Source organism: Pseudomonas lalkuanensis (assembly GCF_008807375.1).
Lineage (GTDB): Bacteria > Pseudomonadota > Gammaproteobacteria > Pseudomonadales > Pseudomonadaceae > Metapseudomonas > Metapseudomonas lalkuanensis.
In genome coordinates this window covers 2,237,088-2,461,259 of the sequence record NZ_CP043311.1, presented here as the reverse complement: position 1 = coordinate 2,461,259, position 224,172 = coordinate 2,237,088, and the positions used below count along the sequence as shown (strand labels likewise).

221 protein-coding genes (2 of these 221 running past the window's edge) are annotated in these 224,172 nt (G+C 64.8%); 93 read left to right on the top strand and 128 right to left on the bottom strand.

Annotated features, from left to right (window positions below; genetic code table 11):
* Together FXN65_RS11605 and FXN65_RS11600 are read right to left on the bottom strand one after the other, a co-directional pair.
* On the bottom strand, window positions 1-671 hold the 5' portion of the coding sequence (locus FXN65_RS11605; RefSeq protein WP_151133345.1) for a polyamine ABC transporter substrate-binding protein. The gene continues 427 nt to the left of window position 1, outside the view; only the first 671 of its 1,098 coding nucleotides appear in the window; the start codon lies at window positions 669-671; the stop codon falls past the left edge of the window.
* Between the two features lie 85 nt (window positions 672-756).
* The gene (locus tag FXN65_RS11600; protein ID WP_151133344.1) at window positions 757-1,572 is read right to left on the bottom strand and encodes a carbon-nitrogen hydrolase family protein; all 816 of its coding nucleotides are present in this window, start codon (window positions 1,570-1,572) and stop codon (window positions 757-759) included.
* Window positions 1,573-1,702: 130 nt separating this feature from the next.
* Here FXN65_RS11600 and FXN65_RS11595 point away from each other — a divergent pair, with 130 nt between their 5' ends.
* Window positions 1,703-2,494 carry a helix-turn-helix transcriptional regulator gene (locus FXN65_RS11595; RefSeq protein ID WP_151133343.1) on the top strand — a complete coding sequence of 264 codons (792 nt, stop codon included), beginning with the start codon at window positions 1,703-1,705 and terminating at the stop codon, window positions 2,492-2,494.
* 7 nt (window positions 2,495-2,501) lie between these two features.
* Here FXN65_RS11595 and FXN65_RS11590 read toward each other — a convergent pair whose 3' ends face one another.
* On the bottom strand, window positions 2,502-3,005 hold the full coding sequence (locus FXN65_RS11590; RefSeq protein WP_151133342.1) for an anthrone oxygenase family protein: 504 nt from the start codon (window positions 3,003-3,005) through the stop codon (window positions 2,502-2,504).
* Window positions 3,006-3,155: 150 nt separating this feature from the next.
* A complete protein-coding gene (locus FXN65_RS11585; protein WP_151133341.1) occupies window positions 3,156-3,656 on the bottom strand; it encodes a hypothetical protein in 501 nt (166 codons plus the stop codon).
* A 423-nt stretch (window positions 3,657-4,079) separates the two neighbouring features.
* On the opposite strand from FXN65_RS11585, the gene FXN65_RS11580 reads away from it, so the two are divergent.
* Both FXN65_RS11580 and FXN65_RS11575 read left to right on the top strand, forming a co-directional pair.
* Window positions 4,080-4,358 carry a hypothetical protein gene (locus FXN65_RS11580; RefSeq protein WP_151133340.1) on the top strand — a complete coding sequence of 93 codons (279 nt, stop codon included), beginning with the start codon at window positions 4,080-4,082 and terminating at the stop codon, window positions 4,356-4,358.
* A 75-nt stretch (window positions 4,359-4,433) separates the two neighbouring features.
* The gene (locus FXN65_RS11575; protein ID WP_151133339.1) at window positions 4,434-4,730 is read left to right on the top strand and encodes a YgaP-like transmembrane domain; all 297 of its coding nucleotides are present in this window, start codon (window positions 4,434-4,436) and stop codon (window positions 4,728-4,730) included.
* 13 nt (window positions 4,731-4,743) lie between these two features.
* Here FXN65_RS11575 and FXN65_RS11570 read toward each other — a convergent pair whose 3' ends face one another.
* The 3 genes from FXN65_RS11570 to FXN65_RS11560 all read right to left on the bottom strand — a co-directional run bounded on the left by FXN65_RS11570 (window position 4,744) and on the right by FXN65_RS11560 (window position 7,538).
* Window positions 4,744-5,325, bottom strand: coding sequence for an MliC family protein (locus FXN65_RS11570; RefSeq protein ID WP_151133338.1), 582 nt, complete (start codon window positions 5,323-5,325; stop codon window positions 4,744-4,746).
* Window positions 5,326-5,701: 376 nt separating this feature from the next.
* Window positions 5,702-6,487 (bottom strand): putative hydro-lyase, encoded by a 786-nt coding sequence (locus FXN65_RS11565; protein WP_151133337.1) that lies wholly within the window; start codon window positions 6,485-6,487, stop codon window positions 5,702-5,704.
* Window positions 6,488-6,584: 97 nt separating this feature from the next.
* On the bottom strand, window positions 6,585-7,538 hold the full coding sequence (locus FXN65_RS11560; RefSeq protein WP_151133336.1) for a LysR family transcriptional regulator: 954 nt from the start codon (window positions 7,536-7,538) through the stop codon (window positions 6,585-6,587).
* 315 nt (window positions 7,539-7,853) lie between these two features.
* Here FXN65_RS11560 and FXN65_RS11555 point away from each other — a divergent pair, with 315 nt between their 5' ends.
* The 6 genes from FXN65_RS11555 (at window position 7,854) to FXN65_RS11530 (ending at window position 13,595) form a co-directional block, all read left to right on the top strand.
* Entirely contained in the window at window positions 7,854-9,116 is a 1,263-nt protein-coding gene (locus FXN65_RS11555; protein ID WP_151138754.1) for an MFS transporter, read from the top strand.
* Between the two features lie 29 nt (window positions 9,117-9,145).
* Window positions 9,146-10,372: an OprD family porin gene (locus FXN65_RS11550; RefSeq protein ID WP_151133335.1), complete on the top strand. Its 1,227-nt coding sequence runs from the start codon at window positions 9,146-9,148 to the stop codon at window positions 10,370-10,372.
* A 26-nt stretch (window positions 10,373-10,398) separates the two neighbouring features.
* The gene (locus FXN65_RS11545; protein ID WP_151133334.1) at window positions 10,399-11,142 is read left to right on the top strand and encodes a 5-oxoprolinase subunit PxpA; all 744 of its coding nucleotides are present in this window, start codon (window positions 10,399-10,401) and stop codon (window positions 11,140-11,142) included.
* Window positions 11,139-11,852, top strand: a complete 714-nt coding sequence (locus tag FXN65_RS11540) for a 5-oxoprolinase subunit B family protein (RefSeq protein ID WP_151133333.1) — start codon at window positions 11,139-11,141, stop codon at window positions 11,850-11,852. Before FXN65_RS11545 ends, FXN65_RS11540 begins: the two co-directional genes overlap by 4 nt.
* Window positions 11,849-12,769, top strand: coding sequence for a 5-oxoprolinase subunit C family protein (locus FXN65_RS11535; RefSeq protein WP_151133332.1), 921 nt, complete (start codon window positions 11,849-11,851; stop codon window positions 12,767-12,769). Before FXN65_RS11540 ends, FXN65_RS11535 begins: the two co-directional genes overlap by 4 nt.
* A 115-nt stretch (window positions 12,770-12,884) precedes the next feature.
* The gene (locus tag FXN65_RS11530) at window positions 12,885-13,595 is read left to right on the top strand and encodes an rRNA pseudouridine synthase (RefSeq protein WP_151133331.1); all 711 of its coding nucleotides are present in this window, start codon (window positions 12,885-12,887) and stop codon (window positions 13,593-13,595) included.
* 171 nt (window positions 13,596-13,766) lie between these two features.
* On the opposite strand, the gene FXN65_RS11525 is transcribed toward FXN65_RS11530, so the two are convergent.
* Window positions 13,767-14,066 (bottom strand): hypothetical protein, encoded by a 300-nt coding sequence (locus tag FXN65_RS11525; RefSeq protein WP_151133330.1) that lies wholly within the window; start codon window positions 14,064-14,066, stop codon window positions 13,767-13,769.
* A 2-nt stretch (window positions 14,067-14,068) separates the two neighbouring features.
* On the bottom strand, window positions 14,069-14,254 hold the full coding sequence (locus FXN65_RS11520; protein ID WP_151133329.1) for a hypothetical protein: 186 nt from the start codon (window positions 14,252-14,254) through the stop codon (window positions 14,069-14,071).
* 251 nt (window positions 14,255-14,505) lie between these two features.
* Here FXN65_RS11520 and FXN65_RS11515 point away from each other — a divergent pair, with 251 nt between their 5' ends.
* Window positions 14,506-15,645 (top strand): YbdK family carboxylate-amine ligase, encoded by a 1,140-nt coding sequence (locus tag FXN65_RS11515; RefSeq protein WP_151133328.1) that lies wholly within the window; start codon window positions 14,506-14,508, stop codon window positions 15,643-15,645.
* Here FXN65_RS11515 and FXN65_RS11510 read toward each other — a convergent pair.
* Both FXN65_RS11510 and FXN65_RS11505 read right to left on the bottom strand, forming a co-directional pair.
* On the bottom strand, window positions 15,642-16,328 hold the full coding sequence (locus FXN65_RS11510; RefSeq protein WP_178119309.1) for an RES family NAD+ phosphorylase: 687 nt from the start codon (window positions 16,326-16,328) through the stop codon (window positions 15,642-15,644). The genes FXN65_RS11515 and FXN65_RS11510 overlap by 4 nt on opposite strands.
* Window positions 16,328-16,729, bottom strand: a complete 402-nt coding sequence (locus FXN65_RS11505) for an MbcA/ParS/Xre antitoxin family protein (protein ID WP_151133327.1) — start codon at window positions 16,727-16,729, stop codon at window positions 16,328-16,330. The genes FXN65_RS11510 and FXN65_RS11505 overlap by 1 nt, the downstream gene beginning before the upstream one ends.
* A 217-nt stretch (window positions 16,730-16,946) precedes the next feature.
* Between FXN65_RS11505 and FXN65_RS11500 the strand changes: the two genes are divergently transcribed.
* Window positions 16,947-17,540 (top strand): TetR/AcrR family transcriptional regulator, encoded by a 594-nt coding sequence (locus FXN65_RS11500; protein ID WP_151133326.1) that lies wholly within the window; start codon window positions 16,947-16,949, stop codon window positions 17,538-17,540.
* Between the two features lie 65 nt (window positions 17,541-17,605).
* Here FXN65_RS11500 and FXN65_RS11495 read toward each other — a convergent pair whose 3' ends face one another.
* Window positions 17,606-18,961 (bottom strand): lysine N(6)-hydroxylase/L-ornithine N(5)-oxygenase family protein, encoded by a 1,356-nt coding sequence (locus tag FXN65_RS11495; RefSeq protein WP_151133325.1) that lies wholly within the window; start codon window positions 18,959-18,961, stop codon window positions 17,606-17,608.
* 171 nt (window positions 18,962-19,132) lie between these two features.
* Window positions 19,133-19,612: a sigma-70 family RNA polymerase sigma factor gene (locus FXN65_RS11490; RefSeq protein ID WP_151133324.1), complete on the bottom strand. Its 480-nt coding sequence runs from the start codon at window positions 19,610-19,612 to the stop codon at window positions 19,133-19,135.
* Window positions 19,613-19,780: 168 nt separating this feature from the next.
* On the opposite strand from FXN65_RS11490, the gene FXN65_RS11485 reads away from it, so the two are divergent.
* The 4 genes from FXN65_RS11485 (at window position 19,781) to FXN65_RS11470 (ending at window position 25,457) form a co-directional block, all read left to right on the top strand.
* A complete protein-coding gene (locus tag FXN65_RS11485; protein WP_151133323.1) occupies window positions 19,781-20,785 on the top strand; it encodes a FecR family protein in 1,005 nt (334 codons plus the stop codon).
* 129 nt (window positions 20,786-20,914) lie between these two features.
* The gene (locus tag FXN65_RS11480) at window positions 20,915-22,090 is read left to right on the top strand and encodes an efflux RND transporter periplasmic adaptor subunit (RefSeq protein WP_151133322.1); all 1,176 of its coding nucleotides are present in this window, start codon (window positions 20,915-20,917) and stop codon (window positions 22,088-22,090) included.
* Between the two features lie 8 nt (window positions 22,091-22,098).
* Window positions 22,099-24,051 carry a MacB family efflux pump subunit gene (locus FXN65_RS11475; protein ID WP_151133321.1) on the top strand — a complete coding sequence of 651 codons (1,953 nt, stop codon included), beginning with the start codon at window positions 22,099-22,101 and terminating at the stop codon, window positions 24,049-24,051.
* A gap of 5 nt (window positions 24,052-24,056) precedes the next feature.
* On the top strand, window positions 24,057-25,457 hold the full coding sequence (locus FXN65_RS11470) for an efflux transporter outer membrane subunit (RefSeq protein ID WP_151133320.1): 1,401 nt from the start codon (window positions 24,057-24,059) through the stop codon (window positions 25,455-25,457).
* Between the two features lie 163 nt (window positions 25,458-25,620).
* Here FXN65_RS11470 and pvdP read toward each other — a convergent pair whose 3' ends face one another.
* Window positions 25,621-27,204, bottom strand: coding sequence for a pyoverdine maturation tyrosinase PvdP (gene pvdP / locus FXN65_RS11465; RefSeq protein ID WP_151133319.1), 1,584 nt, complete (start codon window positions 27,202-27,204; stop codon window positions 25,621-25,623).
* A gap of 240 nt (window positions 27,205-27,444) precedes the next feature.
* On the opposite strand from pvdP, the gene FXN65_RS11460 reads away from it, so the two are divergent.
* The 6 genes from FXN65_RS11460 (at window position 27,445) to FXN65_RS11435 (ending at window position 36,764) form a co-directional block, all read left to right on the top strand.
* The gene (locus FXN65_RS11460; protein ID WP_151133318.1) at window positions 27,445-28,788 is read left to right on the top strand and encodes a dipeptidase; all 1,344 of its coding nucleotides are present in this window, start codon (window positions 27,445-27,447) and stop codon (window positions 28,786-28,788) included.
* 25 nt (window positions 28,789-28,813) lie between these two features.
* Window positions 28,814-30,091, top strand: coding sequence for a pyoverdine-tailoring periplasmic protein PvdN (gene pvdN / locus FXN65_RS11455; protein WP_151133317.1), 1,278 nt, complete (start codon window positions 28,814-28,816; stop codon window positions 30,089-30,091).
* A gap of 23 nt (window positions 30,092-30,114) precedes the next feature.
* Window positions 30,115-30,963, top strand: coding sequence for a dihydropyoverdine dehydrogenase (gene pvdO, locus FXN65_RS11450; RefSeq protein ID WP_151133316.1), 849 nt, complete (start codon window positions 30,115-30,117; stop codon window positions 30,961-30,963).
* Window positions 30,964-31,073: 110 nt separating this feature from the next.
* Entirely contained in the window at window positions 31,074-32,732 is a 1,659-nt protein-coding gene (locus FXN65_RS11445; RefSeq protein WP_151133315.1) for a cyclic peptide export ABC transporter, read from the top strand.
* A 117-nt stretch (window positions 32,733-32,849) separates the two neighbouring features.
* Window positions 32,850-34,145, top strand: a complete 1,296-nt coding sequence (locus FXN65_RS11440; RefSeq protein ID WP_151133314.1) for a PepSY-associated TM helix domain-containing protein — start codon at window positions 32,850-32,852, stop codon at window positions 34,143-34,145.
* 156 nt (window positions 34,146-34,301) lie between these two features.
* Window positions 34,302-36,764, top strand: coding sequence for a TonB-dependent siderophore receptor (locus FXN65_RS11435; RefSeq protein ID WP_151133313.1), 2,463 nt, complete (start codon window positions 34,302-34,304; stop codon window positions 36,762-36,764).
* 127 nt (window positions 36,765-36,891) lie between these two features.
* Here FXN65_RS11435 and FXN65_RS11430 read toward each other — a convergent pair whose 3' ends face one another.
* The 3 genes from FXN65_RS11430 to FXN65_RS11420 form a co-directional block, all read right to left on the bottom strand.
* Window positions 36,892-37,854 (bottom strand): alpha/beta hydrolase, encoded by a 963-nt coding sequence (locus tag FXN65_RS11430; protein WP_151133312.1) that lies wholly within the window; start codon window positions 37,852-37,854, stop codon window positions 36,892-36,894.
* A 67-nt stretch (window positions 37,855-37,921) separates the two neighbouring features.
* A complete protein-coding gene (locus FXN65_RS11425; protein ID WP_151133311.1) occupies window positions 37,922-49,687 on the bottom strand; it encodes an amino acid adenylation domain-containing protein in 11,766 nt (3,921 codons plus the stop codon).
* On the bottom strand, window positions 49,687-60,762 hold the full coding sequence (locus FXN65_RS11420) for a non-ribosomal peptide synthase/polyketide synthase (RefSeq protein WP_151133310.1): 11,076 nt from the start codon (window positions 60,760-60,762) through the stop codon (window positions 49,687-49,689). The genes FXN65_RS11425 and FXN65_RS11420 overlap by 1 nt, the downstream gene beginning before the upstream one ends.
* A gap of 360 nt (window positions 60,763-61,122) precedes the next feature.
* Here FXN65_RS11420 and FXN65_RS11415 point away from each other — a divergent pair, with 360 nt between their 5' ends.
* The 4 genes from FXN65_RS11415 to FXN65_RS11400 all read left to right on the top strand — a co-directional run bounded on the left by FXN65_RS11415 (window position 61,123) and on the right by FXN65_RS11400 (window position 66,640).
* Window positions 61,123-61,575: a BRO-N domain-containing protein gene (locus tag FXN65_RS11415; protein ID WP_178119308.1), complete on the top strand. Its 453-nt coding sequence runs from the start codon at window positions 61,123-61,125 to the stop codon at window positions 61,573-61,575.
* Window positions 61,576-61,632: 57 nt separating this feature from the next.
* Complete coding sequence (locus tag FXN65_RS11410) at window positions 61,633-62,154, top strand: gluconokinase (RefSeq protein WP_151133309.1); 522 nt, start codon at window positions 61,633-61,635, stop codon at window positions 62,152-62,154.
* 357 nt (window positions 62,155-62,511) lie between these two features.
* Entirely contained in the window at window positions 62,512-64,446 is a 1,935-nt protein-coding gene (locus FXN65_RS11405) for a DEAD/DEAH box helicase (protein ID WP_151133308.1), read from the top strand.
* 400 nt (window positions 64,447-64,846) lie between these two features.
* Entirely contained in the window at window positions 64,847-66,640 is a 1,794-nt protein-coding gene (locus FXN65_RS11400; RefSeq protein ID WP_151133307.1) for an alpha/beta fold hydrolase, read from the top strand.
* 31 nt (window positions 66,641-66,671) lie between these two features.
* Here the strand turns inward: FXN65_RS11400 and FXN65_RS11395 are convergent, their stop codons facing one another.
* The 6 genes from FXN65_RS11395 to FXN65_RS11370 all read right to left on the bottom strand — a co-directional run bounded on the left by FXN65_RS11395 (window position 66,672) and on the right by FXN65_RS11370 (window position 72,586).
* Window positions 66,672-66,896: a VF530 family protein gene (locus tag FXN65_RS11395; RefSeq protein ID WP_151133306.1), complete on the bottom strand. Its 225-nt coding sequence runs from the start codon at window positions 66,894-66,896 to the stop codon at window positions 66,672-66,674.
* Window positions 66,897-67,197: 301 nt separating this feature from the next.
* Window positions 67,198-68,154 (bottom strand): hypothetical protein, encoded by a 957-nt coding sequence (locus tag FXN65_RS11390; protein WP_244620723.1) that lies wholly within the window; start codon window positions 68,152-68,154, stop codon window positions 67,198-67,200.
* Window positions 68,155-68,441: 287 nt separating this feature from the next.
* Window positions 68,442-68,930, bottom strand: coding sequence for a GlcG/HbpS family heme-binding protein (locus FXN65_RS11385; protein ID WP_151133305.1), 489 nt, complete (start codon window positions 68,928-68,930; stop codon window positions 68,442-68,444).
* 98 nt (window positions 68,931-69,028) lie between these two features.
* Window positions 69,029-69,655, bottom strand: a complete 627-nt coding sequence (locus FXN65_RS11380; protein WP_151133304.1) for a response regulator transcription factor — start codon at window positions 69,653-69,655, stop codon at window positions 69,029-69,031.
* Complete coding sequence (locus FXN65_RS11375; RefSeq protein WP_244620722.1) at window positions 69,652-71,088, bottom strand: sensor histidine kinase; 1,437 nt, start codon at window positions 71,086-71,088, stop codon at window positions 69,652-69,654. Before FXN65_RS11375 ends, FXN65_RS11380 begins: the two co-directional genes overlap by 4 nt.
* A gap of 298 nt (window positions 71,089-71,386) precedes the next feature.
* The gene (locus FXN65_RS11370; RefSeq protein WP_151133303.1) at window positions 71,387-72,586 is read right to left on the bottom strand and encodes an NAD(P)/FAD-dependent oxidoreductase; all 1,200 of its coding nucleotides are present in this window, start codon (window positions 72,584-72,586) and stop codon (window positions 71,387-71,389) included.
* A 256-nt stretch (window positions 72,587-72,842) separates the two neighbouring features.
* On the opposite strand from FXN65_RS11370, the gene pdxR reads away from it, so the two are divergent.
* The 3 genes from pdxR to FXN65_RS11355 all read left to right on the top strand — a co-directional run bounded on the left by pdxR (window position 72,843) and on the right by FXN65_RS11355 (window position 76,844).
* Window positions 72,843-74,339: a MocR-like pyridoxine biosynthesis transcription factor PdxR gene (gene pdxR / locus FXN65_RS11365; RefSeq protein WP_151133302.1), complete on the top strand. Its 1,497-nt coding sequence runs from the start codon at window positions 72,843-72,845 to the stop codon at window positions 74,337-74,339.
* A 126-nt stretch (window positions 74,340-74,465) separates the two neighbouring features.
* On the top strand, window positions 74,466-75,533 hold the full coding sequence (locus FXN65_RS11360) for a sugar phosphate isomerase/epimerase family protein (RefSeq protein WP_394351291.1): 1,068 nt from the start codon (window positions 74,466-74,468) through the stop codon (window positions 75,531-75,533).
* A gap of 51 nt (window positions 75,534-75,584) precedes the next feature.
* Window positions 75,585-76,844, top strand: coding sequence for an MFS transporter (locus tag FXN65_RS11355; protein WP_151133301.1), 1,260 nt, complete (start codon window positions 75,585-75,587; stop codon window positions 76,842-76,844).
* A 69-nt stretch (window positions 76,845-76,913) separates the two neighbouring features.
* On the opposite strand, the gene FXN65_RS11350 is transcribed toward FXN65_RS11355, so the two are convergent.
* Complete coding sequence (locus FXN65_RS11350) at window positions 76,914-78,494, bottom strand: aldehyde dehydrogenase (NADP(+)) (protein ID WP_151133300.1); 1,581 nt, start codon at window positions 78,492-78,494, stop codon at window positions 76,914-76,916.
* 200 nt (window positions 78,495-78,694) lie between these two features.
* On the opposite strand from FXN65_RS11350, the gene FXN65_RS11345 reads away from it, so the two are divergent.
* Window positions 78,695-79,621: a LysR family transcriptional regulator gene (locus FXN65_RS11345; protein ID WP_151133299.1), complete on the top strand. Its 927-nt coding sequence runs from the start codon at window positions 78,695-78,697 to the stop codon at window positions 79,619-79,621.
* 58 nt (window positions 79,622-79,679) lie between these two features.
* A complete protein-coding gene (locus FXN65_RS11340; RefSeq protein ID WP_151133298.1) occupies window positions 79,680-80,036 on the top strand; it encodes a 5-carboxymethyl-2-hydroxymuconate Delta-isomerase in 357 nt (118 codons plus the stop codon).
* Window positions 80,037-80,043: 7 nt separating this feature from the next.
* On the opposite strand, the gene FXN65_RS11335 is transcribed toward FXN65_RS11340, so the two are convergent.
* From FXN65_RS11335 to FXN65_RS11320, 4 genes are all read right to left on the bottom strand, one after another.
* A complete protein-coding gene (locus tag FXN65_RS11335; protein ID WP_151133297.1) occupies window positions 80,044-81,141 on the bottom strand; it encodes a DUF1615 domain-containing protein in 1,098 nt (365 codons plus the stop codon).
* Window positions 81,142-81,397: 256 nt separating this feature from the next.
* Window positions 81,398-81,757: a hydroxyisourate hydrolase gene (locus FXN65_RS11330; RefSeq protein WP_151133296.1), complete on the bottom strand. Its 360-nt coding sequence runs from the start codon at window positions 81,755-81,757 to the stop codon at window positions 81,398-81,400.
* Entirely contained in the window at window positions 81,754-82,260 is a 507-nt protein-coding gene (locus FXN65_RS11325; protein WP_151133295.1) for a nucleoside deaminase, read from the bottom strand. Before FXN65_RS11325 ends, FXN65_RS11330 begins: the two co-directional genes overlap by 4 nt.
* 37 nt (window positions 82,261-82,297) lie before the next feature.
* The gene (locus tag FXN65_RS11320; protein WP_151133294.1) at window positions 82,298-83,623 is read right to left on the bottom strand and encodes a nucleobase:cation symporter-2 family protein; all 1,326 of its coding nucleotides are present in this window, start codon (window positions 83,621-83,623) and stop codon (window positions 82,298-82,300) included.
* A gap of 157 nt (window positions 83,624-83,780) precedes the next feature.
* Between FXN65_RS11320 and FXN65_RS11315 the strand changes: the two genes are divergently transcribed.
* Entirely contained in the window at window positions 83,781-84,695 is a 915-nt protein-coding gene (locus FXN65_RS11315; RefSeq protein ID WP_151133293.1) for a LysR family transcriptional regulator, read from the top strand.
* 323 nt (window positions 84,696-85,018) lie between these two features.
* Window positions 85,019-85,834 carry a gamma-glutamyl-gamma-aminobutyrate hydrolase family protein gene (locus FXN65_RS11310; protein ID WP_151133292.1) on the top strand — a complete coding sequence of 272 codons (816 nt, stop codon included), beginning with the start codon at window positions 85,019-85,021 and terminating at the stop codon, window positions 85,832-85,834.
* A gap of 165 nt (window positions 85,835-85,999) precedes the next feature.
* Here the strand turns inward: FXN65_RS11310 and FXN65_RS11305 are convergent, their stop codons facing one another.
* Window positions 86,000-86,944, bottom strand: a complete 945-nt coding sequence (locus tag FXN65_RS11305; RefSeq protein ID WP_151133291.1) for a YeeE/YedE thiosulfate transporter family protein — start codon at window positions 86,942-86,944, stop codon at window positions 86,000-86,002.
* A 36-nt stretch (window positions 86,945-86,980) separates the two neighbouring features.
* Window positions 86,981-87,898, bottom strand: a complete 918-nt coding sequence (locus FXN65_RS11300) for a LysR family transcriptional regulator (RefSeq protein ID WP_151133290.1) — start codon at window positions 87,896-87,898, stop codon at window positions 86,981-86,983.
* Between the two features lie 89 nt (window positions 87,899-87,987).
* Between FXN65_RS11300 and FXN65_RS11295 the strand changes: the two genes are divergently transcribed.
* A complete protein-coding gene (locus FXN65_RS11295; RefSeq protein ID WP_151133289.1) occupies window positions 87,988-88,473 on the top strand; it encodes a GNAT family N-acetyltransferase in 486 nt (161 codons plus the stop codon).
* Window positions 88,474-88,636: 163 nt separating this feature from the next.
* Complete coding sequence (locus FXN65_RS11290) at window positions 88,637-89,587, top strand: phospholipase D family protein (RefSeq protein ID WP_151133288.1); 951 nt, start codon at window positions 88,637-88,639, stop codon at window positions 89,585-89,587.
* Between the two features lie 289 nt (window positions 89,588-89,876).
* Here FXN65_RS11290 and FXN65_RS11285 read toward each other — a convergent pair whose 3' ends face one another.
* Entirely contained in the window at window positions 89,877-90,176 is a 300-nt protein-coding gene (locus FXN65_RS11285) for a cell division protein ZapA (RefSeq protein WP_151133287.1), read from the bottom strand.
* Window positions 90,173-90,403, bottom strand: a complete 231-nt coding sequence (locus tag FXN65_RS11280) for a hypothetical protein (protein WP_151133286.1) — start codon at window positions 90,401-90,403, stop codon at window positions 90,173-90,175. Before FXN65_RS11280 ends, FXN65_RS11285 begins: the two co-directional genes overlap by 4 nt.
* A 225-nt stretch (window positions 90,404-90,628) precedes the next feature.
* On the opposite strand from FXN65_RS11280, the gene FXN65_RS11275 reads away from it, so the two are divergent.
* Window positions 90,629-92,992, top strand: coding sequence for a DNA polymerase II (locus FXN65_RS11275; RefSeq protein WP_151133285.1), 2,364 nt, complete (start codon window positions 90,629-90,631; stop codon window positions 92,990-92,992).
* A 194-nt stretch (window positions 92,993-93,186) separates the two neighbouring features.
* Here FXN65_RS11275 and FXN65_RS11270 read toward each other — a convergent pair whose 3' ends face one another.
* The 10 genes from FXN65_RS11270 to FXN65_RS11225 form a co-directional block, all read right to left on the bottom strand.
* On the bottom strand, window positions 93,187-93,819 hold the full coding sequence (locus FXN65_RS11270) for a response regulator (protein ID WP_151133284.1): 633 nt from the start codon (window positions 93,817-93,819) through the stop codon (window positions 93,187-93,189).
* 31 nt (window positions 93,820-93,850) lie between these two features.
* Complete coding sequence (locus FXN65_RS11265) at window positions 93,851-95,197, bottom strand: cache domain-containing protein (RefSeq protein WP_151133283.1); 1,347 nt, start codon at window positions 95,195-95,197, stop codon at window positions 93,851-93,853.
* Window positions 95,198-95,327: 130 nt separating this feature from the next.
* Window positions 95,328-96,302: a GTPase gene (gene yjiA / locus FXN65_RS11260; protein ID WP_151133282.1), complete on the bottom strand. Its 975-nt coding sequence runs from the start codon at window positions 96,300-96,302 to the stop codon at window positions 95,328-95,330.
* A gap of 161 nt (window positions 96,303-96,463) precedes the next feature.
* Complete coding sequence (locus FXN65_RS11255) at window positions 96,464-96,667, bottom strand: YbdD/YjiX family protein (protein ID WP_151133281.1); 204 nt, start codon at window positions 96,665-96,667, stop codon at window positions 96,464-96,466.
* Between the two features lie 13 nt (window positions 96,668-96,680).
* Window positions 96,681-98,738, bottom strand: a complete 2,058-nt coding sequence (locus FXN65_RS11250) for a carbon starvation CstA family protein (RefSeq protein WP_151133280.1) — start codon at window positions 98,736-98,738, stop codon at window positions 96,681-96,683.
* A gap of 342 nt (window positions 98,739-99,080) precedes the next feature.
* Window positions 99,081-99,698 (bottom strand): LysE family transporter, encoded by a 618-nt coding sequence (locus tag FXN65_RS11245; protein WP_212632332.1) that lies wholly within the window; start codon window positions 99,696-99,698, stop codon window positions 99,081-99,083.
* Window positions 99,699-99,871: 173 nt separating this feature from the next.
* A complete protein-coding gene (locus FXN65_RS11240; RefSeq protein ID WP_151133279.1) occupies window positions 99,872-100,495 on the bottom strand; it encodes a hypothetical protein in 624 nt (207 codons plus the stop codon).
* 448 nt (window positions 100,496-100,943) lie between these two features.
* Window positions 100,944-103,070: a TonB-dependent copper receptor gene (locus tag FXN65_RS11235; RefSeq protein ID WP_151133278.1), complete on the bottom strand. Its 2,127-nt coding sequence runs from the start codon at window positions 103,068-103,070 to the stop codon at window positions 100,944-100,946.
* 20 nt (window positions 103,071-103,090) lie between these two features.
* Entirely contained in the window at window positions 103,091-103,537 is a 447-nt protein-coding gene (locus tag FXN65_RS11230; protein ID WP_178119307.1) for a DUF2946 domain-containing protein, read from the bottom strand.
* A 106-nt stretch (window positions 103,538-103,643) separates the two neighbouring features.
* A complete protein-coding gene (locus FXN65_RS11225; RefSeq protein WP_151133276.1) occupies window positions 103,644-104,027 on the bottom strand; it encodes a DUF2946 domain-containing protein in 384 nt (127 codons plus the stop codon).
* Window positions 104,028-104,308: 281 nt separating this feature from the next.
* Between FXN65_RS11225 and FXN65_RS11220 the strand changes: the two genes are divergently transcribed.
* From FXN65_RS11220 to FXN65_RS11210, 3 genes are all read left to right on the top strand, one after another.
* Window positions 104,309-106,210: a DUF1302 domain-containing protein gene (locus FXN65_RS11220; protein WP_151133275.1), complete on the top strand. Its 1,902-nt coding sequence runs from the start codon at window positions 104,309-104,311 to the stop codon at window positions 106,208-106,210.
* Window positions 106,211-106,230: 20 nt separating this feature from the next.
* Window positions 106,231-107,601, top strand: a complete 1,371-nt coding sequence (locus FXN65_RS11215; RefSeq protein ID WP_151133274.1) for a DUF1329 domain-containing protein — start codon at window positions 106,231-106,233, stop codon at window positions 107,599-107,601.
* Between the two features lie 114 nt (window positions 107,602-107,715).
* The gene (locus FXN65_RS11210; RefSeq protein WP_151133273.1) at window positions 107,716-110,226 is read left to right on the top strand and encodes a LuxR C-terminal-related transcriptional regulator; all 2,511 of its coding nucleotides are present in this window, start codon (window positions 107,716-107,718) and stop codon (window positions 110,224-110,226) included.
* 6 nt (window positions 110,227-110,232) lie between these two features.
* Here FXN65_RS11210 and FXN65_RS11205 read toward each other — a convergent pair whose 3' ends face one another.
* The 7 genes from FXN65_RS11205 to FXN65_RS11175 all read right to left on the bottom strand — a co-directional run bounded on the left by FXN65_RS11205 (window position 110,233) and on the right by FXN65_RS11175 (window position 115,676).
* Window positions 110,233-110,679 carry a GNAT family N-acetyltransferase gene (locus FXN65_RS11205; RefSeq protein WP_178119306.1) on the bottom strand — a complete coding sequence of 149 codons (447 nt, stop codon included), beginning with the start codon at window positions 110,677-110,679 and terminating at the stop codon, window positions 110,233-110,235.
* A gap of 65 nt (window positions 110,680-110,744) precedes the next feature.
* The gene (locus tag FXN65_RS11200; RefSeq protein ID WP_151133271.1) at window positions 110,745-111,608 is read right to left on the bottom strand and encodes an MBL fold metallo-hydrolase; all 864 of its coding nucleotides are present in this window, start codon (window positions 111,606-111,608) and stop codon (window positions 110,745-110,747) included.
* Window positions 111,609-111,638: 30 nt separating this feature from the next.
* Window positions 111,639-112,070, bottom strand: a complete 432-nt coding sequence (locus FXN65_RS11195) for a DUF6691 family protein (RefSeq protein ID WP_151133270.1) — start codon at window positions 112,068-112,070, stop codon at window positions 111,639-111,641.
* A complete protein-coding gene (locus FXN65_RS11190) occupies window positions 112,067-112,507 on the bottom strand; it encodes a YeeE/YedE family protein (protein WP_151133269.1) in 441 nt (146 codons plus the stop codon). The genes FXN65_RS11195 and FXN65_RS11190 overlap by 4 nt, the downstream gene beginning before the upstream one ends.
* A gap of 105 nt (window positions 112,508-112,612) precedes the next feature.
* The gene (locus FXN65_RS11185; protein ID WP_151133268.1) at window positions 112,613-112,882 is read right to left on the bottom strand and encodes a metal-sensing transcriptional repressor; all 270 of its coding nucleotides are present in this window, start codon (window positions 112,880-112,882) and stop codon (window positions 112,613-112,615) included.
* Between the two features lie 57 nt (window positions 112,883-112,939).
* The gene (locus FXN65_RS11180) at window positions 112,940-115,009 is read right to left on the bottom strand and encodes a putative bifunctional diguanylate cyclase/phosphodiesterase (RefSeq protein WP_151133267.1); all 2,070 of its coding nucleotides are present in this window, start codon (window positions 115,007-115,009) and stop codon (window positions 112,940-112,942) included.
* A 220-nt stretch (window positions 115,010-115,229) separates the two neighbouring features.
* Window positions 115,230-115,676: an Lrp/AsnC family transcriptional regulator gene (locus FXN65_RS11175; protein WP_151133266.1), complete on the bottom strand. Its 447-nt coding sequence runs from the start codon at window positions 115,674-115,676 to the stop codon at window positions 115,230-115,232.
* A 133-nt stretch (window positions 115,677-115,809) separates the two neighbouring features.
* On the opposite strand from FXN65_RS11175, the gene FXN65_RS11170 reads away from it, so the two are divergent.
* Both FXN65_RS11170 and FXN65_RS11165 read left to right on the top strand, forming a co-directional pair.
* On the top strand, window positions 115,810-116,427 hold the full coding sequence (locus tag FXN65_RS11170) for a LysE family translocator (protein WP_151133265.1): 618 nt from the start codon (window positions 115,810-115,812) through the stop codon (window positions 116,425-116,427).
* 323 nt (window positions 116,428-116,750) lie between these two features.
* The gene (locus tag FXN65_RS11165; RefSeq protein WP_151133264.1) at window positions 116,751-117,851 is read left to right on the top strand and encodes a polyamine ABC transporter substrate-binding protein; all 1,101 of its coding nucleotides are present in this window, start codon (window positions 116,751-116,753) and stop codon (window positions 117,849-117,851) included.
* Window positions 117,852-118,028: 177 nt separating this feature from the next.
* Here the strand turns inward: FXN65_RS11165 and FXN65_RS11160 are convergent, their stop codons facing one another.
* Genes FXN65_RS11160 through FXN65_RS11150 form a run of 3 tightly spaced genes read right to left on the bottom strand, consistent with a single transcriptional unit; the run spans window position 118,029 to window position 122,953 of the window.
* Window positions 118,029-119,153 carry an ABC transporter permease gene (locus tag FXN65_RS11160; RefSeq protein WP_151133263.1) on the bottom strand — a complete coding sequence of 375 codons (1,125 nt, stop codon included), beginning with the start codon at window positions 119,151-119,153 and terminating at the stop codon, window positions 118,029-118,031.
* Between the two features lie 3 nt (window positions 119,154-119,156).
* Complete coding sequence (rbbA, locus tag FXN65_RS11155; protein WP_151133262.1) at window positions 119,157-121,886, bottom strand: ribosome-associated ATPase/putative transporter RbbA; 2,730 nt, start codon at window positions 121,884-121,886, stop codon at window positions 119,157-119,159.
* Complete coding sequence (locus FXN65_RS11150) at window positions 121,883-122,953, bottom strand: HlyD family secretion protein (protein ID WP_151133261.1); 1,071 nt, start codon at window positions 122,951-122,953, stop codon at window positions 121,883-121,885. The genes rbbA and FXN65_RS11150 overlap by 4 nt, the downstream gene beginning before the upstream one ends.
* A 262-nt stretch (window positions 122,954-123,215) precedes the next feature.
* On the opposite strand from FXN65_RS11150, the gene FXN65_RS11145 reads away from it, so the two are divergent.
* Genes FXN65_RS11145 through FXN65_RS11125 form a run of 5 tightly spaced genes read left to right on the top strand, consistent with a single transcriptional unit; the run spans window position 123,216 to window position 126,622 of the window.
* Window positions 123,216-124,370 carry an amine dehydrogenase large subunit gene (locus FXN65_RS11145; RefSeq protein WP_151133260.1) on the top strand — a complete coding sequence of 385 codons (1,155 nt, stop codon included), beginning with the start codon at window positions 123,216-123,218 and terminating at the stop codon, window positions 124,368-124,370.
* Window positions 124,371-124,382: 12 nt separating this feature from the next.
* Window positions 124,383-124,922, top strand: coding sequence for a MauE/DoxX family redox-associated membrane protein (locus tag FXN65_RS11140; protein WP_151133259.1), 540 nt, complete (start codon window positions 124,383-124,385; stop codon window positions 124,920-124,922).
* 3 nt (window positions 124,923-124,925) lie between these two features.
* Window positions 124,926-125,537 carry a methylamine dehydrogenase accessory protein MauD gene (gene mauD / locus FXN65_RS11135; RefSeq protein WP_151133258.1) on the top strand — a complete coding sequence of 204 codons (612 nt, stop codon included), beginning with the start codon at window positions 124,926-124,928 and terminating at the stop codon, window positions 125,535-125,537.
* 18 nt (window positions 125,538-125,555) lie between these two features.
* Window positions 125,556-126,077: a methylamine dehydrogenase light chain gene (locus tag FXN65_RS11130; RefSeq protein ID WP_151133257.1), complete on the top strand. Its 522-nt coding sequence runs from the start codon at window positions 125,556-125,558 to the stop codon at window positions 126,075-126,077.
* Between the two features lie 17 nt (window positions 126,078-126,094).
* On the top strand, window positions 126,095-126,622 hold the full coding sequence (locus tag FXN65_RS11125; RefSeq protein ID WP_151133256.1) for a cytochrome C: 528 nt from the start codon (window positions 126,095-126,097) through the stop codon (window positions 126,620-126,622).
* On the opposite strand, the gene FXN65_RS28180 is transcribed toward FXN65_RS11125, so the two are convergent.
* The gene (locus FXN65_RS28180; RefSeq protein WP_342212759.1) at window positions 126,616-126,852 is read right to left on the bottom strand and encodes a serine hydrolase; all 237 of its coding nucleotides are present in this window, start codon (window positions 126,850-126,852) and stop codon (window positions 126,616-126,618) included. The genes FXN65_RS11125 and FXN65_RS28180 overlap by 7 nt on opposite strands.
* Window positions 126,853-127,537: 685 nt before the next feature.
* Between FXN65_RS28180 and FXN65_RS11115 the strand changes: the two genes are divergently transcribed.
* From FXN65_RS11115 to FXN65_RS11105, 3 genes are all read left to right on the top strand, one after another.
* Window positions 127,538-127,834 carry a hypothetical protein gene (locus FXN65_RS11115; protein WP_151133254.1) on the top strand — a complete coding sequence of 99 codons (297 nt, stop codon included), beginning with the start codon at window positions 127,538-127,540 and terminating at the stop codon, window positions 127,832-127,834.
* Window positions 127,835-128,013: 179 nt separating this feature from the next.
* Window positions 128,014-128,229: a CsbD family protein gene (locus tag FXN65_RS11110; RefSeq protein WP_212632331.1), complete on the top strand. Its 216-nt coding sequence runs from the start codon at window positions 128,014-128,016 to the stop codon at window positions 128,227-128,229.
* Between the two features lie 42 nt (window positions 128,230-128,271).
* A complete protein-coding gene (locus FXN65_RS11105) occupies window positions 128,272-128,508 on the top strand; it encodes a hypothetical protein (RefSeq protein WP_151133253.1) in 237 nt (78 codons plus the stop codon).
* Between the two features lie 205 nt (window positions 128,509-128,713).
* Here the strand turns inward: FXN65_RS11105 and FXN65_RS11100 are convergent, their stop codons facing one another.
* Entirely contained in the window at window positions 128,714-129,439 is a 726-nt protein-coding gene (locus FXN65_RS11100; RefSeq protein WP_151133252.1) for a Crp/Fnr family transcriptional regulator, read from the bottom strand.
* A gap of 284 nt (window positions 129,440-129,723) precedes the next feature.
* Here FXN65_RS11100 and FXN65_RS11095 point away from each other — a divergent pair, with 284 nt between their 5' ends.
* Window positions 129,724-129,966 (top strand): hypothetical protein, encoded by a 243-nt coding sequence (locus FXN65_RS11095; protein WP_151133251.1) that lies wholly within the window; start codon window positions 129,724-129,726, stop codon window positions 129,964-129,966.
* 41 nt (window positions 129,967-130,007) lie between these two features.
* The gene (locus tag FXN65_RS11090) at window positions 130,008-130,217 is read left to right on the top strand and encodes a hypothetical protein (protein ID WP_151133250.1); all 210 of its coding nucleotides are present in this window, start codon (window positions 130,008-130,010) and stop codon (window positions 130,215-130,217) included.
* A gap of 85 nt (window positions 130,218-130,302) precedes the next feature.
* Here FXN65_RS11090 and FXN65_RS11085 read toward each other — a convergent pair whose 3' ends face one another.
* Together FXN65_RS11085 and FXN65_RS11080 are read right to left on the bottom strand one after the other, a co-directional pair.
* Window positions 130,303-131,127, bottom strand: a complete 825-nt coding sequence (locus FXN65_RS11085) for a BON domain-containing protein (RefSeq protein WP_151133249.1) — start codon at window positions 131,125-131,127, stop codon at window positions 130,303-130,305.
* 293 nt (window positions 131,128-131,420) lie between these two features.
* Complete coding sequence (locus tag FXN65_RS11080) at window positions 131,421-131,756, bottom strand: DUF3509 domain-containing protein (protein ID WP_151133248.1); 336 nt, start codon at window positions 131,754-131,756, stop codon at window positions 131,421-131,423.
* A 455-nt stretch (window positions 131,757-132,211) separates the two neighbouring features.
* On the opposite strand from FXN65_RS11080, the gene FXN65_RS11075 reads away from it, so the two are divergent.
* Both FXN65_RS11075 and FXN65_RS11070 read left to right on the top strand, forming a co-directional pair.
* Window positions 132,212-132,388: a CsbD family protein gene (locus FXN65_RS11075; protein ID WP_151133247.1), complete on the top strand. Its 177-nt coding sequence runs from the start codon at window positions 132,212-132,214 to the stop codon at window positions 132,386-132,388.
* 101 nt (window positions 132,389-132,489) lie between these two features.
* Complete coding sequence (locus FXN65_RS11070) at window positions 132,490-132,897, top strand: PRC-barrel domain-containing protein (protein ID WP_151133246.1); 408 nt, start codon at window positions 132,490-132,492, stop codon at window positions 132,895-132,897.
* A 51-nt stretch (window positions 132,898-132,948) separates the two neighbouring features.
* On the opposite strand, the gene FXN65_RS11065 is transcribed toward FXN65_RS11070, so the two are convergent.
* Both FXN65_RS11065 and FXN65_RS11060 read right to left on the bottom strand, forming a co-directional pair.
* The gene (locus tag FXN65_RS11065) at window positions 132,949-133,095 is read right to left on the bottom strand and encodes a lmo0937 family membrane protein (RefSeq protein WP_151133245.1); all 147 of its coding nucleotides are present in this window, start codon (window positions 133,093-133,095) and stop codon (window positions 132,949-132,951) included.
* Between the two features lie 263 nt (window positions 133,096-133,358).
* Window positions 133,359-134,096 carry a S1 family peptidase gene (locus FXN65_RS11060; protein ID WP_151133244.1) on the bottom strand — a complete coding sequence of 246 codons (738 nt, stop codon included), beginning with the start codon at window positions 134,094-134,096 and terminating at the stop codon, window positions 133,359-133,361.
* A 546-nt stretch (window positions 134,097-134,642) separates the two neighbouring features.
* Here FXN65_RS11060 and FXN65_RS11055 point away from each other — a divergent pair.
* From FXN65_RS11055 to FXN65_RS11040, 4 genes are all read left to right on the top strand, one after another.
* Window positions 134,643-135,572, top strand: a complete 930-nt coding sequence (locus FXN65_RS11055) for a malate dehydrogenase (RefSeq protein WP_151133243.1) — start codon at window positions 134,643-134,645, stop codon at window positions 135,570-135,572.
* A gap of 340 nt (window positions 135,573-135,912) precedes the next feature.
* Window positions 135,913-137,271 (top strand): glutamine synthetase family protein, encoded by a 1,359-nt coding sequence (locus tag FXN65_RS11050; RefSeq protein WP_151133242.1) that lies wholly within the window; start codon window positions 135,913-135,915, stop codon window positions 137,269-137,271.
* Window positions 137,272-137,314: 43 nt separating this feature from the next.
* Window positions 137,315-138,400, top strand: a complete 1,086-nt coding sequence (locus FXN65_RS11045; RefSeq protein WP_151133241.1) for a polyamine ABC transporter substrate-binding protein — start codon at window positions 137,315-137,317, stop codon at window positions 138,398-138,400.
* Between the two features lie 14 nt (window positions 138,401-138,414).
* Window positions 138,415-139,710, top strand: coding sequence for an NAD(P)/FAD-dependent oxidoreductase (locus FXN65_RS11040; protein WP_151133240.1), 1,296 nt, complete (start codon window positions 138,415-138,417; stop codon window positions 139,708-139,710).
* A 139-nt stretch (window positions 139,711-139,849) separates the two neighbouring features.
* Here FXN65_RS11040 and FXN65_RS11035 read toward each other — a convergent pair whose 3' ends face one another.
* From FXN65_RS11035 to FXN65_RS11010, 6 genes are all read right to left on the bottom strand, one after another.
* Window positions 139,850-140,578, bottom strand: a complete 729-nt coding sequence (locus FXN65_RS11035) for a helix-turn-helix domain-containing protein (RefSeq protein ID WP_394351290.1) — start codon at window positions 140,576-140,578, stop codon at window positions 139,850-139,852.
* Between the two features lie 389 nt (window positions 140,579-140,967).
* Window positions 140,968-142,389 carry a sensor domain-containing diguanylate cyclase gene (locus tag FXN65_RS11030; RefSeq protein WP_151133238.1) on the bottom strand — a complete coding sequence of 474 codons (1,422 nt, stop codon included), beginning with the start codon at window positions 142,387-142,389 and terminating at the stop codon, window positions 140,968-140,970.
* A gap of 168 nt (window positions 142,390-142,557) precedes the next feature.
* The gene (gene qhpG / locus FXN65_RS11025; protein WP_151133237.1) at window positions 142,558-143,847 is read right to left on the bottom strand and encodes a flavin-dependent monooxygenase QhpG; all 1,290 of its coding nucleotides are present in this window, start codon (window positions 143,845-143,847) and stop codon (window positions 142,558-142,560) included.
* Window positions 143,840-144,514: a subtilisin-like serine protease QhpE gene (gene qhpE, locus FXN65_RS11020; protein WP_151133236.1), complete on the bottom strand. Its 675-nt coding sequence runs from the start codon at window positions 144,512-144,514 to the stop codon at window positions 143,840-143,842. Before qhpE ends, qhpG begins: the two co-directional genes overlap by 8 nt.
* Window positions 144,504-146,237, bottom strand: coding sequence for an ABC transporter ATP-binding protein (locus tag FXN65_RS11015; protein WP_151133235.1), 1,734 nt, complete (start codon window positions 146,235-146,237; stop codon window positions 144,504-144,506). Before FXN65_RS11015 ends, qhpE begins: the two co-directional genes overlap by 11 nt.
* 154 nt (window positions 146,238-146,391) lie before the next feature.
* A complete protein-coding gene (locus tag FXN65_RS11010) occupies window positions 146,392-148,299 on the bottom strand; it encodes a sigma-54-dependent Fis family transcriptional regulator (protein ID WP_151133234.1) in 1,908 nt (635 codons plus the stop codon).
* 220 nt (window positions 148,300-148,519) lie between these two features.
* Here FXN65_RS11010 and FXN65_RS11005 point away from each other — a divergent pair, with 220 nt between their 5' ends.
* The 6 genes from FXN65_RS11005 (at window position 148,520) to FXN65_RS10980 (ending at window position 155,618) form a co-directional block, all read left to right on the top strand.
* Window positions 148,520-148,918 carry a MerR family transcriptional regulator gene (locus FXN65_RS11005; protein WP_151133233.1) on the top strand — a complete coding sequence of 133 codons (399 nt, stop codon included), beginning with the start codon at window positions 148,520-148,522 and terminating at the stop codon, window positions 148,916-148,918.
* A 42-nt stretch (window positions 148,919-148,960) separates the two neighbouring features.
* Window positions 148,961-150,124: an isovaleryl-CoA dehydrogenase gene (locus tag FXN65_RS11000; protein WP_151133232.1), complete on the top strand. Its 1,164-nt coding sequence runs from the start codon at window positions 148,961-148,963 to the stop codon at window positions 150,122-150,124.
* A gap of 107 nt (window positions 150,125-150,231) precedes the next feature.
* Window positions 150,232-151,839 carry a carboxyl transferase domain-containing protein gene (locus FXN65_RS10995; protein WP_151133231.1) on the top strand — a complete coding sequence of 536 codons (1,608 nt, stop codon included), beginning with the start codon at window positions 150,232-150,234 and terminating at the stop codon, window positions 151,837-151,839.
* A gap of 101 nt (window positions 151,840-151,940) precedes the next feature.
* Entirely contained in the window at window positions 151,941-152,735 is a 795-nt protein-coding gene (locus FXN65_RS10990; RefSeq protein WP_151133230.1) for a gamma-carboxygeranoyl-CoA hydratase, read from the top strand.
* 2 nt (window positions 152,736-152,737) lie between these two features.
* The gene (locus FXN65_RS10985) at window positions 152,738-154,681 is read left to right on the top strand and encodes an acetyl/propionyl/methylcrotonyl-CoA carboxylase subunit alpha (RefSeq protein ID WP_151133229.1); all 1,944 of its coding nucleotides are present in this window, start codon (window positions 152,738-152,740) and stop codon (window positions 154,679-154,681) included.
* 31 nt (window positions 154,682-154,712) lie between these two features.
* Window positions 154,713-155,618, top strand: a complete 906-nt coding sequence (locus FXN65_RS10980; RefSeq protein ID WP_151133228.1) for a hydroxymethylglutaryl-CoA lyase — start codon at window positions 154,713-154,715, stop codon at window positions 155,616-155,618.
* A 279-nt stretch (window positions 155,619-155,897) separates the two neighbouring features.
* Here FXN65_RS10980 and FXN65_RS10975 read toward each other — a convergent pair whose 3' ends face one another.
* The 4 genes from FXN65_RS10975 to FXN65_RS10960 form a co-directional block, all read right to left on the bottom strand.
* A complete protein-coding gene (locus FXN65_RS10975) occupies window positions 155,898-157,316 on the bottom strand; it encodes a short-chain fatty acid transporter (protein ID WP_151133227.1) in 1,419 nt (472 codons plus the stop codon).
* Between the two features lie 366 nt (window positions 157,317-157,682).
* A complete protein-coding gene (locus FXN65_RS10970) occupies window positions 157,683-158,861 on the bottom strand; it encodes an acetyl-CoA C-acetyltransferase (RefSeq protein ID WP_151133226.1) in 1,179 nt (392 codons plus the stop codon).
* A gap of 161 nt (window positions 158,862-159,022) precedes the next feature.
* The gene (locus FXN65_RS10965) at window positions 159,023-159,679 is read right to left on the bottom strand and encodes a CoA transferase subunit B (RefSeq protein WP_151133225.1); all 657 of its coding nucleotides are present in this window, start codon (window positions 159,677-159,679) and stop codon (window positions 159,023-159,025) included.
* Between the two features lie 30 nt (window positions 159,680-159,709).
* The gene (locus FXN65_RS10960) at window positions 159,710-160,408 is read right to left on the bottom strand and encodes a CoA transferase subunit A (protein WP_151133224.1); all 699 of its coding nucleotides are present in this window, start codon (window positions 160,406-160,408) and stop codon (window positions 159,710-159,712) included.
* A 126-nt stretch (window positions 160,409-160,534) separates the two neighbouring features.
* On the opposite strand from FXN65_RS10960, the gene FXN65_RS10955 reads away from it, so the two are divergent.
* Together FXN65_RS10955 and FXN65_RS10950 are read left to right on the top strand one after the other, a co-directional pair.
* A complete protein-coding gene (locus FXN65_RS10955; protein ID WP_151133223.1) occupies window positions 160,535-161,443 on the top strand; it encodes a LysR family transcriptional regulator in 909 nt (302 codons plus the stop codon).
* Window positions 161,444-161,504: 61 nt separating this feature from the next.
* Window positions 161,505-163,460, top strand: coding sequence for an acetoacetate--CoA ligase (locus tag FXN65_RS10950; protein WP_151133222.1), 1,956 nt, complete (start codon window positions 161,505-161,507; stop codon window positions 163,458-163,460).
* Between the two features lie 91 nt (window positions 163,461-163,551).
* On the opposite strand, the gene FXN65_RS10945 is transcribed toward FXN65_RS10950, so the two are convergent.
* Together FXN65_RS10945 and FXN65_RS10940 are read right to left on the bottom strand one after the other, a co-directional pair.
* Window positions 163,552-164,190 (bottom strand): DJ-1/PfpI family protein, encoded by a 639-nt coding sequence (locus FXN65_RS10945; RefSeq protein ID WP_151133221.1) that lies wholly within the window; start codon window positions 164,188-164,190, stop codon window positions 163,552-163,554.
* Between the two features lie 183 nt (window positions 164,191-164,373).
* Window positions 164,374-165,582, bottom strand: coding sequence for a PilT/PilU family type 4a pilus ATPase (locus FXN65_RS10940; RefSeq protein WP_178119304.1), 1,209 nt, complete (start codon window positions 165,580-165,582; stop codon window positions 164,374-164,376).
* A 119-nt stretch (window positions 165,583-165,701) separates the two neighbouring features.
* Between FXN65_RS10940 and FXN65_RS10935 the strand changes: the two genes are divergently transcribed.
* Window positions 165,702-165,980, top strand: a complete 279-nt coding sequence (locus FXN65_RS10935; protein ID WP_151133219.1) for a peptidylprolyl isomerase — start codon at window positions 165,702-165,704, stop codon at window positions 165,978-165,980.
* 68 nt (window positions 165,981-166,048) lie between these two features.
* Here FXN65_RS10935 and FXN65_RS10930 read toward each other — a convergent pair whose 3' ends face one another.
* From FXN65_RS10930 to FXN65_RS10825, 23 genes are all read right to left on the bottom strand, one after another.
* Entirely contained in the window at window positions 166,049-166,348 is a 300-nt protein-coding gene (locus FXN65_RS10930; protein ID WP_151133218.1) for a hypothetical protein, read from the bottom strand.
* A gap of 87 nt (window positions 166,349-166,435) precedes the next feature.
* A complete protein-coding gene (locus tag FXN65_RS10925; RefSeq protein WP_151133217.1) occupies window positions 166,436-166,621 on the bottom strand; it encodes a hypothetical protein in 186 nt (61 codons plus the stop codon).
* Between the two features lie 211 nt (window positions 166,622-166,832).
* A complete protein-coding gene (locus FXN65_RS10920) occupies window positions 166,833-167,273 on the bottom strand; it encodes a CopD family copper resistance protein (RefSeq protein ID WP_178119303.1) in 441 nt (146 codons plus the stop codon).
* A gap of 649 nt (window positions 167,274-167,922) precedes the next feature.
* Window positions 167,923-168,441 (bottom strand): DUF2514 family protein, encoded by a 519-nt coding sequence (locus tag FXN65_RS10915; RefSeq protein WP_151133216.1) that lies wholly within the window; start codon window positions 168,439-168,441, stop codon window positions 167,923-167,925.
* Window positions 168,441-168,878, bottom strand: coding sequence for a cell wall hydrolase (locus tag FXN65_RS10910; protein WP_151133215.1), 438 nt, complete (start codon window positions 168,876-168,878; stop codon window positions 168,441-168,443). Before FXN65_RS10910 ends, FXN65_RS10915 begins: the two co-directional genes overlap by 1 nt.
* Window positions 168,879-168,931: 53 nt before the next feature.
* Window positions 168,932-169,282 carry a hypothetical protein gene (locus FXN65_RS10905; protein ID WP_151133214.1) on the bottom strand — a complete coding sequence of 117 codons (351 nt, stop codon included), beginning with the start codon at window positions 169,280-169,282 and terminating at the stop codon, window positions 168,932-168,934.
* Window positions 169,283-169,285: 3 nt separating this feature from the next.
* Window positions 169,286-170,617, bottom strand: coding sequence for a pyocin knob domain-containing protein (locus FXN65_RS10900; protein ID WP_151133213.1), 1,332 nt, complete (start codon window positions 170,615-170,617; stop codon window positions 169,286-169,288).
* Window positions 170,617-171,138 (bottom strand): hypothetical protein, encoded by a 522-nt coding sequence (locus FXN65_RS10895; protein WP_151133212.1) that lies wholly within the window; start codon window positions 171,136-171,138, stop codon window positions 170,617-170,619. Before FXN65_RS10895 ends, FXN65_RS10900 begins: the two co-directional genes overlap by 1 nt.
* A gap of 6 nt (window positions 171,139-171,144) precedes the next feature.
* Entirely contained in the window at window positions 171,145-171,669 is a 525-nt protein-coding gene (locus FXN65_RS10890) for a hypothetical protein (protein ID WP_151133211.1), read from the bottom strand.
* Window positions 171,666-172,253, bottom strand: coding sequence for a hypothetical protein (locus tag FXN65_RS10885; RefSeq protein WP_151133210.1), 588 nt, complete (start codon window positions 172,251-172,253; stop codon window positions 171,666-171,668). The genes FXN65_RS10890 and FXN65_RS10885 overlap by 4 nt, the downstream gene beginning before the upstream one ends.
* Before the next feature lie 29 nt (window positions 172,254-172,282).
* Window positions 172,283-173,233, bottom strand: a complete 951-nt coding sequence (locus FXN65_RS10880; RefSeq protein WP_151133209.1) for a hypothetical protein — start codon at window positions 173,231-173,233, stop codon at window positions 172,283-172,285.
* Between the two features lies 1 nt (window position 173,234).
* Window positions 173,235-174,674, bottom strand: coding sequence for a hypothetical protein (locus FXN65_RS10875; protein WP_151133208.1), 1,440 nt, complete (start codon window positions 174,672-174,674; stop codon window positions 173,235-173,237).
* On the bottom strand, window positions 174,671-175,069 hold the full coding sequence (locus tag FXN65_RS10870) for a hypothetical protein (RefSeq protein ID WP_151133207.1): 399 nt from the start codon (window positions 175,067-175,069) through the stop codon (window positions 174,671-174,673). The genes FXN65_RS10875 and FXN65_RS10870 overlap by 4 nt, the downstream gene beginning before the upstream one ends.
* A 3-nt stretch (window positions 175,070-175,072) precedes the next feature.
* Window positions 175,073-176,848, bottom strand: coding sequence for a hypothetical protein (locus tag FXN65_RS10865; protein WP_151133206.1), 1,776 nt, complete (start codon window positions 176,846-176,848; stop codon window positions 175,073-175,075).
* Entirely contained in the window at window positions 176,848-177,354 is a 507-nt protein-coding gene (locus FXN65_RS10860; RefSeq protein WP_151133205.1) for a hypothetical protein, read from the bottom strand. Before FXN65_RS10860 ends, FXN65_RS10865 begins: the two co-directional genes overlap by 1 nt.
* A 63-nt stretch (window positions 177,355-177,417) precedes the next feature.
* Window positions 177,418-177,828 carry a hypothetical protein gene (locus FXN65_RS10855; RefSeq protein WP_151133204.1) on the bottom strand — a complete coding sequence of 137 codons (411 nt, stop codon included), beginning with the start codon at window positions 177,826-177,828 and terminating at the stop codon, window positions 177,418-177,420.
* Between the two features lie 69 nt (window positions 177,829-177,897).
* On the bottom strand, window positions 177,898-181,176 hold the full coding sequence (locus FXN65_RS10850; protein ID WP_151133203.1) for a phage tail tape measure protein: 3,279 nt from the start codon (window positions 181,174-181,176) through the stop codon (window positions 177,898-177,900).
* A gap of 18 nt (window positions 181,177-181,194) precedes the next feature.
* A complete protein-coding gene (locus FXN65_RS27865; RefSeq protein WP_178119302.1) occupies window positions 181,195-181,332 on the bottom strand; it encodes a hypothetical protein in 138 nt (45 codons plus the stop codon).
* A gap of 35 nt (window positions 181,333-181,367) precedes the next feature.
* On the bottom strand, window positions 181,368-181,835 hold the full coding sequence (locus FXN65_RS10845; protein ID WP_151133202.1) for a hypothetical protein: 468 nt from the start codon (window positions 181,833-181,835) through the stop codon (window positions 181,368-181,370).
* A gap of 46 nt (window positions 181,836-181,881) precedes the next feature.
* The gene (locus FXN65_RS10840) at window positions 181,882-182,331 is read right to left on the bottom strand and encodes a hypothetical protein (protein WP_151133201.1); all 450 of its coding nucleotides are present in this window, start codon (window positions 182,329-182,331) and stop codon (window positions 181,882-181,884) included.
* 58 nt (window positions 182,332-182,389) lie between these two features.
* Window positions 182,390-182,668, bottom strand: coding sequence for a hypothetical protein (locus FXN65_RS10835; protein WP_151133200.1), 279 nt, complete (start codon window positions 182,666-182,668; stop codon window positions 182,390-182,392).
* Window positions 182,665-183,657, bottom strand: coding sequence for a phage antirepressor N-terminal domain-containing protein (locus FXN65_RS10830; protein WP_151133199.1), 993 nt, complete (start codon window positions 183,655-183,657; stop codon window positions 182,665-182,667). The genes FXN65_RS10835 and FXN65_RS10830 overlap by 4 nt, the downstream gene beginning before the upstream one ends.
* Before the next feature lie 73 nt (window positions 183,658-183,730).
* Entirely contained in the window at window positions 183,731-183,886 is a 156-nt protein-coding gene (locus tag FXN65_RS10825; protein WP_151133198.1) for an Arc family DNA-binding protein, read from the bottom strand.
* A 186-nt stretch (window positions 183,887-184,072) separates the two neighbouring features.
* Between FXN65_RS10825 and FXN65_RS10820 the strand changes: the two genes are divergently transcribed.
* Window positions 184,073-184,540, top strand: a complete 468-nt coding sequence (locus tag FXN65_RS10820; protein WP_151133197.1) for a transcriptional regulator — start codon at window positions 184,073-184,075, stop codon at window positions 184,538-184,540.
* A gap of 36 nt (window positions 184,541-184,576) precedes the next feature.
* Here the strand turns inward: FXN65_RS10820 and FXN65_RS10815 are convergent, their stop codons facing one another.
* From FXN65_RS10815 to FXN65_RS10700, 24 genes are all read right to left on the bottom strand, one after another.
* Window positions 184,577-185,320 (bottom strand): phage tail tube protein, encoded by a 744-nt coding sequence (locus FXN65_RS10815; RefSeq protein WP_151133196.1) that lies wholly within the window; start codon window positions 185,318-185,320, stop codon window positions 184,577-184,579.
* Window positions 185,313-185,507 (bottom strand): DUF7210 family protein, encoded by a 195-nt coding sequence (locus FXN65_RS10810; protein WP_151133195.1) that lies wholly within the window; start codon window positions 185,505-185,507, stop codon window positions 185,313-185,315. Before FXN65_RS10810 ends, FXN65_RS10815 begins: the two co-directional genes overlap by 8 nt.
* A 4-nt stretch (window positions 185,508-185,511) precedes the next feature.
* A complete protein-coding gene (locus tag FXN65_RS10805; RefSeq protein WP_151133194.1) occupies window positions 185,512-185,979 on the bottom strand; it encodes a hypothetical protein in 468 nt (155 codons plus the stop codon).
* A complete protein-coding gene (locus tag FXN65_RS10800; RefSeq protein ID WP_151133193.1) occupies window positions 185,976-186,593 on the bottom strand; it encodes a phage tail protein in 618 nt (205 codons plus the stop codon). The genes FXN65_RS10805 and FXN65_RS10800 overlap by 4 nt, the downstream gene beginning before the upstream one ends.
* Complete coding sequence (locus tag FXN65_RS10795) at window positions 186,590-186,922, bottom strand: hypothetical protein (protein ID WP_151133192.1); 333 nt, start codon at window positions 186,920-186,922, stop codon at window positions 186,590-186,592. Before FXN65_RS10795 ends, FXN65_RS10800 begins: the two co-directional genes overlap by 4 nt.
* On the bottom strand, window positions 186,922-187,914 hold the full coding sequence (locus FXN65_RS10790) for a major capsid protein (protein ID WP_151133191.1): 993 nt from the start codon (window positions 187,912-187,914) through the stop codon (window positions 186,922-186,924). Before FXN65_RS10790 ends, FXN65_RS10795 begins: the two co-directional genes overlap by 1 nt.
* A 38-nt stretch (window positions 187,915-187,952) precedes the next feature.
* Window positions 187,953-188,315, bottom strand: a complete 363-nt coding sequence (locus FXN65_RS10785) for a head decoration protein (protein ID WP_151133190.1) — start codon at window positions 188,313-188,315, stop codon at window positions 187,953-187,955.
* A gap of 5 nt (window positions 188,316-188,320) precedes the next feature.
* The gene (locus FXN65_RS10780; RefSeq protein WP_151133189.1) at window positions 188,321-189,721 is read right to left on the bottom strand and encodes a S49 family peptidase; all 1,401 of its coding nucleotides are present in this window, start codon (window positions 189,719-189,721) and stop codon (window positions 188,321-188,323) included.
* A 46-nt stretch (window positions 189,722-189,767) separates the two neighbouring features.
* Complete coding sequence (locus FXN65_RS10775; protein ID WP_151133188.1) at window positions 189,768-191,219, bottom strand: phage portal protein; 1,452 nt, start codon at window positions 191,217-191,219, stop codon at window positions 189,768-189,770.
* Window positions 191,219-191,449, bottom strand: coding sequence for a hypothetical protein (locus FXN65_RS10770; protein ID WP_151133187.1), 231 nt, complete (start codon window positions 191,447-191,449; stop codon window positions 191,219-191,221). The genes FXN65_RS10775 and FXN65_RS10770 overlap by 1 nt, the downstream gene beginning before the upstream one ends.
* Window positions 191,449-193,557, bottom strand: coding sequence for a phage terminase large subunit family protein (locus FXN65_RS10765; RefSeq protein WP_151133186.1), 2,109 nt, complete (start codon window positions 193,555-193,557; stop codon window positions 191,449-191,451). Before FXN65_RS10765 ends, FXN65_RS10770 begins: the two co-directional genes overlap by 1 nt.
* Window positions 193,538-194,059: a DUF1441 family protein gene (locus FXN65_RS10760; RefSeq protein WP_151133185.1), complete on the bottom strand. Its 522-nt coding sequence runs from the start codon at window positions 194,057-194,059 to the stop codon at window positions 193,538-193,540. The genes FXN65_RS10765 and FXN65_RS10760 overlap by 20 nt, the downstream gene beginning before the upstream one ends.
* Window positions 194,060-194,247: 188 nt before the next feature.
* Window positions 194,248-194,619, bottom strand: a complete 372-nt coding sequence (locus tag FXN65_RS10755; RefSeq protein ID WP_178119301.1) for a hypothetical protein — start codon at window positions 194,617-194,619, stop codon at window positions 194,248-194,250.
* 895 nt (window positions 194,620-195,514) lie between these two features.
* Complete coding sequence (locus FXN65_RS10750) at window positions 195,515-196,093, bottom strand: hypothetical protein (RefSeq protein WP_151133184.1); 579 nt, start codon at window positions 196,091-196,093, stop codon at window positions 195,515-195,517.
* Between the two features lie 14 nt (window positions 196,094-196,107).
* Window positions 196,108-196,419: a hypothetical protein gene (locus tag FXN65_RS10745; protein WP_151133183.1), complete on the bottom strand. Its 312-nt coding sequence runs from the start codon at window positions 196,417-196,419 to the stop codon at window positions 196,108-196,110.
* Complete coding sequence (locus FXN65_RS10740) at window positions 196,419-196,799, bottom strand: RusA family crossover junction endodeoxyribonuclease (RefSeq protein WP_151133182.1); 381 nt, start codon at window positions 196,797-196,799, stop codon at window positions 196,419-196,421. Before FXN65_RS10740 ends, FXN65_RS10745 begins: the two co-directional genes overlap by 1 nt.
* Before the next feature lie 50 nt (window positions 196,800-196,849).
* Window positions 196,850-197,830: a tyrosine-type recombinase/integrase gene (locus tag FXN65_RS10735; RefSeq protein WP_151133181.1), complete on the bottom strand. Its 981-nt coding sequence runs from the start codon at window positions 197,828-197,830 to the stop codon at window positions 196,850-196,852.
* A complete protein-coding gene (locus FXN65_RS10730) occupies window positions 197,827-198,186 on the bottom strand; it encodes a Ref family recombination enhancement nuclease (protein ID WP_244620721.1) in 360 nt (119 codons plus the stop codon). Before FXN65_RS10730 ends, FXN65_RS10735 begins: the two co-directional genes overlap by 4 nt.
* Window positions 198,183-198,410 carry a hypothetical protein gene (locus FXN65_RS10725; protein ID WP_151133180.1) on the bottom strand — a complete coding sequence of 76 codons (228 nt, stop codon included), beginning with the start codon at window positions 198,408-198,410 and terminating at the stop codon, window positions 198,183-198,185. The genes FXN65_RS10730 and FXN65_RS10725 overlap by 4 nt, the downstream gene beginning before the upstream one ends.
* An 8-nt stretch (window positions 198,411-198,418) precedes the next feature.
* Entirely contained in the window at window positions 198,419-198,916 is a 498-nt protein-coding gene (locus FXN65_RS10720; RefSeq protein WP_151133179.1) for a hypothetical protein, read from the bottom strand.
* On the bottom strand, window positions 198,916-199,593 hold the full coding sequence (locus FXN65_RS10715; protein WP_244620720.1) for a replication protein P: 678 nt from the start codon (window positions 199,591-199,593) through the stop codon (window positions 198,916-198,918). The genes FXN65_RS10720 and FXN65_RS10715 overlap by 1 nt, the downstream gene beginning before the upstream one ends.
* On the bottom strand, window positions 199,590-200,420 hold the full coding sequence (locus FXN65_RS10710) for a DnaT-like ssDNA-binding domain-containing protein (protein ID WP_151133178.1): 831 nt from the start codon (window positions 200,418-200,420) through the stop codon (window positions 199,590-199,592). Before FXN65_RS10710 ends, FXN65_RS10715 begins: the two co-directional genes overlap by 4 nt.
* Window positions 200,417-201,157: a phage antirepressor KilAC domain-containing protein gene (locus FXN65_RS10705; RefSeq protein ID WP_151133177.1), complete on the bottom strand. Its 741-nt coding sequence runs from the start codon at window positions 201,155-201,157 to the stop codon at window positions 200,417-200,419. The genes FXN65_RS10710 and FXN65_RS10705 overlap by 4 nt, the downstream gene beginning before the upstream one ends.
* Window positions 201,158-201,215: 58 nt before the next feature.
* Complete coding sequence (locus tag FXN65_RS10700; RefSeq protein ID WP_151133176.1) at window positions 201,216-201,827, bottom strand: hypothetical protein; 612 nt, start codon at window positions 201,825-201,827, stop codon at window positions 201,216-201,218.
* A gap of 74 nt (window positions 201,828-201,901) precedes the next feature.
* Here FXN65_RS10700 and FXN65_RS10695 point away from each other — a divergent pair, with 74 nt between their 5' ends.
* Window positions 201,902-202,120: a hypothetical protein gene (locus FXN65_RS10695; RefSeq protein ID WP_151133175.1), complete on the top strand. Its 219-nt coding sequence runs from the start codon at window positions 201,902-201,904 to the stop codon at window positions 202,118-202,120.
* On the opposite strand, the gene FXN65_RS27860 is transcribed toward FXN65_RS10695, so the two are convergent.
* On the bottom strand, window positions 202,096-202,260 hold the full coding sequence (locus FXN65_RS27860) for a hypothetical protein (protein ID WP_178119300.1): 165 nt from the start codon (window positions 202,258-202,260) through the stop codon (window positions 202,096-202,098). The two genes, FXN65_RS10695 and FXN65_RS27860, sit on opposite strands and share 25 nt — an antisense overlap.
* Window positions 202,257-202,454: a Cro/CI family transcriptional regulator gene (locus FXN65_RS10690; protein ID WP_151133174.1), complete on the bottom strand. Its 198-nt coding sequence runs from the start codon at window positions 202,452-202,454 to the stop codon at window positions 202,257-202,259. The genes FXN65_RS27860 and FXN65_RS10690 overlap by 4 nt, the downstream gene beginning before the upstream one ends.
* A gap of 108 nt (window positions 202,455-202,562) precedes the next feature.
* On the opposite strand from FXN65_RS10690, the gene FXN65_RS10685 reads away from it, so the two are divergent.
* The 4 genes from FXN65_RS10685 (at window position 202,563) to FXN65_RS10670 (ending at window position 204,504) form a co-directional block, all read left to right on the top strand.
* A complete protein-coding gene (locus FXN65_RS10685) occupies window positions 202,563-203,216 on the top strand; it encodes a LexA family protein (protein WP_151133173.1) in 654 nt (217 codons plus the stop codon).
* A 27-nt stretch (window positions 203,217-203,243) separates the two neighbouring features.
* Window positions 203,244-203,741: a YecR family lipoprotein gene (gene yecR, locus FXN65_RS10680; RefSeq protein WP_244620719.1), complete on the top strand. Its 498-nt coding sequence runs from the start codon at window positions 203,244-203,246 to the stop codon at window positions 203,739-203,741.
* Between the two features lie 206 nt (window positions 203,742-203,947).
* Window positions 203,948-204,127 carry a hypothetical protein gene (locus tag FXN65_RS10675; RefSeq protein WP_151133172.1) on the top strand — a complete coding sequence of 60 codons (180 nt, stop codon included), beginning with the start codon at window positions 203,948-203,950 and terminating at the stop codon, window positions 204,125-204,127.
* A complete protein-coding gene (locus FXN65_RS10670) occupies window positions 204,112-204,504 on the top strand; it encodes a hypothetical protein (RefSeq protein WP_151133171.1) in 393 nt (130 codons plus the stop codon). Before FXN65_RS10675 ends, FXN65_RS10670 begins: the two co-directional genes overlap by 16 nt.
* 52 nt (window positions 204,505-204,556) lie before the next feature.
* Here the strand turns inward: FXN65_RS10670 and FXN65_RS10665 are convergent, their stop codons facing one another.
* A complete protein-coding gene (locus FXN65_RS10665) occupies window positions 204,557-204,799 on the bottom strand; it encodes a hypothetical protein (RefSeq protein ID WP_151133170.1) in 243 nt (80 codons plus the stop codon).
* Between the two features lie 120 nt (window positions 204,800-204,919).
* On the opposite strand from FXN65_RS10665, the gene FXN65_RS10660 reads away from it, so the two are divergent.
* The 6 genes from FXN65_RS10660 (at window position 204,920) to FXN65_RS10640 (ending at window position 208,037) form a co-directional block, all read left to right on the top strand.
* Window positions 204,920-205,168, top strand: coding sequence for a DUF1654 domain-containing protein (locus tag FXN65_RS10660; protein WP_151133169.1), 249 nt, complete (start codon window positions 204,920-204,922; stop codon window positions 205,166-205,168).
* 402 nt (window positions 205,169-205,570) lie between these two features.
* Complete coding sequence (locus FXN65_RS10655; RefSeq protein ID WP_151133168.1) at window positions 205,571-205,840, top strand: hypothetical protein; 270 nt, start codon at window positions 205,571-205,573, stop codon at window positions 205,838-205,840.
* An 897-nt stretch (window positions 205,841-206,737) separates the two neighbouring features.
* The gene (locus tag FXN65_RS27855) at window positions 206,738-206,890 is read left to right on the top strand and encodes a hypothetical protein (RefSeq protein ID WP_178119299.1); all 153 of its coding nucleotides are present in this window, start codon (window positions 206,738-206,740) and stop codon (window positions 206,888-206,890) included.
* A 57-nt stretch (window positions 206,891-206,947) separates the two neighbouring features.
* Window positions 206,948-207,499, top strand: coding sequence for a hypothetical protein (locus tag FXN65_RS10650; RefSeq protein WP_151133167.1), 552 nt, complete (start codon window positions 206,948-206,950; stop codon window positions 207,497-207,499).
* Between the two features lie 2 nt (window positions 207,500-207,501).
* Window positions 207,502-207,834 carry a hypothetical protein gene (locus FXN65_RS10645; protein WP_178119298.1) on the top strand — a complete coding sequence of 111 codons (333 nt, stop codon included), beginning with the start codon at window positions 207,502-207,504 and terminating at the stop codon, window positions 207,832-207,834.
* A complete protein-coding gene (locus FXN65_RS10640; RefSeq protein ID WP_151133166.1) occupies window positions 207,822-208,037 on the top strand; it encodes a LexA family protein in 216 nt (71 codons plus the stop codon). Before FXN65_RS10645 ends, FXN65_RS10640 begins: the two co-directional genes overlap by 13 nt.
* 23 nt (window positions 208,038-208,060) lie before the next feature.
* Here FXN65_RS10640 and FXN65_RS10635 read toward each other — a convergent pair whose 3' ends face one another.
* Both FXN65_RS10635 and FXN65_RS10630 read right to left on the bottom strand, forming a co-directional pair.
* Window positions 208,061-208,750 carry a hypothetical protein gene (locus FXN65_RS10635; protein ID WP_151133165.1) on the bottom strand — a complete coding sequence of 230 codons (690 nt, stop codon included), beginning with the start codon at window positions 208,748-208,750 and terminating at the stop codon, window positions 208,061-208,063.
* 114 nt (window positions 208,751-208,864) lie between these two features.
* The gene (locus tag FXN65_RS10630) at window positions 208,865-209,362 is read right to left on the bottom strand and encodes a hypothetical protein (RefSeq protein WP_151133164.1); all 498 of its coding nucleotides are present in this window, start codon (window positions 209,360-209,362) and stop codon (window positions 208,865-208,867) included.
* Between the two features lie 285 nt (window positions 209,363-209,647).
* Here FXN65_RS10630 and FXN65_RS10625 point away from each other — a divergent pair, with 285 nt between their 5' ends.
* Window positions 209,648-210,526, top strand: coding sequence for an adenine nucleotide alpha hydrolase family protein (locus FXN65_RS10625; protein WP_151133163.1), 879 nt, complete (start codon window positions 209,648-209,650; stop codon window positions 210,524-210,526).
* Window positions 210,527-210,572: 46 nt separating this feature from the next.
* Here the strand turns inward: FXN65_RS10625 and FXN65_RS10620 are convergent, their stop codons facing one another.
* Window positions 210,573-210,920, bottom strand: a complete 348-nt coding sequence (locus FXN65_RS10620) for a hypothetical protein (RefSeq protein ID WP_151133162.1) — start codon at window positions 210,918-210,920, stop codon at window positions 210,573-210,575.
* Window positions 210,921-211,032: 112 nt separating this feature from the next.
* On the opposite strand from FXN65_RS10620, the gene FXN65_RS10615 reads away from it, so the two are divergent.
* Window positions 211,033-211,956 carry a DNA cytosine methyltransferase gene (locus tag FXN65_RS10615; protein WP_151133161.1) on the top strand — a complete coding sequence of 308 codons (924 nt, stop codon included), beginning with the start codon at window positions 211,033-211,035 and terminating at the stop codon, window positions 211,954-211,956.
* Between the two features lie 17 nt (window positions 211,957-211,973).
* On the opposite strand, the gene FXN65_RS10610 is transcribed toward FXN65_RS10615, so the two are convergent.
* A complete protein-coding gene (locus FXN65_RS10610) occupies window positions 211,974-212,222 on the bottom strand; it encodes a hypothetical protein (protein WP_151133160.1) in 249 nt (82 codons plus the stop codon).
* A 481-nt stretch (window positions 212,223-212,703) separates the two neighbouring features.
* Window positions 212,704-213,465 (bottom strand): hypothetical protein, encoded by a 762-nt coding sequence (locus FXN65_RS10605; RefSeq protein WP_151133159.1) that lies wholly within the window; start codon window positions 213,463-213,465, stop codon window positions 212,704-212,706.
* Between the two features lie 52 nt (window positions 213,466-213,517).
* On the opposite strand from FXN65_RS10605, the gene FXN65_RS10600 reads away from it, so the two are divergent.
* Window positions 213,518-213,886 (top strand): hypothetical protein, encoded by a 369-nt coding sequence (locus tag FXN65_RS10600; protein ID WP_151133158.1) that lies wholly within the window; start codon window positions 213,518-213,520, stop codon window positions 213,884-213,886.
* A gap of 103 nt (window positions 213,887-213,989) precedes the next feature.
* Here the strand turns inward: FXN65_RS10600 and FXN65_RS10595 are convergent, their stop codons facing one another.
* Window positions 213,990-214,253, bottom strand: coding sequence for a hypothetical protein (locus FXN65_RS10595; protein WP_151133157.1), 264 nt, complete (start codon window positions 214,251-214,253; stop codon window positions 213,990-213,992).
* Window positions 214,254-214,450: 197 nt separating this feature from the next.
* Between FXN65_RS10595 and FXN65_RS10590 the strand changes: the two genes are divergently transcribed.
* From FXN65_RS10590 to FXN65_RS10545, 10 genes are all read left to right on the top strand, one after another.
* Window positions 214,451-214,921: a DUF551 domain-containing protein gene (locus FXN65_RS10590; RefSeq protein WP_151133156.1), complete on the top strand. Its 471-nt coding sequence runs from the start codon at window positions 214,451-214,453 to the stop codon at window positions 214,919-214,921.
* Complete coding sequence (locus tag FXN65_RS10585) at window positions 214,918-215,253, top strand: DUF4406 domain-containing protein (RefSeq protein WP_151133155.1); 336 nt, start codon at window positions 214,918-214,920, stop codon at window positions 215,251-215,253. Before FXN65_RS10590 ends, FXN65_RS10585 begins: the two co-directional genes overlap by 4 nt.
* Window positions 215,250-215,555 carry a hypothetical protein gene (locus FXN65_RS10580; protein WP_151133154.1) on the top strand — a complete coding sequence of 102 codons (306 nt, stop codon included), beginning with the start codon at window positions 215,250-215,252 and terminating at the stop codon, window positions 215,553-215,555. The genes FXN65_RS10585 and FXN65_RS10580 overlap by 4 nt, the downstream gene beginning before the upstream one ends.
* Window positions 215,552-215,749 (top strand): hypothetical protein, encoded by a 198-nt coding sequence (locus FXN65_RS10575; RefSeq protein ID WP_151133153.1) that lies wholly within the window; start codon window positions 215,552-215,554, stop codon window positions 215,747-215,749. The genes FXN65_RS10580 and FXN65_RS10575 overlap by 4 nt, the downstream gene beginning before the upstream one ends.
* Window positions 215,746-216,309 carry a hypothetical protein gene (locus FXN65_RS28175; protein ID WP_151133152.1) on the top strand — a complete coding sequence of 188 codons (564 nt, stop codon included), beginning with the start codon at window positions 215,746-215,748 and terminating at the stop codon, window positions 216,307-216,309. Before FXN65_RS10575 ends, FXN65_RS28175 begins: the two co-directional genes overlap by 4 nt.
* Complete coding sequence (locus FXN65_RS10565; RefSeq protein WP_151133151.1) at window positions 216,302-216,601, top strand: hypothetical protein; 300 nt, start codon at window positions 216,302-216,304, stop codon at window positions 216,599-216,601. The genes FXN65_RS28175 and FXN65_RS10565 overlap by 8 nt, the downstream gene beginning before the upstream one ends.
* Window positions 216,598-216,828 carry a hypothetical protein gene (locus FXN65_RS10560; RefSeq protein WP_151133150.1) on the top strand — a complete coding sequence of 77 codons (231 nt, stop codon included), beginning with the start codon at window positions 216,598-216,600 and terminating at the stop codon, window positions 216,826-216,828. Before FXN65_RS10565 ends, FXN65_RS10560 begins: the two co-directional genes overlap by 4 nt.
* Window positions 216,829-216,882: 54 nt before the next feature.
* Window positions 216,883-217,068 (top strand): hypothetical protein, encoded by a 186-nt coding sequence (locus tag FXN65_RS10555; protein WP_151133149.1) that lies wholly within the window; start codon window positions 216,883-216,885, stop codon window positions 217,066-217,068.
* 211 nt (window positions 217,069-217,279) lie between these two features.
* Complete coding sequence (locus FXN65_RS10550) at window positions 217,280-218,473, top strand: tyrosine-type recombinase/integrase (RefSeq protein ID WP_151133148.1); 1,194 nt, start codon at window positions 217,280-217,282, stop codon at window positions 218,471-218,473.
* Between the two features lie 20 nt (window positions 218,474-218,493).
* Window positions 218,494-220,083 carry an ABC-F family ATPase gene (locus tag FXN65_RS10545; protein WP_151133147.1) on the top strand — a complete coding sequence of 530 codons (1,590 nt, stop codon included), beginning with the start codon at window positions 218,494-218,496 and terminating at the stop codon, window positions 220,081-220,083.
* Window positions 220,084-220,270: 187 nt separating this feature from the next.
* Here the strand turns inward: FXN65_RS10545 and FXN65_RS10540 are convergent, their stop codons facing one another.
* Both FXN65_RS10540 and FXN65_RS10535 read right to left on the bottom strand, forming a co-directional pair.
* Window positions 220,271-220,879 carry an FMN-dependent NADH-azoreductase gene (locus FXN65_RS10540; protein WP_151133146.1) on the bottom strand — a complete coding sequence of 203 codons (609 nt, stop codon included), beginning with the start codon at window positions 220,877-220,879 and terminating at the stop codon, window positions 220,271-220,273.
* Between the two features lie 213 nt (window positions 220,880-221,092).
* On the bottom strand, window positions 221,093-221,599 hold the full coding sequence (locus FXN65_RS10535) for a DUF1993 domain-containing protein (RefSeq protein ID WP_151133145.1): 507 nt from the start codon (window positions 221,597-221,599) through the stop codon (window positions 221,093-221,095).
* A 151-nt stretch (window positions 221,600-221,750) separates the two neighbouring features.
* Between FXN65_RS10535 and FXN65_RS10530 the strand changes: the two genes are divergently transcribed.
* The 3 genes from FXN65_RS10530 to FXN65_RS10520 all read left to right on the top strand — a co-directional run.
* Window positions 221,751-222,659 carry a LysR substrate-binding domain-containing protein gene (locus FXN65_RS10530; RefSeq protein ID WP_151133144.1) on the top strand — a complete coding sequence of 303 codons (909 nt, stop codon included), beginning with the start codon at window positions 221,751-221,753 and terminating at the stop codon, window positions 222,657-222,659.
* A 100-nt stretch (window positions 222,660-222,759) separates the two neighbouring features.
* Window positions 222,760-223,941, top strand: a complete 1,182-nt coding sequence (locus tag FXN65_RS10525) for an MFS transporter (protein ID WP_151133143.1) — start codon at window positions 222,760-222,762, stop codon at window positions 223,939-223,941.
* A gap of 16 nt (window positions 223,942-223,957) precedes the next feature.
* Window positions 223,958-224,172 carry the 5' portion of an MmcQ/YjbR family DNA-binding protein gene (locus tag FXN65_RS10520; protein WP_151133142.1) on the top strand. It continues 133 nt past the right edge of the window, so 215 of the gene's 348 nt are visible here — the first part of the coding sequence; its start codon is at window positions 223,958-223,960; its stop codon lies off the right edge, out of view.

Here is a 224,172-nt window from a genome sequence, read left to right as displayed (position 1 = left end):
AACCTGGAGGAGTCGAAGTAGCGCACGTGGGGGCGGATCTTCAGCAGCAGTTCTTCGGCCTTGCGGTAGTCCGCCGGGTCCCTGCTGTTGGGCGGCAGGCCCAGGTAATACAGCGCGATGGGAATGATCTCGCTGGGGGAGTCGAGCATGGCCACGCCGCACTGGCTGAGCCTGGCGATGTTCTCTTCCTTGAAGATCAGGTCCCAGGAGTTCACCGGGGCATCCGGTCCCAGCAGCTGGGTGACCTTGTCGACGTCGTAGCCGATGCCCGTGGTGCCCCACATGTAGGGCACCGCATAGCGGTTGTCGGGATCGTTGCTGTGCACCTTGGCGAGGATTTCCGGGGCCAGGTGGTGCCAGTTGGGGAGCTGGCTGCGGTCCAGCTCCGCCAGCACGCCTGCCTTGATCAGGTTGGGCAGCGCGTCACCGCTGACCACCACCACGTCGTAGCCGGTACGCCCGACCATGAGCTTGCTCTGCATCACGTCGATGCTGTCGAAGGTGTCCAGCACCATGGAAACGCCGGATTCCTTCTCGAAGGTCCTGGGCGTTTCCGGCTCGATGAAGTCGTACCAGTTGTAGAGGCGCACGCTGGAGGTTTCCGCCGTGGCCACACCGCCCATCATCCCCAGCAGCAGGGCCAGGCCGAGTTTCACTGACTTCGATTGCATGTGTTCGCTCCTGGCTGGCCGCCGACATCGGGGCGGCGACCAGCACCTTCAGGCTTCTTGTTGTTGGATGGCGAATCGGTCCCGCTCAGGGAATCAGCAGCTCGCGGCGGCCATCGGGGTGTTCGACGCGTTCGCCCGGCAGTCGGAAGCGCTGCTCGGCCTGGTAGTCGTAGAGCGCACGCGCTTCGGTGAGCTGCGCCATGTCCAGTTCGATCGCGTGGCGGCACTCCTGGCGACCGGCCTCCAGCAGCAGCCGACCGAAGGGGTCCACCACTGCGCTGCCGCCGGCGAAGATGGTGTCGTCATCGCCCTCCCCGACCCGGTTCACCACCACGGCGAACACCTGGTTCTCCTGGGCGCGGGCACTGACCGAAGTGCGGTGCACATGGCCGTAGGGCTCCATGTTGCCGTCGGTGATCAGGATGATCTGGGCGCCGAGCGCAGCCACGGCCCGCGAGGTTTCCGGGAACTCGGTGTCGTAGCAGATCAGCAGGCCCACGCGCACGCCGCGCCATTCCACGGTGGCGAAACGATCGCCCGGCAGCACCAGCTCCGGTTCGCCCACCCAGAGATGGGTCTTGCGATAGCTGAGGGCAACGCCCTCGGGCGTGATGAGCACCGTGGTGTTGTAGTAGCGGCCACCGTCGTTCTCGATCAGCCCCACCACCACGGCGAGATCGCGCTCGCGCGCCGCCGCCTGGATGGCACGGACGCTCGGGCCGTGGAGGGGCTCGGCGCGCTCGGCGATGTTCTGCGAGTTGAGGAATCCGGTGATCTGCGCCTCGGGGAATACGACGATATCGGTACCGGGCGTGCATTGGGCGATGGCATCCAGGGTGCGCGCGAGGTTGTAGGCGGTGTCGCCATCGCGACCCGCGAGCTGTACGAGTTCGAGCTTCATTTTCAGACCTTGTTGTCGAGCTGGGCCCCGGCCGGGAAGTGAGTGACTTTTGCAAAAGGTCGGTGCCAGTATGCGTCCCGCCCGCAAATTTCCTATCACGTCGAGTGCTTAACCCCATGGGGGTAGATACATGATCCCAACCCTGCAGGACATGGCCTGGCATCGTGCCGCCGGCCAGTTGATCGAGCGCCTGGACAAGCCTGACTTCTGGCGCGCCCTGACCCGCCTGGTCAGCGAATACGTCGCGGTCGACAGCTGGGCGGTCCTGCTGTTCAGCGACTCCCGCCCCCTCGCCTTTGCCGAAAGTCCCTATGAGGGAGACGGACCCGACCCCTTCATCCACGACTATCTGCAAGGCCTCTACCTGCTCGATCCCTTCTACATCGCCAACCGGGAGGATCCCGCCACCGGGCTGTTCCGCCTCGCCGACGTGGCCCCCGAACGCTTCAAGCAGACGGAGTACTACCAGCTCTACTTCACCCACTTCGTGGAGGAAGACGAGGTGCATTTCAACGTGCAGCTGGACGAGGTACGGACCCTGTGCCTGTCCCTGGGCAGCCGCCAGCGTTTCAGCCCGGAGCAGGTTTCGCTACTTGAGATGATCCGTCCCTGGGTGGCAGGGCTGATGCGCCAGCGCATGTTCTTCGAGGGAACCCGGGCAGAAAGCGCGCCGCGCCCGGCAGCGCGTTGGCAGGACAACCTGGAAGAGGCCATGGAGCGCCTCGGCACGCCGCTCACCGCCCGCGAACTGGACGTGATCCGGTTGATCCTGAGTGGCTGCTCGAACAAGGAAGTGGCCGGCAAGCTGGCGATTTCCGCCGAAACGGTGAAGGTCCACCGCCGGCACATCTACGCCAAGCTGAACATCAAGTCGCCCCAGGAACTGTTCTCGCTGTTCCTCAAGGCCCACGCGGAGGCCTGAGCGGCCCCTAGTCCATCGCCAGCATCAGGAACAGCCCGATCATCAGCATCGCCGACGCGGCCAGGGCGGTGCCGGTGCGCACATGGTTCCAGCGCGTCCACTCATCCAGGTAGATGCGCCAGGGCACGGAGGAATCCGGATTGCCCGCATCCAGCTTGGCCAGGGCGTTATTGCGCGGGACGTTGCAGAACAGGGTCACGCCGAAGTTGCCGGCCAGGTACAGCAGGCTGCCGAGCAACAGGAAGAAGGTACCGGACACTTCCCAGTGCACGAAGGCGTACAGCGTGAGCAGCGCACAGGCAGCAGTGGTGCCCAGGAAGGTACCGAGGAAGATGCGGTTGAGCACCGTGCGGTTGATCGCCTGCATGGCGGCGATGCCGGCCTCCGGCGAGAGGCGCGCGAGGGCTTGCATGACGAAGTTGGAGAAGGCGAAGAACAGCCCGCCCATGAGGCCGCAGCTGATCACGGCGAGGAAGGCGAGCAGGAAAGCCAGGTCATCGATGAAGGGCATGGTCGGTTTCTCCGAGGTCCACCCATTCCGGGCTCAACCCCGCAACGGCCAGGTGACGGGGCACAGCAGAGCAGCGTTGTCGTGGATTGAGTATCGGCCTTGGGTCGAGAACGGCCAGTGAATTCCGGATCGCCTCCCTCTCCACGGTTCCTAGTAGCCGAAAACGCCGGTCAGGGCGATCTGCTTGTCGCTCTCCAGATTCCCCCACGGATCGGTCGGCAGACGTACAAGGATCTTGGTCGCGATCGCATTGGAAAAGGGCACAGTCCTGAGTTGCGTGTTGGTACTGGTCGTAACCCCCAGCAAACCATTGGCGACCGCGCGGATCAGCAGGTGCTCGCAGTTGTTCTGCCCCTGGAGGTACATCGAGTGTGGACCGTGCACATGGGGAAGGCAGTAGGCACAGAGGATGTTCTTGGCGTAGTTCTTGGGAATTCCCATGATGTGGAACACCTCGGTACGTGATTTCCACCTGTCATTGGCGTTGTCCGCGTAACCGACGTAGGTCGAGTTCTCCGCCGTGTTGTGAATGATGTAGATGCACGCCGTTGTGGCCGGCGCGGGATTCACCGAAGACGTGAACGTAGTGCCGCAGGCGGGGCCCATCGTCCATGAGTGGTGCGATTTGAAGTCGAACTCCACAGTGGCCATTGCGATGCTCCTTCATCTTGGGTGAACGTCACGAACCTGGTCGGGTGAAAACGGCGCAATCATCTGCCTGGAACCTGAATCCGTGTCCGGCGCGCATCACAGCAACGCGATGCCTTCCGGCGCCGAGAGCGGGCTGGGCAGCGATCGAACACGGGGTTGGGGAAACGCCTGGCACCAGGGCGCGCACGGTGAAATCCCCGGATGCGTTGGGTATAGCACAGGCCCGAGAACCTGCATGACGGCCAGCTCGCATCCGAATTGCCCGCGCGAACCTGTCCCGCCCGGTATCACGAATGACTCCCCTGCCCGGCACACCGCACCCGTTTGTCGCGGGTCCGCCCGCGCTCCTTCGCTCCCATTCATGCTGATAGAACCGGGAGGTCCCGCCGCCCGATGGTCAAGCGAACCCATGAGGACAGACGCATGACTGAAGAAGACGAATCCAACCGACACCTCAACGAAGTCCGCCAGTCGCCGGTCTTTCGCTGGGCCCAGGGGCTGCAGTGGTTCGCAGGGGTGATGTTCTTGCTGGCCATCGGCCTGGCGCTGTTCACCGAAGTCACCTCCGCGCCGGGTGGCGTCCCCCTGATCGCCGCGTTCGGCGCGCTCGGGCTGCTGTCGCTGGTTTCAGCTCGTTTCATTCTCACCCTGTACCCGATGAGTCCCGACGAGAAGGCCAGGAAAGGCCAGACGCGGAGCTGACCGCTCATCACGGCAGCTGAACGTGCCGCAGGGTTGGTCGGTCAGGATTCAAACCAACACGGGAGGATTCGCATCATGGACCACCAATGGCAGATCAACGGCCCCGCATACGAACGGAATGTCCACGGCCTGGAGCGGGCGGGTTCCGTCATCTCCGGCCTGCTCCTGACCCGCCACGGCCTGCATCGTGGTGGCGTGCTCGGCATCTGGGACGTTGGACTCGGCGCTGCCCTGCTGCTCCGCGGGCTGACCGGCCACTGCTATGTGAAGGAAGTACTCCACGACCGCCGCGAGGCCCTGCATCACCTGCGCGCGGACCTTGAGCGTCTGCAGCGCGCCGTGGACAAGCTGGCAAGGGAAGGCAAGGCCTAGGGCGGCTCCGGGGTCAGCGCGCGGCCTTGCAAGTCATCTGCATGCCGTACCACTCCACCCTGGCTTCCCCCTGGTGCTCCCGGAAGTCCACGCCATCGTTGCTGTAACGGGCGCCGCTGGCGGTGCGTTGACTGATCGCGATGGTCTGGTCGCCGCCGTAGGTGAAGACGGCGGCATTGGGCTCGGTGTCGTTGTAGAAGGACGCAGCGAACGCCTTGCTGGCGTCGCCACAGGCGAACGCCACTGCCTCGGGCGCCGCCACCGCGCCGGACTGGATCTGCAACTGCACCAGGCGCGTCTGGTAGCTCAGGGTCAGGCACTGGTTCTGGTCGGCGGCCTTCCAGCACTCGTCCCGAGCCTTGAGCCAGCCGCGCTGCTCGGCGCGCAGGCGCTTCTGGGTCGCCGCGTCGGTGGCGGCCAGGGTGCCCGTGTAGACATCGGCCATCTGCCGGTCCAGCGCGCTCAGCTCGGCGCTCGCGCACACCTGCTGCTCAACGCCCTGGGCCTTGGCGCAATCGAAGGACGGACCGGTATCGGCCATGGTGAACGGGCTGGTGGCGCTCAATGCCAGAATCAGTCCTTTTGCGGGGATCATGTCGGCCTCCGTGCCTGGGGGGTTCCTGACGACGAAGTTAAGACCAAAGCGGCAGGAATGTCGCAAACCAGCAGGCATGTCTTGTGGAATCTTGTGGAATGAAGCCGATCCCTGAATCGGTGCGCACAGCGCCCCCTAGGATCCTGACGCTTCCGCTGTAGGGGCGAACTCATTGGCCAAGGGTCGCGCAGCGGCCCCGTAGGCTGGTCCGGGCCCGCGATGTCCCAAGCTGGCCAGGAACAGGCGCCGAAGCGTTGGGTTTCGCTGCGCTCCGGCAGAACGCCGCCCGCACCAACCGACGAATTCCTCCTCGCCCTGGCAAGGCCGCTGTGTGAGCGAATTCATTCGCGATTGAAATCGCTCGCACAGGACGCCGCTAGACCTCGCCGTAGAGCTTGTCGCTGACCAGCATGTGACCCGGCGCATGGGTGATGTAGAGCTCGGGCTCGGCTTCGGCCAGCACCGCCTGGGGAGTAACGCCGCAGGCCCAGAACAGCGGAATCTCGTCGGCGCGCACCGGCACGGCGTCGCCGTAATCGGGGGCAGCGATGTCAGCGATGCCGATCAGCGCAGGATCGCCGATATGCACCGGAGCCCCGTGGGTCATGGGAAAGCGCGCGGTGATTTCGATGGCGCGTACGGCATCGACGGCCTTCATCGGGCGCATGGAAACCACCGTCTTGCCCGCCAGGCGTCCTGCCGGATGGGTGTCGATGGCGGTGCGGTACATGGCGACGTTGCGTCCCATCTCGATGTGACGAAGCTGAATGCCGGCGTCCAGCAGGGCCTGCTCGAACGAGAAGGAACAGCCGATGGCGAAGGCGACGAAATCCGCCTCCCAGAATTCGCCGATGTCGGTCACTTCCTCGAACGCCCGTCCACGCCGATGGATGCGATAGCGCGGCAGGTCGCTGCGCACATCGACGTCGGTGCCGAGCTTCTCGAAGTACGGCGAACCCGGTTCGGTGACGTCCAGCAGAGGGCAGGAACGCGGATTGAGCACGCAGAAACGCAGGAACTCGTCCGCCCAGGACTTCTGCAGGATCACGATGTTGGCCTGCAGGTGGCGCTGGCCAAGGCCGCTGGTGTGGCCGTCGTAGTCGCCACGGCGGATCAGTTGGCGCAATTCGCGGGGGGAAAGTCGGGCGAGGTCGGCATTCATGGGGCGGCTCCGGTTGTTGTTCTGCGCGTTTTGTAGGGGCGCTGCGGCCAGGCCGTCCAACAAGAATTTTCCGGGACCGGGCATCGGGAAAATTGAATCACAGGGGGCGCGGGTGCCGCCCGCCCGAATTCAGCTCGGCGGGTACGAAGCAGTCCTTGCCCACGTTCTCGGCGTAGTGCGCCACGACGGCCTTGCTCACCTCCGCGATCTGGTCCACCAGTTCCAGGCCGGTGCCGCCACGCCAGGACATCACCAGCGGCAGGCTCGGCGGCATGGTGCCGATGCACAGCCGGGTCAGCTCGCCACGCTCCAGCTCCTGGGCCACCAGGGCCGGTGGCAAGGCGCCGATGCCGAAACCGTCGCGCAGCAGCCGGGTCATGGCCGCCACCGAGTTCACGCAACTCAGGTGCGGCGTCATCACACCGTTGGCATGCAGCAGGCCAAGCACATCCTGGTGGGGCCGCGAGTGCTTGGAAAAGGTCACGATGCGCTCGCGGGCAAGTTCGGCCAGGGAGGCGTAGTCGCGGTGGTAGATGGAGCCGGTGGAGACGATCCAGCACAGCGGATAGCTGCCCAGTTCCAGGTTGAGCACCGACTCGTGGCGCAGCGGGTCGGTCTGGAAGATCAGGTCCAGATAGCCCTTCTGCAGCTGCTCGGAAAGGTTGCGCGCGGTATCGGCCATCAGCTCGATCTCCACCGCCGGGTACAGCTCGTTCACCTTCGACACCAGCGGGCTCAGCCAGGTATGGATCACCGTGTCCATGGCACCGATGCGAATGCGCCCCTGGGTGGCGGCGCTGGTGTCGATGGCCTGCCGCAGGGCGTGCATGGTGTCCATCATCTGCTCGGCGTACTCGAGCACCTTGTGCCCCTCGGGTGTCAGCGTCACGCCACGGGAGTCCCGCACGAACAGTTTCACGCCCAGTTCGTCCTCCAGCACGGCGATACGGCTGGAGATGGACGCCTGGGTGCTGAACAGCTTCTCGGCGGTCAGGCGAAAGCTTTTCAGGCGGGCGACCCAGACGAAGGTTTCGAGGAACTTCAGGTTCATGGCGGTTACCGGCAAGCGAGGGGTCAAACGCAGCAAAGGTGAAAAGATACAGTAGATTCAAGCACTTCCTGTGCCAGAGCGGTTCCGGGTCGACGAACGCCGCCCGGCGCCGCAGGAACATCTTCAATCCTGGTGCCGTTGATCGGGTATCGGAAATTCTTATCCCCTGCGGCCGCTTTAATTAGTTGGACGGTCCCGCAACCCCGGCACAAGAATCCGCCCACTGGCTGCGGGCGCCGACTCCGCATCCGCCGAATGCTCAAACAACGCCAAGAACAGCGATCGGAGAACCCCATGGAAAAACACGCGACCCAGATGGGCGGCCTGGACCTCGACCAGGGCGGCCATTTCGGCTGGTACCGGGCCCTCAGCAAGCAGGAGCGCCGGACCTTCTGGAGCTGCAAGATAGGCTACGGCCTGGACGGCATGGACACCCAGATGCTCAGCTTCGTCATCCCCACGCTGATCGCCATCTGGGGCATCACCACAGGTGAAGCCGGTCTCATCCACACCCTCACCCTGCTCGCCTCCGCCGCTGGCGGCTGGGTGGCCGGCATCCTCTCCGACCGCATCGGCCGCGTGCTGACCCTGCAATTGACGGTGCTCTGGTTCGCCTTCTTCACCTTCCTCTGCGGCCTCGCGCAGAGCTACGAACAACTGCTGATCGCCCGCACCCTGATGGGCTTCGGCTTCGGCGGCGAATGGACCGCCGGCGCGGTACTGATCGGCGAAGTCATCAAGGCCAAGGACCGTGGCAAGGCCGTGGGCCTGGTGCAGTCCGGCTGGGCCCTCGGCTGGGGCATGACCGCTATCCTCTACTCGCTGATGTTCAGCATCCTGGCGCCGGAAGACGCCTGGCGCGCGCTGTTCATGCTGGGCCTGCTGCCGGCGATCTTCGTGATCATCGTCCGCCGCCTGGTCAAAGAGCCGGAAATCTACAAGGAAGCCCGCAAGCACAACCAGGGCGCCGAGAAGGTCAACTTCTACGAGATCTTCGCCCCCGGCATGCTCAGCATCACCCTGCGCGCATCCTTGCTGACCACCGGCGCACTGGGTGGCTACTACGCCATCACTTCCTGGCTGCCGACCTTCCTCAAGGCCGAACGCGGGCTTACCGTGCTGGGCACCGGCGGCTACCTGGCGATGGTGATACTCGGCTCCTACGTGGGCTACGTGATCAGCGCCTTCCTCACCGACCTGATCGGCCGCAAGAAGAACTTCATCCTCTTCGCCGTCGGCTCCTTCGTCGTGGTGCTGCTCTACACCAACCTGCCGGTGAGCAATACCGCCATGCTCTGGCTGGGCTTCCCCCTGGGCTTCTTCGCCTCGGGCATCTTCAGCGGCATGGGCTCCTTCCTCACCGAGCTGTTCCCCACCCGCATCCGTGGTTCGGGCCAGGGCTTCTGCTACAACATCGGCCGCGCCGTCGCCGCGCTCTTCCCGATGCTGATCGGCATCCTCAGCCAGCACGTCTCACTGGGCGTGGGCATCGGCAGTTTCGCTGCAGTGTCCTACGGGGTGGTCATCCTCGCCGCCCTCAGCCTGCCGGAAACCCGCGGCAAGCAGCTGGAAATCTGACCGAGCCCCATCCCACCCAGGATTCCCTCATGTACCCGAACACCCGTCTGGCTGCCGTGCTGATAGCCGGCAGCGGACTGGGCTGGCCCCTGCTCGCCCAGTCGGAACTGCTCGAAGACAGCCACGCCAGCCTGGAACTGCGCAATTTCTACTTCAACCGCGACTTCCGCCAGAGCGGCGCCCGCGACAAGGCCGAGGAATGGGCCCAGGGCTTCCTGCTGCGCATGGAGTCCGGCTACACCGAAGGCACCATCGGCGTCGGCGCCGACGCCATCGGCCTGCTCGGGGTCAAGCTCGACTCCGGCGACGGCACCGCCGGCACCGGCCTGCTACCGGCGGACCAAACCGGTGGCTCCCAGGACGAGTATTCCAAGCTCGGTCTGACCGCCAAGCTGAAGGCCTCCAACAGCGTGCTCAAGGTCGGCGCCCTGCACTTCAAGAGCCCCATCGTGTCCGCCAACGACTCGCGCCTGCTGCCGCAACTGTTCCGTGGCGCGCTGCTCAACGTGCAGGAAATCGACGACCTCACCCTGCAGGGCGGGCGCCTCGACCGCATCAAGCTGAACAGTTCCAGCGACTACCAGGAGTTCAGCGCCAACCGCATCGGCGGCCAGAGCGACACCTTCAACTTCGGCGGCGGCGACTACCGCGTCAGCCCGGCGCTGACCGCGAGCCTGCATTACGGCCAGCTGGAAGACATCTACCGCCAGACCTTCGCCGGCCTGGTGCACACCCTGCCCCTGGGCGAACAGCTGTCGCTGAGGAGCGACCTGCGCTACGCCATCTCCCGCGAGGACGGCAGCTTCCGCGACCTGGACAACAAGGCCAGCGGCGCCCTGTTCACCCTCAAGGCCGGCGGCCACGGCCTGGGCGCCGGCTACCAGCGCATGTCGGGCGACGACCCCTTCCCCTACATCGCCGGCAGCGACCCCTTCCTGGTGAACTTCGTGCAGATCGGCGACTTCGCCAACACTGGCGAGCGCTCCTGGCAACTGCGTTACGACTACGACTTCGCCGCCCTCGGCGTGCCCGGCCTGACCTTCATGAGCCGCTACGTCAGCGGCGACCACGTGGAGCGCGCCAGTGGCAGCGACGGTGAAGAGTGGGAACGCAACACCGACATCGCCTACGTGATCCAGAGCGGCCCGCTGAAGAACCTCGGCGTGAAGTGGCGCAACGCCACGGTGCGCTCCAACTTCGCCAACGACCTCGACGAAAACCGCCTGATCCTCAGCTACAGCCTGGCGCTGTGGTAAGACCGGGCCTGCCTGAAGGACAGACCATGAGCAGACTGCTGCTGAACTGCGATATCGGCGAAAGCTTCGGAGCCTGGACCATGGGCCTGGACGCCGAAGTCATGCCCCTGATCGACTGTGCCAACATCGCCTGCGGCTTCCACGCCGGCGACCCCGGCACCATGCGCCGCACCATCGGCCTGGCGGTGAGGCACCGGGTGAGCATCGGCGCCCACCCCGGCTACCCGGACCTGGTGGGTTTCGGCCGCCGTTCCCTGGCCTGTTCCCCGGCCGAAGTGGAAGACCTGATGCTCTACCAGATCGGCGCCCTCGACGGCCTGTGCCGCGCCCAGGGCGCCCGCGTCAGCTACGTCAAGCCCCATGGCGCGCTGTACCAGGACATGATGCGCGACCCGGCCATCCTCGCCGCCGTGATGCGTGCCGTGGCCGCCTACGACGCGCAATTGCCGCTGATGCTGATGAGCACCCGCGACAACAGCGCCGCCCAGGCCATCGGCGACGAGCATGGCGTAACCCTCTGGTTCGAGGCCTTCGCCGACCGCGCCTACGACGGCAACGGCTATCTCGTGTCCCGCAGCCTGCCCGGCGCGGTCCACCACGATCCGGAGCAGGTGGTGGCCCAGGCCATCACCCTCGCCCGTGGCGAGTCCCTGCGCGCCAGCGATGGCAGCGACCTGCCGCTGAAGGCGCACACCCTCTGCGTGCACGGCGACAATCCCGGCTCGATCGCCGCGGTCAAGCGCATACGCGAAGCGCTGGAGGCCCAATGAGCACCCCGCAACCGCGCATCGAAGTGGCGTCCATCGACGCCTTCATCCTGCGCCTGTTCGACCGCATCGACGAAGCCAACATGCCCTGGATGCTGGCCGCCGGCACCCGCCTGCGGGAGACCTTCGGCGATGCACTGGTGGACCTGGTGCCCTCCTACACCACCCTGCTGCTGCACTACGACCTGCAGCGGCTGGACCCGCGCCAGGCCCGCGAGCTGATTGCCGGCGCGCTCGCCGACCTCAGCCCGGAAACCTGCGCCAGCGGCCGCAGCCACATCATCCCCACCTGGTACGACCCGAGCGTCGGGCCGGACCTGGAGCCCCTGGCCCAGCGCAAGCATCTGAGCGTGCCCGAGCTGGTGCGCCGTCACAGCGAGCGCGAGTACCAGGTATTCGCCCTGGGCTTCACCCCCGGTTTCGCCTTCATGGGGCTGGTGGAGGAAGCGCTCGCTGCGCCGCGCCTGACCACCCCGCGCAAACGCATCGCGCCCGGCAGCGTCGGCATCGCCGAGCGGCAGACGGCGGTCTACCCGGTGGAAAGCCCCGGTGGCTGGAACCTGCTGGGACGCACGCCAGTGGGCCTGTTCGACCTGGACCTACCCGGCTACAGCCTGCTGCAGGCCGGCGACCGGGTGCGTTTCGAGCCCATAGACCGCGCCGAATTCATCCGCCTGGGCGGCGACGACACACCGCTGGAGAGCCTGCAATGAGCCTCGTGATCGACAACAGCACGCCGTTCATCCTCCTCCAGGACAAGGGCCGCTTCGGCTGCCGCCACCTGGGCGTGACCCAGGGTGGCGCGCTGGACTGGGTGTCCATGGGCTGGGCCAACTGGCTGCTGGGCAACGCCCTGGATGCCACCGTGGTGGAAGTGGGCCTGGGCGCGTTCAGCCTGACCTGCCAGCGGGACGGCGTGCTGGCCATCGCCGGCGCCGACTTGGGCGCCACACTGGACGGCCAGCCGCTGCCGGCGTGGGGCGCCTTCAGGGTGCGCAGTGGCCAGCGCCTGGAATTCGCCCATCCGCGCCGGGGTGTGCGTGCCTATCTGGCCGCACCGGGGGGTTTCCGTGGCGAACCTCAGTTGGGCAGCGTAGCGACCGTAGCCCGTGAAGAACTGGGTGGCCTCCACGCGAACGGCAAGGCCCTGGCCAAAGGCGACCAGCTGCATTGGCAGGGCGACGCCCTGCAGATGCGCGACATGCCGCGCGCACAGACTCCCGATTTCAGCGCTGATGCCCGCCTGGAGTTGATCCTCGGCGCGCAGATCGGCGACTTCTCCGGCCAGAGCCTGTTCGATGCCTTCAACAGCCAATGGACGGTGGACACCCGCGCCGACCGCATGGGCGTACGCCTGCTCGGTCCGAAACTGGAATGCAGGACCCAGTCGATGATTTCCGAAGGCATCGCCCTGGGGGCTGTTCAGGTCCCGCCGGACGGCCAGCCGATCGCCCTGCTCAACGACCGCCAGACCATCGGGGGCTACCCCCGCCTCGGCGCCCTCACCCCGCTGGCCGCGGCACGCCTGGCGCAATGCCTGCCCGGCGCCACGCTGCACCTGGTGCCGACGGTGCAGGAAGCGGCGCATCAGGAACACCGCAAGGCCGTGGCCGGGTGGTGGAATGTCTGACATCGGCAGCGAACTCCTGTAGGGGCGAATTCATTCGCCCCTACAGGCAGGAAGCCCACAGGAAAGCCGCCAAAGGGTTTACCATTGCGTCCTTTCCCCTCTGCTGGCTGCCTCCATGACCGATCCCATCCGCCTGTCCAAACGCGTTATCGAACTCACCGGCTGCTCTCGCCGGGAAGCCGAGCTGTACATCGAGGGCGGTTGGGTGACAGTGGATGGCGAAGTGGTGGAACAGCCGCAGTTCAAGGTGGAAGGCCAGACGGTGGCCCTGCTGCCCGGCGCCACGCCCGACCAGCTGGAGCCGATGACCCTGCTGCTCAACCAGCCAGCCGGGCTGAGCTTCGAAGCCGCCCAGCGTGTGCTCACCCCCGAGAGCCGCTGGCCGGACGACCGCGCCAATGTGCGCCTGCTGCATGGCCACTTCTCCCGCCTGTCCACCGCCCTGCCCCTGCAACCCGGCGCCAGCGGCCTGCTGGTGCTCACCCAGGACTGGCGCGCCCTGCGCAAGCTCAATGAAGACGCCGGCAAGCTGGAGCAGGAGTATGTGGTCGAGGTCAGCGGGACGATGACGGAAAACGGGCTGGACAAGCTCAAGCGCGGCGTCCGCGTGAAGTCCGGCGAACTCCCGCCGGTGAAAGCCAGCTGGCAGAACGAAACCCACCTGCGCTTCGCCCTGAAGAACCCCCGCGCCGGCCTCATCGCGTCCTATTGCGAGGCAGTCGGCCTGAAGGTGGTCGGCATGAAGCGCATCCGCATCGGCGGCGTGCCCATGGGCAAGGTGCCGGTTGGGCAGTGGCGCTATCTGGGGCTGGTGGAGAAGTTCTGACAGGACGCCGTCCTGTCGTAGGTTGATCCAAGGAAGGAGGCCCAGCATTGCAGGGCACTGGGAACCGGAGACCGGTGGACGGAAAAAGCGCCTTCCACTCTTTGGGCCAGGGGCAGGTCTGGCGAATCGGTGTGGGAGCGAATTCATTCGCGATTGAAATCGGTCCCACAGCTACAACTGCACCCGCGTCTGCTGCTCTTGCCCGTCACGGCGTTCCTGCCGCCTTTGCTGACCGGACGAAGCCGTCCGCTCGGCGGGATTGGCGCTCAGGCGCTGAAACTCGAACACCGGCGTTGTCGCCGGCCTGCTCTGCGCGGGGGCGCTGCCCGGGCCACGGCCCGAGTACTGGCCGTAGACACCCAGCAGAAACATGCCGATCACCATGAAGATGGCGATACGCTCGACCGACCTGGGATTCTTGCCGGAGGGCTGGTGCAGCACCTGCAATTTCGGCGAATGGGACGGCCGCATCTTCAGTCGTCCAGGACCCGGTCCATCAATTCCAGCCCCAGTCGCTGGGTGCTGGACACATCCCGCAGCTCACGCTGGCTGATGCCGGCCACCTTGGTTCGCGGTATGGCGAGATGGTGGTTGCTGAGGGTAATGGAGCAACTGCCATCGGGTTCCCACAAGCATTCGAACTGAAACGTGACGCTCATCTTGTTCAAGGTGTCCTCAACCTGGCGAAGCATCAAATTATTCATTCTCAGTCCTCCCCACCAATCGAGTGGCCGGACTGAAAAACCTAGCAGGGAAACCCGCCGCGTAAATGTCATCGGGCGGTTATTCATCGGAAAGCATCCCTCGGCTGCATGACGCCCCCGTTGCAGAGCCTTTGCAGACAAACGGTCCTTGCAACCTTCCCCGGCGGGTACGTCACTTGCAGTACGACAAGATCGAGGGGGCCGGCATGCCCAACGATCATCCCGCACCCGGATTCGGCGTCGAGGAAACTTTCTTCCTGGTGGACAGGCGCAGCCGCAATCTCCCCGCGCAACTGCCGGAAGGTTTCCTCCAGGCCGCCCGGAATGCCTTCAAGGAAGGCTTCAGCCAGGAGATGTTCCAGAGCCTGGTACGCCTTGACATGGTCCAGCCCAGCCTGCTGGAAATCGCCGAGGGCCGCGCCAGCCTGCTGGAACGGCGCACCCGCCTGGCAACCATCGCCCGGGAGTTTCAGCTGGCGCCGGTCTGCGCGGGCACCCATCCCTTCGCGGACTGGCACTCGCAGGCGCCGTCGGGTGACCCGCACAACCAATCGTGCTTCGAAGACCATCGGATGATCGCCCACCGCAGCCTGGCCTGCGGCATGCGGGTCCAGGTCGTCGTGCCCGAGAACGTCGACCGCATCATGGTGATGAACCGGGTGCTGGACTGGCTGCCCCTGCTGCTGGCCCTGAGTACCTCATCGCCTCTTTGGGGTGGACGCCCGACCGGGCTGATGAGCTATCGCCAGGCGCTCTGCGCGGAATGGCCGCACAAGGGCATACCCGAGCACTTCCCGGACGAACCGGCGTTTGCCGCCTACATGCAGTGGCTGATGGCGTCAGGGTCGATCCGCCGGGCGAGCGATCTCAGCTGGCGCATCCGCCCTTCCCCGCGCTTTCCAGCCCTGGAGTTGCTGGGCGTCGACGCGTGCCCATCGGTGGAGGACGCCCTATGCGTGGTCTCCCTGTTCCGCGCCCTCGTCGCCTGGTCCATGGATCGGACGGAAGACCTCCCACACGACCCTCTGCTGCAACGCCTGATACTGAAGGAGAACCACTGGCGTGCCATGCGCTTTGGTATCCACGGCCTGTTCCTCGACGCCTCGGGCGAGGCCAGCCTGTCGGCCGGCGCCTGGCTGGCACGGGCCCATGCCTGTTTTGGCGCACTGGCAGAAGCCGAAGGTGACGGCCTGGCCTTCACCCGTGGCCGCCACATCCTGCGCTACGGCAGCAGCGCCGACCGCCAGCTGCAGCGTTACCGGGAGGCCCTGCAGGCGGGCCTGCCCCGGCAGCAGGCGCTGGTTTCGGTGGTGGACGGGCTGATCGCCGAGACCTGCGGCGATTAGCCCACCGGGCTCATCTTGAGTACGTGCGAAATGCTCTGCGTGCGGCCATCCCAGATGTAGCGGAAGTGCGGCCCCTGCACCGGCAGGGTCACCGCCGGCGGGCGGAAGGCGGCCACACACTCGTGACCCGGCAGGCGCACGCTGTTGTACAGCAGCCCCCACTTGTCGGCGTTGCGGTGTTGCCCGGCGAAGGCCTGGCTGGCGCCGTAGCTGGCCGGGTCCGGGTCATGCAGCTCGACTCGATCACGCACGTCGAGCATCGGCTGGACCACCTTGTTCACGTAGGCGCGCAGGGTGATCTCGATGCTCGCCTCCTGGGTCGCCCGCCAGAAGCGCTCCTGGTGGTAGCGGGTTTCGGCGATTGCAGCGTCGATGGAGCTGGCGCAGTAATAGATGCCGAAGGAACCATCGGAAAAGCGGCTGGCGCGGCCGATGTGGGTGAACACGGCCATCACCACGGTAGCGCCGGCGCCACTGACGCGGTCCCCGGGCGCTACGCGGGAAATCTCGCCCACCTGGTCGCGCAGCCTGTCGTTGGTCATGGACTCGATGGCGTAGGCGATTTCCAGGTCATCCGGATCGAGGGTGTCCTCGAACACGGAGATGGGTGGGAAGCAGCTGTTGATCAGGCGGTAGGCCTTGCTCCATTCGGGAATCCGTTCAACCAGAAGCTCCTGGGTCATCAGCCACGCACTCCATCGAGATAGCGTCGCACATCGGCCACATCCACCACCTGGCCACCCAGCATGTAGTCCAGGGCGCTGCGGCCGTTGAAGGGCGCCGCGGCGTTGGGCTTGTGCACCCATTCGTAGGCCCGTGCTTCCTGATTGCTGAACAGGATGCGCAGGGACTTGTGAATGCCCATCAGGTAGGAAATGCGCTCCAGGGTGTCGTGGGGCAGGCGCACGCTGGGCAGCTTCTTGTAGCTGAAATAGGTGGTATTGCCGATGGAGCCCAGCAGGGTGCGCTGCTGCTCCTTGGTGCAACCCCACTTGTCCATCAGGTTGAAGAAGAATTTCAGGGCCACGCGGCCCGCTTCGCCACTCTGGATATCAGGGCTGGCATGGCTGGCGGGAATGCTCATGACGTTTCCTCGAGCAGGTTTCTTGTCTGTAAATCTACTCCTGATCCGAATTTTTTCAAGTTATTAGTTCCGATTGGTAGCATTCACGAGCCCTTATGGGTGGCCCTTGGGCCAATCAATGGAAAAAAGCGCCAATGTGCCGGAGCGCTTTCGACCTAGGCCACGGCAGCCGTGCTGGCTAGAGTGCCGACGCACGCCACTCGCGAGGGCCACCGCCATGCTCGATGCCACCACCGCACACCGCTCCCGCTACATGGAGAACCGCCACCTGGCACTGGCACTGTTCGCCGAACAGGGATACGGCCAGGTGAGCATGCGCGATCTGGCAGCGCAGCTCGGCATCAAGGCCGGCTCCATCTATCACCACGTGGAAAGCAAGGAAGCGTTGCTGTTCGAGTTCATCGAGGAGCTCTACGAGCAGTTGCTGGAGAATGCTGACCTGGCCGCCCGCGTGCACCGCGAACCGGCGGCGCGCCTGGCCGCGCTGATCGACGCGCACCTGGCCCTGCACGAGCCCATGGGGCTGCACTTCCGCCTGGCCGAGCTGGAGGCGCGATGCTTGTCCGGGGAGCGCCTGGAGCAGGCTCGCGACCTGCGCGCGGCCTATGCAGAAGCCTTGCTGGAGCCCCTGCAGGAACTCGCCGGCCAGCCCCTGGACGCCGCCGGACGCGGCGCGGTGGCCGGCATAGTGTCCCTGCTCAATCAGCTGCCGGCCTGGCTCGACGCCAGCGGCCTGCCAACGGAGCAAGGACGGGAACTGATGCAGCGGATGATCCTTGGCACGGTGCGCGGCGCCCTGCGCCTGCCCTGATCTGGGGATCTTGTGGGAGCGAGTTCATTCGCGATTGAAATCGCCCCCACAACTCTGCAGCGCCCTCAGCCCACCGACTCCAGCAAGCCACCCAGCGCCTGCAACGGCCGTACTGCACGAGGCAGCGGATGGCGGCGCCTGCCGGCGAATTGATAGATCGACTCGGCAATCTCTTCGGCGCGCACCGGCAGTACCGACAGCAGCGTGTCGCTCAGGCCGTGGCTGGCCTGGCAGAACCCCTGCATGTAGACGGCGGCCTTGAAGCGCTCGTCGGCCTGCACGCGATAGTCGCGGCCCACCTCGAAGTCGTTGAGGTATTCGGCGACCGGCGCCAGCAGTTCGCGGTGCATCTGCCGCTCATAACCGGTGGCCAGCACCACGGCGTCATAGACATGGCTTTCCACCTCGCCGCTGGCGGTGTTGCGCAGGGTGAGGGCGATGCCCGCGTCGCTGGCGTGCACCGTCTCCACCTTGCGCAGGCAGCGGAAGGCGTGGCGCTGCAGCCCGGAAACCTTCTGCCGGTAGAAGATGCCGTAGATACGCTCGATCAGGTCCAGGTCCACCACCGAGTAGTTGGTGTTGTGGTACTCGCCGATGATGCGGTCACGGTCGGTGCTGGGCTGGCGGAACACCAGATCGGTGAAGTCCGGAGAGAAGATCTCGTTGACGAAGGGGCTGTCGTCCGCCGGCTTCAGCGAGGAGCCACGCAGGATCATGTCCACCTTGACGCAGGGGTAGCTGTCATTGAGGTCGATGAAGGCTTCCGCCGCGCTCTGGCCGCCGCCGATGATGGCGATGCGCATGGGCTTGCCATTCACGCAAGGCTGCTGGGCCATGCGCTCCAGGTACTGGGCGTGATGGAACACCCGGCCATCGCCCTTGAGGTGGGCGAAGGGCGCTGGAATGCGCGGCGTACCGCCCACGCTGACCACCACCGAACGGCTGCTGCGGACGATCTCGCGGCCGTCCGCATCGCGGGAGATCACCCGCAGGCTGTCCACGCTGCCGCCACTCACCATGGGCTCCACCCGCACCACCTGCTCGCCGTAGCGGGCCTGTTCGGCGAAGTGGCCGGCGACCCAGCGCAGGTAGTCGTTGAACTCCATGCGGCACGGATAGAAAGTGCCGAGGTTGATGAAATCCACCAGGCGGCCGTGCTTGTGCAGGTAATTGACGAAGGAATAGGGGCTGGTGGGATTGCGCAGGGAAACCAGATCCTTGAGGAAGGAAATCTGCAGTTCGCTCTGGGACACCAGGGTATTGCCGTGCCAACGGTAGTCGGACTGGCGGTCGATGAACAGGGAACGCAACGCGCCGTGCTCGCCGGAGACTTCCTCCAGCGCGATGGCCAGGGCGATGTTCGAAGGGCCGAAACCAATGCCGATCACATCGTGGTCGGTCGGGGTGTGTATCGGAGTCATCTCATAGTCCTCTGAGTCCTGTGCCAGGCCAGGCGATAGGGGCATGCCGGCGGCATGCGTGCTCAGAAGTAACGAGACGTGTCTGCGGAAATTTAGCGACAGCCCGCCAGGGCTTCTCGTAGGGGCAAATTCAATCGCCCCTGCAGAGTTATCGCCCGGACAGGCGACTCGTCAGCCACCCCACTCCTGGATCCGCACCCGGCAATGCTTCATCGCATTGACGATGTGCTTCTCCACCATCCCCTTGGAGATGCCCAGGCGCTCGGCGATCTCGTTGTGGCCCATGCCTTCGATCTTGCGCAGCAGGAAGGCATCGCGGCAGATGGCGGGCAGCTCGTCGAGGGCGCGCTCGACCATGTCCAGGCGCTGCTTCTGGTAGAGCGAGCGCTGCGGCGACTGCACGCGCGGCCCTTCCTCCTGCTCCAGCACGTCCAGCGGCTCGTTGCGGCGTACCAGATTGCGGCGGTGTTCGTCGATGGAGAGGTTGATGGCGGTGCGATAGAGAAAGGCGCGCGGTTGCTCGATGACGTCCTCGCGCGAGCGCTCCAGCACCCGCAGATAGGCATCGTGCGCGACATCGGAGGCCAGATGACGGTCCCCAAGCGTCGACGTCAGGTACTTCACCAGTTCTCGGTAGTAAGAATCCAACATTACTTTCCCGCCGCGCCGCCGGTGTACTTCCTTGAACCCGTGAAAGTGTGAACAATGCCTGCTATTGGCACTTCAATCCGGCCAAATTTATAATAATTCTCATCAACATTTGAAGCCTGACGACCGATTTACCCGCCGCTCCAGGCCCGCATTGGATCGACTCCCATAATGACCACGCCGCCGCCCGCCACCTCCAGGGGCGAAAAGCTCACAGAGGATGCCGCTTACTGGTGCATGCGCCTGCACGACCAGGACTGCACCGATGAAGAGCGCCTGGCGTTTCGGCAATGGGTCGAAGCGGACCCGGAGCACGCTCGCGAGTTCGCCGAGATGCTGGAAATCTGGGAGATCTCGTCCGAGCTGCCGGTTATCCGCAGCTCCCTGGCGGCAAAGCCCGCGTCGATCATCGAATTCCCCAAGCCCGCAGCCCCCCAGCCGAGCCGCCTGCGCCGGTTGGCGGTCGCCGCCGCCATCGCCCTGTTCGTGGCGCCGGTAGCCGGCTACACCGGCTGGTCCCTGGGTCTCGTGCCCAACGACTATCGCCGCTACGAGGCCGAGAACAGCCGCCGTCATGTGACGCTGCCGGACGGCAGCGAGGTGGACCTGAACCTGGGCACCCGCCTTTCCTACGCCAACTTCAAGGACCAGCGCAGCATCTCCCTGAGCCAGGGCGAGGCCTACTTCCACGTCACCCACGACAACCAGCATCCCTTCGTGGTGAGTGCCGCCAGCGGCACCATCACCGTCACCGGCACCCGCTTCAACGTCTGGAAGTACCAGGACGAAGTGGTGGTCACCGTCACCGAAGGCTCGGTACGGGTCAGCAGCGACCGCCAGCGCAACCAGGGCAGCACCCTCACGCCCGGCTTGCAGGCGCGCTACCAGAGCCAGGACTACCTGCCCGACGTGGGCCCGGCCGACACCTCCGCCACACTCGCCTGGCGTGACGGCAAGCTGATCCTCGACGACATGAGCCTTGCCGAGGCGCTGCCGCTGATCAATCGCTACCTCGACCAGCCCGTCCTGCTCGCCGACCAGGCCACCGCCCAGGTGCGCATCGGCGGCATCTACAACACCGACGACATCGCCGGCCTGGTCAACACCCTGCCCAAGGTCCTGCCGCTGAAGATCGGCAAGAACGACGAAGGCAGTACGGTGCTGAGCCTGCGCTGAGCCCCTGGTTTTTTTGTGGGAGCGAATTCATTCGCTCCCACAGGCCCCGTGCTCAGCCCACTAAATTCCCCCTCCCCCGGTTCGTTCAGTCAGGGATGTGCCAATCCCACCCGCTGCCGGACCCGTTGCATGAGAAGTCGCCGTACCCAAGCCTGGGCCCTCACCCTTCCCCTCGTCGCAACCGCACTGGCCCTGGCGGGTTGGCAAGCGTTCTCCCCCACCGAGGCGCCTCCTGCTTCGGTCACCGTCACCCGCGCCGACCTGGAAAGCAGCGTCACCGCCCTCGGCACCCTGCAGCCGCGCCGCTACGTCGACGTCGGCGCACAGGCTTCCGGGCAGGTGCTGCGCCTGCATGTGGAAGTGGGCGACCAGGTGCAGGAAGGCCAGTTGCTGCTGGAGATCGACCCGTCCACCCAGCGCGCCAAGGTGGATGCCGGCCATGCCCAGATCGACAGCCTTGAGGCGCAACTGGAAGAGCAACAGGCCCAGCACGAGCTGGCTCGCCAGCAGCACCAGCGCCAGAGCCGCCTGGCCAGCAGCGGCGCCACCCGCGACGAAGACCTGCAGACCGCCCAGGCCCAGCTGCGTGCCACCGCCGCCAAGCTGAAGATGCTCAAGGCGCAGATCCGCCAGGCCGAAGCAACCCTGCGCAGCGACGAAGCCGAACTCGGCTACACCCGCATCTACGCCCCCATCTCCGGTACCGTGGTCGCCCTCGACGCGCGCGTCGGCCAGACCCTCAACGCCCTGGAACAGACGCCGCTGGTGATGCGCATCGCCCACCTTTCGCCGATGACCGTCTGGGCCCAGGTGTCCGAAGCCGATATCGGCCGGGTCAAGGCCGGCATGGCCGCCTACTTCACCACCCTCGGCAGCGAAGGCCGTCGCTGGCAGGGCAAGGTCAGGCAGATCCTGCCGGTGCCGCCACGCCCGCTGGAGCAGATGAACCAGGGCGGCGGCAGCCCCGTGAGCGGCACCGGCCAAGGCGCCAGCAGCGGTCGGGTGGTGCTCTACAGCGTTTTGCTGGACGTGGAGAACGACGATCGCGCGCTACTGCCGGAGATGACCGCACAGGTGTTCTTCGTTGCCGCCAGCGCCAAGGGCGCCCTCAGCGTGCCCCTGGCCGCACTCCAGGCGCTGGACGGCACGCCCGACACCTACCAGGCCCGGGTGCTCGACCACCGTGGCGAGCCGCAGGCGCGGGAAGTCCGCACCGGAGTGCGTGACCGCCTGCGTATCCAGGTCCTGTCGGGACTGGAAGAAGGCGATCGCCTGCTGGTCGGCCCCACGTCCGGTGAGCACTGAGGCCGGCCATGAGCGAACCGCTGATCCAGCTAGCCGGCATCCGCAAACGCTACGGCGGCCACAACGGCGCACCGCAGACCGAAGTGCTGCGCGGCGTTTCCCTGTCCATCCGGACCGGCGAGTTCGTCGCCATCGTCGGCACTTCGGGCTCGGGCAAATCCACCCTGATGAACATCCTCGGCTGCCTCGACCGCCCCAGCGAAGGCCGCTACCGCTTCGCCGGCCAGGATGTCGCCGGCCTCGACGACGACCAGCTCGCCTGGCTGCGCCGCGAGGCGTTCGGCTTCGTGTTCCAGGGCTATCACCTGATCCCATCGGCCTCGGCCCGGGAAAATGTCGAGATTCCCGCCATCTACGCCGGCACGCCCGCCGAGCAACGCCACCAGCGCGCCACCGAACTGCTCGCCCGGCTCGGCCTCGACGAGCGCATGGACCACCGCCCCAACCAGCTTTCCGGCGGCCAGCAGCAGCGGGTTTCCATCGCCCGTGCATTGATGAACGGCGGCCACATCATCCTCGCCGACGAACCCACCGGCGCCCTGGACAGCCGCAGCGGCGCCGAGGTCATGGCGCTGCTGGAGGAACTGGCCGACCTCGGCCACACCATCATCCTCATCACCCATGACCGCGAAGTGGCGGCTCGCGCCCGGCGCGTCATCGAAATCCGTGACGGGCAGATCCTCAGCGACAGCGGCAACGCAGCCACCCCACCCCATGCACCGGACGTCATGGCCGAACGCCTCACCCGTGGCGACAGCGGCGGCGCTTCGCTGCTGGCGGACATCCGCGAGGCCATGCAGGCGGCCTGGCGCGTCATGTGGATCAATCGCTTCCGCACCGCCCTCACCCTGCTCGGCATCGTCATCGGCGTCGCCTCGGTGGTGGTCATGCTGGCGGTGGGCGAAGGCAGCAAGCGCGCCGTGATGAACCAGATGGGCGCCTTCGGCTCCAACCTCATCTACCTCTCGGGCCTCGCCGAAACACCGCGCAGCCCGGCCGGCATCGTCACCCTGGCCGACGTCGAAGCCCTGGCCACCCTGCCCCAGGTGAAGATGATCATGCCGGTCAACGGCGGCGATACCACGGTGCGCTACGGCAATGTCGACCACCTGGCCTACACCCGCGGCAACGGCGTCGACTTCCCGCGCATCCTCAACTGGCGGGCGGTGGAAGGCACCTTCTTCACCCAGGCCGACGAAGACAGCGCCGCCGCCGTCGCCCTGATCGGCAAGAAGGTGAAGGAGAAGCTCTTCCGCAATGGCGAAGACCCGCTGGGGCGCTACATCCTGATCAACAACGCGCCGTTCCAGGTCATCGGCCTGCTGGCGGGAAAAGGCGCCAGCTCCGGCGACGAGGACGCCGACAACCAGATCGTCGTGCCCTACTCCTCTGCCAGCGTGCGCCTGTTCGGCCAGCCGAATCCGGAATTCGTGATCATCGCCGCCGCCGACTCCGAGCGCGTACACGAAGCCGAGCAGGCCATCGACGCCCTGATGCTGCAACTGCATCGCGGCGCACGCGATTACGAGCTGACCAACGACGCGGCGATGATCCAGGCCGAAGCCCGCACGCGGAACAGCCTGTCACTGATGCTCGGCGCCATCGCCGCCATCTCCCTGGTGGTCGGCGGCATCGGCGTGATGAACATCATGCTGATGACGGTTCGTGAAAGAACCCGCGAGATCGGCATCCGCATCGCCACCGGCGCCCGCCAGCGCGACATCCTCCGCCAGTTCCTCACCGAGGCCGTGATGCTGACCCTGACCGGCGGGCTGGTGGGCCTGGCCCTGGCCATGCTGATCGGCGGCGGCCTGATCCTCGCCGAGGTGGCCCTGGTGTTCTCCCTGCCCGCCGTGCTCGGCGCCTTTGCCAGCGCCCTGTTCACCGGCATCCTGTTCGGCTACATGCCGGCGCGCAAGGCCGCGCAGCTGGCGCCCGTGGTGGCCCTTTCCAGCGAATGACCCCGATGAAGCCACGCCCGACCCTGTTCTCGCTCTGCATCCTCCTGGCCGCCTGCGGCTCGCCCCTGGAAAAGCCAACCAGCAGCATCGCCCCGCCGGCCGCCTGGCAAGGCCCGGACGATGACGGCGCCGTCACCGTCAGCGCCCATTGGTGGCGCAGCTTCGGCAGCGCGGAACTCAGCGGCCTGATCGAACAGGCCCGACTCGCCAACCAGGACCTTGCCGCCGCACTGGCCCGGGTGCGCCAGGCCGAAGCCTCGGCGCGCATCGCCGGTGCCGCGCTGCTGCCAAGCCTGAACGCCAACCTCGATGCCAACCGCGAGACCCTGATGAGCGGCGACGGCTACAGCGGCATCGACGCCAGCAGCGAAGAAAAGCGCTTCGACTCGTTCAGCGCCGTGCTCAATGCCAGTTACGAAGTGGACTTCTGGGGCGCCAGCGCCGCCGGCCGCGACGCCGCCCTGCAACGCCTGCGCGCCAGCGAGGCGGACCGCGCCACCCTGGAACTGACCATCAGCGCCGGCGTGGCCAGCACCTACATCCAGGCCCTGGCGCTCCGGCAACAGTTGCTGATCGCCCGGCAGAACCTGGCCAATGCCGAGCAGGTACTGGAGCTGGTGCAGTCACGCCACAGCGCCGGCGCCGCCACCCAACTGGAACTGGCGCAGCAGCGCAGCCTGGTCGCCGCGCAGAAACGCCAGCTCCCGCTGCTGGCGCAACAGCAGCGTGAAGCCGAAATCGTCCTGGCGGTGCTGCTCGGCCAGCCGGCGCAAGACCTGAAACTGACCGGCCGGCTGGAAGAATTGGCCAATCCGGGCATCGACGCCGGCCTGCCCAGTGACCTGCTCACCCGCCGCCCCGATATCGCCAGTGCCGAAGCGCAGCTGGTGGCCGCCGATGGCGACCTCAAGGTGGCCCGCGCGGCCATGCTGCCCAAGCTGACCCTCACCGCCAGCCTCGGCAGCGGCGCCGACCGCTTCCATGACGCCATGCGCAATCCCTACTACAACCTGGCCGCCGGCATCGCCGCCCCCATCTTCAGCGGCGGCCGCCTGACCGCCGAGCGCGACCGTGCCAGGGCCCGCCAGGAGGAATTGCTGGGCAGCTACAACACCGCCATCCTCAACGCCCTGGCCGACGTGGAAAAAGCCCTCAGCAGCGCCGACGGCCTCGACCGGCAACGCCGCTGGCAAGGGGAAGCAGTCGAGCACGCACGCATCGCCTTCGAGCTGGCGGAAACCCGCTACGAGGCCGGTGCGGAAACCCTGCTCAACGTGCTGGAAACCCAGCGCACCCTGTTCCAAGCCCAGGACCAGCAGGTCCAGCTGCAACTGGCGCGGTTGCAGGCGTCGGTGAGTCTGTACCGGGCGCTTGGTGGCGGCTGGCGCCCACAGCAGCCTTTGTAGGCAGCGTTGCGCGCTGCATGGCGATTGCAATCGCCCCCACAACGGAGCGGCTCGCCCCGTGGCAGCGAATTCATTCGCGAATGAATTCGCTGCCACGGGAACCAGACCATATCTGGTAGCGATGATGGACCTGGGAAGCGTGGTCCACCCCACGAAACGCCTGCTACACCGTCCTTCCCATGCTCCGCGCATAGAACGGCCTTCGCGGTGCGCGCTCGAGCAGGTCAGGCACATCCTGATCCGCACTGAAGGCAACGCGCAGCGCCAGCTTCATGGTTTCGAGATCGGTCTCCACCCTGGTCATCTGCGCATCCTGCAGCCACTGGCCGCAGCCATGGGTGGTCGGGCCGAGCCAGGGCTCGTCCACCTCCACCCACTTGCCCGGCGCGAACCAGGGCACGCCGTTCACCTCGCGGCGCACCACCTGGCCCGGATGGGCGCGTTCGTGGGCGCGGAACCAGTCTTCCAGGCGGTCATCGATCCAGCCGTGGAACGACCAGAACACCGGGTTCACATGGGACGAGAAGGGATCGCCCAGGTAGTCGTTCTCCGCACGGAACCAGCGCGGCGAGAAGTCCACCGGGTCCCGGTCGAAGATCACCGGCATGCCATTGGACGGATCGCGGGTCACCGCTGCCCAGCGCATGTGCAGCCAGTCGTGCATGCCCAGTTCGAGCTGCGAGCCGAACTCGCCGAGCTTCAGTTTCGCCAGGTACTCAGGGTCCTGGTATTGCGCTTCCCACATCTGGAAGTTGGCGTGGAAGGCCTCGTTGCTCTTGATGTCCAGCAGCCATTTGTTGAATGCCTCGTCCTCCGGCGACTCCCAGGCCGGCGGCACGGCGTAGCCGTCCTGGTTCACCGTCTTGGCGGCGAAGTCCTCCAGGCCGTAGCCGATGTACTGGCGTGGCAACGGCAGGCTGGTCCAGGACGGCAGCGGCTGCAGCCGGCGAGCGGTCATCAGCATGTGCCGGTGCATGAAGAGGAAATCCACCCCCGAGCCATTGCGGTGCTTGGCCTTGCCACGGGCATCGCGCTCCCGCCCCACCGGGCCCGGCTGCCAGCCGAGGCCGCGCAGGGCGTCGCGCTTGGCTTCGGCCAGGTCATCCCACTTGTCCCGCGAGGCATGCCAGAGCTGGTGGAACAGGCGATGCCCCGGCGATACCAGCCAGGCCAGCGTCTGCGGCTGGAGCGGTATGCGTTCACGGGCCTCAGGGAAGGCCTGCTTCAGCCCGAGGAACCTCAGCGGCGCGCGCGCCGGTTCGTCCAGCCAGCCCAGGCTACCGCTGAGCGAAGCACTGCTGCCGTCGCTCAGCCAGGTCCCCCAGACTTCATCCAGCAACGCCGTGCATTCATAGGCCGCAGGGCTGCCGGCCTCGGCCAGGCGCCAGCGCACGCGGGCCTGCTGGCTGCTAGAGAGGTCCCCCAGCACCTGGAAGACCTTGCCATCGGAGCCGCGCAGGACGCCACGAATGGAACGGCCGGCAGCGGCCACATCCAGCAGCAGCTCGCACTCGCCTTGCAGGCCCGGCAACCCGGCATCCACGAGGCTGAAACGCCAGCTGCCGCGCAGGCGATTGCCCAGGCGGGTTTCGCTGGTTTCCGGCAAGGTCAGGCTGGCTTCGTCCGGCGTCAGCTTCGCCGCCTCCTTGCGCTCGCGGTCCTGGTACCAGGCGTGGATGGCAGTGGGCACGACCACTGCGGTGGAGGCTGCCACTCCCGCCATGAAGCGTCGTCTGGTGAAGCGCATAACCTGTCGCCTGTCCTCGTGAGCCGTTGTCTATCAAAGCAAGGACGAGCCGTTGTCCGGGAAATTTAGCGGGGAGCAGAAGCACGACCCTGGCCCGTAACCCCATCGTTCGGCCGTGATGGGTTTCGCTTCGCTCCAAGCCATCCGACGGAACTGAGCCGATCCCCCGTCGCAACGCGCCCTAAATTCCCCCCTCCCTCCCGCGTCCTGTTGCAATACGCGTCCATCATCGAGGGAACCATGCTCCGCTCCAGAAAACTCCTGCTGACCGGCATCGCCCTGTTCGTCCCGGCCCTGGCCGCGGGCCTGTTCTTCGGCCAGAAGCACCTGCTGGAAGAAGGCCCCGCCTACCCGCCCAAAGTGATGAAGCACGCCAACGAGCTGCAGGAGCGCATCCTCTCCTTCGACAGCCATATCAATGTGCCCATCGACTACGGCACCCCGGGTTTCGAGGCTGACAAGGACAGCGGCACCCAGTTCGACCTGCCCAAGGCCGCCCGTGGCCGCCTTTCCGGCGCAGCGCTGACAGTGTTCGCCTGGCCGGAACTGTGGAACGGCCCCAATGCGCCGCACCACCCCACTCCGGCCTTCCTGCCCGAGGCGCAGAAGGAGCAGGAGACCCGCTACCGCATCATCACCGGCATCGCCCGCGACTTCCCCAACCAGGCCGCCATCGCCTACACGCCCGAAGACTTCAAGCGCCTGGCCGGCGAAGGCAAGTTCGCCATCGTCATCAGCATGCTCAACGCCTACCCGCTGGGTAACGACATCAACCGCCTGGACCACTGGGCCGCGCGCGGTATGCGCATCTTCGGTTTCAGCTACGTGGCCAACAACGACTGGGCCGACTCCTCGCGCCCGATGCCCTTCTACAACGACACCCCGGATGCCCTCGGCGGCCTTTCCGATATCGGCCGCCAGGCCGTGGGCCGGCTGAACGAGCTGGGCGTGGTGATCGACGTGTCGCAGATGTCGCGCAAGGCGGTGGAAGAAGTCACCCGCCTCACCCGCGCCCCGGTCATTGCCTCCCACTCCGCCGTGCGCGGCCTGGTGGACATCGACCGCAACCTCAGCGACCAGGAGCTGAAGGCTATCAAGGACACCGGCGGCGTGGTCCAGGTGGTCGCCTTCCCCACCTACCTCAAGCCCCTGACCCAGAAGACCCGCGAGCGCCTGAATGAACTGCGCGCCCAGCACGGCCTGCAACCCCTGGAGAACCTCAACCAGGCGCTGATGCCCGCCGACCCGGTAATCGCCATCTGGCCGGAACAGAAGTTCGGCGAATACGCCGGCGCCCTCTACGGCATCCTCGAAGAAGAACCCAAGGCCACCCTCAGGGACTACGTCGACGCCATCGACTACACGGTGAAAAAGGTCGGCATCGACCACGTCGGCATCAGCTCCGACTTCAACGACGGCGGCGGCGTGATCGGCTGGGACAACGCTGGCGAAGCCCGCAACCTCACCGCCGAGCTGATCACCCGCGGTTACTCCGACCAGGACATCGCCAAGCTCTGGGGCGGCAACTTCCTGCGTGTCTGGGGCGAGGTGCAACGCCTGGGCACAGTCGCCACCCATCCCTGACCACCCTTTTCAATCGGATGCAGTCATGACCGATCGCCGTACCTTCCTGAAGCAGGCCGGCCTGTTCACCGCCAGCCTGCCGCTGCTCTCCGCCGTCGAACGTGCCGCGGCCGCCGTGCCCGCCGCCACCGGCGACAAGTGGAACGACCTGCGCGCGCTGTTCGACCTGGACCCGAACTACCTGCACTTCTCCAATTTCCTCCTGGCCTCGCACCCGCGCCCGGTGCGCGACGCCATCGTGCGCCTGCGCGAGCGCTTCGACGAGAACCCCGGCGAAGTGATGGACTGGCACCGCGAAGAAGTCTGGAAACATGAAAATGACGTGCGCGACCAAGTCGGCCGCTACTTCGGCGTAAAACCTGGCCAGGTCGCGCTGATCGGCAGCACCACCGAGGGCCTGGCCACGGTCTACGGGGGCGTGCAGGTGCGCCCGGACCAGGAAATCCTCACCACCGTCCACGAGCACTACTCTGCCTATACCACCCTGGAATTGCGCCAGCGACGCGCCGGCACCCAGGTGCGCAACATCACCCTGTTCAAGGACCCGCAGACGATTTCCCGCGATGAGGTGCTGGGCAACATCGCCCGCGCCATTCGCCCGGAAACCCGCGTACTGGGCATGACCTGGGTGCAGTCGGGCAGCGGCGTGAAGCTGCCCGCCGGCGAAATCGGCGAGCTGGTGCACGAGGCCAACCGCAACCGCGACGAAGCGGACCGGATCATCTACGTGGTGGATGGTGTGCACGGTTTCGGCGTGGAGGATGCGACCTTCGCCGACCTGGACTGCGACTTCTTCATCGCCGGCACCCACAAGTGGATGTTCGGCCCGCGCGGCACCGGCATCATCGTCGCCCGCTCCGAACAGCCAAAAGGCATCATCCCGACGGTGCCGACTTTCACCCAGGGCGAGAACTTCGGCACCCTCTTCACCCCCGGTGGCTACCACGCCTTCGAACACCGCCTGGCCCTCGGCGAGGCCTTCAAGCTGCACCTGCAACTGGGCAAGGCCGATGTGCAGGCGCGCATCCACCAGCTCAACGGCTACCTCAAGCAACGGCTGCTGGAGCACCCCAAGGTCCGGCTGGTGACCCCGGCCAGTCCGGAATTCTCCGCCGGCTTCACCTTCTTCCGCGTCCAGGGGCGCGACTGCGACAGCGTGGCCGCCCACCTGATGAAACACCGCGTGATCGCCGATGCCGTGGCGCGCGATGTCGGCGCGGTGGTGCGCCTGGCCCCGAGCCTGCTGAACAACGAAGCGGAGATCGACCAGGTGATGACGATCCTCGCCCCGCAGCTTTCCTGATCACTTTCCAGCAAGGACTTTCCATGCGCGCTATCACCCCGCTCCTCGCCGGCCTGTTGGCTATCGCCACCAGCGGCGCCCAGGCCAAGGCCGAGCCCGGCCAGGTGTTCAAGGACTGCAAGCACTGCCCCGAGATGGTGGTACTGCCGGCCGGCAGCTTCTCCATGGGCACCCCGGACAGCGAAGTCGGCCGCCAGCCCGACGAAGGCCCGCTGCACACCGTGACCTTCGCCAAACCCTTCGCCATCAGCCGCTTCCAGGTGACGGCGGCGGAATGGGACATCTACCTCAGGGCCACCCGGGTGAAGATCGCCGATGGCGACACCCGCCCCGGCCGCGAATGCATCGCCAGCAAACCGCGCTACGAGCAGGGCCCGCGCCAGCCGGCAGTGTGCATGAGCTACCCCGATGTGCAGGCCTACGTCGCCTGGCTGTCGAAACGGACCGGCAAGCACTACCGGATGGTCAGCGAGGCCGAACGCGAATACGGCTCCCGCGCCGGCAGCGAAGGCCCGTTCCCCTTCCCTTTCGATGAAGGCCAGCCCTACAGCATCGCCAGGCACGCCAACGTCTATGGCGCGGCGGACGGCTACAACTACACCTCCCCGGCGGGCAGCTTCGAGCCCAATGCCTTCGGCCTCTACGACATGCACGGCAACGTCTACGAATGGGTCGCCGACTGCTGGCACGACAGCTACAACGGCGCCCCCAGCGACGGCAGCGCCTGGATGGACGAGAAGTGCGAGCTGGTGCAGATCCGCGGCAACGACTGGGGCGAGCCGCCGATCTTCTCCCGCTCCGGCAACCGCAATAACGCCTACCCCACCGACCGGGGGGACTGGATCGGTTTCCGCGTGGCGCGGGAGCTGTAAGGGTTCTGTCGGTCCAATCGGATTCGGGCCACTTGTCCGGCCCTAAATCCCCCCTCCCCCCGCTCGTCTTCCCCTGTGTCAGCCAATGCCCTGGCCATCGAGGAATCCCCATGACCACCCGTTCCCCCGGCGCCCTCGGCGAACTGCTCAAGCTGCTCAAGCCCTACTGGCCCGTCGTGCTGGTTTCCACCCTGCTGGGCATGGTCGGCGGCCTGTCGGTCACCGCCCTGCTGGCCACCATCAACGAGGGCCTGCATGCCGAAGGCGGCCTGAGCAATGCGCTGGTACTGGCCTTCGCCGGCTTCTGCGTACTGGCCCTGGCCAGCTCGATCATGTCCGACATCGGCAGCAACTTCGTCGGCCAGCACATCATCGCGAGATTGCGCAAGGAACTGGGTGCCAAGGTGCTGTCGGCGCCTATCCAGCAGATCGAGCGCTACCGCACCCACCGCCTGATCCCGGTGCTGACCCACGACGTCGATACCATCAGCGACTTCGCCTTCTCCTTCGCCCCGCTGGCCATCTCGCTCACCGTCACCCTCGGTTGCCTGGGCTACCTGGCCGTGCTGTCGCTGCCGATGTTCCTCATCACCCTGCTGGCCATCGCCGTCGGCTCGCTGATCCAGTACGCCGCCCAGGCCCGCGCCTTCCAGGGCTTCAACGACGCCCGCGAGGCCGAGGACCTGCTGCAGAAGCACTATCGCGGCATCGCCGAGGGCGCCAAGGAACTGCGCATCCATCGCCCGCGCCGCCTGCGCATGCACGAAGAGAATATTCAGGGCACCGCCGAACGCATCTGCAACCTGCAGATCGGCTCGATCAACACCTATGTGATCGCCAAGAGCCTGGGCTCGATGCTGTTCTTCGTGGTCATCGCCATCGCCCTGCTGGTGCAGTCCTTCTGGCCGGCAGCGGACAAGGCGGTGATCAGCGGCTTCGTGCTGATCCTGCTGTACATGAAAGGCCCGCTGGAACACCTGATCGGCGTGCTGCCGCTGGTGGGCCGCGCCCAGGTCGCCTTCCGCCGCATCGCCGAGCTGAACCGCCAGTTCTCATCTCCCGAGACGCAATTACTGGAAGCCGGCGATGACGACCAGCCACGCAACGTGCGCAGCCTGGAACTGCGTGACCTGCGCTATGCCTACCCGCCGGCGGAAGGTGCCGCGCCCTTCCTGCTCGGACCGGTGAACCTGGCGCTGAAGCCGGGCGACATCCTCTTCATCGTCGGCGAGAACGGCTGCGGCAAGACCACCCTGATCAAGCTGCTGCTGGGCCTCTATGCGCCAACAGAGGGGGAGATCCTGCTGGACGGCCAAGCAGTGGACGCCGCCAGCCGCGACGACTACCGCCAGCTGTTCACCACAGTCTTCGCCGACTACTACCTGTTCGACGACCTGATCCAGGGCACCGGCGGCATCCCGGCCGATGCCGGCCGCTACCTGGAACGCCTGGAGATCGCCCACAAGGTCCAGGTGCAGGACAGCACCTTCAGCACCACCGACCTCTCCACCGGCCAGCGCAAGCGCCTGGCCCTGGTCAACGCCTGGATCGAGGAACGCCCGGTGCTGGTGTTCGACGAATGGGCCGCCGACCAGGACCCGACCTTCCGCCGCATCTTCTATACCGAGCTGCTGCCCGAGCTGAAGGCGCTGGGCAAGACCATCATCGTGATCTCCCATGACGACCGGTATTTCGATGTGGCCGATCATCTGCTGCGGTTGGAGGGTGGGAAGGTGGTGAGTGAAAAGCTGGAAACCGAGCCGGCCTGACAACACCCTCGCCCCAGCCCACTGGAACCTCCAGAAACACCCCGTTACACCTCCCCTGGCGGATTCGCCCTTCTCATCCGTCCTTTCCAGACAAGCCCTGAAATTTCGGATTCCCCCATGCGCTCCTTCGCCACCCTCCTCCATCGCTGGGCCGGCCTCGCCACAGCCGCCTTCCTGTTCATCACCGGCCTGACCGGCGCGATCATTTCCTGGGACCACGAGCTGGATGACCTGCTCAACCCACACCTGACGCAGGTCAGCAGCCAGGGCCCGGCCCTCGACCCGCTGGAGCTGGCGCGCCAGGTGGAAGCCCGCGATCCGCGCGCGGTGGTCACCTACGTGCCGCTCGCGCCGGAGCCGGGAGAATCCCTGGAGCTGGGGGTGACGGGCCGGGTCGATCCGGCCACCGGCAAGCTCTTCGAACTGGGCTACAACCAGGTCTTCGTCGACCCGGTCACCGGTACCGAGCTGGGCAAGCGCGACTGGGGCGCGGTCTGGCCGGTGACCAGCGAGAACCTGGTGTCCTTCCTCTACGTGCTGCACTACAGCCTGCACATTCCCGAGTTCTGGGGCATCGACCACTGGGGCCTGTGGCTGCTGGGCATCGTCGCCATCGTCTGGACCCTGGACTGCTTCGTCGGCTTCTACCTGACCCTTCCCGCCCGCCGTCGCCAGGCAGCGGCCAAGGCCGGCAGGGCGGCCGGTGGCGCGTCCTGGTGGCAGCGCTGGAAACCGGCGTGGAAAGTGCGCTGGAACGGCGGCTCCTACAAGCTCAACTTCGACCTGCATCGCGCCTTCAGCCTCTGGACCTGGATCCTGCTGCTGGTCCTGGCCTTCACTGCCTTCTCCCTGAACCTGTACCGGGAAGTCTTCTTCCCGATGATGCAGATGGTCACCGAGGTCACCCCCGGCCCCTTCGACAAGCGCGCGGAAACCCCGGAGAACCAACCCATCGAGCCGCGCCTGGGGTTCGCCGAGGCCATCGCCACCGCCAGGGCCGAAGCCGCCCGTCGTGGTTGGGAGGAGCCAGTGGGCAGCGTGTTCTATGCCCGCAACTACGGCATCTACGGCGTCAGCTTCTATCACCCGGGCGGCGACCATGGCGACGCCGGTGTGGGCCCGGCGGCGCTCTACTTCGACGGCCAGGACGGCAGCCTGCTGGGCGACAGCCAGCCCTGGAAGGGCACCGCCGGCGACATCTTCGTGCAAGCCCAGTTGCCCCTGCATTCGGGGCGCATCCTCGGCCTGCCGGGACGCATCCTGGTCTCCGCCATGGGTGTGGTGATCGCCATGCTTTCGGTCACCGGCGTGATCATCTGGTGGCGCAAGCGCGCTGCCCGCGAACGTTCCCTGCAGAACAAGGCGCAACGCCAGGCAAGTGCCGAAGACGGCGAAATCCTGCCCTCCCGCTGATTCCCATCCCTGTTCAGGCCGGCTTGTCCGGGCCGGCCTGATTGCCCCGGCAAAAATTTTTCGCCGATTCGTTCCGGTTTTTCCTGCCTCGTTCGTTTAATTCCAAACACGAACGAAACTCAATTGCCAACATATCTACGAATCGAGATCAGGAAGATGCCCTTCATACCCGCGTTGTCCCCCTTCACCAAAGCCTTGCTGATGCACCGCACGTTGCAGCGCAACCTCGCAGCCGCCTCCCTCGGCATGGCGCTCACCCTGCCCTTCCCGGCCCTGGTGCAGGCCCAGCAGGTCAACCTGGACATCCCGGCACAATCCCTCGCCGGCGCCCTGCGACAGCTCGGCCAGCAGGCCAACCTGCAGATTCTCTACAGCCCCGGCGACGTGGCCAACCGCCGCAGCGCCGGCGTGCGCGGCAACTACGCGCCCGCTGAAGCCCTGGCCGCCATCCTCGCCGGCAGCGGCTTGCGCTACAGCGTCGATGGCAACACCGTCACCCTGGTTTCCCCCGGCGACAACAGTGCCCTGGAAATGGCGCCCACCAACGTCAACAGCACCGGCCTCGGCGAAACCACCGAAGGCACCGGGTCGTACACCACCGGCGTGACCAGCACCGCCACCAGGTTGCCGCTGTCGATCCGTGAAACCCCGCAGTCGGTCTCGGTGATCACCCGCCAGGTGATGGACGACCAGAACGCCACCAGCATCGGCGACGTGCTGAAGCACACTCCGGGCGTTTCCGTGCAGGCCTATGACAGCGACCGCTTCGAGTACTCGGCACGCGGCTTCGCCATCACCAACTACCAGTACGACGGCGTCAACACCATCTACGACGGCGTCTACGACCAGGGCACCACCCACGTCGACATGGCCATCTACGACCGCGTCGACGTCATCAAGGGTGCCACCGGCCTGATGACCGGCTCGGGCGACCCATCCGCCACCGTCAACCTGGTGCGCAAGCGCCCGACCCGCGACTTCCAGGCCTCCATCACGGGTTCGGCCGGTTCCTGGGACAACTACCGCACCGAGGGCGACGTTTCCGGCTCGCTGAGCAGCGACGGCAGCGTGCGCGGCCGCTTCGTCGGCGCCTACCAGGACCGCAACTCCTACCTCGACCATTACGAACAGAAGAAAGACATCACCTACGGCATCCTCGAGTGGGACCTGACCCCGGATACCCTGCTGACCTTCGGCATCGACCACCAGAATGTCAGCCCGCGTGGCACCTCCTGGACCGGCAACCCGGTGTTCGCCTCCGACGGCAGCAAGCTGGACTTCAACCGTTCCTGGAACCCCGGCACCGACTGGAGCCGCCGCGACTTCGAGTCCTACACCTACTTCACCTCGCTGGAGCAGAACCTGGCCAACGACTGGAAGCTCAAGGTGCACATGAACCAGATGCGCAACGAGCACGACACCCTGCTCGGCTCCGCCAGCGGCGGCAACCCGGACCCGGTCAGCGGCGAAGGCGCCTTCTTCTACTGGGGCCATTGGGAAGGCAAGCGCGTGCAGAACACCTTCGACGCGAACGTCTCCGGCCCTTTCGAGCTGCTCGGCCGTGACCATGAGCTGGTGGCCGGCTTCACCGCCGCCGCCGCCAGGACCACCGGCGATGACTTCGACAACACCGCCTTCGAACTCGTACCCGGCAACATCTACGACTGGAACGGCGACTTCCCGAAACAGAACTTCCCGAAGATCGGCGACTACGAAACCAACCAGCGCCAGAACGGCGCCTACCTGGCCGCGCGCTTCAAGCCGACGGATGACCTGTCGCTGATCCTGGGTAGCCGTGTCAGCGACTTCAAGTACGACGAGAAGCACGACAACCTCGACGGCAGCCCGCGCCTGAACCGCGCCACCTATGAGCAACACGGCGTGGTCACCCCTTACGCGGGCGTGGTCTACGACCTGGACGAGGTCTACTCGGTCTATGCCAGCTACACCGGCATCTACCAGCCACAGACCCTCAAGGACACCAGCTTCAACACGCTCGACCCGGTGGAAGGCTATGCCTACGAGACCGGCCTGAAGGCGGCCTATTTCGACGGCAGGCTGAACGCCAGCCTGGCCGTCTTCCGCATCGAGCAGGACAACGTCGCTTCCTACGTCGATACGGTTGACGGTTTCGACCGCTACCGTGCCATCGAAGGCGCCACCACCAAGGGCGTCGAGCTGGAAATCGTCGGTGAACTGGCGGAAGGCTGGAACATCACCGCCGGCTACACCTACGCCCGCACCCGCGACGCTGACGAGCAACGCGTGTTCGGCTTCCCGCTGGCCGCCACCAAGCCCGAGCATGTGGCCAAGCTGTTCACCACCTACCAATTGCCCGGCGAGCTGAACAAGTTCACCGTGGGTGGCGGCGTGGACTGGCAGAGCGGCTTCTACGCGCAGATCTGGAACCCTGCCCTCAACGACAACGCCATCCTGGAGCAAGGCAGCTATGCGCTGGTCAACCTCATGACCCGCTATCAGCACGACGAGCACCTGAGTGTCTCGCTCAATGCCAACAACGTGCTGGACAAGAAGTACTACAGCGGGATGGGCAACTTCTCCACCGTGTTCTACGGCGAACCGCGCAACCTGATGCTGACCACCAGGTGGGACTTCTGACGGTCCGCAGCGGAAACGACAAAGGCGCCGAATGGCGCCTTTGTTCTAGCTGCCGGCCAGTGGGACGGCACCGCTCTGGGAGGAAAAAGCCAATCCCCCACAAACAAAGCGGGCCGCCAGCGCTGGTTCAACCCAGCAGCTTCCCCGCCACCCACTCCGCCACTTCCCGGTGAATCCCTTCCACCTCGGCGAGCAGTCCCGCCATGCGCAGGAAGTCGTGGGTCAGGCCCGGCTGGCTGAGCAGTTTCACCTCATTGCCCGCCGACTCCAGCTTTTGCGCATAGGCCAGGCCTTCGTCGTGCAACGGGTCGTGCCCGGCGAGGTAGACCAGGGCGGGCGCAAGGCCGGAAAGATCAGGGGCCAGCAGCGGCGAGCAGCGCCAGTCGGCAAGATCTTCCGGGGTGCGTCCGTAGTGCGCGTAGAACCAGTCCAGGGTGGCGGTTTCCAGCAGGTAGCCTTCGGCGAAATCTCGATGGGACGGTCGCTTGCGGGTGGCGTCGGTCACCGGATAGACCAGCACCTGGGCCTTGGGCGCCAGGGGCAGTTCATGGGGCTGGCGGGCGGCGATGATCGACAGCACAGCGGCCAGGCTGGCGCCGACACTATCCCCGGCAAAGGCCACGCGCGTGGGGTCCAGCCCGAGTATCGCGCCTACGCGGTGCAGCCAGATGGCGGCATCGCAGGCGTCTTCCACCGGCGTGGGAAAACGCCATTCCGGTGCCAGGCGGTAGTCCACCGCCAACAGCGCGAAGAGCCCGTGTGCGGCCAGGCGGCGGCAGAGCGCATCGTGGGAATCCAGGCTGCCGACCACATAGCCTCCACCGTGGAAATAGAGCAGCGTCGGCTGCGCCTCGCCGGCAAGCCCCGGAGCCCGGTAGAGCCGCGCCGCAAGGGTCCGGCCATCACGCGCCTGGATGCCCAGCGAGGTGCAGGCGATGTGCTCCAGCGGCTGGTCAAGAGCCAGGGAAGCCAGCTCGAAATCGGCGCGGGCCTGCTCCGGGGTCTGTTCGTGCATGGCCCGGCCCTTGCCGGTCAGGCGGCCGAATTCGACCAGTTCGAGGAAGGCTTCGAGTTCGGGCAGTACGGCCATGGAGTGTCCTTGAATGGAGGGCGACAGATCCTAAGGAACGATTCCCGCCCTCGAACATTTACCCAACCTATGAATACTGCGGAGCGCGAACGCTGAGCAGCTCCTCCAACTCCGCCAGCAGCGCGTCCTGCTGCAGCAGCTCGTAGTGCCCAGCTGCGACGACCCGATCGACGGCGCTGCGCACCTGTCCCTCGAACACCCGGCGTTCGTCATCGCGGCCGGCGACCCACCAGCAATGCGCCGCCACTTGCGTGGAAGGCAGACTGGCCTGGCCCAGCGACAGCGCCCTCAGGCGCGAGCCCACGGCGAAGATCTGCACCAGCTCGCTGGCGCCCAGCAGGCCGTGATCACCCTCGCTGCTGCGCGGTGCGTCCATCGCGGCCTCGATCACCCGTGCAGCACCTTCGGCCTCGGCCAGACCGGAAGCATGCAAGGCGATCAGCCCGTCAGCTGCTTCCACCACCATTCCCAGGGCAAACACCAGGAAGTCGCGCAGGTCCTCGCGCCAGTTACCGGCTTCGGCCACGCCGGCAACGAAGGTGTCCACCAGGCCGGCGAACTCCACCCGCTGCCCCTGCCCCTCCAGCTCGCGGGCCACCAGCAGCGCCAGGGCGCCGCCAAGGGACCAACCCAGCAGGTGGTAGGGTCCGTGCGGCTGCTGCTGGCGAATCCGCGCGGCATAGGCTTCGGCCATTGCTTGCAGGGATGCGTCCTGCCAGCCCGGGTCCAGCAGCATGCGGCATTGCAAGCCGTAGACCGTGCGGCGGCCGTCGAAGCGGCGGGCCAGCGGTTCGTAGTCGAACACGGTGCCGAACCCGGCGTGCAGGCAGAACAGCGCCGGCATATCAGCGACGCGGCCGTTCAGCGCCAGCAGCGGGTCCGGCGCCTGGGTCTGCGCGGCCGCATCGAAGCCGGACAGCTCGGCGATGCAGGGTTTCTGCATCAGGTCGCGCAGCTTCAGTTCGAAGCCGAGTTGCGGCTGGCTGCGCACCCGCGAGATGACCTTGAGCACCTGCAGCGAATCGCCGCCCAGTTCGAAGAAGTGGTCGTCGATGCCGACACGGGGCACCCCCAGCACGTCTTGCCAGATGGCCGCCAGCGCCTGTTCCAGGGCATTGCGCGGGGCGCGGTAGCTACCGGCATTCCACTCCGGCTCGGGCAGCGCGCGACGGTCCAGCTTGCCGTTGGCCGACAGCGGGAAGCGCTCCAGCACCAGGATGCGCGCCGGCACCATGTAGTCCGGCAATTGCGCCTGAAGCTCGGCCTTGAGGGCGCGTTCCAGGCCTGCACCGGCACTGGACAGCACATAGCCGGCGAGCTGCTTGCCGGTGGCGCTTTCGCGCACAACCACCGCCGCGTCCTGCACGCCAACGCACGCCCGCAGGCACGCCTCGATCTCGCCCAGTTCGATGCGGAAGCCGCGAATTTTCACCTGTTGGTCGAGGCGACCCAGGTAGTCCACCAACCCGTCTTCGCGCAGGCGCACCAGATCGCCGCTGCGGTACATGCGCCCGCCCTGTGCGTCGAAGGGGTCCGGCACGAAGCGCTCGGCGGTAAGACCGGCACGCTGGTGGTAGCCGCGCGCCAGGCATTCGCCGCCGAGGTACAGCTCGCCCGCGACGCCAACCGGCAGCGGATTGAGGTCGGCGTCCAATACATAGAGTCCGCGTCCCGCCACGCCGCGGCCGATGGGCGCGTAGGCGGCGTCGCAGGTTTCACTGGCCTCGGCGCGCCAGAGCAGCGGCGTGACCACGGTTTCCGTCGGGCCGTAGCCGTTCACCAGGCGGCGTGGGCGCAGGGCGCGCTTGACCTGCTCGAAGCTGGCTTCGGGCACGGCATCGCCGCCGAAGCAATAGACCTGCACGGTCGGCGCTTCACCCCGGCGCTCGGCCACTTCGGCCAGTTGCTGGAGGTAGGCCGGCGGGAAGCAGGCCACGGTGACGCCGTGCCGCTGCATTTCGGCCAGGGTCTGTTCCGGGGTCCACAGGCTGCCGTCGCGCACCACCAGGCTGCCACCGGCCAGCAGCACGCTGAGCCAGCGCTCCTGGGCTCCATCGAAGGCAAACGACATGAAATGCAGCTCACGGCTGGCGCTGTCCAGCTCATACAGATCGATGATGCCGCGGCAATGGCGATGGATCGGCCCGCGCGCCACGGCCACGCCCTTGGGCAGGCCAGTGGAGCCGGAGGTGTAGATCAGGTAGGCCAGGTGGCCCGGCAGGTGATCGACCTGAGGAGCGGTATCGGCCCCCGCCTCCGCCAGACGATCCAGCTCCAGGCGCGGGGTATCGCCGCCAAGGACGACGTGCGGGTCCAGGTCGCTGTCGCAGAGCAACAGGCTGGCGCCGGAGTCGGCCAGCATGAAGGCCAGGCGCTCGGCCGGGTAATCCAGGTCCAGCGGCAGGTAGGCGCCGCCCGCCTTGAGCACGGCGAGGAAGGCCCGCACCAGGCGCTCGGAACGTGACAGCGCCACCGCCACCAGACTTTCCGGGCCGATGCCGCGTTCGCGCAGCTGCCAGGCCAGGTGGTTGGCCTGGCGGTCCAGCTCGGCGTAACTCAGCTCGCGGCCGGCGCAGATCAGCGCCACCTGGTCCGGCTGCCGGCGCACCTGCAGGTCGAAGGCGGCCAGCAGGTCGTCGGTTTGCCGCTCAGCCGCAGGCGGCTCGATGCAGGCACCCGGCAATCCGAACTCGCCCAGCGGCCGCTCGGCATCGCGGGTGATCACCGCCAGCAGGCCTTCCAGCTGGGCGCGGATGCGCACCACCTCGGCGTCGCTGAAGCGTTCGCGCAGGTACAGGTACTCGATCTCCAGACCCTGCCCGGTGGCGCTCACCATCAGGTCCATGGGGAAGTTGGTGACGCCGCTGCTGCCCACTTCGGCGAACTTCAGTTCGCCGTCCTGCGGACCCCGCAGGGCGCGGTCCACCGGGTGGTTCTCGAACACGATGATGCTGTCGAACAGGCCCTGGCCGCCCTGCCCGGCCCAGCGCTGGATATCGGAGAGCGGCGTGTGCTCGAAGTCGCGCACCGCCAGGTTGTAGTCCTGCAGCTCGCGTAACCAGTCACCGAGCGCCTGTTGCGGTTCCAGGGTCTGGATCACCGGCAGCGTATTGATGAACAGGCCAAGCATATCCTGCGCCCCGGCCAGTCCCGCCGGGCGACCAGCCACCGTGGCGCCGAAAGCCACACTGCGCTGGCCGCTGTGGCGTTGCAGCAGGAGCAGCCAGGCGGCCTGCACCAGGGTATTGAGGGTGACGCGCTGGGCCTTGGCGAAGGCATGCAGGCCACGGGTGGCTTCGGCGTCGAGGTAGCTGTAGATCACCCCGTGGCCACTACCCTCGGCACCGGAGGCCTTGGCCAGGATGGTCGGCGCCTCAAGCGCCGCCAGCCGTTCGCGCCAGAAACCTTCCGCCGCACCACCGTCCCAGCGTTGCAGCCAGGCGATGTAGTCGGCGTAGCGACCGGCCAGGGCCGGCAGGTTCTCGCCGGCATACAGGCGCAGCATCTCGCCCAGCAGGCGCGAGGCGCTCCAGCCGTCCAGCAGCAGATGGTGGTAGGTCCAGATCATCTGGTAGCGGTCATCGCCCAGGTGTACCAGGGTGAAGCGCATCAGCGGCGGCTGGGCGAGGTCGAAGCCACGGGCCTGGTCCTCGGCGGCCAGGGTTCGCAGCGCGGCTTCGGTCTCGGCGCGGTCGCGCCAGTCGAGCTCGCTGATGGGCATTTCCGCCCGCAAGTGCACGGCCTGCAACGGATCGGTCTGGCCATCACGCCAGAGGAAGGCTGCACGCAGCACTTCATGGCGCTCCAGCAATGCGGCCCAGGCGGCGCGGAAGCGCGCCGGGTCCAGGCCGTCGACGGAGACGCTGAGCTGGTTGACGTAGAGGTTCAGCTCCGGGGAATCCACGCAGTGGAAGAGCATGCCCTGCTGCATCGGCGACAGCGGGTAGAGGTCGCTCAACCCGGTGCGCACCGCCTGGCCCGGCGCCAGGGCGAATGCCGGCGTGTCCAGCGCCACTTCCAGGGTGGCCTCGCGGCGCTCGGCCACCGCCGCCAGGGCGCGGATGGTCTGCTGCTCGAACAACTGCTTCGGGGTGAAGGCCAGGCCACGCTGGCCGGCACGGCTCACCGCCTGCAGGGAGATGATGGAATCGCCGCCCAGCTCGAAGAAGTTTTCGGTGACACCGATACGTTCCAGGCCCAGCAGGTCCTGCCAGATTTCCGCCAGCAGCGCTTCGGCCGCAGTGGCCGGGGCTGCAAGCTCGCCCACCTCGCGGTTGTCTTCCGGCGCGGGCAGCGCCTGGCGGTCGAGCTTGCCGTTGGGGGTCAGCGGGAAGTCCGCCAGGCACATCAGGTGCGCCGGCAGCATGTGCGCCGGCAGGCCGGCACGCAGGTGCGCGCTCAGCGCCTCGCGCAGGGCCTGCTCGTCGGCCAGCGGGTCGCGCGGCACCACATAGCCCACCAACTGGCGGCCGGCGGGGCCTTCGCGGTCCACCACCCAGGCTTCGCGGACGCCTTCGTGCTCCAGCAGGCAGGCTTCGATCTCGCCCAATTCGATGCGGAAACCGCGAATCTTCACCTGCTGATCGATACGCCCCAGGTACTCCACCACGCCATCGGCTCGGAAGCGCGCCAAGTCGCCGGAGCGGTACAGGCGCGCGCCCGGCACGAAGGGATCGGGCACGAAACGCGCTGCGGTCAGGCCCGGACGCCGGTGGTATCCACGGGCGACGCCTTCGCCGCCCAGGTACAGCTCACCAGGCACGCCTACCGGCAGGGGCTGCAGGTTGGCATCGAGGATGTAGGCACTGCGCCGCCCCACCGGCCGGCCGATGGGCAGGAAGGCGGAGTCGAAGGTGGTATCGGGATAGGCGCGCCAGATCAGCGGCGTGACCACGGTTTCCGTCGGGCCATAGCCGTTGATGATGCGCGGCGGCCGCAGTACGCGCTGGACCTCGTCGAAGGCGTGCTTGGGCATACCTTCACCACCCACGGTGTAGGAACGGATGGGCAGCTCACGCCCCGCTTCGCCGATGTAGTCGGCCATCTGCAACAGGTAGCTCGGCGTCAAGCAGGCGATGGTGATGCCGTGACGGGCGATTTCGTCGCAGGTGCGCTCCACGCTCCACAGCTCGTTGTCGCGCGGCATCAGCGCCGAGCCGTAAACCAGCGGGGTCAGCCAGCGCTCATGGGCGCCGTCGAAGCTGATGGAGGCGAATTGCAGCTCGCGGTCTTCCGGCGTCATGCCGTACAGCGCGCCGATGGACAGGCAGTGCATGGCCAGCGGGCCCTGGGCCACGCTGACGCCTTTCGGGCGGCCGGTGGAACCGGAGGTGTAGATGAGGTAGGCGAGGTTTTCCGGGTGGCTGAGGTTGACCGGATCGGCGTCGGACAGGTGCTCCAGCGGTTCGCTGTCCAGCGCCAGCACCGGCACGCCTTCGGGCACCGGCAGGCTCGCGTGCAGCCAGGACTGGCTGAGCAGCAGCGCAATGCCACTGTCTTCCATCAGGTAACGCAGGCGCTCGGGCGGGTACGCCGGGTCCAGGGGCACATAGGCGCCACCGGCCTTGAGGGTGGCCAGGAGGCCCAGGATCATGTCCGGCGAACGCTCCACCGATACGCCCACGCGCACTTCCGGGCCTGCGCCCAGTTCGCGCAGACGATGGGCCAGGCGGTTGGCGCGGGCGTTCAGTTCCGCGTAGCTCCATTCCAGGTCGCCGAAGATCAGCGCAGTGGCTTCGGGGCGCAGCGCCGCCTGGGCCTCGATCAGTTGGTGCACGCAAAGGCGTTTCTCCGGCTCCGGTTGCGCCGGATTCCAGTCCACCAATTGCTGGCGGCGCTCGCCGCTGGTGAGCAGGTCCAGATCCCCCAGGGCACGTTGCGGGGTGGCGACCATGGCTTCCAGCAGGGTCGCCAGATGCTGGCTCATGCGGGCAATGGCGTCGCTGCTGAAGTGGCTGCGCAGGTAGCTCCAGGTCAGGCTGAGCTGGCCTTCATGCACTGCCGCCAGGGTCAGCGGGTAGTTGGTGCGCTCGAAGCTCTCTGCAATCGAGAACGCCAGGCCCGCCGGCGCGCCCTGCTGCAGGGCGCTGGCAATGGGGAAGTTCTCGAACACCAGCAGGCTGTCGAACAGCGGCTCGCCGGTACGGCCGGCCCAGCGCTGGATATCCGCCAGGGCAGTGAACTCGTGCTCGCGCAGTTGCAGGTTCTGCCCTTGCAATTGCTCCAGCCACTGGCCAACGGTCAGCGACGCCTCGGGCGCGGCGATCACCGGCAAGGTGTTGATGAACAGGCCGAGCTGGCCGTCCGCGCCTGGCAGGTCCGCCGGGCGGCCGGACACCGTGGCGCCGAAGGCCACGCCGCGCTGGCCGCTGTAGCGTTGCAGCAGCAGCACCCAGGCGCCCTGCACCAGGGTGTTGAGGGTGACCTTGTGTTGGCGGGCGAACTCGCTGAAGCGGCGGCTGGTGGCTTCGTCCAGAACCTGGCGGTGGTCGGCGTAGCCACCCTGCTGCGCTTCCTCAGGCGCGGCATGGGCCAGGCTCTGGGCCAGCAGCGTGGGCTGGTCGAGCTTGGCCAACTGGGCGCGCCAGAAAGCCTGGTCAGCCTCGGCATCCTGGCCTTGCAGCCAGCCGATGTAGTCGGCGAAGCGGCCGGCCGGAGCCGGCACCTCATCACCGGCATAGCGTTGCAGCACTTCGCCCAGCAGCAGGGAATTACTCCAGCCATCCAGCAGCAGGTGGTGATGGGTGTAGATCAGCTGCTGGCGTTGGTCGTCCAGGCGCACCAGGGCCAGGCGCAGCAGCGGCGGGCGCGCCGGGTCGAAGCCCAGGCGCTCGGCATCGGCCAGCGCCGCCAGGGATTGGGCCTGGTCGGCGCGGTCGCGCCAGTCCAGTAGTTGCAGCGGCAGGCGCAGGTCGCGCTCCACCAGTTGCAGCGGTTCACTGGCGCCGGACGGCCAGTGGAAACCGCTGCGCAGGATCGGGTGGGCATCCAGCGACGCTTGCCAGGCGCGGCCCAGGCGCTCGGCATCGATCCCCCGCACTTCTACGCTGAGCTGGTTGACGTAGGCACCGGCCTGCGGCTCGTAGAGGCTGTGGAACAGCAGGCCCGCCTGCATCGGCGAGAGCGGATAGAGGTCTTCGATGCGTGCCGGCGCTACGGGCAGCGCGTCCAGTTGTGCCTGGGTGACACGCGCCAGCGGGAAGTCCGCCGGGGTCACGCCACCGGCATCCGCCGCCAGGCAATGGGCGATCAGCGCCAGCAGCTCGGTACGGAAGTCTTCGGCCAGGGCGCGGATGGCAGTGGTTTCGAAGCACTGCCGGCTGAAGCTCCAGTCCATCTTCAGCTCGCCGCCAAAGACCTGGCCGTCCACCGCCAGCCAGTTGATTAGCGGCGCATCGGCGTGTTGCGCTGCACCGCAGGGCTCAATGGCCGGAACGAACAGCGCGTCCTTGCCGAAGTTCTGGTCGAACTGGCCCAGGTAATTGAAGGTCACCCGCGCCTGCGGCAGCGCCGCCAGGGCGGCGCGCGCGGCGTCATCGCCCAGGTGGCGCAACAGGCCGTAGCCCAGGCCCTTGCCAGGAATCTCGCGCAGCTGCTGCTTGATGGCCTTGATGGAGCCGGCCAGATCCGCAGTCGGAACCAGCTTCACCGGGTACAGGCTGGTGAACCAGCCTACGGTGCGGGTCAGGTCGAGGTCGTCGAACAGTTCCTCACGGCCGTGGCCTTCCAGTTGCACCAGCGCCGACGACTGCCGGCTCCAGTTGCACAGGGCACGGGCCAGCGCGGTCAAAAGCAGGTCGTTGACCTGGGTGCGGTAGGCGGCTGGCGCCTGTTGCAGCAGGCGGCGGGTCTGCTCGCGGTCCAGGCCGATGCTGATGCACTGGCGATGGCGCAGCGCCTGGCTGGCAGTCGGGTCGGCCATTGGCAGCTCGCCGCTGGCATCCACCAGATGCGCTTGCCACCAGGCCAGTTCGGCGTCCAGTTGTCCCGAGCGCGCGTACTCTCCCAGCCGAGTGGCCCAGACCTGCACCGCACTGGTCTTCTCCGGCAGCGGCAGGCCGGCGTAGGCGGCTTGCAGGTCTTCCAGCAGCACACGCCAGGACACGCCGTCCACCACCAGGTGGTGGATCACCAGCAACAGGCGCTGGCTGCCGTCACCGCAGTTGACCAGCGCCACGCGCAGCAGCGGTCCGTCGCGCAGCGAGAGGCTGCGCTGGGCTTCGTCGCAGAGCGCCTGCAGGGACTCCTCGCCCATGGCGCGGCCGGTCCAGAGCAGGTCGGTGGCGGCAGTGCTGTCCAGCGGGATGTAACGGGCGGTCCACTGGCCGTCGATTTCGCGGAATTGAAGGCGCAGCGCATCGTGCTGGGCCAGCAATTTTTGCAGAGCGGCCTGCAGACGACCCAGTTCCAGGGTTTCGCGGGGTTGCAACAGCACGGCCTGGTTCCAGTGCTGGCGCTGCGGGATGGGTTCGTCGAAGAACCAGCGCTGCACCGGGGTCAGCAGCTGGGCGCCTTCCACCGGTCCCTGCTGGGCCTGGCTGGCTTCCTGCTCACGGGCCACGGCAGCCAGCGCCGCCAGGCTGCGCTGCTGGAACAGGTCACGCGGAGCGAGCTTGAGGCCGGCACGGCGGGCGCGGCTGACCACCTGGATGGAGATGATGGAATCGCCGCCCAGTTCGAAGAAGTTGTCCTGCCGCCCTACTCGCGGGACGCCCAGCACCTCCTGCCAGATTGCCGCCAGCAATTGTTCGCGCTCACCGCACGGCGCTTCGAACTCGCGCTGGCTGACGCTGGCTTCGGGCTTGGGCAGGGCCTTGCGCTCGAGCTTGCCGTTGGGGCTCAGCGGCATGCTGTCCAGCAGGATCATCTGCGCCGGCACCATGTAGTCCGGCAGGCTGGCCAACAGGTGCGCCTTAAGCGCTTCGCGCCAGGGGCCTTGCGCGCTGGTATCCAGCAATTCGCGGCGCCTGGGCACCAGATAGGCCACCAGTTGCTTGCCGTTCGGACCATCCAGGGCCAGCAGCACGGCTTCCTGCACGTCGGGATGCTCCTGCATGCGCGCCTCGATCTCGCCCAGTTCGATGCGCAGGCCGCGAATCTTCACCTGATGGTCGATACGGCCGCAGTACTCGATGGCACCGTCGGCGCGGTAGCGCGCCAGGTCTCCGGTGCGGTACAGGCGCTCGCCGCTGCCGAAGGGGTCGACCACGAAGCGCTCGGCGGTCAGCCCCGGACGGCGGTGATAGCCACGGGCAAGGCCGACGCCACCGAGGTACAGCTCACCGACCGCGCCGGTGGGCATGGGCTGCAGTTCGGCGTCGAGGATGTAGGTGCGCAGATTGGCGATGGGCTTGCCGATGGGCACGCTGTCGCGGCCCTCCTCCAGGCAGGTCCAGTGGGTGACGTCGATGGCCGCTTCGGTGGGCCCGTAGAGGTTGTACAGCCGGGCACCCGGCAGCACACGCAAGGTCTGGCGCTGCAGCTCCACCGGCAGGGCCTCGCCGCTGCAGATGATGCGTTTCAGCGAGGAGCAGCCGGCCGCTTCCTCTGCGCCAACGAACGCCTGGAGCATGGACGGCACGAAATGCAGGGTGGTGACGCCTTCCTCGCGGATCAGCGCCGCCAGCCCCTGCGGGTCACGGTGCAGGCCGGGCTCGGCGATCACCAGGGCGGCGCCCTCCATCAGCGGCCAGAAGAACTCCCACACCGACACGTCGAAGCTCAACGGGGTCTTTTGCAGCACCTTGTCGCCTGCGCCCAGTTGGTAGGCCTGCTGCATCCAGGCCAGGCGGTTGTACAGGGCGACATGGCGGTTGCCGGCGCCCTTTGGCTTGCCGGTGGAGCCGGAGGTGTAGATGACGTAGGCGAGGTTTTCGGCCATTGCGAGGTTGTCCAGGTTCTCGCCGGACTCCTCCGCCAGCCAGTCGGCATCGCCTCGCAGGCAAATGCTCTGTACACCTGCCGGCAACGGCAGCGAGGCCAGCAGGTGCTGCTGGGTCAGGAGCAGCCGGATACCGCTGTCCTCGATCATGAAGGCCAGGCGGTCGGCCGGGTATTCCGGGTCCAGCGGCACGTAGGCGCCACCGGCCTTGAGGATGGCCACCAGCGCCACGACCATTTCCAGCGAACGCTCGCAGGCCACCCCCACCAGGGATTCCGGGCCGATGCCCTGCTTGCGCAGGTGACGGGCCAGACGGTTGGCGCGCAGGTTCAGCTCGGCGTAGGACAGCGTCTGGCCCTTGAACTCCAGGGCGGTGGCGGCGCCGTTCTGCGCCACGCGGGCTTCGATGTGCTGCTGCACGCAGACCGGGCCGGGGTACCCGGCGACGGTGGCGTTCAGCCCTTGGAGAGTGGCGCTGCGCTCGGCGGCATCCAGCAGCGGCAATTCGGCAATGGGCGCTTCCGGGCTGGCCAGCAGGCCGTCCAGCAGGTTGCGCCAGTGCTGCGCCAGGCGTTCGATGCGCGCCGCGTCGAACAGGTCGGCGGCGTAGGTCAGGCTGGCCAGCAGGCGTTCGCCTTCTTCGTGGGTGTCCAGTTGCAGGTCGAACTGGGTGGTGCGGCCGCTCCAGTCCAGGCCCTCGACTTTCAATCCCGGCAGCGCACCGTCGAGGACGCCCGGCCTGGACTGCTGGTGGTTGTACATGACCTGGAACAGCGGGCTGTGGCTGAGGCTGCGTTCGCCTTGCAGGGCCTGCACCAGGCGCTCGAACGGCAGCTCCCGATGATCCTGGGCGCCAAGCACGGCATCGCGGGTGCGCTCCAGCAACTGGTTGAACGGCAGGCGGCCGTCTAGCTCGGCGCGCAGCACCTGGGTGTTGACGAAGAAGCCGATCAGGCCACGGGTTTCGGCGCGGTTGCGGTTGCCCACCGGCACGCCGACGCAGAAGTCACGCTGGCCGCTGTAACGGTGCAGCAGGGTCTGGAAGCTGGCCAGCAGGAGCATGAACAGGGTCACACCGCGCTGCCGCGCCAGTGCCTTGAGGCCAGCTGCGGTGGCGGCATCCAGGGCGAAGTCCAGACGCGCGCCGCGCTGGCTCGGCAGGGCCGGGCGGGGACGGTCGGTGGGCAGTTCCAGCAGGCTCTGGTCGCTGCCGAGCCGGGCCTTCCACCACTCCAGCTGGCGCTCCAGCTCGCCGGCTTCCATCCAGCGGCGCTGCCAGAGGGCGTAGTCGGCGTACTGGATCGGCAACTCGGGCAGCTCAACCTCGCGGCCCTGACTGTAGCCGGCATAGAGCTGGGAGAACTCCTCCACCAGCACGCCCATGGACCAGCCGTCGGCGACGATGTGGTGCAGGCACAGCACCAGCACCTGGTCCTCGTCCGCCAGTTGCAGCAGCGTCACCCGCAGCAGCGGGCCGCTGGCGAGATCGAAGGGACGCTGGATTTCCGCTTCCACCTGGCGCAGCGCGGCGTCCAGGCGTTGCTCCTGCGGCGCGTGGCGCAGGTCGACCTGGGTCATGGGCAGGCTGAATGCCGGTTGCACCTGTTGCAGTACCTGGCCGTCCTGCTCGATGAAGCGGGTGCGCAGGATCTGGTGACGGGCCACCAGGGCGTCGAAGCTGCGCTGCAGCGCGGCAACGTCCAGCTCGCCGGTCAAGCGCAGCGCCGCCGGAATGTTGTAGGCGGCGCCTTGCGGGTCCAGCTGCCAGAGGAACCACTGGCGCTGCTGGGCGTAGGACAGCGCCTGCGGCTGCTCGGCATGGGCACTCGGCGGAATCGGCAGTTGGCCGAAACTCACGCCCTGCTCGGCCATGCGCTTGAGGAACTCGCGACGCTGCTCGGGGGCCAGGCCGGCGAAACGGGTGGCGATACGCCAGGCGGTGGTGTTTTCCATCAAAGGGTCTCCATCTCGTCCAGCAGCGATTCGAGCGCATCCAGACGTGCATCGTTGTCAGCGGTAGCCTGCGCTCCGGCCAGGGCCGCATAGGCCGCAAGATCGGCGGACTCGAACAGCGCGCGCAGCGGCAGTTCGATGCCCAGTTCCAGCTCCACGCGGGCGCTGGCTTGAGCCGCCAGCAGGGAGTGCCCGCCCAGGTCGAAGAAGTTGTCGAGGCGCCCTACCCGCTCCACCTCCAGCACGGCGGCCCAGATGGCGGCGAGCTTGTCTTCCAGCTCACCCCGGGGCGCTTCGAAGGGCCGTTGCCAGGCGTCGGCATCCGGCGTCGGCAAAGCCTTGCGATCGAGCTTGCCGTTGCCGGTCAGGGGCAACTGGTCCAGCAGCAGCAGGTGCGCCGGCACCATGTGGTCCGGCAGCCCGGCCTTGAGCGCATTGCGCAGGGCATCGCGCCAGGCCAGCGGGTCCCCCGGCTGCACCTCGGGTACCACGTAGGCGCAAAGCTGCGCCCCCGACGCGCCCTGTTGCACGGCGAGCACCGCCTGGCGCACGCCGTCCTGCTCCAGCAGGCGCGCTTCGATCTCGCCCGGTTCGATGCGGAAGCCGCGGATCTTCACCTGCTGGTCCTTGCGGCCCAGGTAGTCGAAGCCGCCGTCGGCGCGCTGGCGTGCCAGGTCGCCGGAGCGGTACAGGCGCTCGCCACTGGCGAAGGGGCTGGGCACGAAGCGCTCGGCGGTCAGCCCGGCGCGGCCGTGGTAGCCACGGGCGAGACCGGCGCCGGCGATGTACAGCTCGCCCGTCGCGCCCAGCGGCGCGGGTTGCAGGTTGGCGTCCAGCAGGTACCAGCCGAGGTCGCGGATCGGCCGGCCGATGGGGCTCTGCGCCGGGCCGTCGAGGTCGGCCAGGCCGATGGGCCGGTAGGTGACGTGCACCGTGGTTTCGGTAATGCCGTACATGTTCACCAGGGTTGGCTGGCGGTCGCCGAAACGGTCGAACCAGGGTTTGAGGCTGGCCAGCTCCAGGGCTTCCCCACCGAGGATCACCACCCGCAGGGCCAGCTCGCCGGAACCGCTGCAGGCCAGTGGCAGCAGTTGGCGGAAGGCGGTGGGCGTCTGGTTGAGCACGGTCACACGCTCGTCCACCAGCAACTGGTGGAAGGCCTCCGGCGAACGGCTGACGAAGTACGGCACCACCACCAGGCGGCCGCCGGTGCAGAGGGCGCCGAACAGCTCCCATACCGAGAAATCGAAGGCGTAGGAATGGAACAGGGTCCAGACGTCGGCGGCACCGAAGCGGAACTCCTCCGCCGTGGCGCTGAGCAGCCGGGTGACGTTGCCGTGGCTGAGCAGCGCGCCTTTCGGGCAGCCGGTAGAGCCGGAGGTGTAGATGACGTAGGCAAGGTTGTCCGGTGCCGTACGGTTGTCCGGGTTCTCCGCGCTATAGCCAGCCAGGTCCAGCTCGTCCAGGCACAGCGCCTGCACATCGCCCTGCATCGGCAGGCGGTCTTTCAGGTGAGACTGGGTCAGCACCAGGCCGACGCCGCTGTCCTCGACCATGTAGGCCAGGCGGTCCGCCGGGTATTCCGGGTCCAGCGGCACATAGGCGCCGCCTGCCTTGAGGATCGCCAGCAGGCCCACCACCAGCGGCAGCGCGCGTTCGGTGGCGATGCCTACGCGTACTTCCGGGCCGACGCCCCGCTCGCGCAGCTTGTGGGCCAGGCGGTTGGCGCGGGCATTCAGCTCGCCGCAGGACAGGTGCTCGCCTTCGCAGGTCAGCGCCAGGGCATCAGGACGCTGGGCTGCCTGGGCCTCGAATAGCTGGTGCAGGGCCGGCGACACCGGTTGCGACTGGATCACCGGGTTCCAGCCCTGCAGCAGGCCGTCACGCTCCGTGGCGCTGATCAGCGGCAGTTCGCCGACGCGGCATTGCGGGTCTTCCACCAGGGCGCGCAGCAGGTTCTGCCAGTGGCCGGCAAGCCGCTCGATGCTGCCGGCGTCGAACAGGTCGACGGCGTAGGTCAGGCTGGCGTGGAGGATGTCGCCTTGTTCTTCTGTGTCCAGAGCCAGGTCGAACTGGGCGCTGTGCTGGCGCCATTCCAGGCGTTCCACGCGCAGGCCCGGCAACTCGCGCTCGACGCTCTGGCCCAATGGCTTCTGGTGGTTGTAGAGCACCTGGAACAGCGGGCTGTGGTTGAGGCTGCGTTCCGGTTGCAAGGCTTCCACCAACTGCTCGAAAGGCAGTTCCTGATGGGCCTGGGCCCCCAGCGCCGCCTGGCGGACCTGTTGCAGCAAGGCACTGAAGGGCTGCTGGCCGTCCACCTCGGCGCGCAGCACCTGGGTGTTGATGAAAAAGCCGATCAGGCCTTCGGCTTCCAGGCGCGAACGGCCGGCATTGGGCACGCCGACGCGGATGTCGTCCTGCCCGCTCATGCGGTGCAGCAGGGCCTGGAAGCTGGCCAGCAGGAGCATGAACAAGGTCACCTGCTGCTCCTGGGCGCGGCGGCGCAGGCCGGCGACCAGCTCGGGTTCCAGGCTGAGTTCCAGGCGCGCGCCGCGTTCGCTGCGACGGGCCGGACGGCTCAGTTCGCTGGGCAGTTCCAGCAGAGGCTGATGGTCGCCCAGTTGGGCCTTCCACCAGTCGAGCTGGCGTGCGCCTTCCCCGGCTTCCAGCCAGTCGCGCTGCCAGCGGGCGTAGTCGGCGTAGCGCACCGGCAGCACCGGCAGGTTGGCCTCACGACCTTCGACGCGGGCCTGATAGAGCTGGGCGAACTCATCGACCATCAGTTGCATGGACCAGCCATCGGCGGCGATGTGGTGCACGGTGAGCACCAGCACATGCTCGTCCACCGCGACTTTCAGCAACAGCACCCGCAGCAGCGGACCGTTGCGCAGGTCGAACGGCTGGCGCATTTCCGCTTCCACCAGGGCGTCGATCTGCGCCTGGCCTGGCGCCTCCAGGCTCAGTTCGCTGAACTGCAGCGGCAGTCTGTCGTGCAGCACCGGGCGTGCCTCGTGGCCGTCCTGGGTGAAGGTGGTGCGCAGGGTGTCGTGGCGCGCTTGCAGGGCGGCGAAGCTCGCCAGCAGCGCGTCGCGGTCCAGGCGGCCCTTCAGGCGCAGGGCGGCGGGAATGTTGTAGGCGGCGCCCTGTGGGTCCAGCTGCCAGAGAATCCACTGGCGCTGCTGGGCGTAGGACAGCACCGCCGGCGCATCGGCAGACTGCGCCTTCAGTAGCGGCTGGCCATTGTCGCCGGCCTGCGCGGCACGTCTGGCGAAGGCCGCCAGCTCGCTGGCCTCGAACAGGCTGGCCAGGGGCAGTTCGATGCCGAGCTGCTGGCGCACCCGCGAGATCACCTGGGTGACCAGCAGGGAGTGACCGCCCAGTTCGAAGAAGTTGTCGCTACGCCCCACCTGCTCGACCTTCAGCACCTCGGCCCAGATGGCGGCGAGCCGGCTTTCCAGCCCTTCGGCCGGCACGTCGAAATCCCGCTGCCAATCGCTGGCTTCGAAGCGCGGCAGCGCCTTGCGGTCCACCTTGCCGTTGGCGTTCAGCGGCAGTCGCTCCAGCAGCAGCCATTGCAGCGGCACCATGTATTCCGGCAGTTGCGCCTTGAGGGCGTTCTTCAGGCGTTCGCGCAGGGCAGCCGGGACCTCGCTGGCGTCATCCGCCACCACGTAGGCCACCAGTGCCTTGCCGGTGGGGCCTTCCTGCACCAGTACGGCGGCTTCGCGCACGCCGTCCAGATCACGCAGACGGGACTCGATCTCGCCCAGCTCGATACGGAAGCCGCGAATCTTCACCTGCGTGTCGATCCGGCCAACGTATTCCAGCAAGCCGTCCGGGCGACGGCGGGCCAGGTCGCCGGTGCGGTACAGGCGCGCACCCGGCTCACCGAAGGGGTCGGGGATGAACACTGCTGCGGTACGCTGCGGGTCGCTCAGGTAGCCACGGCCGACGCCGGTGCCGGCGACATAGAGTTCGCCCACGGCGCCGGTGGGCACCGGCAGCAGGCGGCCGTCCAGCACATAGAGGCGGTTGTTGTCGGTGGCCGAACCGATCGGCAGGAAGGCGCTTTCGGCGGAGGCCGCGTCGACGCGGAACAGCGACACGTCGTCCGAGCATTCGGCCGGGCCATAGGCGTTCACCAGGCCGCTGGCCGGATAGCGTTGCAGCCAGCGGCGCGCCAGTTCCGGGGGCATGGCTTCGCCGGTGGGCAGCATCCAGCGCAACGCGTCGAGGCTGCCGGCGGGTTCGTCCAGCAGGCCCTGGATCAGCGAGGGCACGCTTTCCAGCACGGTGATGCCACGGCTGCGCACATGGGCCAGCAACGCCGCCGGATCATGGGCGATGACGTTGGGGACGATGTCCACCTGGGCGCCGAACAGCGGCGCGGTAAGGAACTGCCAGACGGAGATGTCGAAGCTCTGCGAAGCCGTCTGGGCGATCACGTCGGCCCCGCCCAGGTCGAGGTACGGCACCTTGCTCAACTGGTTGTTGAGCATGCCGGCCTGCTCGACCATCACGCCCTTCGGCATGCCGGTGGAGCCGGAGGTGTAGATGACATAGGCCAGGTGGCGCGGGCCGGTGTAGATGCCCGGCGCTGTGTTGGGCAGATCGGCGCCTTGCACCTCGTCCCACAGGAGCAGCGCCGGGCGCCGCTCCTGCGGCAGCCTGGCGACCAGGGTTTCGGCCTGGGCACGGCAGGCGGCAGTGGCCAGCAGCGCCGGCACGCGGCCCAGCTCCAGCAGGTTGAGCAGACGCTGCTCCGGCAATTGCGGGTCCAGCGGCAGGTAGCCGGCGCCGGCCTTGAAGGTGCCGACCATCATGCCCAGCAGCTCCAGGCCGCGCTCGGCCAGCAGCGCTACCGGCTGGTCGATGCGCACTCCGGCGGCGATCAGGCCGTGGGCGATGCGGTTGGCCTGTTCATCCAGCTGGCGATAGCTCCAACGCTGGTCGAGGCAGGTGGCGACCACCTGCTCCGGTTGCGCCGTCACCTGGGCTTCGAACAGGCGCACGTAGCCCTGCTCCAGCGGGTAGGCGCGCTCTGTGCGGTTGCCGGCTTCCAGCAGCTCGCGGCACTCAGCGGCGGCCACCAGCGGCAGATCGGCGAAGTCGCCCAGGAAGCCGTCGCCGATGGCCAGCAGCAGGCGTTTGAAGTCGGCCAGCAGGCGGTCGATGGTCGGCTCGTCGAAGTAGCGTTGGTCGTAGGACAGGTGCAGGCCCAGGGCGTCGCCCGGGTAGACCACCACCGTCAGCGGGTAGTTGGTGTGGGTACGCGCGGTGTCGGACTTGGCGCTGATTTCCTTTGCGCCGCACTCCACGGCGCTTTCCACCGGGGCGTTCTCGTAGACGAACAGGCTGTCGAAGAGCTGCTGGCCCTTCTCCAGGGCGCTGCACGCCTGGATCTTCACCAGCGGCAGGTGCTCGTGCTCACGCAGGGCCAGGTTGTGCTCGAAGAGGTCCTGCAACCACTGGCGCACGCTGAGTTTCTGGCCGGGCCGCGGCAGGCGCATCCGCAGCGGAATGCTGTTGATGAACAGACCGACGGTGTCCTGCATTTCCGGGCGGCTGACCGGGCGGCCGGCCACGGTGACCCCGAACAGCACTTCGTCCAGCCCGCTGTAGCGCTGCAGCACCAGGGCCCAGGCGGCCTGGGCCAGGGTGTTGACGGTGAGCTGGTAGCGCTGGGCCAGTTCGCGCAGGGCGCGGCCCTGGCTGGCTTCCAGGTCGGCGTAGCGGTCGCCAATGACGGAGAAGCCACCCTGGCGGCGCACCGGGCGGTCGAAAGGCAACGGGGTCGGCTGCTCGAAGCCGGCCAGCTCGGCGCTCCAGGCCTCCAGCGCGGCGCGCTCGCCCTGCTCCTGCAGCCAGGCGATGAAGTCGCGGTAGCGGGCGGCCGGCGCGAGGTTGCGGCTGCCGCTGTAGAGGGCGAAGAAGTCCTGCAGCAGCAGGGAGCGGCACCAGGCATCGATGAGGATGTGGTGGTTGCTGAGGATGAACCAGTACTGTCCGGCGCCACGGCGGATCAGGCGCAGGGCGAAAGGCGGCTTGTTGAGCAGGTCGAAGCCCCGGGCGCGGTCGGCGGCCAGCAGTGCCTGCAGGGCAGCTTCGTGTTCGGCCGCAGGAAGCGCCGACCAGTCGAGGAAGTCCACTTCCGGCGCGGCATCGCGGTGGATGATCTGCAGCATCTGGCCGTCGTCATCCAGGCTGAAGGACGCACGCAGGGCGTCGTGACGGCGGGCCACTTCGCGCCAGGCGGCGGTGAAGCGCGGGAGGTCGATCTCGCTGTCGATGATGTAGCGGTCCTGCATGAAATAGATGCCCGAATGGGGCTCAAGCAGGGTGTGCACCAGCAGGCCTTCCTGCATGGGCGACAGCGGGTAGATGTCCTCCACCGAGGCCGCCGGCACTGGCAGCGCGTCCAGTTGCGACTGGGTCAGCTTCGCCAGGGGGAAGTCGGAGGGGGTGAAACCGCCGTTGCCTTCGCTGACGCAGTGGGCGATCAGCGCTTCCAGCTCGGCGCGGTAGGCATCCGCCACGGCAGCGATGGTTTCGCGGTGGTACATCTCGCGGCTGAAGCCGAATTGCAGGGAGAGCTCGCCGCCGTACACCTGCCCTTCCACGCTCAGCCAGTTGGCCAGGGGGGCGTCATCGGCCTGGGCCTTGCCACCGCCCTCGCCCGCCGGAACGAACAGCGCGGCTTCGTCGAACTGCGCGTCGAACTGCCCCAGGTAATTGAAGGTGACGCGCGGCTGCGGCAGTGTGGCCAGGGCGGCGCCGTCGCCCAGATGGCGCAGCAGGCCGTAGCCCAGGCCCTTGCCGGGCACGGCGCGCAGTTGCTCCTTCACCGCCTTGAGGGATTCGGCCAGATCAAGGGCCGGGCTCAGCTTCACCGGGAACAGGCTGGTGAACCAGCCGACGGTGCGGGTCAGGTCGATGTCGTCGAAGAGGTCTTCGCGGCCGTGACCTTCCAGTTGCACCAGTACCGACTCATCGCCACTCCAGCGGCACAGTACGCGCGCCAGGGCGGTCAGCAGCAGGTCGTTGACCTGGGTGCGGTAGGCGGCAGGCGCCTCCTTCAGCAGCTGGCGGGTGCGTTCGGCGTCGAGGCGGATGTCCAGCTTGTCGCCGTGACGGTTCTGCAGGCCGCCTTCGGGGTTGTCGCGGGGCAGCTCGGCCGGTGCGCCCTGCAGCTCGGCCTGCCACCAGGCCAGTTCGGCTTGCAGCGGCGCGCTCCGGGCGTGGTCTTGCAGGCGCTGGGCCCAGCCCTGGTAGGAGCTGGTCTTGGCGGGCAGGCACACGCCCTCGCCCACCTCCAGTTGGCGGTAGGCGGTTTGCAGGTCTTCCAGCAGCACGCGCCAGGACACGCCGTCCACCACCAGGTGATGGATAGCCAGCAGCAGGCGCTGGCTGCCGTCGTGATCGATCAGCGCGGCACGCAGCAATGGGCCGTTGCCGAGGTCGAGGCTGCGCTGCACTTCATCGCAGACGGCGGCCAGTTCGGCGCCGCCGGCCTGCCCTTGCCAGAGCAGGGTCTGGCCCGCTTCGGCGTGGGTCTGGCGCCATTGGCCGTTCGCTTCGGTGAAGCGCAGGCGCAGGGCGTCGTGCTGATGCACCAGCGCTTGCAGGGCGTCTTCCAGCAGGGCTGGGGCCAGCGGCTGGCGTGGTTGCAGCAACAGGGACTGGTTCCAGTGCGCACGCTCGCCCAGTGGCAGTTCGAAGAACCACTGCTGCACCGGGGTCAGCGGGGCGTCGCCTTCCACCGGCCCCTGGTCGATGGCGCTGGCTTCGCTGCACTCGGCAATGGCGGCCAGGCTCTGCACCGTCTGGTGCTGGAAGATGTCGCGCGGGCTGAAACGGATGCCGGCCTGACGGGCGCGGCTGACCACCTGGATGGAGACGATGGAGTCGCCGCCCAGTTCGAAGAAGTTGTCGGCGAGACCTACGCGCCCGACCTTGAGCACGTCTTGCCAGATGCTCGCCAGCTGCTGCTCCACGGCGCTGCGCGGGGCCTGGTATTCCTGCTGCACCTGGCGCGTATCGGGCTTGGGCAAGGCCTTGCGGTCCAGCTTGCCGTTGGGGCTGAGGGGCATGGCCGCGAGCAGGATGAACTGCGCCGGCACCATGTAATCCGGCAACGTGGCGCCCAGATGAGCCTTCAGCGCCCCGCGCAGTTCGGCCTCGTCCCCCTGCTGCGCCGGCACCAGATAGGCCACCAATTGTTTGCCGCTGACGCCTTCGCGGGCGACGACCACCGCCTCGCGCACGCCGGCATGGTCTTGCAGGCGGGCTTCGATTTCGCCCGGTTCGATGCGCAAGCCGCGAATCTTCACCTGCTGATCGAGGCGGCCGAGGTATTCGATCACACCATCTTCGCGATAGCGCGCCAGGTCGCCGGTGCGGTACATGCGCCCGCCGCTGGCGAAGGGGTTGGCGACGAAGCGCTCGGCGCTGAGGCTGGCGCGGCGATGGTAGCCACGGGCGAGACCCGCGCCTGCCAGGTACAGCTCACCGGCCACGCCCACCGGCACCGGGTTGAGGCGCTCGTCGAGGATGTAGGTGGCGAGGTTGGCGATGGGTTGGCCGATGGGCACGCTGTCGCGGCCTTCCTCGCGGCAGGTCCAGTGGGTGACGTCGATGGCCGCTTCGGTGGGGCCATAGAGATTGAACAGGCCGACGCCCGGCAGCCGGGCGAAGACCTGGCCTTGCAGCTCCGCCGACAAGGCCTCGCCGCTGCAGACGATGCGTTTGAGGCTCGCGCATTGGGCGGCGCCCCGCGCTTGCACCGCCAGTTGCGAAGCGAAGGCCTGCAGCATGGACGGCACGAAGTGCAGCGTAGTGACCCGATGCGCCTCGATCAGCGCCAGAAGCCGGGCCGGATCGCGGTGATCCCCCGGAGCGGCCACAGCCAGGCGCGCGCCCACCATCAGCGGCCAGAAGAACTCCCACACCGACACGTCGAAGCTGAACGGCGTTTTCTGCAGCACGGTGTCGCCGGCGTCGAGCTGGTAGGCGGCCTGCATCCAGGCCAGGCGGTTGTGCAGCGCCGCGTGGGTGTTGCCGGCGCCCTTGGGCTTGCCGGTGGAACCGGAGGTGTAAATGAGGTAAGCAAGGTTGCCGGGCGCGATGGCGACGTCCGGGTTGGCGGCGCTGAAGGCTTCCAGGGCGTCGCTGTCCTGGTCCAGGCAGAGGCTGGTGACGCCTTCCGGCAATGGCAGCTCGGCCAGCAGGTGGCTCTGGGTCAGCAGCAGTGCGATGCGGCTGTCGTCGAACAGGTAGGCCAGGCGGTCGCGGGGGTACTCCGGATCGAAGGGCACGTAGGCGCCGCCGGCCTTGAGAATGGCGAGCAGGCTCACCACCAGTTCGACGGAACGCTCGCAGGCCACGCCCACCAGGCTTTCCGGGCCGACACCGAGGCTGCGCAGCTTGTGCGCCAGGCGATTGGCGCGGACATTGAGCTGGGCGTAGGTCAGGCTTTGGTTGCCGAAGGCCAGGGCCGGGGCGTCCGGTTGCGCGGCGGCCCGGGCTTCGAACAGGCGCTGCACCGGCGTGTAGCCGTAGTCCGTGGCGGTGGCATTCCAGCCCTGCACCTGGCGGGTGATTTCCTCGGTATCCAGCAACGGCAATTCGCCCACCGCCAGTTCGGGGTTGCTGACTATGCCGCGCAGCAGGTTCAGCCAGTGGCGAATCATGCGCTCGGCGGTGGCGCGCTCGAACAGGTCGGTGGCGTAGGTCAGCGCCGCTTCCAGACGGCCGGATTGTTCCAGGGTGTCCAGGGCCAGGTCGAACTGGGTGGTGCGGCCGTCCCATTCCTGTCGACTGATCTTCAGGCCCCCCAGGCTATCCAGCGCGGTGACATCCGCGACGAACGGCTGGTGGTTGTAGAGGGCCTGGAACAGCGGGTTGTGGCTGAGGTTGCGCTCCACATTCAGCGCTTCAACCAGTTGCTCGAAGGGCAGTTCCTGATGGGCCTGGGCGCCGAGGGCGGCCTGCTTCACCTGTTGCAGCAATGCGGAGAACGGCAGCGCGCCGTCGAACTCGCTGCACAGCACCTGGGTGTTGACGAAGAAGCCGATCAGCCCCTCGGTCTCCGCGCGGTTGCGGTTGGCGATGGGTACGCCAACGCGGATTTCACGCTGGCCGCTGTAACGCGACAGCAGCACCTGGTAGCTGGCCAGCAGCAGCATGAACAGGGTGACGCCCTGCTGGCGGGCCAGGCCGCGCAGTCGCTCGGCCAATTCGGGTTCGATGGCGAACGCCAGGCGCACGCCCCTGTAGCTGGGGCTGGCCGGGCGCGGATGATCGGCGGGCAGTTCCAGCAGGCCGTGCTCGCTGCCCAGGCGGGCCTTCCAGTAGTCGAGCTGGCGCTCCTGCTCGCCGGCTTCCAGCCACTGGCGCTGCCAGAGGGCGTAGTCGCGGTACTGGATGGGCAGAGCCGCCAGCACAGGCTGCTCGCCAGCGCTGAAGGCGCGGTACAGGTCAGAGAACTCGTCGATCAGCACATTCATCGACCAGCCGTCGGAGACGATGTGGTGCAGGGTCACCAGCAGCAGGTGTTCATCAGCGGCGAGCTTGACCAGCTTCAGGCGCAGCAGCGGGCCCTGCTCCAGGTCGAAGGGCTTCCGCGCCTGCTCCTCGGCGCTCTGGCGGGCGCGGGTTTCGCGGGCCGCAGCGGGTAGCAGGGTCAGGTCTTCGTGCTCGACCTCGACGGGCGCGCACTCATGGATGCGCTGCAGCGTCACGCCACCGTCCAGGTGGAAGGTGGTGCGCAGGGTTTCATGGCGCTCGACCAGCGCGGCGAACGCCTGCTCCAGTGCGGACACGTCCAGCGCACCATGCAGGCGCACGGCGCCCGGCAGGTTGTAGGCCGCGCCCTGGGGGTCCAGCTGCCAGAGGAACCACATGCGCCGCTGGGCGTAGGACAGCCGCTCGCGCTCGGGAATGGCGACGTTGGCGGGAATGGGGAACAGGTTGAAGTCGACGCTCTCCTTGCGCAGCCCTTCGAGGAAGAGCCGGCGCTTTTCCACGGGCAGCTCGATGAACCGATGGGCGAGTCTGAGGGCGTCTTGGGCATTCATCTGTCTTTCCATCCAACAAAGTCATTGGGAAGCGTTCGCTTTCCGCCATAACCAGTCAGACGAAACAGGCTGTTACGCATTTAGCGTGGGGAAGGAAATTCGACAGACGCTTGCAGAAAGTGCCTACGCGGGGACAGCGTTGATGGCTTACAGGGTGCCTGGATAGGGTTTCCGGCGCCGTGACCCGAGGGTCATGGCCGGGTGTGGAAGCCCGTACTTGGAGAATCGAGCTCGCCATAACGACGCATTATCTGTCGACAGTCTATGGCGGACCGTACGAGGGGCTTCGGCCCGACCGGTCTTAGCTCTGTTCTCCCGGTACTTCCACACTCGTACGGTCCGCCACCCTTCAAGGATCTGGTGGCGGCTCCACAGTTCAATGGATGGAGCGTTGCCACGACCCTTCCCGAAATCACGCCACAGGCCTTCCGCCGCCGCACGCTGCGCGCCTTCCTCATCGGCCACGAAGCCTGGCTCTCCACCCGCGACCTGCGCCGCCTGTTCAACACCGGGATCAACGACCGCCTTATCGGCAGGCTCTGTGATGACCCCGGCCAGCGCGTGCTGCCGCTCCATGGCAACGGCCGCTTCAACGGAGAACCCCTGATCAGCGAATCCGGCCTGCACACCCTGCCCTGGATGTACGGCTACAACCCGGAGAACCGGCTGCTGCGCCGGTGGGTGAGTCAGGAGGTGGTGAGCGGATTGTGGAATGGGCAGATAGGCGCAGGGCGATGGGGAGAGTGCCTGCTTTCGCAGGATGGGTTTCGCAAGCTCTACCCATCCTACAAGTACAAGTTCTCGGCAAGCTGAAACCATCTTTTCGCTCACATTGCCTACTGTTTAAGTACCAGCAGCTGAGATATCGCGATGTACGAGCCCATAAACGCAGTGGTGATCATGGGTGTTGCCGGTAGCGGGAAGTCCGCCGTGGCCCGGGCGCTGGAGGTGCGCAGCGGGGCACGGTTGATCGAGGGGGATGCCTTCCACCCCGACCGCAATATCCAGAAGATGAGCAGCGGGCAGCCCTTGACCGACAAGGACCGCGCCAGTTGGCTGCGCGCCCTGGAAAAGCGATTGCACCGTGCCAAGGTCGATGGCGAGCATCCGATCCTTACCTGCTCAGCCCTCAAGCGCAGCTACCGCGACGGTCTGCGCCACGCCATGCCTGGCGTGGGCTTCGCCTATCTGAAGCTCTCCCCCGCCGCCGCTGCCGAGCGGATGGCCCGGCGTCATGGCCACTTCATGCCGTGCAGCCTGCTGGACAGCCAGTTCGCCGACCTGGAAGAACCGCTGGACGAGCCACTGACCCTGATCCTTGACGGCACCCTGTCAGTGGGTGAACTGGCCAGCGCCATCCACAAGTGGTGGCAGCAGCACGCACCGGCGTGAAGAACGAGTCAGTGCCCATGGGCAGGGTGCGCCGCGCGCACCGGGCATTGTCATTTGTGCGCACGGCGCACCCTACGGGCATTGGATCGGTGCCGAGTCCAGCCTCGATGGGTGGACAAAAGGAGCGTTGTCCACCCTGTGGGAGCGATTTCAATCGCGAATGAATTCGCTCCCACAAGGCGCTGCAGGGTGGAAACCGCTCTTCATTTCCACCATGGATGCCCGATGGTGGATCGGTGAAGCGCGATCCCCCACACAAGCTCCCTGCCTTTCGCTGAAGCCATTCCGCCATCATCCAGTCTTTGGGGAAAAGCGCTTAGAATCCCGCGCTTTGTCGTGGTTACGGGGATCGATCCAATGCTGTCTGCCATGAAACGCGCCCTTGCGCGTTACTTCCCGCGTACCACCGAGTACCTGCGCGCCGAGCGTGAAGCCGCTGACCAACTGCGCAAGCCGACGCCACGGGCGAAGAAGCCTGCCAATGGCGGCAAGGCCAAGGCCGCCGGCACCCGGAAAGCCGCCGCAGGCGATGGCCCCGCCAAACCGGAAAAGCCTGCCGACGAAGGCATCTACGCTGGCGCCCGGATGAAGGCGACCGAGGCCCAACTGCAGGCGATGCGCGAACGGGTGGCCCAGGCGGTCGCCGCTGGCGTGGTCAGCCCGCCGTCCGATGAACAATGGGCGATGATCCTCGGCCGCGCCCCGCTCACCCGCATCTTCGCTGGCGCCGGTTCCGGCAAGTCCACCACCCTGGTGCTGCGGGTGGTGTTCATGCTCTGCCACATGGGCGTGGCGCCGGAGCGCCTCACGGTCATTTCCTTTACCAATGCCTCCTGCGCCCAGCTGCGCGAGCAGCTGCTGAAAGTACTGGCCTTCTGGCAGTTTCCCTTCGATGCCGCCCAGGCGCGCCAGTGCGTGCGCACCTTCCATTCGGCCATGGGCACCCTGGCCAAGGAGTTGCTGGGCAACCCGCGCTGGTTCGAGCAACTGGACGACGCCAGCGCCGGCGAGCTGGACAACCCGCTGCTGGCCGGTCGCCTGCGCCCGGCCCAGCAACGCCTGCTGCAACAGGCTTACCAGGATTGCTACGCAGCGGACGCGGATTTCCGCGAGCGGGTCCACGACCTGTTGGGCCTGCCCCCTCTGCCCGCTCCGGCCGAAGGCCAGCCAGCGCGAATTCCGAAGGCGCCCCTGGATGGCTTCAAGCCGGCCGGCGAGTTCACGCCGCTGCCGCTCTTCGAAGCCTTCTACGTGCAGGCCGGCTTCATGGAGAGCATCGGCATCCGCGTCGATCGCCTCAAACCCCGTGCCCTGGCCTGTTCGGCGCGGGAACGCACCTTCGTCGAGGCCCTGGCGCAGTTCTGGAAGCACTTCGAGGCGCTGCTGCAACAGCAGGGGCTGATGACCTTCAACGCCGCCTTCCAGCGCCTGGGCGAAGTGCTGGCCAAGGGCAATGGCCTGCCCGGCGAGGCCCTGGCGCCCTTCTGCCATCTGCTGATCGACGAGTTCCAGGACATCTCGCCACAGATCGTCCAGTGGCTGCAGGCCCTGCATCGCGGCCTGGCACGCCAGGGCGAGGCAGTGAGCCTGATGGCCATCGGCGACGACTGGCAGTCCATCTACGGCTGGCGCGGCAGTTCGCCGGAGCTGTTCATGGACTTCGACCGGCACTTCCCCAGCAAGGGCAAGACGAAGAAAAGCACCGTGCTGACACTGGAAACCAACTACCGCTCCATCGAGCCCATCCTGCGGGACGGCGAGGCGGTGCTGGAGGGCGTGGCCTTCAAGCAGGCCAAGGGCAGCAAGGCATTCAAGGCCATGCAGCCCGGCGACCACGGGGTGAAGCTGGTGAGCCGCTTCGACCTCAAGACCTGCCTGCCGGAGCTGGTGCAGGAAATCCAGGCCCAGTGCGCCCACGTGGCCAGCCGTACGAATGCCGACCGCAATCCGGTGTTGCTGCTCTCCCGGCGCAACGAGCCGCTGCGGCAGATCCAGGCCCAGCTGGACCCGGCGCTGCCGGTGCGGGCCTACAGCATCCACCGCGCCAAGGGCTTGCAGGCGGAGGTGGCGATCATCGTCGATGACTGCGCGCCGCCGGAGAAACACCCGCTGCGCAATGCGCTCTATGCCCACTCCGGCTTCTTCCGCAACAGCTACGACCAGGCCATGCAGGACGAAAGCCTGCGCCTGGCCTACGTCGCCATCACGCGGGGCGTGAGCCGGGTGATCTGGTATTCGAACAAGGTGCAGGGAGCGGTCGAGGTGCTGGCGCGGCGCGGCCATCGCGAGTAAAGCTTCGTCACGGTGTCCAGAAGCAGGGGGCGCCATGCGCCCCGAGGCGATGCTTGCCACCTTCCTGGTGCGCGCACAGCTCACCCTACCTGGGAATTCCCCCACAAGGAAAAGCCGAACACGGCACGAACCCTGTCGGGGCGATTTCAATCGCGAATGAATTCGCTCCTACAGCGAAGCACTGCGATCCAATGGGAGACATCATCGTTCGGCCCGGGAAGACGGTGCGCGGTGCCCCCTGCGGGACCGGCAATCCGCTCTTTTCGTCGGCCTGCTCAGCCGATGTCATGAAATGAAAAACCGCTGTCGCCGGATGCAAGGTGCCCGGGTTTCCTTGGGCCCTAGAGTTTCTGCCATTCACCGCAGGCAGGGCCAAGGGCCCGGAAACTCGAGAGTCGCCATGAGCAAATCCACTCAAACGTCCCAGAACACAACAACAACCAAGCGACGTCCGGCAGCCGGCAAAACCCGCCGCAGCCGCAAGGATGCCGACCTCCCGGGAGACGCCCAGCAGCACGAGCTGATCGGCACTGCCACCAACCAGACCCTGGCCGGCAATCCGCTGGTCAGCGTGCGCGCCGCCGACCTGGCCAGCTCCGCCGGCTACCTGCTCAAGGCCGTGGGCAAATCGCCGCTCAAGGCCGGCTATCACCTCGGCGGGTACCTGAAGGAGATGGGCGCCATCGTCAGGGGCAAGTCCAGCATCGCGCCGGACCCCAAGGACAAGCGCTTCGCCGATCCGGCCTGGCAATCCAACTTCCTCCTGCGTGGCCTGTTGCAGAGCTACCTGGCCGGCCAGAGCGAGTTCAACCGCTTCATCGAATCGGCCGATCTGCCGCCCCTGGAAAAGAGCCGCGCCCAGTTCGTCGCCTCGCTCCTGGCCGATGCGGTAGCGCCCAGCAACTCGCCGCTGACCAACCCCACCGCCCTGCGCAAGCTGGTGGACACCGGCGGCATGAGCCTCGCCCGGGGCATTCGCCAGTTCACCCATGACATGCTGAACAATCGCGGTCTGCCGGCGCAGGTCGACAGCACGCCGTTCAAGGTCGGGGAGAACATCGCCACGGCCAAGGGCGAGGTGGTGTACCGCAACAAGATGTTCGAGCTGCTGCAGTTCGCGCCGACCACGCCGAACATGTTTGCCCGGCCCCTGGTGATGTCGCCGCCGCAGATCAACAAGTACTACGCCATCGACCTGTCGCCGGAAAAGAGCCTGATCAAGTGGGTGCAGGACAGCGGCGTGAACCTGTTCGTCATCAGCTGGCGCAACCCCACGGCCAAGCACCGCGAATGGTCGCTGTCCGACTACGCCCTGTGTCTTGACCAGGCCGTGGACGTGGCACGCCAGATAACCGGCAGCCCGGACGTGAACATGTGGGGCTCCTGCTCCGGCGGCATCACCCTGGCGGCCTACCTGGGCTGGCTGGCGGCGCGCGGCGAAGGCCACAAGGTGGCCAACACCTGCTGGGCGGTGTGCGTGCTCGACATGCCCTCGGCGCTGGGCGATACCACCCTCGGCCTCTTCACCACACCGTCTGCCCTGCGTGCGGCCAAGGCCAGCTCGCGGCACAAGGGGGTACTGAGCGGCCAGGACATGGCGCGCATGTTCGCCTGGATGCGGCCCAACGACCTCATCTGGAACTACTGGGTGAACAACTACCTGCTGGGCAACAAGCCGCCGGCGTTCGACATCCTGGCCTGGAACAACGACACCACGCGTCTCCCGGCCCAGCTACACGCGGACTACCTCGACCTGGTACAGCAGAACCCATACAGCAATCCAGGCACCCTTTCGATCGCCGGCGAATCCATCGACATGACCCAGGTGCAGGTCGGCGCCTACGTGATCGGCGGCACCACCGACCACATCACGCCCTGGCAGGGCTGCTACGGCACGGCTCGCCTGTTCGGCGAGGACGCCACCTTCGTGCTGTCCAACGCTGGTCACCTGCAGAGCCTGGTCAACCCGCCCGGCAACCCCAAGTCGTACTTCTATTCGGCGCCGGCCAACGCCGACGATCCGGAAACCTGGTTGCAGAACGCCGGGGAGCGCTGCGAGGGCAGCTGGTGGCCCCATTGGCGCGAGTGGATCCAGCAGCGTTCGGGCGAAAGCCAGACGGCGCCGAAGAAGCTCGGCTCGCGCAAGTACCCGCCGCTCTGCCCCGCCCCCGGCCTCTACGTGATGGAACGCTGAGGGCACGACGCCGAGCAACGCCGGGGCGGATTCAGCCCTGGCGCTGACGTAACTGGATGAACAAGGCTTCGACCTTCTCCCGCGCCCAGGGCGTCTTGCGCAGGAAGGTCAAGCTGGACTTGATGCTCGGGTCGCTCTTGAAGCAACGGATGTCGATACGCTTGGCCAGGCCGTCCCATCCGTAGTGCTCCACCAGTTCGTTGAGCAGTTTTTCCAGCGTGACCCCATGCAGCGGATTGTTCGGGGTTTGGGTCATGGCGGGCCTCGTTCAGTCTGCGAAAGCGGTGGAGCTTAGGGCCACGCATCGCAGAAGGCCACTCCCGCCATCCCCATCACCGTTGCGCCGGCCCCAGGCAAGGCCTGCCGGTAATCCCGGTCCGTCCGTTCATCGCCAACAGCCATGCAATCGCGCCCTGCAGGTACGCTCAGCAAAGTCCCGGAGAGGACAAGGCTTGGTCACCACGGATCACCGCCTCCGTCTCAGGCACCGTCTCAGTGCCCAGGTCCGTGGTGACCTTTCTTCCCCTTGAATCACTCCTGCTGGTCGCCAAGCCCCTTCAAGGGAATCGCGGCGTCAGCCGGCTGGCTTCAGGCACCGGGAAGGGGAAGCCGAGCACCGGGTACTTGCCGCGAACGCGGTTCTGCGCCTGGCAGTTCCTGACGCAGTTCGTCGGCGGCGGGGCAACCTCGACGGAGTCCTCGCCCAGTACGCCCCCCATGCGACCGCCACTGGACACACGCCACACGGACACGCCGCCGAACTGGCTGATGCGCGTGGCTACCTGCGGGCTGTCCCGTCCGACCAGCCTGGAGGACAGGTCATTGCCGAAATTGATCCGGGGCGTCACCGGCACCGGGTAGCACTGCGGGGTGAAATTGGGCGGCGTGCAAAGCGGCAGCGGGGGCGGATTTCGGAAATTGGGGTTATCGAAGTAGAACACCCCCTCCGCCAATACATGGATGAAGTCGGTCGGGAGGCCATCGGCACGCGCCGGCTCCATCTGGAAGATGCCGCCCTGGGCGCAGTCCTTGGCCTGGATCTTCATGCTGACGCCGGGGCCGCTCCGTTGCAGCAGTACATCGTTGCCCTCCACCTCCACCGTCAGCTTGCCGTTCAGCGCCACGCCGCCGAGATTTGGCGTTTTGCTGGCGAACAAGGTGGTCGGTACGCCACCGGTCATGTCCAGCGGATTCGCTGCGCCGGTCAGGGTGTAGTTGCGAACGCCGAGCGTGGTCGCATCGACTTCGAACCTCACGAACTTGCCCTGGACAAGGAAGCTGGCGCCCACCGAACTGGCGGGCACCACGGTGTCCGTGGGGCTGGAAAGCGTCCCGCCGGGAAGCACGACGGAGAATCCGCCGCCCTCGCAGCCGGCATCCTTGGCAGCCTGCGCCTGCTGGCCGATGAGGCCGAGCGAAAGCGCCAGGAAAGCGGCTAGCGGAACGCGTAGGGGAACGGCCTTCGTGGGGCTGAAGGCAGTCGAAGCGTCAGATGGAACAGTTCGGGAGTTCATTTCGTCACCTCTTGTCGGATGAGTCCTTGATTTCCTCACCGCTCACAGGAGCGGCCGGCCAACCAGCGCGGGCATCTGACTTCAGCTTGAAATGCAACAGCGGTGTATCCGCACGATCCTTCAGAACCAGTCGGCCCCAACAGTGGGAAATTTTCCCACGCCAGGTAACGCTAGCCCCATGTGCCGGAGAGTCAACGACCGAACATCGGAGTCGGAATCATTTCGCAGAGGGCCGCCATGGCGCTGGATGGCTTCCGACCAATGGGCCCCCCGGTCTTCCCTACCGCTTACTTGAACAGTTCGGCGTTGGCAGCCAGGACTTCGTCCGCGCACTGCGCATCGAGGTGGCCGCCCGGAGCGCCGGCCACGCCGATGGCACCGATCACGGCATCGCCAGCCTTCACCGGTACACCGCCGCCCAGCAGCAGGAAGCCGGGAATGTCGGTCAGGTTGGCGGCAACCGGGTTCTTCTGGGCGTTTTCCATGATGGCCAGGGTCGGGGTCTTGGCGGAGGCGGAGGTGAAGGCCTTGGCCTGGCTGGCTTCGATGGTGTGCGGGCCGGCGTTGTCGGCGCGGGCGAAGGCCTTCAGCAGGCCGGCACGGTCCACCACCGCAGCGCTCACGTTGTAGCCCTTGGCCTGACAGGCGGCGACAGTGGCGGCGGCGAGTTTCTGGGCGTCGGCAGTCGAGATATTGCTTTCTTTCAGCACGGCGGCATTGGCGGCGCCCGCGAAGGTCAGCGAGCAAAACAGCGCGGCAAGCGAATAACGAGACATGGTTACGTCCTTTCCGGGGATCGATTTCAGGAGTAGCCAGTGTCTCGAGCGCGAGCCGGGGGCGGTATTCGCCCGATTACGCTGCAGCCTCCGTAGCGCTACGGAGACGGCGAGTCCAGCAGGGTCGCGTACTGGCGGATGAGCTGCGCCAGCGAGTCGGCCTCGAGCTTGGCGAAGACGTTGGCCCGATAGGTTTCCACGGTGCGCGGCGACAGGTCGAATTCGCGTGCGATTTCCTTGTTGCTCATGCCCTGGACGATGCGCACCAGCACGTCGCGTTCGCGCCCGGACAGACGCGCCAGGCGTTCGACGGCAGCCTGGGTCACCGCCTGGCGCTCGCGGCTGGCGACATGGCTGCGCACGGCGGCCTGCACCGCATCCAGGAACACATCGTCATCCACCGGCTTCTGCAGGAATTCCATGGCGCCGCCCTTGAAGGCACGGCGGCACAGGTCGACGTTGCCGTGACCGGTCAGCATCACCACCGGCAGATCGGACACCTCCGCCAGCTGCGCCAGCACGTCCAGCCCGCCGATACCCGGCATGCGGATATCCAGCACCACGCAACCGATGGACTGCGGCGACAGCGAGGCAAGAAAGGCCTGGGGATCGCCATGCCCCTCGCTGCGCAGGCCGACGCTGCGCAGCAACAGCGCCAGCCCATCGCGCACGGCATCGTCGTCGTCCACCAGGTATACGAGCGGGGAATGTGCGGGGAGGCTCATGCATCGGCTCCGGCAAGGGGCAGGCGCAAGGTGAAACAGGCGCCCCGGGGTTCGAGGTTGCGGACGGTCATGCGGCCGTCCATGGCCCCGGCCAGCGTCTCGCACAGTGCCAGGCCCAGCCCCATGCCTTGGGGCCGCGTGGTGTAGAACGGCTCGAACAGCCGCGGCAGGGCTTCGGCATCGATGCCGGGGCCGTCGTCGCTGACGCTGAATACGTATTCGCTGCCTTCGACAGCGCCATTCAGGGCGATGCTCCGGGTGCCCGACGCGTCAGCGGCGTTCTGCACCAGGTTGTGCAGGATCTGTTCGAGCGCTACCCGGTCACCCAGCGGGCGGGCGCCGGGCCTTGCGTTGCGCCAGGTCAGGCGGATGCCGCGACGGGCCAGCTCATCTTCACGCAGGAACAGCAGCGAAGCCGCCAGCGCGTCGGGGTCCACCACCCTGCGCGGTGAAGGCGAACTGGGTTTCACCAGTTCACGCATGCGGCTGATGATGTCGGCCGCGCGCCGGGCCTGGCCGGCGCTGGCGAGCAGGGCCTGGCGTACCGCCGGGCGCTCCTCCTCGTCATCCAGCAGGCGTTCGGCAGCGCGCACCTGGGCGAGGATGGCGGTCAACGGCTGGTTCAATTCATGGGCGATACCCGCAGCCATTTCACCGAGGGTGCTGAGGCGCGTCATCGCCGCGAGGCGGACCGCCTCCTGCTGCCGCCTGGCTTCGGCGCGCGAGCGCTGCCAGGCGGTGGTACCGGCCGCCAGCAGGCAACTGGCGGCGGCCCAGGCCAGCCACGCGGTCCAGGGCCAGTCGGCGAGCGTCAGCGTGCGCCAGCTGTGCACGGGAAAGGGCTGGCTGACCGCACCCAGCGGTTTGTGCAGGTCGATCTTCAAGCCCGCCGAGCTGGCGGACTGGCGCGCCAGCAGCGTCAGCGGCCCTGCCCCCACGTCCAGCGTCAGCATGGCCAGCGAGGGCGGGAAGTCAGCGACGGGAATGAGGTGCCGGGCGTCCAGCAGCAGGCTCCAGCCCGAGGGGGCCACCAGCCAGTAGCGGGCCTCGTCCAGCGCCAGCGTGACCGGCCGCCCCAGTTGCTGCGCCTGCCGGACGGCAGCCGCCAGCCCCGGCGGGAAGTCGGTGCTGCCCGCCCAGACGCCATCGCGCAGGTAACCCAACCCCAGCAACTGCGGCATGGAGGGTTGCAGGCTGGGCAGCAGGCGTTCGGGAATGGGCGGGTGCGACAGCGCGGCCAGGGTGGCCAGCACCGCTTCGTGCTGCACAGTCTTCTGGCTGAGCATGCGCTGGGCGATGCTGGTGTCCTGGAAAAATCGCTCGTAGCGGTCGGCGTAGTCCTGCCAGCCGATCCAGGCAGCGATGGGACAGAACAGGACCAGCCAGAGAACGAAGGTGCGGGAAATCGTCAGGGGTTTCACGACCGGCATCATGCCCTGCCGCCTCGAAAATCGACCATCCGTACGGCTACGGAGGCTGGCAGCGAGCAGCCACGCGGCGCGTCGATAGCGTGTTGCGGAAGCGAGATGCCGATTGCTTGCATCCATTCAGCCCGATTGCGGAAATGCGCCATTGTTTCATGACCGCAGTGAGCATGGACGCGTCCGGGCCCTATAGCCAACGCAGGCTGTGCGACGAGCATCTTCGACAGTGGGAGCGATTTCAATCGCGAATGAATTCGCTCCCACAACGAAGGTGCAATCCGTCTTCGAATCGGGCTGTGGAAACGGCCTACGCCACGGGAATCCGTGGGTCGGCGGCGGCCAGGGCGGTGGCGCGATCGGCTGCCGGCGGGTAGATCCACAGGGTATTGATCTGCGTCTTGAGCTCCTTGGCTTCCTGTTTGACCAGCTTGAGCTGGCGGTCCCAGCCTTCGGTGAACACCGCGCCCCAGGCGCCGAGGTCCAGGCAGGTCACGTACCTGGGCTGGCGATACGGCGTCGGGAGAACGCCGAGCAGGTCGGCGGCGGCATTGTTGCCCGCATGCCGGCCGAGGGAGATCGCGTGCTGGCAGGACATCACCGCGAAATTGCCGAGGTCGTCGGTGGCGGCATAGGCAACGTCTCCGGCGGCGAATACCTTGTCCTGGCCGAACACTTTGAGGTGCTCATCGACGTGCAGCCGCCCCTGCGCATCGCGCACGCTGGTCAACTGTTCGGTCAGCGGGCTGGCACGGAAGCCAACGGTCCAGATCACCGTCGCGGCCTCGATGCGCCGGCCATCGGCGAGGGTCACGCCGTTCTCGTCCACCGCGGCGACGGTGGCGTTCAGCACCCATTCGATGCCCAGGTGCCGGGACGCTTCGATGATCGACGGGCGAATCCCGTCACCCAGGGCGGCGCCGATCTGCGGGCCACGGTCGACGACTATCACCTGGATGTCCTGGTCATCGCCGAGCACGGCTTTGAGGCGTGCCGGCATCTCGGTGGCGGTTTCGATGCCGGTGAATCCTCCACCGGCGACCACCACCGTATTGCGGGCGGCGCTGCAGGGCCGGTCCTTGAGGGAGCGAAGGTGATTCTCCAGGCGCACCGCCGATTCGATCTGGTCGACGTCGAAGGCATGGGTGTCCAGGCCTGGCACATTCGGGCGCACGAGCTGGCTGCCGGTCGCCAGCACCAGGCGGTCATAGTGCAGTTCGGCCTGCTGCCCCGTTTCGTCGATGTAGCCGACGGTCTGCGCCTGCTCGTCGATACGGTTGGCCGTGCCCATGATGAAGCGAATGCCCACCGTGTCGAACAAGTCCTCCAGCGGCGCGAACATCCGGTGCACCTCCGGCTCGTAGAAACGCGGACGTATGCGCAGCTCCGGCTGGGGCGCCAGCAGGATGATATGCACGTAATCACAATCGTACTTGTCCAGCAGCCGGGCGGCGCTCAAGGCACCCCAGACTCCACCGAATCCCGCACCGACGATCAGAATGTCTTTCATGGTCTGCTCCGGAGGCAAGGTCAGATGACGACGGATGTTCAGCCGGGCAGATAGTCGGTCTCGTACCGGGACCGGAATACTCAATTCGATTGATAGCGGGTCTTGTGCGAAATGATGGCGCGGCTTGCGATGGGTGCTATGGGACGAGGTTCAGCGCGCCTCATTCTTCACGTGAAGACTCCCGCTCCAATCCTGCTCAGCGCAGAATATGCACGCTCATTTCCCGTCGTGCTTTCCGCTACAAGGCAGACCCTGGATGAAAACCCCCGGTGGCATGTTGCTGACCGGCATCGAGCTGGACCGTTCCAGTCCTGTGCCGCTCTATCGCCAGCTTTACCTGCAGGTGCGCAAGCAGATCCTCTCCGGCCGACTGCCCGGCGGGACCCGCCTGCCCTCGACACGGACCCTGTGCAAGGAACTGGGGTTGTCGCGCATCACCCTGCTCAATGCCTTTGACCAACTGACCGCCGAGGGCTTCCTGGCATCACGGACGGGTGCCGGTTCCTACGTCGGCGATGAGTGGGAAGGCCGCGACGCGGCCGCCGACAAGCCGCGCAAGCCACCACGTCTGTCCAGCATGAGCCAGGCTGTGCATTCCCTGCGCAGCGACCATTTCAGCGGCATGTCCTACAGCGCCTGGGCGCCGGACTGTCCGACCTCCTTCCTGCCCAGCCACCCTGCCTACGACGCGTTTCCCATGCTGGTGTGGAAGCGCATGATGAACCGCCACCTCCGCAAACCGGGCAAGACGGAGCTCGGTTACGGCGAGCTGAAGGGCCTGCTGCGCCTGCGCGAGGCGATCGTCGAGTATGTGGCCGACGCCCGTGGCATCGAGTGCAGCGTGGACCAGGTGGTGATCACCTCTGGCGCCCAGCAGGCCTTCAATCTGCTCGGCATGCTGCTGCTCAACCCCGGTGACAGCGTATGGATGGAGGACCCGGGCCATATCGCCGCGCGTATCGCCTTCCAGGCGCTGGGCTGTCAGCTCGTACCCCTGCGAATCGACGACCAGGGCCTGGACGTGATGCAGGGGCTGCGCGAATGCCCGGAGGCGCGCCTGGCCTTCACCACCCCCTCGCGCCAACACCCGCTTGGCACCACCATGAGCTATGCGCGACGCCAGGAGCTGATCGACTGGGCCGGGCGCAGCCAGGGCTGGATAATCGAAGACGACTGCGACAGCGAATTCCGCTACGTCGGCCGTCCCCTGCCGGCGCTCTACGCCATGGACCAGTGGGACAAGGTCATCTACGTCGGCACCTTCAGCAAGGTGCTCTACCCTTCGCTGCGCCTGGGCTACGTGATCCTCCCGGAGGATCTGGTAGAGCCGTTCTGCGCCATTCGGGCGGTCATGGACCGCAGTCCCTCCACCCTGCACCAGGCCACCACCGCCGATTTCATGCTGGATGGCCACTTCCTTGGTCACATCCGTCGCATGCGCAACCTCTACCAGGCGCGCCAGGCATGCCTGGTAGAGGCGCTGCAGCGCCACTTGGGCGGCTTCCTGTCCGTCACGCCGGTGGAAGCCGGCCTGCACCTCATGGGCTGGTTGCCCGAGAAGATGGACGACGACGACCTCGCGCGCGGACTCGCCGACCATCAGGTCTACACCTACGCCCTCCGCGACTACTGCATCCGCCACTACCTGCCACCGGGGTTGCTGCTGGGCTTCGCTGCCACACCGGAAACGCAGGCTGAGCAGCGTGTGCAGGAGTTCGTCCAGGCCCTGCGCGCCATCGGCATGCGAGTTTGAGCATGCGCCGAGCAGGCGGCCAAAGTGGCTATATGAACTAAACAATAATGGTCATAGGAATAGCGCCATTCCGGAGCGATAAAAGCACCGCCGGCCACCCCGGCGCCGCTATCAGGAATGACAATAATGAACGCTATCCAAGCCCGATTCGCCGCCCTGCTGAGTCATAACGCCGGGGCGGACAGCGCGCCCCCGCTTCTCACCCCCGACCTTGCCCGCCGCCTCCTGGAACGCCTGGACAGCATGCGCCTGTTCGCCCACGGCTATCCGCTGCTGACCAACCTCACCCAGGGGCGTGTCACCCCCGAAGACATGCTCGACTTCGCTTACCGGCATGAGCTCGACGGTCTCTCGCTGCACCTGCTGGACGGCGAGCACAACAGCCTTTCGCGCATGACCGCCGAGCGCCTCGCGGCCTTCGCCGACAAGGCCCGCGCGCTGGAACTGGACGTGCATGTGGAGATCAGCAGCACCTTGCCCGAGGACGTCGATCAGGCCGTGGCCGTGGCCCGTGCCATCGGCAGCCGCAATATCCGCGTCTACTCCCGTTATGAGGGCCACCTTTCGCGCGTGATGGACCTGATCGAAGAAGACCTGCGGCGCCTGGCGCAGCTGGCCGACGAGCACGAGCTCAACTTCGACTTCGAGCAGCACGAGGAACTCAAGAGCATCGAGATCGCCACCCTGCTCCGCCGCGTGGGTCACCCGCGCCTGAATGCGCTGTTCGACTTCGGCAACATGATCAACGCCTGCGAACAGCCATTGCCGGCCCTGGCCAGCCTCGCCCCCTTCATCCGCCAGGTGCATCTCAAGGGTGTGCGCGTGGTTCCCGAGCAGAACGGCTTTGGCCACTACGGTGTGCTCCAGGGCGGCGCCGATGACCAGTTGCCGGGCGCGCGCATGCTGCTGGAACTGCTGCTGCTGGGCGAAACCGCTCCCCAGGTGGTGGCCTTCATCCTCGAGCAGGAGAACCACTACATCGCGCCGGCTTTCCGGCAGACCAGCGAAGACGCCGATCCCTTCATCCCCTACCGCGAGATGAGCGAGACACCGCTGCCGCCGGGCTACAGCCTCGAACGCATGCTCGCCGACGAGCATCGCTGGGCCAACAACCAGGTGCGGTACGTGCGCGGTCTGCTGGCCGAGCTGCGCCTGCTGGCCGAACTGACGCTGGACGACGCAGAACGCATCTGACCGGCCGCGCAATCGGCCCTTCGACAACTCTGGAAGCTGTGGAGAACAACAATGACAGCACAGAACAAAGCCAAATGGCTCCGTTTCCTGGTTCTCGTCCTCGGTGGCGGGACCATCTACAAACTGGCGAACCTCAAGGACGCCTTCTACATCCCGATGCAGGAACACATGGGGCTGACCCATACCGAGATCGGCACCCTGCTCAGTGCGAACGCCATCATCGCCACGGCGTTGTTCGTGGTAGGCGGCTTCCTGGCTGACCGTTTCGAAACACGCAAGCTGATCCCCCTCGGGCTGGTCGGCACCGGTGCGCTGGGCCTGTACCTGGCCAGCTTCCCCGGCTACAGCCAGCTCCTGATCGTCTTCTCCCTGCTGGCCGTGTGCGCCGACTGCATCTTCTGGCCTTCCCTGCTCAAGGCCATCCGCAACCTCGGCGATGACGGTGAACAGGGACGCATGTTCGGTTTCCTCGAAGGCGGCCGTGGCGTGGTGGATACGCTCGTGGCCTTCTCGGCCCTGGGGGTTTTCGTCGCCCTGGGCTCCGGCGCCGCCGGGCTGAAGGCCGCCATCCTGTTCTATTCGGGGATCGATATCGTTGTCGGCCTGCTCACGCTGTTCCTGCTCAGGGACGCGCGCCAGGCGAACGGCAACCGCGAACCCATCGGCCTTGCCGGCCTGATGGAAGCGGTGCGCATGCCAGGCATCTGGCTGGTGAGCCTGAACGTGTTCATGGTCTACATCGTCTACTGCGGCCTGACCTACTTCATCCCTTACCTGAAGGACATGTACGAGTTGCCGGTGGCCCTGGTCGGCGCCTACGGCATCATCAACCAGTACTTCCTCAAGGTGCTGGGCGGGCCGGCTGGCGGCTTCATCGCCGACAAGGGGCTGAAAAGCCCGAGCCGCTACCTGAAGTGGGCTTTCCTCGCGCTGCTGCCGCTGATGGTCGTGATCTTCAGCATCCCCCATGGCGAGAGCTACATCTATGCCGGCATGGCCGCCACGCTGTCCTTCGCCCTGGTGGTATTCACCATGCGCGGTGTGTTCTGGGCACCGATGAGCGAAGTGGGGATTCCCTCGCGAATCAGCGGCTCGGCTTTCGGTATCGGCTGCCTGATCGGCTACGCGCCGGGCATGTTCGCCTACATCATCTACGGCGCGCTGCTCGACCACTATCCGGGCGAACAGGGCTACACCTACGTGTTCACGCTGATGAGCGTGCTGGCGGTAATCGGTTTCCTGGTTTCCAGCCTGCTGCAACGCTCGGTGAACAGGCGTGTCGCCAGCGCATCCGGTGAATCCCTCGCATAAACTCTGCGCCATGGGAAAGCCGGCCGTCTGGCCGGCTTTCCTGTTTTGTCGGCCGCCTGAAGCCCTGCGTCAGATCGCGTCCCGCGTCCCCACGCCGTCGACCAGCCGCTGGATGCCCAGCGGGTTGGCGTTTTTCAGCGCATCCGGCAGCAGCGCGTCGGGGTAGTTCTGGTAGCACACCGGGCGCAGGAAGCGGTCGATGGCCAGGGTGCCGACCGAGGTGCCGCGCGCATCGGAGGTGGCCGGGTACGGGCCGCCGTGGACCATGGCGTCGCAGACCTCCACGCCGGTCGGGTAGCCGTTGAGCAGCAGGCGGCCGGCCTTCTGTTCCAACAGGCTGGTCAGTTCTCCGAAGCTGGCGAGGTCTGCCGGTTCGGCGATCAGGGTGGCGGTGAGCTGGCCGCGCAAGCCCCGGAGCGCGCGGATGAGTTCAGCCTTGTCGGCCACTTCGACGACCACGGTGGCAGGGCCGAAGACTTCTTCCTGCAGCAGTTCATCGCCTTCAAGCAGCAGGCTCACGTCGGCCTTGAACAGTTGGGCACGGGCCTGGTTGCCTTCCTGCCGAGCGCCGGCCAGGTGGCTGACGCCGGGGTGCTGGTGGAGGTTTTCGAGGCCGTGGCAGTAGCTCCTCAGGCCACCGGCGTTGAGCATGGTCTGGGCCGGCTGGTCGCCCATGAGGGCGGTGAAACGTTCGAGGAAGGCGACGAATTCGGGCGAGCGGATGCCAATCGCCAGGCCCGGGTTGGTGCAGAACTGCCCTGCCCCCAATACCACGGAGGCAGCCAGTTCGGCGGCTACCTGTTCGCCACGGGCCTTGAGTGCGTCGGGCAGCAGCAGCACGGGGTTGATGCTGCTCATTTCGGCGAATACCGGGATCGGCTGCGGGCGCGCTGCAGCCATGTCGCACAGGGCACGGCCGCCGCGCAGTGAGCCGGTGAAGCCCACCGCCTGGATGGCCGGGTGCCTGACCAGCCATTCACCTACCCCACCGCCGTAGATCATGTTGAACACGCCCGCCGGCATGGCGGTTCTCCCGGCGGCGCGGACGATGGCGTCGGCCACCCATTCGGCGGTGGCCATGTGGCCGCTGTGGGCTTTGAACACCACCGGGCAGCCGGCGGCCAGCGCGGCTGCGGTATCGCCACCGGCGGTGGAGAAGGCCAGCGGGAAGTTGCTGGCGCCGAACACGGCCACCGGGCCGACGCCGATGCGGTACTGGCGCAGGTCCGCGCGCGGCAGCGGCTTGCGCTCGGGCATCGCGCGGTCGATGCGCGCACCGTAGAAATCGCCCCGGCGCAGCACGCTGGCGAACAGGCGCATCTGGCCGCTGGTCCGGCCGCGTTCGCCCTGGATGCGAGCAGCAGGCAGTGCGGTTTCGCGGCAGACGATAGCGATGAAGTCGTCGCCCAGGGCGTCCAGCTCGTCGGCGATGGCGTCGAGGAATTCGGCGCGGCGGCTGGCGGCCAGGTTGCGGAAGGCGGGATAGGCCGCTTCGGCGGCGCGGGCGGCGGCGTCCACTTCGGCTTCGGTGGCCTGGTGGAAGCTGTAGGGCAGCGCTTCGCCGCTGGTGGCATCGACACTCTGTACAGTGACGCTGCCGTTGGCGCTGCGACCGCCGGCGATGAAGTTGAAACCGGTGATGAGGGTCATGCTCGTCTCCCTGACCTCGTGGGCTGTTGTGCCTGCTCACCCTCGGTCCGACCACCTGGCGCTGGCCGGCAGCACACTCGAACGGGATCAGATTCAGGGCGATGAAGCTCGTTGCTGGATGTTGGCCGGGACTTTACGAATCTCCCGGAGGTCTGCCTAATGAGTGCCTCTGATTGCGCGATAACTTTTGGTCATCCCCCATGATCGCTTCCCTCCCCGCCCTGGTTTCCCGCCTGCGCCTGAAACAGCTGCGTCTGCTCATCGCCCTGGACGAACAGGGCTCGCTGCACAAGGCCGCCGAGCAGGTGGCCATCACCCAGCCTGGCGCCACCAAGGCACTGAACGAGATAGAAGCGGCCTTCGGCATGCGCCTGTTCAACCGCACCAGCCAGGGCCTGGAGGCCAACGACCTGGGCCGTTGCGCCATTCGTTACGCGCGGCTGATCCACACTGACCTTGCGCACCTGCGGGAAGAGATGATCGGCATTCTCCAGGGCCAGGGCGGGCGTATTTCGGTGGGCGCGGTAATGGGCGCGGTGCCGCTGCTGACGCGCAGCCTGGGGCGGCTACGGGAGACACAGCCGGAGCTTTCCGTGGAGGTGGTGGAAGACACCAGCGCCCACCTGCTGGGGTTGATCGACCAGGGTCGCCTGGACCTGGCCGTCTGCCGCACCAGTGTCAGCCCCCGGCCGGACGCCTACGATGCACAGGTGCTCTGCGGAGAGACCCTGCGAGTCATGGCCAACCCCGCTCACCCGCTGGCCGGCGCCGAATCGCTGGAACTGACGGAGCTGGCCGCCTACCCCTGGGTGGTGTATCCGGCGAACATGCCCATGCGTCTGGTACTGGAGCGCGAGTTCAGCCAGGCGGGGCTGGAGTTCCCGCGCTACCCGCTGGAAACCGCATCGACCCTGGCCACGGTGATGCTGCTGCGGCAGAACCCGCAGCTGATCGCCCTGATGCCCGGGGAAGTGGCCGACGGCGCCATCCACCTCGGCACCCTCGCCTGCCTGCCCCTGGAATTGCATTCCCACAGCGAGCCCTTCTCGCTGGTGATGCGCCGGGGCGCGCCCTTATCGGCACCGGCACAGTTGCTGTGGCAGGCGCTGGAGGCCGAAAGCACTTGACAACCGGGCGCCTGAGGCGACCGGAACACCACTGCAACCTCAAGAACAGGAAAGTCCCATGCCCCATCTCGTCATTGAGTACAGCGCCAACCTCCCCGGCTTCGATGCCGCCGCCACCCTGGCCGCCTGCAACGAATTCCTGGCCGACACCGGCCACTTCTCCGAAGCGGACATCAAGAGCCGCGCCGTGCGCCACGACCAGTTCAGGGTCGGTACCGCACGCGAGGGCCGGGGCTTCGTGCATGTCACACTGTGGCTGTTGTCGGGCCGTCCAGAGAACGTCAAGCAGGCGCTCTCCCGTGGCGTGCTGGAAGCCCTCGAACAGACCTTCACCAAACCCGAGGGCCTGGATGTGCAGCTCAGCGTGCAGATGCAGGATATGGAACGCAGCACCTACTCCAAGGCCTTCCTCTAGGCCGCGATCACTTGCCTGCAGCGCGCTTCATGCAGCTCTGGTAGCGGCCGTCCACCCGCTCGGCAAACCACTTGGTGGTGAGCTTGCGGGTGATCTTCGGGCTCTTCAGGTCGATGCCCGGCATCACTTCGCGAGGCAGCTTGCGTCGCTCGATCTTCTCGGCCAGGGCGAAGACGCGCTCGTAAAGGTCGGTTTCCTCGAACGCCAGGCTGTCGCCCTTGAGCAGCGCCCGGCGGATGGCCGAGTCGCTGAGCTCCAGTTGTTTCTGCAGGGCGCGCACCGCCAGTTCGGTGGAGCCCGCCTTGCTGGAGCCGTGGATCACCAGGTCGCCATCCAGCTGCAGGGGAATGCCCGAAGCCAGGCTCACGGCGTTCTGGAAGGCGGCGTTGCGGCTGGCGTACCAGCCGACGTTGAAGTCGGCGAAACGGTACAGCGGCTTCGGATAATGAGCCGGGTAGCCCAGCAGGTGACCGATGCCGAAGTACATGCCGCCGCGTCGGGTGAAGACTTCCTGGCGAATGGAACCCTTGACCGGGTACGGGTAGTCCTTCGCGTTGGCTTCAGCGAAGGCGATGCTCACCTGCATGGGGCCGCCGGTGTGCACCGGGTTGAAGTTGCCGAACAGCTTCCGGCCCAGGGGCACCATGTCGATGAAGTCGTCGAAGATGGCGCTCAGTTCCTTCTCCGTGCGTGCGGCGGACAGGCGCTGGTCGTAAGTCTTGCCCGTCGGTGAGTCGATCTTCAGCGCGGAATTCACCACGAAGGCCGGTACATGCAGGCCACCGGCGCGGCGCAGGATTTCCTGCCGGGCGATCTTTGCCAGCCCCGGTACGGGCGGGTCCACCTGGTAGGTGGATTCCTGCTCGGTAACCGCCAGCACGGCGCACAGGTTGCTGTCGGTGGGGGCAATGTGCTGGGCGGCGAAGGCAGCCTGGATATCCGCAGCCCAGCCCTGGCGGTCCGGGACCTTGGCCGGCATCAGCTTGACCACCTTGGCGCGCACCTCGGCAGGCCGCAGCACCGGTTCCTGCGGGCGCTGGGTGCCGCAGGCGGCGAGAGTCAGAAGCGTGGAAAGGGTGATGAATCGGGTAACGAGGTTGCTCATGAAAGGGGCTGCCTTGCGGTTCATGCCGGCGAAACATGGCATGAAAGACAGCTGCGGCGCGAATGGATTTCAGGTAGCGATTCGGCGGGGCATGAAACATGCCCTCCCCCCGGCCCCTCTCCCAGCGGGAGAGGGGCGACTCCCAGCCATCCCTTGTCGCAATCCTGTAAGGGCGAATTCATTCCAAGCAGGATGCAGTCCTGCCGCAGGTTGGGCTTCGCAGCGCTCAGCGCCAACCTACGGAAAAGCGCGGAAATCAGGCGCCGCCACGGAAACAGGAAACACCCCAGGCAGTGAGCTTGAACGGCAGGTGGTAGTGCTGGGCGGCCTCACCGATGCCGAAGCGGTAGGCCAGTTCATCGAGGAACGGTGGTTCCGGCAGTTGCATCCCCCGCGCGCGGTAGAAATCCGCCACTCGCAGTCGGGCTTCGTAGACGCCGGGACGGCAGCGCTCGGCCAGCCCCGCCAGCTCGGTGAGCAGGCCGTTACCGCCGATGCGGCCGGCGCAGACCAGCTCGCGGTCCGCGCCCTCCAGCCGCTCCAGGCGCACCTCCAGCCCTTCGGCCACGCTGCCGCTGGCCACGTCCACCACGTGGATGGAGATGCCGCCATTCATGACCAGAAGCCTTCATGGGCGGTAGCAGCCTCGGACTCCAGCATCGGCCCCAATACCGCGATCTCACGCTGGCCACGGGCGAACACCTCGCGGCACGGCAGGGAGAAGGTGGGGTTCTCCGGATGGGCGCCGGTCAGGCCGAGCAATGCATGCTCCGACAGCGCGTAGACCACCCGGCCAATGCCGGTCCAGTACACCGCGCCGGCGCACATGCAGCAGGGTTCGGCGCTGGTGTAGAGGGTGCACTGGGCCAGTTCTTCCGGGCTCAACGCCTTGGCGGCAAGGGCGGCGGCCGCCAGCTCGGCGTGCTGGGTCGGGTCGCCTTCGGGCGGCATGGAGTTGTTGCCGGCCTGGGCGATCACCTTGCCGTCGCGGTCGGCCACCAGCGCGGCGAACGGATGGCGGCCGCGCTCGCGGGACTCCTCGGAGAGACGGATGGACAGGCGCAGCAGTTCCAGGTCGAGTTCGCTGACGCCGGCAGGAACGAGGTTGCTGAAAGTCATGGATAGCTCCTTGGCAGTAAAGGCGCGAATGCGCGAATCAGTCGGCCAGCTCGGCAGCATCACCCTGGCTGGCGGCTTCCTCCCGGTTAAGCAGGAGGTTGAGGACGATGGCGCTCAGCGCACCGAGGAAGATGCCGCTCTCCAGCACCAGACGCAGGGCGCCGTGGAAGTGCTCGAACAGGGCCGGGAAGGACATCGGCAGCACGCCGACGCTCACCGACACAGCCACCACCAGGGCATTGCGAGTGCCCTCGAAGCGCACTCGCGACAACTCCTGGATGCCGGCCACCGTGGTCATGCCGAACATCACGATGGCGCAGCCGCCCAGCACCGGGGTGGGCACGGCGGCGATCAGCGCGCCCAGCTTGGGGAACAGCCCCATGAGGATCATCAGGCCGCCGGCGGCAGCCACCACGAAGCGGCTCTTGATGTTGGAAAGGGCGATGAGGCCGGTGTTCTGGGTGAAGGCGTTGTAGGGGAAGCTGTTGAACAAGCCGCCGATCATGGTGGACAGGCCATCGGCGCGGAACGCATCGCCCAGGGTGCGCTGCGTGATGGTGCGGCCGGTGAGTTTGCCGATGGCCAGGCAGTTGCCGGTGGTCTCGGCCATGATCACCAGCATCGCCAGAGTCATGATCAGGATGGGGGTCAGGGAGAACTGCGGTGCGCCGAAGGCCATGGGTGCGGAGAGTTCGAACCAGGCCGCCTGCCCTACCCGGCTGAAGTCGGTCATGCCGAAGGCGGCAGCAATCAGGCTACCGGCGAACAGCCCGATCAATACGCTGAGGTTGCCGACAAAGCCGGAAAAGCGCGCATGGATCACCAGGGTGATGGCCACCGTGGCCAGGCCCAGCAGCAGGTTGGCAGGTTTGCCGAAATCTTCCGCGCCGGGGTTGCCGCCACCGAGCCAGATGGCCGCCGCCGGCATGAGCGAGATGCCGATGATGGTGATCAGGCTGCCAATCACTACAGGCGGGAAGAAACGCAGCAGGCGGCTGAACACCGGCGCCAGCGCAATGGTGATGACCCCGGCGGCGATCACCGCGCCGAATACCTCGGTCAGCCCGTAGGCCTTGCCGATCATGATCATCGGCGCCAAGGCGATGAAGGAGCAGGCCTGCACCAGCGGCAGGCGGGCGCCGAAGCGCCAGAAGCCGAGGGTCTGGATCAGGGTGGCGATGCCCGAGGTGAGCAGGTTGGCGTTGATCAGCAACACCACTTCAGCGGTGGAAAGGCCAAGGGCGCTGCCGAGGATCAGCGGCACGGCCACGGCGCCGGCATAGAGCACCAGCACATGTTGCAGGCCGTAGGTGACGAGTTGGCGAACGGGAAGCAGCTGGTCCACCGGATGGGGATGGCTCATGGAAGTTCTCCTGCAAAGCAACGTGTTCTTCTTATGGGGTGTGGGTTGCCCAGCGATTCGAGGAGGCAGTGCTGGCTGAGGTGAATGATCTCCGCTTGCTCACGATGGAACAAATGAATAACCATCGCTTCCATCGATGGATTGCGAGAGATTGGCCATGCGGTTTTCACTGGATCAGTTGCAGGTGCTGGTCACTGTTGCCCAGGCAGGCTCCTTCTCGGCCGCTGCGCGCCGGCTGGGGCGTACCCAATCCACCATCAGCGCCGCCATCGCCAATCTGGAAGCGGACCTGGGGGTAGAGCTGTTCGACCGTTCCACACGTATTCCCGCGCTGACCGCGGCCGGACAGAAGCTGCTGCTGGAAGCCGAAGCGGTGCTGGAACGCTGCCTGGCCCTGGAAGGCCACGCCGACAGCCTGACGGAGGAAACCGAGCCGAGCCTGACCCTGGCCATCGAGGTGCCTTACAACACCGTGATGCCGGTGCTCTGCGAATTCGAACAGGCCTTTCCTTATGTGGACCTGGTCGTCCGCCACCCGGTGTACGGCGACGTCGCCGGCATGGTGCAGAAGGGCGAAGTGGAAATGGGCATCGCCTTTTCCCAGCCGGAATACCCGCGGGAACTGGAGTTCCAGCAACTGGGCAAGCTGATCATGGTGCACGTCACCCACCCCGCCCACCCGCTGGCGCAGCTGTCCCAGGTCAGCTTCGCCGACCTGCACGCCCATCGCCGCCTGGCCTTCAGCGCCCATGCCAGCAAGCTGCCCAGCAGTGAATACCTGCGCGCGCCCCAGCTCTGGCAGGCGGAAAGCTATATGGCGTTGCTGGAAATGGTGCGCGCGGGGCTCGGCTGGGCCACCCTGCCACGCCAACTGATCCATCGTGAGCTGGCCAGCGGTGACCTGGTGGAGCTGCAGCTGGCTGCCTATCCGCACACGGATTGGCTGGTGGGCGTGGATCTGCTCTGGCCACGTCGCCAGGGTCGCGGCAAGGCCAAGCGCTGGCTGAAGGAGCGGTTGATGCGCAACAAGGTGTTCGAGCTGGACAGCCAGGGCAAGGCGACGACGCTTTAGGTCAGGGCTTCCCGCTCAGGCCAAAAGTCCAGCATTCTGAACACTCGTTTTAGATGCTGAACCGAAAAATATTTTTCTAAGAACAATAATATCCATAAATATCAATAACTTATCTAATAGAAATCGATAAAAATCGGCCATTATTTTTTACGTTTTTCGTCAGCCTCGTTTGACATATTAAACGGCTCTGGCAGGCTATATAGCAGGTCCCGACCGGAAATCGCCCCGACGATTGCCGGCAGTGCTCGGGATCTCAGGTAGCCCCAAACCGCACTGGCGCGCCTGCACAGCAACGATAGGCTGAGCCTGTCCCAAGGTGAAATATGTCCAACAGCAACATTGGCAATAAGAAACAGACCACTCGTAAACCGGTCGTCCTGATGTCCATGGGCGCCCAGGAACGCAAGGGCCACGACTACCAGGTGATGACCCACAAGTACATCGTGCCGCTGGTAGAGATCTCCGAATGTGTACCGGTCCTCGTGCCCACCTGCTGCGGCACCGAAGACCTCGAGCAGTACCTCGATATGGCTGACGGCGTTTACCTCACCGGTGCCGGCAGCAACATCGACCCGACCCTCTACGGCCAGGAAAACCTGACTCCGGAGAAAGGTCAGGACAAGGATCGCGACCTCTTCGACCTGCCCCTGATTCGTGCTGCCATCCAGCGCGGCCTGCCGATCTTCGGCATCTGCCGTGGCATGCAGGAAATCAACGTCGCCCTGGGCGGCGACATGTACCAGAAGGTCTATTCCGAGGCCGGCTTCAACGACCATCGCGAAAACCCGGAAGACCCGGTGGACGTCCAGTACGCCCCGGCACACAGCGTACGTGTGGATCAGAACAGCTGGCTGCACAAGGTTCTGGGCACCGACACCATCCAGGTGAACTCGCTGCACGGCCAGGGCCTGAAAACCCTCGGCAAGGGCATCGAAGCCATCGCACGGGCCGAAGACGGTCTGGTGGAAGCCATCCACGCGCCGACCCTCTCGCCCTTCCTCTTCGCGGTGCAGTGGCACCCGGAATGGCAGGCGGCGAAGAACCCCGATTCGGTGAAGATCTTCGAAGCCTTCGGTGAGGCCTGCCGCAAGCAGGTAGAGCGCAAGGCCAAAGGCAAGGCGTTCGACCACGCAGCCTGATCCACCCGTTCATGAAAAAGCCCGGCCATCGCCGGGCTTTTTCATTTCTGGTGAAAAGTTCAAGACCCGCTGGCATTGCGGGCTGACGATATAAGATGCACCGCATGCACCAGCAGCTTGCAGTGGTGCCGAGCCTCACTCCGCACTCGGTGCGCACAGCGCACCCTACGACCTGGCGCGCTGCCCCTTTCCCAGCTCCGACAGCCAGAGCGTCACCACCACCACCACGCACATGCAGGCAAAAGCCAGCCAGGCGTTGGGCCAGAGCAGCGGCATGCCGAACAGGATCAGGCTGTCATTGCCGCCCGGAACCAGGGTTGCCCCCACGCCCATCAGCACCCCGCCGCAGAAACACTTCACCAGGGCGCGCGGGCTGGGCCAGCGGTGCTCCCAGAGCCCGGCGCTCCAGCCCCCCAGCAGCGCACCGGTGAACATTGCCGGCAGCAGGAGGCCGCGCAAGCCCAGCTCCATGAAGCGTCCGGTGGCCAGCTCGGCGAGGATGTCGGTGTAGGACCAGGCGCCGACACAGACGAACAGCAACAGGAAGCTGACGCCCAGAACGATGGTGGCATGATGCGGCGACCAGAGGGAAACATCGGTCGAGCCGTTGTAGCGGTTCCACGCCAGCCAGCCCAACCGTGCCACCAGTGCCGCGATGATCAGGGGCACCAGGCCGATGGGCACCTGCTGCATCCATTCGGGAATCGCCACCGGCATCGCCGACGTCATGCCCAGGCCGTTCCCGGCCAGCCCGAAGCCGGCGAGAAACCCCGGGGGCGTCGCCAGCCAGGCCCATTGCCCGGAGCCGATCCGCGCCACCACGCCGAACGCACAGCCGCCATTGAGGAAGGCACCGACACCCAGCAAGGCGCCGCCCAGCGCGGCATGCCAGTGCAGCGGAAACCCCATGGGCACCATGGGCAGACGATCGAGGGCGCGCAGCAGGACGAAGCCGCCCAGCACCCAGAGGGACGTTTCCAGCAACGCACGAAAGCGCGCCCAGCGGCGCCTGTGCACCACCTCTTCCAGCGCGGCCACCAGACAGGTGCCACCGCGCTGCACGGCAAAGCCCATCAGCAGGGCCAGAAACACGCTCGCCAGCAGGATCACGCCCTTGCCCTCCGCAGGCCGGGTCTTACGCCAAGATTAGCGGACCCGCAGCGAACGCAGCTGTTCCAGCATCCAGGCATGGGCGTCGCTGCGGGCGTACTTGGCGTGGCTGTAGAGCCGTAGCGCGTAGGGCGGAATCTCGAAGGGAGCAGGATACAGCTCGACCCCGGCCACCTGCTGCAGGGTGCGGGCAGCGTGGCCGGGCACCGTCATCAGCAGGTCGGTGCTGCCGACGATGAAGGGCGCGGCCATCACGGTCGGCAGCTGCACCGCCACCTCACGCTGCAGGCCCATGCCCTCCAGCACGTGGTCGATGGCGCCGCTGGATTCGTTCCAGGGTGTCACTACCACGTGCCGCTCGGCCAGGTAGCCGACGAGGTCCAGGGTGCCGCGTACGCGCGGATGACCGCGGCGGGCGATGACCAGGTAGCGGTCGGTCAGCCAGTCGAGCACTTCCACGCCACCGGGCAACTGGTCGCGCCCCTCGCTGTAGCCAAGGGCGAAGTCGATGCGCCCGCTAGCCAGGTCCTCGATGGAGACCTTGCGTTCGGACTGCACCAGACGCACGCGAATGCCCGGCGCCTCCATCTGCAGGCGCTGCATCAGGGCCGGCAGCAAGGCGAAGGCGGTGTAGTCGGTAGCCGCGAAGGTGAAGGTGCGCTGGCTGAAGGCAGGAACGAAAGGCTCCCATTGGCCCAGCCCTTCGGCGAGGGTCTTGAGCGCGCTGGCCACCGGTTCCATCAGCAACTCGGCACGGTGGGTCGGGTGCATGCGGTTGCCCTGGCGAATGAACAGCTCGTCGTTCAGCGCCTCCCGCAGCCGCCCCAGCGCATGGCTGAAGGCCGAGGCGCTGATGGCCAGTTCGGCGGCCGCCGAGGTGACGCTGCGGTGACGGTAGAGGGCGTCGAAGGCGAGCAGCAGGTTGAGATCGAGACGACGGAGAGCGGAATGCATACCTTTCACTTTGCAATGATATAAATGCACTTCATGCACTCTAGCAAAGGCACTAGCATGGTTGCCTCACCCCTTCATGGAGATTGCCCGTGACCCTCTCGATCCGCCCCGCCCGGCCAGAAGACGCCCAACAGATCCTCGACTTCATCATCGAACTGGCGGTGTACGAGCGGGCCGGCCACGAGGTCATCGCCAGCGCCGAAGACATCCGCCGTACCCTGTTCGCCGAGAACGCGCCATCCCGCGCGCTGATCTGCCTGAAGGACGGGCAGCCGATCGGTTACGCCGTGTACTTCTACAGCTACTCCACCTGGCTGGGCCGCAACGGCATCTACCTGGAAGACCTCTACATCACGCCGGAGCAACGCGGCATCGGCGCCGGCCGCCAGCTGTTGAGGGAAATCGCCCGTGAAGCCCGCGCCAACGACTGCGGCCGCCTGGAGTGGAGCGTGCTGGACTGGAACCAGCCCGCCATCGACTTCTACCGCTCCATCGGCGCCCTGCCCCAGGACGAATGGATTCGCTACCGCCTGGATGGCGATGCCCTGCGGGAGTTCGCCGAAAGCAACGGCTGACGCCCCGTATCCGTTCACTTTCCAGCCCCGGAGCCTGGTGCTTCGGGCTGCATATCAGGCGTCAAAGCCTTGCAGCGGACCCGCGAAACGTTGCCGACGCTGGCCTTTGTCATTGCCTGTGCGAAAATGGCGAAATTGCAGAAAAGATGTCGCTGGAGACTGTATGGAAATTCTGGATTACGAAGACAGCCTTGAAACCTATCTGGGCGAACTGAGCGGAAAGAAGATCACGATAGTTTCCGCCTTCGCCAGCGGCACCGAGCCCCTGATCGACCAGTTGATCGAGAACGGCAACCGACTGGACATCCTGGTCGGTTCCATCAACTCGCTCACGTCCCCTGACTTCATCGAGCACTGCCTCAATGAAGCGAACCCGGACCTGGCCCTGTCGGTGGACTTCCGCTACCAGGCGAGCGTGAACTGGAAGCTCTACCTGATCGAGCCGGACGTGGTCATCGTCGGCAGCGCCAACCTCACCCAGGTAGGCGTCAGCCTGGTGCGCGACACCTGCACCGTGATCAACGATGCCGCCCTGTACGACGCCTACCTGGCACGCGTCCAGGCCCTCAAATCCGCCGATGGCGTATTGGCCTGCAACCACTCGCAAACCTTCGAGGATGCGCTGGACGCCTACAAGCAGAACCATCGCCGCATGCAGGCGGGCCTGGCGCGCAGCGCCGAATACCTGGACAGCGAAGGCTGGCTGGGCGACGACATCAACCAGAGCATTCCGCTGTTCATCTGGTACAGCGATCACTCGCAACAGTCCGAGGACGAGGCGCGCGATTACCTCAAGTCCAGCAGCGACGGCGTGGCCTGGGATGATGTCCGCGAGTTCTTCACCTACGAATGCGCCGAGGGCGCCCTGCCCTACGAAGAAGGCGACGTGGTGCTGACCGCGCGCTGCAACGGCTCGCACATCGGCTTCTACACCTTCGACCGCATCCTGTACCGCGACGGCACCTACTACATCTACGCCTACCGCAAGAAGCGCTACACCCAGCCGTTCAAGCTGGATGGCGACAAGGAACTGCTCAAGGAAGCGATTCCGGAGTGGTACGAGGACGGCCGCACCGAAATCAACCGCGCCGACATCCTGCGCGTCATCGGCTGACCCCGCCGCCGATCTGTGGGAGCGATTTCAATCGCGATGCAGGTCGAAGACCTGCCTGGCAACCCCGGGGACAGCTGCGCTGTCCTTTCGCGAATGAATTCGCCCCTACAAAAAGGCATCATCTGCTGCTCGATCTGTGGGAGCGATTTCAATTGCGATGCAGGTCGAAGACCTGCCCGGCAACTCCGGGGGCAGCTGCGCCGTCCTTTCGCGAATGAATTCGCTCCCACAACTACCTCGCAGGATGGTTGGAGCCTGCGAAACCCGCCACGTTCCTGGTCGACGGAACTCAGGTACCGGTATCGTCCAGCTGCGCGCGAATGCGCCGATTGAGCACAGCCAGGCGCCGAGTGACGTCGTCCGTGTCCTTCGGCTTGTCGGTGGCATTCAACTGGCGTGCGCAAAGATTCAGCGCGGAAAGCACCACCAGTTCGTTGGCGGTGACATAGGGGAATTTCTTCTTGTTGGCGGCAATCTCCGCCTGCAGCATCGCTGCCGCGTCCTGCAGCACCTGCTCTTCGCCGGCCGGTGCCTTGATGTTGTACTCGCGCCCCAGGATGCGCAGCACACGGACGCTGTCGGTACTCATGCGCTGGCGCGGCTCTCGCTGACGCGGCGGACCAGGGCCTGCAGGCGCTCGGCGGTGGCGTTGCTCTTCTCTTCCTGTTCCATCATCGCCAGTTGCAGGCTGTCGTTTTCTTCGCGGGCCTTGCGCAGCTCGGCGCGGATGCGGGCGTTGTCCTCGGCGATGCCCTGGTTCTGTTGCAGGAGCTCGCTCACGAGCTGTTCGAGTTGTACGAGGGTGTTGTCCAGCATGGTCGTCTCCCGGACGGACGAAAATGGCCGCGGAGCATAATGAAAAGCCCCCTTTCTGGCCAGGGAAAATAGGATTGTTCAGACAGAATGTATGCTGTCAATTCAATGGCTTAGATCGCTTTCTTCATGTTGAACGAACAACATGAAGAAACCCGTACCCGACGCGCGCACCGGGGCGATGACGAGTAGAATCCCGCTGTGGAAAAAGGTTCCGAGGTTGCAGTTGTGGAGTTACAGCAAGGGTTCGTCCTGACCCGGCATTGGCGGGACACGCCCGAGGGAACGGAAGTCGAATTCTGGCTGGCCACCGACTCTGGCCCGCGCCAGGTGCGCCTGCCCGCGCAGACTTCGGTCGCCTTCATTCCCGCCGCACAGCGCGAACGCGCCGAAACCCTGCTGCGCGGCGAGAAGGATGTGGAACTGCGCCCCCTCGCCCTGTGCGACTTCCAGCACCGCCCGGTGCTGGGTCTCTACTGCAAGCAGCACCGCCAGCTGATGCGCCTGGACAAGGCCCTGCGCAAGGCCGGGGTGGACGTGCTGGAAGCCGATATCCGCCCGCCCGAGCGCTTCCTGATGGAGCGTTTCATCACCGCGCCCGTGCTCTTCGGCGGTACCCCGGACGAAAGCGGCATACTGCTGGATGCCCAGCTCAAGCCGGCATCCGACTACCGCCCGACACTCAGGCTGGTGTCACTGGACATCGAGACCACCGAGCGTGGCGAACTCTATTCCATCGCCCTGGAAGGCTGCGGCCAGCGCCAGGTCTACATGCTTGGCCCGGCCAATGGCGATGCCAGCGAAGTCGACTTCCAGCTCGACTACCGCGACAGCCGCGCCGGCCTGCTGGAAGCCCTGAACCAGTGGCTGGCCGAGCACGATCCAGACGCCATCATCGGCTGGAACCTGGTGCAGTTCGACCTGCGCGTCTTGCAGGCCCACGCCGAGAAGCTGAGGGTGCCGCTGTTGCTGGGCCGCGGCGGCGACCCCATGGGCTGGCGCGAGCATGGCAGCGGCAACAACCACTACTTCGCCGAGGCCAGTGGGCGGTTGATCATCGATGGCATCGAAGCGCTGCGCTCGGCCACCTGGAGCTTCCCCTCCTTCAGCCTGGAAAGCGTTGCGCAGACCCTGCTCGGCGAAGGCAAGGCGATCGACACGCCCTACCAGCGCATGGACGAGATCAACCGCATGTTCGCCGAGGACAAGCCCGCCCTGGCGCGCTACAACCTCAAGGACTGCGAGCTGGTCACGCGCATCTTCGAGAAGACCGAGCTGCTCCATTTCCTCCTCGAACGCGCCACGGTCACCGGGCTGGCCACCGACCGCAGCGGCGGCTCCGTGGCGGCCTTCACCCATCTCTACATGCCGCTGATGCACCGCCTGGGTTTCGTCGCGCCCAACCTCGGCGAGAAGCGTCCCGAGGCCAGCCCCGGCGGCTTCGTCATGGATTCGCGCCCGGGCCTCTACGAATCGGTCCTGGTACTGGATTACAAGAGCCTGTACCCCTCGATCATCCGCAGCTTCCTGATCGATCCGGTAGGGCTGATCGAGGGCCTGCGGCAGCCGGGCGACGAGCACTCGGTACCGGGCTTCCGTGGCGCCCGCTTCTCCCGCACCCGGCATAGCCTGCCGGCCATCGTGGAGCGGGTCTGGCAGGGGCGCGAAGCGGCCAAGCGCGAGGGCAACAAGGTGCTGTCCCAGGCATTGAAGATCATCATGAACGCCTTCTACGGCGTGCTCGGCTCCAGCGGCTGCCGCTTCTTCGACCCGCGCCTGGCCTCCTCCATCACCATGCGCGGCCACGAGATCATGCGCCGCACCCGTGAGCTGATCGAAGCCCAGGGCTACAGCGTGATCTATGGCGACACCGACTCCACCTTCGTCTGGCTCAAGCGGCCCCATGAAGAAGACGAGGCCGCGCGCATCGGCCGTGGCCTGGTGCAGCAGGTCAACCAGTGGTGGCGCGAGCACCTGATGCAGGAATACGGACTGGAAAGCGCCCTGGAACTGCAGTTCGAAACCCACTACCAGCGCTTCCTGATGCCCACCATCCGAGGCGCCGAAGAAGGCAGCAAAAAGCGCTACGCCGGCCTGGTGCGGCGTGCGGACGGCAACCAGGAGATGGTCTTCAAAGGACTGGAAACCGTGCGCACCGACTGGTCGCCCCTGGCACAGCAGTTCCAGCAGGAGCTCTACCAGCGCATCTTCAATCGCCAGCCGTACCAGGAATACGTGCGCGACTACGTGCAAAAGACACTCGCCGGAGAACTGGACGAGCTGCTGGTCTATCGCAAACGCCTGCGCCGCCAGCTCGACGATTACACCCGCAACGTGCCGCCCCACGTCCGCGCGGCGCGCATGGCCGACGAGTTCAACGACCGCCAGGGCCGGCCGCGCCAGTACCAGAACGGCGGCTGGATCAGCTACCTGATTACGGTGAATGGCCCGGAGCCCCTGGAAACACGCGGCTCGGCCATCGACTACGACCACTACCTGACCCGCCAACTGCAGCCGGTGGCGGACGCCATCCTGCCCTTCGTGGACGACGACTTCGCGTCCCTGATCGACAGGCAGATGGCGTTGTTCTAAATCACTGCCGCGCCTCCTTGTGGGAGCGCATTCATTCGCGATGCAGGACGCAGTCCTGCCGCAGGTTGGGCAGAGGAACGAAGCCCAACGTTTCAGGCTCCGCACCAACCTAGGGTTTCCTCGAATGAACAGTCCGCCTTCGCGAGCGCCGCGCCCTGCACCACCAGTCGGCTGATACGGGATTCGAGCCGATCTCAGATCGAGATCAGGCCATGCTCCAGGGCGTACTTCACCAGGGCGGCGGGCGTGTCGATGTTCAGCTTGCGACGGATGCTGAGGCGGTAGGTCTCCACCGTGCGCACGCTGATGTCCAGCTCGCGGGCGACTTCCTTGTTGTTCAGCCCCTTGGCGATCATCGACAGGACCTGCAGTTCGCGCGGGGTGAGTTCGTTCTCGTCGCGGACGTTGGTGGCCAGCTTGCGGGCGATTTCCGGGCTGTAGAAGCTGCCGCCGGCCACGATGGCCTCGATGGCGGCGATCAGCTCCTGGGACGGCGCGTTCTTCAGCACGTAGCCGAAGGCGCCGGCGTTGATGGAGGTGCGCACGTACTCCTGGTTGTCGTACATGCTGAGGATGAGGATCTTGATGCCCGGATAGAGGCTGCACAGCCTGCGGGTCAGCTCCAGGCCGTTCATGTCCTTGAGGCCGACATCCACCAGCAGCAGGTCCAGTTCGGTGGAGGCCACCAGTTCCAGGGCCGCTTCTCCGGACTCCGCTTCTGCCACCACATCGAAGTGGGGCATCGCCGAGAGCAGGGATTTCAAGCCATCGCGCACCAGCACGTGGTCGTCGATCAGCGCGATTCTGATGGGGTGCGGCAAGCTCATCACGGCCTCTGTGGGGTCACGAACCGGGCCGTCAGGCCCGCTGCAGGGGGATCTCGACCTGCAGTTCCGTGCGGCCGCTCATCGAAGACAGGGTGAAGGTACCGTGGTGATGGTCGACCCGCTCCCTGATGTTGCGCAACCCGATTCCCTGGCTCCGGTCCATCAGGCCGGGATCGAACCCCACGCCGTTGTCCTCCACGCGCAGGGCAATGGCACCCTGGCTGGAGGCGAGCGAGATTATAGCGGCGCTGGCCCTGGAGTGGCGTTCGATGTTGCCCAGGGCTTCCTGGATGATGCGGAACAGCGTGACGCGGACGTCCATGTCCAGGCTGCTGTCGTCCAGCCCGCGTTCGTACTGGGTGCGGATCGCCGTGCGCTGCTCGAACTCGCGCACCAGTTGCTCGATGGCCGGCGACAGGCCGAGGGTGTCCAGCAACGATGGCCGTAGGTCGTGGGAGATGCGGCGGATTTCGCCGATGGCCTCGCCCAGGCGCGCCGTGCCCGCACGCAGGTTCTCCATTCCCCTGCCCTGCCCGTTCTCCAGCTCCAGGCTGGCCAGTTCGAACTGGAACTTGATGGAAACCAGTTGCTGGCTGATGCCATCGTGCAGCTCGCGAGACACCCGCGAGCGCTCCTCTTCCTGCAGGTGGACAATGCGCTGGTTGAGGGCGGACAGCTTGCGGTCGGCCAGGCGATGTTCGGTGAAATTCAGCATCAGGCCACCGGTGAACACCACCAGCACGGCGATCAGCGAAAAGGACGCAATGGCCAGCACCGTGGTCAGCACCCCCGTGGCCACCTCCTGGCGCGACTTGAGGGTGGCCACCTCCACGTCGTCGATGTAGATGCCGGTGCCCAGCATCCAGCCCCAGCGGTCCAGCATCACCACGTAGGAGAGCTTCTCGGTCACCTGGCCGGTGGACGGCTTTTCCCAGGTGTAGAGCTGGTAGCCGTCGCCGTTCTCGGCACTTTCGAGCAACGCCTGGATCACCGGCAGCCCGTTCTTGTCCTTCATGCCGATGAGTTCCTTGCCCACCAGATTCGCCTGCCGGGGGTGCATCAGGTTCTTGCCGTGGCGGTCGTAGACGAAGAAGTAGCCATCCAGGCCGAAGTTCGCCCGCGACAGCATGTGCAGCGCCTGCTGCTTGGCTTCCTCGTCGTCCCGGCCGCTGTCGTACAGGGGCGCGATCAGGCTCAGGGCCAGCTCCAGGTAGTTTTTGATCTCGGCCTTCTTGGCGGCCATGATGCTGCTTTCCACCAGCCGGGCCTGTTCCTCTTCCAGCTTGCGGCTCTGGGCGAACACCAGCACGCAGATGAAGAGCACCGACACGATGAGCGGCATGACGCTGAGGGTGACGATCTTGTGTTTGAGCTGCATGGTCATTCACTTCACAACGTGGCCGAGGCCGCGCGAATCATCGTAGGGTGGAAGTCGCTTTTCTCCGCCACCGCTGGTGCCCGGACCGGGACCGGGATGTGGGAGCGAATTCATTCGCGATTCGCCGACCTCACACCTGAGCCGCTTCGAAACCGGCGCGAATCTTCTCTTCCGGCAGCTGGTCGCCGATGAAGACCATCACGCTCTCGCGCGCCTCGCCTTCCTGCCACTCGCTGTCCCAGTCGAAGCCGTAGAGCCGCAGCACGCCCTGGAACACCAGGCGACGCGGCTCGCCATCGACGCAGAGCACGCCCTTGTAGCGCAACAGCGAACTGCCGTGCTCCTCCAGCAGCCCTTCCATGAAACTGCTGAGCTTGTCCATGTCCAGCGGGCGTTCGCTCTTCAGCACCAGGGTGCCGATGCGATCCGGCGTTGCGGCTGGCTTGAGCGGACGCAGGGTCAGGGCCGGGCCGACGTCGGCATTGAGGTTGAAGCCACGCACGTCCAGCAACTCGGCCAGGTCGATGCGGCCATGGTCCACCACGCGGATCGGCGCGCGGCGGTTGATGCGCGAGAGGCGCTGGCAAAGGGCATCGAAGTGCGCCTCGTCCACCAGGTCTCGCTTGCTCACCAGGATGCGGTCGGCAAAGCCCACCTGGGCCTGGGCCATGGTTTCCTGGAGATGGCGCTCGGCGTTCACCGCGTCCACCAGGGTGATGATGCCGTCCAGCACGTAGCGCTCGCAGAGTTCGTCGTCAGCGAAGAAGGTCTGTGCCACGGGCGCCGGGTCGGCAAGGCCAGTGCACTCGATCACCAGGCGATCAAAAGCCAGCTCGCCGGCATCCAGGCGTTCCAGCAACAGGAACAGCGCCTTCTCCAGCTCCACGTGGATGGAGCAGCAGACGCAGCCGTTGGCCAGGGTCATCACCTGCACCGCTTCATCGCCCAGCAACTGGCCGTCGATGGGGGTTTCGCTGAACTCGTTCTCGATCACCGCGATCTTCAGGCCATGTTCGGCCTTGAGGATGTGCTTGAGCAGAGTGGTCTTGCCGGCACCGAGAAAGCCGCTGAGCACGGTGACGGGAATGGGGAGATGGGCAGACATCGGGGCAATCCTCGAAATCAGGTTTCAACCCGTAGGAGCGAGCTTGCTCGCGAACAGTTCTTCGCGAGCAAGCTCGCTCCTACAAAAGAAGGTTCCGGGGAGATGACCGGAAACAAGAGCGCCACGGCTAGGCGTGGCGCTCAGGTTACCGCATCAGGGGTTCAACAGCAGCGTACGGGCCGTCCCTTGCCGCCGCCATAGCGCGCTTCCTGGCGCTCGCGGAAGAACTCCTCGTAACTCATCACCGGCTTGTCCGGGTGCTTGCTCTGCATGTGCTCGACGTAGGTATCGTAGTCGGGCATGCCCACGAGCATGCGCGCGGCCTGCCCAAGGTACTTACCCATGCGGCTGAGGTCATTGAACATGCTCGCGATCTCCTCAAGCGTCCGGAACCGGCTGGAACGGCGATTCCTTGTCGGTGCGCTCGGACTTCATCCAGGCGCTGCGGCCCACCTTGATGGCGAAGAACAGGATGCTCAGCACCACGAAGAGGAACAGCACGGTCAGGGTCGAGTTGGTGTAGGCGTTGAAGATCACGTGCTGCATCTGGCCCATGTCCTTGGCCGGAGCCAGGATCTGGCCAGCGGCGGCGGCGTCGCTGTACTTCTTGGCCAGGGCCAGGAAACCGACAGCCGGGTTCGGGTCGAGCAGCTTGATCAGGCCTGCGGTTGTGGTGCAGATCAGCAGCCACACAGCCGGCACCAGGGTCACCCAGACGTAGCGCTGGCGCTTCATCTTGATCAGCACCACGCAGCCCAGCATCAGGGCGATACCGGCCAGCATCTGGTTGGAGATGCCGAACAGCGGCCACAGGGTGTTGATGCCACCCAGCGGATCGACCACGCCCTGGTACAGCAGCCAGCCCCACATGGCCACGCAACCGGCGGTGGCGATGACGTTGGCGGTCCAGGACTCGGTTTTCTTCAGCGCCGGGACGAAGTTGCCCAAGAGGTCCTGCAGCATGAAGCGACCGGCACGGGTACCGGCGTCCACTGCGGTGAGGATGAACAGTGCCTCGAAGAGGATCGCGAAGTGGTACCAGAAGGCCATGGTGTTCTCGCCCGGCAGCACCTGGTGGAGGATCTGCGCGATACCCACGGCCAGGGTCGGCGCACCACCGGCACGGGCCAGGATGCTGTGCTCACCGATATCGGTGGCGGTCTGCTGCAGCACTTCCGGGGTGATGGCGAAGCCCCAGCTGCTGACGGTGGCAGCCACGGCGTTCACGTCGGTGCCCACCAGCGCGGCCGGGCTGTTCATGGCGAAGTACACACCCGGCTCGATCACCGAGGCGGCGACCATGGCCATGATGGCGACGAAGGATTCCATCAGCATGCCGCCGTAGCCGATGTAGCGGGCATGGGTTTCGTTGGCCAGCAGCTTCGGCGTGGTGCCGGAGCTGATCAGCGCGTGGAAGCCCGATACCGCACCACAGGCGATGGTGATGAACAGGAAGGGGAACAGGGTGCCCTTCCACACAGGGCCAGTGCCGTCGACGAACTGGGTCAGCGCCGGCATTTTCAGCTCGGGGGCGATGATCAGGATGCCGATGGCGAGACCAACGATGGTGCCGATCTTGAGGAATGTGGACAGGTAGTCACGCGGGGCGAGGATCAGCCACACCGGCAGCACGGCGGCAACGAAGCCATAGCCGATCAGCATCCAGGTGATCTGCACGCCGGTGAAGGTGAAGGCCGGGCCCCAGACGGGGTCGGCTGCCACGATGCCGCCAAGCCAGATGGAGGCCAGCAACAGGACCACGCCGATGAGGGAAATCTCGCCGATGCGGCCCGGGCGGATGTAACGCATGTACACGCCCATGAACACCGCGATCGGGATGGTCGCCATCACGGTGAACATGCCCCACGGGCTTTCGGCCAGGGCCTTCACCACGATCAGCGCCAGCACCGCGAGAATGATGATCATGATCAGGAAGCAGCCGAACAGGGCGATGGTGCCCGGAATCCGGCCCATCTCTTCGCGGACCATGTCCCCGAGAGAGCGGCCGTTACGGCGGGTGGAGAGGAACAGCACCATGAAGTCCTGCACCGCGCCGGCCAGGACCACGCCGGCGATCAGCCAGAGGGTGCCGGGCAGGTAGCCCATCTGCGCGGCGAGTACCGGGCCCACCAGCGGACCGGCGCCGGCGATGGCAGCGAAGTGGTGACCGAAGAGGATGTGCTTGTTGGTCGGAACGTAGTCCAGACCGTCGTTGTTCAACACCGCAGGTGTTGCACGGGAGGGGTCCAGTTGCATCACCTTGTTGGCGATGAACAGGCTGTAGTAGCGGTAGGCAATCAGGTAGATCGCGGTTGCAGCAGTAACGATCCAGAGGGCGTTGATCGCTTCGCCCCGACGCAGTGCCACGGTGCCCAGCGCAAATGCGCCCAGCAGGGCAACGGCGAACCAGGCAATTCGGGAAGCCAGTTGGGTCATGGAATGGTCTCCTGCCGCGTGGGGTTACCTGCGGCGGCTCTTGTTGTTGTTTATGCCCGGATAGGGGCAGCCGACACTATCGGCGCGTGGCGGCCACGGAGAAATTCGCACAACTACGAAGCACGGCTACGTAGTACTACGTAGCCAGCATGCCCAGTCTCGGGGCACAACACATTCCTGTAGGGGTGATTTCAATCGCAATGCGGACCGCAGGTTCGCCCTTCAATCGCTCGCTGACGGGTATCGCTCCGCTCCACCGCATCCTACGGAACCGTTCAATGCAGCAATGCAGGTGTGGGAGCGATTTCAATCGCGAAAGAATTTGCCCCCGCTAAATGAAATTCAACGGCTGAGCAGCAGCCTGCCGCCCATGCCCAGCAGGAACACGCCCATCAGGGTCTCGAACACCGCCTTGAAGCGCATGAAACCGCCGCGCACGGAGGGGCTGGAGAAGAGCACCGCCATCCCGCAATACCAGAGGCAGGAGACGCTGGCGCCGATGCTGACGATCGCCGCGTAGAACCATGCCGGCGCATGGGCCGGGACCATCACGGCGAAGATGCTGCCGTAGAAGGCCAGCGCCTTGGGGTTGGTCATGCTCACCAGGTAGCCCTTGCGGGCCGAGGCGAAGACGCCCGATTCGAGCGTGTCGGGCGCGGCGGCCAGCGGCTTGCGCGCGCCGAGGATCATCCGTAGACCGATCCAGATGAGATACAGGGCGCCAGCCAGCTTGATGCCGAGGTAGAGCCATTCCACTTGCGTGACGATCAGGCCCAGCCCTGCCACGGCCAGCAGCGCCCAGGTGGCTGAGGCGGCGGCCAGGCCCAGCCCGGTGGCGACGCCGGCACGGCGGGAACGCAGGGTAGCGGTGGAGGTGACGATGGCGAAGTTGGGGCCGGGACTGACGACGCTCAGCATCAGGACACCGGAAATGGCCAGCAATGCACCGAGGTAATCCACGGCACCCTCCTGTCGTATGGGGCGGGGGGAAGATGCCGGCGAGTATATCCGGGAGCAGGGCCGGCCGGGATGGGCCAGTGGTCCAGATTCAGGCCGCAGCGACGGACCGACGAAAGCGGCGCCCCTCCCTCCGGAGAGAGGGGGCCATCAGTGGAAGGAGAAAGGCCGGGACTTCAAGGCATGGCCGGAGGTTCGGCTGGCGGATTGTCCGTTGGCGGCGGGTTATCAATCGGAGGTTCTTCGTCCGGCTGGACGTTCCTGACCCGCGGGATGCCTGCCGCGAACCAGCTCTGATTGGCCGCATTGCGAATCAACAGCACGGGGCTGTCGCAAGGGGTTGGCGGTACGGGCGTGAACACGTCACGGATCACGAAGTCACCTTCGTCGGTCAGCGGCACGCCGGCCGGGTTGGTGCTGTGCTCCGTGAACGGTTCCGCGGCACCACAGAACAGCGTGGCGAACACCGACTGCCCGGTAGCCCTGCCGATATTGTTGCCCCCACCCAGGACCAGGCCACGGCCGATTGCCACAAGGTCACCGGCCGCGCTCACCTGCGCATTGAGTTTGCGGATCACCCAGATCTGCCCCGCCGGCTGCACGCCGCGCACCAGGTTGCGGTTGACCACAGTGGCGATAGCGTCCACGCCCTGCCCACTGGAAACCGGCAGAACACCGATGCCGCCCCTGAAGCGCAGTACGGCATTGCCGGCGGCCGGGTCACTGGTAGCCAGGGCAGTGGCCGCCAGCGCTGCGGCGAGCAGCAGGACGGGGATGGTGAGGGCTGTCGTTCTTTTCATGTCGATACCTCCTCTCTGGCGCCCACCGAGGAGTCCGGCGGGCCGCCGCAATACGAAAGAGAGAGGGGTACTCCATGAACCCTTGTGGCAAGGGCAAGCTGGCCTCGTGACCTGAGGGCCTCCGAAAATGAAAAAGTCGCTGCAGGGTCGCTGGCCGAGATAGGGGGACCGGGCGAACCGCCTCTCTCCTCCGGTTGGTGAATGGGCCTTGCGCCGCGTCAGATAAACGCTGGGCCCCACCTTCCGTCAGAGCCGGCACGAACACGAACAACAGGATGGCGAGGGTGCAAAACTCTGGATGTATTGCACAGACCAGTATATGCCCCTGCTTCCCTCCCCCCGGCCCGCCTGTCCCGTGTTGGCGCACAGGCGCTACCCTTCGTCGGGGAAAGCGCCCTGCGCGGCCGTCAACGGCTGCCGACCGCATGGGCCGGCAGCTGCACTTCCATTAGAAGCTGAAGTCCACCTTGGTCCAGAGCGTGCGCCCCGGCTCGTCGATGGCCACCGGATCGGCCGGGAAGCCGAATCCGGCGTCTCCGGCACGGTTCAGGTGCTCTGCATAGGCCTTGTCGAAGAGATTGTCGACGCCCGCGCTGACCTTGAGCTCCGGGCTCAGGCGGTAGGCGCCGTTGAGGGAGAACACGCCGAAACCGGCGCTCTTGCCGAAGTCCTGCCCCACCACATTGCCCTTGCCTTCGGCCACGCGGTTCTGCGCCGCCACCAAGCGCCACAGGCCGCCGGCGCTCCAGTTGTCCTGCTCGTAGGTCAGGCCGAGGCGCGTTTCCAGCGGCGGCATCTGCGGCAGGGCCTCGTCGTCGGAGCTGTTCTTGCCCCAGGCATAGGCCAGGGTGGCTTCGGTCTTCCAGTCGGGAGCGAAGCGCCAGGCTGCGCCCAGTTCGCCACCCATGATGCGGGCGTCGATGTTCTCGGCGCGGGAGGTGGGCCCCATCATCCCCGGCGTGTAGGTGAACAGGATGTAGTCACGCACCTGGCCCACGTAGCCGGAGGCCCAGGCCTCCAGGTCGCCGCTCTGGTACTGCACACCGAAGTCGAGCTGGGTGGTCTTCTCCGGCTTCACGCCGTCGAAGGCATTGGCCGAGCCGGCCGGGCCGCGTCCCGGCGAGAACAGCTCCCAGTAGTCGGGGAAGCGCTGCACATGGCCCAACCCGGCGTAGAGGGTGGCGGGCGAATCGGCCAGGTCGTGCTCGAAGCGCGCGAAACCGCTGGGCAAGGCGTCGGCGCGGGTTTCGCCGAAGGTGGGGTTGGCCCGGCCCATCATGCCGCTGGTGGCGCGGAAGTCCTCGGCGGAAGCGCGGTCCAGGCGGCCGCCGGCCACCAGGCGATTGCGCGGCGCAAAGTTCCAGGTGGCCTCGGAGAACAGCCCATAGCTGTGGAACAGCGCGTCCTTGCTCCAGGGGAACTGGTCTGCGTCGGTGAAGCGGCCGCTCATCATGTCGAAGCGCGAGCTGCGCTTGCGGTGTTCGCTGCGCATCAGGTCCAGACCCGCCACCCATTCCACCTCGGTCCAGCTGAAGGTGGCGGCAAAACGCCCACCCACTGTGCGGCGGTCGACGTTCGAAGCCATCGGCATGGGCATCGAACTGGCGGGATCGGGGCTGCGCAGGCGGAAGTTGTCCATCACGTGGTCCGCGTAGTTGTAGTAAAGCTGCGCCTCCAGCCTGTCCAGCACGCCACCGAGGTTGCTGCGCTCGACGCGCAGGCCGAGGCTTTCCCGCAGGAACTGGCTGCCGTCCATGCCGCGCCCGGCGTAGCGTGCCTCGCCATCGCCCTTGCCGGCAGTGAGTTCCACCAGGCTGTCCGCGTCCGGCGTCCAGCCCAGGGCCACGTCACCGTTCCACTTGCTCCAGCGCGACGGCACGGTATCGCCGTTGCCATCTTCGTAGTCGTCCGCCTGAGCCTGGTTGCCCACCACGCGCAGGTAACCGAGTTCACTGCCCAGGGCGCCATCCAGCACCTTGTCGAAGCGGCCATTGGAACCGGCCAGCACGCTGCCGCGCAGACGGCCGCCGAGTTCGCCGAAACGCTCCGGCTCGCGATCGAAGCGCACGGTGCCGGCGGAAGCTCCGGGGCCCCAGAGCACTGTCTGCGGTCCTTTGATCACGGTGAGTCGGTCGAAGGTTTCCGGGGAGATGTAGGAGCTCGGCGCGTCCATGCGGCCTGGGCAGGCGCCGATCATCAGCCCGCCGTTGGTGAGCAGGTTGAGCCGCGAGCCGAACATGCCGCGCAGCACCGGGTCACCATTGGTGCCGCCGTTGCGGATGACGGAGAAGCCGGGAATGGTCTTCAGGTAGTCGGCCGCGTCGCTGGCGGGAACGGGCTGGCGAGGGTCTTTCGGGTCCGTCACCACGGTCAGGGGCGAACTCTGCTGCACGGCGGTGACGACAGTGGGCTCGATTTCTTCCGGCAGCAGCTCGTCGGTCACGCCGACTGCGGACAGGGAGAGGCCGAGGAACAGGGCGAAACCCTGCTGCCAGCGCAGGCGGGCAGTAGCCGGGGTGAAAGGACGGGTGCAGTGGCGCGCAGCAGCGCGGCCTGGTTGGTTGGGCTGTTTCATGAGTCTTCCAGAATCGGTGGTCAGGCTGCCCCTCCGGGGCAGTGCGTCGGCGAATCAGGAAGAACGGGGGGTGCGCGTGGCCGGGCGCCGGGGAACAGCGGGGCCTGCGCCGGCGGGCCGATGAATCGGGGCCGCTCCGGCGCACCCTCGACGTGCGACAGCAGGTCGGCAACCGGCTGTGTATTGCCCAGGGCCGGGCTCGCCGCCAGCAGATTGCAATAGCCGCAGGCATCCAGGGGCGATGCCGGCCCGTGGTGGGATGGCATCGGAGACGGCTGTTCGTCGTGGTCGCAGGCCAGCTCGGTGAGCCAGTCGGGCAGCTCCGCTTGCGCCACGCGAACCTGGGACGCCAGGGCACCGAAGTAGATCGCCAGCATCGCGAACAGCCCCAGCCACAGACCCGGCCGCATCCGCACGGGCAAGGCCGTGGAATGGGCGTGACGATGGCGGATACGTGGAGCAGCCATGGGCGTTGGCGAATCCGGTTGCATGGACGATCGAGCCGCACCAGCACCCCGAACAAGGGATGTCGGCAGCAGGGTTCAGACGGACGAGTCCGGGTCTGGGGCGATGTCAGGCGAGCGGGGAAGCCCGAGGATTGGCCGAAGGCCAGGCATGGCGCGGCGGGTGTTGATCACCCCCGGCGCGGGGAAGGAAAGGCGCCCTGCCCGCACCGAGCAACCAGGACAGCAGCACCACGGCGACGGCGCCGAGGATGATGCCGGTGCAGAGCGGGCACTTGAAGAGGCCGGACCAGCCAATGGCGGCGCTGCCGCCGAGGTCGCCGTCCAGGGCCGGACCGCTGGCGGAATCGCCGGAGCAGAACGACCCACCGAGGCCGCTCAGTTCCAGCCCCGTCGCCTGGCCGTGGTGCAAACCGCAGGCGAACAGATTGAGCAGGACGCAGGCATACAGCATCCAGGCAATCAACAAGCGGTCTTGGCGGGCGAACTTCATGGGCGGCGACTCTAGCACCGGCGTTCCAGGTCAGGAAGCGGCAATGCCGTGTGGTGGATTGCCGCACGCCAGACGCCCTTGGCCTAAACATCCGCTAGGCGGGCCGCCGGTCCGGGTTCTCCCTGCCCTGCTCCGGGCCTGCGGCCAGAACCACCATTGCAGAGCGGCCGACGCGACCTCTCACTACAAAGTATGAATTTGAATATCACTACTTCGTCCGTTACCCGCCTCGGGGGGATTCATTAACGTTCGGCCGCCAACAGAACAACAAGGGTGGCCCAATGACTACAAGAACAAGGCACGCAGACTTCAGACCCCACGCGCTGGCAGCCGCCATCGCCTTGGGCCTGTCCGCCACGGCCCAGGCAATGACCTTCAACATCGGGGAGATCGAAGGCCAGTTCGATTCGTCCCTCTCGGTGGGCGCGAGCTGGTCCATGCGCAGTGCCGACCCGGACCTGATCGGCGCCAACAACGGCGGCGACGGTCTGGCGCATACCTCCGACGACTCGCACCTGAACTTCAAGAAGGGCGAGACCTTCTCGAAGATCTTCAAGGGCATCCACGACCTCGAACTCAAGTACGGCGACACCGGCGTCTTCCTGCGCGGCAAGTACTGGTACGACTTCGAATTGAAGGACGAGCAGCGCCCCTTCAAGGACATCGACGACAGCGGTCGCAAGGAAGGCGCCAAGTCCTCCGGCGCCCAACTGCTCGATGCCTTCGTCTACCACAACTACAGCTTCAACGAATTGCCGGGCTCGGTACGCCTGGGCAAGCAGGTGCTGAGCTGGGGTGAGAGCACCTTCATCCAGAGCGGCATCAACGCGGTCAACCCCATCGACGTATCCGCCTTCCGCCGTCCCGGCGCCGAGATCAAGGAAGGCCTGATTCCGGTCAACCTCTTCTCCCTCTCCCAGAGCCTGACCGACAACCTCTCGGTGGAAGCCTTCTACCAGCTGGAATGGGACCAGACCGTCGTCGACAACTGCGGCACCTTCTTCTCCCAACCGGACGTGGTGGCCGACGGCTGCAACAACAACCTGGCGGTGCTGACCCCGGCCCTGGCGCCATTCGGCCCGGCATTCGGCTACCAGACCACCGGCGAAGGCGTGGTCGTGCCGCGCGCTCCGGACCGGGATGCCGACGACGACGGCCAGTACGGCATGGCCCTGCGCTGGATGGCCGACGAGATCGACACCGAATTCGGCGCCTACTACATGAACTACCACTCCCGCGCGCCGATCCTCAGCGTCCAGGCGGCGGACCAGGCGACCTACCGGGAGTCCCTCGGTATCCTCGCCGGCGCTTCGACCCCAACCGTGCCGGGAGCGGCGCGCCAGGGCGTGGCCATCGCCAACGTCGCCGGCGGCAGCAAGTACTTCATCGAGTACCCGGAAGACATTCACCTGTACGGCCTGAGCTTCTCCACCACCCTGCCCACCGGCACGGCCTGGAGTGGAGAGCTCAGCTACCGACCGAATGCACCGGTACAGCTGAACACCACCGACCTGCTTTACGGCGGCGTACGCGGCCTGGCGCAGTTCGGCGGCCCCTTCGCGGCCTTCTCCAACTTCTCCCTGCTCGGCGGCAATCCCGCGTCCATCCCCGGCAGCACCCTCAGCGGCTACGAGCGCAAGGAAATCACCCAGTTGCAGACCACCTTCGTGCACTTCTTCGACCAGATCATGGGCGCCGAGCGCCTGACCCTGGTGGGCGAAGTGGGCGTGACTCACGTTGGCGGCCTCGAGAGCACCAGCGTGCAGCGCTACGGCCGCGACCCGGTGTTCGGTCCCGGCGAGCTGCCCAACAACACCTGCCGCACCATCAACGCCGGCGCCGTGGGCGCCAACGGCGAGAACGCCAGCAAGTACTGCACCGACGACGGCTTCACCACCAGCACCTCCTGGGGTTACCGCGCCCGTGCGGTGTGGGACTACAACGACGTGTTCGCCGGGGTGAACCTCAAGCCCGGCATCGCCTGGTCCCATGACGTCGATGGCTACTCCCCCGGCCCCGGCGGCAACTTCGAGGAAGGCCGCAAGGCCGTCAGCCTGGGCCTGGACGCCGAGTACCAGAACACCTACACCGCCAGCCTGTCGTACACGGACTTCTTCGGCGGTGACTTCAACACCTCGATCGACCGCGACTTCCTCGCGTTCAGCGTCGGCGTGAACTTCTGACAGCCCCGGAGGCGATTCCCATGAAAGACAACAAGCGCATCCTGAAATCGGGCGTACTGGTCCTTTCCCTGCTGGCCAGCGGCGTGATGGCGGCTGTCCCCGCCGACCAGGTCGCCAGGCTGGGCACCAGCCTGACGCCCACTGGCGCAGAAAAGGCCGGCAACGCCGACGGCAGCATTCCCGCATGGAGCGGCGGCCTGCCCACCAGCGCCGGCCAGGCCGACGCCAAGGGCTTCCTCTCCGACCCCTTCGCCGGTGAGCAGCCGCTGTTCACCATCACCGCGCAGAACCTCGACCAGTACAAGGACAAGCTCACCCCCGGCCAACTGGCGATGTTCAAGCGCTACCCGGACACCTACAAGATCCCGGTGTACAAGACCCACCGCACCGCCGCCCTGCCGGACGAGCTCTACTCGGCCATCCGCACCAGCGCAGAGAAGACCGAGTACGTCGACGGCGGCAACGGCCTGAAGAACTTCGACAGCCGCTACTATGCCTTCCCCATCCCGCAGTCGGGCGTCGAGGTAGTCTGGAACCACACCACCCGCTATCGCGGCGGCAACATCCACCGTTACATGACCCGCGTGCAGCCCCAGGCCAACGGCGCCTTCAACATGGTCCACTTCGAGGACGAGGTGTCCTACCCGGCCAATCTGCCGGACCTGGACAAGGCCAAGGCGGACAACGTGCTGTTCTACTTCATCCAGCGGGTCACCGGCCCGGCGCGTCTGGCTGGTAACGTCCTGCTGGTCCACGAGACCATCGACCAGGTAAAAGAGCCGCGCATGGCCTGGCTCTACAACGCCGGCCAGCGCCGCGTACGTCGTGCCCCGCAGGTGGCCTACGATGGCCCGGCCACCGCCGCCGACGGCCTGGCCACTTCCGACAACTACGACATGTTCAACGGCTCGCCGGACCGCTACGACTGGAAGCTGGTGGGCAAGCAGGAGCTGTACATCCCCTACAACAGCTACAAGCTGGATGATCCGAAGCTGAAGTACGCCGACATCATCAAGGCCGGCCACATCGACCAGGACCTGACCCGCTACGAACTGCACCGCGTGTGGCACGTAGTGGCGACGCTGAAGCCGGGCGAGCGCCACATCTACGCCAAGCGCGACATGTACTTCGACGAAGACACCTGGCAACTGGCCGAAGTCGATCACTACGACGGCCGCGGACAACTCTGGCGCGTGGGCGAAGGCCATGCCCAGCAGTACTACAACCACAAGGTGCCGGGCTACACCGCCGAAACGCTGTACGACCTGATCTCCGGCCGCTACTCGGTGTTGGGCCTGAAGAACGAGGAGAAGCAGAGCTTCGTGTTCGGCGCCCAGGCCTCCGCGGCGGACTATACCCCGGCAGCCCTGCGCCAGACCGGCGTGCGCTGATCGACTCACCGCGTTACTCCATGAGCGTTGCGGCCCTTCGGGGCCGCTTTTTTGCGTAGTGCGTTCCCCTCTGCAAGGATGAATTCACCCAGCGTGACATCTTCGAGTGCATTCATGCCGTCCAAACACTTCTTGCGGCTGCCACCCGGCCACCTGCCCCGCCCACGCCTCCATGACGCCCTGCTCCAGGGCGACTGCCGCCTGCGCTTGCTCTGCGCATCCGCGGGCTATGGCAAGACCGTGCTGCTGGGGGAATGCCTCCAGCAGATCCCCGCCGACACCCGCCTGGCCTACCTCGATCTGCGCGGCGAGGCGCTCTCGCCCACGGACTTCACCCGGCGCCTGTCCGCGGCACTGGGCCAGGAAACCGCCGACATCGTGGCCCTGCGCCAGCAACTCCAGCAGGAACGAGAGCCCGTCTGGCTGGTACTGGACGACTACTCGCGCTTCCCGGCGGTCGAACTGGACCGCCTGCTCAACGAGCTGATCCAGCTCGGATCGCGACAATTGCAATGGTGGATAGCCAGCCGTCGCCGCCCCCAGCTCCAGCTGGCGCGCATGCTGCTGGATGGCGACCTGTTCGAACTGGGCAGCAACGAGTTGGCATTCAGCACAGCGGAAACCGCCGAGTTGCTGCAGCGCGCCGAATTGGGCGCTGCCTTGCCGTCGCCCAAGGACCTGCATCAGGAAATGCAGGGCTGGTGCGCCGGCACCCTGCTGCGAATGCTCGGCCTCAAGGCCGGTCCCCAGCAGGCGGCGGAGCTCTACCGCTCACTGTTGCAGGACTACCTGCGTCATGAGTTGCTCGACCCCTTGCCCGAAGACTGGCAGCAGGCGCTCTTCACCCTCGCGCACTTCCCACACTTCGACCAGGCGCTGTGCGAACAGCTCTTTGGCAGCGGCGAAGGCGGCCGCCTACTGGCGCAGTTGCGCGAATGCGGGCTGTTCATCGAGGCCCCCGGCGATGATGAGCGTGCCCTGCGCATCCTGCCCGCCATCGCCCCCCGGCTGGCCGCGCTACTGCCTGCGGGCACGAGCCGCACCCTCTACCGCCGCGCCTGCCAGTGGTACATGAGCCAGGACGACGTTCGTCCGGCGCTGGAATACGCCCTCAAGGCCGAGCAGCCGGAAGTGGCGGCCAGCCTGATGCAGCATTACACCCGTGACCGCCTGCTGCACGGGCGCAGCCTCGCCTTGCTGATGCAGTGGCGCGCCGAACTGCCCGACAACCTGCTGGAAAGCACGCCGCGACTGGTGCTGCTCAACGCCTGGGCGCTGATGCTTTGCGGACGCCTGGACGAGGCCCAGCAACTGACCGACAACCTGGCGCGCTTCCTGCCCCAGCCCGACCCGCGCCGCCAACGGGGCCTGCTGGCCCAGTGGAAAGCCCTGGCCGGCAACCTGGCCTTCCATCGCGGCCAGGCCGCCCTGGCGGCTCCGCTGCTGGAAGAAGCCATCGCCGAGCTACCGCGCAGTGCCTGGGCGCAACGCCTGTTCTGCAGCACCCTGCAGATCGAGCTGGCGCTGATCGAAGGCCGGTTGGATGAGGCTCAGGAACTCAATCGCGCGGCCATCAAGGAAGCCCGCGAACATGCCAGCCCCGCCATGGAAGCGGTGCTCGCCATGGGCCACGTCAAGCTGCTTGAACTGCGTGGCGAACTACTGCGCGCGGAAACCCTGCTCAAGCGCGTGCACACCGAGCTGACCAGTGCCTGGGGCGCCGAACCCAGCCCCATGCGCGGTCGCGTGCAATTGCGCCGCGCCGCCATCCTGCTGCAACAGGGGCGGTACCAGGAGTCGGAAGAGGCGTACAAGTCCGGCGCTCAGGAAAGCCAGGCGTGCGCGGATGCGGCGGCATTCTGGGGCCTCCTGGGGCAGGCCGAACTGGATGCCCTGCAGGATGACCTGGCAAGCGCCTTCTCACGCATTACCGAAGTCGAGCGGATCATGCAGTACGGGCGCATCAGCGCGCCGATGTACCAAGGCCTGGTGGTACGCGCCAAAGCCCGTATCTGGCTGCGGCAGGGGCGCTCCAGCCATGCCGAGAAGGCGTTGCTCGCCCTGCCTGCCGAGGCCTTCGAAATGTCGCCCTACGGCATGCCGGACCTGCACCTGCGCCTGCGCCTGCTGCTGGCCCAGGCGCGCCTGGCCAATGGCGCGGTGGACGACGCGCTGACGCAGCTTGAAGCCATGCTCGAACGAGCGAAGGCGGAAGGACGCCGGCCGCTGGCCTGCGAGATCGGCTTCAGCCTGGCCGAAGGGCTCTACGCCGACAACCGCCAGGCGCGGGCCCGCCAAGTCCTGCTGGACGCCCTGGCGCTGGCGCGGCAGATGGGGCTGGCCAGTGTCGAAAGAGCCTTCGCCCTGCGCAATCCGGCCATGATGCGCTGGGCCGGCGAAAGCGCTGGAGGCAGCAGCGGTGCCTCCGCTTCCCTGCTCAGCCGGCGCGAGCTGGAGGTGCTGCGCCTGATCGTACGCGGCCATTCCAACCAGCAGATCGCCGAGAGCCTGTTCATCTCCCTGCACACGGTGAAAACCCATGCGCAGAAGATCAACTGCAAGCTGGGGGTGGAACGCCGCACCCAGGCCATCGCCCGAGCCAAGGAGCTGGGCTTGGCGGGTTGACGCAACCTACCCCGCCGGACTCCAGGCGTAGCTGTACATCTCGTCCTCGACCTTCGGCTCGGCCACACAGTGCCAGCCCAGGCCGACGAAAAAGCGCCGCGCCGCCGGGTTGTCCGGCATCACGTGGGCCTGCCAGCGCACCGGCTGGCGAAACTGTGGCAACGCCAGCAACCCGGCGACGACGCAGTGGCCGATGCCCTGCTGGCGCAGATCGGGGTGCACTGCAATGTCGGTGATGGTCCAGAACGGGCACTCGGCAGTAGCGTTGCAGACACCGCCCACCGCCACCAGCTCGCCGCCGCGCAGGACGCTGAGCTGCTGGCCTTCCTGGTCGGCCATCACATGGGCGAGCCAATCCTCGTCCATCGGCCCGAGCTGTTCGTTCAGCGGCTCGTCCTCGAACCAGCGCCGGTACTCGGCGAAGTCCGATTGCACAAAAGGCCTGCATTCCATGGCGTCACCTGACCTGTCCTGGGGGAAGCGGAGCATTGCGGATACACGCTGATGGCGTCCGGATGTCAGAAGATGTCGATGGGAATCTTCAGGTAGCGGATGCCATTGGCCTCGGCCGGGGGCAGTTGGCCGGCGCGCATGTTCACCTGCACCGCCGGCAGGATCAGGGCGGGCATGCTCAGGGTGGCGTCCCGCGCGGTGCGCATGGCGACGAAGGTGTCTTCATCGATCCCCTCGCGGGCGTGGACATTGTTTGCACGCTGCTCTGCCACCGTGGTTTCGAAGCAGAACTCGTCTCGTCCTGGCGCCTTGTAGTCGTGGCAGAGAAACAGGCGGGTTTCGCCCGGCATCCCGAACAGGCGGCGGATGGAACGGTACAGGGCACGGGCATCGCCACCGGGGAAATCGCAGCGAGCGGTGCCGTAGTCGGGCATGAACAGGGTGTCACCGATGAAGGCGGCATCCCCGACCAGATAGGTCATGCACGCCGGCGTGTGGCCCGGTGTATGGATGGCGAACAGCTCCAGGTTGCCAATGGCCAGGCTATCGCCGTCCTGCAGCAGGATGTCGAATTGGCGGCCGTCGGTGGCGAACGCCTCGCCGGCATTGAACAGCGCGCCGAAGCGTTGCTGCACCTGGGTGATATGCCCGCCGATGGCCAGCGCCCCGCCCAGTTCTTGCTTGAGCCAGGCAGCCGCGGACAGGTGATCGGCATGCACATGGGTTTCCAGCAGCCAGTCCACGGTCAGCCCGTTCTCACGGACGTAGGTGAGGATCCGTCCTGCCCCGGCATGGGACGTACGCCCGCTGGCGGCGCAGTAGTCCAGCACCGGGTCGACAATGGCGCAGCGCCCGCTGGCCGGGTCGCTGACGACATAACTGTAGGAACAGGTGAGCGGATCGAAGAAGGCTTCCACGCGCGGATTCATAGGGCAGGCTCCAGTCCGGGTTTCTTCAGCTTAGTTTCCAGAACGGCGCCTGCGCCTGGCCTCCAATCCGGCGTAAAGGACCATGCCGGCAAGCATCGCCAGGACGAACAACCCGGCCTGCCAGTGGCCGGTAGGCAGCAACACCAGGGCCGGCCCGGGGCAGATTCCGGCGATTCCCCAGCCCACCCCGAACAGCAGACTGCCGCCGACCAGACGACGATCGATATCCCGTCCGGCCGGTAAACCCATGGGCAGCCCCAGCCAGGACACCTGCTTGCGGCCAGCCAGGGCGAACCCCGGCAGCGCAACGGCGATGGCGGCAGCCATCACCAGGGCCAGTGATGGGTCCCACGCTCCCGCCAGGTCGAGGAAAGCGAGCACCTTGGCCGGGTCGGCCATGCCGGAGAGCAATAAGCCCAGGCCGAAGAGCAGTCCGGCAAGCAATGCGCTGACCCTGCTCACAGGCCACCCCCGATCAGATGCCGCAGCACATAGGTGGAAAGAAATCCCGCCGTCATGAAGACCAGCGTCGCCACCAGCGAACGCGGCGACAGGCGTGCCAGGCCACAGACGCCGTGACCACTGGTACACCCGGCGCCATAGCGTGTGCCGATCCCCACCATCAGCCCGGCCAGCAGCAAGGCCGGCCAGCCCGATTCGAACCTGGCCTCCGGCGCCCCGACGACGACCGTCCAGAGCAAGGGTGCCAGCAGCAGGCCCGACACGAACAACGCCTTATCGAGCAGGCCGTCCCCCGTCCGCTCCAGCAGGCTGCCCAGCAAGCCGCTGATACCGGCGATGCGCCCGTTGGCAAGGATGAACAGGCTGGCAGACAGCCCGATCAGCACACCCCCGGCCAGGGCGCTCCAGGGAGTGAAAGCGGACCAGTCGATCGTCATCATGAACTCCTGGCCTACACGGCCACCGGGATTCGAAAGCGCGATCATATACCCCATGGGGTATACACTCCAACCCTTCCGGACGGCGCGCTTGCCCGGATGGAATCAGGTGTACTTGGTGAAGATGGCGCGAACACGCTCCAGGGTGTCGGCCGTTTCCTGAACCGGGTCGAGCATGGCCTCTTCCAACAGGCACATCAGCATCTGCTGGTAGGCGCGGTCGAGTGCCTTGCGCGAGGCACTGAACTGCTGGGCGATGGCCTCGCAATCGTCGCCCCGGCGGATCATCGCCTGCAGGCCGCGAATCTGCCCTTCGATGCGCGCCAGGCGCTTGAGCATGGCCTCCTGGTGCATCGCCACCACTTCGTTGGTCATCGGTTGCCTCGTCTGGCAATTACCCCTGGGGGTATCACGTTAACGCAGCGTCCACGTTCAGGCCAACGCCTCGACACCGACCATGAACTGCTCCGCCGGCATCGGCTTGCCGAACAGGAAGCCCTGCAGTGAGTCGCAACCCAGCCCGGTGAGGAAGGCCTGCTGGGACTCGGTCTCCACCCCCTCGGCGACAATCCGCAGGTCCAGCGCCTGGCCCAGGGCGACGATCGCGGAGATGATCGCCGCGTCATCGCTGTCGTGCTCCAGGTCACGGACGAAGCCACGGTCGATCTTCAGCTCGTTGGCCGGCAGGCGCTTGAGATACAGCAAGCTGGAGTAGCCGGTGCCGAAGTCGTCGATGGACAGGTCGACCCCCATCTCGGCCAGCTTGCGGAGAATCGCCAGGCTGGCATCGGCATCCTGCATGGCCGTGGTTTCGGTGATTTCCAGGGTCAGGCAGTTGGCCGGCAGCGCGTGGCGCTCCAGGGCGTGGCGCACGCTGTCGATCAGACCGGCGTGGCAGAACTGCAGGGCCGAGAGGTTCACCGCCACCCGCCAGTCGTCTCGGCCTTCGGCGTACCAGCGACTCATCTGCCGACAGGCCTCGTTCAGTACCCAATTGCCGATGGGGATGATCAGGCCGGTCTTCTCCGCCAGCGCGATGAACTGGTCGGGCATCAGCAGCCCACGGCGCGGGTGCTGCCAGCGCAGCAGCGCCTCGGCACCGATCACCCGCTGGGCGTCGGCGGCGGCGAACTTGGGCTGGTAATGCAGCTCCAGCTCCCCGGCGTCCAGCGCCTGGCGCAGGTCGTGGAGCAACTGCAGTTGATTGCGCGCGTTGGTGTTCATCGACTGCTCGAAGAAGCTGTAGCCGTTCTTGCCCGCACCCTTGGCGTGGTACATGGCAGCGTCGGCATTCATCAGCAGCTCTTCGCGGGTAGCGCCATCGCCGGGGTACAGGGCGATGCCGACACTGGTAGAAACCCGCAACTCCTGGCCGCCCACCATGAAGGCGGTGCCCACCAGGGCGACCAACTGGCTGGCGAGGGTTACGGCGTCGTCGGGTTCGCCGAGATTCGCCAGCAGGACGAACTCGTCGCCACCGATGCGCGCCAGGGTGTCTTCGGTTCGCAGGTGGCTGCTCAGACGCTGGGCCACCTCACGCAGCAGCAGGTCGCCCACGTGATGGCCGAAGGCGTCGTTCACCGGCTTGAAACCGTCCAGGTCCATGAACAGCAGGCCGAAGCAGCCGCCGTTGCGCTCCACCTTGTGGATCGCCTGGTCGACGCGGTCCTCCAAAAGCGTGCGGTTGGGCAGCTTGGTGAGGTTGTCGTGCAAGGCCAGGTGCGTCAGCTCCTGGTTGGCCTGCTCCAGCGAGTTGGTGAGCTGGGCGGTGCGCGACTCCAGGCGGGCATCCAGCACCGAGGTCAGCAGGGCAATCGCCAGGATCGCCAAGGTGACCGCGATCACCAGACTGGCCAGCCAGCGGCTGTCGAGCCCGGCGATGGCCGCACCGCAGACACTGCCCAGCGGGAAGTTGGCCGCCGCCATGCCGGTGTAATGCATACCGACGATGGCCACCCCCATCACCAGGGCCGCACCGCTGCGCGCCAGGCGCACATAGGGCGTGTCGTGGCGCAGGCGGAAGGCGATCCATAGCGCCGCGCCGGAGGCGGCCACCGCAATGGCCAGGGAGAGGTAGAACAGGCCGGGGTCGTAGTCGATGCCAGGTAGCATGCGCATGGCGTGCATACCCATGTAGTGCATGGAGCTGATGCCCGCGCCCATGGTCAACGCGCCGCAGAGCAGCTGCCACCAGGGCTGCTCGGGCTGGCTCACCAGCCACAGGGCGAAGCCGGATACCAGCACAGCGATCAGCAGCGACAGCAAGGTCAGCGGCAGGTCGTAGCCCAGCGGAATGGGCAGGCTGAAGGCGAGCATGCCGATGAAGTGCATGGACCAGATGCCGATACCCATCGCGATGGCTCCGCCGCCGATCCACAACACCGCGCCACGTCCCTGGCTGCTGGTCACCCGCCCGGCCAGGTCCAGTGCCGTATAGGACGCAAGGATGGCCACCAGCAGGGAAATGAGAACAAGGGAATAGTCGTAGCTGCCCGTGAGCATGGGAAACCTATCAAGCGGGAATGCCAACCCGGAACGGGCGGCTGGAAACGGGTCGCATTCTAAACAAAGTCAGCCGGGGCGGTGACACCGTATGGCAGATTGCCGGCATGTGACAGCACGAGTGTTGCAATGACTTGTTCACCGATGGACGGCAGATATCTGTGGGAGCGATTTCAATCGCGAATGAATTCGCTCCCACAGAGAACGTCCGGGACGCACCCTATAGGGGCGGCGGCTCCACACCACGCAGCGGAATCGGTGCCGACATGACGATGGACGTCCGCGTCTCGCCGAAGTGATTGATGCTGCCGACGAAGCGTTCCAGGTGGCGGATGTCGCGCGTCACCACCCGCAGGATGAAAGAATCCTGCCCGGTGACATGCAGGCACTCCAGCACCTCCGGCATCTGCTGCAACTGGGCGATCAACCGCGCCTTGTCCGGCTGCGGGGTGGTCATGCCGATCAACGCCATCACCCCGTACCCGGCCTTCTCCGGCGAGACGGTGGCGCAATAGGCCTCGATCACCCCGGCCTCCTCCAGGCGCTTCAGCCGTTCGGAGGTGGCCGGCAAGGACAGCGCTACTCGCGAGGCGAGGTCCGTCAGGGAAATACGCCCTTCCCGCTGCACCACTTGCAGGATTTTCCAGGACTTGACATCGAGCTCCATATTTCTCAGGCCTCCTGGGCCAGATTCGTGAATTTTTCAGGCGATCCCCCAATACTTCCGTAATCCCTGCATTCAGCATCGATGCAGTGCAACGCAAAATATTCCCCACGTCCACTGCCTCCGGAGCCTGTTCATGGCGGCCCTGCTGTTTCTCAAATCGGTCCTGATCGGCCTGTCCATCGCCGCGCCGGTCGGCCCCATCGGCCTGCTGTGCATCCAGCGAACCCTGGGCCATGGCGCGCGCATCGGTTTCATCAGCGGCCTGGGCGCCGCAGCGGCGGATGCCTGCTACGGGGCGCTGGGCGCCTTTGGAATCGGAGCCATCACCCGCGCCTTCGTGGCGCTGGCCACCCCGCTCGCCATCGTCGGCGCCCTGTTCCTGGCCTGGATGGGCCTGAAGATGCTGCGCGCCACCCCGCCCGAGCGCGCGGCCCGTGCCAGCGACCCGGTGCATGCGCTGCCGGCGTTCGTCTCGGTGTTCCTGCTGACCCTGAGCAACCCGCTGACCATCCTGTCCTTCGTCGCCATCTTCGCCACCCTGTCCGGCGGCGAGGCCCTGGCCGGAGTGGACGGCCTGGTGATGGTACTGGGCGTGTTCTGCGGCTCGGCTCTCTGGTGGCTGGCCCTGAGCCTGGGCGTGTCCACCATTCGCCATCGACTGGGCGTTTGGGCGATGCAATGGATCGACCGCACTGCGGGCGTCTTCCTGCTGGGCTTCGCTGCCTGGCAGCTGGTGCGGGTAATCGTGTAGGGGCGGCGCACACAAGGGTGGATGTCGCTTTTCACATCCGCCAGCGAGTCCGTGCCTGGCACCGATGGTGGATCGATGAAGCGTGAACCACCCTGCGGGTAATGAAGTCGCCCCACGCCCCATGCAATCAACTGGGTAGCCCGGTGCCACTGGCCGTTACGCCCGGTAATCCCCACGCTCGCCAATGCTCGGTCCCCTGGGCAGTTAACCGATCTATATCGGCATTTCCCTTTATGTGGCGCGGCATTTGCTTTCAGATTTGCGACCTAAACAGATAGATATCGATTTAGGCCCAACTCAAGCCCACCCAAAGGTTGCCGCAATTGATCAAGCACAGACTCCCCCGCCTACTGGGCGCCGCCTTGTGCGGCCTGCTCGCCACCCAGGCCCTGGCCGAAGAACGCACCCTGCGCGTCTACAACTGGTTCGACTACATCACCCCGCAGACGCTGGACAACTTCAAGAAGGAGAACGGCGCCAAGCTGATCTACGACATCTTCGACACCAACGAAGCGCTGGAGGCCAAGCTGCTTACCGGCAACTCCGGCTATGACGTGGTGGTACCGTCCAACGTCTTCCTCGCCAAGCAGATCCAGGCCGACGTTTTCCAGCCGCTCGACCGCAGCAAGCTGCCCAACTGGAATCACCTGGATCCGCAGCTGATGAAGCTGATCGAGGCCAACGATCCGGGCAACCGCTTCGCCGTGCCCTACATGTACGGCACGGTGCTGATCGGCTTCAACCCGGCCAAGGTCAAGGCAGCCCTGGGCGAGAACGCCCCGGTGGACAGCTGGGACCTGATCTTCAAGGAAGAGAACATCGCCAAGCTCAAGCAGTGCGGTGTAGCCCTGCTGGATTCGCCCTCGGAAATCCTGCCCATTGCCCTGCATTACCTGGGTCTGCCGCCCAACAGCAACCAGCCCAAGGACTACGACAAGGCCGCAGAGTTGCTGCAGAAGATCCGCCCCAACGTCGCCTACTTCCATTCATCGAAGTACATGGCCGACATCGCAAACGGGGACATCTGCGTGGCAGTCGGCTACTCGGGCAGCTTCTCCCAGGCGGCCAACCGTGCCAAGGAAGCGGGCAACGGCGTGGTGGTGGACATGCGCCTGCCCAAGGAAGGTGCACCGGTGTGGTTCGACATGCTGGCCATCCCCAAGGGCGCGAAGAACCCCGAGGACGCCCATGCCTTCATCAACTACCTGCTGCAGCCCCAGGTGATCGCCCCGGTCAGTGACTTCGTCGGCTACCCGAACCCGAACAAGGACGCCACCGCCCTGGTCAACCCGGAAATCCGCAACAACCCCAACCTCTATCCCACCGCCGAAGCCCAGGCCACCCTCTTCACCCTGCTGCCGCTGGAGCGCAATGCCGAACGCGCCCGCACCCGTGCCTGGACGAAGCTGAAGTCGGGGACCTGACGACCTCGCAGGGTCGGCCTGCAATACCGAAACCTGTGGGAGCGATTTCAATCGCGAATGAATTCGCTCCCACGGGAAAGGGCCCCCTGGCCACATCCCCTGTGGAAGCGGATTCATTCGCCAAGGGCGGCACAGCTGCCTGCTGAAGCAAAGGGAATCGGACTGCGATCAACCACGTCACGCCATCTGCCCAATCGTCCTGCGGAACCGCGTCAGTGCGGCTGTGAAGAACGCTCCACCGATCCCGATGATAGCCAGCAGCTGCGGCCAGACGGTATCCAGCCCCGCCCCGCGATAAAGGATGGCCTGGGCCAGGGCCACGAAGTGCGTGGTAGGCGCTGCCAGCATGATGTATTGCACCAGCTCCGGCATGCTCTCCCGTGGCGTGGTGCCGCCGGAGAGAATCTCCAGCGGGATCAGCACCAGGATGGTCAGCAGCCCGAGCTGTGGCATCGAGCGCGCCACGGTGCCGAGAAAGATACCCATGGAGGTGGTAGCGAACAGCTGCAATGCGGCCGCCAGCAGAAACAACCCGATCGAGCCGCCAATTGGAACTGCCAACCATACCTGCACCACGAGTTTCAGCGACAGCACCGTCGCGACCAGCACTACGAGCCCCATTGACCAAACCTTGGCCAGCATGATCTCGAAGGCTGACAACGGCATCACCAGCAGGTGCTCCACCGTGCCGTGTTCGCGTTCGCGGATCAGCGCGGCGCCGGTGAGGATGATCGACAGCATGGTGATCTGGTTGATCACCTCCATCACCCCACCGAACCAGGCTTGAGTCAGATTGGGATTGAACAGGATGCGCGGCGCCAGCTCCACAGCCAACGGACTGGAGCCCCGGTAATGCTGGACGAACTGCTGCACTTCCTCGGCAACGATGTTCTGGATGTACCCCGCACCATTGAAGGCCTGCCCCACCTGAGTGGCATCCACATTCAATTGCAGCGCCGGGCTGCGGCCGGCCAGCAGGTCGCGCTGGAAGTCTGGCGGGATATCCAGGGTGAAGGTGTACAGGCCCGTGTCCATGCCATGGTCCATGGTGGCCTGGTCGATAATCGCCGGAGCGCGAAAGTACGGCGGCTGGAATGCATCGATCAATTGACTGGAAAGCTGCGAGCGGTCTTCATCGACCACAGCGATGGGCGCATTGTGGAGCGTTTCCGGCAGACCGGTGGCGGAACTGTAGATGCCCAGGCTGAAAGACCAGGCGATCAGCAGCAACATGGCGTAGTCACGCTGCAGGCTACGAAATTCCTTGATCCCCAGATAGAAGATATTGGCCAGTTCCCGCATGGCTCAATCCTCCTGCTTCTTCAGCGCCAGTACGCTGAGCAGGGTGAGCAGCGGAATTGCCACGAGCAGCGCGAGGAAGTACGGCGCCAGGTCGGCAAAGCCAAGCGCCTTGGAAAAGACGCCGCGGCAGATGATCAGGAAATACGAGGTGGGATAGAGCTTGCCCATCAAGGCCGCGCCACCCTCCAGGGACGACACGGGGTACACAAACCCGGAGAACTGGATGGCCGGGACCATGGTGGCGATGGCCACGCCGAACACGGCGGCGATCTGGCTGCGCATGAACGTGGACATCAGCAACCCGATACCGGTCGCTACGCCCACGTAAAGCAAGGCCCCCAGCGTCAGCGCCGTGAGGCTCCCCTTCAGCGGCACACCGAACACCAGAACCGCCAGCACCGCCATCAGCAGAAAGTTGAACATGCCCAGGACCACATAAGGCAGCTGCTTGCCCAGCAGGAACTCCAGGCGCGTCACCGGGGTGACATAGAAGTTGGTGATGGAGCCCAGTTCCTTCTCGCGTACTACGCCCAGAGCGGTGAGCATGGCCGGGATCATGATCAGCAATAGAGGAATTACCGCCGGCACCATCGCCTGGATGCTCTCTACGTCCGGGTTGTAGCGGTAGCGCAGCTCGATTCTGGTCGCTGCCGGCGAAGCCACTTGGCTGGAGGTGCGCGCCAGCTCCCGCAGGTAGTCGCCGTGCAGGCCCTGCACGTAGCCGTGCACGGTATTGGCGCGAATAGGCATGGCGCCATCGATCCAGACACCGATCTGCGGGCTAGCGCCGCGCTTGAGATCCCGGCCGAAACCCGGCGGAATCTCGATGGCCAGGCTCAGCTCACCACTGCGCATGCGCCGGTCCAGCTCGGTGTAGCCACTAATCGGTGCCTGTTCGACGAAGTAGCGCGAGCCTGAGATGTTCAGCGCGTAGGCCTGGCTGGTGGTGGTCTGGTCGCGATCGAGCACCGCATAGGGCAGGTCTTCCACATCCAGACTGATGCCGTAGCCGATGATGAACATCAATAGAGCCGTCCCGAGCAGGGCCAGCGTCAGGCGGATCGAGTCACGACGCAACTCCATGGCCTCGCGCCGCGCATAGCTGAACAGCCGTTGCGGGCTGAAGCCGGGGCTGGGCGGTTCGTGGTCGGTCGACTCGACCAGTAGCAGCGCCTCGGCGGGGGGCTGGGCAGCCTGCCCGGCCGCCGCTTCCAGGTAGAGGATGAAGGCGTCTTCAAGGCTGTCCTGGCCACGCTTCTCCATCAATCGCTGTGGGGTATCGCTTTCCAACAACTTGCCAGCGTGCATCAGAGAGATGCGGTCGCAGCGTTCGGCCTCGTTCATGAAGTGAGTGGAGATGAAGATGGTCACGCCGTCGCGGCGCGACAGTTCCACCATCAGTTCCCAGAAAACATCGCGGGCCACCGGGTCCACCCCGGAAGTGGGCTCGTCGAGAATGAGGATTTCCGGCCGGTGGATCACCGCCACAGCCAGGGACAGGCGCTGGCGGATACCCAGCGGCAAGCCGCCCGGCAGCTCGTGCTTCACCTTGTCCAAGTGGAAACGCTGGAGCATCTCCATCACCCGAGGACCGACCTCTGCATCGGGCAGATGGAACAGCCGGGCGTGCAGTTCGAGGTTCTGCAGTACAGTCAGCTCGGAATACAGCGAAAAGGCCTGAGACATGTAGCCCACCCGGCGGCGGGTAGCCATGTCGTTGGCATCCACCGTTTGGCCAAACAGCGCGCAACGCCCCTCTGTGGCCGGCAGCAGGCCAGTGAGCATCTTCATGGTGGTGGACTTGCCACAGCCGTTGGAACCGAGGAAGCCGAAGATTTCCCCGCGCTCGATACGGAAGCTCACCTGGTCCACCGCCACGAAATCGCCGAAGCGGCAGGTCAGCCCCTCAGCCTCGATAGCAACCTCGCCCTTACCGTCCTGGCGCGGCGGAATCACCAATTGCTTGTAGCCACGACGCTTCGCTTCCGGCAGCAGTGCAACGAAAGCCGCCTCCAGACCATCGGTGCAGGTGTGCTGGCGAACCTCCGCAGGCGTACCGGTCGCCAGCACCCTGCCCTCGTCCATCGCCACCAGCCAGTCGAAGCGCTCGGCTTCCTCCATATAAGCGGTGGCCACCACCACGCTCATGCCGGGACGACCGGCACGGATGCGCTGGATCAGTTGCCAGAACTGGTTGCGCGAGAGCGGATCAACGCCGGTGGTGGGTTCGTCGAGGATCAACAGGTCCGGGTCGTGAATCAGCGCGCAGCAGAGGCCCAGCTTCTGCTTCATGCCGCCAGACAGTTTGCCCGCCGGCCACTCGCTGAAGAGAGCCAGGCCCGTGCTCTGCAACAGGTCAGAGATGCGCCGCTCACGTTCTCCACGGCCGTGGCCGAACAGGCGGCCAAAGAAATCGACATTCTCGAAAACGGTCAGCGTCGGGTAGAGGTTCTTGCCCAGGCCCTGGGGCACGTAGGCGATGCGATGGCAGATGGCCCTGCGGTGGGCGGCTTCGCGCATGTCGCCACCGAGCACCTCCAAGCTTCCTGCCTGTACCTTGCGTGCACCGGCCAACAGTGCCAGCAGGCTGGATTTGCCGACGCCATCCGGTCCGATCAGTCCGATCATGCACCCGGCAGGCAGCTCCAGGCTCACCTCGTCCAAAGCATGAATGCCGCGGTAGCGAAGCCCCATGCCTTCCAGGCGCGCGACCGGCTCAGCCTGCCGGTTCATAGCGGGACCTTCACGGCCAGCCGTTCAGGCCAAATGGCCCGCGGGTCCAGCCGCAGATAGGCCATGCCGGGCAGCCCCGTCTTCACTGCAGTCACGTATTTCTTCAGCAGCGCCGGGTCGATGCGCGCCTTCACGCGGAACACCAGCTTCTCCCGCTCGCTGGCGGTTTCCACTGTTTTCGGAGTGAACTGGGCGACGCTGGCCACATAGCTGACCTTGGCCGGAATCACATACTGGGGCGCCGCGTCCAGCACGAGTCGTACTTCCTGGCCGATTATCACGCGGCCTGCCTGATTGGCCGGCAGGAAGAAGGTCATGTACACGTCCACCAGGTCGACCATATTCAGTACCCGGCCGCCCGGGGCCAGCACCTCGCCGGGTTGGGCGATTCGATACTGCACCCGGCCCGCGCGAGGCGCTCGCAGCACGCTATCGTCGATATCGGCGACCAGGCGCAGGGTGCTGGCGGTGGCGGCCTCGATGGCGGACTGGGCTTCGATCACCTGCGACTTCGCCGCCTCCACCCCGGCCTGGGCCGAGAGCACCTGGGCGCGCGCTGCAACCAGGGCGGCCGCGGCGCTCTCCTGCACGGCACGGTCATCATCCAGTTGCTGCTGCGGCAAGGCATTGCTCGCAACCAAGGTCCTTGTGCGGGCGAAGCGCTTCTGCGCAGCGGTGAGTTCGGCCTGTCGCTGGTTCACCACGGCGCGGGCGGTGGCCTTCTCGCTTTCCCGCTGGGCCACCAAGGCTTGCGCCGTGGCCTTGCCGTTCTCGGCCCGGCGTACTTCGGCACGGGCCTGGGCCAGCTCGGCTTCCAGCACCTGGGTGTCCATGCGAGCCAACTCCTGGCCCTCGGTGACAAAATCGCCCTCGTCCACAGCAATTTCCGCCACTCGACCGGCCAACTTGGTGGCCACGTCCAGCTCCGTGGCTTCGATACGGCCGTTTCCGCTGGCAAAGCCTTCACCGAGGCCCGTGGGCCGCAGCCCGTACCAGGCGCCTGCTGCACCCACTGCCAGCAATAGGGCCAGGGCCCACGCCAGGTTTCGTCCGGTTGGCCGTTTCATCAGAACCCCCGCGAATCCCATTGCAGCGAGAGAATGTTCCGAGATTGCGTAGGAAATTGCCTTGATACAGGTCAGTTCAGGGCAGAGCTATGCTTTCTGGCTGAATGTCCAACGTATTGGCAGCCTGCCAAAAGAAGTGGCACAGGCACACAAAGGGTTGGCACGGACAGCAAGCTCCACGCCGACCGCCAGCGGCAGACTAGGACTGCAGATTTCTGCCCTGCACCCGCAACAAAGTCCAATAATTCAGGGAGCCGCCCCTATGCGAATAACCAGGATCCTCGCCCAATCAACGCTGGCCCTGGGCGTCTCGCTCATCGGCCTCGGCAATGCCAGTGCCGAGCTGCCGGCCGATCAAGGCATCGGCCAGACCACCTTGCCCTTCCCACCGGAACCGCACCGCGCGTACATCGTCGACGTGGAGTTCGAGAGTTTCGTCGCCGGCCGCGTGACCGTGGTCGACCCCGAGAAGAAGAAAATGCTCGGCATGGTGCCCACCGGCTTCGCCGCGCCCTCTACCCTGAGCCGCGACGGCAAGACGCTGTTCACCGCCGACCTGTTCTACTCCCGTGGTACCCGCGGCACCCGCACCGACGTGCTGACCGCCTGGGACACCAGCACCCTGTCCCCCTCCTATGAAGTGCTGATCCCCACCAAGCGCGCCGAGGCCCTGACCCAGCGCTACGCCCTGGGCACCAGCACCGATGACCGCTTCGTCTACGTCTACAACTTCACCCCGTCCACCTCGGTGACCGTGGTCGACGTGAAGGCCAAGGCCGTAGCTGGCGAAATCGCCATCCCCGGTTGCGTGCTGAACTACCCGGTGGGCAAACGTTCCTTCGCCTCCCTGTGCGGCGACGGCAGCGTGCAACTGGTAACGCTGAACGACGAAGGCAAGGAAATCTCCCGTACCCACACCGCCTTCTTCGACCCCAACGCCGAAAAGCTGGTGGAACGCGCCTACGCCGTGGGCGACATCTACTACTTCGTCACCACCACCGGCACCGTGCGTGGCGTGGACTTCTCCGGCAAGCAGCCGAAGGTTCTCGAAGCCTGGGAACTGGTGACCGACGCCGCCGAGAAGAAGGCTGGCTGGGCGCCTGGCGGCTGGCAGCTGATCACCGTCGCGCCGAAGCTGAATCGTCTGTACGTGCTGATGCATGACGCCCATGAGGCGATGAAATGGGAAGACCCGAGCCCGATCGTCTGGGTCTACGACCTCAAGACCCACAAGCGCATCGGCACCCTGGAAGCGCCGAACCCGATCTGGAGCCTGCACGCCACCAGCGACGACAACCCCCTGCTGCTGGGCACCAACATCGCCGGCGGCCTGGAAGTATTCGACCTGAAGAGCGGCAAGCACACCGGCACCATGGAACGGATCCAGAAGACCGCGACCCAGGTCCTCAGCCACTGACGAGGTGCAGCCATGCAACTTGATCCCATATTCATCATCGCCGCCGCCCTCGCGGTCGCGGTGATCCTGGCCAGCGCGGCGACCCACAAGCTGCGTGCGCCAGCGCGCTTCGCCAACCAGGTGGAGGATTACCAGTTGCTGCCGCGCGGCCTGGTGCGCCCGGTGGCGCGGCTCGTGCCCTTCATCGAAGTGGCCTTGGCCTTCGCCCTGCTGGTGCCCGCCAGCCGTCACGCTGCAGCACTGGCCGCCGCCGCGCTGCTGGCCGGCTACGCCGGGGCCATCGCCATCAACCTGTGGCGCGGCCGCCGCGACATCGACTGCGGTTGCGCAGGCCCTGAACAGGCCCAGCCGATCCGCCCGGTGCTGCTGGCGCGCAACGCCGTATTGGTGAGCCTGGCGCTGGTCGCCAGCATCGCCCCCCACAGCCGCGAGCTGGGTGCATTCGACATCTTCGTCGTGATCGCCTCCAGCGCCGCGACCCTGCTCCTGTATGCCGCTGCGGATGGCCTGATGGCCAACGCTCCCCGTCTGCTCAAACTCATTGGAAGGTGAATCATGGAAGCCCTTATCGTTTCCAACGTCCTGCTCTGGTGCCTCTTGATCGCCCTGGCCTTCGCCGTCATGGGCCTGGTGCGTCAGATTGGTGTACTCCACGGCCGCCTGGCCCCGGCCGGCGCGCTGATGGTCGACAAAGGCGTAGCCGTCAACGAACCCGCCCCGAAGGTCACCGCTGCCGACCGTAACGGCCGTCCGGTGAACTTCGGCTACGCCGGCGAGAAAGCCCAACTGCTGTTCTTCCTCTCGCCCACCTGCCCGATCTGCAAATCCCTGCTGCCGGCCATCAAGTCCATCGCCAAGGACCAGGCCGACCGTCTCGACGTGATCTACGTCAGCGACGGCGACATGGACGCCCAGCAAGCACTGATCGCCGAGCACAAGCTGGAAGACGCCACCTACGTGGTCGGCCCGGAAGTGGGCATGACCTACCAGATCGGCAAGCTCCCCTACGCTGCACTGATCGACAAGGCCGGCGTGCTGCGCTCCAAGGGCCTGGTGAACTCCCGCGAGCACCTGGACAGCCTGTTCGAGGCCGAGCACCTGGGCAGCGCGACCCTGCAGCAGTACCTGCACAACCACTCGCATTCCCATGGCGCACACAACCACTAACAAGGAAGGGAGCACCCAATGAAACTGCTAGACCGTCTGTTCGAACGCTCCACGCGCCACGTCGCCGACACCACTTCGCGGCGCAACTTCCTCGGTCGCATCGGCTCGCTGATGGTGGCCGGCGCCGCCCTGCCGGTGCTGCTGCCGATCGACCGCACCGGCAAGGCCCTGGCCGCCGAAGCCCCGAAAGCTGGTGATCCGGGTGATCCCAACAGCTGCGACTACTGGCGCTACTGCTCCGTCGACGGCTTCCTGTGCAGCTGCTGCGGCGGCTCGGTAACCTCCTGCCCACCCGGCACCGAGGCCTCCCAGGTGACCTGGATCGGCACTTGCCGCAACCCGGCCGACAACAAGGACTACATCATTTCCTACAACGACTGCTGTGGTAAGCACAGCTGCGCCCAGTGCGCCTGTACCCGCAACGACAGCGAGGAACCGGCGTACCGTCCGTTCAACAACAACGACGTCAACTGGTGCCTGGCGGCCAAGTCGCACATCTACCACTGCACCGTTTCCATCATCCGCGGCGTCGCGATCTGACCCGCCGGAGGGCTGCCATGCGTTACCTGCTGATTGCCGGACTGATGTGCGCCATGGCGGCCCCGCTGGCCATGGCCCGCGCCATTCCGGACCCGAACCAGAAGCACGCTCCGGGCAACGAAGCGCCGCAAAAGCCCATCTCGCAGGCTGGCTACAGCACCCCGGTGAACTACCAGCTGCAATGCGCTGGCTGCCACCTGGGCGACGGTACCGGCTCCAGGGCCAACGACACGCCGAAGATGAAAGGCTTCGTCGGCAACTTCCTCAAGGTGGAAGGCGGTCGTGAGTTCCTCGTGCGCGTGCCGGGCATGTCCCAGTCGGCGCTGAACAACGCCCAGCTGGCCGACCTGATCAACTGGATGATGCGCAAGGACGGTATTGCCGGCAGCAGCGCGCCGGACGACTACAAGCCCTACACCGAGGAAGAAGTCGCCAAGATCCGCAGCGTCACCCTGCTCAACCTGCCGGACACCCGCGCCGGCCTGATCAAGCAGATGCGCGAAAAAGGCATCACCATCGACGATGGAATGGACGACGCCTACTGAGTTTTAAGCTGGACGGCTTGTGGCCCGCCTTTGTGGCGGGCTTTTTTTTGCGTGCGCGAAACATGCGGCACGGCGAGGGGCGCCAAGACAGGTTCCGTCAACGCCTCCGGCAGCGAAAGGCCGGTCAGGCGCTCAGGAAGTCGCGCCACGACCAGGTAACCAACAGTGGAATATCGCCATTGGGTTCCGGGCGCATAACGCAATCTGGAGGCCTCTAGCCGATTCGACATCTCCTCGCGTATCACCACGAGCATCGCCTCTTTTACCGGCGGCTTCTGCTGGAAGGCTCACTGACGGGGACCGTCTCGATATCATCCTCCGGAGCTGGGAACGAGTAGAGTTCGGACCGGGAAAGCACCGGCCAGTGTGGTGACCTTTCACCAGGCCTTCGTGGATCACGGGGAGTCCGCGGCTCAACCGGCTTGTCGCTGTGGCTTGAGATGTTCATGGCTCTCTCGACGACGCCCGTAACTTTACGGGCTGGTTCAGCAAGCATGCCCGGGCACATGACAGCCGTCAGTTCGCTACAACACTCATGCCCTGCAAAGCACCGGGCTCAGGACGTGGGCCTTGGTGCGGCAGCGGTTGGTCATTCTGTGGTGCCCGCGCCGCTTCGTTTGCCTTCTCGGCACGCTGCAGCAGCAATTGACCGGGTGTCCTGATGAGTGGCCATCTCCTCGGAAGGGGTTTGCGAAGCTTGCGGCGCAGGTTGGGACCCATGTGAGTGTGCATATCCCCCTCGGGGATGAGGGCACTGCGATATGCAGTGCATCCTGTGCAGCATGGCAGGTTCGCATGGGCCAGTTCGGTGCGTCAGCCCACAGATGGCTAAGTGTGCCAACGCACCGACTGCGAGCTGCGCCCCTGACACCCTGCTTGCAGCACACATTCCCGGGTGCCCTGCAAGGAACCGCCATGACAGACGAAGCCGATAGCCACACTGCAGACACTTCTGACAGCACTGCGCAGAAACCGGACAGTCTCACGCGGAGTCAACGAACACGCGCCCTCTATCACTTCCTCAGCAAAGTCGACACGATCATCAAGAAAAGATGCGCGCTACTGCTGGAACGACAGACCAGGGACAAGGCCGTCAGCGGTGCGCCTCAACGACAAGAAACGCAGGAGCCCCCGTCCTTCGACCACTCTGTCACCCCTCGCTGCGATGATGAACTCACCGGCCGTGACCCTGCCGAGACTCCCAAGCGCTGATCCTCTGAACGTAGTTCGGTTCTCACCAGCGACTGTCTGCCGTTTCCTGTCACTAACCATGAACTCTTGCAGCCCTAAGCGCGATGGCGCACCGACCGATTGCTTGCTCGCTGCCATGCTGTCTTCGATGAGTGCTCGCCAGTCCGCGAGCAACGCCATCCAATGACCAAGGCCAAACCATGAGCAGAGTGCTTGCAGACATTATCAAGAGCAAATGGCGAGAGCTGGTGGGTACCGCCAGGATCGTCTGGGATGAACTGACCGTAGCCGAACTGATCAGCTCTGAAGGAGATGCGCAGAAGCTGGCGAACCTGATCCAGGAACGCTACGAGATGACCCATGAGGAGGCTGAAAAACAAGTCATCAGCTTTTTCGAAAGAAGCCGCACCCTGTAACTGCGAATACAGCCTGGGTCAGGCCCAGTAAGGGAGAGCCCCATGATTAGTGCATACTTCGTCGTTTCGAGAAGCTCCGGTAACATCATCCGGATCACCCGGCGCGAGAGCCCTCCAGACGATACCGCCACCGTCTTCAATGTGCCCATTTCGACTTCCAGCCAGAAGCGCTACGACAGCCTGTACGCCAATGGCGAGGACCTGATCAGCCTGCAAAGCGTCACCTGGCTGGCCAGGGCCAACAACGCAAAGCTCCAGAATTCGTGCCGGATAGACTGAACCGCGAATTCCTCCCCTCTCTGCCTTGCCTGTATCCATGCTGACGTCCTGCCCATTTGCGCGGGCAGACAGGCGTCGCTACCCGCGAAGTGAGCCACCCGCGCCCGGAAGTCCGCCGTCCTGCTGCACTCGCCCTGCGGCCCACTCAGGCAGAAACGGCCGGCCTTGCCTGGACTGGCCACCCACCTAGAGCTGAAGCCGCTGGCTAGCGCCTGATCGACGCCGCATAGGGCAGAAGACGGTCCGTCTCCTTCTTGACCACGGCATAGCACTCGCAACTCAGCTCCTCGAGCCTGGGACGGTCAAGCACCGTAATGTGTCCGCGGTTGTATTCGATCACGCCGAGCTTCTGCAATTTGCCAGCGGCATCGGTGACCCCCTCACGGCGTACTCCGAGCATGTTGGCAATCAGCTCCTGGGTCATTTTCAGATGGTTGCCCGGCAGGCGATCCAGCGACAGCAACAGCCAACGACACAACTGCTGGTCGATCGAATGGTGCCGGTTGCAAACCGCGGTTTGCGCCATCTGCGTGATCAGCGCCTGGGTATAACGCAGCAACAGCTGCAGCAGTTCACCATGGCGATTGACCTCGGCGGTCAACCGCACCCCTTGCAACCGGTAGGCGTGGCCGGCGCTCTGTACTATGGCTCGGCTGGGTGTACTTTCGCCGCCCATGAACACTGCCAGGCCGATAAGCCCTTCATTACCGACCACCGAGATTTCCGCCGAAGCGCCGTTCTCCATCACATAGAGCAGGGAAACGATTGAGTCGGTGGGGAAATAGACGTGTCGCAAGGTGTCCCCCGACTCGTACAGAACCTTGCCAAGGGGCATCGGCACCAGTTCGAGCTGCGGGATCAGGCGCTGCTGGACCTCCTCGGGCAAGGCGGCCAGCAAGTAATTATGCAAGGGCGAGGGCGTATCGGGCATGAGTGCCACCCGTGGACGAGACGGCCTGGAAAAGGCCTCCCTCTAGTAACGATAGGCCACCGGAGCCGCTAGTCTCCAATCGCCGGAAAGGCAGTTCGATCGATGTCACTCGTGCTGGTGCAGGACGCCTGAGTACCCATTTCCTCACCGGTCCAGAGCCCTGGCCCTTGAAGCGGCTGGCTAGCGGTAACCCTTGGTCCGGTTTACCAATAAAGGCAAGCAATTGCGCGTCAGTGGGTAGATAGTCGAATTCTAACCATCATCACGCTCAGGCCGAGGACATCATGAAACGAGACTTCCCCGGGCACGTCGCATGGAGCCAGGCACAGATGAATGGTGACCATGCCCTGGCATTCGTCGCGGTCAAACCACGCAGCCAGGATACAGAACTGCACTTTCACCTGGTCTATGACGGCATCACCTTTGCTCGCCACTCGGAAGCGGTCACCGCGGCCGAACGTGCGCTGAGCAAGATCCTGGGCTTCGACGCTCGCGATGCGCCGGTGTTCAGTTCGCCGGAGTGCTGATCGACGACAGCGCCCACCACGGGTGCCGCAGCAGGGACAACATGACCGAACCTGACGCTCTCCCGCGACCTATCCATCGCATCCACATGAACCGGACCATGCCGGGTGCCACGCTTGTGGAATTGGCGATCTGGATCGACCAACGCGGCTCTCCGGACACCTCAGATCCGGCCCGCCGGCACCTGACAACCTTGGAGGCCGACGCCGATTTCATCAGCGAGGCCATTGTGGACCTTATGGCTGACCCATAGCTGCCGAGGCCACGCTTCCACAGCCCGCCCGTGCGGGCTTTTTTATGATCGGAGTCAATGGCAGGCCCGGCGCGAGGCCGTCGCATCAATAGCGAAGTTCGCTTGAGCGGACGCTCTTCACACCACGCACGTTCTGCGCCAGTTCGATCGCCAAGTCTCGCTCGACACCACTGGCGACGAGACCACTCAGGGTAACGATGCCGCCGTTGGTGCTCACAGAGATAGCGGAACCGCTGATGTTGTTCGACGACATTAAAGTGGACTTCACCCTGGTCGTGATCCAGCTATCGGCGACATCATCCCGCGCCTGCTCCATGGCACCCTTGGCGCCCTCGACAGGCGCCGGCTTCAAGGCATCGACCACGAGTTGATTGTCCACCACCAACACACCGTCGGTGTTCGAGGCCAGGCGACCCGCAATCTCCTTGTCCGCCTGGCTATCGGCATTGCCGGTCAGCGTTACCCTGCCCGAGCGGGTCCTGACGCTCGTGGTCATGCCATTGGCCTGTTTGCTCCACCGCAGCTTCGACCTGATCGCGGCGGTGATCACGGCATCGTCGACCATGGTCCCGTAGCTCCGGTCCCTACCCGGCTTCGGCTCCGGCGGGACGTAGTCGGACTTGACCACTATCTGGTTGTCCACCGAGTCGACTCCGCTGACAGCCAGCGCGATGTCTGTGGCCAGTTCCTTGTGGACCTCATCCGCGACGGTGCCGCTCAGGGTGGCCTTTCCGTTTCTTACCAATACCTTGAGATCGTTGGCCCGCAGATCGGGACTCAATGCATAAGTCGTCCAGACCTGGGTTTCCTGGCGAGTGTCGGTGTAGCTCTGCAACTCCGCGGCGGTCACCTTGCCCAGCGCCACGGCGATGCTGACTGCGAGGATCAGCTTGCGGAATTGTGCGTGCATCTGGTTTCACCATTCGGCAAAGGGACTCAAACGAATCGGGAACCCGGTACGACTGGTCAGCTGGATTCGGCCGCCTACTCATATTGAAGGCAAAGGTCAGTCGTAGGGCCTGCACTGTCGCAGCCAGCAAAACTCCGTGTCGGTGCGCTATCGCGCTTACCTGCCGAGAATCACTGCTCCGCATACCTGAACCAGATGATGGCAATCCATCGCGCCATATATGCACGCGCCGCCGGAGGTCGCCGCGAGCATCAGGAGATTGATTGACCTCATCATGGATGGCAGCGCAATCATCAGATGAGCCTGCTGTGGCGTCGTCCCGTACGGGTCTTGATCACACGCTGCCACAGGGGGTTATCGTGGTAGGTGGGTAGTTCAAGGCTGATCCAATGATCATCCGGCGTGTGCCATTTCAGGCCACCTTCCTTCAGTTTCAGGTCGCGCTTGACCTGCCAGATCACCTTCGCGGCCATCGCCGGGTTGGACAGTGCCTCGGCATCGATGACCTTGCTAATGGCGCATGCTTCCAATCGCATTAGCGTCATCAGCACCCTCCTGTCGGGGCGTGACGTCAACGACACCGCGTAGCCTGGGAAAGCATCCGATAAAAGAACTGAAGTGAGATTCATCTGTCCCCCTTGCGCCCGAGCAGGGCGCCCGTGGAGAGAAGCCTGAGCGTGCTACCCCCGGATGAGCGGGAATGCTCAAACCTTCCCCGGAGACGCCCGATCCAATTGCCAGCTATCGCCACATTGGCCCGCCCCGATGCCCCATCGCCCGGAGAGCGGCAACAGTTCGAGGGCTTCTGGCAGGGCTGATCCGTTCGCCAGTGCTCAACTGCGGTGAGCACGGCACTGCGCATTCGGCCAGATTGAACTCACTCCTGGAATGTCTCTGTACGCTACCGAACGGAGCACTCGCGGAAGGCAGCGCACTGGACATTGACTGATCGACCATTCTCTGTGCGCTGACGCACAGACAGACCGTCCGATGGCCAACACAGTCATATCTCCGGTTTCCACAATCTAAGGCGAGCCGGGCATCTGAAGGGCATCGCGTCTCTCGATGCCGAGGGAGCGCACGCATGAACAAAGTCCAGTTCAAGGAAAAGGTCGATCAGTGGGCCTGTCAGCTCAAACATGCTGCGGACAGGCTTTTCGGCAGCCAACGACCGGAAAAAGAAGGTAAGGCACAACAGGCCGCTGGAGACATCCAGGCGGGAATTGGAGACCTGAAGGACGACAACAGGAAAGAGCCTTGACCTGGCTTCTCGCGTGGTCCCCACTCGAGAACTGCCATCGCCCCGAACCGAGGCACACCAGAGAAAGGGGAACGCTTACCCCATTGCGACTGGAGGCAGCCATGACCCGTCCTGTAAACGACGCCAAAAACGAAGACCATGAAGTCGGGCTGGCGACTCGAAGAGGACCTGAACTCATGGCCACGGACGGACTCATCGGTAAAGATGTCTATAACCTCGACGGCGATGACCTCGGGGTAATCAGGGAAATCATGCTGGATATACGCAGCGGCCGAGTCCTCTACGCAGTGCTGTTCTGCACGACGTTCTTCAGCCTTGGCGAAAGGCTCTATGCCGTACCCTGGAGAGCGTTGACGCTGGATACCAGGCTCGGGCGCTTCATGCTCGATGTTGAAAGGAGTCGACTGAAGGAGGCACCGGGGTTCGACAAGAACCACTGGCCCGACATGGCCGACCAGCGCTGGCAAAGGGAGGTCAATCGTTTTTATGGCAGCACCGGTTGGGCGTGAACGAAATGTGCCCTCGCGAAGGGGGCCTTTCCTGGCACGAGTTACTGCGCCTCACGCGCGCCGCCCCCGCCTGTTTCGGAAAACGACCAGCGCAATCGCCAGGAACAGGAGGACATGGATGAGCCCGCCCAGGTAATAGGACGTGACCACTCCCAATGCCCACGAGGCCAGCAATACGATCACGAGAGTTTCGAACATCCGGGGCCTCCTTCGGCACTGCGGCAATGACCTGACGGCTTACAGGTTGCATCCGGTCTGAACGACCGGTCTGTACGGCATCGCACTGAAGGGAACCTGTTCGCCCGTTTCATCCAGACCCTGGCCCCCCCCCTGAAAGTCGCATTGATCGGCGGTGAAGGACTGCTACGGCAAGATGCATGGCCGGGCAGCTCCTCCTTGCGCCCCCCCGACGAGCCGCGAATACCAGAACATGAGACCACCGACGGCATCGACTGCATTCCTCAGTCCGCACTCAGGGTCATGAGGATGTCGGCGTACCAGGTGCAATTGAGTCCCAGCGCTTCGTCTTGCACAAGGTCGCGATTACCCAGATCGAGGCGCGCCGAATGGACGCCGAGCAAGATCCAGGGCAGATCCACCGAGTTCCTGCAATCATTCGGCATCCGCATCACCACCGGCGCGCCGCTTGTGCCGCGGTGCGTGCGCGCGTCGGTGAGGAAATAGCCCTGCCCCTGGAAACGCAGGCCGAACGAAGAGGCAACAATGGCATGCCGCACCACCGGCATGTGATGCAGGTGGTCGTGGAAACCCAGGGGAAATCCCACCACCAACAGGGCGGTGCCGACCTCGATCAGGTCGCTGGGAGCCTGCAGGTGCCCTGGTGTGAAAGCGTGGTAAACCACCGCACTCGGCAATGCCGCACGCTCCAGTTCGATCAGCGCGACGTCGACGCCACCCGCCGTATCCCGCCCTTGGCGCCATAGGCTCTTGCCGTCACGATACAGCGGCACGGAAAAACCACAGGAACGCGCCATGTTGTGCCGATCGGTGTGCAGCTCGATTTCGAGCCGATCAGGGAAATGCCGGCCCGACGCATCCACCATCACATGCCGGCTGGTGACCAGGAACAGGCGCTCGTCACGCGCGAAAAAGAAACCGCTGGCATTGGTCAGCAGGCGTGGCCCTGCATAGGTACAAATGCGCACGGTGCTCAGCAGCAGTGGCTCGATTACCGACATTGCGCAGGCTCCATCAACTCGCGTCCCGGCAACCCTGACCAGCGGTGCCCTTCCGCGACTTGACCATTGATCGATAGGGTCCGTGTGGCACGGGAAACTAGTGCGTCTCTCACAAGCATCCGCCTAGTCGAGGCGGTTGACTACGACTAACAGCTTCAGTCAGTCGACAAATGGACGGGAGTGAGCGTCCGGAGCCTGGTCTGTCCCGGACCGCTGGGCAAGCGGCTCAGGTGTGCATGCTGCGGCAGAGACACGATATGAGGCGAGGTGGAAAAATGGCATGACTCCAGTGCACATGATGGATGTCGCTGGCAGCGTGTCATGGTGTGCTATCGGTCGATCGTTGTCAGGCGTCACAGGGCGGCTTTTGGCAGGAGGCTGCCGGCCTCCCAATGGCAGCAACCGGCTGGGCAGATGTCCCGGGGCCGGGACAGGCCACTAGCGACGGCATCGGCCACCTTCGGGTGGCCTTTTTGCATTGGCGGTTAATACTTCTCTGCAGAGGTGGGCGTGTTGCAAATGACGCGCACCGCGCGGAGGTGTGAGGTGAACAAGCTATCAATTGTGGGTGTCGGCATGGTGGGTGAGGCGGCGGCTCAGATCATCGCCCGGGAAGAGTTCTGTCGTGAGCTGATGATGATTGATGTGCAGGGTGAATTGGCACAGGGCAAGGCGCTGGATGTCTGGCAGGCGGCAGTTGAGTCAGGTTCTGACACCCGGGTTCAGGGCGGGTCCAATGCCGAATTGCTCCAGGATTCCGACCTGGTGGTGATTACGGCAGGTGTGCCCCGCAAGCCTGGTCAGTCGCGTCAGGATGTATTGAGCATCAATCTGCCAATTCTCGACGGCATCATGCGGGACATTAATCATCATGCTCCGGCAGCGACGGTGTTGGTGGTGTCGAACCCGGTCGATGTGCTGACCTATCGGGCCTGGTCCCTCAGTGGACTGGGACGCGACAAGGTGTTCGGGCAGGCGGGGGTGCTGGATACAGCGCGCATGAAGTGTTTCATTGCCGAGGAGACAGGGTTTTCTGCTCGGGATATCACGGCGCTGGTGCTGGGAGGGCATGGCGATAGCATGGTGCCGCTGATGCGCTACTGTGCGGTCGGTTCGGTGCCGCTGTCTCACTTCCTGTCCAGTCAGCAGATTGAGCGGATTGTGGAGCGCACACGTCAGGGTGGCGGCGAGATTCTGGGCTTGAAGAAGCTGGGGAGCGCCTGCGATGCGCCGGGCGTGGCAATCGCACAGATGGTGGATGCTATCGCCAATGGGCGAAACCGCATTTTGCCGACGGTCGCGATTCTCGAGGGCGAGTACGGGCGAACAGGTATTGCCATGGGCGTCCCCTGTGTGCTGGCAGAGGAGGGGCTTGTGCGGGTGATCGAGTTGCCTCTGGATGCGCAGGAGCAGGCGATGTTCGACCACTCTGCAGATCAGGTGGCACGTGATATTGCTGAAATGAATGCTTTGTGAGCAGGGGTAAATGAGGGTAATGGGGACAATGTCCTCGCTACGCTAAAAGTCCGCTTGGCTCCCATGAGGAAGCGGACGCCATCAACTGGGCGTTGTGGGCGGCTTCTTCGCGACTGAAGTCGCTCTCACAACAGACGGGGGAATTGTGGCGACTGCGTTGCCCCACGCAAATGATTTCGCCCCCACAAGGAAAAGGGAGGCGTTGCGACACGGCTCGGTCATGTGTGCGGAAAGTGGATAGAACGGGTTCGTCCCTGCGAACGAAACTATCCCCGCGGCCTTGCAGCGGCATGCTGCTGGCACGCTCTCATTCCGAAACCATGAACCTTCCGAGGCTTGTATGACCACCCCCGCCGAGCAACTGGAGCAACGGCTGAAACAACAAAAAATCACCGAAGTCGAATGCCTGGTCAGCGACCTGACCGGCATCGCCCGCGGGAAGATTTCCCCAACCAACAAGTTCCTCGGCGAAGGCGGCATGCGACTCCCGGAAAGCGTCCTGCTGCAAACGGTCACCGGCGATTTCGTCGACGACGACGTCTACTACGACCTGCTGGACGAAGCCGACATCGACATGTTCTGCCGCCCCGACCCCGACGCGATCTTCCTCGTGCCCTGGGCGCTGGAACCGACCGCCATGGTCTTCCACGACACTTTCGACAGGTACGGCAATCCGATCGAGCTGTCGCCGCGCAACGTGCTCAAGCGCGTCCTGAAACTGTATGCGGACAAGGGTTGGAGGCCGGTCGTGGCGCCGGAGATGGAGTTCTACCTGACCAAGCGCAGCAGCGACCCGGACTTCCCCCTCGAAGCTCCCGTGGGCCGATCGGGACGCCCGGAGAGCGGTCGCCAGAGTTTCTCCATCGATGCCACCAACGAGTTCGACCCGCTGTTCGAGGATGTCTACGACTGGTGCGAAGCGCAGGGGCTGGACCTGGACACGCTGATCCATGAGGACGGCCCGGCGCAGATGGAGATCAACTTCCGTCACGGCGACGCACTGAGCCTGGCCGACCAGATCACCGTGTTCAAGCGCACCATGCGCGAGGCCGCACTCAAGCATGACGTGAGCGCGACCTTCATGGCCAAGCCCATCACCGATGAACCGGGCAGTGCGATGCACATTCACCAGAGCGTCCTGGATGTCGCCACCGGCAAGAACATCTTCGCCAACGCGGATGGCTCCAAGAGCGAACTGTTCCTCCACTTCATCGGCGGCCTGCAGAAGTACATTCCGAAGGTGCTGCCGATGTTCGCGCCGAACGTGAACTCCTTCCGTCGCTTCCTGCCGGACACCTCGGCTCCGGTGAACGTCGAGTGGGGAGAGGAAAACCGCACCGTGGGGCTGCGTGTTCCGCCCTCCTCGCCCGAGGCGATGCGGGTGGAGAACCGCCTGCCCGGCGCAGACGCCAACCCCTACCTCGCGCTGGCCGCCAGCCTGCTCTGCGGGTACCTGGGCATGGTCGAGAAGGTTGCCCCCAGCACCCCGGTGCAAGGGCGTGGCTACGAGCGACGCAACCTGCGCCTGCCGATCACCATCGAGGACGCGCTGGCCCAGATGGAGGACTGCGACGTGCTCGGGGAGTACCTGGGCCGCAAGTTCGTGCAGGGCTACGTTGCCGTGAAGCGCACCGAACACGAGAACTACAAGCGGGTGATCAGTTCCTGGGAACGCGAGTTCCTGCTGCTGAGCGTCTAGCCCGGCGCCTTAGCGCCATCACAACAAAAATACGGGAGTCGATATGAGACTGCTGCGCTACCTTGCGCCCTTTGCCCTGGCCACGATGGCCCAGGCCGCCCACGCTGAGCCGACGATCAGCGTCTACAACTGGACCGACTACATTGCACCCGACACCCTGGGTGAGTTCCAGAAAACCACCGGCATCAAGCCGATCTATGACGTCTTCGACTCCAACGAAACCCTGGAAGGCAAGCTGCTCGCGGGCCGTTCGGGTTACGACGTGGTGGTGCCGTCCAACCACTTCCTCACCCGCCAGGTGCAGGCCGGGGTCTTCCTCGAACTCGACCGCAGCAAGCTGCCGAACTGGAAGCACCTGGACCCGAAGCTGCTCAAGCTGCTGGAGCAGAACGACCCGGGTAACCGCCATTCGGTGCCGTATCTGTGGGGCACCAACGGCATCGGCTACAACGTCGCGAAGGTCAAGCAGGTGCTGGGGATCGACCGCATCGACTCCTGGTCGGTGTTGTTCGAGCCGGAGAACATCGAGAAGCTGCATGCGTGCGGCGTCGCCTTCATGGACTCCCCCGACGAGATGATCCCCTCGGTGCTCAACTACCTGGGCCTGGACCCCAACAGCACCAACCCGGCCGACTACCCGAAGGCCGAGGCCAAGCTCGCGGCGGTGCGCCCCTACGTCACCTACTTCCACTCCTCGAAGTACATCTCGGACCTGGCCAACGGCGACATCTGCGTGGCCTTCGGCTACTCCGGCGACGTGTTCCAGGCAGCGGCGCGGGCCAAGGAAGCCGGGAACGGCATCGAGATCGCCTACAGCATTCCCAAGGAAGGCGCGAACCTGTGGTTCGACCTGATGGCCATCCCGTCGGATGCGAAGAACCCGGAGCAGGCGCTGACGTTCATCAACTACATCCTGGAGCCCAAGGTGATCGCCGGCATCAGCGAGTACGTCGGCTACCCCAGCGCCAACGCCGACGCCAAGGCGCTGCTCGACCCGGAGATGCAGAACAACCCCGAGGTCTATCCGAGCCAGGCCGTGCTCGACAAGCTGTACATCGCCAAGGCGCCGCCGCCCAGGATCATGCGCCTGATGACCCGCAGCTGGAGCAAGATCAAGTTCAACCAATGAATCGAGAACGAGCCATGACTCACACCGAGGAGCATGCTGCGTCCTACTACGCCGCAACCGCCCGAGACAAACAGCTGTATCCCTCGCTCGCGGGGGACGTTCGCGCGGACGTTTGCGTCGTCGGCGGTGGGCTCACAGGCGTCAACACTGCACTGGAGCTGGCCCAGCGTGGACACTCCGTGGTGTTGCTGGAAGCGCGCCGCATAGGCTGGGGCGCCAGCGGACGCAACGGTGGCCAACTGATACGTGGCATCGGCCACGATGTCAGTGGCTTCGCCAAGTACGTGGGCGAGGAAGGGGTCCGCTACCTGGAGCGCGCGGGCCTCGACTCGGTGACCCTGGTCGCGGAGCGCATCCGCGACCTGAACATCGATTGCGACCTGCGCTGGGGCTTCTGCGAGCTGGCCAACACCCCCGCCCAGTTCGCCGCCATGGCCGAAGAGCAGGAGGAACTGAATGCGCTGGGCTATCCGCACCAGACCCGTCTGATAGGCCCCGGCCAGATGCGTGAGGTGGTGGCCAGCGATTGCTACGCCGGTGGACTGGTCGACATGGGCTCAGGTCACTTGCATCCGCTGGACCTGGTCAAGGGCGAAGCCCGCGCCGCCCAGGCCTTCGGCGCACAGATCTTCGAGCAGAGCCCGGTGCTGCGCATCGAGCACGGCAAGACCGCGATCGTCCACTGTGCGCAGGGACGCGTGCTGGCGGATAACCTGGTGCTCGGCTGCAATGCGCACCTGGACGATCTGGAACCCAGGCTGACCGGCAAAGTGCTGCCCGCCGGCAGCTATGTGGTCGCAACCGAGCCGTTGTCCGAAGAACTGGCGGCGCAGCTGATCCCGCAGAACCTGGCGCTGTGCGACCAGAAGGTGGGGCTGGACTACTACCGCCTGACCGCCGATCGGCGCCTGCTCTTCGGAGGCGCCTGCCATTACTCCGGCCGGGACCCGAAGGACATCGGCGCCTACATGCGGCCGAAGGTGCTCAAGGTATTCCCGCAGCTCGCGCGGGTGCGGATCGAGTACCAGTGGGGCGGCATGATCGGGATCACCGCCAATCGCTTCCCGCAGGTAGGACGGCTCAAGGCGCATCCGAACGTGTTCTTCGCCCAGGGCTATTCCGGCCACGGACTGAACGTGACGCACTGGTCGGCCAAGCTGCTGGCGGAGGCCATCCATAGCGGTCAAAGCAAGGGGCTGGACCTGTTCAGCGCGGTGCCGCATCTCACCTTCCCCGGCGGCAAGCTGCTGCGCTCCCCGCTGCTGGCGCTAGGCATGGCGTGGTATCGGGTGCGGGAGTTGCTGGGCTGACAAATCGGCCCTTGCAGGATGGGTGGAGCCTGGGCGATACCCATCCTGCGGCGATCTCGATGGATGGGTATCGCTTCGCTCCACACCCTCCTACGGTCCACGCCAAGGCTGCATCTGCAGCAGCGGACCGCGTCCGCGATCAGGTCCGGCCGCCCTGCTTGACGGTGGTCTTGGGGTACTCGCCGAAGAGCGCGTGGTAGGACTGGGAGAAGCGGCCCAGGTGCCAGAACGACCATTTCATGGCCACCTCGGCCACGGTCGTGCCCGACTCGGCGGCCCCCAGCAAGTCGCGGCGAGCCGCGTTCAGGCGACGGTTTCTGAGCCAGACGATGGGCGGGAGGCCGGCGTAACGCAGGAAGGATTGCTGCAGGCTGCGCGGCGAAACACCGGCTTTCGCGGCCAGCTCGGTCATCCCGAAGTGCTCTTCGGGACAATCGTTCACCACTTCCTTGACCCGCTGCACGACACGTTTGGCCTGGACCATGGAGCGCGAGCGATGCACATCGCCAAGCGGAGCCTCGCAGAGCAGGGAGAAACAGTCGGATACGATGGTCTGCGCGACACCGGGAGCATCCATAGGGTGGTGGCCGCCGGACGCGCCGGTGAGCATGTTGCTGAGCGAGGCCGCGACCGACCTGCAGTTGTCGGATCGAAGCGGCGTCAGCACCAGGTCAGCGAATCCATCGAGCGATTGGCCCCACTGCCCCGCCTGTTTGATCACCACCGCCACCTCGCGGTAGTTCTCCGGCGTGACCCAGGCGTTGCGGGTCTCGCCATCGAGCAGGTAAAGGGTGTTTTCCGACATGTCGAAGCTGAAGACCAGGGCGCCGGGCGGAGCATGGAACTCCTGCTCAACGCGAAGGTTCATCTGCTCCTCATAGAGCTCGATCCCCTCGACCTCGGCGTGCAGGATCCGCCCCGAGAATCGCCCAGCAGACATCTGCGTGTATTGCTGTTCCCAACCAGGAATGGCTATCCGCTGCTGGTCTACTTCCTGTGCCTCGACAACCCTGATCACCATACCCGGGCCTGCTGGTTTCTTAGGCCCGGAAGGCTATCAACCGCCATGAGTCACGTGCAAGTCGGGAAGCGCGTGGCCAGTTATCGATAAGAAGGGATAACCATCGGCCGATAGTCCGCATGGCTTTCCTGCTTACCCATCCCGGGTCTCTGCATCAGTGCGTTGGAGGGGCAACTGCGTTGCCCTTGCGAATGAGTTCGCCCCAACAGGTTCCGAGTCAGCCGCTTGCCGAAGCCTCAGTTGACTGGCTCAGGAGCACCGGAAAGCACAACCCGGTTGCGCCCGGCACTCTTGGCCCTGTAGAGGGCCGAGTCGGCTTCGATCAGCAGGCGCTCGATACTCAACCCGTTGCCATTCTCGACCACCACAAGACCGATGCTCATGGTGACCGGGATCGACCTGTGGTTTGGCAGGCCGACCGTGGAATCCGCCACTGTGTGCCGTATGCGCTCGGCCACGGCGATGAGTTCTTCGGCGGAACGGTCCGGAATCAGGATCGCGAATTCCTCCCCACCCAGGCGGCCCAGCAAATCACTGCTGCGCAGGCAACGCTGGATGCGCCCGGCGACCGCTATCAACACGGCGTCACCGGCGGAGTGGCCGTGGGTGTCGTTGATCTCCTTGAAGTGGTCCAGGTCGATCATCATCACCCCGACGGAAGATGAGGCGGCGTTCAGTTGCTCCTGGGCCCTGTCGAGGAAATCCAGGCGGTTGCTCACCCCGGTCAGGCCATCCCGCGCCGCCATCTGTTTGAGGGTGACCAGCAGCTTGTTATTACTCTGCATCACGCTGGACAGCATGATCGGACCGGGGACGATCAGGAACACGCCAAGCCGGAGGGAGATGAGCAGCGACTCATCGTACGGGAGGGAGTGGGAAAAGCTGATCAGCATCCAGGCGCTGGCCATCAGGGTGAGGAGCGCGGTGACGAATACCGAGTAGGTCACCGCGCACCACAGCAGCGCGGGTACCGGAAATGCGATGGCGCCAGGACCGCCGATGACGATGGCCCCCATGCAGGAGACGAACAGCCCGAATACCGGAAGCATGCCGCGCCAGCGGATCGGTGCGGCGCTGTTGATTACTATCCTGCGGGCCCGCGCAGCGGGTTCGGGCATGCTCAGGATGACGGGCAGAATACCGATGTAGTTGGCGAACTCGGTGACGGACCAGAAGATGAAACCGATCAGCACACCGCCGTCGAACAGCAACGGATTGGCGACCGCCCCCACCAGGCCTGATGCCGCAGCGCCACAGGCGCAGGCGATGGCGAGCTGAAGTACCGACATCGGCTGACGGATACCGATCGCCCCCTTGGACAGGCGCTTGTAGACCGTATAGGTCGCCGCCACGCCCATGAGGTTCGCGACGGTGAGGATGCCCGCCTTGAACAACCCGGAACCGGTCAGCAGGTCCGCGGCGAGAAAGGCCAGCGTCGAAAGGAGCCAGCCAAGCGGGCTCACCGAGGCGGGCACCCTGAGCATGAAGCCGGCCATGGTGGCGTTGGCCAGCCAGAGCGAGGCGAGATGGTTTTCCGGACGGCTGAGGATGCCCAACAGGCATCCGACGAATACGAGCACCGCGAGTGTCAGGGGGGCGCCCAGCTTTCCTTGGTAAACGTGCCAGATACTGCGTTCGTTCTTCTGGTCTTCACTCATGGCATTTCCCGGAAACTGCCGACTACTCCAACACTTAGCGCGACTGATGGTCGTAGTGTCAATTTACAATCAGTGAAGACCGACGGGCTGCACTCTGCCACCCCCAGCGGAATACGGACCGTTCTGCTGGTTCCCGGGGGCAACGTTGTTGCCCTTGGCAGAAAACCTTCAGGGGCGGTAGCCCTGGGACAGGAGCCAGCCCTGGACCGTGCGGCGCTGCGGCTCGGGCAACGCAGCCAGGGCCTGGTTCAGCTCCCCTCGTTTGAGCGCGGTGATGATGGGCGCGAGTTCGATGCCTTGCAGGTGCCAGATACCCAGGGGCTGGTCGGCCGTGACAACCACCTCCACTTCTTCGATCAGCTCGCCGTGGATCACCGGTGCGCGCGCTACCCTCACCTGGCTGAAGTCCGCCGGGGCGTGCATGGGGTCGGCATCCGGCCAGGTGCGGCGGTCGCACCAGAAGGGTTGCTCGGGCCAGCGCTGTTCCAGGGCATAGAAATCCCGGCCAGTGCGGGCGAAGCGCAGAAAGAGGTGCTCTACCCGGCGCTGGTGGAATTGTCGGGCCAACTCAGCTCGATCTGGGCGTTGCAGCATTGTGTTGATTACGGCGGGCGCCTGTAACGCAGAGGACAGGGACTGGAAGATGCCGTTGCCGGAGAGCGGGTCCACCGCCATCGCCGCATCCCCGACCCGCAGCCAGCTCGGGCCGCTGGCTTCATGGAAGAGGATCGCCGTGCTGCTGCGGGCATGGAGGCTGGCGGGTTGCAGTGCGGCGTCGCCGAACAGTTCGCGCACCAGCGCGGATTCAGCGCGACGCCGGGCACAGTAATCCGGCAATTGATCCTTGGGCGGAAGGCCACCGGCATCCTGGGTGATCTGCCAATAGCAGCGGCCATCGGCCAGGCGCGCCATCCAGGCCCAGCCGTCGGGCAGGCTCTCGACTGCGGAGCCGGGATGGCCCGGTGCTTCCTGCCACTGGTTGAGCAGGCTGAGGGTTTCCGGCCCGCGCAGTCGCCCCCCGGCGAGCGGTGCCGAACGGCCTCGGGCCTCGACGAGGAAATCAGCGCGCAGCGGCTCGCGGGAGTCGAGCTGGATCAGGTGGCCGGCGTCGCTGCCTTCCACCTTGAGCACGCGGGCTTCCAGTACTTCGATTCCGGCCTCGCGCAGGTCTTCGCGGATGGCCGCGTCGAACCGGGGGCGGTCCAGCAGGCATTCCTGGTTGATGGACTGGCCGTCGCCATTCCACAACACGCGTCGGGGAGACGGCGCAGCCGCGCAGGCCAGGGCACGGTGGAGGCCGGCCTGGCGCAGGCCGTCCAGCACCCGCTGGGACACGCCTTCCACCGCTGCGAAACGCCGCCATTCACTGACCACCCGCACGGGGTAGCCAAGCCGCTTCAGTCCCAGGGCCACGCCCGCACCGGCCGGACCGGCGCCGAGCACGACGATGTCAGTCATGGCCACGGCGCTCCGGGCCGATGAAGGCTGCACCGTCCCGCAGCCAGCGGAGCACCGCCTCGCGGCTTGCGCCGGGCTGTGACTGCAGGTAGCCCGCGATGATCCCCGAGAGTGCCGCGCAGCCCACGCTGGAGCCGGCCACGCCATTGGCGGCGGCGACATGGGCGCCGAAGTCGGCCTGGGGGCTGTTCAGCCAGGACCATTGCCCCGGCGCGCAGCGGGCGTCGCCGGTGATGCGGATCACGCCTGGGTAAGCGGCTGGGTATACCGGCTCGCCCTGAGCCGGACTGGAAGCGCAAAGCAGGATGCCGGAGGCCTGGGCCAGTACGCAGGCCTCGCGCAGTACCGGGCGGTCATTGCGCAGGCCCAGGCTCATGTTCACCAGCGCAACGTCCTGCTCGACCAGCCAGTGCAAGGCGGCGGCGATCTGCAGCGGGCTGGTTTGCCAGCGGTCGCCGAAGACCTGGGCGACGCAGAGGCGGACCGGGCCGCTCTCGCGGGTCAGGGTGTCCAGCACCACGCTTCCGTGGCCAAGGGCGTCGAGTTGGGTGTCACCCTCCTGCAATTCACCCGCGTCCAGCCAGAAGCGTCTGGCCAGCGCAACCTGATCGCCCTGCCCAGGTGCAAAGCCGCTGTCGATGATGCCGATGGCGAGCTCAATGGCCATGGCTCACCTGCTCCGGTTCCAGGCGTTTCAATTGCCCATGCTCCAGGCGGAAGGCGATGTCGGCCTGTGCCAGGGTGGATGGCCGATGGCTGATCAGGATGCGGGTGCGGCCGAAGAAAAGTTGGTCGATGGCGGCGATCACCTCGCGCTCGGTGGCTTCGTCCACTGCCGAGGTGGCTTCGTCCAGCACAAGGATGAGCGGGTCCTGCAGCAAGGCGCGGGCAATGGCGATGCGCTGTCTCTGGCCGCCGGAAAGCTGCTGGCCGCGCTCGCCCAGGGGACTGTCCAGGCCCATTGGCAGGGATTCGATCAGGCTGTCCAGCCGGGCCAGGCGAGCGACTTGCTCCAGGGACTCGCGACTGGCATCCGGGGCGCTGTAGGCAAGATTCTCGGCCAGGGTGCCACGGAACAGGACGATGTCCTGGCTGACCACGGCGATGCGCCGGCGCAGGGCGAACAGGTCCAGCTCGCGCAGGTCGGCGCCGTCCAGCAGCACACGGCCCTGGTCCGGGTCATAGAAGCGTTGCAGCAAGTCGATGAGGGTCGACTTGCCGACGCCGGAGGCGCCACTGATGGCCACCTTGAGGCCGGCGGGGATCACCGTATCCACTCCGCGCAGTATGGCGCCGGCACGCTGTTCATGGGCGAAGTGCACGCCCTCGAGGCGCAGCTCTCCCCTGCCCTCCGGCATGGGTTTGGGCGACTCGGGCTGACGTACCGGCACGGGTTCCTGCTGCAGCTCCATCACCCGGCCGAGGCTGACGGTCATCCGCTGCAGGGCGACGTAGAGGCCGAGCAGGCTCTGCACCGGGCCCACGGCCATGCCGAGGTAGGTGGAAAAGGCGATCAGCGCACCCAGTTGCCAGGTGCCCTGGATGACCCAGTAACCGCCGATGAGAAAGGCACAGGCACGGGACAGGGAGGTGAGCGTGCCGGGCACGGCGTGGGTGAAGAATTCGGTGACCTGCACCCGCAGCAATTGGCTCATGTAGCCCTGCCCCAGACCTTCCAGGCGTCGCGACTCGCGCTTCTGCTGGCCGGCGGCCTGGATGAATTTCATCGCCGGCAGGGTTTCCACCAGGAAGGACGACACATCCGCCGACCGCTCGCGCAGGCTGCGCACCTCCCGCTCCACCTTGCGTCGCATCCAGCGCAGCCAGAGCACTTCGATGGGGATCAGCAGCGCCAGCAACAGAGACAGTTGCCAGGACAACAGCAGCATGAGGGCCACGGCGCCGAGCAGGCCGATGACGCTGGAAACGGCGGAGAACAGCGAATCCACGGCAAAGCGTTGGATCTCCGCCACGTCGCCATCCAGCCGGGACAGGATGTCGCCGAGGCGCTTGCGGCCGTAGAAGGCCGGTGAGAGTTGCTGCAGGTGGCGATAGAGGTCGTCTCGCAGGGCGAAAAGGATGCGCCCGGAAAGCCGCGTGTGCAGGTAGCGGTTGATACCGGACAGGACGGTGCCGAGGATGCCGACGGCGATCATCGCGATGGCCACCTGCACCAGCTTGCTGAAGTCCCTGGCCAACAGGCCGTCGTCGATCAGGGTCTTGGTCAGCCAGGGCTGGGCCAGCACCAACAGGGATGCGCCGAGGGACAGGCCGAGTAGCACCAGGATGGCGCGCAGCTGCGGGCGGACGAAGCTGTACAGCCAGGCAAGGGCTCGGCACAGGAGGTCGGGGTCGCTGGTTTCCACCAGTTTGAGGAAGAGGCGGGTCATGGAATGCAGGATTTTCGGCTAGCTGATGTGGCAGCGAATTCATTCGCGAAGGACTGCAACGCAGTCCCCGGTCCACCTGCGGGGCCTATGGACCGAATCGCGAATGAATTCGCTACCACAAGGGTTGTGACTACATGGGAGCTCCAACAGCCCCTCATCCCCTGAGTTGCTTCAACTTGCGATACAGCGTCGCGCGGCTGATGCCCAGGGAGTCGGCGGCGGCCGAGACGTTGCCCTGGTGGCGGTCCAGCGCGCCGCGGATCAGTTCCAGTTCGTTCTCGCGGATGCTGCCCGGCTGGCGGCAACTGGCGGTCAGGTCGTCCAGCAGGCTGTCGGTGAGATGGTCAAGGCCGAGCACCGTCTCACCCTCTTCGCGCATGGCCAGGGCCGAGCGCAGGACCATTTCCAGCTGACGGATGTTGCCCGGCCAGTCGTAGCCGGCCAGCAGCTCGCTGAGGTCTTTGTCGAGACTGACGTTGGTAGCGCCGAACTTGTGCAGCACGCTGCCGATCATCCCGGCCAGGTCGTCCCGCTCGCGCAGGGCCGGCAGGCGCAGGCTGACGCCGTTGATGCGGTAGTAGAGGTCTTCGCGGAAGTGCTTGTCCTGCACCAGGCGCTTGAGGTCGCGGTGGGTGGCGCAGATCACCGCCACATCGATGTCCTGCTCTTCGCCGGCCCCCAGCGGCGCCACCCTGCGCTCCTGCAGCACACGCAGCAGGCGTGCCTGGAGGCTGAGCGGCATGTCGCCGATCTCGTCGAGGAACAGGGTGCCGCCGTGGGCCTGCATCAGCCGGCCGACCATGCCGCCCCGACGCGAACCGGTGAAGGCGCCTTCGCGATAGCCAAAGAGTTCGGATTCGATCAGGCCCTCGGGAATGGCGGCGCAGTTCACCGCCACGAAGGGCTTGTCGGCACGCGGGCTGGACTGATGCAGCGCGCGGGCCACCACTTCCTTGCCGGTGCCGGTCTCGCCCAGCAGCAGCACCGGCAGCTCATTGGCCAGCCCCTGGCGGGCCATGCGCAGGGCGCGGGCGAAACGGCTGTCGCGGCCGGCCAGCTCTTCGAGTACCTGGGATTTCTGCGCGTTGGGCGCCTTGGCAGTCGGTGCAGTGCCGCCGATGCTGGTATGGCGCGGCACCTGCAGGGCGCGGAAGAAGAATTCGCCCTTGGCGGTCTGCACGCTGCTCACGCCGCCCTGCAGCAGGCGCGCGATGAACTGCGGCGAGCGCTCGCCGATCAGGTCGCTGGAACGCCGTCCCACCAGGGATTCACGGCGTATCTGCAACAGGTCGCAGGCGCGTTCGTTGGCGGCCAGTACCTCGCCATCAAGGCTCAGCGCCAGCAGGCCGTGCCAGGCGCTGCCGAGGTATTGCGGGCGACTGTGGAAGGCCAGCACCAGATGGTCGGGATAGCAGAGGCCGAACATGCGGCTTTCGATGTTGCCGGCCGCCAGCATCAGGGTGGAGAGGTTGTCCTGGGGTTGGGCCATGACACCTTCGCGGGTCAGGTCGAGCACGCCCACGACGCGGCCCTGCGGGTCACGCAGCGGTACCGAGGTACAGGAAAAGGGGCTGAGGCGGTCGAGGTAATGCTCGCCGCAGTTGATCAGCGTCGGGCGCCCTTCCACCACCGCGGTGCCGATGGCGTTGGTGCCGCGCAGGGATTCGCTCCAGCAACTGCCAGGCTTGAGGTCGCGCAGGCCGAAGGTCTTGAGGAATTCGGTCTGGCCTTCGATAGCCAGGACGTTGGCCTGGGCGTCGCCGAGAATGATCAGCCCGCCCTTGCCCTGCTGGCTGACCAGGTATTCGAGCTCCGGTGTCGCGGCGTCGATCAGCAGGCGGTTGCTGTCCAGCAGCAGTTGCAGGTCATGGCCCTGCTCCAGCCCCACCTGGTCGCCTTCCAGGCAGTTGAGGCCGTGGCCCAGGCTGCGTCGCCATGAGGCATCGATCTCTTCGCGCAGCACGCCCTGGGGCAGTTCGCCCTCGCTGGCCAGCCTCAGGCGGAACTCCCGCGACTCTTGCAATGGATCGGCAGCGGTTTTTATTCGAATGTCTTGCGCCATCTCTCGCTCCAGCGTGCGCCCCGGCATGGGCCGGCGGACAAGTCGCACGCCTTGAATGTCTACACCCCCGGCCCGCGTCCGTAAAGAGCGGGCCCTTTCCCCTGCAAGGAGCAGGTATCAAGCCATTCCGGCCATCGCCAGCCTTTGCGGTGCGTAGTTGACAGTCAGGTTGGCACAGGTTTACGTTAACGTAAAGGTAAACACAGAGACGGCCCCTTCCATGTCCATCACCTACAGCATTTCCGACCTGGCCCGCGAACTGGACGTCACCACCCGCGCCATCCGCTTCTACGAGGAGCAGGGCATGCTCAGCCCCGAGCGCAAGGGCCAGGAACGCATCTACAGCCCGAAGGACCTGGTGGCGCTGAAGCTCATCCTGCGCGGCAAGCGCATCGGCTTCTCGCTGGCCGAATGCAAGGAGCTGATCGACCTCTACGACCCCAGCAGCGGCAATCGCAAGCAGCTGGAAACCTTCATGGGCAAGATCGCCGCGCGCCGCGCGCAGCTTGAACAGCAGTTGCTGGATATCCGGCAGATGCAACTGGAACTGGATACGGCCGAGGAACGCTGCCTGGCGGCTCTGGCCGAAACCGAACGCAAACAGGGCGTCAACGCCTGACCCCTCCCCCACTCACCGACAATGACAAGCACAGGTGTAACGATGAGCTATCCCACCCTCAACTTCGGTCTCGGCGAGACCATCGACATGCTGCGCGACTCCGTCTACCAGTTCGCCCAAGCCGAACTGGCTCCGCGTGCCGCCCAGATCGACCGCGATAACGAGTTCCCCATGGACATGTGGCGCAAGTTCGGCGACATGGGCCTGCTGGGCATGACCGTGGAAGAGGAGTACGGCGGCACCAACATGGGCTACCTGGCTCACGTGGTGGCCATGGAAGAGATCAGCCGCGCGTCCGCCTCGGTCGGCCTGTCCTATGGCGCCCACTCCAACCTGTGCCTCAACCAGATCCGCAAGAACGGCACCCACGAGCAGAAGCTCAAGTACCTGCCCAAGCTGTGCTCCGGCGAACACGTCGGCGCGCTGGCCATGAGCGAGCCCAATGCCGGCTCGGACGTGGTGTCGATGAAGCTGCGCGCCGAAAAGAAAGGCGACCGCTACGTACTCAACGGCAACAAGATGTGGATCACCAATGGCCCGGACGCCAACACCTACGTGATCTACGCCAAGACTGACGTCAACGCCGGCTCGCGCGGTATGACTGCCTTCATCGTCGAGCGCGACTACAAGGGCTTCTCCCGCCACCAGAAGCTGGACAAGCTGGGTATGCGCGGTTCCAACACTTGCGAGCTGGTGTTCGAAGACGTCGAAGTGCCGGAAGAGAACATCCTCGGTGCGGAAGGCCGTGGCGTGGCCGTGCTGATGAGCGGCCTGGATTACGAGCGCACCGTGCTCTCGGGCGGCCCGACCGGGATCATGAGCGCGTGCATGGACGTAGTGCTGCCCTACGTGCACGAGCGCCAGCAGTTCAAGCAGTCCATCGGCGAGTTCCAGCTGGTGCAAGGCAAGCTGGCCGACATGTACGCCGGCATGAACGCCTCCAAGTCCTACCTGTACAACGTGGCCAAGGCCTGCGACCGCGGCGAGGAATCGCGCAAGGATGCTGCCGCGGTGATCCTCTACACCGCAGAAATGGCCACCAGGATGGCCCTGGACACCATCCAGCTGCTGGGTGGCAACGGCTACACCAACGAGTACCCGGCCGGCCGCCTGCTGCGCGACGCCAAGCTCTACGAGATCGGCGCCGGCACCAGCGAAATCCGCCGCATGCTGATCGGCCGCGAGCTGTACAACGAAACCCGCTGATCGCCACACCGCCTGTGTAGGAGCGAGCTTGCTCGCGAACAAGCCTTCGCCAGCAAGCTGGCTCCTACAGGAAAGCGTCGGTACAGACACTCGACGGAGCGCGCCAAATGGCCATCCTGCACACCCAGATCAACACCCGTTCCCCGGAGTTCGCCCGCAACAGCGAGGCGATGCTCGAACAGGTCGGCGCCCTGCACGCGCTGCTCGGCCGCATCCATGAAGGCGGCGGCGCCAAGGCCCAGGAACGCCACACCTCGCGCGGCAAGCTGCTGCCCCGCGAGCGCATCAACCGCCTGCTGGACGCCGGCTCGCCCTTCCTCGAAATCGGCCAACTCGCCGCCCATGAGGTGTATGGCGAAGACGTGCCCGCCGCAGGCGTCGTGGCTGGCATCGGCCGCGTGGAAGGCGTGGAATGCATGATCGTGGCCAACGACGCCACGGTGAAAGGCGGCTCCTACTACCCGCTGACCGTGAAGAAGCACCTGCGCGCCCAGGCCATCGCCCAGCAGAACCGCCTGCCGTGCATCTACCTGGTGGACTCGGGCGGTGCCAACCTGCCGCGCCAGGAAGACGTGTTCCCGGACCGCGAGCACTTCGGCCGCATCTTCTTCAACCAGGCCAACATGAGCGCCATGGGCATCCCGCAGATCGCCGTGGTGATGGGCTCCTGCACCGCCGGTGGCGCCTACGTTCCGGCGATGTCCGACGAAACCATCATGGTGCGCAACCAGGCCACCATCTTCCTGGCCGGCCCGCCGCTGGTGAAGGCCGCTACCGGTGAAGTGGTGACCGCCGAAGAACTGGGCGGCGCCGATGTGCACTGCAAGGTGTCCGGCGTGGCCGACCACTATGCCGAGAACGATGAGCACGCCCTGGCGCTGGCCCGCCGCAGTATCGCCAACCTCAACTGGCGCAAGGCCGGCGAGCTGAACCTGCGCGCCCCGCTCGCCCCGCGCTTCTCCAGTGACGAGCTGTACGGGGTGATCCCGGCCGACGCCAAGCAGCCTTTCGACGTACGCGAAGTCATCGCCCGCCTGGTGGACGACTCCGAGTTCGATGAATTCAAGGCGCTGTTCGGCACCACCCTGGTGTGCGGCTTCGCCCACCTGCACGGCTACCCCATCGCCATCCTCGCCAACAACGGCATCCTCTTCGCCGAAGCCGCGCAGAAAGGCGCGCACTTCATCGAACTGGCCTGCCAGCGCGGCATCCCGCTGCTGTTCCTGCAGAACATCACCGGCTTCATGGTCGGCAAGAAGTACGAGGAAGGCGGCATCGCCAAGCACGGTGCCAAGCTGGTGACGGCGGTGGCCTGCGCCAAGGTGCCGAAGTTCACCGTGATCATCGGCGGCAGCTTCGGCGCCGGTAACTACGGCATGTGCGGCCGCGCCTACGACCCACGCTTCCTGTGGATGTGGCCCAACGCACGCATCGGCGTGATGGGTGCCGAGCAGGCCGCCGGCGTGCTCACCCAGGTCAAGCGCGAACAGAGCGAGCGTGCCGGCCATAGCCTGAGCGCCGAGGAAGAAGCCCGCATCAAGCAGCCGATCCTCGAGCAGTACGAGCGCCAGGCGCATTCGTATTACTCCAGCGCGCGGTTGTGGGACGACGGCGTGATCGACCCGGCGCAAACCCGCGATGTGCTGGGCCTGGCCCTCTCCGCCAGCCTCAACGCCCCGATCGAGCGGACCACCTTCGGCGTGTTCCGGATGTAAACCCTGCTTGCGAGCGGTGGAACCATCGTAGGAGCCAGCTTGCTGGCGAACCCGGGTGCCACCGCTGATCGCGAGCAAGCTCGCTCCTACAGGAGAGCAAGATGACCGACTTCACCACGCTGCAACTGGACTTCGCCGACAACGGCGTCGCCACCCTCTGGCTCAACCGCCCGGAGAAGAACAACGCCTTCAACGCCGGGATGATCCGCGAGCTGATCCTCGCCCTGGATGCCGTCAAGGCCGCCGCCAACGTGCGCTTCCTCATCCTGCGTGGCCGTGGCCGACACTTCTCCGCCGGCGCGGACCTGGCCTGGATGCAGGAGTCCGCCAAGCTCGACTACAACGCCAACCTCGACGATTCCCGCGAGCTGGCCGAGCTGATGTACAACCTCTACCAGCTCAAGGTGCCGACCCTGGCCGTAGTGCAGGGCGCGGCCTTCGGTGGTGCCCTGGGCCTGATCAGCTGCTGCGACATGGCCATCGGCGCCGTGGACGCGCAGTTCTCCCTGTCCGAAGTGCGCATCGGCCTGCTGCCTGCCGTCATCAGTCCCTTCGTGGTCCAGGCCATCGGCGAGCGCGCCGCGCGCCGCTATGCCCTGACCGCCGAGCGCTTCAGCGGTGACCGCGCCCGTGAACTGGGCCTGCTCGCCGAGTGCTACCCGGCCGACGAGCTGGAACAGGCGGTGGACGCCTGGACCGCCAACCTGCTGCAGAACAGCCCGCAGGCCATGAGCGCCACCAAGGACCTGCTGCGCGAAGTCGGCAGCGGCGTCCTCAGCCCCAACCTGCGCCGCTACACCGAAAGCGCCATCGCCCGCATCCGCGTGAGCCCCGAAGGCCAGGAGGGCCTGCGCGCCTTCCTGGAAAAACGCAAACCTTCCTGGCAGGAGCAATAACAATGATCACCACCCTGCTGATCGCCAACCGCGGTGAAATCGCCTGCCGTGTCATGCGCACCGCCAAGGCCCTCGGTATCCGCACCGTGGCCGTGCACAGCGCCATCGACCGCAATGCCCGCCATGTGCGCGAAGCCGATATCGCCGTCGACCTGGGCGGTGCCAAGCCGGCCGAGAGCTACCTGCTGGTGGACAAGCTGATTGCCGCCGCCAAGGCCAGCGGCGCCCAGGCCATCCACCCCGGCTACGGCTTTCTTTCGGAAAACGCCGGTTTCGCCCGCGCCATCGCCGATGCCGGCCTGATCTTCCTCGGCCCGCCGGCCACCGCCATCGACGCCATGGGCAGCAAGTCCGCCGCCAAGGCCCTGATGGAAGCCGCCGGCGTACCGCTGGTGCCCGGCTACCACGGCGAAGCCCAGGACCTGGAAACCTTCCGCACCGCCGCCGAGCGCATCGGCTACCCGGTGTTGCTGAAAGCCGCCGCTGGCGGTGGCGGCAAGGGCATGAAAGTGGTCGAACGCGAAAGCGAGCTGGCCGAAGCGCTGGCCTCCGCCCAGCGTGAAGCCCAGTCCGCCTTCGGCGACTCGCGCATGCTGGTGGAAAAGTACGTTCTCAAGCCGCGCCACGTGGAAATCCAGGTATTCGCCGACAGCCACGGCAACTGCCTTTACCTGAACGAGCGCGATTGCTCCATCCAGCGCCGCCACCAGAAGGTCGTCGAAGAAGCCCCTGCCCCCGGCCTCTCGCCGGAAATCCGCAAGGCCATGGGCGAGTCCGCCGTACGCGCCGCCCAGGCCATCGGCTACGTCGGTGCCGGCACCGTGGAATTCCTGCTGGATGAACGCGGCGACTTCTTCTTCATGGAAATGAACACCCGCCTGCAAGTGGAGCACCCGGTTACCGAGGCCATCACCGGCCTGGACCTGGTGGCCTGGCAGATCCGCGTCGCCCGTGGCGAAGCGTTGCCCATCACCCAGGAGCAGGTGCCGCTGATCGGCCATGCCATCGAAGTGCGCCTCTACGCTGAAGACCCGGACCAGGACTTCCTGCCCGCCAGCGGCCGCCTCGCCCTCTACCGCGAAGCCTCCGCCGGTCCCGGCCGCCGCGTGGACAGCGGCGTTGCCGAAGGCGACGAGGTATCGCCTTTCTATGACCCGATGCTGGCCAAGCTGATTGCCTGGGGCGAGAACCGCGAGGAAGCCCGTCAGCGCCTGCTGGCCATGCTGGATGAGACCGCCGTGGGCGGCTTCAAGACCAACCTGGCCTTCCTGCGCCGCGTGCTGGCTCACCCGGCATTCGCCGATGCGGAGCTGGATACCGGTTTCATCGCCCGTCACCAGGAGCAGCTGCTGCCCGCCCCGGCCGCCCTGCCCCAGGCCTTCTGGCAGGTCGCCGGCGAAGCCTTCCGCCAGGGCGAAGCCGAGCGCGTACGCGGCGACGACCCGCACTCGCCCTGGAGCCGCAACAGCGGCTGGCGCGCCGGCCTGCCGAGCGAAACCGACCTGCACCTCATCTGCGGTGACGAGCGCCAGGTGGTCCGCCTGCGTGGCATGGCCGCGAGCCCGATCCAGCTCAAGGGCGAGCTGATCACCCTGGAGCAGGACGGCCTGCGCCGCCAGCACCTGGCGATTCGTCGCGGCGAAAACCTCTACCTGGAATGGGACTTTGATCTGCTCTGCGTCTCCCGCATCGACCCGATCGAGGAAGTCGAAGCGAGCCACGCCCACCACGGCGGGCTGACGGCGCCCATGAACGGCAGTATCGTGCGCGTCCTGGTGGAGGCCGGTCAGAAGGTCGAAGCCGGCACCGCCCTGGTAGTGCTCGAAGCCATGAAAATGGAACACAGCATCCGCGCGCCCCACGACGGCGTGGTCAAGGCGCTGTATTGCAACGAGGGTGAGCTGGTCAACGAAGGCACCGCGCTGGTGGAGCTGGAAGAGGCCTGACGTCCCGCTTGGTCTTTCAGGAGAAAACGAATTGAACGTGCCGAAAAAGGTCCGCCTGGTCGAAGTCGGCCCGCGCGATGGCCTGCAGAACGAGAAGCAACCCATCAGCGTCGCCGACAAGGTGCGCCTGGTGGACGACCTCACCGCCGCCGGCCTCGGCTATGTCGAAGTCGGCAGCTTCGTCTCGCCCAAGTGGGTGCCACAGATGGCCGGGTCGGCCGAGGTCTTCGCGCAGATCCAGCGCAAGGCCGGGGTCACCTACGCCGCCCTGGCACCGAACCTGAAGGGCTTCGAGGCGGCCGTGGAGTCCGGGGTGAAGGAAGTGGCAGTGTTCGCCGCCGCGTCCGAGTCCTTCTCGCAGAAGAACATCAACTGCTCCATCGCCGAGAGCCTGGAGCGCTTCGTGCCGGTGATGGAAGCCGCCAAGGCCCATGGCATCAGCGTGCGCGGTTATGTGTCCTGCGTGCTGGGCTGCCCTTATGACGGCGATGTGCCCGCCGAGCAGGTAGCCGCCGTCGCCGCCGAGCTGTACGCCATGGGCTGCTATGAAGTTTCCCTGGGGGACACCATCGGCACCGGCACCGCCGGCGCCACCCGCCACCTGATCAACGTGGTGGGCACCCGCGTGCCGCGCGACAAGCTCGCCGGCCACTTCCACGACACCTTCGGCCAGGCCGTGGCGAACATCCACGCCAGCCTGCTGGAAGGCATCGCCGTATTCGACAGTTCGGTCGCCGGCCTCGGCGGCTGCCCCTATGCCAAGGGCGCCACCGGCAACGTCGCCACTGAGGATGTGCTCTACCTGCTCAACGGCATGGGCATCGAGACCGGTATCGACATGGGCAAGCTGGTGGACGCCGGCCAGCGCATTTGTGCTGTGCTCGGCAAGGAGAATGGCTCGCGGGTGGCGCGGGCGATTCTGGCGAAGCGGGGCTGACCTCAGTTCGCGATTCGCCCCTCCTCCATGGGGGCGAATTCATTCGCGAAGGAGCGCGTAGCGCTCCCATTGCTGTGTCCATCTGAAGCTTCTGCCCGGGTGATCAGCATTTCCCCCTCACCCCAACCCTCTCCCTCAGGGAGAGGGGGCTACCCGTGCGACCCTTCAGGATTGCACGGAACATCAGGCGCGAGTCACCCCTCTCCTCTTCAGGGAGAGGGGCCGGGGGTGAGGGCAATTCCCCGCGCAGATATCACAATCGACGTCCTCCCCAAAACCTCAAGGCATCACCGGCGGCACATACGTCAGGGTGGTCCCCAACGCCCACAGCAGCACCATCACCAGCGGGATGTGCACCAGCAACTGGACGAAGGAGAAGCCGATCAGGTCGCGCGCCTTCAGGCCCAGCACGCCCAGCAGCGGCAGCATGTAAAAGGGGTTGATCAGGTTCGGAAGCGCCTCGGCGGCGTTGTAGATCTGCACCGACCAGCCCAGGTGGTACTGCAGCTCGTTGGCCACCTGCATCACGTAGGGCGCCTCGATGATCCACTTGCCACCACCGGACGGGATGAAGAAGCCCAGCACGGCCGAGTACACGCCCATCAGCAACGCGTAGGTGTCGTGGTTGGCGATCTGCACGAAGAAGGTGGAGATGTGGTGCGCCAGGGTCTGGCCGTCACTGCCGTTGACGGTGGTCATGATGGCGGCGATGGAGCCGTACAGCGGGAACTGGATCAGCACGCCGGTGGTGGTCGGCACGGCGCGGGCCACGGCATCCAGGAAACTGCGCGGACGCCAGTGCAGCAGTGCGCCGGCCATGATGAACAGCAGGTTGTAGGTGTTCAGGCCGGAGATGGCGGTAATCGCCGGCTTGCTGGCGAACTCCTGGGCCAGCCAGCCGCCGGCCAGGGCTACCAGCAGGATGATCAGCAGCGGGCTGTGTTCCAGCCACTCGCCCGGACGGGTCGGCTTGACCTGCGGCGGCGCAGTGAAGCTCGGGTCCACGCCGCAGGCCTTGGCGTCCCGGGCGCTGGCAGCACTTGGGGCAGTCATGTAGGCGATCACCAGCGACACCACGATCAGCGCCAGCAGCATCACGCCCGACTGCCAGAGGAAGATGGTCTCGGTGAAGGGAATCACGCCGGTGATGGCAAGGATCGACGGCGGCAGGCTCGCCGGGTTGGCCTGCAGCTGCGCGGCGGACGAAGACAGCCCCAGCGCCCAGACAGCGCCCAGGCCCAGGTAGGCGGCGGCACCGGCTGCGCGGTAGTCCATCTTCAGCTCTTCACGGCGGGCCAGGGCGCGCACCAGCAGGCCGCCGAACACCAGGGAGAGCCCCCAGTTGAGCAGCGAGGCGAGCATGGAGACCAGCGCCACCCAGCACACCGCCGAGCGGCCGTTCTTCGGCACGCGGGCCAGCAGGTCGATCAGGCGCGAGGCCGGGCCGGAGCTGGCGACCACATAGCCGCCGATGACCACGAAGGCCATCTGCATGGTGAAGGGGATCAGGCTCCAGAATCCGTCGCCGAACGCCTTGGCGGCCTGGCTGGCAGGTGCCCCCATGCCCAGGGCGGCGACGGTGACCAGCAGTACGGCGACTGCGGCGAAGACCCAGGAGTCGGGGAACCAGCGTTCCGCCCAGGCGGAGCAACGCATGGCAAAGCGGGCTGAACGGCTTTCTTGAAGTGTGGTGGCCATCGGATACCTCGGGAGTGTTGTTTTTATCGGCATTCACCCAGCCGGGGCCGGGTGCCGGGACAGTCGTCTTGAAAAGAATCAGAGGGTCTGCGCCCTCTTTCCTGTCTGCAACGACAACGCCACGCCCCGGAGGGGCATGGTGAGGTCGGGTGCCCGTGGCCTTTCAGCCTTGGGCTCGTGCGTGATGGCCTTGCGAGGACCTGGACATTGCAGGTCCGTTGGAACTTTCTAGTTATGGGTAAAGCTGTCGTAGGGTGGATCACGCTTCATCGATCCACCATCGGGGCCGATTGGGCACCCATGGTGGAAATGCAAAGCGATTTCCACCCTGCATGACCCGCAGTGCGGGTCGGGTGGTGTTGCGGCTTAGCGCTCGATGGCCAGGGCTACGCCCATGCCGCCGCCAATGCACAGGGTCGCCAGACCTTTCTTTGCATCGCGCTTGATCATTTCGTGCAGCAGGCTGACCAGTACGCGGCAGCCGGAAGCGCCGATGGGGTGGCCGAGGGCAATGGCGCCGCCGTTGACGTTGACCTTGGCCATGTCCCAACCCAGTTCCTTGCCGACCGACAGGGACTGCGCGGCGAAGGCCTCGTTGGCTTCGATCAGGTCGAGCTCATCGAGGCTCCAGCCGGCCTTGTCCAGGCAACGACGGGTAGCGGTGACCGGGCCGATGCCCATGATCGCCGGGTCGACACCGGAGTTGGCGTAGCCGGCGATGCGGGCCAGAACCGGCAAGCCCAGGGACTTGGCCTTCTCGGCGCTCATCAGCACCACAGCGGCGGCGCCGTCGTTGATGGTGGAGGCGTTGCCAGCGGTGACGCTGCCGTCCTTCTTGAAGGCGGGTTTCAGCTTGGCCAGGCTTTCGGCGGTGGTACCGGCGCGCGGCCCTTCGTCGGTATCGAAGGCGACCGGATCGCCCTTCTTCTGCGGAATCAGGATGGGGGTGATTTCATCCTTGAAGCGGCCGGCCTCGATGGCGGCGGCGGCCTTCTGCTGGGAAGCGGCGGCAAAGGCGTCCTGCTGTTCGCGGGTGAGGCCGTACTTCTCCACCAGGTTCTCGGCGGTCACGCCCATGTGATAGCCGTTGAAGGCGTCGGTCAGGCCGTCGTGGATCATGCTGTCCAGCGCCTTGGCGTGGCCCATGCGCATGCCGGTACGGGCGGCCGGAAGGATGTAGGGGGCCAGGCTCATGTTTTCCTGGCCGCCGGCGATGATCACCTCGGCATCGCCGCAGCGAATTGCCTGGATGCCCAGGTGCAGGGCCTTGAGGCCGGAGCCGCAGAGCTTGTTCAGGCTCATGGCCGGCACTGCATGGGGCAGGCCGGCGAGGACGGCAGCCTGGCGGGCCGGGTTCTGGCCGGCACCGGCGGTGAGTACCTGGCCGAGGATCACTTCATCGATCTGCTCGCCCTTGAGACCGGTCTGCTCCAGCAGCTGGCGAATCACGGCGGCGCCCAGTTCATGGGCGGGAATGTTGGCCAGCGCGCCCTGGAAGCTGCCGATGGCAGTGCGGGTGGCGGCGACGATTACGACGTCTTGCATGTTGGTTTCTCCTGGGCCGCAGAGGTTCGGACCACGAATGATGGGATTCGCTCCACTCGTGGAACGCCGCCCGAACCATCGCGCGGTTCACGAACGCAGCAAATAAAAGACCGTACCGAAGGAGACCGTGCGTGGTGGCCTCCTTCGGAACGGCAGAGCAATCAGAATGTCATTTCGACCACATCGTCCGGGACGATCAGGCGGCCGGCGGTCTTCTCGGCGATCTCGGCGATGCTTACGCCGGGGGCGGTTTCACGCAGGATGAAGGCGCCGTTCTCGATCTCCAGGTAGGCCAGGTCGGTCAGCACCTTGCGGATGCAGCCGGCACCGGTCAGCGGCAGCGAGCAGCTTTCCAGCAGCTTGGACTCGCCGTCCTTGGAGGCGTGGGTCATGGTGACGATGATGTTGTCGGCACCGGCCACCAGGTCCATGGCGCCGCCCATGCCCTTGACCAGCTTGCCCGGGATCATCCAGGAAGCGATGTTGCCCTGGACGTCCACTTCGAAGGCGCCAAGCACGGTCAGGTCGACGTGGCCGCCGCGGATCATCGCGAAGGACTCCGCGGAGGAGAAGATCGAAGCACCCTTCACCGCGGTGACCGTCTGCTTGCCGGCGTTGATCATGTCGGCGTCGACTTCATCCTCGGTGGGGAAGGCGCCCATGCCCAGCAGACCGTTCTCGGACTGCAGCATCACTTGCATGCCTTCGGGTACGTAGTTGGCGACCAGGGTCGGAATGCCGATACCCAGGTTCACGTAGTAGCCGTCTTTCAGTTCGCGGGCCACGCGCTGGGCCATCTGTTCGCGGGTCAGTGCCATGTCGGTTTCCTCGAATTCTTCTTGTCGTGATCAGGAGCGGACGGTGCGCTTTTCGATGCGCTTCTCGAAACTTCCCTGGATGATGCGATCGACATAGATGCCGGGCGTATGGATGTGGGCCGGGTCCAGTTCCCCCGGCTCGACGATTTCCTCCACCTCGACCACGGTGATACGGCCGGCGGTGGCCGCCAGCGGGTTGAAGTTCTGCGCGGTGTGGCGGTAGATCACGTTACCGTAGTGATCGGCCTTCCAGCCTTTGACGATGGCGAAGTCGCCGGTGATCGAAGGTTCGAGGATGTATTTGCGGCCGTCGAACTCACGCACTTCCTTGCCTTCGGCGATCGGGGTGCCGTAGCCGGTGGCGGTGAAGAAGGCCGGAATGCCCGCGCCGCCTGCGCGCATCTTCTCAGCGAGGGTGCCCTGGGGCGTCAGTTCGACTTCCAGTTCGCCGCTGAGCAGCTGCTGCTCGAACAGGGCGTTTTCGCCCACGTAGGAGGCGATCATCTTGCGGATCTGGCGGTCTTCGAGCAGTACGCCAAGGCCGAAACCATCGATACCGCAGTTGTTGGAAACCACGGTGAGGCCCTTGACGCCACGGCGGCGGATCTCCGCGATCAGGTTCTCGGGGATGCCACAGATGCCGAAACCACCGGCCAGGACGGTCATGTTGTCTGTCAGCCCGTCCAGGGCTTCCTCGTAGCTGTATACGCGCTTGTCGAGTCCACTCATGCTCATGTGCCTCTTGTCTTTATTGATCGCAGCGGGGCTGCCGCCGTTGAGTGGGTCAGAGCTTCTCCTGCGCAGACTGATTTGTTAAGTTTGTTTTTCCTAACGATTAATAAACAAACCAAATCAATGACCATCAAGCAGTTGCGCGCCTTCCTCGCCGTGGCGCAGAGCCTGAGCTTCGCCCAGGCCTGCGAGCGGCTGCACCTGTCCCAGCCTGCGCTGAGCCTGGCGATCAAGAACCTGGAAGATTCCCTCGGCGGCCAACTGCTGGTGCGCACCACGCGCAGCGTCGCACTGACACCCGAGGGCGAAACCCTGCTGCCCATCGCCCGCCGCCTGCTGGCGGACTGGGACAACGCCGAGGAACTGCTGCGCCAGCACTTCACCCTGCAGCTCGGCAAGGTTTCCATCGCCGCCATGCCCTCCTTCGCCGGCAACTTGCTGCCGGCGGCACTCAAGGCCTTCCGCGACCAGCACCCCAAGGTCAACGTGGCGGTGCACGACGTGATCAACGAGCAGGTGCTGGAGATGGTGCGCAACCGCCGGGTGGAACTGGGCATTGCCTTCGAGCCGGAATCCCTCGACGGCCTGGATTTCATGCCCTTCTACACCGACCGCTTCGTTGCGGTGGTACCCGCTGACTGTGAGCTGGCGCAGCGCGCCGAAATCGGCTGGAAAGAACTGCTGCAGGGCAACTTCATCACCCTGCAGCGCCCGTCAGCCGTGCGCCTGATGCTGGAGGAAGTACTCGCGCCACTGCACGGCCGCCTGCCGGTGGCCTTCGAGAGCCACCAGTTGGTGACCGTGGGCCGGATGGTGGCCCAGGGGCTGGGTGTCAGTGCCGTGCCCAGCCTGTGCATCCAGCAAATGGAGGAGCTCGGTGCCCGCTGCATTGCCTTGCATAGCCCGCAGGTGGAGCGCCGCGTGGGCCTCTTCCGCCTGGCCGAGCACAAGCTTTCCACCGCCGCCCAGGCCCTCAGCGACGTGCTGCTGAATGCTCACGACTGGAGCCGCCTGGACCTGCCCCTGCCCTGAGGCAGGGCCTATGCTGAATAGCAATCGGATGACCCACGTCTCGCCAGATGAGGATGCGCAGATGGACAAACCACTGTGGACCCCCAGCCCGGTGCGGATCGCCGCCACCCGCATGGACGCCTTCCGCCGCCAGGTCTGCCAGCAACAGGGCCTGGACCTGCCCGACTACCCTGCCCTGCACGCCTGGAGCCTGGACCGCCGCGAGGCCTTCTGGCAGGCCATAGTCGAGTTCTTCGACATCCGCTTCAGCACGCCGCCCAAGGCCGTGCTGGAGGAAAGCACCGCGATGCCCAGCGCCCGCTGGTTCCCCGGCGCCACCCTGAACTTCGCCGAACACCTGTTGCGCCACCGTGACGAGCAGCCCGCACTGGTGGCCATCGGCGAAGACGGCAGCCGCGTGCAATTGACCTATGCCGAGCTGGCCAGCCATGTCGCCGGCCTGCAGCAGAGCCTGAAAACACTAGGTGTGGGCGTCGGCGATCGCGTTGCGGCCTTCATGCCCAATACCTGGCAATCCGTGGTGGGCATGCTCGCAGCCACCAGCCTGGGCGCCACCTGGTCGTCCTGCTCGCCGGACTTTGGCACCCAGGGGGTGATCGACCGTTTCGGTCAGATCGAGCCCAAGGTGCTGATCGCCGCCGCCGGCTACCGCTACGCCGGCAAGAACCTGGACCTGACCGCCAAACTCAACGAAATCCTCGAGCGCATGCCCTGGCTGGAACAGCTGGTGGTGGTCCCCTACTCCCGTACCGAAGCCCAGCCAACGGACTTCACCAGCCGGGCCCGCGTCACCCTGTGGGACGACTTCTACCAGCCCGGCGGCGAACCTGAATTCACTCCGGTGCCCTTCGACCAGCCGCTGTACATCCTCTACTCCAGCGGTACTACCGGGGTGCCCAAGTGCATCGTCCACGGTGTTGGCGGTACGCTGCTGCAACACGTCAAGGAGCACGGCCTGCACTGCGACCTGACGGCCTCGGACACCCTGTTCTACTTCACCACCTGCGGCTGGATGATGTGGAACTGGATGGTGTCCGGACTGGCCCTGGGCGCCACCCTGGTGCTCTACGACGGTTCACCCTTCCACCCCGGCCCCGAACGCCTGATGGACCTGATCGATGCCGAGGGCATCAGCATCTTCGGCGCCAGCGCCAAGTACCTCGCCGCCCTTGAAAAAGCCGGCGTCAAACCGCGCCAGAGCCATCGACTGGAACGCCTCAAGGCCCTGCTCTCCACCGGCTCGCCGCTGTCCCACGAGAGCTTCGAGTACGTCTACCGCGACATCAAGGGCGAGCTGTGCCTGTCGTCCATCTCCGGCGGGACCGACATCGTCTCCTGCTTCGCCCTGGGTAACCCGGTGCTGCCGGTGTGGCGCGGCGAATTGCAGTGCAAGGGCCTGGGCATGGACACGCAGGTGTGGAACGAAGACGGCAGGCGGGTATTCGGCGAGAAAGGCGAGCTGGTCTGCGCCCGGCATTTCCCGTCGATGCCGGTAGGCTTCTGGAACGACCCGGACGGCGCGAAGTTCAGGGCGGCCTACTTCGAGACGTTCCCGGGCGTCTGGGCCCACGGCGACTACGCCGAGGAAACCGCGCACGGCGGACTGGTGATCCACGGTCGCTCCGACGCCGTGCTCAACCCCGGCGGCGTGCGCATTGGCACCGCCGAGATCTACCGCCAGGTGGAGAAGGTGGAGGAAGTACTGGAATCCATCGCCATTGGCCAGGACTGGCAAGGCGATGTGCGGGTGGTGCTATTCGTGCGCCTGCGCGACGACGCAGTCCTGGACGACGCCCTCCGCGAGCGCATCCGCCAGGTGATCCGCAGTAACACCACCTCCCGCCACGTGCCGGCGAAGATCATCGCCGTAGCCGACATCCCCCGGACCCTGAGCGGCAAGATCGTCGAACTGGCAGTGCGCAATGTGGTGCATGGCAAGCCGGTGAAGAACACCGATGCCCTGGCCAATCCGCAGGCGCTGGAGTTGTATCGGGATCTTCCGGAGCTCCAAGGCTGATCGGAGAGACACATCCCTGTGGGGGCGATTTCAATCGCTAAGGGACGCGCAGCGGCCCCCTGAGGATTAGCAGGCCGGACCTTCGGTCCGGTTAGCGAATGAACTCGCCCCCACAAGGACGAGCGATCCCTGCCTGGAGATACGGCCTAATCACCCCCAATGCCCGCTCCACGAACGCCTCCTTCTCCCCCACCGGCGCCACGTAGTGCAGCACCGAGGCAGCGGCGTCTTCGCCGGCCAGCTTGGCGATCGCCCAGGCCGCCAGGTAGGGGGCGGAAAGGCAGCCGCCTGCCGTGGCCAGGTTGCCGCTGGCGAAGAACGGTTGGTCGAGCACCTGTACACCCGCTTCGATCACCCAGGGCTTGGTGGTGAGGTCCGTGCAAGCCGGCAGGTTATCGAGCAGGCCGAGTCTGGCCATGAGCAAGGCGCCGGAGCATTGCGAGCCGATCAGCTGGCGCCGCGGGTCCAGTTCCAGCCGGTCGAGGATGCTGCGGTCCTTGGCGATGTCACGGGTCAGGATGCCGCTGCCGAACAGCACCGCGTCGGCGCTGTTGGCGAACTCCAGCGGCTGCTGGGCCTGGACGCGCACGCCGTTCATGGAAGTCACCCAATCGCCGGGCGCGGTGATCTCCGCCTGCCAGCCCTGCGCGCGCATGCGGTTGAGCAAGGCGGCGGCCACGAAGGAATCCAGTTCGTTGAAACCTTCGAACGTCAGTACGGCGATTCGCATCACGACCTCCCGGATCGCATGGGTGCATGCAGCGAATCTATGCGGGCTGGGGTGCGCTCGCTATGCACAGACACAATTAAATTTGGCCGTACAGGCGTAGGGGCAATCGACGAGGGTGGGCGTTGGCCTTATTTGTGGGAGCGAATTCATTCGCGAATGAATTCGCTCCCACAAGAAGGCCGGTTAGCCGCGAGGCCCCGGCTCTTCCGGGGCGTCTTCTTCCAGGTCTTCCAGCTTCAGCTCCAGGCCCCAGCCGGCGGCATCCGCGGTGGCGCTTGGGGCGGCTACCGGTGCCGGAGCCGCTGCGGCCGGAGCGGGCGCTGCAGCCGGACCTTCGCGATAGAGCTTGAGCTTCAGGCGCAGGTTGTTCGCCGAGTCGGCGTTCTTGATCGCCTCCTCTTCCGGAATGGCCCCCTCCACCACCAGGTCGAACAGCGCCTGGTCGAAGGTCTGCATGCCCAGGCCACGGGACTTCTCCATGATTTCCTTGATGGAGTGGAATTCACCGCGCTTGATCAGGTCGCTGATGGTCGAGGTACCCAACAGCACCTCCACCGCCGCCCGGCGCTTGCCGTCCTGGGTGCGCACCAGGCGCTGGGAAACGAAAGCCTTGAGGTTGTTGCCCAGGTCGTTGAGCAGTTGCGGACGACGCTCTTCGGGGAAGAAGTTGATGATGCGGTCCAGCGCCTGGTTGGCGTTGTTGGCGTGCAGGGTGGAGATGGCCAGGTGGCCGGTGTCGGCGAAGGCCAGCGCATGTTCCATGGTCTCGCGGTCGCGAATCTCGCCGATCAGGATCACATCCGGCGCCTGGCGCAGGGTGTTCTTCAGCGCGGCGTGGAAGCTGCGGGTGTCCACCCCCACTTCGCGCTGGTTGATGATGGATTTCTTGTGCCGGTGCACGTACTCCACCGGGTCTTCGATGGTGATGATGTGCCCGCCGCTGTTGCGGTTGCGGTAGTCGATCAGCGCCGCCAGCGAGGTGGATTTACCGGAACCGGTACCACCGACGAAGAGCACCAGGCCGCGCTTCTCCATCACCATCTTGAGCAGCACTTCCGGCAGCTTGAGGTCTTCGAAACGCGGGATATCCAGCTTGATGTTCCGCGCGACGATGGACACCTCGTTGCGCTGGCGGAAGATATTGATGCGGAAGCGGCCGATATTGGGCAGCGAGATGGCCAGGTTCATCTCCAGTTCGCGGTCGAACTCGGCGCGCTGCTCGACGTCCATGATCGACTCGGCGATCCTGGCCACGTCGCCGGCCTTCAGCGGTTCGTTGCTGAGCGGCCGCAGCAGGCCGTTGAACTTGGCACAGGGCGGCGCGCCCGTGGACAGGTAGAGGTCGGAACCATCCTGGGTAGCCAGGATCTTGAGCATCGCAGAGAGGTCCATCGAAGGTGCGCATCCCGTGTCAGGTGAAGGCATCCGCTTGGCGGATCACCGGTGCCCAACTGTATGGCGGCTGCCCGTACTGGCACAATGAACCGCTCCACAGTCCAAGAGGAATTCCCATGGCCAAGGCCCTTGCCCGCCATATCCTGGTCAAGACCGAGGCGGAAGCCGAACAATTGAAGAAGCGCCTGGACAAGGGCGACGACTTCGCCGTACTGGCCAGGAAGCACTCCATCTGCCCGTCCGGCAAGCGCGGCGGCGACCTGGGCGAGGTGCGCCCTGGCCAGATGGTGCGAGTGATCGATCAGGTAATCTTCAAGAAGCCCGTGCGCGTCATCCATGGCCCGGTGAAGAGCCAGTTCGGCTATCACCTGGTGCAGGTGTTCTTCAGGGATTGAGGGGCATCTGGCGAGAATGGGCACCGTCCGTGGCGCAGTGCCTATTCTCGCGTCGGAATGTGAAGGCCTTATTGCAGGGTTTCCCGTGCACAGGAACGGGAAATGTCGGTGAGAACCGTCAATTCGTCTTCGGTCGGTTTCCGGCCTTCGGTCACACTCACCAGCTGCTGCGAGGTGAAGGCCTCCTGCATCATGCCGTTGGAGCAGTTGCAGTAGGCGACGGCCTTGTCCTGGGGAACCTGCCTGGCCGCGCTGGCAACACATTCCTGGGTGAACTTCTCGCCACCACCTTGCGGCCACTCCCCCGCCACCGCTGCGAAAGTACAGGCCTGCAGGGCCAGTGCAACGAAAATCAGAGCTCTCTTCACGTGCCTTCTCCTTCTGGTCCGGACGGCACATTCTTGCCCCAGCTCAGGCCCGGCACGCAATAGCTGGAACCGACAAGAAATTGAAACTCAGGCCTGAACATCATCCTGATCAGGTGTGCCCGGCAGCAGATGGGGCGCTTCGACGCGCTCCTGCAGCCTGATCGCGAACGCCAGTGCAGCCGTCTTGTCGCGGAAGGAAACCTTCATGCCGAAGACCTCCACCTGCCACTCTTCCCTGTCGCTGCGGCTGACCTGCTGGATTGCGATGTCCATGGATACTCCGACTGGTCCACGGCGGAACGGCAGATAGAAAAAAGGCCAACTGATCAGGTTGGCCTGCATCGCGCAGCATGGGCAACGCGATCGAGTGTCAAAGTGCCGTGGAAGCCAGGTCAGGCTAGCACTGGATCTTGACGGTTTGGTGATAGCGCCATGTACGGGCCAGACCGGGTATTCCGCACCTTCGCAGCCTATGCCGACCGCGCTACCAGTTGATCAGGAACATCGCCTTGGCCAGGAACAGGATGCCGAGCATCTGCACCAGCACGCTGAGGTGAATCAGACGGGAGCGGGCCGGCGTCATGCGCCCGCTGCGCATCAGCACGACAATGAACAGGAAGTGCCCGAGGATGCTCAATGCCAGGCAGATCTTCAGCACCAGCAAGGAACCGAAGCTGCTGGAGAACGGATCACGCAGCACAGAGCGGTAATGCCAGGCCAGCGCGAGACCGGCGCCGAAGAGCACGAGGATGACCCAGTGCATGACGCGCCGGGCGCGCTGCCCCAGGGCCCTGGACAGCTGTTCACGAGGCCCCGCCGCCAGGCTGCGGGCGGCGCGGCTGAGAATCATGACCTCGAAGAACACCCCACCGATGAAAAATGCCGCTGCGGTGAGATGCGCGAACTTGAGCAGTAGATAGAGCACGTCACTTCCCCCTCGCCCTTGATGGGCGTTAATCATGCTCATCGTGGCGAGGCGCATCGTGATTGGGATCAATTCCCGTCGGGCAGGCGCTGCGGCCATATTGCCGTTCAAAGGGGGACGACGAGTTTGCACGCCCTTTCGTCCCACAGCCGCTGAAGGTTCACCCCAGCCCTGGCCAAAACCGCTACAATCGCGCCTTTTTTGCGCGCGAGCGCCCCAAAGCTCAGGATTCCATCGTGATCTCTACCGCCAACATCACCATGCAGTATCGAATGGGTCTGCGGGGTGATCTTCGAGTAGTAAAATCAATAACTTAGCCTTCTCGACTACCCACAAAAACGCACCGAGTGGTATCAAAATTGGTATCACCCGGTGCCGCCCTCCTCGCCCGTTCTGGGCACCCTTCCCCATTCCTTTTCGCCGGATAGGCTCACCGGGCATCTTTGCCAAGCTAACGGTCATGCGAAGTGGCTTCGGGCCGCCTACTGTTGCGCATACATCATTCCCGACAAACGATGCGAGGTGGTTATGGCCTGGCAACAATGCTACGTATGCTTTGGTCACCGCACCATTATCCGGAATGGCGAATCGGTGACTTGCCCCCATTGTCGGGGCGTGGGGCAAGTGTTCAAGGCCCCTCCGAAGCCAGTCAAGGATCGACGTTCCTAATTGACTCATAGGCCCTTTCGCAAGCCCGCCCCGCTACTCCCCGCTCGTCGGCTTCAGCAGCATAGAGTCGAGCAGCCTCTCCAACCCGGCCGAGCAGGTCGGCGCGCATTCGGGCTTCACCTTCGGCTGCCTGGCTGAGCTGGGCAGTGACGGAATTGCCGCAGGTGCGGCTCCTTCGCTCGGCTTCGTCGAAGCGCCGCTGCAGCCGCTGCAAAGCATCACCAGACCGAGCAGCATCAGCCCGAGCCACTTCCAGCTTCCCTTCTGCTTCATTCCCCACCTCGTCGACCGCCTTCTGGCGGCGTTGCTCTTCCGTTCGAGCTTGGGCGTCGGCGCGTCGATCGCGCTCCGACACTTCCAGCCGATAATCGGCCAGTTCGCCCCGGGCGCCGGCGGCATCGGCCTGGGCCCAACTCACCCGCAATTGCTGGCCACCACCGATGACGACCAGTGACAGCAGCCAGACCCAGCCCGGCACCAGCCTCAACCAGGCGTCCATCACGGCACGTCCTTGAAGAAGATGTGCCGGCCGATCTTGCAGGCTCGTGCAGCACCAACCACCCACTTCGGAGCCTTCGGCATCGTGGTGGCGTAGTAGTGAGTCGCCCCGCCGGTCGGGTCAGGCTGGCGGCCCTCGATCACCACCACAGCCGCCTCCCGCGCCAGCATGTACTGGGCGTTCGGGATGTCCCTGGCGCCGGTCAGGTAGGGGTAGTTTGGGTCGTTCTTGTTCCAGCAGCTGAACTGCCAGGGCGCACGACAGACGCCTTCATACCCCTCACCCCACCAGTCCGGCTTGCCGTCCTGGCCCAGGTCCATCTCGACCCGGTTGCGGATAGTCCAGCCGACCGCTACCTGCCCGGCGATGCCCTCCCCTCGTGCCTCGCCCCAGATCGTGCGGGCGAGCACGTCGATATCGCGCTCTCGTTGCGACATGCTGTTCTCCAGAAATGAAAAACCCGCCGAAGCGGGGTTGTTGGGGATGATGGTTATTCGGCCGGTGGCCCAGGTGGTGCCGACTGCGCCTGGTCCCGCTTGGTAGCCACGTGCAAGTAGGCGCTGGCAAGGGCCACATAGAGCCCCTGATAGGTCATGCTGCCGAGGACCGCGCCGGTTTCCGGGTCAACCAGGTCGAATGCTTCGCCGGCATTCTCCGGTGTGAAGGGTTCCACCAGGTTGCCCAGCGGGCGCTGAACTTCCTCACCGTCCACGTTGATGCAGCGCTCCTCCACGAACGTCACTGCCGGGACGCCCAGGTGCGGACGTGGGTTGTCGATACCGATGTACTTGCAGCGCGTCCAGCTGCTGTACTGGCCTGCCTGCTCGTTGTAGTCGGGCATGGGTCATTCCTCGAAGGTGATGAGCACGGTGAATGCCTTGCTCAGGATGTTTTCCGAGTTGGTGGCGTGCAGAACCACCTGAACCCCGGTCGAGGTCAGTTGCACGTCGTACTGATAGCCAGCACTTGCCACCCAGCCAGGGAGAATGGCGTTGGTGCTGCTGTGGAACACCAGCACCTGCACCCCAATGACCTTCGACGAAGTGACGCCATGGTTGACCGACGCGCTCCCGCCTTCGGCCGCCGCCGTGGTGCCGGTGAGCTTCTTCATCTTGATCGCGGGCGCGGTGTCACCGAGCTGGGTGTAGTCATTGAACATCTGCTTGGCGGTCCAAGTCTGTGCGCTGCCGAGGAAGGCGTACTCACTCCAGCCGCCCCAAGTGCCTGACGCCTGTCGGCGGAAGAACTTGCGGTTGAGCGTGACCGGCACGTACTCCTGAAAGGCGAATCCGGCCGAGGCGTTGTCGAAGTGGTAGCCGTATCCGTTGATGTTCAGCGGCAAGATTCCCAGCGACTGTGCCGTGAAGTTATAGAAACCTGTTCCTCTGTCGTTATCGTTGAGGTTGGTTTCGAGTGCAACGATCGCCGTTCCACCTAGGCCGTAGTCACCCGTCCGCAGCAGTTCGTACCAGTTACCCCAAGTCGTGGCTCCTGTTTTACTGCGGATGAACAGGTGCGGATCAGCCAGGTAGCCGCCACCAGCGCTGGTGTATTGCAGCGCGATCTGACCAGCGGTGGTGCTGGTATCCGCGACATGCGGCAGGTTGAGGATGTACTGCTGATAGGGGGTCGGCGCGTTGCTGGCGGCCAGGCTTACGTTTCGGTAGAACGCCATGTGGGTCAGCGCGTTGGCGTCGGTGTAGTTGGCCCCTTGGCCCAGGCCGAACGGGCCTTGGTTACCCGAGCCCATGACCAGCACCCGACCAGCGTTGGTGTCGAACGTAGTGGTCTGCTTGACCAGGTCGTTGGTCCGCCACAACAGAAAGTCCGCCTGCCCGGTGGCGCCCGAGGTAACGCCGTAGGTCGCCGCCCCGCCGAGGCCCAGCACCGAGCGCCCGCCGGCCTGATCCGCCGCAGCGTTCATCTGCCGACCGAACACGGTCAGGTCGGCCAGTGCCATGGCGCCGGCCCCGGTGAAATAGAACTGCTTGTTCGCCGATCCAATCAACCCGGCGACCGCGGTCAGGTTGGCGTGCAGCGGCTGGCCGCCGAGATTACCCAGTGCGGTCGGCGCATCGGTCGCCCCGGTGCCGCCGGCACTGACCGGCAGCCAATCGCCGGTCGGCAGCTGCTGGAAGCTGCCATTCAGGCGCACAACAGGCCGTCGCGCCGCCATCAGAGCACCACGTAGCCGTCGTCAGTGGTGAGGATTTCCGTGGCGCTTGTGGATTTGCCCAGGCACTGGTCGATCTTGCCGGTGCCGGCCTGCGCCACCGCGTCCAGTGGGGTAGAAATCACGCCGCCGGCCGTACCGAGGTAATAGCGGATGCCCACGGCGAGGCTCGACAGCGCGGTATTCGGCGCATCCAGCGGGTAGACGGTGGCGGTCGCGGCGTTGGCCACCGCCGCCAGCACGAAGCCGTCCGCCGGGCGGTTGTTGCTGTTGTCGGCCTTGCGCGCGTTGAGGGTGCCGGCGTTGTCCCAGAGGTTGACGTAATTGCCGGCGTCCAGCGCCTCGGAGGCGGTGACGGGCTTGGTCTGCACGCCGACGCCGACCGGCAGCATGCTCAGGTCGAAGCGCCCGGTGGCGTCCAGGGCGGGAATCTTGCCAGCATCGGCGGCGCCAGCCGACACCTGGATACCGAGAATCTGCTTGGTGATGCCGCCGACGCGGGCGAGAAAGCCTTGTCCTGCCATGGTGAGTTACTCCAGGTCGATAGGGTCTTGAAGGTTCAGGGTGATGCGGGTGGCGGACACCGCCGCGCCGAGCAGCACGTCGAAGCCGTCTACCGGTGGGGTCTGGGTAAGTTGTCCGTCGATGCCCAGCCAGATCCGGCCGGGCTGCCAGCTCCAGCCAACGTCCTCGATCACGCCGGTGCGCTGGATGTTCAGCGGCTGGCCGGCGTCGGCGGCGGTGAGGCTGACGCCCAGCAGCAGGTCGATGTGCTCGGCGTCGCGGTAGTCCAGGGCGAACACCTCGCCGTCGACCTCGTAGAGCACGCGCAGCGCACTGACCACCTCTCCGGCCAGGCGCTGGAGTGACGAGCCCCCCGCCGGGCCAGGGATACCCTGCGGCCCCGGCGGACCTTGCTCGGCAGCAGCAATGACCACCACCTCGGTCTGCTCCTGGGTGATGGCGTAGTCGTCGCCCCCCTCGACCAGCACGGGATCCGCATCGGCCTCCACCACCAGCACGTAGGCATCGGCGGATTGGGTGGTGTCGGTCATGTGGTCACCTGCGGCGACAGGGAGACTGGGCCCTCGGCCCAGCGCTGCACAGTGCCGTCGGCAAAGGTCAGTTCCAGGTCGTAGACGGCAGCGGCGAAGCTCAGCGCGCCGGTCTGCGCGGCGGTGATCTCGCGGCTCAGGGTGCCGGCCGGCTCCAGGGTCAGGCCCTGGCCCGGGGCAGTGCTCAGTTCCAGCAGCAACTGGCCACCGGGCTTGTCGCGGATCTGCATCCGCGCGCTGCAGCCGGTGAGGTCGACGGGCGCCTGGTAGATCAATTGGCCGCCGAGGGGCTTCAGGCCCACGGCCGACAGCCCGTTGATCTCGAGGGTGTTGGCATCCAGCCGCTTGGCCGGCCAGGGCCGATTCTTGAACGGCTCGCGGTTGATCTCCGGCCACTGCTGGACACCACGCACCCACACCGGCCAGTCGGCAGCCAACTCGTGGCCGGGCACCACCAGCCGGGCCGGGGCTTCGGCTGGGATGGATTGGATGGCCTTGTAGACCAGGGTCGGCTGGCTGAGCCGCAGGGTGTCACGGTAGGTCGCGCCCTGAATCAGGCGCAGGGGTAGACAGGCCGGCTGCATGGCTGGCTGCTCCTTGGTTCAGGGAGGGGTTAAGCGCTGCGGCGCAGCGACATCAGGGTCGAGTAGATACCGGAGGCGAGCTCCGCCGGATCGAACACAAAGGGGCTGGGTAGACCGCCGGCATAGGCCGTGCTGCGTCGGACGCAGGTGTACTGGGTGATGCCAGAGCCGCCGATCACCAGGCCACCCGAGGACAGCCCGTGGAAGCTCGCGCCGGCCGAGCAGTGCAGGGCCAGCCAGTAGAGCTTGCCGGCCTCCAGGGTCAGTGGCGCCGCCAGAGCCGACGCCTTCACCCCCGTGGAGCCGGTGCTGAACTCGCCACCAGTAGCCAGCAGGGCGTCGGGCCAGCCGTCGGCATCGCTGGAGTAGAGGGCCAGCTTCGCGTTGCCCGCCACCGCCGTGCTCACGCTGCAGCGCAGCAGGTCCACGGTGATGTCGTCGAACACCGGCAGCGGGAACAGGCGCAGCTGGTCGGCAGACCAGGCCTGGCCGAGCGAGGTATTCACCTGCGGCAGGTTGACCAGGTCATACCCTACCGGCGGTTTCGGCACCCGGAACAGGCCGCCGTGCAGGCGCTTCCAGGCGCCGGCGCGGCGGGCGTTCAGACCGTCATCCGGGGCGTCGGGAATGCCGCCCCCACCGCCACCCGAGCCAGCCGCATCCCGCAGCGTGCTCATGTCACCCGCCGTCAGGCGCGCGGCGATGCGCGAACCCGACGGCCAGAGGTTCGCCACCGTACCTTCCTGGGCCCGGACGATGGTCAGCACCCCGCCGGCCTGGGCCGTCACCTTGACGATCTCCCAGGCCGTCTCGGCGCCGGCTACGTCCACCGCCACCAGGGTCAGCAGGTAGTAGTCGCCGGTCCCGAGGCCCACCAGCTTGGCGGCCTGGGCAGCATCGACGCTCAGCGTCAGCCCGCCCATGGCCAGCTCTGCCGTCAGGGTGGCCTTCCAGTTGTTCACGAAGAGTCGTTTCGGCATCTCAGCTCCAGCCAACAGGCGCCGCCTCCGGGGCGGCATGGTCATGGGTCGACGGGTTCCACGCGCCATAGGGGCGCGGGCCGTAGAGTTCGAAGCGCGGCTGCAGGGGGCCGCTCTGGGTCAGGTCCACTGTGGTGTTGATGGCCACCGCGCCCTGCGGGCTGGCCGCCGCCAGGTAGCGGTGACGGTCCGGGCCAGCCATGTCCAGGCGTAGGTACAGGCCCACCAGGTTGTTGCCGTAGGGAAGCAGGTCCATGGCGGAACCACCCGAGACGCTCTCGGCGCGCACCACCGCCTGCTCTACGCCCCCTTCGGCCCAAGCCGGTGGAACCGGGGAGATGGTCATGGGGTCGGTGTTGATCTCGGTGATTACGGTGGTGTGGTACGGCGTGCCATCCAGGGACAGGGTCACCGTCATGGTGTCGTCGTCATCCGAGGACATGGTGCCGGCCTCGTTGTAGGTCAGCAGGGCCGTGACGCACTCCGTCGCTCCGAGCCGCAGGGTGTAGCGGTAGTCGGTGGTCTTGCTGCAGGTGCGCTCGGTGTACTGGTTCGGCGAGCTGCCCGTCGGCGGCGAATACTCCGGAAACTCCTGAGCGACGCGCTCGTGGATATCCAGGCACAGCTCCTGCGGGGTGCCGGTGTCGTCGAACCACATGGCCCAGATCCGCCCGGTGAGGGTGCGGATCGTCTCGCCCGTGGCGATCTCGTAGTTCAGCGTGCCGTCGTTGAAGCTCATCGAGCGCGGCTCGATCACCATGGTGTTGGTGTAGCCCAGCGTGCCCAGCGTCTGCGCGCGGGTGCGCAACACAGTGATGTTCATGGTGAAGGCTGTGCCCAGCCCGCCCGTCACTTCCGCCAGCAGGAAACCCAGCGGGATCGGCCGCTCGCGCGGCGGATACCCGGGGTCGCTGGTGTACAGCATGAAGATCGCCTTGCGCCCATCGGGCGTGATGTCGACCGGCTCTTCCCACTGCAGCGCGGTCACCGGCCCATCGCCCAGGTCCACCGCCGGGGTGGACTGGCCATTGTCGGTCGGGTTGCTGATGGTCAGGGTACGGTCGTCGCTGGGCTGGCCGATTTCGCCGAAGCGGATCGCCTTGGCCAGGTCGCGGCGGATCAGCCAGCGGCTGCCATCCGGGGCGCAGTAGATCCAGCCGCCCATGTCCTTGCCGTACAGCTGGAAGAACCGCCCGCAGAGGATCGCCTCGCTCCACCACTGCCGGCCGGCTGCCGCATCGTCCGCCAGTTGCTCGGGGGTGCGGGTTACCACCGGAGTGCCGGGCACCCGCAGGCGATAGGTATTCCAGGGGCGCTCCGGCAGCGGGTGCGTCTTGGTCGAACCGTTGGGCAGGTGCAGCCCATCGGCATCGATCCGGCCATGCCAGGGCCAGCCCCAGATGTTGACCTTGTCCGTCAGGACACCGCCGATGTTGATCATGGGGCCACCGGCTGCGCCAGGTTGACGATCACGTCGGCCTCATTGGCGTCCTTCAGCTTCAGGGTTTTCACCGGCGGCACCTCGTAGGTGAAGATGCCGTCGCTGCTGGTCAGCACCAGGTCCGGCCAGTAGTCGCGGTCCGGCACCGTATCGGCGCCCACCACCTTGGTCTGCTCGGTCAGGGGGCTGGCCACGCCACCCCCGACGCCTGCAGCAGCCGGGTTCCAGAGGCCCCGCCCTTTGGTGGCGGGCCGGGCGCCCCGGCGTTCCAAGGTGTTCAGCACTTGAATCTGCCGGCGCTGCGTCTCCAGTGAGTTGAGATCGCGACGCAGGGTATTTGCACGGGCAGCCGCTACCCCCGCCCGAATGCCGGCGCGCTCTTGAGCCAAGGTCATGGGTTACAGCTCCAGCAGGTCGTTCGGAATGGCCAGCTGATAGGTCTTGGCCTGGGTGACCGCGTACTCGTCGCGGTGGTCTTCGGGTATCTCCGGCGCTGTCAGGTCAAAGCGCCGCGGGAACTCTTCGAGCGATGGGTTGATGTCCAGGTCGTTGACTGTGTAGTTGCCAGCGAACCCGTCGAGCACGTCGTCATACAGCGGGCTGCTGTTCCGCGCCCCAAGCTGGGTCGGCAGGATGATCAGCGAGGGTGGATCGCCAGCCGGCGTGCTGGCTGGGATGGCTGGCAGGGTCAGCGGGTCCGTAACGGCTCCGCCGCCCTGACTCACGGCCAGTTGAATGGTGGTCAATGCCGAACCGCTATCCAGGTCCCACTCGTCCGTCAGGTTGAACACCTTGGCTCGGCACTGCACTGCGCGCCCCAGAATCTCATCCTGCACCTGCAGTGTGTGCTCCAGACGAAAGCCTAAGGTGTCCGAGGTCGGCAGCTGGAACGGCAACCGGTTGCCCCTGTGTGCACCGAGAATCTCCACATGGGCCATCTGCAGCCGGCAGGTGAAAGCCTCAACGCGACGCGAATCTTCGCGCAGGTCCACCACCCAGTCGCCCAGGGCGTCCTCGATGGCGTCGGCTTCGTGTTCAGTGAACTCGGCGCTTTCGAACTCCGCTTCCCGGTCGCTCTCGGTTTCCATGGCCAGCCGGTCGCGGCTGATCACTTCGCCGGCCTGCGCCACGCTGCTGAGGGCTTCCACCCTCAAGGTGTATTGCTCGGTTACCCGCTGGCTCCAGCGCATGGCGCTGGTCCAGGTGGCGCGCAACAGCAGGTCAGGATAGTGGTTGGTCCAGCCGAAAGGTGGATCGCACAGCGCTCCACTATCCGTCGGAGGTACCCGCTCCCAATTGGCGGTCCCGAGGATGGCCTGGTAACCAGCGCCGCTGCTGGCGTCCTCCACCATGTTGATGTCCGGCGTCTCGGTATTGTCCTCGCGTCCCCAGGTCAGGCAGAACCCGTCAATGATGGTGAGACCTTCGACGGCGGGGTGTTCCCAGAGGAAGTCCTGGTGCCGCTCGCGCAGGCGGATGAAGCGGTAATCCGCCGCTATCTCCACCACGTTGATCCGGTCATTGAGCTCTACTGGCATCCAACCCAACGTCCCGTCCAGCACTGAGCCGGGCGGGATGATGAAAGCAGCGGCACCGGCCGCCCAAGGCGTAACCTGCAAGGCACCCTCGACGCTGCGCTGCAGGGTGGCCGCTTGGCCGCTCATGCGCTCCAAGGCATAGTCCCAGCGTGAACGGCCTTCAACCGGTTCGAACACATCGGCCGACCACAGACCACCCACCAGCACATCCACTGCGGCGACTTCTAGAGCCTCGACCACCTCCTGCAGACGATCACTGCACTCGCATGCCAGCACCGTCGTTTGCAGGTCGAAGTCTGGGCGGATCACCTGACCACGGAAGCGCAGTGTTTCGGTCCACTCACCATCCCGCAGGTCGCGGTAATACAGCTCCACACTCTGGCCGATGTAGCTGCCCGGGTTCACCGGACCTTCGCCCAGCAGCAGACTGAAGTCGGCCAGGGCGCGCGCGCCCTCTTCCCGCTCGATTCGCACCTGCCCGGTGAGCAGGTCGCTGACATCCGCCCCGTTGAGCAGCAGGCGCACGCTCCAGATCACCGACACCACCGGTTCGATGGTGATGGTTTCGGGCACACTCCCGCCTGCCGAAGCCCCGTTCAATTCGACGGCGTTCAGCTCGGAACCATTCAGCTCCATCAGATTTCCTCGGCGGTGATGGTCCAGTCGTGGGTGTTAGAAGCCGGGTCCATGGACTCGGGTGGCGGCTCACAGAACACCATGAACACCGGGCGCCAGCACACCTGGTACTGCAGCGCACCAGGTACGGCAGTAATGGTAAAGGTGCGATCAGGCGCGACGGCCACCGGCGTTCGCCGCCAGTCACCATCGACGTAGGCCAGCGCCCAGGGCGAATCGTCCGGACGCGGCGTGCCCGGCAAGGTGCCGGTGAGCGCTGTAGTGCTCAGCGACTGCTGCTTGGTGCAACGCAGCTCCAGCGGCTGACTGAAGTCCAGGCCGGCGAAGCCCGGCCCCATCCAGCCGGTTCCCCGGATGGTGATGCCCGTCTTGCGCCAGTGCTGAATTTTCACCGCAGCACCACCAGATCGGCGGGCCACTGTGACGCCGCCGAGGGGAGAGTACTCCTGTACCGGCGCCCCGCTCTGCAGGCGGATAGCAATACCTCCGAGCATCATCTCAGCCATATGCGTACCTCAGAAACAAAAAACCCCGCCAAGGCGGGGTTCTGGATTACATGGGAAGCGATTCTAGTTTGAGCTCAAGATACCCAACGAGAAACCAGAGACTGAGCTCAATTGACCGCGCCAGAGAGTCGAGTTCTTCGGCATGATTCCTGGCCCAGCCACAAACTTCGCTTCTTTCAGATGGACCATCACCGGGTCGGGGGTCGGCTCGTCGTAGTCCTTCTTCCATTCATCAGCCGCATCCAGCCACGGCTGTGCAGCATCAACAGCCCACTGGCTCAGTTGCTGCTTAAGCAATTCAAAGTACTCTCCCCCACCAATGAGAATTCCTGTCACCAACCCGCTATTCGTAGACAAAGTTACCGGAAGCTGAATTCCATCACTGTTGGCGATCTTCACAAACAACTGAAGTAGCCAGTCAGCATCGGGATTCAAGCTCAAAACCTCTCCTGCTTGGTCTTCTGGTTGATCCATGAAACAAGCTCCTTTCTTGGCTGAGCCATGATCATCGGGCGCGCCAAGTCAAACTGCAAGGCAATGCGTCTACCCCTGAGATCGCCCATACTTTCGAGCCTCGTTGCGCAACAGAGCCTGGTAAGTGCTGTCGTCCGCCTGGAGGGTATAGCTGCTGCCCCCCGGCAAAGTTAGGTTGACTGTGTTTCCCCCGCCTGCCGCCGGACCTCGAATCATTGCCCCGAAAGCTTCCGGGGTGGCTGGCCTGGAAAGACTGCCGACCAGACCGCCAATGTCGTAGCCGCCCCAGTTCCGGCGCGCCTGCTCCAACACTGCGGCGACCCCCTTAACGCGCATGGCCGACAACACGGAGACCGCGCCAGGTTCGCGCACCACAGACTGAGGCAGAACGTATTCGCCTCGATGCACGATGCCCGCGGGCTCCAGTCGGCCGCCGAAGCCAGTAAAGCCGCCGGCGGCGAAGCCCTGCTCAGGGAACTGCGAGAAGCTGCTGCCTTCCTGGTAGTACTTCGGGGTGTCTGCCAGCACCGTCTTCACAGGAATTACCAGATTTGCCTGGAGCGATTCAGCCAGAGCAGACACCTGCCCCTGGACCTGGGTAGCCGCCTCCGCGTCGAGCACTGGTTTCACCGAAACGTCTTTCGTCGCGGTTGCGCCATCCTTGCCCCCAGAACCAAGGGCAGCGAAGGCCTGCTCGGCGATTTGCTGGGCCATCTTCGCCTGGCCGGCCAGGGCCTTGGTGTTCTTGTCGCCGGCCTGCTGGAGCTCCTCCAACACCTGGGTGGCTTGCTCGGCAAACTTCAGTGCCTGGACGTAGTCCTTGCTGACTAGCGACTGGCGAGCCTTAACAGTGAGGTCACTCGCCCGATTGAAGGTAGGCTCCTTCTCCGTAGCGAACTTCTCCCCAGCAATCCCCTTCGTACGATCCTGTACCTCTTTCAGCAGTGCCGCCTGCTGTTTCTTCGCCTTCTTGACCTCTGCCGTCTCCTTGACAGCCTGAGCAATGCGCTGCTTCGTGCCGGTTTCAGTTTCTTGAGTCATGGCCTGCTGAGACTTCTTCACTGTCTCCGCGAGGTCCTTGTGGGACTCCCCAGACTCCTCGTTGGCTGCCTTGGTCTTGTCGGCGTTCTGCCCGGCCATCTCCCAGAGATCGAAGTACCCGTCCTGGATTTGCTTCACCTCGGCAGCGGTCTGGTCACGAATCTCTTTCTGGCGCTTCTGGAATTCCTGGGCATCGGTGCCGCCCGGCATGATCGTGTCCGCAGCGGAACGAAGAGCATTGGCGGCGGCCTCCCCGAAGCGCGGCACCTTGCTGATCAAGGTGCCGAGATCCCTGGCGAAGGAGGCGAATTTCGTCCGGACATAATCCAGCGGATTCGTCATCGCAAACTTCAATGCTTCGAACTGCTCCTGGGCGTAGCCCTTGATCCGGACGAAGCTGGTATGCAGGCCGGAAGCCAGGGCGATGCCTGCCCTTTCAACCTCGACGAACTGCTCGCGTAGATAGGTACCGATTTCCCAGCCAACGAAGAAAGAGCCGATCAGGGACAGGCCACGCAGAGCAGCCTGCACTGCCACTGGGATGGTGCCCAAGGCAGTCGTCACCTTGCTCGCCGCCGTCTTGGCAGCAGTTGCCATTCCCCCGAAACCACGTGCAGCAACAGTGACGAGGCTCTGACCAAGAACCCTGGTGGCGACCTTGTCTATCGTCGTGAAGGCCGCAACCACTTCGGTGATAAGCAGGCGGCCGAAGAGGCGAACCCCCTTCAGCAAAAGTCCGCCACCGAGCAGGTAGATGATGCCCAAGAGGGCATTTTGCCCAACCTCTCCGGTGCTCTTCAGCCACTGGGCCAGACTAGCGATCTGCTTGGAAACCTTCGTGATAACCGGAAGAGCCGCCTCGCCGAGCTTCGCAAAGGCGTTATTGATGGCCGTGGCTGCCTTCCCGGCCTCAACCGCAGCGCCGGAGTTAAACCGCTGGAACTCGCGCTGAACGCTGCCTGCGTATTCCGTCTCATCGGCAACTGCTGCAAGTTGCTTGCGATATTCGGCCAGCGAGCCAGAGAGAACGCTGATGTCGTCGGCATACTCCTGGCCGAAGAGGACAGTGATCGCCTCGGCCTGGCCCCGACTATCAAGCTCACCCAGTTTTGCCAGGAAGTTGTCGAGGGCAGCTTGGGCGTCAGTGTCCATGCTCCTGGTGAAGGCATCCACATCACCCACCAGGTTCTTCAATTCCTGCTGGAATTCGTCGCTCTGCACGCCAGCGGTCTGAAGCTTGTTCAGCAGAGCGTTGATACCCGTGGCTGCAACCTCGGGACTCTTGCCCAGGGAAAGGAAGGTCGAGGCCAAAGCTGCAATTTGAGTATCGACCAGTCCGAACTGCCGACCGATGCCGCCTACCCTGCCGAGAACATCCAGAATCTGGGCTTCACTGGCTTTGCTGTTGTTTGCCAACTGATTGATTGCATCGAGCAGCCTCCCCGTCTCAGTTATCGGGATGCTCAATACCGTCGAGAGCGTAGAAACGCTTTCGGCTGCTTGCGCAGAGCTCATGTCGAAGGCGATCCCTACCTGAGTCACCTGCCGAACGAAATCTGCAATTTGCCGGCCTTCAATCCCGAACTGACCAGCTAGAGCTGCTGTCGCGCTGAGCTCATCAGTCGCGATGCCCGTTTCCTCAGAGAGCGACTCCAACTCCTTCCTCAGATTGAGGATGCCATCTGGCGTTGGGAAGTTGACGCGCGCCTCGATCTTCTTGAGATTTGCTTCCAGCTTGACTGCCGGGTCCAGAGCCTGCTTTACGGTGTAGCCAAACGCGGCAGCCTCACCAGCAAATCCCAACCTTTCGCCGCGAACCGCATCCCTTTGCGCTACAGCCTGGTCGGAGCGAGCGACAGCGGCCCGGACACGAGCCAGCCGTTCTGACTCAGCAGCCAACCTGGATTGCTCGCTGGCAAGGTTCTTCACATCGACGCTGGCAGCCTGCAACTGGCGACGATAGTCACCGACCTTCTTGGTCTGAGTATCCAGTGCCCGCTTGCTCCGGTCCAGGGCCCTCTGGGTGGCGGCTAGGTCTCGCTCGAAAGCCTTTACAGGCTGCCCTGCAGCTGCGATGGCACGCTTCAGCTCATCCACGCGCTTCTTGTTGGCAAAGTACGCGGCCGAGGCTGCCTTGGCTGCTGCCTTCGTGCGTTCGAAACCCTCGATGAGCTGGCCCTTACGACCGGCCTCCTCAATCTCCTTCCCAAGCTGGCCGACGCTTTTGCTGGCGTCCTTGATACTGCTCCGAAGAGCTGCGGACACGGCTCCGCCGATGACGATGCCTACATCAACGTCATTGCTCATGATCTGTCCTTTCAGGGGTTATAGAGCCTTGAGGAAGCTCTTGAAGTCTTCGGCCTTGGCTCCAGCCGCACGGGCGATGTAGAGCAGCATCCGGTCACGGCGGCGCTCTTCTTCATTGATCGCGGCAAGGTAACTGCGCACCTGTGCAAGGGTCATTCGACGGATGCCCTCCGGAGAATGCCCGTGCTGAATCAGGCGCTGCGCTGCTTCGAAGATATCGCCTCGGCCAGGCGAACCAGGTTCACCCGAAGCTGCGGCCGGAGGCGCAGGTAGAAAAAATCGAGGTTCAGCTCAACCAGTGCCAGTAACAGGCCGAGGAAGTCATCGATTCCAAGCCGACCAACATCCTCTGCCGGACGGTGCGTCAGTAGCGAGCACAGCTCCGTCAGGGAATCACGGTGCTCATCGACCAGCGACAGAATATCGAGCTGCTCCAGCGCCCGCTCGAACATCGTAGACAGGTCTGCTCCGTTTTCTCGGGCCTGGTCTAGTTGCCTTGCCAACTCCTGAAGTTGCGGACGCATCGTATCAATGAGTTTGTTGACTGCCGGGATCTGCTCCAGCTGGATTGGATAGACCGAAAAACCCTTGGCCCGAAGCGGCACTTCAACAGGATCACCGAGGAACCGTGTGAGGCTGTCGTCGACGCTTTCTGACATTTCGTTCCTCCAATAAAAAACCCGCCGAAGCGGGTTCTGTTAGTGCTCAATGTTTTGAATCAGGAGCGGCGCAACCTGGATCGCAATCTATATCTATCAGGCTGTCGTCATGAAATAGCAGTTGAATAAGCTCACCATCGAACCCGGCCCGGTAGGTCAAAATCGTTACTTCACCATCCGATAGGTCGACTTTCCCAACAGACTCTGGATGCCGCCAAACCTCATACTCGTTCAGATCGGCTCGACGCATACCAATGAACAAGCCGTTTTTTGTCTGACGCTTGCGGTACTCAGCAGTCTGCATTCCGTGAATGATTTCAGGGGCCAGTTGCTTCGCCTGGGGAGTTCCAGCCGCTGACTGCTCAGGGGCTGGGGCCTCGTGGCCTTCCTTCGGAGTTTCCCCCGCCTTCCACCAGATCAGCAATGGAACCATCACCAGCAACGCGAACGCCGTATACGCCGGGTGCAAGTGCTTCGCCGGCCTATCCTTGGACATAGCCTTTCCCTCCCATCTCAAGATGGGAGGGAATGTAGTTCAGGCAGGTACTGTGCGGCTAGCTGATGGCTGGCTTGTCCGCCAAGGGTGCCAACTCGTTCACCTGGTCAACCGTGGAGCGGATGGTCTTGTCCAACGCCTCCGCTTCGTCCAACAGCTCGCGCACGGCCTCGAAGTTGCACTTGCGCGGCACCTTGCTTTCGCGCGGGTTCTCGTTGGCGTTCTTCAACACACCCACGATCCGGGTGAACAAGGACCGGCGCTTCATGGACAGCGAATCCAGCTCACCCACCAGATGGGTGTACCGGCCAATCGCCTCGTAGTTGGGTTCCGTCACACTGCACTCCTTTTGGTTCGGCAGTTCCAGAGAATGGATCGTTGCATCGTGTTTTCCAAGGCCCTTTGCAGGTTGCCCATCACGCCATGCATCACGTCGACGTGGTCCTTCAGTGCCATCAGTTCCAGCTTGCAGGCCTCGATCTGGTAGCCAGCATCCTCCAGCATCTGCAGCAATTCGTAGATGGGCGACTTGGAGTCCATGCTGCTCACCACCCTGATCGGCAGACCAATACGATCATCCCTGCTCAGGCTGGCGAGCCGGAAGCCATTCGGATCGCTTGCGATCCACTTGGCCACGGTGAAGTCGATCTCCAGCTGGCCCAGGGGCCTCGGCGCCTCCGCCTCCAGAAGCTCACCTTCCAGGACGATTCGGGCAACCAGGCTCAGTGCATCGGTGAAGTGCTCCGGGCTGATTTCCTTGTAGCTGCAACCAAACTTGGACTTCAGCGCAGACCAGCAGGTGATGGTGGCCTTGGCGCGCTTGTCCTTCGGCAGGCATTCGGCGCGAGCCTTGACCAGGGCCTTGATGCTGTCCTGCTGTTCCTCGGTCAGGCCATTGGGTAGCGCCTTCGTCTTACGCGCCTTCCTGGGGTTCACCGCCTCACCCTCGTTCCAGTATGCCCAGAGCGCATCGTCGCATTCGTTCTGGTAGGCGATGATTCCATCGCGAAGCTCTGGCCGAACCTTGTTCGGGTGAATCGACATCAGCCACCCGGTCAACTTGCGGAGCGGGAGGCAGGTCATTTCCCGTTTTTTCCCGTCCTCTGCAACTATCACGATTTCCGTGATAGTTGAATTGAAGCGACCGCTGGAAAGCTTCGCATGCTGCGCCTGCCAAGCAAGCCCCATCCCCTCCACCACTGGCTTCATCGGAACGAAGGGCTGCCCTTCATGGCTGACCAGCATCAGCTTGGCATTGCGGAACGGAATGATCTTGGCTGTCTGGGTCTGGACATTGCGATCTGCCGCTTTTGCGGTACTATTCATCTCGTGAACTCCGTCGAAAGTTTTCACATCCGAAGCCTCAGGTGTTGGCGCACCTGGGGCTTTTTCATGCCCGCTAGATCTTCGATTCACGCTCTTGCTCCCTGCTCTGGCGGAGTCGATGGACGATCTCCCCACTGACGCTTCTCGAGTTTTTCTCGGCCTGCTCACTCAGCCACTCCTTCAGGTCTTCGGGCATCCGAACCCCGATCGCCTTCTTTTGCACATCCATAACGTCACCTCCTGTCGTTATCTATCATTTGTAATCATTCAACATCGCAAATCATCATCTGTCAAACAGAATCGTTTGTCATCGTTTCGAATACCGTTTATTTACCGTTAACGGTAAACTTCATCCCTCAGGCTTTACCTTGTTGGCAAAGCAAGGACACGATCCGAACTGACAGTAGAAGGGACGATGACCAATTTTGTTGACTTCGCAGAGCGCTTAGTCTGGTTCCGAGCTGAAGCTGGCATGACCCAGCGTGAGCTAGCGGAAAAAAGCGGCGTTAGCCTTCCGCAAATCACCCGTTACGAGTCTGGGAAATCGACTCCTCGCCTATCAGCCGTAATGAAGCTGGCGAAAGCACTAAATGTCGAAATCGACGCCTTTACCAAAACCCGCATTGAGCAGGGGCTGAAGAAAGTAGTGCTTACTGGTAGCGAATCTGGACAGGAAGACATCCACATCGTCGTTCCTTCGGAGCTGATGGACAGAATCTACGACGCGGCCGAGGAGAGCGGCATGCCCCTGGATGATGCGTTCAATTTCATCCTGGGCAACATGATCAAGCGCGACGCGATAGCCGCTGGCAAGGAATGGACCGACGAGGATGAGGAATCTACGTTCGGCTGGCTTAGAAAAAAGCCGAAGACCGAACCCTGAAAAAGCCCCGCCCAAGAGCGGGGCTTTTCATTTCCGTCAGTCCACGTCCTTGATCACCAGGTACTGCGACACACCAGTGCCGGTCTTGGTCGGGTCCTTCTCGCACTTGGCGGTGAACTCCATGCCCTGGAACTCGTCGCCGATGAAGCCCAGGCTGGCCGGCGAGTGGTTCACGCGGTGCACCTCGACCACCACGGGTTTGCCGGAGCGTGCCTCGTTGAGGCCGACGAACACCATGCGGTAGCGCTTGCCGGACTTCACCAGGGCCTGGATGGTCACGTGCTTGGCGTAGGAGTAGTCGATTTCGACATCCATCCCGGCGGAGGTAACGGCCCCGGCCTCGGTGAACTCGGGGAACCCCGCGGCGTTCAGGGTGTAGTCGGTGTTCAGCACCAGGGCAGCGCCGCCGGCCGCCGGGGTGATGACCACGTTGGTGGCGCCCGGGTGATCCAGCACCAGCAGCGCGCCCGGCCAGGCCTTCTTCGCCTCGCCGGTGACAGTGCCAGCGGCCACACTGGTGGCGTTGCCGTACAGGGCGCGAGCCATGTTCTCTGCCTTGAAGTGGCGGGCGTTGTAGTTGACGTTCACCGCCGTGATGCGCTGAACCGAGGCATCCAGGCCACCACCAGGGGTGGTGTAGTCCTGCTCCTCGATCTCCTGCGGAGTGGCCTCGTAGCTGAGGCTGTTGCAGTTGCCGATGTGGATCAGGCCCTTGGGCAGATCCAGGTCTTCGAGGTAGATCTTGCCTACCCCCAGGAAAGCGCCGCGAAGATCAGCCATTGCTGGATTCCTCCTGCTGAGTGCCGTCTTCGACTACGCCCTGGGATTCCAGCCAGGCCTTGCGATCGGCGGTGACAGTGATGGTTTCGCCAGCCTTCTTCTGCTGGCCCTTGTGGGTGTGAGGTTTCGCCAGGCGCACCTCGACCAGCCCCGGCTGCTGGGCAGCGGGGTCGTTGCTTCTCGACATGGGGTTACTCTCCGGGGAGGACGACGTGCAGCTGCACGGGGATGGAAACCGTTCCAACCGGCACTTCATGGTCCGGCTGGAACTGGCTGATGGATTTCAGGACCACCTTGCGCGGGCCGCTCTGGCCCCAGGGGTTGGGCATGCCTTCCTGAACATGGAGGCAGCGCGCCAGGTCGGCAGCGATATCGTTGAGCTGTGCGAGGCAGTCATCAGGGTGGTCGGGCTTGGCCAGGCCGATAACCTTGCGGCCCAGGTGAAACTGCCAAACTCCTGCGCCAGCGAGTGCTGGCGGACACTCGTCCGGCTGAATGGTGATGCAGGGATAGGCCAGGTCCTCGACATCCAACAGCGCGCCAATCCACTTGGTGTGGATGCGGGTGCCGATATCGGTGAAGTAGCCGTTGGCTGGCGTGATCGTCGAAAGCCGGTCGATCAGCACCTGATCCACCAGGTTCAGTGGGTTCTGGCTCAAAGCTTGGCCCTTTCGAGTTGGCGCCTGACTTCGCGCTCGAGGATGTTCTCCCCCTGCGCTTCGAAGTCAGGCTTTCGGGTATTCAGGATCTGCGACGGCGATGGGCCGTACAGGGCGCGGATGCGTTGACGCAGCAAGTCATACCCATTCGGGCCAGCGCCGCGGCGCTCGCTCATCTCTCGCTTCGGGCCATAGCGGACGAAGATCAGGCCGTCGGTGCTGCCAGAGCCCGCCGACTTGACGATGAATGCGCCATCCATGACCGAGGTCCGGCCCGAAACATTCACCTGAACACCAGCCGGCCTACGCTTGCCGTTCTTCCCCTTCTTCCACAGCTGCTTGTGCGGAAAGTGACTGAGCACCAGGCCCTTCTTCATCGCCCAGATGCGAACGGCCATCCGGCCCTTGGTCGCCCGGGTGAGGCGGATTCGCTCTCGAAGCAATACGCGCTTGATGTTCACCTCGGCGCCAATCTCGCGCAGCACGTCGGCCCGCAGCGACTCGCCGGTGTCGTTCAGCGCCATGACCACGGCCATCTTGGCCTTGGCAGGGATGGCATCGAGGCGCGCCAGCGCCTCCTTGCCTCCCTTGAACTCGACGCGCAGACCGCTCATGCCGGCATTACCGCGGCGGTGACTATCACGCCGTCATTGCGAATTGGGGCGGTTACACGCCAGCGCTGGCAGCCAGCCACGAAGAGACCCTCTCGACGAACCTTCGGAAGCTGGCACGCCAGCACGCTGATCTGTGCGTGATCGACCACCAGCATGCCGTCCGGCCCGACCCGCTCGACATCCCGCAGGATGACGAGCTCCAGATCGTGGATCGGCGGAACACCTGGTTCGTTGTAAGAGCCCAAATCGGGATCGCCCTGGCCATTCTCTTCACGCATGCGCTGGAAAATGGCGCGGGCTGCCCGCTCTTTCAGCTGCTGGCGGCTCATCAGGCGGTCAGCTTGATGATCGCACCGGGGCGAGTGCAGAGGTTCAGCGGATTTGACTGCGCCTCGAACTCGATGCCGCGATTCATGCGCAGCGGTTCCTGCTTCGCATACTTCGGCAGACCCAGGGTGTTGGCAGTTTCCATGTAGTCCGCCGGGGCGAAGCGAGTGATGAACAGATCGGCCACGCCTTCCGGCACCAGGTACGCCTCGTTGTCGGCGATGAAGGCCTGACTGCCAACCTTGCCGCGATATTCCTCGCAGAAGGCACCGCCGAAAAGGAAGCCGCCGCGCGGATCGTTGCGCAGCATCTCGCCCTCGTTCCAGCGCTCCCAGGCCGCTTCCACTTTGCCGTGGCCGGTGAACTGGTCGAACAGGGTGCGGCCGAAGAAGATGCGGTAACCGCTGACGACGGCGGCACCCAGGGCATCCTCGGACTTGCGGACTGCCTCGAGGATCTTGTTGCGGACGTTGGTGGTGCCGGTGCCGAGCGCCAGGCTGACGGTTTCCTGGGTGATGCCGAACTCGTTGTAGAGGTCGTAGATCACCGAAGAGCCGTCGGCGTCGAGGATCAGGCCCTTGATCGCACCGACGCGGTGAAACTCGATGGTGGCATCCAGGTCGCGGTTCATGCGAGCCAGGCGCTGGTTGACCAGATTCTGCGCGCTCTCTACGTCGGTTTCGCTACCGAAGGCGCGCAGGTTCTGGATGGCGTCCGCCAGCAGGGTGTCATCCTTCTTCAGGTGCGGAACCACGAAGGAGCGAAGGTTACGGCTGTCGCGATCCTGCGGGCTCACCGGCTTACCGCGCTCGCCCACCGGCACGAGGGACAGACCACCCTTGTTGTACTCGATGGTCACGGAGGTGGTGGTGACGCCTTCCTCGCTGAACAGGCCCAGGGCGCCGATACGGCCAGGCTGGTGAGGCTGTTCGTTGATGGCTGCGGTCAGGCTGGAAACGCTGAAAGCGTCGTCGTTGAAAATGTCGAGATGCATGGCTTTCTCCTGTGTCAGGCCAGATGCAGTACGAGCGCTTAGCGCGCCACGATGTGGCTGCCGGCCAGGGCCAGAAGCGCAGCGGTTTTCTGTTCGGTGGTGATGCCGGCCGGCCAGACCAGGAGGTCGACGATCAACTCGGTCAGTCGCACCATGCCTACGGCCTTGGCATCGCCGGCAGTGGCATCGGCATGGCCGTAGAGAACTGCTGCGGCATCCTCGCTGCCGTCAGTGGCGGCGGGCGCCAACGCCACGTACTTGCCAGTGGCGGTGACTTTGCCCAGCACGGTGCCAGGCACGTGTACGCCGGTATCGATAACGATGTTCTCGCGGGACAGGGTGCCGTTGGCTTCGGACAGCACGAAGTCGCCGGCGCGGCGGGTCTCGGTCTTGACGCTCATATTGCTTACCTCGCGTTGCGCCGCGCATACACGGCTGCATAGGTGGTGGTGCGGCCTTTAGCCTCACGGTCGTTACCCGCCGATTGGCGGTTGCTCAGTTGCGCTCCCTTGGCGAGGCGGCTTGCCAGTTCCTGGCGAACCACTTCCACCCCGGTGGCGGCGTTGATGTAGCCGGCGGCCAGCTGTGGCATGCCGGCGGCGGTGCAGAGGTTGCGCACCTCGTTGGCTCGCGCGACGGCGGCAGCCATCTGGTTGGCAGTCCACTTCTCGCGGATGGCAGTGGCGGTCATCGAAGAAAGACCGTTGGCCTGGCACTGCTCGGCGATGGCGTCGGCAGCCAGAGGCTGGTCAGCCGCTGCTGCAGCATCGCCTTCGGCTGTGGACTCCTGGGTCTCTTCGACGGTACCCGCCACCTCGCTGTCCGGATCGACCTCGACGGCTCCGGCGCCATCGCCCTCTTCCGCCTGCTCTGCCGGAAGGTCGTCGACTACAACCTCTTCGGACTCAACGCTGGCGCCGCCTGCCGCAGTGACCTGGCGTTTGCGGGTGTACGTACCGCCCTGCAATTCGGTCATGAGCTCGCGGAACGTGCCGACGTGATCAGCCAGACCTACGTCGATGGCGGACTGGCCAAAGAAGAGCCCGGCTTCGGTGGCACGCACCGCTTCGACGTCCATGCCGCGATAGGTGGCCACGCTGGTGGTGAAGAGGTCATAAATGCGATCCGACTCGACCTGCATGAAGGCGCGGGCGTCATCGGAGAGCGGCTCGTTGGGGTTGCCAGACACCTTCAGGGCGCCGGAGTGGACATAGGTCCACTTCACCCCCTCCTTCGCGTTCTTCTCGGAGACGTCCTTGTGGCCGATGACCACACCGACGCTGCCGACACCACCGGTGCGAGTCAGCCAGATTTCGGAGCAGGCCGCTGCCAGGCCGTAACCACCGGAGTAGGCGTAGTCGTCGACCATGGCGATCAGCGTCTTGGTCTGCCGCAGGCCGGCCATTCGGTCGGTGAGATCGAAGAGCTGGGCCGCCTCGCCGCCGGGAGTCTCCAGGCGAAGCACCACGTGGGTGATGTTGGCGTCGGCCTCGATGTCGTCGAAGGCCAGGTTCAGCGCCTCGAAGCTGACCGGTGCGGTACCGCACGGTGGGGCTTCGACCATGCGCGAGATCAACGGGCCGGACACCTCCAGCACGGCGATATGGCCAACCTTCTCCATGACCTGACGGGGCTCGCCGCCCTCACCTGCGTCCAGACGGCCATGGAGCCAGCCATCGATCAGGGTTTCGGCCATGCCCGGCTCGACCAGCAAGGGCCGGTTGATGGCGCGGGAGTAGATCTGCGACACCAGCGGGCCGCCTTGGCCGCGACTGAACAGCCGCGCCAGCAAGTTGGTCGGTTTCATTGGGTGCTCCAGAATGAAGAAGGCCCGCACTTAGCGGGCCTCGGGGTTACTCGTCGTCCTTGGTTTTGACGGGGTCGTGGCTGTACTCCAACCCCATCTCACGGGCGCGCTGGGCATCAGCGGCGTTCTGTTCATCGATCTCCTCGACGTCGTAGCCGCGTTCGGCCGCTGCCGAGGCCCGGGAACCAAGGCCGCCCTTGATCAGCATCAGTTCGCCTTGGGCGTCCTGCACCGGGTGCAGGTAGCGCCATGCCTGGGGGCGCCAATCACAGGCGATGTAGTCACCACGGCGGATGGCGTAGTCCGGTGCCTGCAGACGACCGGCGAGCACGGCGGCATCGATGAAAGCCGTCCACATCCGCTGGCAAAGCTGCGGGATGGTGTACAGCCACTGGTACTGCTCAATGCGGCGGCGGTACTCGTTCAGTAGCGCGCGAAGGATGCGGTCATTGACGTTACGCATGTCGCCGGAGAGCAGTTCGTAGGGAATGCCCAACGAGGCAGCAACGCCCATCAGCTGCTGACGCATGAAGTCGCCATAGCCACCGCCTTGGTCGCCATCGAAGAGCTGAATCTCTTCCCCTGGCAGTAGCGCCGGGAAGCTACCCGGCTGCATGTTCACGACCCCGACGCCGCCTTCGTTCTCCAGCGGTTCGCCGGTGAACGGGTCGAACTTGTACTCGTCCTCGTCGTACTGCTGGCGCTTGATCACACCGGTGTAGTCGGCGCGGGTCTTCTTCCGGGTGAGCTCGGCGTCGTCGTATTCGTCGAAGTCGCGGGCCTTCACCAGCGCCTGGACTGTCTCCGCCATGCCGCGCACCTGGCCGGGGCGCAGCGGTGCGAAATGGTGGATCACTTCGCTGGCCGGGATGCGCACCGGCTGGATGCTGCCCTGGGAGGTGTCGCTGGGGTGGCGCGGCAACATCCAGTAGGCCACCCGGCGCCCGCCACGGAACTCCACGCCAGCGACAATTTCGTAGTCCAGGCGCTGTTCGTTGAGGGTATGTGGAACCTGGTCACCTTCAATGAGCTGGAACTGAATCGGCAGCGGCATGCCGCTGTCGAGACCCAGGTGGTGGATCTTCAGGAAGACCTCACCGGCCTCCTTCCGAGATCGAACGCCAAGGGCCATGAGGCCATAGGCGTCCAGCACACCATCGAAGTCGGCGGTCGGGCAGAACTCTTCTTCCCACAGCTTGTTGGCTGCGGCGGCAAAGGCTTTGTCCTTCGCCTTGGAGCGCGGCTTGATGCCGGTACCGACCTCGTTGCCGACCCAGTTGCCGATGCCGTTGCTGATCCAGCCGTTATTCCTGGCCGCATCCCGCGAGCGCGCCCTCACGGCAGTGAGTTGGCTGACCACCGCGCGTGTGGGACCGGCGGAGCCCGGTGCCCAACTTTTCAAGCGTGGGCCGGTACTGGCGGCGTCGTAATTCGCCTGGGGCGTCAGCGGGATCCCATCGATCTGGAAGCCTCGACTCTTGAGGGTTTCGAATTCCATCAGAACCCCCTGGAGTGACGGAGACGGTAGCCGCGGATTCGTTTGCCTTGCCCTGCAGCAATGATCTCGGCGCGCATGGTGTCGCGCAGAGCAATGAGTTGGGGCAGCTCGGCGGTTGCATAGCGGGTGGTGTCGTTCGGCCCGAAACGAACCTCGACCACGCGCTCACCTCGAGCAAGGTCGACAATGGCCTGCTCGACCTGGTCGAGTTGAGCTTGGGTGTATGCCATCAGCGGGATACCTGCATTCGCACCCGGCGGGTGGCGGTTTTCTTGATTCGTTGATTGGCGGCCTCGACCGGCTTGGGCATGACGACGGAGACTTCAGCCACCTGGTGCACGTGCGGGTTCTCATCCCAGCCCCGCGCGAAAGGCTTGGGCCTCTCCCAATCCATCTGCTCGATGCCGAGCTTGATAGCCCCAGCGCGGGCGTAGCAGAACAGGTCGAAGGCCTCGTTGGCGCCCTTGCTGGGCTTCTCCCAGCCACGCTGGGTGCGCACTTCGAAGGTAAGTTCCTCGAACCACCATTCCCCGAGCCACTCGGGCAGGTGGACGAAGCCGGGACCAGGCTTGTCCCGCTGCAGGTCGTTGTTCACGGCGTCCTTCAGCAGGTTGGTGTTCAGCATCCAGACAGGGATTTCGCCCCGGGCCTTTGCCTTGCGGTCCTTCCGCTCGCTGTCGGGGTAGCTCTCTCGCAGCCGCGGTGCGTTGGGCTGGCTCCCACCCTTGATCAGCATGAACTGGCGGTGGAGTCCTCGACGCTTCAGCTTCCGGTAGAAGTCATAAGCCTTCTCCGTCACGCCAGCCTTACCGCCCGAGTCGCAGACAACCAGGGCCGGCAACATCGCTCGCCCGCTCCCATCTGAGAGCGGATAGGCCTTCTGCATTACGTCGGTGACCAGGGCCTCCCAGTCCTCGAGGTAGGCAGCTGGATCGATCGGCAACTCGTCTCCATCCGGGCCAACGCGTCGGCTGTTCCGGATGTTGTAGCGATCGACCAGCCATTCTTCGCCGCCGACGCCATAGCCGTGGACCTGCACAACGAAGCGCGGCTTGCCACCGGCCTGGACGTCCACCGAGGTGACCAGGAACCGAACACCCTCGGGCACCTGGTGCTTGATCACCTCTTCGCGGCGCTCGATCAGCACATCGGCCGAACGGACCGCCTCGGAGCGCTGCGGCATGTACGGCGCGCCCTGGTCCAGGTTGGTCGTGCCTTTCAGCTTGGTCTCATCACCGGTGGTGACGTAGGCGTGCACGCCCTCCAGGTAGCGGAGGCAAATCGACTCCCAGCTCTGGAACGCGGCGGGCATGCCGCCTAACCAGAAGCTGGCGATCTTGCTCTGGCGAGCGGTACCGCTCACCTCGCCATGCCGGTCCACCTGCTGGCCTTCGATAAGCCAGAGGCCCGAGCGATTCATGAGACGCTTGTACTTCTCGCTGATCATGTCCCCGCAGTGGGTGCAGCAGAAGAAGGCGCTCTTCGCGGCAAGCGCCATCAGATCGGCACTGCGGATCGTCTCCTTCAGTTCTTCGAACGGAGGCAAGGCGAAGCAGGAAACACCGGGTGTCGGCTCGCTGTACTCACGACAGCTAGGGCACTGCCAATACCAGCGACGCCGGTCGCCGGTGTTGTACAGGCCAATGATGCCCGTGCAAGGCGGCGCCTCGTGGGGCGTCTGCTTGCGCCAGGTCGGGTCGGTGATCTCGCGGCCAGGCGACGACTCTGCGCAGCACATGCCGCGCGACTTGAAGGTCTGGGTCCGCTTCAGCGCCAGGGCCCAGAGACTGCCCTCCCCTTCGATGTCGTCCGGGATGCGGTCATAGTCGGTGATATCGACCCAGCGGATCGACTTCGACGACACCTGGGAAACCGCCGGCCAGCCGATCTTGAGGATCTGGCCGGTCTTGAAGAACTTGTCGTAGACGTTGTCGTCGGCGCGGCCGGTGGACAGTTTCGCCTTGATCTCCGGGCTGTACCGAATGCCTCGGTCAACGCGGGTCCGGGAGAAGTCCCGAGCGGCCTCCTGGCTCATCTGCACGATCAGGGCGTCTCCCGGATCGCACATCACCGTGTAAGCCATGCCGCCATCAATCAGAGCCTGGGTCTTCAGTGATCGCGCGGGGCCGACGAAGACTACGCCCTCAAACCGCCGACTGGCCTTCAGATCCATCGGCTCGCGCATGTACGGCGCCACGTCGAGGGTGAACTTGCCCTGGTAGCCGCCCGGTTCATTCAGGACCAGATAGTCCTCGGCGGCTTGGCTCACCGAGATCCGACGCGGCGGCCGGATCAGCTCGGCGATGTTGCGAACGATGTCAGCCGGATTCGCATGCATCGTCGTTCTGTTCCATTTTGCCGCAGACCTCCAGCAACTGCTGATAGAGGCCCTCGCGGATGTTGTCGATCACTTCGATGGTGCGTTCCACCTCGGCGGCGCCGAGAGCGCAGTCGTTTTCCAGGACGTCGGGGATGGAGTCCAGTCCCTGGGAGAGCGCCTTGAAGGCGGTGGCAACCACCTGCTCGACCTCGGGGGCGGGAATGCTGATGCGCTGCTCGGACTCCCACCTGATCTTTTCGCGCTCGGCTCGGTAATGGTCGAGGCGGTCCTTCGGCGGCAGCTCATCCGGATCAACACCGAAGGTCTGAGCGGCAGACTGAGGCCCCATCACGGCAATGGCCACGTCCCGAAGACGCCAGGCGGGATGGCCGTTGGTTTCGCCTGCCGGCGGGATTCCCTCCAGTCGTTTCTTCACCGTCCGGCGATCGATGCCGAACTCTTCAGCCAGTGCATTGATGGACCACAATCGCGCCCCGGAATGTACAAGGGTCGCAACCATGCTGACTCCTACGCAGCCCAGTAACGGCGCGGCTTTGAGCCATGCGGCGAGAGGGGGTGTGGTGGAGCATTAGAAAATCGAAAAATTGTCTGTCACCGCGCGGCTCGACGCCTTCCCCGCGGTAGGGGGCGGGGTGCCAGGGTCCCCCGCTCTGCCGCCCGCACCGTTCTGGTGCGCCTTGTAGCACATCATTTCCCCGAAGCCTCGCGAATCTCTTTCACCAAGTCAGGCAGCGTGGAGTCGCGCCGTTTCTCGGCGTAGATGAACCAAGCGCGAACCAGCACCCAGGCTGGTAAGCCACAGGTGAAGTGCAGGCTGGCTAGGGCGAGCGAGCCATAGAAGGTCACGGCCCACTCGTGCAAGCTGTAGTACTGGATCACCGCCGCGCCGCCGCCGATGGACACGACAACGGTGGAGATCAGCGCAACAGCCCACTCACGCGAGCTGCGCGGGCGGGTCATGATCATCACAACAGCAACAGCGAGCGGCACGCCCAGCACCAGGCCCAGCAGCTTGGACAGGGCAAAGCCGCCAGCGGCAGTGGTAGCCGGCTCGGTCATGGATTGAATCCTCAAGGAGCACCTCCGGAGCTGACACCAGCCCTGGCAAATGCAGAAATAAGGAGCCCGGCGCTTGGCCGGGCTCTTTGGACTAACTGGCAGTTGAGCGTATAACGCCAAACCCCTTCGGCGGGGGCGCATTGGGTTTATCCGACACAACCCTTACTCGAAAACGCCTTGCAGACTCAGCGTTCCCTTTATCGCCTGTCAGAGCGTCTTTGATGCTGAGAGATTGATCAAGCCTTTTCACATACAGGTTTCGCAGAAAGGGTGACAGGGAGTCCGCATGTTTAACGGCCCTGGCCTCAGTTGCGGCGGCAATAATCTGAGCGGCCATCAACGCTCGATCTAGAGCCTGATCCTTATTGCGATGATCCGATTTCGCGGATACCGCCCTGGTCCAGGCAGCGATCACCTCAGGCCGCGGGATAGGATCGACATAGCTACCATCAACCTCTCCCTCATTCTTCTTCCGGTTCGCGGATGCTTGACGGTGTTTACCACGATGGACCGCAAACAGACCAATCCCCACTAGGGAGACTAGCCACACGCAGAAGATAATGACACTAGCCATCAGTCATCTCCGACAGCGACAGCATATGAAATCGCTACCACCACAATACTTAAGACCAGAAACAATATAGTCCAAATAAGCGGTTCCTTGTTGACTGGCGTTGCGGACATGGTCATCAGTCCAAACAGGCCAGTGACCATGAGGCTGGTACCGATACAGAGTGCAAAATTGCTTACCCAGTTCCTTGTAATGGGATCCATTGGAATCGCTCAATCGGTTGTCAGCAAAAGCCCGGCTCTATGGCCGGGCTTTGGGCGTCAATCCCGCACGGGCGCAGGAATGACAGGATGGGATAAATACTGATCACCTGATCATTCGATGTCAAGCGGCCATATCGATCAGCACGCCTTCGCGCTGCAGGATCTCACCGGCCGCTACCACGGCCTCTCCCACCATCTCGTCCAGTACCTCGTTAATCTTCTGCCTCCAGCGGCGCCGGGTTGGCTCCGGTCGCCCATCCAGATCCCAGCCGTTCATGTCGTAGAACGCCTTCGGCAGCACGATCATGTCGGTGGAGCGCTTGCCTTCAGTGCCGCGCAGGGGCGGGATCGCCCAGGCAGTCACGGCCTTGGCCACGAAGAGTCGGGTCGCCGGCGATGCCACCAGCGGCGCCAGGTAGGCGATGGCCTCAACTTTTCGGCCCTTGTGGGTGCTGTACTTCGCCACCAGCGCCGCCCAGTGGCGAGGTATCAACTGGCTGTGCAAGCGGGCGAAGACCCAGCAGTCCGCATCGGTGCGGGTGATGCCGTCTTGCCCGCCAGAGCGCATCAGCGTGGCCAGGTCCAGGCCGTCCTGATGGCCTGGCCGGTAAAGCTTCTGCCAGGCCTGCTTCGAGGTGTTGTCGATGGTCTCCGCCGCCAGGGCAGAAACGATTGCCGAGAGTACTCCGCTGTAGATCATGTCATTCTCCCCCCTCAATCCCCAGTCATGTTGCCGCCGCCTACCCCACGACGGTTGTTGCGTCCTACGTAGTCATCGCCTGGACCAGTTAGCGGCCAGAGCCCAGCCTTCTCTAATGCCGCCTGCATCATCCGGCGCTCGTTGCCCGACATAGCCAGGCGGAGGCGGAGCTGCTGAACCAGCGCCGGGTACTCCAGCGGCAGGCCATCAGGAGTGACGAACCCGCCACCGTTGCAGCCGGCGCACTCCATCCGATGGAAAATCCCCCGGAATGAACCCTTCCCCATGCAGATCTCGCAACGCTCTAGCTTCTGCATGGCAAACATCAGATTGCTCCCGCCTGGGCGAAGCTCGAGAGCGTGACCCGCACCGCTCCCTGGGGATAAACCGCAGAGCTCAACTGCACCTGGCTGACGAACACGCTGTCATCGATACGCAGAGCGTCGGCCAGGCCATCACGGCCAGCCTTGAACGCGGCCAGCAGGTTGTCGTCGTCACGGCGCTGGCGATTCGGCGGCAGGAACTCCAGCGACAGCAGGATGCGACCAGCCGGCGCCGAGAGCCCCGCCTTCCTCGCCAGCAGGAAGCACTGCATCCGGTAGCTCTTCGCGGCCCGGCTGCGCTTCGACCAGTGGCCCCTGGCATTCGGACTGAGCGCCCTGGGCGGCCACGGCAGCAGCACGCTTTGCCCCTTTTCCCCGTCCATTTCATCTACCTCATTTAGAAAGTTAAATTTCGGCTACAGGCCGCGCAGCACTAGGCCGGAACGGCAGTCGAGGAAAAGCTTATTTCGGCACTTTTCAGCCCGTGCGCCTCGGTGAAACCACGCTCATCGAGGTACGCATGCCAGGCCTCCAGCCCCTTGCGACGCGCCTGGTCGATGCCGGTCTTGATGTAGGTGCTGGCCAGCTTGCCCATGGAGTGGTTGAGCATCAGCTCACCCACCAGGAAGTCGATGCCGAGCTCTGCCCACACAGTGCGGGCCAGCTTGCGCAGGTCATGGCTGCGCCATTGGCGGTTGCTCATGGCGCGGAACATGTGGGAGGCCATCGCAGCAGACAGCGGTGCGCCGCCGGCCATGGCGAACACCCATGCGCTGTTGCGACGGGCCGGGTGCTGCAACTCGCGGTAGCGGGTCAGCAACGCGCACACCTGGTCGGTCAGCGGCACCACCAGTTCCTGGCCGGTCTTGGTGTTCTGCGCCGGGATGATCCACACCCGCTCCGGCAGGCTGATGTGCTGCCACTGCGCCAGGCAGGTTTCCCCGATGCGGGTACCGTGGGCCAGCATCATCAGCGCCAGCATGCCGGCCACCGGGTCCTGCTCCAGGGTCTGGCAGAGGTGCGGCAGCAGGGTCGGGATGGCCACCGGCAGCAGGCCGGCCGGGCGCGGCGGCAGGTTGCCGGTCCAGAAGTCCTTCCAGCTCACGGCCGACAGTGGATTGACCTCGATCCGCCCTTGCTTCTCGGCCAGCGCCAGCGACTGCTGCAAGCCCTGCAGGGCCTTGTGCGCGGTGTGCGGCGAGTGGGTCTGCTGCATCGGCCAGACCAGCTTGTCGTCCACCACGGCGCGGCTCAGTTGCTTCAGCTTCACACCGCCCAGACGGGGGATCAGGTGCCGCTTGGCCAGACTGGCCATGGTGCGGCGATAGCTGGTCGACACGGTACGGTTCTGCTCGATGCGCCCGATCCACCAGGTGATCACCTGGCCGACGGTCTTGAAGGCATCGCGGCTCATGCCTCGATGCCCTCCCCGTCGTGCCAGGCCAGGAAGGCCGCCGGGATGTCGTGGCCGTCCTCGGTCAGGATCCGCATGCAGCGCTCGAGCAGTTCGCGCTGGGTGCCGAAGCGCTGCTCGAAGCGGGCCTTGTTGTGGTGCAGGGCCACACCCTCGCCACCGGTCTGGTGGTGCGCGGCACACAGCGGCAACACGCTCCAGTGCGCGTGCGGCTTGGTGCGGCCGTCGATGTGGTGGATGCTGCAGAAGTCGTTGAACTCGCCGGTGTCGACGCGGCAGGCGATGCAGCCAACGCCGTTGACCAGCATGTGATGCCAGTCCTTCTGAGCCTGGGTGACACTGCGACCCTGCATCATGCCGACACCTCGCTGGCCTCGATATCGGCCTCGATCAGCTGGAGGATCTCTTCCAGGACCGGGCTGTAGCCGAATGGCAGGCTCTGAGTGGGGCGAGTGACGGCATACTGGTGGCCAGGCCGATTCACCTGGGAGATGGTGTAGCCGTTATCGGTTACCCAGCAGCCAGGGATGGCCTGGCCCGCCGGATCAAGCTTGATGGTGATCTCGCGAACTTGCGCCATGACTGACCTCACAGGCTCTTCAGGATGGCCTGGAGCTGGCGAAGCTTCTCCAGGTTCTCGGAGTTGGATTCGCGCTCCTGCTCAACCGCCAGGGCTACGTCCTCGACACGAGTGGCCAGGCGTTTCATGTGCTCAGCCATACCCACGATTTCGCCGGCCAGTTCGCCGAGCATCTCCAGCGGCGTGGCCTTGCGGGCAGGAGCTGCGGACACTTCGGGTTGCTTCTTCGCAGGTGCGGACATCTTGGGCTCCTCAGACTTTTGTTTTTGCTCTACGGGAATGCGCTGGTACTGGTCGCGCCCGATCTTCTTGACTAGGCCCGAGTCGACCAGCGTGGACAGGCAGCCCGAGACGATTCGGGAGTCCGGCGTGCTGCCGGTCAGGTTTCGCATGGCAGTCATCACCTGGAACGAGCTCCAGGACTCGGCAATCGGCACGCACTCGTAAACCTTCTTCGCGATACCGGACTGCCCCTGCATCAGGCATTCGTGTTTGGCGGGCGTCATCAGCGAACTCCAAGTCGGTTGCGGATTGCGGCGAGGGCGGCATTGCCCACTTCGGGAGTGCTTGGGCCGGCGCGCTCAGGCAGGGCGGCAACCGGTACCGGCGCCAACTCTTCGCCGCGGCCCAGGCGACGACACTGTTCCTCGTACTTCTCCCCGAAACGCTTCATGCCAAGGGATCGCTCAAGGCGCTGCAGCGTGTAGAACCCGGCGGCTACCGCCGCGTGGTAGATCGCAGGGTGGGACCAGCGGGCGAAGTTCGTCTGCGCCGGATGGGTGTTGCGCACCGCCTGGGCATAGGCGCGTTCCAGAGGTGGGAGGCCGAATGCCTCGGGCGAGAAGCACCAGGCGATGAACTGGCCCACCGGGGGTACAAACTCCTTGCGATGCTTGGCGGACATCCGAATGCCCATCTGGATCTGGTCCATCGAGCGGATACCGGAACGCATGAACTCGGCGATCCATTCGCGCTTGGCGTTGTTCTTCTCATCCTCGGTTGGCCATGCCTGACGCCAGGCCGGGAAGATGCCGCAGAGACGACCGAACAGCTGGTCGATCACGTCGCGGGTACTCGGATCGATCTTCACCGCCTTCGGGGCAATGTGTTGGGCAACCGGGGCATGGTCGCGGACGTGCTCCAGGTTGGTGGCAAGGGCGCCGGCGTGCAGTGGAGTACTCACAGGATCACCTCCTCGGCCGCCCAGTCGGCAGTCGGGCTGGCGGCGCGTGGCGCAGCAGCGGCGCGGACAGCCTGCCGCTTGGCGTGCTGGACAAGACGGTGGCACCAGCCCCCCTGGTTGTCCGCTACCGAACGGTTCAGCCAGTACGCGGCGAACTCAGCCACCAGTTCTTCGGTGATTGCCGAAGATGGCACGCCGCTGGCGCGGAGCTGAGTGGTCAGGGACATCTCGTCCGGCTGCCAGCCCTCGAACATCTCGAACCGCTGCCGGGCGTCTACCGAGGTAGCGTTAGCTACCGAAGGTGAAGATGAAGATGAAGGAGAAGAAGTAGAGCCGTCACCTTGCCGGGCGATTGGTGACTGCTTTGGTGCTTCACCATTGCTTTCACCTAAGCCCCCCTTTGGTGATGGGTCCGGGTTATCACCGCTACCAGCACCGAAGCGGGAAGAAGTGCCGCGATGGGTGCGGACATACTCATCGCGAACCATGCGAGGGGAAAACCAGATAGGCCCCTGCTCAGCCGACAGCAACTCCACGGCAGGACCTGGCTTACGGCCACTCATGGGGATGTAGATCAGAGGCTCGCAGCCCCCCTTCTCGACGCCATACAGCACGCCCTTTTCAACCAACTCTTTCAGAGCCTTCATCGGCGCGCCGAGGGCCTGGGCAATCTCCTTCAGGGACCAACGCAAGACGCCGTACTTGTCACTGTCGTGCATGAGGCCCATGACCTCAATCCATACGCCCCGGGCTTCCCAGGAGCAGCGGCGGAGCTTGGCGTTGTTGCGCCAGTCGGCCGGGTAAAACTGGAAGGATGGACGTTTCACAGCGCACCCTCCGCAAGCTTCTCGGCCAGCTTGGCCAAGCCCTTCGGAGTGACGCGCACCTGGGACGCCAAGCGTTGATCACCAATCTCGTCGGTGCCGATCACGGTCACCTTGTGTTCCAGCAGGCCGGAGGCCATCCGCGGCTGATAGGCCAGCCAGTGGGCGGAACCCTCCCGCCGGTAGATCCAGCGGTTGGCGCGCAGCCACTCGATCAGCTTGATGCGCTGCACACCCAGATGCTTGGCGGCGTCCGTCAAGCACAGGGTGCCGCGCGCGGTGGCGATGCGGTCCAGGGCTTCCACCTTCGGGGCCTGCTCCTGCACCGCGACGCGAAGCTGGTTGTTCTGCTCTGCCAGATCGGCAGCCAGGCGCAGAGCCTCGGGCAGGGTTTTCGGAATGGCAGGAGCGGAGATCAGCCCCTCCAGTTCCTGCCAGCGATCCACCAGACGAGCAGTGAATTCCGGGCAGAGCTGAGCGACCACGACAATGGAGTCGCGCTTGCCGCGCTCACCAGCGAAGACATACACCGCTGCCGGCTTCGTCGAGGTGGGAATTTCCTCAATTTGAGGAGATTCGATAACACCCCGCTCCACCAGTGCCTCGATGGTGCGCTTCACGTTGTCGTGGCGCTTCTCGACCAATTCGGCGATCTCACGGGAAGTCATACGAGTGCGCGCCACGTTTTGCGATACCGGAAAACGTGGCGCGGGATTGATGGTGGTGCTCTGCATGTGCATACTGCCTCCTGTGTCCAAAGCCCCGGTCCTGAGTCCCCACTCCGCCGGGGCTTTGTTGTTAATGCGTGGTCAGAACTGTGCCGGCACTCTCGGCTTCACGGACCATGCGGCTCTCCAACTCATGAGCACGCGCGATCATCGACCGCAGTTCGTGAATCGCCCCGGGCAACTCAGCAGCGTCATTCACATCTACTTGGCCGTCGGCCAGAATGGCGCTGCAGGCCTCCACCGCCCCGCCGATGTGCTTCACAAGGCGACCGAATGAAGTGGCCGGGCAGAAGTCCCCATCCTGAGAGCGCGCACCGGTCAGGCCGTAGCGGGACGCGAGCTCATTGACGCAGCGGTCTCGCCACTCCGGCTCAAGCGCAGCCACCCAGGCCTCCTCCATCCAGCACGGCATCTCCTGTTCACCGCTCAGCAGGCGCTGCACACGCTTCAGCCAGCGACCAGCGGCCTTGATGAACTCGCCGGTGTCATTGCGCAGCAGATCGGACTCGAAGTCCGGCACACGCTCGGCGTCTGCCGTGGCGTGGCACTTCTGGTGAAGGGTTCGGCTCAGGGCCTGGGCGAAGTCGTCCTGGCTCAGGCTCGTGCGGGCGATCTGTTCCTGGGCATAGGCGCGCAGGACCTGATCACGGGTGTTGGTGCGTCTTGGATTGGACGTGTTCACGTTGCGCTCCTGGTCCTACTCTGGCCCCCATCGAAGGAGGTCCTACTGTCGGGGCCAGCGGGAGGAGTCACCCCATGCGCCAGCCATCTATCCATCAGCTACAAGGCCAAGTCCTGGCCCTGCAGGCCCAACTCAACGCCCTGCTCTTCTCGTTGACTCCAGCAATGCGGAAGGCAGTGGCGGTTCATCTACAGCAGCAGGCCGATCTGGCCCGCGTGGAAATCATCAGCACCGACTGGGATGGCCCCGTGATGCGAGCCTTCGAGGTTCAGCTCGAGGGGTTGTCGTCGTGATCGGGCTTCTCGGCATCGATCGGCTCGTCTCTCAGCTTGCGAACCGCACTGAGCAGCACCAGCAGCTGCGCTTCGATCAGGTCGATCTGCTGGTCGCGGGTGAGAGTGGAGGGATCGCAGATGGGGCAAGCGACAGTCACAGGGCGCCCTCCATGGCTGTCCTCTTTGGGGGAGGACCCGCCTTCAGAGCGCCATTGCTGAGGACTTCGATCTGGTACTGGCGGACCCACGGGACTTCTTCGCCCCACTGAGTCACGGCGCTCGGCTGGATGTGCAGCGCCTCGGCCAGTTTCTTCTTGCTGCCGAAGTAGTCGGCGGCGTCTTGAGTGCGCATGGAGTGCTCCTCTTGGGCATGCATGAATTTAAGCATGCTGAATCATTGAGAGCAAGACAGCCAACACGACTACTGCATGCTTAATTTCAGTTAACTTAATCTGAGCTCATGGAACGACACGAACGAATCGCCAAAGCCATCGCGGCCAGCGGCAAGAAGAAAGGCGAGATCGCAGCCGAATGTGGCGTTGCGGCCTCGGCCGTAACTCAGTGGATCTCTGGCGAAAGCAAAAGCATGAAGCCAGAGAATCTTTACGCCCTCGCGGAGGCGACTGGTTATCGGGCCGAGTGGCTTGCCATTGGAAAGGGCCCAGAGCGCGACGAGGATGCCTCCAACGTCAGCCCGGCGGCTCAGCCTTCCCGCTACTACCGGTACGCCGTGATCAGCAGCGTTGTTGCTGGCGGATGGGGCGAAGCCGTCCAGCCCTACGAGCCGGGCGCCGAAGATCGCGCCGAACTGACCGACTACAAGGCCAAGGGCCCGGCCTTCTGGCTGGAGGTCGAAGGCGATTCGATGACCTCCCCCACTCCACCAAGCATCCCGGAGGGCCATCTGATCCTGGTCGACACCGGCATAGAGGCCCAGCCCGGGCACCTGGTGGTGGCCAAGTTGGAGGGCGACGAGAAAGCCACCTTCAAGAAGCTGGTCAGCGATGCCGGCCAGATGTACCTGAAGCCCCTGAATCCCGCCTACCCGATCATCCCTATCAACGGGAACTGCAGGATCATTGGGGTGGTGAAAGAAGCAAAGATGAAGCTATAACGAACCCACAACGACAAGGAGGTCGCCTTGCGCACCATACCTCTCGCAGTACTCGCGCTATCCGCGGCCGTTGCAGTCACTGGCTGCGCCACGAAAAAAGACTTCTACGCCATGGGAGGCAGCCGCGCAGACGGCACCGTCGACATGGCTTATGACTTCCGTCAGTTCGAAAAGCCGGTGGTTAACGTCGAACAAGCCAAGACCATTGCGAAGTCGAAATGCCGGGTGTGGGGCTACCAGGATGCCGAAATGTTCGGCGGTAAGCGCCAGCAGTGCCACCAGATAGACGGCTGGGGGAACTGTGTCGCGGGACAAGTGACGATCCAGTTCCAGTGCATTGGTAGTGGTGATAGCGGCTCGGCAATCAGCACCTATGCGCCAGCCCCCAACTCGGCTCCAGCAGCCGCGCCTGGCTCCCTATCCCGGGAGACGTGGAAACAGCAGCAGATCGACCAGCTAAATCGCGAAACCGGCCTGAGCTACGAGGAGTACCAGCGGCGGTATCGGGAGATTGTGGGACAGTGAGGTGGCGTCAGTCGGTTTGCGGCGGTGACGGACGGTACTGGATATCTGCCATCACGTTGCGCAGGCTGTGCGCTCCAGCTATACACTCACAACACCAAGCAGAATGTTCGTTAAGTCGAACGCCATGATCTGCTTGGTGTCCTACGTTGTAAGGCCGATAGATCGGCGATTTTAATGAGTTACGGAGCCCACCGAGGGCCAACGTTATGAAAGGTCTTGATTTCTCAGCACCGAAGCACAACGTCTCGCATGACGAAGTGAACTTCGACCAGCGCCGTATGGAGAAAGCCATCTCTGGTGAGCGCTTTGTCATGCCTGAGGGCCTTTCTCGCGAAGAGTTCCGTGAATGGATGCGCGAGAACGCCCGTAAATGCCGTTCAAAATAGAATTCAGCGAGCATTTCACCGACAAATTCGATTGCCTGACTGAGCTAGAACAATCGCTCATAGAAGACTTCGTCTTCCATTTCCGGGATTTCGGGCTCAAGAATTTCATCGGCAAGGTTGCGAGAACGGACAACGTCCCAGCAATAGACCCGGATCGAATCCACAAAATCTGGTGGGCGAACAAACAATTGCTGTGGCACGCCCACGTCGGCTACCCATGCTGGATTGCTAGTAGGAATCCCTACGGAACCTATCAGACCTCCGATTTCCTGGTCCATTTCCAGAAATTCTCGGATACCTACATCGCGCTGGTCGATTACGGATCTCACAACCCATTCAAGATCCCTGAGCGCAAGATGCTCTTTAGGCAGCGCTAAGCACCCATGCCCCCAAAAAGCCCAGCCAAGTGCGGGGCTTTTCGTTTCTGGTTCAGCCCATCCGCGCCAGCTCGCGCTTCACCATGCTCTGATACTCCGGTGGATTCAGGGCGTCGATCTGCTCGGCGGCCCAGTCCTGCCACTTCCCTTTGCGTCTGTCCTTCTCCAGCCAGATCCTCCCGGCCTCCCCTTTCGCGCGCTCCAGGTTCAGCTGCCAGAACTCAAACAGGCGGGCCTTCTCGTCTTCGATGACCTGGCGGTCATCCTTGGGCATGTTGGCAAGGTTCAGGGACATGGGATTCTCCATCGAATATGCGCGTGAAGTTTACAGGTGATTTCGCCCCAGGCCCGGGAAACCTTGAATTGGGAAACCTCCACAAATACTGTATGGATATACAGCACAAGGAGGAACCCCATGGAAGCGCATTCCCTTGACCGTCAATCCGCCAAAACCTACGCCGCCCTCACCCGCCGCATCCACGCAGCCGTCCACTCCAGGCTCGCCCAGGCTGAGCATCAGGTGATCATCAGGCGTGAGCCCCACGAATCCCAGAGCGACTGGGATCGCCTCATTGAGGAGATCCGGGACGCTGAAGTGGTGACCATCACACCGCGCCCAGACGGAAGCGCTCACCTCGCCTGGTACGTCGAGAACGAGCTCTAACCATCTCCCCCTAAAGCCCGCCTTCGAGCGGGCTTTTTCATGGCCCATCAATTCAGCAAGCTAAAGAATATTTCTTCAGCATGCTTGACCTATAAATTCAGCTTGCTTAAATTTTCTTCAACGAACAGGGCCGAGAGGCCTGGGGCAACCCAAACGCTCTTTAACAAACCAGCGAATACCGAACACACCGCTGCCCAGCACCGGCGACCGGCGTTCGATCCAGAGGCCAACTGAGGGGCTGACGGAGAGACGAGGCCATACCGAACCGTGCGAATGACCCGGAGCAGCAGCGGAGAAGCGTGATCAGCCAGTCGCGGATCACGAGCAATGCATCACTGATGCGCCTTGGCGACAGGGCGCATTGGGATGCACACCAACCGAGGAAACCACCCAGGAGGCGACATGACCGCAACCTACGGACGCAGCCCGCAAGAGATCGCCGAGGACATGGTTCTCGAAATGGCTCGCCCCATGTTCAACGTCAGCCGCGGCGAGGCTGAGCGGTTCCAGATCGTCCGCCGCGAGGTGGCGAAACCCTTCCGCGAGCAGGCCGAGACTCTTCTGGATGCTTGGGAGGGTTCGAAAGAGAACATCGTCGCGGCTATGCAGCTCTGGCCTTACTGGTGCCACGCCACCAGAGAGTATCGGCACAAATGGGCGGCCGAGCGCTGACGAAGTAACCCCGCGGTAACGACACGGGGCGCCACCGGCAAGCAGGAGCGAACCGGATGCAACGCAGGAAACGCCCCGCCTGGGCGATCAGGGGCAACGATTTATGGGGATGAATGCGCAGGCTGATGCGCGGCGAATGGAAACAACCAGGTGGGCAGACCTCCTAGGCCGGCATTGAGTTACCGGCTGCCATGAAAAACGGTGCGCCACCTTGAGCCGGATTCAGCACCGGCCATCCCCACCCTTCGAACTATGGCAATTTTTGCCATGGTTGCCGGTTCCAAGCAGACGGCTGTGAAGCCAGCCCGGTAGACGTAAGCCGGAACCCCGCTCCACCACTTTCATGCCCCTATGCACGCGGGGCCTTTTTGCCGGGTTGCCCGGCACCTATTCCCCATGGAGAACACATGCTCCTGATCATCCTGATCGGCGCAGTGCTGAGCTATGAGTCGCCCGAACCGGCTCATCTGACTGCAGGCGCTGGCGTCGATACGCCTCGGCTGATGCCCTGGCGCTGGCGATGTACCACTGGGGTCGCTGCGCGTTCGGGCGCCGGCTTCCCCGCCAGAAAACCTCTCAGCCCTGCGCGGATATCCACGTCCCGCTACGCCAGGGCCTCAGATGATGAGCGGATTCGGTCCGGTTGGCGCCCGGTTTAGGACTCAGCAGCCTGACGACATCGGTCCCTGGGCATGGACGAAAAAGGCCCTTCTCCCCGCCTCCATTCGCATGGCCGCGCATCGCTGCCAGCCGAATGCAGGCCTTCCCAATCCACGCACCCGCGAGGACCCGCCATGAGCAAGGAACGTCGCTACACCATCGAAGAGTTGCAGCAGCTTGGCTTCAAGACCCAGGGCGACCTGGTGGCCGCAGGTAAGCGGCTGCGTGAGGTGAAGCATGGCCAGCCGTAGGCAGCAGCGACTCCGCAAATCCATCTTCGCCGGCTACCTGCTGGCACTGGCCACCTTCACCGCCTGGATGGGCGCGAGTGGCCTCGCCGGCGAGTGGACAGCAGAACAACCCGTCGGCGCCTACACCGCCGCGCGGTAACCGAGCACGCAAAAGCGCTTGGGCCCTTCGGGGCCCCTTTTCTTCAGGACCACCACCATGATCAGCCACGAACTCAGCGCGGTTGAGGCGAACAGCCGTACCAGCGCCATGCTGGCCTTCCAGGTCGAGCAGTTCCTCGCCGCCGGCGGGCGCATCCATGACCTGGGCGAAACGGAAACTGCACCCATGCCCCTGCGCCGCGAGATTGAACCGGCGCCGAAGGCCTCCAAGAAGGCGAGGAACATCCCGCCGAAGGAGTACATGGACCGGGAAGGCCGCCGTGAAGCGAAGCGGAAGGAACTGGCGCCGCAGGTGCGTGAGTTGGCCAAGACGCTGAACATCTCCCAGATCGCCGCGCGCCTCGGCGTCAGCCGCCGCATGCTCGACACCATCGGTCGCGACTTCCAGATCACCTTCAAGCCCGCTCCCACAGGCGCACAGCTCGCCGCCATGGAGCGGGACCGAGTCCTCGCTGATCGGCTCCTGGCTTTCATCGCCATCGGCCTCACCAAGCGCCAGGCCTGCATGCGCTCCGGCATGGGGTACAAGATCTTCAACCGGGTGTGTAAGGCCTATGGCCTGCAGTTCCCCACCGCCGTGGAGAGCTGACCATGGCAGCCTCACAGCAAGATCGCTCCGCCAAGTCAGCGGCGAAGCGCAAGGAGTTCGACGAGAAGGAGCTCCGCCACCGGGTGCGGCCAGGCATCCACCAGAAGCTGGCCGACCTGATGGAATGGCACGGCATCGAGGAGCAGGCCGAGGCCATCCAACTCCTGATCATGAATGCCCACGCCCTGGGCCCGGAGGGTTCAGCGCCAGCACTCGCCATTCCGCGCCACGAATACACGCCGAGCAAAAACGTGGCGCGGCAACTTCACGCCCTCGGCATTCGCCAGGCGCGACGCGAAGATGAGAAGGAAGCGGAGGACGAATGGCCCGGCTGAAACCCTCCCCCAAGCAGGAAGAATCCCTGCAGCACATCCGAGACTTCATCGCAGAGAAAGGCTACTCACCCACCGTGGCTGAGTTGGCCAAGCTCGCCCGCGTCAACGAGAACGCTGTTCAGGACCGCATCAACGCCCTCGATCGCAAGGGCCTGATCACTCGCACCGCCGGCGCCAGCAGAAGCATCCGCCCGGCTGCCTGATCCACCCCACTGCCGAGGGCGACTCACTGAGCCTTGCTTACTACACCGGTAAAGCTGATAAGTCCGCGACCTGAGACCTTCGCCGATCGCTCACCTTGCAGGTCCATATCATAGGTGTAGGTGCCACCATCCACACCGATGAAGCTGAAAGTGAGTGTATTGCCGCTGATCCGGGCACTTGTGAACGGGGTACTGCCGCTCTTCCCAGCATATGACCCAGTTAATCGACCGCCACTCGACAACACGGTTATGGTCACGGGATCGGTCGCAAGGGTCCACCTAAGCGTTCCACTCCAACTCCCGACGAACCTAGCAACGCTCGGATCAATGGCGGGCGCTGCTGGCGGTTGCTTAACGGGCGCAGCACTTGGCTGGCCGGCTACCGCGCACACCTCGCATTTCACGTCCGAGAAATTCTTCATCGAGATCGGCGACGTACCGAAGGCGCTGTCTTCCACCGTATTGGTGTTTGCCAGGACGTTGAAGTACGGCGTGCCGTCGATGTAGTAGGAGACTTTCGAGCACGTCGCAGTGGTCGAAGTAATCGAGAAGTTGGCCGAGTACGACGGAGCAGCCCCCGTCAGCGATTTCATCTTGATAGAAGCAGCGCATCTGCCAACGATCTTGCTGCAATCACACATTGGCTCGGCTTGAACAGCCATGCCAATCAGCCCCAAAGCACAGCCCACCAGGGCCTTCTGAATTCGGTCCATGAGTCGGATCCCTCCCCGGATCATCGCCCGAATTCTAGCGACTCCATCGCCTTTCGCCTTCATTCAAGTGAATGACTCCCATCCCACCCGCCAGCCGCACCATCGGCCGAGGCGCTATTGGTAGAACCTGCTTGCTGGGATGGTAGTGATTGCCAGCTCGGGGGAGATTGTGATCTTCGTTGTCACTGGCTCTGACTGGTTGCAGTCTGTGCTCATCCCCCGCCTTGGAACTACAAGATGAGTGCCTCTCACTACCTCTACCCAGGCCCCCATGTGGGCACCGCACAGACCGGTAACCTTGCTGTTACCGGGCGATGGTCCTAGACGAATTTCGTAGTTGCCATGCGTGAGTGCACATGTGCGCTCAATGGTCTTTGTCGAACGGATTACTTCACCATCCTTGTCCGTCTCTATGAGCAACCAAGGATCCCATTCGTTTTCGCCCTTCTGCTTGAGCATCGCCTCGCCAGCTTCGTTGTACGCCCCCTTGTAGTAGACGATGAGCTGGTCGTTGGCGGTATCGCAGCTGTACCCCACCAAGGTGGAAAACCAGTCGGCTTTCGCTTGCGGGGCCAGTAGAAACAGCAGCAGAAACACCTTCACGAACCACATCACGACCCTCCTCGAGCATTAGACGAGTCGGATGGGGTCCGCCGTAATCGGTAGAAGAGCAACGCTGCAGCACCAAGTTCCAAGAAAACCAGACTCACGAAATCGCTTTGCCCGGTGAGCAGCGCCAGCACCTGGAAGACGCTCGCTGCCACGAAACACCATGCCGCCATGCGGAGCCCTTTCTGTCTCCGCTGCGCATCCATTCGCATCACCACCATCCCTATGCAGATCAACCGTCCGCGGAGTGTATCCCAGCGGCACGGCATCGCTCGACCTGGAGAAAGCATGAACCCCTATCGCATCACTGGTCCGGCTCAGATCGGACTCAGCGGCGGCCGCACATCCGGGCAAATGATGCGCAATATCCTCGATGCGCATGACGGCAAGCTTCCGCCGGACGTCATCGTCACCTTTGAAAACACCGGCAAGGAGCGTGAGGAAACGCTCATCTTCATCGACGAGATGGACAAGCGCTGGGGCATCGGAGTCGTCTACCTCGAATACTGCCGGGTGTACGGACAGCCCAAGGACGCCCCCTGGTTCAAGGTGGTCGACTTCGAAACTGCATCCCGCCAGGGCGAGCCCTTCGAAATGATGCTCGAGTACTTCGCTCAATACCGGCGCAATGAAAAGGGAGAGCCGCCGATCCTGCCGAACTTCTCGAACAACCTCTGCACCGGCCACCTGAAGATACGGGTGGCTGAGAAGTACATGCGTTCGCTCGGGTACGAGGAGTGGGACAGCGTGATGGGCATTCGGCGTGACGAGCCAAAACGGTACGCCCGGATGATGGCGGCGAACGCCAAAGGTAACGCTCGCTGGGAGAGCGTGTGCCCACCCTACGATGCAGGGATAACGAAGGCTGATGTTGCCGAGTTTTGGAGTAGGCAGCCCTTCGATCTCGGTATCGACTCCGATTTGGGCAACTGCGACCTCTGCTGGAAGAAGAGCGAGGACAAGCTCTACCGCGCCATCATCGAAGACCCATCTCGGGTGCTCTGGTGGTCCGGCACGGAAGAGCGCTTCGGCCAGGTCTTCCGCCAGGATCGCCCCAAATACGCCCACATGGGCTGGTATGCCGAGCGCATGGCCACTCAAGAATCCTTCGACTTCGAGCGCGCAGGCCTCATCACCGAGGACATCGATTGCTTCTGCGGCGACTAGCCCAGCTCGACATCTTCAACGACTCCAAGGGCTTTCGACCGACACCCTAGAACTTGCTAGGGCAATTGAACATTTGGAGGTCTGAGCTTGCGAGTCCTGATAAACCTCCAAGCACATAGAGCGTGTTGACACCGTTTTTCTTCGCAATGAAACCTTTGCAGCTATAGCCGCATGAGACATCGGCGGTGAAACAGATGTTCTGCATCGAGAGTTCGTACAGGTTGTTTGGCCACGTCAAGCAGTCGTACTTGCCGCCCACCGGACAGGTGACCTGCTCGATATCTCCCGCCGCGAGTATTTGGGAGCCGGGAAGTCGGTTGATTTCACCAAACGCATAGGCTCCGCCACATGCCGAGATCAACGCCAACGAAGTCAGCATCCTGACTAGCTTCATACCCCCTCCTTAGTCACGCCAAAAGCTACGACGTCAGACCGTATCCAACTTTATGTCATTGCGCCACCACGACTTGGAATTGGCGCATCTCGCACGACAAGGAATCAGCAGCATGATCAAAGCGATCGACCAGTTCGCCGGGTTCGGCGGCTTCTCTTGGGCTGCACGCCAAGCTGGCGCGGAGGTCATCTGGGCGGCCAACCACTGGCCGGATGCTGTGCACTGGCACAGCCAGAACCACCCGGACGCCGAGCACGCCTGCCAGGACCTGCACCAGGTTGACTGGTCGCAGGTTCCGGCCCACGACCTGATGCTGGCCTCGCCCTGCTGTCAGGGCCACAGCAAGGCCCGCGGCAAGAAGTCAGGCAACCCGCAGCACGACGCCTCCCGATCCACCGCCTGGGCGCCAGTTTCATGCTTGGAGTACCACCGACCAGAGGCGGGGGTGATCGAGAACACGCCGGAGTTCGTGAACTGGGAACTGTACCCAGCCTGGGAGATGGCCATCCGGGCGCTGGGCTACCAGGTCAGCCCGCACATCGTCGACTGCGCGGACCTCGGCGTGCCGCAGCACCGCGTCCGCCTGTTCATCGTCCTGACTCGAAGCCAGGCACCGCTGATACTCGGCCTGCAGCAGCACCAGCACGTGCCGGCATCCAGCTTCATCGACTTCAGCACCGGGACCTGGACGCCGATCGAGCGGCCCGGGCGCGCCATTGCAACCCTAGAGCGGGTGCGCAACGGACGGCTCCAGTACGGTGACAGGTTCCTGATGCCCTACTACGGCTCCGGATCCGGACTTACCGGCCGCAGCCTGGACCGACCGATCGGCACCATCACCACCCGCGACCGCTGGGCCCTGGTGGACGGTGACCGGATGCGAATGCTCACCGCCGACGAATGCCTTGCGGCCATGTCCTTCCCGAAGGACACCCGACGTCCGGACAGCCACCGGCTCACCGTGCACATGGCCGGCAATGCGGTACCGCCAGCGGCGGGGCAGAAGGTGATCGAGGCATTACTGGCGGCTGCCTAGACACCACGGCGACTGGATCAATCGGCGCGGAATTTAGTGTCGATGTACTTGGCTGCATATGCCTTGGCCTGATCCAAAGCTTCAGCCTCGCTACTCCAACTGGCAGAAAGGTGCTGAGCATGTGCGCCGGACACACCTTGCTGCACGGGAATTTTAACTAAAGCCGCCGAAGGTACGTTGCCGTCCTTCCAGCTGAAGCCAATCTCGTACTTGATTCCTTTGTGCTCAAACTCTCGATCCCACTCACGATCAACTGCCTCGACCATGTCGCTCTCCTTGATTGGCTCACTACCGCCAATCGAACCTAGTCGACGAGGAGACCGCGCGCCACTCTCGCCCTGGTGATCACCGGAACGGAGATCATCGACGGGGTGGCCTATGCGCAGTCGTGGCATTGCAGGGTGGTGTAACTACACAGGCCTCATGCGTTGCTCGGGCCCTTTAAATACCAGCGGTAGTCCTTCTCATCCCTATCGTCCATGTGCTCCAGACAAGCCCCACAAGCGCTACACCGATAGGTTGTGAAGATGCACTTAGGTCTGGCAAAGGCTTGAGTTTTTCTCTGGCCTATCTGGACAAGGCCTGCATGTGGGCTTGATCGACCATTCCCATCAATAAGGGTCCTGCAATCGGTGCAAGGGCTCATAACGTCCACCTTCGGCACCACGCCGATACATCGAACCTACCCCACTCCCTGCGATAGTGCCACTACGGCGAAGGATTAGCGCCATAGAACCTGAGGCAAAGCTACGAAAACTCCGGCTCTACCTGCGACCATCTGTGGAGGAGGTAGGCAATTTTTGAATGGGCTCGCTTCTCCGTCGACAGAATATCCTTTTCAATTCTGAAAAGACGATCACTCAAGTCTCTTCTACTTCTGATTGCATTAGCAGGCCACGTGAGAATATCAATCAAGTCGAAAAAATAGCGACCATCGAACCCTTTTTTAATAGCTCCCTCTAGATCCAGTCCAGAAAGAACCTTATCCAAGTGAGACTTTGCCTCTTCAGAAACAACCACCCTTGGATAAATAGCTTCAGAACTTTCAATTGCATGGGCCTCATTCATGGCAGGCCCAAATAGAGGGCCATTTTTAACGTGAACCAGGCTCCCTACAGTTAGCCCTCCTCTCATGAGGAGGTCGAGTTCAAGGAAGAAAACCATATGAACTGCAAAAGCAGCCTTTACCAGCATCTCACAAGCGGCATCATTTTCAGCTGGCACAGAAAAGACAAATGAGTCAGAGAACTGGGTAACCTCCATTCTGACCATTGGATGGAATCTTTCTCTGATTTCTGCGGCACTGTATTTTTCCCGAGCCGGCTTTAGCCCATCCTTATCCAGTATTGGAATTGATCCATAAATATACTCCTCTATCTCCCCCTTACCCAGAGCGTCAACAACCTCGTACAGGCGCGCTCGAAAATTCGAATCATCGGCACTTTTTTCAATTGTCGACTTAAACCCAAGCAAATCTATAAAACAAACCAGTCGCTTTTCATATTCCACGATCTATCCCCCATATATGCCGACACAAAACTATTTCCACAGAGCCCCCCCTATGCCCGCAGAAAATCTCTTCATCGTGATCAGCCTGAATCACACGTACCGACGCCACAAGGCAATCACACTCTGGCGCTCAGACGACAAAGGCTACTGCTGGAAGCTGGAGAGCGCCGGTCGCTACGACGAAGCCCGGGTGCTTGAACATCTTGGCTACTACAACAGCGGCTGCTCGAACATCGCTGCGCTGCTCAGTCTGATCGAAAAGCTGGCCTGCGAGGTGGAGTACGACACCAAGGAGTTCGGCATCTGCCTGCCCAACTACGCCTCCACCTGGAAGCAGTTGATCGCAGCAACGATCAGGCCGCCCCAGTACCAGCCCGAGCCGGAGCACCGCGGCGCGCGGCGTCAGAAGACAGCCGCCTGAACCTGTCATCCCTTCCCCGGAAACCTATTACCCGTTTTCGGAAACTCTTTTCCGCCTATCTGGCGAGGGAATTGCTGACGCCCAACTACTTTCCCAAGGGCGACTAGTGCATTGACTCCCTCTTCATCCCCAGCCGGACATACACGCATAGCCAAATCCAGAGGAGCACAAAGAACCCCTTCGCTGTCACCAAAAGCGCAGCGCGATCCAAGGTAAGAATGCCTTCGACGAATCTAACGAAGGAGTGGCCATCAGGCAGGAAGGGCGCCCCTATCTGCCACGCCAACAAGACGGCCCACCCAATGCTGACCAGCAGCAGGGCCATCCCTAGCGAGCTTTCAACAAACACCTGCTGAGCCTTGTTCATCACGCAGTCCTTTGCCGTGAGCCTCGGAACAGCTTAGCCCCGAAAACCGTAGCCACCCATGACCCGACCTATCTTCTGTCGCCACACCGGCAAGCCCATGCCCTGTGGCTGCCTGAACTGCTCCCCCGTTTCACCCAAGTCCTGATCCATCCCCTACCTACTCAGCTTGGCGAATCAACGCCAGGGAGGGCCAACTCATGTCCGCAGAAAACCAGAACCACCCGGCCGACCTGGCCGCGGTCGAAGCCCTGCACACCAGCTACATCGACATCATCTTCGGCACCGGTAACGACCGCTTGATGGAGTTCCAGGACAAGGCCTACGCCATGGGCCGCGCCCGCGGACAGCAGGAACCGCAGTGGGTACCGGTGAGCGATCGCCTGCCGGAGGTACCAGAAGGTGATGAGCACGAGCTCATCGTGTGCGTGCGGCGGGCAAGCAACGGCCAGTCCTACGTCTTCTCCGCCCGCTACCTAAACAAATTCCCACTCCACAGCGATTTCCACCCGGACGCCGATGAAGATGGATGCCTGATAACCACAGGCTGGCATGACGTGAAGGAGCACTCGGATTACGACGGCTGGTACTCACCTCTGATTGAGGCTGGCTCGGGAGATGAGGTCACCCACTGGATGCCGCTGCCGGCAGCGCCGGAGGTGCAGGCATGAAGCGCATCTACCTTGCCGGCCCCATGACCGGCCTGCCGGAGTTCAACTACCCGGCATTCCATGCCGAAGCCGCCCGCCTCCGTGAGCTTGGCTTCCATGTCGAGAACCCTGCGGAGAACGAAGCGCCGGCCGACACGACCTGGTCTGGTTACCTCCGCCTGGCCATCGCCCAACTGATCACCTGCGACACCGTCGCGCTGCTGCCGGGCTGGCACGAATCCAAGGGCGCCATGCTCGAGCACCACATTGCCTGTCACCTGGGCATTGTCCGGGTGATGGCCGCCGACATCGGGCGCCGGGCACTGGCTACCGCAGGAGGGCTGCCAGCATGAGCACCGACCGCGAACTACTGGAGCTGGCGGCGAAGGCCATCAACGGAATCTATGACAGCGGAACGGGCTGCATATCGCTTGATGGCGGAATTGATTATGAGCAATGGGAACCTCTCGACGATGCCGGCGACGCGTTCCGCTTGGCCGCCGCCCTGCAATTCTCCGTCGACTTCGAGAATGGATCCGTGTGGGGTGCTGGCGACTTGGACATGACACGACTCGGCAAGGTCAGCGTCGAGCAGCCGTGCTTCAGGCGCGCCATCGTCGAGGCTGCTGCAGAGATTGGGAGATCGATGCCATGACCACCAGCATGCAGCCCTCCGCCTTCCAGCAGAAGACCGACGCCCTGCTGACAGACCATCCCCTGGCCCAGGCCATCGCCCTGCTCAAGCGCGCCAAGAACCATCTCAACCACTCCAGCGTCCTGGCCCAGGACCTGAGCACCGAAATTTCCGAGTTCACCGCCGCCTATGAGCGGAAGGAGCAGCAGTCGTGAACCAACAACTTGAGACGCGACACCTAGCTGGACTTCAGTGGGCACTGGACAACCATCTGATCAGCGACCTGGTGACCCGGAAGCATGCAGAGGAGTTAATTGCTGCGGTTCGCTCCTACGATGCAGCCGGGTTCTGTGGCGACCCCTACGCCCACGACTGCGGCAGGCAGCACTGCCACACCTCGGAAAGCCACCAAGGCCCAGCCCCGGCTCTTGTGCTTCCCGCGGTTCCGCAGTCAGCCGCCCGCGATGTTCTGGCCGAGCGACTCCGGCAGATCGAGGCCGAAGGCTGGACGCCGGAGCACGACGACGAGCACAAGTACCCGAGCGACCTAGGCATTGCGGCGGCCTGCTATGCCCTCTGCGCGTGCGGAGAAGCGCCGCATGTTGTCTTCGGGATAGAGCGATTCCCCTGGCCAGGCAAGGGGTGTGGCGAAGGTCGCACGGGGCCGAGCACCAAAGGTGGCTCCCGGCGGATGCTGGTCAAGGCTGGGGCGCTGATCCTGGCCGAGATCGAGCGCCGTGACCGCGCCGAAAGCAAGGAGTCCTCCCATGGATAGAGCCCAACGCCACAGCGCCATGGTCGATTTCATGCAGTACAGCAAGCGGGAGACCGTTGTACTGGAAGAGGATCACGAGAAGGTGGAGCAGGAACTCGCACGGGTCACCGCCCAGCGTGACGCCATCCCTGAGGGTTGCGTGATGGTGCCAAGGGAGGTGCTGGAGCGAGCGCTACAAGACTGCATGTTTCTTCCACTGGAAGAGACCGTTCGACGCAACATCGAACGAAACGCCGCAGTCAGAGAACTCCGCGCCATCCTTGCCCAGCAAGGGAAGGAGGCGGGTTCATGAGCTGGTACGCCACCAGCTGGCGGCACATGCTCGCCCAGCACAGGGATGCCAACGCCTCCGGCCTTGAGCCGGAAGCCATCGCCAAAGTCATCGACGACTCTTACCCGTTCAGCAGCCGATCCGGCTGGGCCTACAAGGCCTGGCTCGAGGCGCGCCGCGACTTCTTCCGCCAGCACAACCTGCCACTGCGGCGAGCCAAGAGACCCGCCCCCGACCTGCTGGCCTGACCTTCCCCACCTACCCCACCAGCTGCCGGCGAGAGTCGGCGGAGAGGTATTGCCATGCTCATTGCCTTCTACCTGTCGATCGCACTGATCGACATGAGCGTCGACGCGGCCTTCTGCGTCACCCAAGGACGCAAGTTCAATCCGGCCGGCGCAGCGCTTGCGGCGCTGGCTTGGCCTATCACCGCGCCCATGGTCATCGTGTGGGCAGCCAGAAAGACCCGTAATCATCCCAATTGGTAGCCCAGCCCCAGCGCTGACCAGCGAGGTAACTCCCCATGTCCGCAGCAGAAAATACCGAGGGCCTGGACAAGGTCTCCGAGAAGCAGATGGCTGAGCTGCTCGGCACCACAGTCCGCTCCCTCCAGGCGCGCCGCGCCCGCAAGCAAATCCCGGAAGGCGTCTGGATCAAGAACGGCCGCCAGATCATCTACAGCAAACGGAGATATGACGAATGGCTGGAAAGTCAGTGGGTATGCCCACCGGGGTGGAACTCTTCCGCAACTCCCTCCGCATTCGCTTCACCTGGCACGGACGACGCTGCTGCGAAACGCTCCCGTATCCCACCACGCAAAAGGGGATCAAGGCTGCATCCCAGCTTAGGGATCAGGTAGTCGGCCTGATCAAGCTCGGCCTGCTGGATGACGCCAAGTACGCCGAGCTGTTCCCCTGGTCCGGCGGTGCCGTGGGCGGTGGCCATCGCTTCAACGACTATGCCCAGCTCTGGCTGGACAGCCGCGAGATCACCCCGGGCACCTACCAGAACTACAAGAGCTGCCTGAACCTGTACTGGATGCCGCACCTGGCGCTGACACGGATCGACCTGATCACCACGACAGCGCTGCGCCGCATCCTCTCGGGTACGGAATGGACCTCGCCGGGCGTGAAACGCAACGCCATCGTTCGGATCTCGACGATCCTGAAAGCCGCTGTCGCGGATGGTTTGATTGAGAAGAACCCAGCAGAGCCGCTGGAGCTACCGCGGCGGGCGCGGAAGGAGATTGATCCGTTCACCTTGGAGGAGGCGAACCGGATCATTGAGAAGCTGTACGAGACAGCGCATTGGCCAAGCCGCATCTACGCGGCGCTGTTCGAATTCCTGTTCTTCACCGGACTGCGGATTTCCGAGGCGCTGGCCCTGCGCTGGGAGTCGGTGGACATCGACAAGCGCCAGGTGCACGTCTGCCGAACCGTCGCCCTGGGCAAGGTGGTGGAGCGGACCAAGACGGGCAATGACCGCTTCGTCCTGCTCAATGAACGCGCCCTGCACGCTCTGCAGTTCGCCAAGGAATACGCCGAGCGTCGGAAAAACGGAGTCGGGAAGGTCAAGGAAACGCCTTTCGTATTCCCGCCTTCGAAGAACCGGGAGCACGTCCGAGAGACGTCCAACGTCCATCACCAGTGGCGCCCTACCCTTCGCGATCTCGGGATCAGATACCGGCCGCCATACAATTGCCGTCACACCTATGCGACAATCTGCTTAATGTCCGGCATGAACCCCGCCTTCATCTCCCAGCAGCTTGGTCATAGCGTCCAAATGTTGCTGTCGACGTATGCCCGCTGGATCAACTCCTGCTCCGACTGGAGCGAGCTTGAAAAGTTGAATATCGGTATCAAATCGGTATCAGCCGAAGGCGCCACTTCGTAAGTTATTGATAGGTAAACCCCTTGATCTCTACCGCCAACATCACCATGCAGTTCGGCCCCAAGCCGCTGTTCGAGAACGTTTCCGTCAAGTTCGGCAACGGCAACCGCTACGGTCTGATCGGTGCCAATGGCTGCGGCAAGTCGACCTTCATGAAGATCCTTGGCGGTGAACTCGAGCCGTCCGGCGGCCAGGTGATGCTCGAGCCGAACGTGCGTCTCGGCAAGCTGCGCCAGGACCAGTTCGCCTACGAAGACTTCAGCGTGATCGACACCGTGATCATGGGCCACGAAGAGCTGTGGAAGGTGAAGGCCGAGCGTGACCGCATCTACTCGCTGCCGGAAATGAGCGAAGACGACGGCATGGCCGTGGCCGAACTGGAAGTTCATTTCGCCGAAATGGACGGCTACACCGCCGAATCCCGCGCTGGCGAGCTGCTGCTGGGCGTGGGCATTCCGCTGGACCAGCACTTCGGCCCGATGAGCGCCGTGGCACCTGGCTGGAAGCTCCGCGTTCTGCTGGCCCAGGCGCTGTTCTCCGATCCGGACGTACTGCTGCTGGACGAACCGACCAACCACCTGGACATCAACACCATCCGCTGGCTGGAAGGCGTGCTCACGGCGCGTAACTCCACCATGATCATCATTTCCCACGACCGCCACTTCCTGAACAGCGTCTGCACCCACATGGCGGACCTGGACTACGGCGAGCTGCGCCTGTTCCCGGGCAACTACGACGAGTACATGACTGCGGCCGAACAGGCCCGCGAGCGCCTGCTTTCGGACAACGCCAAGAAGAAGGCGCAGATCGCCGAGCTGCAACAGTTCGTCAGCCGCTTCTCGGCCAACGCCTCCAAGGCCAAGCAGGCCACCAGCCGCGCGCGCCAGATCGACAAGATCCAGTTGGAAGAGGTCAAGCCGTCCAGCCGCGTGAGCCCGTTCATCCGCTTCGAGCAGTACAAGAAGCTGCACCGCCAGGCGGTGACCCTGGAGAAGGTCAGCCAGGGCTTCGACGGCACCGCGCTGTTCAAGAACCTGTCGATGCAGATCGAAGCCGGCGAGCGTGTCGCCATCATCGGCCCGAACGGTATCGGCAAGACCACCCTGCTGCGCACCCTGGTCGGCGAGATGGCGCCCATGGGCGGTGACGTGAAGTGGACCGAGAGCGCCGATGTCGGCTACTTCGCGCAGGATCACGCCGAAGACTTCGAAGACGACGTGACCCTGTTCGACTGGATGGCCCAGTGGACCCAGGGTGGCGAACAAGTGGTACGCGGCACCCTCGGCCGGATGCTGTTCTCCAACGACGAGATCAAGAAGTCGGTGAAGGTGATTTCCGGTGGCGAACAGGGCCGCATGCTGTTCGGCAAGCTGATCCTGAAGAAGCCCAACGTGCTGGTGATGGACGAACCCACCAACCACCTGGACATGGAATCCATCGAGGCGCTGAACCTCGCGCTGGAGAACTACCCGGGCACCCTGATCTTCGTCAGCCACGACCGCGAGTTCGTCGGCTCCCTGGCCACCCGCATCATCGAGCTGAACGAGAACGGCGTGACCGACTTCAGCGGCACCTATGACGATTACCTGCGTAGCCAGGGTGTGGTTGTCTAAGGACGATCTGCGCCTGATTGTGGGAGCGGATTCATTCGCGATGCAGACCGCAGGTCTGCCCTTTGGATTCGTTGGGGCTGCCACGCGGCCCTTTCGCGAATAAATTCGCTCCCACAGGAAAATCAGCAGCGCACCCAAAACACAAAGCCCCGCAATTGCGGGGCTTTGTGTTTTCCGGCGAACCGAATCAGGCAGTGGCGAACAGTTCGCCAATCTGCTGCTTGGCGGCGCTGATGGCGTTGGCGCGAGGCTCTTCGCCATAGGCCAGGCCTTCGGCGCGGACGACTTCGATGTCGGTCACGCCGAGGAAGTTCAGCACCAGCTTCAGGTAGTCCTCATGGGCCTGGCCGGTCACCTGGCCGGAGTGGATACCGCCTGCGGTGTTGACGATCACCACCTTCTTGCCACCGGCCAGGCCTTCCGGGCCGTTCTCGGTGTAGCGGAAGGTCTTGCCGGCGACGGCGATGCGGTCGATCCAGGCCTTCAACTGGCTCGGGACGCTGAAGTTGTACATCGGCGCACCGATGACCACCGCATCGGCGGCGAGGAACTCATTCAGGGTGCTTTCACCCAGTTCGGCTTCGTGCTTCTGGGCGGCGTCGCGCAGGTCGGCGGGAGTACCGCCAGCAACCAGGCTCAGGGCGGACAGGTGGCTGATGGCATCGCTTGCCAGGTCGCGGTAGGTGACCTGGGCGGCCGGCTCGGCAGCTTTCCAGGCGGCGACCACGTCGCGGCTCAGTTCGCGGGAGGCGGAGGCGTCGCCGAGGATGCTGGAGTCGAGGTGCAGGAGTTTCATGGTTGGTTACCCTCAGTTGGGCGACCGGCGACGGCCGATCGGATTGGGGGTAATCCTATCCATGTCGATAAAGGCTGATTAGACGGTGATTTCGTGATTCAGCGTCTCATCCATGGGACAAAAAATAACAAAGGTGGATCACGTTCCACCGATCCACCATTGGAGGCTGTGATGAAGCCCCAATGGTGGATCAATAACCGCGCCCCCTAAGCGTCAGACCCCGCCCAGGTAATCCATCTTGCCCACGTCGACACCGTTGTAGCGGAGGATGGCGTAGGCCGCGGTGACATGGAAATAGAAGTTCGGCATGGCGAAACCGAGCAGGTAGTCGCGACCGCTGAAGCTGAGTTCTCCGCTGCGCATCTTCAGCACGACGGTGCGGGTTTCACTGCCTTCCAGCTTGGCGGCATCGATGCCCTTGATGAAATCCAGGGTCTTGGCGATACGCGCCTGCAGTTCGTCGAACGTGCTCTCGGTGTCCTCCCAGCTCGGCACCTCGACGCCGGCCAGACGGGCCGCGCAACCTTTGGCCATGTCGCTGGCGATCTGGACCTGGCGGGCAAGGGGATACATGTCAGGCGCCAGGCGCGAATCGATGTACACCTTGGGGTCGATGCTGCGCGCCTGGGCGTTGGCTTCGCCCTTTTTCAGCAGGTTGGAAAGATTGCCGAGCATGCGCGCCAGGACCGGGATGGACACCTCGTACATGGACAAGGACATGGTGATCGCTCCGTTTCAGGTGAGTGGAAGAGCAAGAGATATAGCGCTTGGCCGACCGCCCGGCAATGTGCTTGAAAAGTCCCGCCAGACAAGGCAATGACGCGGTAAAGTCCCTCGAAGCAATAGTTCGTCCCAACTGCAGGACAAATCCATGCAAGACCTCAACGATCTCTTCTACTTCGCCAAGGTGGTGGAGCACGGCGGCTTCTCGGCGGCGGCCCGCCTGCTCGGCGTGCCGAAGTCGCGCCTGTCGCGACGCATCGCCGAACTGGAAGGCCGCCTCGGGGCACGCCTGCTGCAACGAACCACCCGCAAACTGGCGCTGACCGACGTCGGAGAGCGCTTCCTGCGCCATTGCCAGGCCATGCTGCTGGAGGCCGAACAGGCCGAAGAAGTGGTGGCCAGCCTCACCGTCGAGCCCAGGGGCCGGTTGCGGGTGTCCTGCCCGGTCGAATTGGCGCATCAGGTGCTGAAACAGGTGATCATCGACTTCCTCCAGCAATACCCGCTGGTACAACTGGACATGGTGCTCACCAACCGTCGCGTCGACCTGCGCGAAGAAGGCGTGGACGTGGCCCTGCGGGTGCGCGAGCAAGGCGACGAAGACCCGACCCTGATCGCCCGCGTATTGAGTCCGGCCCAGGCCTTCCTGGTGGCCGCCCCCAGCCTGCTCGAAGGCAAGCGCATCGAAACCCCGGACGACCTCCAGCAGCTGCCGGCACTGGGCGGGCTGGAAGCGGACCGGCGCATCCACCATTACCTGCGGGACGGCCAGGGCAATCGCCGCGAGGTGGTGCTGGAGGCCCGCCTGGGCATCGAGGATTTCGACGTGCGCAAGCAGGCGGCGCTGGCGGGCCTGGGCTTCAGCATGCTGCCGCAGATGAATTGCGAATCCGAGCTGCGCGACGGCACCCTCGTACGCCTGTTGCCGCAATGGAGCCTGCCCGGCGGCCACCTGCAGGCGGTCTATACCCACAGGCGCGGCATGCTGCCGGCGGTACGTGCCTGGATCGAGCACCTGACGCAAGCCTTGTCCCATCCCGGGATGCCGATCATCTGACGTTGGCGAGCAAGACAACCATTAGCCAGCTTCCTTTGCCGCAGGGAGTCAGGGATGATGGGCGGCACCCCCGCCCACCTTCCCGCTTCCAGGTTCTGCCATGAGCACGCCACGGCTGTCCGCGTCCTCCAATACCCTGCAGATCATCACCGTCGTCTTTTTCACCTTCATCAGCTTCTTCTGCGTTGGCCTGCCCATCGCGGTGCTCCCCGGCTACGTGCACGACGACATGGGCTATGGCTCGGTGATGGCGGGGATCGTCATCAGTGCCCAATACCTTGCCACCCTCCTCTCCCGCCCCATGTCCGGAAGCCTGGCCGACCGCTTGGGCGCCAAGCGCGCGGTAATGTACGGCATGGCCTGCTGCGGCCTCTCCGGGGTGTTGACCTTCCTTTCCACCTCCCTCGCGCAATTCCCAATGACCAGCCTGTTGCTGCTACTGGGCGGGCGCGTGCTGCTGGGCATCGGCCAGGGGCTGGTGGGCACCGGCTCCATCAGCTGGGGCGTGGGCCTGGTGGGCGCGGAGAACATGGCGCGGGTCATCTCGTTCAATGGCATCGCCTCCTACGGCGCCGTGGCCATCGGCGCCCCCCTGGGCGTGGTGATGGTGGACTCGCTGGGCCTGTGGAGCATCGGCGGGCTGATCGCCCTGCTCTGCGCCATCGCCCTCCTGCTGGCCTGGCCGAAGCGCCCCTCGCCCATCGTCCAGGGCGAGCGATTGCCCTTCAGCAACGTATTCCTGCGCATCGCCCCCAATGGCACCGCGCTGGCCCTGGGCTCCATCGGCTTCGGCGCCCTGGCCACCTTCATCACACTCTATTACGCCAGCGTCGGTTGGGAAGGCGCCGCCTACTGCCTCACCGCGTTCGGCTGCGCCTTCATCGGTGCGCGGCTGCTGTTCGTGGGCACCATCAAGCACCTGGGCGGCTATCGGGTGGCCATCGTCTGTCTGGCCGTGGAGAGCCTCGGCCTGTTCCTGCTGTGGGCCGCTACCTCACCCTGGCTGGCCCTGGCCGGCGCGGCCCTGACCGGTTTCGGCCTGTCGCTGGTCTACCCTGCCCTGGGCGTCGAAGCGGTCACGCGTATTCCGGCCGCCAGCCGCAGTTCGGCGCTGGGCGCCTACGCGGTATTCTTCGACCTGGCCCTGGGCATCGCCGGGCCATTGATGGGCGCCATCGCCGGTGAAACAGGCTTTGCCGCCATCTTCCTGGTCGCCGCCCTGATGGCGCTGACCGGCATGCTGCTCAGCCTGTGGCTGCTGCGCGGCGAAACCCGAACCTGACGGAACAGGAACCGCCATGACCCCCGACCAAGTCGCCGCCTTCTGCCTGCAACTGCCCGGCGCCCGGGAGGACCTCAAATGGGGCAGCAACCGGGTGTTTTCCATCACCGGCAACAAGATGTTCGCCATCCTCGACTTCCTGGGTGATGGCCTGGCCTTCAAGGTCGACAAGGACCTCTTCCTCGGTTACGTCGACCGCCCCGGCATCAGTCCCGCCCCCTACCTGGCCCG

Coding starts and splice junctions, on each gene's coding strand:
- FXN65_RS11600 (WP_151133344.1), bottom strand. CDS start 1,572: ATGAAGCTCGAACTCGTACAGCTCGCGGGTCGCGATGGCGACACCGCC.
- FXN65_RS11595 (WP_151133343.1), top strand. CDS start 1,703: ATGATCCCAACCCTGCAGGACATGGCCTGGCATCGTGCCGCCGGCCAG.
- FXN65_RS11590 (WP_151133342.1), bottom strand. CDS start 3,005: ATGCCCTTCATCGATGACCTGGCTTTCCTGCTCGCCTTCCTCGCCGTG.
- FXN65_RS11585 (WP_151133341.1), bottom strand. CDS start 3,656: ATGGCCACTGTGGAGTTCGACTTCAAATCGCACCACTCATGGACGATG.
- FXN65_RS11580 (WP_151133340.1), top strand. CDS start 4,080: ATGACTGAAGAAGACGAATCCAACCGACACCTCAACGAAGTCCGCCAG.
- FXN65_RS11575 (WP_151133339.1), top strand. CDS start 4,434: ATGGACCACCAATGGCAGATCAACGGCCCCGCATACGAACGGAATGTC.
- FXN65_RS11570 (WP_151133338.1), bottom strand. CDS start 5,325: ATGATCCCCGCAAAAGGACTGATTCTGGCATTGAGCGCCACCAGCCCG.
- FXN65_RS11565 (WP_151133337.1), bottom strand. CDS start 6,487: ATGAATGCCGACCTCGCCCGACTTTCCCCCCGCGAATTGCGCCAACTG.
- FXN65_RS11560 (WP_151133336.1), bottom strand. CDS start 7,538: ATGAACCTGAAGTTCCTCGAAACCTTCGTCTGGGTCGCCCGCCTGAAA.
- FXN65_RS11555 (WP_151138754.1), top strand. CDS start 7,854: ATGGGCGGCCTGGACCTCGACCAGGGCGGCCATTTCGGCTGGTACCGG.
- FXN65_RS11550 (WP_151133335.1), top strand. CDS start 9,146: ATGTACCCGAACACCCGTCTGGCTGCCGTGCTGATAGCCGGCAGCGGA.
- FXN65_RS11545 (WP_151133334.1), top strand. CDS start 10,399: ATGAGCAGACTGCTGCTGAACTGCGATATCGGCGAAAGCTTCGGAGCC.
- FXN65_RS11540 (WP_151133333.1), top strand. CDS start 11,139: ATGAGCACCCCGCAACCGCGCATCGAAGTGGCGTCCATCGACGCCTTC.
- FXN65_RS11535 (WP_151133332.1), top strand. CDS start 11,849: ATGAGCCTCGTGATCGACAACAGCACGCCGTTCATCCTCCTCCAGGAC.
- FXN65_RS11530 (WP_151133331.1), top strand. CDS start 12,885: ATGACCGATCCCATCCGCCTGTCCAAACGCGTTATCGAACTCACCGGC.
- FXN65_RS11525 (WP_151133330.1), bottom strand. CDS start 14,066: ATGCGGCCGTCCCATTCGCCGAAATTGCAGGTGCTGCACCAGCCCTCC.
- FXN65_RS11520 (WP_151133329.1), bottom strand. CDS start 14,254: ATGAGCGTCACGTTTCAGTTCGAATGCTTGTGGGAACCCGATGGCAGT.
- FXN65_RS11515 (WP_151133328.1), top strand. CDS start 14,506: ATGCCCAACGATCATCCCGCACCCGGATTCGGCGTCGAGGAAACTTTC.
- FXN65_RS11510 (WP_178119309.1), bottom strand. CDS start 16,328: ATGACCCAGGAGCTTCTGGTTGAACGGATTCCCGAATGGAGCAAGGCC.
- FXN65_RS11505 (WP_151133327.1), bottom strand. CDS start 16,729: ATGAGCATTCCCGCCAGCCATGCCAGCCCTGATATCCAGAGTGGCGAA.
- FXN65_RS11500 (WP_151133326.1), top strand. CDS start 16,947: ATGCTCGATGCCACCACCGCACACCGCTCCCGCTACATGGAGAACCGC.
- FXN65_RS11495 (WP_151133325.1), bottom strand. CDS start 18,961: ATGACTCCGATACACACCCCGACCGACCACGATGTGATCGGCATTGGT.
- FXN65_RS11490 (WP_151133324.1), bottom strand. CDS start 19,612: ATGTTGGATTCTTACTACCGAGAACTGGTGAAGTACCTGACGTCGACG.
- FXN65_RS11485 (WP_151133323.1), top strand. CDS start 19,781: ATGACCACGCCGCCGCCCGCCACCTCCAGGGGCGAAAAGCTCACAGAG.
- FXN65_RS11480 (WP_151133322.1), top strand. CDS start 20,915: ATGAGAAGTCGCCGTACCCAAGCCTGGGCCCTCACCCTTCCCCTCGTC.
- FXN65_RS11475 (WP_151133321.1), top strand. CDS start 22,099: ATGAGCGAACCGCTGATCCAGCTAGCCGGCATCCGCAAACGCTACGGC.
- FXN65_RS11470 (WP_151133320.1), top strand. CDS start 24,057: ATGAAGCCACGCCCGACCCTGTTCTCGCTCTGCATCCTCCTGGCCGCC.
- pvdP (WP_151133319.1), bottom strand. CDS start 27,204: ATGCGCTTCACCAGACGACGCTTCATGGCGGGAGTGGCAGCCTCCACC.
- FXN65_RS11460 (WP_151133318.1), top strand. CDS start 27,445: ATGCTCCGCTCCAGAAAACTCCTGCTGACCGGCATCGCCCTGTTCGTC.
- pvdN (WP_151133317.1), top strand. CDS start 28,814: ATGACCGATCGCCGTACCTTCCTGAAGCAGGCCGGCCTGTTCACCGCC.
- pvdO (WP_151133316.1), top strand. CDS start 30,115: ATGCGCGCTATCACCCCGCTCCTCGCCGGCCTGTTGGCTATCGCCACC.
- FXN65_RS11445 (WP_151133315.1), top strand. CDS start 31,074: ATGACCACCCGTTCCCCCGGCGCCCTCGGCGAACTGCTCAAGCTGCTC.
- FXN65_RS11440 (WP_151133314.1), top strand. CDS start 32,850: ATGCGCTCCTTCGCCACCCTCCTCCATCGCTGGGCCGGCCTCGCCACA.
- FXN65_RS11435 (WP_151133313.1), top strand. CDS start 34,302: ATGCCCTTCATACCCGCGTTGTCCCCCTTCACCAAAGCCTTGCTGATG.
- FXN65_RS11430 (WP_151133312.1), bottom strand. CDS start 37,854: ATGGCCGTACTGCCCGAACTCGAAGCCTTCCTCGAACTGGTCGAATTC.
- FXN65_RS11425 (WP_151133311.1), bottom strand. CDS start 49,687: ATGGAAAACACCACCGCCTGGCGTATCGCCACCCGTTTCGCCGGCCTG.
- FXN65_RS11420 (WP_151133310.1), bottom strand. CDS start 60,762: ATGAATGCCCAAGACGCCCTCAGACTCGCCCATCGGTTCATCGAGCTG.
- FXN65_RS11410 (WP_151133309.1), top strand. CDS start 61,633: ATGTACGAGCCCATAAACGCAGTGGTGATCATGGGTGTTGCCGGTAGC.
- FXN65_RS11405 (WP_151133308.1), top strand. CDS start 62,512: ATGCTGTCTGCCATGAAACGCGCCCTTGCGCGTTACTTCCCGCGTACC.
- FXN65_RS11400 (WP_151133307.1), top strand. CDS start 64,847: ATGAGCAAATCCACTCAAACGTCCCAGAACACAACAACAACCAAGCGA.
- FXN65_RS11395 (WP_151133306.1), bottom strand. CDS start 66,896: ATGACCCAAACCCCGAACAATCCGCTGCATGGGGTCACGCTGGAAAAA.
- FXN65_RS11390 (WP_244620723.1), bottom strand. CDS start 68,154: ATGAACTCCCGAACTGTTCCATCTGACGCTTCGACTGCCTTCAGCCCC.
- FXN65_RS11385 (WP_151133305.1), bottom strand. CDS start 68,930: ATGTCTCGTTATTCGCTTGCCGCGCTGTTTTGCTCGCTGACCTTCGCG.
- FXN65_RS11380 (WP_151133304.1), bottom strand. CDS start 69,655: ATGAGCCTCCCCGCACATTCCCCGCTCGTATACCTGGTGGACGACGAC.
- FXN65_RS11375 (WP_244620722.1), bottom strand. CDS start 71,088: ATGATGCCGGTCGTGAAACCCCTGACGATTTCCCGCACCTTCGTTCTC.
- FXN65_RS11370 (WP_151133303.1), bottom strand. CDS start 72,586: ATGAAAGACATTCTGATCGTCGGTGCGGGATTCGGTGGAGTCTGGGGT.
- pdxR (WP_151133302.1), top strand. CDS start 72,843: ATGAAAACCCCCGGTGGCATGTTGCTGACCGGCATCGAGCTGGACCGT.
- FXN65_RS11360 (WP_394351291.1), top strand. CDS start 74,466: ATGAACGCTATCCAAGCCCGATTCGCCGCCCTGCTGAGTCATAACGCC.
- FXN65_RS11355 (WP_151133301.1), top strand. CDS start 75,585: ATGACAGCACAGAACAAAGCCAAATGGCTCCGTTTCCTGGTTCTCGTC.
- FXN65_RS11350 (WP_151133300.1), bottom strand. CDS start 78,494: ATGACCCTCATCACCGGTTTCAACTTCATCGCCGGCGGTCGCAGCGCC.
- FXN65_RS11345 (WP_151133299.1), top strand. CDS start 78,695: ATGATCGCTTCCCTCCCCGCCCTGGTTTCCCGCCTGCGCCTGAAACAG.
- FXN65_RS11340 (WP_151133298.1), top strand. CDS start 79,680: ATGCCCCATCTCGTCATTGAGTACAGCGCCAACCTCCCCGGCTTCGAT.
- FXN65_RS11335 (WP_151133297.1), bottom strand. CDS start 81,141: ATGAGCAACCTCGTTACCCGATTCATCACCCTTTCCACGCTTCTGACT.
- FXN65_RS11330 (WP_151133296.1), bottom strand. CDS start 81,757: ATGAATGGCGGCATCTCCATCCACGTGGTGGACGTGGCCAGCGGCAGC.
- FXN65_RS11325 (WP_151133295.1), bottom strand. CDS start 82,260: ATGACTTTCAGCAACCTCGTTCCTGCCGGCGTCAGCGAACTCGACCTG.
- FXN65_RS11320 (WP_151133294.1), bottom strand. CDS start 83,623: ATGAGCCATCCCCATCCGGTGGACCAGCTGCTTCCCGTTCGCCAACTC.
- FXN65_RS11315 (WP_151133293.1), top strand. CDS start 83,781: ATGCGGTTTTCACTGGATCAGTTGCAGGTGCTGGTCACTGTTGCCCAG.
- FXN65_RS11310 (WP_151133292.1), top strand. CDS start 85,019: ATGTCCAACAGCAACATTGGCAATAAGAAACAGACCACTCGTAAACCG.
- FXN65_RS11300 (WP_151133290.1), bottom strand. CDS start 87,898: ATGCATTCCGCTCTCCGTCGTCTCGATCTCAACCTGCTGCTCGCCTTC.
- FXN65_RS11290 (WP_151133288.1), top strand. CDS start 88,637: ATGGAAATTCTGGATTACGAAGACAGCCTTGAAACCTATCTGGGCGAA.
- FXN65_RS11285 (WP_151133287.1), bottom strand. CDS start 90,176: ATGAGTACCGACAGCGTCCGTGTGCTGCGCATCCTGGGGCGCGAGTAC.
- FXN65_RS11280 (WP_151133286.1), bottom strand. CDS start 90,403: ATGCTGGACAACACCCTCGTACAACTCGAACAGCTCGTGAGCGAGCTC.
- FXN65_RS11270 (WP_151133284.1), bottom strand. CDS start 93,819: ATGAGCTTGCCGCACCCCATCAGAATCGCGCTGATCGACGACCACGTG.
- FXN65_RS11265 (WP_151133283.1), bottom strand. CDS start 95,197: ATGCAGCTCAAACACAAGATCGTCACCCTCAGCGTCATGCCGCTCATC.
- yjiA (WP_151133282.1), bottom strand. CDS start 96,302: ATGTCTGCCCATCTCCCCATTCCCGTCACCGTGCTCAGCGGCTTTCTC.
- FXN65_RS11255 (WP_151133281.1), bottom strand. CDS start 96,667: ATGTTCAATGACCTCAGCCGCATGGGTAAGTACCTTGGGCAGGCCGCG.
- FXN65_RS11250 (WP_151133280.1), bottom strand. CDS start 98,738: ATGACCCAACTGGCTTCCCGAATTGCCTGGTTCGCCGTTGCCCTGCTG.
- FXN65_RS11240 (WP_151133279.1), bottom strand. CDS start 100,495: ATGAAAAGAACGACAGCCCTCACCATCCCCGTCCTGCTGCTCGCCGCA.
- FXN65_RS11235 (WP_151133278.1), bottom strand. CDS start 103,070: ATGAAACAGCCCAACCAACCAGGCCGCGCTGCTGCGCGCCACTGCACC.
- FXN65_RS11230 (WP_178119307.1), bottom strand. CDS start 103,537: ATGGCTGCTCCACGTATCCGCCATCGTCACGCCCATTCCACGGCCTTG.
- FXN65_RS11225 (WP_151133276.1), bottom strand. CDS start 104,027: ATGAAGTTCGCCCGCCAAGACCGCTTGTTGATTGCCTGGATGCTGTAT.
- FXN65_RS11220 (WP_151133275.1), top strand. CDS start 104,309: ATGACTACAAGAACAAGGCACGCAGACTTCAGACCCCACGCGCTGGCA.
- FXN65_RS11215 (WP_151133274.1), top strand. CDS start 106,231: ATGAAAGACAACAAGCGCATCCTGAAATCGGGCGTACTGGTCCTTTCC.
- FXN65_RS11210 (WP_151133273.1), top strand. CDS start 107,716: ATGCCGTCCAAACACTTCTTGCGGCTGCCACCCGGCCACCTGCCCCGC.
- FXN65_RS11205 (WP_178119306.1), bottom strand. CDS start 110,679: ATGGAATGCAGGCCTTTTGTGCAATCGGACTTCGCCGAGTACCGGCGC.
- FXN65_RS11200 (WP_151133271.1), bottom strand. CDS start 111,608: ATGAATCCGCGCGTGGAAGCCTTCTTCGATCCGCTCACCTGTTCCTAC.
- FXN65_RS11190 (WP_151133269.1), bottom strand. CDS start 112,507: ATGACGATCGACTGGTCCGCTTTCACTCCCTGGAGCGCCCTGGCCGGG.
- FXN65_RS11185 (WP_151133268.1), bottom strand. CDS start 112,882: ATGACCAACGAAGTGGTGGCGATGCACCAGGAGGCCATGCTCAAGCGC.
- FXN65_RS11180 (WP_151133267.1), bottom strand. CDS start 115,009: ATGCTCACGGGCAGCTACGACTATTCCCTTGTTCTCATTTCCCTGCTG.
- FXN65_RS11175 (WP_151133266.1), bottom strand. CDS start 115,676: ATGGAGCTCGATGTCAAGTCCTGGAAAATCCTGCAAGTGGTGCAGCGG.
- FXN65_RS11170 (WP_151133265.1), top strand. CDS start 115,810: ATGGCGGCCCTGCTGTTTCTCAAATCGGTCCTGATCGGCCTGTCCATC.
- FXN65_RS11160 (WP_151133263.1), bottom strand. CDS start 119,153: ATGCGGGAACTGGCCAATATCTTCTATCTGGGGATCAAGGAATTTCGT.
- rbbA (WP_151133262.1), bottom strand. CDS start 121,886: ATGAACCGGCAGGCTGAGCCGGTCGCGCGCCTGGAAGGCATGGGGCTT.
- FXN65_RS11150 (WP_151133261.1), bottom strand. CDS start 122,953: ATGAAACGGCCAACCGGACGAAACCTGGCGTGGGCCCTGGCCCTATTG.
- FXN65_RS11145 (WP_151133260.1), top strand. CDS start 123,216: ATGCGAATAACCAGGATCCTCGCCCAATCAACGCTGGCCCTGGGCGTC.
- FXN65_RS11140 (WP_151133259.1), top strand. CDS start 124,383: ATGCAACTTGATCCCATATTCATCATCGCCGCCGCCCTCGCGGTCGCG.
- mauD (WP_151133258.1), top strand. CDS start 124,926: ATGGAAGCCCTTATCGTTTCCAACGTCCTGCTCTGGTGCCTCTTGATC.
- FXN65_RS11130 (WP_151133257.1), top strand. CDS start 125,556: ATGAAACTGCTAGACCGTCTGTTCGAACGCTCCACGCGCCACGTCGCC.
- FXN65_RS11125 (WP_151133256.1), top strand. CDS start 126,095: ATGCGTTACCTGCTGATTGCCGGACTGATGTGCGCCATGGCGGCCCCG.
- FXN65_RS28180 (WP_342212759.1), bottom strand. CDS start 126,852: ATGTCGAATCGGCTAGAGGCCTCCAGATTGCGTTATGCGCCCGGAACC.
- FXN65_RS11115 (WP_151133254.1), top strand. CDS start 127,538: ATGACAGACGAAGCCGATAGCCACACTGCAGACACTTCTGACAGCACT.
- FXN65_RS11110 (WP_212632331.1), top strand. CDS start 128,014: ATGAGCAGAGTGCTTGCAGACATTATCAAGAGCAAATGGCGAGAGCTG.
- FXN65_RS11105 (WP_151133253.1), top strand. CDS start 128,272: ATGATTAGTGCATACTTCGTCGTTTCGAGAAGCTCCGGTAACATCATC.
- FXN65_RS11100 (WP_151133252.1), bottom strand. CDS start 129,439: ATGCCCGATACGCCCTCGCCCTTGCATAATTACTTGCTGGCCGCCTTG.
- FXN65_RS11095 (WP_151133251.1), top strand. CDS start 129,724: ATGAAACGAGACTTCCCCGGGCACGTCGCATGGAGCCAGGCACAGATG.
- FXN65_RS11090 (WP_151133250.1), top strand. CDS start 130,008: ATGACCGAACCTGACGCTCTCCCGCGACCTATCCATCGCATCCACATG.
- FXN65_RS11085 (WP_151133249.1), bottom strand. CDS start 131,127: ATGCACGCACAATTCCGCAAGCTGATCCTCGCAGTCAGCATCGCCGTG.
- FXN65_RS11080 (WP_151133248.1), bottom strand. CDS start 131,756: ATGAATCTCACTTCAGTTCTTTTATCGGATGCTTTCCCAGGCTACGCG.
- FXN65_RS11075 (WP_151133247.1), top strand. CDS start 132,212: ATGAACAAAGTCCAGTTCAAGGAAAAGGTCGATCAGTGGGCCTGTCAG.
- FXN65_RS11070 (WP_151133246.1), top strand. CDS start 132,490: ATGACCCGTCCTGTAAACGACGCCAAAAACGAAGACCATGAAGTCGGG.
- FXN65_RS11065 (WP_151133245.1), bottom strand. CDS start 133,095: ATGTTCGAAACTCTCGTGATCGTATTGCTGGCCTCGTGGGCATTGGGA.
- FXN65_RS11060 (WP_151133244.1), bottom strand. CDS start 134,096: ATGTCGGTAATCGAGCCACTGCTGCTGAGCACCGTGCGCATTTGTACC.
- FXN65_RS11050 (WP_151133242.1), top strand. CDS start 135,913: ATGACCACCCCCGCCGAGCAACTGGAGCAACGGCTGAAACAACAAAAA.
- FXN65_RS11045 (WP_151133241.1), top strand. CDS start 137,315: ATGAGACTGCTGCGCTACCTTGCGCCCTTTGCCCTGGCCACGATGGCC.
- FXN65_RS11040 (WP_151133240.1), top strand. CDS start 138,415: ATGACTCACACCGAGGAGCATGCTGCGTCCTACTACGCCGCAACCGCC.
- FXN65_RS11035 (WP_394351290.1), bottom strand. CDS start 140,578: ATGAACCTTCGCGTTGAGCAGGAGTTCCATGCTCCGCCCGGCGCCCTG.
- FXN65_RS11030 (WP_151133238.1), bottom strand. CDS start 142,389: ATGAGTGAAGACCAGAAGAACGAACGCAGTATCTGGCACGTTTACCAA.
- qhpG (WP_151133237.1), bottom strand. CDS start 143,847: ATGACTGACATCGTCGTGCTCGGCGCCGGTCCGGCCGGTGCGGGCGTG.
- qhpE (WP_151133236.1), bottom strand. CDS start 144,514: ATGGCCATTGAGCTCGCCATCGGCATCATCGACAGCGGCTTTGCACCT.
- FXN65_RS11015 (WP_151133235.1), bottom strand. CDS start 146,237: ATGACCCGCCTCTTCCTCAAACTGGTGGAAACCAGCGACCCCGACCTC.
- FXN65_RS11010 (WP_151133234.1), bottom strand. CDS start 148,299: ATGGCGCAAGACATTCGAATAAAAACCGCTGCCGATCCATTGCAAGAG.
- FXN65_RS11005 (WP_151133233.1), top strand. CDS start 148,520: ATGTCCATCACCTACAGCATTTCCGACCTGGCCCGCGAACTGGACGTC.
- FXN65_RS11000 (WP_151133232.1), top strand. CDS start 148,961: ATGAGCTATCCCACCCTCAACTTCGGTCTCGGCGAGACCATCGACATG.
- FXN65_RS10995 (WP_151133231.1), top strand. CDS start 150,232: ATGGCCATCCTGCACACCCAGATCAACACCCGTTCCCCGGAGTTCGCC.
- FXN65_RS10990 (WP_151133230.1), top strand. CDS start 151,941: ATGACCGACTTCACCACGCTGCAACTGGACTTCGCCGACAACGGCGTC.
- FXN65_RS10985 (WP_151133229.1), top strand. CDS start 152,738: ATGATCACCACCCTGCTGATCGCCAACCGCGGTGAAATCGCCTGCCGT.
- FXN65_RS10975 (WP_151133227.1), bottom strand. CDS start 157,316: ATGGCCACCACACTTCAAGAAAGCCGTTCAGCCCGCTTTGCCATGCGT.
- FXN65_RS10970 (WP_151133226.1), bottom strand. CDS start 158,861: ATGCAAGACGTCGTAATCGTCGCCGCCACCCGCACTGCCATCGGCAGC.
- FXN65_RS10965 (WP_151133225.1), bottom strand. CDS start 159,679: ATGGCACTGACCCGCGAACAGATGGCCCAGCGCGTGGCCCGCGAACTG.
- FXN65_RS10960 (WP_151133224.1), bottom strand. CDS start 160,408: ATGAGTGGACTCGACAAGCGCGTATACAGCTACGAGGAAGCCCTGGAC.
- FXN65_RS10955 (WP_151133223.1), top strand. CDS start 160,535: ATGACCATCAAGCAGTTGCGCGCCTTCCTCGCCGTGGCGCAGAGCCTG.
- FXN65_RS10950 (WP_151133222.1), top strand. CDS start 161,505: ATGGACAAACCACTGTGGACCCCCAGCCCGGTGCGGATCGCCGCCACC.
- FXN65_RS10945 (WP_151133221.1), bottom strand. CDS start 164,190: ATGCGAATCGCCGTACTGACGTTCGAAGGTTTCAACGAACTGGATTCC.
- FXN65_RS10940 (WP_178119304.1), bottom strand. CDS start 165,582: ATGGACCTCTCTGCGATGCTCAAGATCCTGGCTACCCAGGATGGTTCC.
- FXN65_RS10935 (WP_151133219.1), top strand. CDS start 165,702: ATGGCCAAGGCCCTTGCCCGCCATATCCTGGTCAAGACCGAGGCGGAA.
- FXN65_RS10925 (WP_151133217.1), bottom strand. CDS start 166,621: ATGGACATCGCAATCCAGCAGGTCAGCCGCAGCGACAGGGAAGAGTGG.
- FXN65_RS10915 (WP_151133216.1), bottom strand. CDS start 168,441: ATGGACGCCTGGTTGAGGCTGGTGCCGGGCTGGGTCTGGCTGCTGTCA.
- FXN65_RS10910 (WP_151133215.1), bottom strand. CDS start 168,878: ATGTCGCAACGAGAGCGCGATATCGACGTGCTCGCCCGCACGATCTGG.
- FXN65_RS10905 (WP_151133214.1), bottom strand. CDS start 169,282: ATGCCCGACTACAACGAGCAGGCAGGCCAGTACAGCAGCTGGACGCGC.
- FXN65_RS10900 (WP_151133213.1), bottom strand. CDS start 170,617: ATGGCGGCGCGACGGCCTGTTGTGCGCCTGAATGGCAGCTTCCAGCAG.
- FXN65_RS10895 (WP_151133212.1), bottom strand. CDS start 171,138: ATGGCAGGACAAGGCTTTCTCGCCCGCGTCGGCGGCATCACCAAGCAG.
- FXN65_RS10890 (WP_151133211.1), bottom strand. CDS start 171,669: ATGACCGACACCACCCAATCCGCCGATGCCTACGTGCTGGTGGTGGAG.
- FXN65_RS10885 (WP_151133210.1), bottom strand. CDS start 172,253: ATGCAGCCGGCCTGTCTACCCCTGCGCCTGATTCAGGGCGCGACCTAC.
- FXN65_RS10880 (WP_151133209.1), bottom strand. CDS start 173,233: ATGCCGAAACGACTCTTCGTGAACAACTGGAAGGCCACCCTGACGGCA.
- FXN65_RS10875 (WP_151133208.1), bottom strand. CDS start 174,674: ATGATCAACATCGGCGGTGTCCTGACGGACAAGGTCAACATCTGGGGC.
- FXN65_RS10870 (WP_151133207.1), bottom strand. CDS start 175,069: ATGACCTTGGCTCAAGAGCGCGCCGGCATTCGGGCGGGGGTAGCGGCT.
- FXN65_RS10865 (WP_151133206.1), bottom strand. CDS start 176,848: ATGGAGCTGAATGGTTCCGAGCTGAACGCCGTCGAATTGAACGGGGCT.
- FXN65_RS10860 (WP_151133205.1), bottom strand. CDS start 177,354: ATGGCTGAGATGATGCTCGGAGGTATTGCTATCCGCCTGCAGAGCGGG.
- FXN65_RS10855 (WP_151133204.1), bottom strand. CDS start 177,828: ATGGATCAACCAGAAGACCAAGCAGGAGAGGTTTTGAGCTTGAATCCC.
- FXN65_RS10850 (WP_151133203.1), bottom strand. CDS start 181,176: ATGAGCAATGACGTTGATGTAGGCATCGTCATCGGCGGAGCCGTGTCC.
- FXN65_RS27865 (WP_178119302.1), bottom strand. CDS start 181,332: ATGACCCTTGCACAGGTGCGCAGTTACCTTGCCGCGATCAATGAAGAA.
- FXN65_RS10845 (WP_151133202.1), bottom strand. CDS start 181,835: ATGTCAGAAAGCGTCGACGACAGCCTCACACGGTTCCTCGGTGATCCT.
- FXN65_RS10840 (WP_151133201.1), bottom strand. CDS start 182,331: ATGTCCAAGGATAGGCCGGCGAAGCACTTGCACCCGGCGTATACGGCG.
- FXN65_RS10830 (WP_151133199.1), bottom strand. CDS start 183,657: ATGAATAGTACCGCAAAAGCGGCAGATCGCAATGTCCAGACCCAGACA.
- FXN65_RS10825 (WP_151133198.1), bottom strand. CDS start 183,886: ATGGATGTGCAAAAGAAGGCGATCGGGGTTCGGATGCCCGAAGACCTG.
- FXN65_RS10820 (WP_151133197.1), top strand. CDS start 184,073: ATGACCAATTTTGTTGACTTCGCAGAGCGCTTAGTCTGGTTCCGAGCT.
- FXN65_RS10815 (WP_151133196.1), bottom strand. CDS start 185,320: ATGGCTGATCTTCGCGGCGCTTTCCTGGGGGTAGGCAAGATCTACCTC.
- FXN65_RS10810 (WP_151133195.1), bottom strand. CDS start 185,507: ATGTCGAGAAGCAACGACCCCGCTGCCCAGCAGCCGGGGCTGGTCGAG.
- FXN65_RS10800 (WP_151133193.1), bottom strand. CDS start 186,593: ATGAGCGGTCTGCGCGTCGAGTTCAAGGGAGGCAAGGAGGCGCTGGCG.
- FXN65_RS10795 (WP_151133192.1), bottom strand. CDS start 186,922: ATGAGCCGCCAGCAGCTGAAAGAGCGGGCAGCCCGCGCCATTTTCCAG.
- FXN65_RS10790 (WP_151133191.1), bottom strand. CDS start 187,914: ATGCATCTCGACATTTTCAACGACGACGCTTTCAGCGTTTCCAGCCTG.
- FXN65_RS10785 (WP_151133190.1), bottom strand. CDS start 188,315: ATGAGCGTCAAGACCGAGACCCGCCGCGCCGGCGACTTCGTGCTGTCC.
- FXN65_RS10780 (WP_151133189.1), bottom strand. CDS start 189,721: ATGAAACCGACCAACTTGCTGGCGCGGCTGTTCAGTCGCGGCCAAGGC.
- FXN65_RS10775 (WP_151133188.1), bottom strand. CDS start 191,219: ATGGAATTCGAAACCCTCAAGAGTCGAGGCTTCCAGATCGATGGGATC.
- FXN65_RS10770 (WP_151133187.1), bottom strand. CDS start 191,449: ATGGCATACACCCAAGCTCAACTCGACCAGGTCGAGCAGGCCATTGTC.
- FXN65_RS10765 (WP_151133186.1), bottom strand. CDS start 193,557: ATGCATGCGAATCCGGCTGACATCGTTCGCAACATCGCCGAGCTGATC.
- FXN65_RS10760 (WP_151133185.1), bottom strand. CDS start 194,059: ATGGTTGCGACCCTTGTACATTCCGGGGCGCGATTGTGGTCCATCAAT.
- FXN65_RS10755 (WP_178119301.1), bottom strand. CDS start 194,619: ATGACCGAGCCGGCTACCACTGCCGCTGGCGGCTTTGCCCTGTCCAAG.
- FXN65_RS10750 (WP_151133184.1), bottom strand. CDS start 196,093: ATGATCTACAGCGGAGTACTCTCGGCAATCGTTTCTGCCCTGGCGGCG.
- FXN65_RS10745 (WP_151133183.1), bottom strand. CDS start 196,419: ATGTTTGCCATGCAGAAGCTAGAGCGTTGCGAGATCTGCATGGGGAAG.
- FXN65_RS10740 (WP_151133182.1), bottom strand. CDS start 196,799: ATGGACGGGGAAAAGGGGCAAAGCGTGCTGCTGCCGTGGCCGCCCAGG.
- FXN65_RS10735 (WP_151133181.1), bottom strand. CDS start 197,830: ATGAGCCGCGATGCCTTCAAGACCGTCGGCCAGGTGATCACCTGGTGG.
- FXN65_RS10730 (WP_244620721.1), bottom strand. CDS start 198,186: ATGATGCAGGGTCGCAGTGTCACCCAGGCTCAGAAGGACTGGCATCAC.
- FXN65_RS10725 (WP_151133180.1), bottom strand. CDS start 198,410: ATGGCGCAAGTTCGCGAGATCACCATCAAGCTTGATCCGGCGGGCCAG.
- FXN65_RS10720 (WP_151133179.1), bottom strand. CDS start 198,916: ATGACGCCCGCCAAACACGAATGCCTGATGCAGGGGCAGTCCGGTATC.
- FXN65_RS10705 (WP_151133177.1), bottom strand. CDS start 201,157: ATGCACATGCAGAGCACCACCATCAATCCCGCGCCACGTTTTCCGGTA.
- FXN65_RS10695 (WP_151133175.1), top strand. CDS start 201,902: ATGCGCCAGCCATCTATCCATCAGCTACAAGGCCAAGTCCTGGCCCTG.
- FXN65_RS10690 (WP_151133174.1), bottom strand. CDS start 202,454: ATGCGCACTCAAGACGCCGCCGACTACTTCGGCAGCAAGAAGAAACTG.
- FXN65_RS10685 (WP_151133173.1), top strand. CDS start 202,563: ATGGAACGACACGAACGAATCGCCAAAGCCATCGCGGCCAGCGGCAAG.
- FXN65_RS10675 (WP_151133172.1), top strand. CDS start 203,948: ATGAAAGGTCTTGATTTCTCAGCACCGAAGCACAACGTCTCGCATGAC.
- FXN65_RS10670 (WP_151133171.1), top strand. CDS start 204,112: ATGCCGTTCAAAATAGAATTCAGCGAGCATTTCACCGACAAATTCGAT.
- FXN65_RS10665 (WP_151133170.1), bottom strand. CDS start 204,799: ATGTCCCTGAACCTTGCCAACATGCCCAAGGATGACCGCCAGGTCATC.
- FXN65_RS10660 (WP_151133169.1), top strand. CDS start 204,920: ATGGAAGCGCATTCCCTTGACCGTCAATCCGCCAAAACCTACGCCGCC.
- FXN65_RS10655 (WP_151133168.1), top strand. CDS start 205,571: ATGACCGCAACCTACGGACGCAGCCCGCAAGAGATCGCCGAGGACATG.
- FXN65_RS27855 (WP_178119299.1), top strand. CDS start 206,738: ATGGCCAGCCGTAGGCAGCAGCGACTCCGCAAATCCATCTTCGCCGGC.
- FXN65_RS10650 (WP_151133167.1), top strand. CDS start 206,948: ATGATCAGCCACGAACTCAGCGCGGTTGAGGCGAACAGCCGTACCAGC.
- FXN65_RS10645 (WP_178119298.1), top strand. CDS start 207,502: ATGGCAGCCTCACAGCAAGATCGCTCCGCCAAGTCAGCGGCGAAGCGC.
- FXN65_RS10640 (WP_151133166.1), top strand. CDS start 207,822: ATGGCCCGGCTGAAACCCTCCCCCAAGCAGGAAGAATCCCTGCAGCAC.
- FXN65_RS10635 (WP_151133165.1), bottom strand. CDS start 208,750: ATGGACCGAATTCAGAAGGCCCTGGTGGGCTGTGCTTTGGGGCTGATT.
- FXN65_RS10630 (WP_151133164.1), bottom strand. CDS start 209,362: ATGTGGTTCGTGAAGGTGTTTCTGCTGCTGTTTCTACTGGCCCCGCAA.
- FXN65_RS10625 (WP_151133163.1), top strand. CDS start 209,648: ATGAACCCCTATCGCATCACTGGTCCGGCTCAGATCGGACTCAGCGGC.
- FXN65_RS10620 (WP_151133162.1), bottom strand. CDS start 210,920: ATGAAGCTAGTCAGGATGCTGACTTCGTTGGCGTTGATCTCGGCATGT.
- FXN65_RS10615 (WP_151133161.1), top strand. CDS start 211,033: ATGATCAAAGCGATCGACCAGTTCGCCGGGTTCGGCGGCTTCTCTTGG.
- FXN65_RS10610 (WP_151133160.1), bottom strand. CDS start 212,222: ATGGTCGAGGCAGTTGATCGTGAGTGGGATCGAGAGTTTGAGCACAAA.
- FXN65_RS10600 (WP_151133158.1), top strand. CDS start 213,518: ATGCCCGCAGAAAATCTCTTCATCGTGATCAGCCTGAATCACACGTAC.
- FXN65_RS10595 (WP_151133157.1), bottom strand. CDS start 214,253: ATGAACAAGGCTCAGCAGGTGTTTGTTGAAAGCTCGCTAGGGATGGCC.
- FXN65_RS10590 (WP_151133156.1), top strand. CDS start 214,451: ATGTCCGCAGAAAACCAGAACCACCCGGCCGACCTGGCCGCGGTCGAA.
- FXN65_RS10585 (WP_151133155.1), top strand. CDS start 214,918: ATGAAGCGCATCTACCTTGCCGGCCCCATGACCGGCCTGCCGGAGTTC.
- FXN65_RS10580 (WP_151133154.1), top strand. CDS start 215,250: ATGAGCACCGACCGCGAACTACTGGAGCTGGCGGCGAAGGCCATCAAC.
- FXN65_RS10575 (WP_151133153.1), top strand. CDS start 215,552: ATGACCACCAGCATGCAGCCCTCCGCCTTCCAGCAGAAGACCGACGCC.
- FXN65_RS10565 (WP_151133151.1), top strand. CDS start 216,302: ATGGATAGAGCCCAACGCCACAGCGCCATGGTCGATTTCATGCAGTAC.
- FXN65_RS10560 (WP_151133150.1), top strand. CDS start 216,598: ATGAGCTGGTACGCCACCAGCTGGCGGCACATGCTCGCCCAGCACAGG.
- FXN65_RS10555 (WP_151133149.1), top strand. CDS start 216,883: ATGCTCATTGCCTTCTACCTGTCGATCGCACTGATCGACATGAGCGTC.
- FXN65_RS10550 (WP_151133148.1), top strand. CDS start 217,280: ATGGCTGGAAAGTCAGTGGGTATGCCCACCGGGGTGGAACTCTTCCGC.
- FXN65_RS10540 (WP_151133146.1), bottom strand. CDS start 220,879: ATGAAACTCCTGCACCTCGACTCCAGCATCCTCGGCGACGCCTCCGCC.
- FXN65_RS10535 (WP_151133145.1), bottom strand. CDS start 221,599: ATGTCCTTGTCCATGTACGAGGTGTCCATCCCGGTCCTGGCGCGCATG.
- FXN65_RS10530 (WP_151133144.1), top strand. CDS start 221,751: ATGCAAGACCTCAACGATCTCTTCTACTTCGCCAAGGTGGTGGAGCAC.
- FXN65_RS10525 (WP_151133143.1), top strand. CDS start 222,760: ATGAGCACGCCACGGCTGTCCGCGTCCTCCAATACCCTGCAGATCATC.